This is a genomic window from Humidesulfovibrio sp., assembly GCF_031082295.1.
GTDB lineage: Bacteria > Desulfobacterota > Desulfovibrionia > Desulfovibrionales > Desulfovibrionaceae > Humidesulfovibrio.
The window spans coordinates 17,492-181,215 of the sequence record NZ_JAVHLD010000004.1; the positions used below are offsets into that span (position 1 = coordinate 17,492).

Annotated in this window: 162 protein-coding genes and 4 tRNA genes; 80 read left to right on the forward strand and 86 right to left on the reverse strand. The window is 60.3% G+C overall.

The window, feature by feature from the left end; genetic code table 11:
- The 7 genes from RDU24_RS03380 to RDU24_RS03410 form a co-directional block, all read right to left on the reverse strand.
- On the reverse strand, positions 1 to 234 hold a 234-nt coding region (locus tag RDU24_RS03380; protein WP_308734325.1), incomplete at its 3' end, for a CarD family transcriptional regulator.
- Positions 235 to 282: 48 nt separating this feature from the next.
- Positions 283 to 930 carry an aminoacyl-tRNA hydrolase gene (gene pth, locus RDU24_RS03385; RefSeq protein ID WP_308734326.1) on the reverse strand — a complete coding sequence of 216 codons (648 nt, stop codon included), beginning with the start codon at positions 928 to 930 and terminating at the stop codon, positions 283 to 285.
- Between the two features lie 128 nt (positions 931 to 1,058).
- Positions 1,059 to 1,661, reverse strand: a complete 603-nt coding sequence (locus RDU24_RS03390; RefSeq protein WP_308734327.1) for a 50S ribosomal protein L25 — start codon at positions 1,659 to 1,661, stop codon at positions 1,059 to 1,061.
- Positions 1,662 to 1,723: 62 nt separating this feature from the next.
- Entirely contained in the window at positions 1,724 to 2,668 is a 945-nt protein-coding gene (locus tag RDU24_RS03395) for a ribose-phosphate diphosphokinase (protein WP_308734328.1), read from the reverse strand.
- Between the two features lie 18 nt (positions 2,669 to 2,686).
- A tRNA-Gln gene (locus tag RDU24_RS03400) sits at positions 2,687 to 2,761 on the reverse strand.
- Positions 2,741 to 3,637, reverse strand: coding sequence for a 4-(cytidine 5'-diphospho)-2-C-methyl-D-erythritol kinase (gene ispE, locus RDU24_RS03405; protein WP_308734329.1), 897 nt, complete (start codon positions 3,635 to 3,637; stop codon positions 2,741 to 2,743). Before ispE ends, RDU24_RS03400 begins: the two co-directional genes overlap by 21 nt.
- A 53-nt stretch (positions 3,638 to 3,690) precedes the next feature.
- Positions 3,691 to 5,118, reverse strand: a complete 1,428-nt coding sequence (locus RDU24_RS03410) for a DegQ family serine endoprotease (protein ID WP_308734330.1) — start codon at positions 5,116 to 5,118, stop codon at positions 3,691 to 3,693.
- A gap of 172 nt (positions 5,119 to 5,290) precedes the next feature.
- On the opposite strand from RDU24_RS03410, the gene RDU24_RS03415 reads away from it, so the two are divergent.
- From RDU24_RS03415 to RDU24_RS03440, 6 genes are all read left to right on the forward strand, one after another.
- Positions 5,291 to 5,367, forward strand: a tRNA-Arg gene (locus RDU24_RS03415).
- A 288-nt stretch (positions 5,368 to 5,655) separates the two neighbouring features.
- Positions 5,656 to 6,048, forward strand: a complete 393-nt coding sequence (locus RDU24_RS03420) for a hypothetical protein (protein WP_308734331.1) — start codon at positions 5,656 to 5,658, stop codon at positions 6,046 to 6,048.
- 154 nt (positions 6,049 to 6,202) lie between these two features.
- Positions 6,203 to 8,449, forward strand: coding sequence for a SulP family inorganic anion transporter (locus tag RDU24_RS03425; protein ID WP_308734332.1), 2,247 nt, complete (start codon positions 6,203 to 6,205; stop codon positions 8,447 to 8,449).
- Between the two features lie 73 nt (positions 8,450 to 8,522).
- The gene (locus tag RDU24_RS03430; RefSeq protein WP_308734333.1) at positions 8,523 to 8,981 is read left to right on the forward strand and encodes a LexA family protein; all 459 of its coding nucleotides are present in this window, start codon (positions 8,523 to 8,525) and stop codon (positions 8,979 to 8,981) included.
- Between the two features lie 13 nt (positions 8,982 to 8,994).
- The gene (locus tag RDU24_RS03435) at positions 8,995 to 10,263 is read left to right on the forward strand and encodes a Y-family DNA polymerase (protein ID WP_308734334.1); all 1,269 of its coding nucleotides are present in this window, start codon (positions 8,995 to 8,997) and stop codon (positions 10,261 to 10,263) included.
- 25 nt (positions 10,264 to 10,288) lie between these two features.
- Positions 10,289 to 11,671: an MBL fold metallo-hydrolase gene (locus RDU24_RS03440; RefSeq protein ID WP_308734335.1), complete on the forward strand. Its 1,383-nt coding sequence runs from the start codon at positions 10,289 to 10,291 to the stop codon at positions 11,669 to 11,671.
- 55 nt (positions 11,672 to 11,726) lie between these two features.
- On the opposite strand, the gene RDU24_RS03445 is transcribed toward RDU24_RS03440, so the two are convergent.
- On the reverse strand, positions 11,727 to 12,122 hold the full coding sequence (locus RDU24_RS03445) for a RidA family protein (RefSeq protein WP_308734336.1): 396 nt from the start codon (positions 12,120 to 12,122) through the stop codon (positions 11,727 to 11,729).
- A gap of 128 nt (positions 12,123 to 12,250) precedes the next feature.
- Positions 12,251 to 12,733: an L-2-amino-thiazoline-4-carboxylic acid hydrolase gene (locus RDU24_RS03450; RefSeq protein WP_308734337.1), complete on the reverse strand. Its 483-nt coding sequence runs from the start codon at positions 12,731 to 12,733 to the stop codon at positions 12,251 to 12,253.
- Positions 12,734 to 12,823: 90 nt separating this feature from the next.
- Between RDU24_RS03450 and lolA the strand changes: the two genes are divergently transcribed.
- Positions 12,824 to 13,465: an outer membrane lipoprotein chaperone LolA gene (lolA, locus tag RDU24_RS03455; RefSeq protein ID WP_308734338.1), complete on the forward strand. Its 642-nt coding sequence runs from the start codon at positions 12,824 to 12,826 to the stop codon at positions 13,463 to 13,465.
- A gap of 10 nt (positions 13,466 to 13,475) precedes the next feature.
- On the opposite strand, the gene RDU24_RS03460 is transcribed toward lolA, so the two are convergent.
- Positions 13,476 to 14,252 (reverse strand): pseudouridine synthase, encoded by a 777-nt coding sequence (locus tag RDU24_RS03460; RefSeq protein WP_308734339.1) that lies wholly within the window; start codon positions 14,250 to 14,252, stop codon positions 13,476 to 13,478.
- A 97-nt stretch (positions 14,253 to 14,349) separates the two neighbouring features.
- Here RDU24_RS03460 and RDU24_RS03465 point away from each other — a divergent pair, with 97 nt between their 5' ends.
- Positions 14,350 to 15,180 carry a lysophospholipid acyltransferase family protein gene (locus RDU24_RS03465; RefSeq protein WP_308734340.1) on the forward strand — a complete coding sequence of 277 codons (831 nt, stop codon included), beginning with the start codon at positions 14,350 to 14,352 and terminating at the stop codon, positions 15,178 to 15,180.
- A gap of 50 nt (positions 15,181 to 15,230) precedes the next feature.
- On the opposite strand, the gene gcvT is transcribed toward RDU24_RS03465, so the two are convergent.
- Entirely contained in the window at positions 15,231 to 16,316 is a 1,086-nt protein-coding gene (gcvT, locus tag RDU24_RS03470) for a glycine cleavage system aminomethyltransferase GcvT (protein WP_308734341.1), read from the reverse strand.
- 168 nt (positions 16,317 to 16,484) lie between these two features.
- Between gcvT and RDU24_RS03475 the strand changes: the two genes are divergently transcribed.
- From RDU24_RS03475 to RDU24_RS03485, 3 genes are read left to right on the forward strand one after another with little or no spacing between them, the layout of a single operon-like run.
- A complete protein-coding gene (locus tag RDU24_RS03475) occupies positions 16,485 to 16,697 on the forward strand; it encodes a DUF6485 family protein (protein WP_308734342.1) in 213 nt (70 codons plus the stop codon).
- Between the two features lie 9 nt (positions 16,698 to 16,706).
- On the forward strand, positions 16,707 to 17,738 hold the full coding sequence (locus RDU24_RS03480) for a rod shape-determining protein (RefSeq protein ID WP_308734343.1): 1,032 nt from the start codon (positions 16,707 to 16,709) through the stop codon (positions 17,736 to 17,738).
- Complete coding sequence (locus RDU24_RS03485; RefSeq protein ID WP_308734344.1) at positions 17,735 to 18,562, forward strand: inositol monophosphatase family protein; 828 nt, start codon at positions 17,735 to 17,737, stop codon at positions 18,560 to 18,562. Before RDU24_RS03480 ends, RDU24_RS03485 begins: the two co-directional genes overlap by 4 nt.
- Here RDU24_RS03485 and RDU24_RS03490 read toward each other — a convergent pair.
- A complete protein-coding gene (locus tag RDU24_RS03490) occupies positions 18,528 to 19,085 on the reverse strand; it encodes an NUDIX domain-containing protein (RefSeq protein WP_308734345.1) in 558 nt (185 codons plus the stop codon). The two genes, RDU24_RS03485 and RDU24_RS03490, sit on opposite strands and share 35 nt — an antisense overlap.
- Before the next feature lie 77 nt (positions 19,086 to 19,162).
- Here RDU24_RS03490 and rimI point away from each other — a divergent pair, with 77 nt between their 5' ends.
- From rimI to RDU24_RS03560, 14 genes are all read left to right on the forward strand, one after another.
- A complete protein-coding gene (rimI, locus tag RDU24_RS03495) occupies positions 19,163 to 19,657 on the forward strand; it encodes a ribosomal protein S18-alanine N-acetyltransferase (RefSeq protein ID WP_308734346.1) in 495 nt (164 codons plus the stop codon).
- 2 nt (positions 19,658 to 19,659) lie between these two features.
- Positions 19,660 to 20,856 carry a phosphoglycerate kinase gene (locus RDU24_RS03500; protein WP_308734347.1) on the forward strand — a complete coding sequence of 399 codons (1,197 nt, stop codon included), beginning with the start codon at positions 19,660 to 19,662 and terminating at the stop codon, positions 20,854 to 20,856.
- Positions 20,853 to 21,608 carry a triose-phosphate isomerase gene (gene tpiA / locus RDU24_RS03505; RefSeq protein WP_308734348.1) on the forward strand — a complete coding sequence of 252 codons (756 nt, stop codon included), beginning with the start codon at positions 20,853 to 20,855 and terminating at the stop codon, positions 21,606 to 21,608. The genes RDU24_RS03500 and tpiA overlap by 4 nt, the downstream gene beginning before the upstream one ends.
- Positions 21,609 to 21,640: 32 nt before the next feature.
- Positions 21,641 to 22,009 carry a preprotein translocase subunit SecG gene (gene secG / locus RDU24_RS03510; protein ID WP_308734349.1) on the forward strand — a complete coding sequence of 123 codons (369 nt, stop codon included), beginning with the start codon at positions 21,641 to 21,643 and terminating at the stop codon, positions 22,007 to 22,009.
- 7 nt (positions 22,010 to 22,016) lie between these two features.
- A tRNA-Leu gene (locus RDU24_RS03515) sits at positions 22,017 to 22,103 on the forward strand.
- Positions 22,104 to 22,296: 193 nt separating this feature from the next.
- Positions 22,297 to 23,235: an NAD-dependent epimerase/dehydratase family protein gene (locus tag RDU24_RS03520; RefSeq protein WP_308734350.1), complete on the forward strand. Its 939-nt coding sequence runs from the start codon at positions 22,297 to 22,299 to the stop codon at positions 23,233 to 23,235.
- Between the two features lie 16 nt (positions 23,236 to 23,251).
- Entirely contained in the window at positions 23,252 to 24,541 is a 1,290-nt protein-coding gene (locus RDU24_RS03525) for an HAD-IIIA family hydrolase (RefSeq protein WP_308734351.1), read from the forward strand.
- Positions 24,538 to 25,611, forward strand: a complete 1,074-nt coding sequence (locus RDU24_RS03530; RefSeq protein ID WP_308734352.1) for a GHMP family kinase ATP-binding protein — start codon at positions 24,538 to 24,540, stop codon at positions 25,609 to 25,611. Before RDU24_RS03525 ends, RDU24_RS03530 begins: the two co-directional genes overlap by 4 nt.
- The gene (locus tag RDU24_RS03535; protein WP_308734353.1) at positions 25,608 to 26,579 is read left to right on the forward strand and encodes a thiamine pyrophosphate-dependent dehydrogenase E1 component subunit alpha; all 972 of its coding nucleotides are present in this window, start codon (positions 25,608 to 25,610) and stop codon (positions 26,577 to 26,579) included. The genes RDU24_RS03530 and RDU24_RS03535 overlap by 4 nt, the downstream gene beginning before the upstream one ends.
- Before the next feature lie 3 nt (positions 26,580 to 26,582).
- Positions 26,583 to 27,638, forward strand: a complete 1,056-nt coding sequence (locus RDU24_RS03540; RefSeq protein ID WP_308734354.1) for an alpha-ketoacid dehydrogenase subunit beta — start codon at positions 26,583 to 26,585, stop codon at positions 27,636 to 27,638.
- A gap of 2 nt (positions 27,639 to 27,640) precedes the next feature.
- The gene (locus RDU24_RS03545) at positions 27,641 to 28,567 is read left to right on the forward strand and encodes a GDP-L-fucose synthase family protein (RefSeq protein WP_308734355.1); all 927 of its coding nucleotides are present in this window, start codon (positions 27,641 to 27,643) and stop codon (positions 28,565 to 28,567) included.
- An 18-nt stretch (positions 28,568 to 28,585) separates the two neighbouring features.
- Complete coding sequence (locus tag RDU24_RS03550) at positions 28,586 to 29,761, forward strand: DegT/DnrJ/EryC1/StrS family aminotransferase (protein WP_308734356.1); 1,176 nt, start codon at positions 28,586 to 28,588, stop codon at positions 29,759 to 29,761.
- An 11-nt stretch (positions 29,762 to 29,772) separates the two neighbouring features.
- Complete coding sequence (locus RDU24_RS03555) at positions 29,773 to 31,254, forward strand: B12-binding domain-containing radical SAM protein (protein ID WP_308734357.1); 1,482 nt, start codon at positions 29,773 to 29,775, stop codon at positions 31,252 to 31,254.
- Positions 31,255 to 31,297: 43 nt separating this feature from the next.
- The gene (locus tag RDU24_RS03560; protein WP_308734358.1) at positions 31,298 to 32,002 is read left to right on the forward strand and encodes a glycosyltransferase family 2 protein; all 705 of its coding nucleotides are present in this window, start codon (positions 31,298 to 31,300) and stop codon (positions 32,000 to 32,002) included.
- A gap of 61 nt (positions 32,003 to 32,063) precedes the next feature.
- Here RDU24_RS03560 and RDU24_RS03565 read toward each other — a convergent pair whose 3' ends face one another.
- The 7 genes from RDU24_RS03565 to RDU24_RS03595 all read right to left on the reverse strand — a co-directional run bounded on the left by RDU24_RS03565 (position 32,064) and on the right by RDU24_RS03595 (position 39,083).
- Positions 32,064 to 33,485, reverse strand: a complete 1,422-nt coding sequence (locus RDU24_RS03565) for a B12-binding domain-containing radical SAM protein (RefSeq protein WP_308734359.1) — start codon at positions 33,483 to 33,485, stop codon at positions 32,064 to 32,066.
- A gap of 60 nt (positions 33,486 to 33,545) precedes the next feature.
- Positions 33,546 to 33,959, reverse strand: coding sequence for a hypothetical protein (locus RDU24_RS03570; RefSeq protein ID WP_308734360.1), 414 nt, complete (start codon positions 33,957 to 33,959; stop codon positions 33,546 to 33,548).
- A 32-nt stretch (positions 33,960 to 33,991) separates the two neighbouring features.
- On the reverse strand, positions 33,992 to 36,196 hold the full coding sequence (locus RDU24_RS03575) for a tetratricopeptide repeat protein (protein WP_308734361.1): 2,205 nt from the start codon (positions 36,194 to 36,196) through the stop codon (positions 33,992 to 33,994).
- 192 nt (positions 36,197 to 36,388) lie between these two features.
- A complete protein-coding gene (gene fsa, locus RDU24_RS03580; RefSeq protein ID WP_308734362.1) occupies positions 36,389 to 37,027 on the reverse strand; it encodes a fructose-6-phosphate aldolase in 639 nt (212 codons plus the stop codon).
- A 44-nt stretch (positions 37,028 to 37,071) separates the two neighbouring features.
- Positions 37,072 to 37,353 carry a transcriptional regulator gene (locus RDU24_RS03585; protein WP_308734363.1) on the reverse strand — a complete coding sequence of 94 codons (282 nt, stop codon included), beginning with the start codon at positions 37,351 to 37,353 and terminating at the stop codon, positions 37,072 to 37,074.
- Between the two features lie 63 nt (positions 37,354 to 37,416).
- Positions 37,417 to 37,902: a 2-amino-4-hydroxy-6-hydroxymethyldihydropteridine diphosphokinase gene (gene folK, locus RDU24_RS03590; RefSeq protein WP_308734481.1), complete on the reverse strand. Its 486-nt coding sequence runs from the start codon at positions 37,900 to 37,902 to the stop codon at positions 37,417 to 37,419.
- Between the two features lie 14 nt (positions 37,903 to 37,916).
- The gene (locus tag RDU24_RS03595) at positions 37,917 to 39,083 is read right to left on the reverse strand and encodes an LL-diaminopimelate aminotransferase (RefSeq protein WP_308734364.1); all 1,167 of its coding nucleotides are present in this window, start codon (positions 39,081 to 39,083) and stop codon (positions 37,917 to 37,919) included.
- 220 nt (positions 39,084 to 39,303) lie between these two features.
- On the opposite strand from RDU24_RS03595, the gene xerD reads away from it, so the two are divergent.
- From xerD to RDU24_RS03660, 13 genes are all read left to right on the forward strand, one after another.
- Entirely contained in the window at positions 39,304 to 40,257 is a 954-nt protein-coding gene (gene xerD / locus RDU24_RS03600; RefSeq protein WP_308734365.1) for a site-specific tyrosine recombinase XerD, read from the forward strand.
- Positions 40,254 to 42,965 (forward strand): CBS domain-containing protein, encoded by a 2,712-nt coding sequence (locus tag RDU24_RS03605; RefSeq protein WP_308734366.1) that lies wholly within the window; start codon positions 40,254 to 40,256, stop codon positions 42,963 to 42,965. The genes xerD and RDU24_RS03605 overlap by 4 nt, the downstream gene beginning before the upstream one ends.
- A gap of 54 nt (positions 42,966 to 43,019) precedes the next feature.
- Positions 43,020 to 43,784, forward strand: a complete 765-nt coding sequence (locus tag RDU24_RS03610; protein WP_308734367.1) for an FAD/NAD-binding family oxidoreductase — start codon at positions 43,020 to 43,022, stop codon at positions 43,782 to 43,784.
- Positions 43,785 to 43,800: 16 nt separating this feature from the next.
- The gene (locus RDU24_RS03615) at positions 43,801 to 44,265 is read left to right on the forward strand and encodes a CBS domain-containing protein (protein ID WP_308734368.1); all 465 of its coding nucleotides are present in this window, start codon (positions 43,801 to 43,803) and stop codon (positions 44,263 to 44,265) included.
- Between the two features lie 12 nt (positions 44,266 to 44,277).
- Positions 44,278 to 45,600, forward strand: coding sequence for an ArsB/NhaD family transporter (locus tag RDU24_RS03620; RefSeq protein ID WP_308734369.1), 1,323 nt, complete (start codon positions 44,278 to 44,280; stop codon positions 45,598 to 45,600).
- 92 nt (positions 45,601 to 45,692) lie between these two features.
- Positions 45,693 to 46,178: an HIT family protein gene (locus RDU24_RS03625; protein ID WP_308734370.1), complete on the forward strand. Its 486-nt coding sequence runs from the start codon at positions 45,693 to 45,695 to the stop codon at positions 46,176 to 46,178.
- 23 nt (positions 46,179 to 46,201) lie between these two features.
- Positions 46,202 to 46,540 carry a LapA family protein gene (locus RDU24_RS03630; RefSeq protein ID WP_308734371.1) on the forward strand — a complete coding sequence of 113 codons (339 nt, stop codon included), beginning with the start codon at positions 46,202 to 46,204 and terminating at the stop codon, positions 46,538 to 46,540.
- A gap of 15 nt (positions 46,541 to 46,555) precedes the next feature.
- Positions 46,556 to 47,695, forward strand: a complete 1,140-nt coding sequence (locus tag RDU24_RS03635; protein WP_308734372.1) for a tetratricopeptide repeat protein — start codon at positions 46,556 to 46,558, stop codon at positions 47,693 to 47,695.
- Between the two features lie 33 nt (positions 47,696 to 47,728).
- Complete coding sequence (gene mutS, locus RDU24_RS03640) at positions 47,729 to 50,374, forward strand: DNA mismatch repair protein MutS (protein ID WP_308734373.1); 2,646 nt, start codon at positions 47,729 to 47,731, stop codon at positions 50,372 to 50,374.
- Complete coding sequence (locus RDU24_RS03645) at positions 50,347 to 50,826, forward strand: hypothetical protein (protein ID WP_308734374.1); 480 nt, start codon at positions 50,347 to 50,349, stop codon at positions 50,824 to 50,826. The genes mutS and RDU24_RS03645 overlap by 28 nt, the downstream gene beginning before the upstream one ends.
- 28 nt (positions 50,827 to 50,854) lie before the next feature.
- Positions 50,855 to 52,093: a diaminopimelate decarboxylase gene (lysA, locus tag RDU24_RS03650; RefSeq protein ID WP_308734375.1), complete on the forward strand. Its 1,239-nt coding sequence runs from the start codon at positions 50,855 to 50,857 to the stop codon at positions 52,091 to 52,093.
- Positions 52,094 to 52,141: 48 nt separating this feature from the next.
- Positions 52,142 to 52,918 (forward strand): RsmE family RNA methyltransferase, encoded by a 777-nt coding sequence (locus RDU24_RS03655; RefSeq protein ID WP_308734376.1) that lies wholly within the window; start codon positions 52,142 to 52,144, stop codon positions 52,916 to 52,918.
- Positions 52,909 to 54,147 carry a replication-associated recombination protein A gene (locus tag RDU24_RS03660; protein WP_308734377.1) on the forward strand — a complete coding sequence of 413 codons (1,239 nt, stop codon included), beginning with the start codon at positions 52,909 to 52,911 and terminating at the stop codon, positions 54,145 to 54,147. The genes RDU24_RS03655 and RDU24_RS03660 overlap by 10 nt, the downstream gene beginning before the upstream one ends.
- Before the next feature lie 3 nt (positions 54,148 to 54,150).
- Here the strand turns inward: RDU24_RS03660 and RDU24_RS03665 are convergent, their stop codons facing one another.
- Together RDU24_RS03665 and RDU24_RS03670 are read right to left on the reverse strand one after the other, a co-directional pair.
- A complete protein-coding gene (locus RDU24_RS03665) occupies positions 54,151 to 55,422 on the reverse strand; it encodes a CgeB family protein (protein WP_308734378.1) in 1,272 nt (423 codons plus the stop codon).
- Positions 55,423 to 55,548: 126 nt separating this feature from the next.
- Entirely contained in the window at positions 55,549 to 56,838 is a 1,290-nt protein-coding gene (locus tag RDU24_RS03670) for a glycosyltransferase family 9 protein (protein ID WP_308734379.1), read from the reverse strand.
- Between RDU24_RS03670 and RDU24_RS03675 the strand changes: the two genes are divergently transcribed.
- The 6 genes from RDU24_RS03675 to RDU24_RS03700 are packed head-to-tail and all read left to right on the forward strand — an operon-like array spanning position 56,839 to position 61,981.
- Complete coding sequence (locus RDU24_RS03675) at positions 56,839 to 57,648, forward strand: precorrin-2 dehydrogenase/sirohydrochlorin ferrochelatase family protein (protein ID WP_308734380.1); 810 nt, start codon at positions 56,839 to 56,841, stop codon at positions 57,646 to 57,648.
- Positions 57,635 to 58,468 (forward strand): cytochrome c biogenesis protein CcsA, encoded by an 834-nt coding sequence (ccsA, locus tag RDU24_RS03680; RefSeq protein ID WP_308734381.1) that lies wholly within the window; start codon positions 57,635 to 57,637, stop codon positions 58,466 to 58,468. Before RDU24_RS03675 ends, ccsA begins: the two co-directional genes overlap by 14 nt.
- The gene (gene hemA, locus RDU24_RS03685) at positions 58,468 to 59,865 is read left to right on the forward strand and encodes a glutamyl-tRNA reductase (protein WP_308734382.1); all 1,398 of its coding nucleotides are present in this window, start codon (positions 58,468 to 58,470) and stop codon (positions 59,863 to 59,865) included. The genes ccsA and hemA overlap by 1 nt, the downstream gene beginning before the upstream one ends.
- Before the next feature lie 12 nt (positions 59,866 to 59,877).
- Entirely contained in the window at positions 59,878 to 60,216 is a 339-nt protein-coding gene (locus RDU24_RS03690; protein ID WP_308734383.1) for a hypothetical protein, read from the forward strand.
- A 2-nt stretch (positions 60,217 to 60,218) separates the two neighbouring features.
- Complete coding sequence (tilS, locus tag RDU24_RS03695) at positions 60,219 to 61,262, forward strand: tRNA lysidine(34) synthetase TilS (RefSeq protein ID WP_308734384.1); 1,044 nt, start codon at positions 60,219 to 60,221, stop codon at positions 61,260 to 61,262.
- 50 nt (positions 61,263 to 61,312) lie between these two features.
- The gene (locus tag RDU24_RS03700) at positions 61,313 to 61,981 is read left to right on the forward strand and encodes an adenylate kinase (RefSeq protein ID WP_308734385.1); all 669 of its coding nucleotides are present in this window, start codon (positions 61,313 to 61,315) and stop codon (positions 61,979 to 61,981) included.
- A gap of 76 nt (positions 61,982 to 62,057) precedes the next feature.
- Here RDU24_RS03700 and secF read toward each other — a convergent pair whose 3' ends face one another.
- From secF to glgP, 9 genes are all read right to left on the reverse strand, one after another.
- Positions 62,058 to 63,152, reverse strand: a complete 1,095-nt coding sequence (gene secF / locus RDU24_RS03705; RefSeq protein ID WP_308734386.1) for a protein translocase subunit SecF — start codon at positions 63,150 to 63,152, stop codon at positions 62,058 to 62,060.
- Positions 63,153 to 63,161: 9 nt separating this feature from the next.
- Entirely contained in the window at positions 63,162 to 64,769 is a 1,608-nt protein-coding gene (gene secD / locus RDU24_RS03710) for a protein translocase subunit SecD (protein WP_308734387.1), read from the reverse strand.
- Between the two features lie 117 nt (positions 64,770 to 64,886).
- The gene (yajC, locus tag RDU24_RS03715; RefSeq protein ID WP_308734388.1) at positions 64,887 to 65,237 is read right to left on the reverse strand and encodes a preprotein translocase subunit YajC; all 351 of its coding nucleotides are present in this window, start codon (positions 65,235 to 65,237) and stop codon (positions 64,887 to 64,889) included.
- Positions 65,238 to 65,290: 53 nt separating this feature from the next.
- Positions 65,291 to 66,043 carry a hypothetical protein gene (locus RDU24_RS03720; protein WP_308734389.1) on the reverse strand — a complete coding sequence of 251 codons (753 nt, stop codon included), beginning with the start codon at positions 66,041 to 66,043 and terminating at the stop codon, positions 65,291 to 65,293.
- Positions 66,044 to 66,048: 5 nt separating this feature from the next.
- Positions 66,049 to 67,146, reverse strand: coding sequence for a class II glutamine amidotransferase (locus RDU24_RS03725; RefSeq protein WP_308734390.1), 1,098 nt, complete (start codon positions 67,144 to 67,146; stop codon positions 66,049 to 66,051).
- Positions 67,147 to 67,195: 49 nt separating this feature from the next.
- Positions 67,196 to 68,521: an NAD(P)/FAD-dependent oxidoreductase gene (locus tag RDU24_RS03730; protein WP_308734391.1), complete on the reverse strand. Its 1,326-nt coding sequence runs from the start codon at positions 68,519 to 68,521 to the stop codon at positions 67,196 to 67,198.
- 8 nt (positions 68,522 to 68,529) lie between these two features.
- Positions 68,530 to 68,976, reverse strand: coding sequence for a 4Fe-4S dicluster domain-containing protein (locus RDU24_RS03735; protein WP_308734392.1), 447 nt, complete (start codon positions 68,974 to 68,976; stop codon positions 68,530 to 68,532).
- Between the two features lie 17 nt (positions 68,977 to 68,993).
- On the reverse strand, positions 68,994 to 70,520 hold the full coding sequence (locus RDU24_RS03740; protein WP_308734393.1) for a glutamate synthase-related protein: 1,527 nt from the start codon (positions 70,518 to 70,520) through the stop codon (positions 68,994 to 68,996).
- A 258-nt stretch (positions 70,521 to 70,778) separates the two neighbouring features.
- Entirely contained in the window at positions 70,779 to 73,346 is a 2,568-nt protein-coding gene (gene glgP / locus RDU24_RS03745; RefSeq protein WP_308734394.1) for an alpha-glucan family phosphorylase, read from the reverse strand.
- A gap of 176 nt (positions 73,347 to 73,522) precedes the next feature.
- Between glgP and dut the strand changes: the two genes are divergently transcribed.
- The 11 genes from dut (at position 73,523) to proC (ending at position 83,362) form a co-directional block, all read left to right on the forward strand.
- On the forward strand, positions 73,523 to 74,005 hold the full coding sequence (dut, locus tag RDU24_RS03750; protein WP_308734395.1) for a dUTP diphosphatase: 483 nt from the start codon (positions 73,523 to 73,525) through the stop codon (positions 74,003 to 74,005).
- 22 nt (positions 74,006 to 74,027) lie between these two features.
- Entirely contained in the window at positions 74,028 to 75,245 is a 1,218-nt protein-coding gene (locus tag RDU24_RS03755) for an aspartate aminotransferase family protein (RefSeq protein ID WP_308734396.1), read from the forward strand.
- A 29-nt stretch (positions 75,246 to 75,274) separates the two neighbouring features.
- Positions 75,275 to 75,526, forward strand: a complete 252-nt coding sequence (locus RDU24_RS03760; protein ID WP_308734397.1) for a hypothetical protein — start codon at positions 75,275 to 75,277, stop codon at positions 75,524 to 75,526.
- Positions 75,527 to 75,575: 49 nt separating this feature from the next.
- Entirely contained in the window at positions 75,576 to 76,454 is an 879-nt protein-coding gene (locus RDU24_RS03765; RefSeq protein ID WP_308734398.1) for a 50S ribosomal protein L11 methyltransferase, read from the forward strand.
- The gene (locus tag RDU24_RS03770) at positions 76,454 to 77,128 is read left to right on the forward strand and encodes an endonuclease III domain-containing protein (protein ID WP_308734399.1); all 675 of its coding nucleotides are present in this window, start codon (positions 76,454 to 76,456) and stop codon (positions 77,126 to 77,128) included. The genes RDU24_RS03765 and RDU24_RS03770 overlap by 1 nt, the downstream gene beginning before the upstream one ends.
- The gene (locus tag RDU24_RS03775) at positions 77,125 to 78,240 is read left to right on the forward strand and encodes a murein hydrolase activator EnvC family protein (RefSeq protein WP_308734400.1); all 1,116 of its coding nucleotides are present in this window, start codon (positions 77,125 to 77,127) and stop codon (positions 78,238 to 78,240) included. The genes RDU24_RS03770 and RDU24_RS03775 overlap by 4 nt, the downstream gene beginning before the upstream one ends.
- Positions 78,241 to 78,280: 40 nt before the next feature.
- Entirely contained in the window at positions 78,281 to 79,588 is a 1,308-nt protein-coding gene (locus RDU24_RS03780) for a S41 family peptidase (RefSeq protein ID WP_308734401.1), read from the forward strand.
- Positions 79,589 to 79,600: 12 nt separating this feature from the next.
- Complete coding sequence (locus RDU24_RS03785; protein WP_308734402.1) at positions 79,601 to 80,836, forward strand: divergent polysaccharide deacetylase family protein; 1,236 nt, start codon at positions 79,601 to 79,603, stop codon at positions 80,834 to 80,836.
- A 170-nt stretch (positions 80,837 to 81,006) separates the two neighbouring features.
- Complete coding sequence (gene fliM / locus RDU24_RS03790) at positions 81,007 to 81,984, forward strand: flagellar motor switch protein FliM (RefSeq protein ID WP_308734403.1); 978 nt, start codon at positions 81,007 to 81,009, stop codon at positions 81,982 to 81,984.
- Between the two features lie 159 nt (positions 81,985 to 82,143).
- Entirely contained in the window at positions 82,144 to 82,563 is a 420-nt protein-coding gene (ndk, locus tag RDU24_RS03795; RefSeq protein ID WP_308734404.1) for a nucleoside-diphosphate kinase, read from the forward strand.
- A gap of 4 nt (positions 82,564 to 82,567) precedes the next feature.
- Positions 82,568 to 83,362, forward strand: coding sequence for a pyrroline-5-carboxylate reductase (gene proC, locus RDU24_RS03800; RefSeq protein ID WP_308734405.1), 795 nt, complete (start codon positions 82,568 to 82,570; stop codon positions 83,360 to 83,362).
- 100 nt (positions 83,363 to 83,462) lie between these two features.
- Here the strand turns inward: proC and cbiB are convergent, their stop codons facing one another.
- The 9 genes from cbiB to rsmA all read right to left on the reverse strand — a co-directional run bounded on the left by cbiB (position 83,463) and on the right by rsmA (position 92,633).
- The gene (cbiB, locus tag RDU24_RS03805; RefSeq protein WP_308734406.1) at positions 83,463 to 84,410 is read right to left on the reverse strand and encodes an adenosylcobinamide-phosphate synthase CbiB; all 948 of its coding nucleotides are present in this window, start codon (positions 84,408 to 84,410) and stop codon (positions 83,463 to 83,465) included.
- Between the two features lie 69 nt (positions 84,411 to 84,479).
- Positions 84,480 to 86,240: an RNA polymerase sigma factor RpoD gene (gene rpoD / locus RDU24_RS03810; protein WP_308734407.1), complete on the reverse strand. Its 1,761-nt coding sequence runs from the start codon at positions 86,238 to 86,240 to the stop codon at positions 84,480 to 84,482.
- Complete coding sequence (gene dnaG, locus RDU24_RS03815) at positions 86,237 to 88,006, reverse strand: DNA primase (protein WP_308734408.1); 1,770 nt, start codon at positions 88,004 to 88,006, stop codon at positions 86,237 to 86,239. The genes rpoD and dnaG overlap by 4 nt, the downstream gene beginning before the upstream one ends.
- Positions 88,007 to 88,028: 22 nt before the next feature.
- A complete protein-coding gene (locus RDU24_RS03820; protein ID WP_308734409.1) occupies positions 88,029 to 90,329 on the reverse strand; it encodes an endonuclease MutS2 in 2,301 nt (766 codons plus the stop codon).
- Positions 90,330 to 90,342: 13 nt separating this feature from the next.
- Positions 90,343 to 90,789 carry a GatB/YqeY domain-containing protein gene (locus RDU24_RS03825; RefSeq protein ID WP_308734410.1) on the reverse strand — a complete coding sequence of 149 codons (447 nt, stop codon included), beginning with the start codon at positions 90,787 to 90,789 and terminating at the stop codon, positions 90,343 to 90,345.
- Positions 90,789 to 90,989 carry a 30S ribosomal protein S21 gene (gene rpsU / locus RDU24_RS03830; protein WP_308734411.1) on the reverse strand — a complete coding sequence of 67 codons (201 nt, stop codon included), beginning with the start codon at positions 90,987 to 90,989 and terminating at the stop codon, positions 90,789 to 90,791. Before rpsU ends, RDU24_RS03825 begins: the two co-directional genes overlap by 1 nt.
- Positions 90,990 to 91,143: 154 nt before the next feature.
- Positions 91,144 to 91,323 carry a hypothetical protein gene (locus tag RDU24_RS03835; protein WP_308734412.1) on the reverse strand — a complete coding sequence of 60 codons (180 nt, stop codon included), beginning with the start codon at positions 91,321 to 91,323 and terminating at the stop codon, positions 91,144 to 91,146.
- Between the two features lie 15 nt (positions 91,324 to 91,338).
- Positions 91,339 to 91,611: an HU family DNA-binding protein gene (locus tag RDU24_RS03840; RefSeq protein WP_305571986.1), complete on the reverse strand. Its 273-nt coding sequence runs from the start codon at positions 91,609 to 91,611 to the stop codon at positions 91,339 to 91,341.
- Positions 91,612 to 91,817: 206 nt separating this feature from the next.
- Entirely contained in the window at positions 91,818 to 92,633 is an 816-nt protein-coding gene (gene rsmA / locus RDU24_RS03845; protein WP_308734413.1) for a 16S rRNA (adenine(1518)-N(6)/adenine(1519)-N(6))-dimethyltransferase RsmA, read from the reverse strand.
- A gap of 104 nt (positions 92,634 to 92,737) precedes the next feature.
- Here rsmA and RDU24_RS03850 point away from each other — a divergent pair, with 104 nt between their 5' ends.
- From RDU24_RS03850 to dapA, 13 genes are all read left to right on the forward strand, one after another.
- Complete coding sequence (locus RDU24_RS03850; RefSeq protein WP_308734414.1) at positions 92,738 to 93,247, forward strand: adenine phosphoribosyltransferase; 510 nt, start codon at positions 92,738 to 92,740, stop codon at positions 93,245 to 93,247.
- A 14-nt stretch (positions 93,248 to 93,261) separates the two neighbouring features.
- Complete coding sequence (locus tag RDU24_RS03855; RefSeq protein ID WP_308734415.1) at positions 93,262 to 94,011, forward strand: MTAP family purine nucleoside phosphorylase; 750 nt, start codon at positions 93,262 to 93,264, stop codon at positions 94,009 to 94,011.
- 135 nt (positions 94,012 to 94,146) lie between these two features.
- The gene (locus tag RDU24_RS03860) at positions 94,147 to 94,437 is read left to right on the forward strand and encodes a PxxKW family cysteine-rich protein (RefSeq protein ID WP_308734416.1); all 291 of its coding nucleotides are present in this window, start codon (positions 94,147 to 94,149) and stop codon (positions 94,435 to 94,437) included.
- Positions 94,438 to 94,528: 91 nt separating this feature from the next.
- Positions 94,529 to 95,752: a M20 family metallo-hydrolase gene (locus tag RDU24_RS03865; RefSeq protein ID WP_308734417.1), complete on the forward strand. Its 1,224-nt coding sequence runs from the start codon at positions 94,529 to 94,531 to the stop codon at positions 95,750 to 95,752.
- An 18-nt stretch (positions 95,753 to 95,770) separates the two neighbouring features.
- Positions 95,771 to 97,687, forward strand: a complete 1,917-nt coding sequence (gene mnmG / locus RDU24_RS03870) for a tRNA uridine-5-carboxymethylaminomethyl(34) synthesis enzyme MnmG (RefSeq protein WP_308734418.1) — start codon at positions 95,771 to 95,773, stop codon at positions 97,685 to 97,687.
- Between the two features lie 214 nt (positions 97,688 to 97,901).
- Complete coding sequence (locus RDU24_RS03875; protein ID WP_308734419.1) at positions 97,902 to 98,624, forward strand: hemolysin family protein; 723 nt, start codon at positions 97,902 to 97,904, stop codon at positions 98,622 to 98,624.
- 5 nt (positions 98,625 to 98,629) lie between these two features.
- Positions 98,630 to 100,153: an apolipoprotein N-acyltransferase gene (gene lnt, locus RDU24_RS03880; RefSeq protein WP_308734420.1), complete on the forward strand. Its 1,524-nt coding sequence runs from the start codon at positions 98,630 to 98,632 to the stop codon at positions 100,151 to 100,153.
- A 20-nt stretch (positions 100,154 to 100,173) separates the two neighbouring features.
- A protein-coding gene (gene prfB, locus RDU24_RS03885; protein ID WP_308734421.1) for a peptide chain release factor 2 occupies positions 100,174 to 101,293 on the forward strand; the annotation gives its coding sequence in 2 pieces (ribosomal slippage) (positions 100,174 to 100,248 and positions 100,250 to 101,293; 1,119 coding nt in all).
- A gap of 64 nt (positions 101,294 to 101,357) precedes the next feature.
- Positions 101,358 to 102,065, forward strand: coding sequence for a GGDEF domain-containing protein (locus RDU24_RS03890; RefSeq protein WP_308734422.1), 708 nt, complete (start codon positions 101,358 to 101,360; stop codon positions 102,063 to 102,065).
- Positions 102,062 to 102,952: a MinD/ParA family protein gene (locus RDU24_RS03895; RefSeq protein ID WP_308734423.1), complete on the forward strand. Its 891-nt coding sequence runs from the start codon at positions 102,062 to 102,064 to the stop codon at positions 102,950 to 102,952. The genes RDU24_RS03890 and RDU24_RS03895 overlap by 4 nt, the downstream gene beginning before the upstream one ends.
- Before the next feature lie 101 nt (positions 102,953 to 103,053).
- On the forward strand, positions 103,054 to 103,329 hold the full coding sequence (locus RDU24_RS03900) for an HU family DNA-binding protein (protein ID WP_308734424.1): 276 nt from the start codon (positions 103,054 to 103,056) through the stop codon (positions 103,327 to 103,329).
- Position 103,330: 1 nt separating this feature from the next.
- Positions 103,331 to 104,215 carry a UshA-like (seleno)protein family 2 gene (locus RDU24_RS03905; protein ID WP_420705257.1) on the forward strand — a complete coding sequence of 295 codons (885 nt, stop codon included), beginning with the start codon at positions 103,331 to 103,333 and terminating at the stop codon, positions 104,213 to 104,215.
- Between the two features lie 33 nt (positions 104,216 to 104,248).
- Positions 104,249 to 105,127, forward strand: coding sequence for a 4-hydroxy-tetrahydrodipicolinate synthase (gene dapA / locus RDU24_RS03910; RefSeq protein ID WP_308734426.1), 879 nt, complete (start codon positions 104,249 to 104,251; stop codon positions 105,125 to 105,127).
- A 138-nt stretch (positions 105,128 to 105,265) separates the two neighbouring features.
- Here dapA and RDU24_RS03915 read toward each other — a convergent pair whose 3' ends face one another.
- From RDU24_RS03915 to RDU24_RS03980, 14 genes are all read right to left on the reverse strand, one after another.
- Complete coding sequence (locus tag RDU24_RS03915) at positions 105,266 to 106,189, reverse strand: manganese-dependent inorganic pyrophosphatase (RefSeq protein ID WP_308734427.1); 924 nt, start codon at positions 106,187 to 106,189, stop codon at positions 105,266 to 105,268.
- Between the two features lie 93 nt (positions 106,190 to 106,282).
- The gene (locus RDU24_RS03920) at positions 106,283 to 106,957 is read right to left on the reverse strand and encodes a PTS sugar transporter subunit IIC (RefSeq protein WP_308734428.1); all 675 of its coding nucleotides are present in this window, start codon (positions 106,955 to 106,957) and stop codon (positions 106,283 to 106,285) included.
- Between the two features lie 28 nt (positions 106,958 to 106,985).
- Positions 106,986 to 107,447 (reverse strand): PTS sugar transporter subunit IIB, encoded by a 462-nt coding sequence (locus RDU24_RS03925; protein WP_308734429.1) that lies wholly within the window; start codon positions 107,445 to 107,447, stop codon positions 106,986 to 106,988.
- A gap of 3 nt (positions 107,448 to 107,450) precedes the next feature.
- On the reverse strand, positions 107,451 to 107,897 hold the full coding sequence (locus RDU24_RS03930) for a PTS sugar transporter subunit IIA (protein ID WP_308734430.1): 447 nt from the start codon (positions 107,895 to 107,897) through the stop codon (positions 107,451 to 107,453).
- A gap of 56 nt (positions 107,898 to 107,953) precedes the next feature.
- On the reverse strand, positions 107,954 to 108,835 hold the full coding sequence (gene rapZ, locus RDU24_RS03935) for an RNase adapter RapZ (RefSeq protein ID WP_308734431.1): 882 nt from the start codon (positions 108,833 to 108,835) through the stop codon (positions 107,954 to 107,956).
- Between the two features lie 15 nt (positions 108,836 to 108,850).
- A complete protein-coding gene (locus tag RDU24_RS03940; protein ID WP_308734432.1) occupies positions 108,851 to 109,300 on the reverse strand; it encodes a PTS sugar transporter subunit IIA in 450 nt (149 codons plus the stop codon).
- Between the two features lie 2 nt (positions 109,301 to 109,302).
- Positions 109,303 to 109,845 (reverse strand): ribosome hibernation-promoting factor, HPF/YfiA family, encoded by a 543-nt coding sequence (gene hpf / locus RDU24_RS03945; RefSeq protein ID WP_308734433.1) that lies wholly within the window; start codon positions 109,843 to 109,845, stop codon positions 109,303 to 109,305.
- A gap of 35 nt (positions 109,846 to 109,880) precedes the next feature.
- Entirely contained in the window at positions 109,881 to 111,323 is a 1,443-nt protein-coding gene (rpoN, locus tag RDU24_RS03950) for an RNA polymerase factor sigma-54 (protein ID WP_308734434.1), read from the reverse strand.
- Positions 111,324 to 111,603: 280 nt separating this feature from the next.
- A complete protein-coding gene (gene lptB, locus RDU24_RS03955; protein ID WP_308734435.1) occupies positions 111,604 to 112,326 on the reverse strand; it encodes an LPS export ABC transporter ATP-binding protein in 723 nt (240 codons plus the stop codon).
- Positions 112,327 to 112,329: 3 nt separating this feature from the next.
- Positions 112,330 to 113,580: an LptA/OstA family protein gene (locus tag RDU24_RS03960; protein ID WP_308734436.1), complete on the reverse strand. Its 1,251-nt coding sequence runs from the start codon at positions 113,578 to 113,580 to the stop codon at positions 112,330 to 112,332.
- Positions 113,577 to 114,161 carry an LPS export ABC transporter periplasmic protein LptC gene (gene lptC, locus RDU24_RS03965; protein ID WP_308734437.1) on the reverse strand — a complete coding sequence of 195 codons (585 nt, stop codon included), beginning with the start codon at positions 114,159 to 114,161 and terminating at the stop codon, positions 113,577 to 113,579. The genes RDU24_RS03960 and lptC overlap by 4 nt, the downstream gene beginning before the upstream one ends.
- Positions 114,162 to 114,164: 3 nt before the next feature.
- Positions 114,165 to 114,707: a KdsC family phosphatase gene (locus tag RDU24_RS03970; RefSeq protein ID WP_308734438.1), complete on the reverse strand. Its 543-nt coding sequence runs from the start codon at positions 114,705 to 114,707 to the stop codon at positions 114,165 to 114,167.
- Entirely contained in the window at positions 114,697 to 115,515 is an 819-nt protein-coding gene (gene kdsA, locus RDU24_RS03975; protein ID WP_308734439.1) for a 3-deoxy-8-phosphooctulonate synthase, read from the reverse strand. Before kdsA ends, RDU24_RS03970 begins: the two co-directional genes overlap by 11 nt.
- Before the next feature lies 1 nt (position 115,516).
- Entirely contained in the window at positions 115,517 to 117,157 is a 1,641-nt protein-coding gene (locus tag RDU24_RS03980) for a CTP synthase (RefSeq protein WP_308734440.1), read from the reverse strand.
- A 149-nt stretch (positions 117,158 to 117,306) separates the two neighbouring features.
- Here RDU24_RS03980 and RDU24_RS03985 point away from each other — a divergent pair, with 149 nt between their 5' ends.
- Together RDU24_RS03985 and RDU24_RS03990 are read left to right on the forward strand one after the other, a co-directional pair.
- Complete coding sequence (locus RDU24_RS03985; protein ID WP_308734441.1) at positions 117,307 to 118,116, forward strand: phosphoribosylformylglycinamidine synthase subunit PurQ; 810 nt, start codon at positions 117,307 to 117,309, stop codon at positions 118,114 to 118,116.
- Between the two features lie 6 nt (positions 118,117 to 118,122).
- Positions 118,123 to 118,620 carry a nucleoside deaminase gene (locus tag RDU24_RS03990; RefSeq protein WP_308734442.1) on the forward strand — a complete coding sequence of 166 codons (498 nt, stop codon included), beginning with the start codon at positions 118,123 to 118,125 and terminating at the stop codon, positions 118,618 to 118,620.
- A gap of 181 nt (positions 118,621 to 118,801) precedes the next feature.
- Here RDU24_RS03990 and RDU24_RS03995 read toward each other — a convergent pair whose 3' ends face one another.
- The 4 genes from RDU24_RS03995 to RDU24_RS04010 form a co-directional block, all read right to left on the reverse strand.
- Positions 118,802 to 119,035, reverse strand: a complete 234-nt coding sequence (locus RDU24_RS03995) for a hypothetical protein (protein WP_308734443.1) — start codon at positions 119,033 to 119,035, stop codon at positions 118,802 to 118,804.
- A gap of 3 nt (positions 119,036 to 119,038) precedes the next feature.
- Positions 119,039 to 120,574 (reverse strand): 2,3-bisphosphoglycerate-independent phosphoglycerate mutase, encoded by a 1,536-nt coding sequence (gene gpmI, locus RDU24_RS04000; RefSeq protein ID WP_308734444.1) that lies wholly within the window; start codon positions 120,572 to 120,574, stop codon positions 119,039 to 119,041.
- Positions 120,571 to 120,969 (reverse strand): ribosome silencing factor, encoded by a 399-nt coding sequence (gene rsfS, locus RDU24_RS04005; protein ID WP_308734445.1) that lies wholly within the window; start codon positions 120,967 to 120,969, stop codon positions 120,571 to 120,573. Before rsfS ends, gpmI begins: the two co-directional genes overlap by 4 nt.
- Positions 120,970 to 121,050: 81 nt before the next feature.
- Positions 121,051 to 122,283, reverse strand: a complete 1,233-nt coding sequence (locus RDU24_RS04010) for an SLC13 family permease (RefSeq protein WP_308734446.1) — start codon at positions 122,281 to 122,283, stop codon at positions 121,051 to 121,053.
- Between the two features lie 300 nt (positions 122,284 to 122,583).
- On the opposite strand from RDU24_RS04010, the gene RDU24_RS04015 reads away from it, so the two are divergent.
- The 3 genes from RDU24_RS04015 (at position 122,584) to RDU24_RS04025 (ending at position 124,888) form a co-directional block, all read left to right on the forward strand.
- The gene (locus RDU24_RS04015) at positions 122,584 to 123,891 is read left to right on the forward strand and encodes a phenylacetate--CoA ligase family protein (RefSeq protein ID WP_308734447.1); all 1,308 of its coding nucleotides are present in this window, start codon (positions 122,584 to 122,586) and stop codon (positions 123,889 to 123,891) included.
- Between the two features lie 40 nt (positions 123,892 to 123,931).
- Positions 123,932 to 124,363 carry an ACT domain-containing protein gene (locus RDU24_RS04020; RefSeq protein ID WP_308734448.1) on the forward strand — a complete coding sequence of 144 codons (432 nt, stop codon included), beginning with the start codon at positions 123,932 to 123,934 and terminating at the stop codon, positions 124,361 to 124,363.
- Between the two features lie 129 nt (positions 124,364 to 124,492).
- Positions 124,493 to 124,888, forward strand: a complete 396-nt coding sequence (locus RDU24_RS04025; RefSeq protein WP_308734449.1) for an Hpt domain-containing protein — start codon at positions 124,493 to 124,495, stop codon at positions 124,886 to 124,888.
- Positions 124,889 to 124,961: 73 nt separating this feature from the next.
- Here the strand turns inward: RDU24_RS04025 and dapB are convergent, their stop codons facing one another.
- The 4 genes from dapB to uvrB are packed head-to-tail and all read right to left on the reverse strand — an operon-like array spanning position 124,962 to position 131,146.
- The gene (dapB, locus tag RDU24_RS04030) at positions 124,962 to 125,738 is read right to left on the reverse strand and encodes a 4-hydroxy-tetrahydrodipicolinate reductase (RefSeq protein ID WP_308734450.1); all 777 of its coding nucleotides are present in this window, start codon (positions 125,736 to 125,738) and stop codon (positions 124,962 to 124,964) included.
- Entirely contained in the window at positions 125,735 to 128,092 is a 2,358-nt protein-coding gene (gene ligA, locus RDU24_RS04035; RefSeq protein ID WP_308734451.1) for an NAD-dependent DNA ligase LigA, read from the reverse strand. Before ligA ends, dapB begins: the two co-directional genes overlap by 4 nt.
- A 10-nt stretch (positions 128,093 to 128,102) precedes the next feature.
- The gene (locus RDU24_RS04040) at positions 128,103 to 129,143 is read right to left on the reverse strand and encodes a potassium channel family protein (protein WP_308734452.1); all 1,041 of its coding nucleotides are present in this window, start codon (positions 129,141 to 129,143) and stop codon (positions 128,103 to 128,105) included.
- Complete coding sequence (uvrB, locus tag RDU24_RS04045) at positions 129,143 to 131,146, reverse strand: excinuclease ABC subunit UvrB (RefSeq protein WP_308734453.1); 2,004 nt, start codon at positions 131,144 to 131,146, stop codon at positions 129,143 to 129,145. The genes RDU24_RS04040 and uvrB overlap by 1 nt, the downstream gene beginning before the upstream one ends.
- A gap of 80 nt (positions 131,147 to 131,226) precedes the next feature.
- Between uvrB and RDU24_RS04050 the strand changes: the two genes are divergently transcribed.
- The 5 genes from RDU24_RS04050 to aat all read left to right on the forward strand — a co-directional run bounded on the left by RDU24_RS04050 (position 131,227) and on the right by aat (position 136,005).
- Positions 131,227 to 131,718, forward strand: coding sequence for a hypothetical protein (locus RDU24_RS04050; RefSeq protein ID WP_308734454.1), 492 nt, complete (start codon positions 131,227 to 131,229; stop codon positions 131,716 to 131,718).
- 192 nt (positions 131,719 to 131,910) lie between these two features.
- Positions 131,911 to 132,531, forward strand: a complete 621-nt coding sequence (locus RDU24_RS04055) for a class IV adenylate cyclase (protein ID WP_308734455.1) — start codon at positions 131,911 to 131,913, stop codon at positions 132,529 to 132,531.
- A 56-nt stretch (positions 132,532 to 132,587) separates the two neighbouring features.
- Positions 132,588 to 132,899 (forward strand): ATP-dependent Clp protease adaptor ClpS, encoded by a 312-nt coding sequence (locus tag RDU24_RS04060; RefSeq protein ID WP_308734482.1) that lies wholly within the window; start codon positions 132,588 to 132,590, stop codon positions 132,897 to 132,899.
- Positions 132,900 to 132,902: 3 nt separating this feature from the next.
- Positions 132,903 to 135,284: an ATP-dependent Clp protease ATP-binding subunit ClpA gene (clpA, locus tag RDU24_RS04065; protein ID WP_308734456.1), complete on the forward strand. Its 2,382-nt coding sequence runs from the start codon at positions 132,903 to 132,905 to the stop codon at positions 135,282 to 135,284.
- Between the two features lie 25 nt (positions 135,285 to 135,309).
- Positions 135,310 to 136,005, forward strand: a complete 696-nt coding sequence (gene aat, locus RDU24_RS04070) for a leucyl/phenylalanyl-tRNA--protein transferase (RefSeq protein WP_308734457.1) — start codon at positions 135,310 to 135,312, stop codon at positions 136,003 to 136,005.
- On the opposite strand, the gene RDU24_RS04075 is transcribed toward aat, so the two are convergent.
- From RDU24_RS04075 to RDU24_RS04155, 17 genes are all read right to left on the reverse strand, one after another.
- The gene (locus RDU24_RS04075; RefSeq protein ID WP_308734458.1) at positions 136,002 to 137,078 is read right to left on the reverse strand and encodes a protein-glutamate methylesterase/protein-glutamine glutaminase; all 1,077 of its coding nucleotides are present in this window, start codon (positions 137,076 to 137,078) and stop codon (positions 136,002 to 136,004) included. The two genes, aat and RDU24_RS04075, sit on opposite strands and share 4 nt — an antisense overlap.
- Before the next feature lie 17 nt (positions 137,079 to 137,095).
- Complete coding sequence (locus tag RDU24_RS04080; protein ID WP_308734483.1) at positions 137,096 to 137,962, reverse strand: CheR family methyltransferase; 867 nt, start codon at positions 137,960 to 137,962, stop codon at positions 137,096 to 137,098.
- Positions 137,963 to 137,997: 35 nt separating this feature from the next.
- The gene (locus tag RDU24_RS04085) at positions 137,998 to 140,265 is read right to left on the reverse strand and encodes a chemotaxis protein CheA (RefSeq protein ID WP_308734459.1); all 2,268 of its coding nucleotides are present in this window, start codon (positions 140,263 to 140,265) and stop codon (positions 137,998 to 138,000) included.
- Positions 140,266 to 140,470: 205 nt separating this feature from the next.
- Positions 140,471 to 142,519, reverse strand: a complete 2,049-nt coding sequence (gene fusA, locus RDU24_RS04090; protein WP_308734484.1) for an elongation factor G — start codon at positions 142,517 to 142,519, stop codon at positions 140,471 to 140,473.
- Positions 142,520 to 142,533: 14 nt separating this feature from the next.
- Positions 142,534 to 143,457, reverse strand: coding sequence for a hypothetical protein (locus RDU24_RS04095; RefSeq protein WP_308734460.1), 924 nt, complete (start codon positions 143,455 to 143,457; stop codon positions 142,534 to 142,536).
- 28 nt (positions 143,458 to 143,485) lie between these two features.
- Positions 143,486 to 144,214 (reverse strand): outer membrane protein assembly factor BamD, encoded by a 729-nt coding sequence (locus RDU24_RS04100; protein WP_308734461.1) that lies wholly within the window; start codon positions 144,212 to 144,214, stop codon positions 143,486 to 143,488.
- Positions 144,207 to 145,136 carry a thioredoxin-disulfide reductase gene (gene trxB, locus RDU24_RS04105; protein WP_308734462.1) on the reverse strand — a complete coding sequence of 310 codons (930 nt, stop codon included), beginning with the start codon at positions 145,134 to 145,136 and terminating at the stop codon, positions 144,207 to 144,209. The genes RDU24_RS04100 and trxB overlap by 8 nt, the downstream gene beginning before the upstream one ends.
- A 4-nt stretch (positions 145,137 to 145,140) precedes the next feature.
- Entirely contained in the window at positions 145,141 to 145,461 is a 321-nt protein-coding gene (gene trxA, locus RDU24_RS04110) for a thioredoxin (protein WP_308734463.1), read from the reverse strand.
- A gap of 128 nt (positions 145,462 to 145,589) precedes the next feature.
- Entirely contained in the window at positions 145,590 to 146,714 is a 1,125-nt protein-coding gene (gene tsaD, locus RDU24_RS04115) for a tRNA (adenosine(37)-N6)-threonylcarbamoyltransferase complex transferase subunit TsaD (RefSeq protein ID WP_308734464.1), read from the reverse strand.
- A 7-nt stretch (positions 146,715 to 146,721) separates the two neighbouring features.
- Positions 146,722 to 147,750: a class 1 fructose-bisphosphatase gene (gene fbp / locus RDU24_RS04120; protein WP_308734465.1), complete on the reverse strand. Its 1,029-nt coding sequence runs from the start codon at positions 147,748 to 147,750 to the stop codon at positions 146,722 to 146,724.
- 45 nt (positions 147,751 to 147,795) lie between these two features.
- On the reverse strand, positions 147,796 to 148,677 hold the full coding sequence (locus tag RDU24_RS04125) for a hypothetical protein (protein ID WP_308734466.1): 882 nt from the start codon (positions 148,675 to 148,677) through the stop codon (positions 147,796 to 147,798).
- A 13-nt stretch (positions 148,678 to 148,690) separates the two neighbouring features.
- A complete protein-coding gene (locus tag RDU24_RS04130) occupies positions 148,691 to 149,533 on the reverse strand; it encodes a tetratricopeptide repeat protein (RefSeq protein ID WP_308734467.1) in 843 nt (280 codons plus the stop codon).
- Complete coding sequence (locus RDU24_RS04135) at positions 149,517 to 149,837, reverse strand: FtsB family cell division protein (protein ID WP_308734468.1); 321 nt, start codon at positions 149,835 to 149,837, stop codon at positions 149,517 to 149,519. The genes RDU24_RS04130 and RDU24_RS04135 overlap by 17 nt, the downstream gene beginning before the upstream one ends.
- Before the next feature lie 9 nt (positions 149,838 to 149,846).
- Positions 149,847 to 150,134: a hypothetical protein gene (locus RDU24_RS04140; protein ID WP_308734469.1), complete on the reverse strand. Its 288-nt coding sequence runs from the start codon at positions 150,132 to 150,134 to the stop codon at positions 149,847 to 149,849.
- Between the two features lie 30 nt (positions 150,135 to 150,164).
- Complete coding sequence (gene pgsA, locus RDU24_RS04145) at positions 150,165 to 150,725, reverse strand: CDP-diacylglycerol--glycerol-3-phosphate 3-phosphatidyltransferase (RefSeq protein WP_374989740.1); 561 nt, start codon at positions 150,723 to 150,725, stop codon at positions 150,165 to 150,167.
- 21 nt (positions 150,726 to 150,746) lie between these two features.
- Positions 150,747 to 151,631 carry an Mrp/NBP35 family ATP-binding protein gene (locus tag RDU24_RS04150; protein ID WP_308734470.1) on the reverse strand — a complete coding sequence of 295 codons (885 nt, stop codon included), beginning with the start codon at positions 151,629 to 151,631 and terminating at the stop codon, positions 150,747 to 150,749.
- 102 nt (positions 151,632 to 151,733) lie between these two features.
- Positions 151,734 to 152,378 (reverse strand): protein-L-isoaspartate(D-aspartate) O-methyltransferase, encoded by a 645-nt coding sequence (locus RDU24_RS04155; protein WP_308734471.1) that lies wholly within the window; start codon positions 152,376 to 152,378, stop codon positions 151,734 to 151,736.
- A 177-nt stretch (positions 152,379 to 152,555) separates the two neighbouring features.
- Here RDU24_RS04155 and RDU24_RS04160 point away from each other — a divergent pair, with 177 nt between their 5' ends.
- Both RDU24_RS04160 and RDU24_RS04165 read left to right on the forward strand, forming a co-directional pair.
- Entirely contained in the window at positions 152,556 to 153,002 is a 447-nt protein-coding gene (locus tag RDU24_RS04160) for a CBS domain-containing protein (protein ID WP_308734472.1), read from the forward strand.
- A gap of 58 nt (positions 153,003 to 153,060) precedes the next feature.
- Positions 153,061 to 154,389 (forward strand): M23 family metallopeptidase, encoded by a 1,329-nt coding sequence (locus RDU24_RS04165; protein WP_308734473.1) that lies wholly within the window; start codon positions 153,061 to 153,063, stop codon positions 154,387 to 154,389.
- A gap of 53 nt (positions 154,390 to 154,442) precedes the next feature.
- Here RDU24_RS04165 and lon read toward each other — a convergent pair whose 3' ends face one another.
- From lon to RDU24_RS04205, 8 genes are all read right to left on the reverse strand, one after another.
- The gene (gene lon / locus RDU24_RS04170) at positions 154,443 to 156,905 is read right to left on the reverse strand and encodes an endopeptidase La (protein ID WP_308734474.1); all 2,463 of its coding nucleotides are present in this window, start codon (positions 156,903 to 156,905) and stop codon (positions 154,443 to 154,445) included.
- 145 nt (positions 156,906 to 157,050) lie between these two features.
- Positions 157,051 to 158,298 carry an ATP-dependent Clp protease ATP-binding subunit ClpX gene (gene clpX, locus RDU24_RS04175; protein WP_308734475.1) on the reverse strand — a complete coding sequence of 416 codons (1,248 nt, stop codon included), beginning with the start codon at positions 158,296 to 158,298 and terminating at the stop codon, positions 157,051 to 157,053.
- Positions 158,299 to 158,307: 9 nt separating this feature from the next.
- Positions 158,308 to 158,910: an ATP-dependent Clp endopeptidase proteolytic subunit ClpP gene (clpP, locus tag RDU24_RS04180; RefSeq protein ID WP_308734476.1), complete on the reverse strand. Its 603-nt coding sequence runs from the start codon at positions 158,908 to 158,910 to the stop codon at positions 158,308 to 158,310.
- Positions 158,911 to 159,141: 231 nt separating this feature from the next.
- On the reverse strand, positions 159,142 to 160,539 hold the full coding sequence (tig, locus tag RDU24_RS04185; RefSeq protein WP_308734477.1) for a trigger factor: 1,398 nt from the start codon (positions 160,537 to 160,539) through the stop codon (positions 159,142 to 159,144).
- 59 nt (positions 160,540 to 160,598) lie between these two features.
- Positions 160,599 to 160,683: transfer RNA gene (locus RDU24_RS04190), tRNA-Leu, on the reverse strand.
- 81 nt (positions 160,684 to 160,764) lie between these two features.
- Positions 160,765 to 162,123: a bifunctional hydroxymethylpyrimidine kinase/phosphomethylpyrimidine kinase gene (gene thiD / locus RDU24_RS04195; protein ID WP_308734478.1), complete on the reverse strand. Its 1,359-nt coding sequence runs from the start codon at positions 162,121 to 162,123 to the stop codon at positions 160,765 to 160,767.
- A gap of 115 nt (positions 162,124 to 162,238) precedes the next feature.
- On the reverse strand, positions 162,239 to 162,673 hold the full coding sequence (locus tag RDU24_RS04200) for a hypothetical protein (protein ID WP_308734479.1): 435 nt from the start codon (positions 162,671 to 162,673) through the stop codon (positions 162,239 to 162,241).
- Positions 162,674 to 162,764: 91 nt separating this feature from the next.
- Complete coding sequence (locus tag RDU24_RS04205; protein WP_308734480.1) at positions 162,765 to 163,487, reverse strand: hypothetical protein; 723 nt, start codon at positions 163,485 to 163,487, stop codon at positions 162,765 to 162,767.
- Positions 163,488 to 163,724: the final 237 nt, after the last annotated feature.

Here is a 163,724-nt window from a genome sequence, read left to right on the forward strand (position 1 = left end):
CTCGGAACGGTCTTTGAGCGACTCGAAAACTTCCTGGCCATTGCGCAAGCTGCACACGTGGCGCAGGCCAACGTTCGTGGCGTTCTTTACCGGCACCATGAGCGTCACGGAGTTGCTCAGGATGCGAACGATGTAATATTCTGCCTTCGTTCCGCTGATTTCCTGGCTTTCGATGCGCTCGATGCGCCCCACACCTTGTGCAGGGTACACCACCAACTCATTGATTTGAAACACTGAATCTCCTTCAAAATATGGGGGGCACTCTTCCGACGAATTGGTACATTACCCCATTGCTTCGGAAGTGTCCACCGTCCCCTCCCCGACAGGCGGGACCGGCAGGCGGAAGGAGTTTATGAATTGAGTCGCCTCGCCCTGCCCACGCCTAAGCATGAGGGTCAGGCCCTTTTGGGCTGCTGCGCACACTGCGCGCACACCATCTTGTTCTGCCAGGGGAAAGGGCTGCAAAACGAAGCGCGAAACATCCGATGAAAACTCGGGACGCCCAATGCCCAGGCGCAACCGAAGAAAATCTTCGCTGCCAAGATGCTCAGCGATGGAGTCTATGCCGCGGTGACCGTTTGAACCGCCTCCTTTTTTGAGCTTCATGCGGCCCAAGGGGAGGTCCAGCTCGTCGTGGAGAACGACCACATCCGAAAGTGCCACAGCGTGACGTCCGCAAATGCGGGCAACGGCGCGACCGGAGAGGTTCATGAACGTCATGGGCTTTGCGAGCAGACAGCTTGTGCCCCCAAGGGTCACGCCATACAACAGATAATCCCCTTCGCCGTGAAGGGTTTCAAGGCGCATGCTCTTGCGGTTGCGGGCGCTAGCAAGGATGTCGTCAATAACCAGAAAGCCGAAATTATGACGGGTTTCGGCATACTCTGGCCCCGGGTTGCCCAGGCCGACAATGAGTGGAACAGTTCGCATGGAAGCATCCAGTGGACCGCTGCGCCTTGCAGGGCAGATGCAGTAAAGGGAATTGCGGGGGGAGCCGGACTCCCCCCGCAATCTGGCCCGGACTCACGCCGGGAAGATGTATGCTCAGGCTGGCGGGACTACTTTTTCGCAGTCTCGGCAGTCTTGTCTTCTTCGACTTCCTGCGCGATGACGCCGACAACCGCGTAGTTGTCGTCATAAACGGCACGCACACCGGAGGGCAGCTTGATCTCGGAAATGTGCAGGTTCACGCCAAGCTCAAGATCGGTGACGTCGATCACGATCTTTTCTGGAACGTCGAGAGGCTTGCAGATGACTTCCAGGGAATCGCGGAAGACTTCCAGCAGGCCACCCATGATGATGCCCTTGGCCTTGCCTTCAACAACGACCTTCACGTCAACCTTGATCTCGCGCTCCAGGTCGACGCCGTAGAAATCAACGTGGATCGGGGTGGACTTCAGCGGATCGTACTGCATGCTCCACATGAGGGAGGGCAAGGACTCGGCTTTGCCGTCCAGGTCGATCTGGAGGTGGAACACGCGGGAGCTGCCGAGCTTGCGGTGCAGCTTGGTCAGCGGCAGCAGATCCACAACCACCGGGATGTTCTGTCCCTTCTGGTTGTAGTATACGCCGGGAACCAGATTCTTGGAGAGCATGCGGCGGCAGGTGCCCTTGCCTTTCTCGGCGCGCGGACGCGCACTCAACGTCATCAGTTCAGCCATTTCCTCATCTCCTTTCAGAAACCGGACAACCTCAGAAAGCCGCCCGAAAATATGTTCAATGGTTAGACGAAAAGGACGCTGACCGAGGCCTCGCCGTGAACGTTCACGATGGCCTTGGCCAAAAGTTCCGCAACAGAAAGAACCTTTATCTTCTTGCAGGTCTTCTTGCGCGCATCCAGAGGGATGGTGTCGGCAACAAGTATCTGCGAGAAGACCGATTTGTCCAGACGTTCTATGGCCGGACCGGAAAGAACCGCATGGGTGGCGCAGGCAAGAATCTCCCGCGCACCGTTATCGGCCAGAACCTGACCGGCGGCACACATGGTGCCTGCCGTGTCGACCATGTCGTCGAGCACTATCGCCGTTTTGCCCTGCACGTTGCCGATGAGGTGCATGGCCTTGGCCTGGTTGGGCGCGTCACGGCGCTTGTCCACGATGGCCAAGCCTGCGTCAAGGCGTTTTGCATAGGCGCGGGCGCGCTCAACGCCGCCAGCATCAGGCGAGACGACAACGATCTCGCCTTCGAGCTTGCGGAAGTAGTCGAGGAAAACGGGCGCGGCAAAGAGGTTGTCAACAGGGCAGTTGAAAAAGCCCTGAATCTGTCCCGCGTGCAGGTCGATGGTCATCATGCGGTGCATGCCAGCAACAGTAAGGAAGTCCGCCACGACTTTGGCGCTGATGGGAACGCGGGGCAGAACCTTGCGATCCTGGCGAGCATAGCCGTAGTAGGGCATGACTGCGGTGATGCGACGGGCGCTGGCGCGCTTGAGGGCGTCGATCATCAGGCAGAGTTCCATCAGGTGGAAGTTCACAGGCGAGCAGGTGGGCTGGACGACAAAGACATCGTCGCCGCGCACGTTGTCGTCTATCTCAATGCGAATTTCGCCATCGCTGAACTGCTCGCGCAGGACAGGGGTGAGGCGACATCCGATGTTCGCGCAGATGGATTCAGCCAAGTCAACGTTGGCAGAGCCGCTTAAGATCTTGAGATCGCTGTTACCAGACATGTCCTCTACCTTGTGAACTGGCTGGGGTGGAAGGATTCGAACCCTCGGATAACTGGACCAAAACCAGTCGCCTTACCGCTTGGCTACACCCCATCTCGTCAGGGTCTCGATATGAACGGGCAAGCCATTCGTCCGTAAATCGTGGGCGACTTTAAGCGCCAGGCGGCTTTCCCGGAACAGGGCTGCCACGCTGGCCCCGCTCCCGCTCATGGTGGCAGATGCCGCCCCCAGTTTCAGCAGGCGCTCCTTCAAGACTCGCAGGTCGGGATGCGCCGGAAAGACTACAGCCTCAAAATCGTTTTGTACCACCACGGGCGAAAGGGAAACACGTCTCTTATTCGCCGATCTCGTGGTTGTCAAGCATTCTGCGCAGCCGTTCGCAGAAGTGATTTGCGCCGTGTATTCGTCCCAGGCCGCATAGGCCCACGCAGTGGAGACATGCACAGGCGGCATCGCAAGCAACAGGGTGAAAGCCGAAAGATCCAGCTCAACCGGGGTCAGCACATCGCCGATGCCGCTCGCCAATGCCGCGCCATCCTGAAGAAAGAAGGACACGTCGGCTCCGAGCCCAGCCGCCACGCGGCGCAGTTCGTCATCAGGCAGTGCCTTGCCGGCAGCCTGTGTCTGCAGCCAGCGTAGCATTGCCGCGGCATCGGAGCTGCCACCGCCGAGTCCGGCTCCAGTTGGAATGCGCTTGGTCAGATGGACAACGATGTCTGGCGCTGCGCCCGTGGCCTGCTTGTATGCCTTCCAGGCGCGAAATACGAGGTTTTTCTCAGGGGGGGTCTGCGGTAAAGGTGGAGTCACGACACACCCCGAATCGGTTGGCGCGGCTGACACTTCAAGGGTGTCGTACAGTCCTTTGACCGGTACGAAGAGGCTCTCCAGGTCGTGGTAACCGTTCTCGCGTCGTCCGAGAAGCTTGAGAGACAAGTTGATTTTGGCCGGAGCCTGGAGAATGACAGCCATCGGTCTCCTCAGAAATTCAAGGGGGGCCGAAGCCCCCCCGTCGATGCGGAATATTACTGTTTGTCGAGCGTGATGGCGCGAAACACGTTGCGCCCCTGTCGCTTGATCAAGAGCATGGCCATCCCGCGTTGCTTGGATGCGTCTAAGATCTCGCGCAGCTGGTCGAGAGTGCTCACCGCTTTTTGGTTGACCTCGATGATGACATCGCCGGGCTGAATATCCACCTGGGCAGCGGCACTGCCAGGCTTGATCTCCATGACCAGCAGGCCTTGTGGCTTGGCAAGACCGAGAGCCTGAGCCTCTTCACCGCCCTCAACCGGCCGCAGCCCAAGACCGAGCACTGTCGCCGGCGCGCGGTTCTTCTGGATGCCTTGCTGCTGCTCGGCCACATAATTGGGCTTGCGCTCGCCCAATGTCACAGTGAGGTCCACGGTGCGGTTCTGGCGCCATACGGTGAGCTGGACCTTGTCGCCAGGGCGCATGTTGGCGACCTGCTTAAGCAGCGCAGCGGGGTTGTCCACGTTCACGCCTCCAGCCTTGATGATGACATCGCCGGTCTTCATGCCGCCCTTGTCTGCGGGATCGCCAGGAATGACCTGGGCCACTAGCACGCCCTTGGGGTCTTTCAGGCCGACGCCCTTGGCGGTGTTTTCGTCCAGCTCCTGCATGGTGATGCCGAGCCAGCCGCGCTTGATTTTCCTGCCGCTCTTGAGTTGCTGGATGATCTTGTCGGCCTGGCTGGAGGGCGTGGCGAAACCGATGCCCTGGCCGTTCGGCACGATGGCGGTATTGATGCCGACCACCTTGCCGTTCATGTCGATGAGTGGACCGCCGGAGTTGCCGGGGTTGATGCTCGCGTCCGTCTGCAGGAAGCTGTCAAAGGGGCCTGCGCCGATATGACGGCCTTTTCCGCTGATGATGCCCGCGGTGACCGTGTGTCCCAAGCCAAAGGGGTTGCCGATGGCCAGCACCCATTCGCCGACGCGAGTGCCTTCGGAGTTGCCGAATTCAAGCACGGGGAGCGAGTTTCCTGCTTCGATTTTCAGCAGGGCAAGGTCGGTTTCCTGATCGCGTCCGATGACCTTGGCGTCATAAGGCTTCTCGCGGCTGAGGAGCTTGACCTTGATCTCGTCCGCCTCGGCCACCACATGGTTGTTGGTGACGATATAGCCATCACTTGAAATAATGAAGCCGGAGCCAAGCGAGGTCAGCTTGCGTGTCTGCATTTCCTGCTGGCCGAAATAGCGTTCGAACTGGTCGAAGAAATCGCGGAAGGGTGAGTTCTTGGGAGCGTTTTTGAACAGCTCATGCATTTGCATCGATCCACCAGGCACGTTCTTGCTGGTGCTGATGTTGACCACCGCCTTGCCTGCGCGTTCAGCCAGATCGGTGAAGTCAGGCAGGCCGAGCTTGTTGGCCATGGCAAGATTGGGGATGATGAGAAAGGTGAGCATGAGACATAATGCCGAGAAACGTTTCATACTTTGACCTCCATATGCCGCCGTTGAAAGAGGTGGCGACGTCGTGATCAAAAATAGTCTCTTTTGCCTGGATGTAAAGGTTCAAATCTGGATCAAGAGGCACCGACATTCGACTTGAAGGCCCGGAGGTATTTGTGTAGGAACACTCTTCCAGCGTCCACGCGCCGGAAACGCCCTCGTAGCTCAGTCGGATAGAGCACAGGATTCCTAATCCTGGTGCCACAGGTTCGATTCCTGTCGAGGGCACCAAGACCAACAAGGGGTTCGCTTATGTCAGTCATGACAGGCGGGCCCCTTTCTTGTATTCAATTTGTGAGAATTTGCGTACTGAGAGCTGAAGGTTTCCAAATGCCTCAACGGAAGCTGGCGGCTACAAACTATAGCTCATAAATATTGTCGAGAACAAATTATCGTGAATGAGCATGTAGTATCTGCTGCGGGGGATCTATGTCGCGACACAATATAATGAAATCACTCCTTGTAATGTCCATGTTTTTGACGTGGTCTTGTTCCGCTGCAAATTATGAAGCCGTTGACATGGAATATGTTACCAACAGTTTCAGCATCTCAAAAATTGGTGTGTGTGGACCGTTGTCAACTGAAGCTGCAACAGAATTCATGTACGCAGGATATCTCGTCGAAGATCTAGGCAGTGATGTCCTTGAAAGTATGGGTGACGTGCCAGACAAAGGTTTTTACTTTATGGCTATCGCAGGAAAGATAGCCTATGATGAACCGGATCCGAGCGGATTTTCAAGCTACGCACTGCGAGTTGTGGACTTGAAAACAGGGGAGACTCTGTGGTCGAGCGAGGGTGAATACCAGACTCTCAAAGCTTTAAGTCGAGAGAAACATCCACCTTCTCAAGTGTTTCGCGACATGGTATCCGATTTCGCAAAAACATATCCACCTGAACAAAACTCAAAATAGAATTATGGTAGATAGCTGGACTGTGGAGAGAGTTGTCCTTTCAGGGGCCTATCAAAATAGTTGTTACGCATAGCCTTGATCATGCGTACTTATTGAATGTACATGCTGTTCATGTGCGCATTGCCAAGTTATAGATTCCGGGGTAGTCAGTCGTATGTTTAAAGAACATTATAATGAGCTGTTGCATGACCTCGTCACACCGTCTCGGTTGCTTCCGGCACTCTGTTCGGGGCTTGTGATCGGGCTATTGTCCATCATCCTGGAATTATCTTTTGCCTCGCTCATCTTTGCCGGCCCACTGGCAAGCTTTGCCCCAAGCGCATCCGGATTGACGCTGTTTGGCGGGTTCGTCATGTGTCTCATGATCACCCTGGGCAGCACGTGCAATACGTCCATCTGCATTCCCCAGGATGCTCCGGCCGCTATCCTTGCCGCAGTTTCCGCGGGCATCGCAGCGAGTCTGTCCGCCCCAGGAGAACAGCATGCCGCTGCCATCACTGTTGGCGCGGCAATGGCCCTGTCCACCGTCACCTCGGGCGTCCTGTTTCTTGTCATGGGCCGTTTCAAGCTCGGCAACCTCATGCGTTACATGCCTTTTCCCGTCGTTGGCGGGTTCCTGGCGGGCATCGGCTGGCTGCTGGTTCAGGGCAGCGTGTCCATCATTGCCGGCGTGTCGCTTAGCTTTGCCGAGTTGCCACTGCTTTTGACCACGGGCAAGGCGCTGCAGCTGGCCCCCGGCGTTGCACTGATGCTTGTTCTGTTGCTGGCAATGAAACGGTGGAGCAGTGTCTACATCCTGCCCGGAGTGCTGTGCCTTTCGCTCGTGTTGTTCGCGCTGTACCTCGCCATCACCGGGCAGAGCCTGGCCGATGCCGGGCGCGCAGGACTGCTTCTGGGCGGCATGCCTGACAGCGCAATGCTTTGGCCGGTATTCACCGTTGCCGATTTCGCTCTTGTCCGCTGGGACATCATCTTGCCGCAGTTGCCGCAACTCTGCACCATCCCATTGGTCTCGGCCATATCCTTCCTGCTCATCTCAAGCGGCATCGAAACATCCACACGCCGCGACCTTGACCTTAAGCATGAGCTTTACCTCAACTCTCTGGTGAACCTCGTTGCCGGTGCTTGCGGGTCGCACACCGGGTACACGGCGCTCAGCCTGACCATGCTCGGCCCCAAGACCGGATCGGACTCGCGCGTGATCGGGCTCACGGCGGCGCTTCTGCTCGGCGTTGCGACTTTCTTCGGCGCCGCGGTTCTTGGCTATTTCCCGCGTTTCATTCTGGGCGGCATGGTGCTGTTCCTCGGCGTCGCCACCCTGATGGACTGGGTGGTGGCGGCCCGCAGGCAGGTCACACGCCTGGAGTACGCCCTGATCTTGACGATTCTCTGCGTCATCGGTGTGTTCGGTTTCCTGACCGGAGTTGGCGTTGGCCTTGTGCTGGCCACAGTCGTGTTCGTGGTCAAGTACAGCCACCTGCCCGTGGTGCGCCAGGACACCGACGCCACCGTTCTCGCAAGCACCCGTGATCGCAGCGTTCCGGACAAACATCTCCTGCGCGAGCATGGCCGCAATATCCGCATCCTGCGGGTCATGGGGTATCTGTTTTTCGGCTCGGCCAACCTCTTGAGTCGTAGCGTCGCGACTCATTTGGCTCCGCAAAGCGGGCAGGTTCCCAGCCACCTCATACTCGATTTTTCCGAGGTCGACGGCTTTGATTCCTCGGCGGTCAACTGTTTCCAGCGCATTATCCAGCGTTGCGCAGCAGTCGGATGCCAGGTTGTCTTCTCCGCTTCCCCTCATGGGTTCGAGGAGCAGATGCGCAGCGCGGCCCCGCATGAGTCGAGCTCTTCGCAGTTCCTGCCGGATATGGACCGTGCCCTTGAATGGTGCGAGGACGCCGTGCTCGCGCGTGAGCAGGAATGTCTCGCGCCCCATGCGGACGGCTCCAGCCGAGACAAGCTCTTTGATCTTTCGGTGGACGACATGCTGCACCGGCTTGAGCAGGGCGAACGCTTTGAGGCGCTGGTGGAGCGCCTTGAGCCGTACCTGGAGCATAGACAGGCTCTGGCCGGCGAGTTCATCCTCCGCCAGGGCGACCCGCAGGAGGGAGTCTACCTGTTCATTTCCGGCCAGGCGGAGCAGCGCAAGCAGGAAGCATCCGGGAACGTGACACGCCTGCGCACCCTCGGCCCCGGCAACATGGCCGGACGCACCGCGTCTGACCGGAAGGACCTTGCCCCCGGCAGCATCATCGCCCTAACGGACTGTTCGCTGGCCTTCCTGCCCGCGGAAACCCTGCGACAGCTTGAAACGAATGACCCGCTAACCGCGCTGGCCTTCTACGGCATGTTCACCGCACAGTTGGAGACTCGCCTGACGCAAGCCGTGAGCGCCTGAACGCACGGCTTGCTCGCCTGGCGTCGTGTCCCCGACCTTGACCGCGAGCGCATGCTGGCCTAGCCTGACAAGCATGAACATCCGCACCAATGGCTTGGAGATTCTTGGCCCTGTCGACCCCGAACAGCGCCCGAAACTGCGCCTTCCCCTGTTTTTGGCCGGGGTGCAGGCGGGCTTTCCCTCACCGGCGGACGACTTCATCGACAAGCGCCTGGACCTGAACGAGCACCTGATCCAGCACCCAGCGGCCACGTTCTTTGTGCGCGCCGTGGGCGACTCCATGCTCGGCGCAGGCATCCACGATGGCGACCTGCTCATTGTGGACCGAGCTGTGGAGGCCCAGGCCGGGAAGATAGTCATCGCCGCGGTGAATGGCGAGCTCACGGTCAAGCGCCTGGAACGCAGGGGCCAGCGCATGCTTCTGGTTCCGGCCAATGCCGATTTCCTGCCCATCGACATCACCGACGCCCTGGACAGCGGCGAGGGCTTCGAGGTCTGGGGCGTCGTCACAAGCGTCATCCACAAGCTCTAGGCCGGGGGTCGTTGTGCCTCTTTACGCCCTGGTCGACTGCAACAACTTCTACGCTTCCTGCGAGCGCCTGTTCCGCCCGGAGCTCAAAGGCAGGCCGGTGGTGGTGCTCTCCAACAACGACGGCTGCGTCATCGCACGCTCGGCCGAGGCCAAGGCGCTGGGCATCCCAATGGGCGCCCCGGCCTTCCAGTGGGAGCACGTCTTCCGCAGGTCCGGCGTGGCCGTGTTCTCCAGCAACTTCCCCCTGTACGGCGACCTCTCCGCGCGCATCATGTCCATCCTCGCGGACATGGCCCCGGGCGTGGAGGTCTATTCCATCGACGAGGCCTTTCTGGACTTGACCGGCGTTGCCGATCCGCACGCCCTGTGCCGAGACATCCGCCAGCGTGTGCTGCGCTGGGTGGGCATCCCCGTATCCATCGGCCTGGCGCGCACCAAGACACTGGCCAAACTGGCCAACCGCGTGGCCAAAAAGCAGCCGGAACATGGCGGCGTGTTCGACCTGGAAAGCGGCCAAGGCGCCGAGGCCGTGCTCGCCGCCACCGAGGTGGGCGACGTCTGGGGCATCGGCCCACGGCACACCAAGCGTCTCTGGGCGCGGAGGGTGCGCACGGCGCTTGATTTCGTCCGGCTGCCTCGCACCTGGGTGCGCCGGGAGATGAGCGTGGTCGGCCTGTGTACCCAGCTCGAACTCTCCGGCGTGTCCTGCCTGTCCTTGGAGCGCGCCGCGGCTCCGCACAAGTCGCTATTGTGTTCGCGCACTTTCGGCAGGCTCGTGTCCGAACTTTCGCACCTGCGCGAGGCAGTCAGCACCTATGCCGTGCGCGTTGCCGAGAAGCTTCGGCGCGAAGGTGCCGAGGCCACCGCCGTCCAGGTGTACATCAGCACCCCCCGGCACCGCGTGAACGTTGCGCAGCACAGCGCCCAAGCCACGGTGGCCCTTGCCTCGGCCACGGCGCACACCCCGGACATCGTCGAGGCGGCCCTGCGCGCCCTGGCCGACTGCTTCCGCGAAGGCTTCGAGTATCAGAAGGCCGGGGTGATGCTTCTGGGGCTGACGCCAGCCAGCGCCCGGCAGGTTTCGCTGTTGGACCTGGCCCCGGAGGAGCGCCAGCGCCAGCGGAGCCTCATGGCCACCCTTGACGCCGTGAACCGTCGCTTCGGGCGCGGAGCCTTGCGTTATGCCATCACGTGCGCCCCGGACCGGCCTTGGCACATGCGCCAGATGCGCCGCTCGCCGCGCTACACCACAAGCTGGGATGAACTGCCTCGCGTCGGGTGACGCCCAGGCACAGAAGGAGGACCGCATGTATTTCAAGCAGACGCAAACGCCAGGACTGGGCTGCTTCTCGTACATCCTCGGCTGCCCGGCAGCCGGAGTGATGGCCGTGGTGGACCCTCGGCGCGACATCGGCGAATATCTGGACATCGCCACCGACGAGGGCATGCGCATGACGCACATATTCGAGACCCACGTGCATGCCGACCACGTCAGCGGAGCTCAGGATCTGCGTGCCATGACCGGCGCAGCCATCCACATCCACGAGAGCGCCGGGGTGGGCTATGAGCACGTGCCGCTCAAGGCGGGCGATGTGTTCACCCTGGGCGCAGCGCGCATCGAAGTGCTGCACACTCCCGGCCATACGCCCAATTCCGTGTCGCTGCTGGTGGCCGATCTCATCCGTGCCGAAGCGCCGCAGATGGTGCTCACCGGCGATCTCCTCTTCGTGGGCGACGTGGGGCGTCCCGACCTGCCCGGGCATGAGATCCTGGACGAGCAGGTGAACAACCTCCACCACAGCCTGTATTCTGTGCTGGGCGCGTTGCCGGATTCCATTGAGGTGTACCCGGCCCACGGCCAGGGTTCCCTGTGCGGCCGCGGCATGAGCGCCAAGAACATGAGCACCCTCGGCTACGAGCGCCTGGCCAACCCCATGCTCCAGCACAAGGATCCGAGGGACTTCCGGACGGCGGTGCTCTCGGCCCTGCCTGTCCGTCCGCGCAGCTTCAGCGCCATCATCGCCACAAACCTCTCCGGCGCGCTGCTTCTGGACCGCTGCCCCAGCGAAAAGGTGCTCTCGCCGGAACGTTTCGACGAACTGCGAGGGCAGGGCGGTGTAGTCATCGACACGCGCGACGCGGCGTCTTTCGGCGGTGCGCATATCCCTGGAAGCGTGAACATCGGCTTTGAGCGCCAGATGGCCAATTGGGTGGGCATGGCCGTTAAGCCCGGTTCGGAGGTGCTGCTCGTGGTGGAGGGGCGTGAGCGCTTCGAGGCCATGCGTACGGAACTCTTGCGCATCGGTTACGACAATATCCTTGGCTGGCTGGCCGGAGGTATGTCGGCGTGGATTCTCAGTGGTCGCGCGGTGGAATCCCTAAACCAGATCAGCGTGCATGATCTGCGCAAGACTTTGGAGAATGTCGGAGGCGCGACCATCATCGATGTACGCACACCGGTTGAATGGCAGGGGGGGCACATCAGGCAGGCTCTGCACAAGCCGTTGTCGGAGATCATCGAGAAGGGAGTTGACTTCTGCCTGGACGGACCGGTTCACGTCATCTGCGGGTCGGGCTACCGCTCGAACATCGTGGGGAGTCTGCTCAAGGCACAGGGATGCCGGGAAGTCTCGTCCATCGCGGGTGGAATGCTGGCCTGGAGGCGATCCGGCTATCCGACAGTGGAGTAGGGCAAGGGAGTGGGGCAGGCCAGGCGTCAGGCCCGGCCCGCCCGGAAGATTGGCGCTAGAGAACGGCCACGGCCTCGATTTCGACCATGAAGGCTGCGTCAACAAGCTTGGAGACCTCCACGATGGTCGTGGCCGGGCGGATCTCGCCGAAGACTTCGCCGTGGGCCTTGGCGATGCCGTCAAACTGCGAGGCGTCTGTGACGAAGATGCGCGTGCGCACCACGTCCTTCATGCCTGCGCCGGCCTGGCCCAACGCTCCGGCGATGATCTCCAGTGCGCGCTTGGCCTGTCCGTACATGTCCGGGGCCACGGAGCCGTCGGCTTCGACGCCGCAGGTGCCGGAAACAAAGATGGTGTTTCCGGCCACGACGGCGCGGGAATAGCCGAGCAGAGGCTCCCATTTGGAGCCGGAGGTGATGAGGCGCTTGGCGGTGGGTTCTTTTGTGCTCATGGGGGTCTCCTTCAGGTCGGGCGAATATTGTTTGGCGCTGGCGGCAAAAGGGCCGTTCGCGGTCGCACGTTTCTGCCAGAGTTCGCCCTGCAAAGGAAGCGCAAAGAAAAGGTCCTGGCGCCGTGGCCTTAGGGTTCCCAACGGAATGTGAATCGACAGCAAGTGTGGCCTTGGGCGATGGTTTCCGGTCGCTCCATCCGCAAGTTTGCAGAATAACCTTCTGCAAAAGCAGCATCTCTGCGACAGGAAAACACCGTATGCAGGGAAGCTGGAACGCCAAGGTCGGCATAGCGCTGCACGTACCCGCAACGCTTGACTGTGAAACTGAGGGTATCTTCGGCATGTTTGATGTCAGTGATATCGATGACGCCGCCTTCCTGCCAACGTTCAAGGACCGTGGCAAAGTGCGCAAGGCTTGGGCCGCCAACGGGCGCGGAGCGGGCGAACAGGCGGCCCGCTGCCAAGGCCGCGGAGTCGACCGCCTGCTCCAGAATGCCTAGCGCCACAGCAGACCCGACGGCAGCGCAGGAAGCGTCATACACGCGTAGGAGCATCTCTGCTTCGATGGCCCTACGCTCCAGAAGTGGAATGCTTTTGCTCAGCGGGCACATGCTCCCTCCATTGCCTTTCGGGAGTTCTTCCAATACTCTCATGCTAGGCGCCAGCCTGAACACAATGCCAACACATATCGGAGCCAACTCATGCGCATGCGCACGTTATTTCTCGTTCTCGTCTTGATGGCCCTTCCCTTGAAGGCCAACGGCAACGCCCTCACAGACGCCATTCAGAAGCGTTACGAGTCCATACAGCACTTCCAGGCGGACTTCCAACAGGAACTCACCAACGCAGCCAGCGGCAGCGTCGAGAAACGAAGCGGCAAGATCTGGTTCAAACAACCTTCGCTGGTGCGCTGGGACACGGTCAAGCCGGAGAAGGAACTGCTTGTGGTGGGCCAGAATGTAGTCTGGAACTACGTGGAGGCGGATAAGATTGCCCTGAAATATCGCACAAATCAGGTCTTCAAGTCCAAGACCATGGTCCGCTTTCTTTCCGGCAAGGCAAACCTAAACGAAGACTTTAAGGTTGCGGAGCAGGGCACAGAGGATGGCCTGACCAAGGTGCGGCTGGTGCCAAAAGAGCCGGAGCCCACGATGGTCATGGCGTATATTTGGGTTGACCCCAAGACGAGCCTTATGGGCAAGGTGCTCATCGTAGACTTCTTTGGAAACGGCAATCTTGTGATGTTAAAGAATCTTGTCACCGACAAGAGGCCTGACGCAAAACTGTTTGAGTTCACGCCGCCAGCGGGTCTGAAGGTCAGCGACAACACCAAGCAGCAGTAGCCGTCAGCGCTTATTCTGGCGGAAGGCCAACTGCCTCGCGCAGGCGCTCAACTTCTTGAACCGTGAGCGCCCGCGCCTCGCCAGGCTTGAGGCTTCCCAGCTCCAGAAAGCCCTGGCGTACGCGGATCAGGCGCAGCACAGTGCGCCCCATGTCGCGACACATGCGCCTGATCTGGCGGTTGAGCCCCTGGACCAAGGTCATCTCCAGCCAGGCTTCGCGCTGATCCTGCCGCAGAACACGAACTTCCACCGGCGCAAGCTTCTCGCCTTCGGCCAAAGTCATGCCCTTGCGCATGATCTCAAGCCACGATTCATCCACCTGACCGCGCACCAGCACATGATAGACCTTGGGCAAATGCCAGCGCGGCGAAATGAGCCGGTTCATGAGGCTTCCGTCAGTGGTAAGCAAAAGCAAACCCTCGGAAAAGTAATCCAATCGCCCCACGTGCAGCAGTCTTTGGGCTCTAAACTCTTGCGGGAGAATGTCAAAAACGGTCGTTCGCCCTTGGGGGTCTCGAGTGGTGGTGACGACCTGCACCGGCTTGTGAAGAAGCACGGTCAATTGCTGTCGATCAGCGCCTTGCGCATAGGGAGACTGTACAGTCTTGCCGTCTACCATCACAACGTCGTCAACAGGGTTGACGCGAACGCCGGGCTCCTCAACGAGAACGCCATTGAGCTGCACCCGTCCTTGAAGGATGAGTTCGTCAGCTCCTCGGCGAGAGGCCACTTTGGACTCCGACAGGAATTTGTTGATACGTATTGTGTTGTCTTTTTCGTGGCTCATATATTCCAGGTGGTTACATGTCTAGACAATATCTAGCAAATATCTAGTCTGTCTGGCTTCTTGAAAATTGTCATGAAGCAGGGGCTGCAAGAGCTGTTTGACTTGCAACAACCGTTTCCATTCAGTACTGCTTTCTCCTCGAAGTGAAATGCCTTGCGCGCATGGTTTCGCTGGTTGTGTGGAGGAGTGTGGGCAACTTCTTGGCGAGACGTTCGTCGATTTCGCCCTTGCGATATCACATATCGCACGCATCAACTTAAATAGCCTTGAAACATGGAAGCTCATGCGTATTGATCCCGTTTTAGTCGCACCAGCCTTGACCGCACTGTATCGCATGTGGATCGGGACCATGCGCTATCAAGACAGTGGGCAACTCACTCCAATACGAACCTGTCTGAATGAAGGCAGGCCTGTGATGCTCGCCATTTGGCATGAGGAGCTGTTCGCCCTTACCGGCTATGGAACCACCGTCCTGCCTGGACGATTCGCCACCGTCGTCAGCGACAGCCGCGACGGTGAGCTTATCGCCCAGGTTCTCGTGAGAATCGGCTTTGTCACGGCCAGGGGGTCAAGCACCCGCGGGGGGCTAAAAGCCTTGAACCAACTGCGACAGCATATGCTCGACGGACGCATAGGCGTCATAACCGTTGACGGACCGCGCGGACCGCGCCAAGTGGCGAAAGACGGCGCGGTGTATCTTGCGCAGAAGGCGAACGCCAAACTCTTTCCAGTGCGTTGCCGTCCTTCATCCGCCTTTGTCTTCAAGCGCTCCTGGGATCACTTCCAGCTGCCACGACCTTTCTGCACCTGCGATGTCCATATTGGAGCACCTCTGGAGTTTGCCCCGGGAAAGATGTCCGCCGAGGATCTCCACGCTGGTAGCCAGCGTTTGGGCCAAGCGCTGCATGACGCCTTGCCGGGTGGTTGAGATTCTGCCCGTCAGGGGAGCAGAGGGGAGATGTGCCCTCCTCACTCCACCTAAATGAGCTTCATTCTGGCAGTGCCCTTGGTGTAGAAAGGAAGGCCAGTGCGCTTGGCCTCCAGGTCGCCGCGCTGGGTGCGCACAGCGAACAACTCATTCTCGAACGCGTCGGCGCGCACGTAGGCCAGTGCGATGCAGTGACCAAGCGATGGCGCAAAGGAACCGCTGGTCACCACGCCGACCTCTTCCCCACCCGGCAGACAGACAACGTCGTAATGCCGCGCGCTGCGTCTGCCCGGCACTTCCAGGGCGACCAAACGTTGGCGGACATTGGCAAGCGCGTCCTGGCCGATGAAAGTCGTCTTCTTGCCGAGCAGCGGGCCAAAACCGGCTTCCGCCGGGGTGTGCTCGGTGTCGAGGTCCTGTCCGTAGAGGGGATACCCCATTTCCAGGCGAAGCGTATCGCGGGCGCCAAGGCCAACCGGCTTCACCAGCGGATGTGCCGCGAGAGCCTCCCACATGACGAGAGCCAGGCTCGAATCGAGATAGAGCTCGTAGCCCAGTTCCCCGGTGTAACCGGTCCGGCTCACCAGGACCGGCTCGCCCTGCCAGATGGTCCGCATGAAATTGAAGTATCCGGGAGACTGGAACCCGCTCCCAAGAATTTCGCTAATGACTTCTAGGGATTTCGGGCCTTGCACGTCGATCTTGCCGGTTTTGGAAGAGATGTTGGTCAGTTCAGGCCCAGCGGCAAGGTGCTTTGACAGCCATGCGAAATCGTTCTCTTCGCACGCGCCGTTGACGACAAGCATGTAGGCGTCGTCATCGAGACAGTAGATGATGAGGTCATCCAGCACGCAGCCGGCTTCATTCAGCAGAAAACCGTAGCGGCATTTGCCCGGCGCAAGGGTGTCCAAGTCCTGGGTAACAAGGGCGCCGAGGGCCGCCTTGGCTCCTGGCCCGCGAAGCGAGAACTCGCCCATGTGGCAGATGTCGAAAATGCCCACTGCCTGGCGGGTATGGTTGTGCTCGGCGATGATGCCTTCATACTGGATGGGCATGTCAAACCCGGCAAACGCGGCCATCTTTGCGTTTTGCTTACGATGCCAGGCTGTTATTGGAGTTGTTTTAAGGCTTTCCACAATGTTCTCCTTGTCGCGATATTCGAGCGAGGTGTGATATTGACACATTCTTTGACGAGCCTCAATCATCACTTTTTCGCAAGTCCATTTCCGCTCTGACTTGGTTGACGCTTCCGGGTATTTTCTTTAACAAAAGCGTTCAGAACATTACCGCTGCGGAGGAATAGAATGCGCAAACTGGATCAGTGCCCTCGCGTCAAAATCAACTCTCAGTATTGCGTGTGCACCTATCCTGGCTGCAGCAGGCGTGGACTCTGCTGCGAATGCATGCATTACCACCGCCAAAGAGGCGAGCTTCCTGCCTGCTACTTTACGCCTGAAGAAGAAAAGACCTTTAATCGCAGCGTCGAATTCTTCATCCAGCGCAGGACTGGGAAGTAGGCAGCGGGCATGTCGCTACGACTGCGCAATCCACTTAACATTCTGCGCAGCCACTCCATTGCCCTTGATGCTGGCTCCGGCCGCACCATCATCACCGATCCTCAATCTGAAGTGCTCCTTGACGAGCCGACGTTCATCGCCATTGAGTATGGCACAGGCTCGGTCATAGCCACTGGCGCTGAAGCCAAGAGCTATCTTGGCAAAGCGCCGGAACGCATACAGGTCATTCGCCCCATTCAAGGGGGTGTCATTGTCGATTACGATGCCGCAAAGGCTTTGCTCAGCGCATTTTTCAAGCGAATTTTCCTTGCGGATGGAAAACGGCTCAAGGTCTGCGCCGTTGTCAGCAACGGCATTACAGATCTCGAAAAAAGGACGTTTTCTGACTGCTGCAGGGCCGCAGGCGCAGCAAAGGTCGACATCGTCGATGCTCCGCTCGCAGCAGCGGTGGGCGCCGGATTGGACATTCGCGAACCCAAGGGCCGACTCCTTCTCGGCATTGGCGCAGGCCTTGCCGAAGCCTCGGTGCTGTGCCTGACGGACGTTATTCACAGCGAAACCGCCCGCCTTGGCGCCGATGTCTTCCATGAGGCCGTGGCCCAGCATCTGGCTTCACGTTACAAGGTCTCCATCGGCGAGAACATGGCAGAGCAGGTCGCTCAGCAATTGGCTTGGGCCGAGCGTCCTGACGAGCCGCGCAGCATGACCCTCACCGGAAAGTACTCCGGCAGCGGAACTCCATGCGCTTTGGATCTTACCGATGACGACCTCGAGGGCGCGATTGACGGCCCGCTTGATCAATTGGAAGCCCTAGTTCGCAAGACCATGGACAAGACCCCTGCGGAACTTGTCGCCGACATCGCCGACACCGGCTTGGTCCTCTACGGCGGAGGAGCGCAGATTCATGGGCTGGACACCTGGCTGTCTGCCCGGCTGAGCCTGCGTACGCGCCTTGCGAAGGACCCGTTCCTGGTCAGCGTGCTCGGCGCAGCCTCCACCTTGCGTCCCGATTTGGACTTCAAGAAGCTGCTGGTCAAATGACGCCTGGCTTCCCTCCCGAGCACCTCTCGCACCTCCTCGAGCGTACCGCCCTGGTCGTCTCGCAGTCCGGCGAAATCATCCGCGAGCACGACCTCTTGCCACGTCGCATCCGTCACAAGGCCAGCCCCAAAGACCTAGTGACGGAAACGGACATCGCGGTTGAGCTGTTTCTGCGCGAACACCTCGGTGCGCTCGTGCCGGAGGCCGGTTTCCTCGGGGAAGAGGGGAGTTCCGGCCTTGGCCTGGACGGCCTGGCCTGGGTGGTTGATCCCGTTGACGGCACAACGAATTTCGCTCACGGGGTGCCCTTCGTGGCGACCTCTGTGGCGCTGTGCCTTGATGGCGCACCGCTTATCGGTGTTGTGAACCTGCCGCTTCTGGGAGAATTGTATTCTGCCGGGCTTGGGCTCGGTTCATTCTGCAACGCGCAGCCCATCCACGTTTCAGATACGGCGACACTGCTTGAAGCGCTCGTCGCCACTGGCTTTCCGTATCGCATTGAGGAGCACCAGGGTACAATCCTACGCCAGCTTGCCCTGGCCATGCCCGCGACACAGGGCGTTCGCCGCGCCGGGGCAGCCGCGCTGGATTTGGCCTTTGTGGCCTGTGGCCGTTATGACGGGTTTTTCGAGTTCGCCCTGAATCCCTGGGATACCGCTGCGGGCGTTCTGCTGATCCAAGAGGCCGGGGGCAGGGTGGGGCGCATCGCTGCTGATGTTCCGTATCGCCTTGGCGACCCGGACATCCTTGTCTCAAACGCCCAGCTGGAATCTGCCCTTCGCGCCTTGCTTACGCAAGCCTGCGCTCCCGCTGCTGAAGCTTAAGCACCTGTGCCAGCAGAAGAAAGCGCGCAGACACAAGTTCACTGAAGTCTCTGAGCAGGCACCGCAACTCTTCGGGACCGAAGAAATAGCTTTCCGTCTCTTCCGAAAGCGCATGTAAGACTGTCCCTTCCGGTCGCGACAAATAAAAGACCGACAGGAATTCGTTGCCGTTTTCCAGGCTTGGAGAAATGGTCTCCACGAGACGCATTCGTTCCGCGTGGATGCCCAGGAAAGAGTCCACAGCTCTGGTCGCTGCGTCCTGCAAGGACTCCCCCATGTAGACAGGGGAACGCACCGGCAAGTCCCAACGCTCTGGCCCTTGGCCTCGCGGCCCTGGCTGCTTGCGCAGGTGCAGCCTCCCGGCATCGTCATAGAGCAACACAACAACGCTGCGGTGGCAAAGCTGCTGGCGGCGCACCTCAAGCGCAGGCATGGCGCACAGGATACGATTGTGCTTGTCCATGACCTCAACCAGCGGGGTCTGGTCTGCGCTGGAAACGCTTGTTGCAGACGAAGTTTTCATATAAACTCTTTATGGTTGCGATGCGCGGCTTTCTCTGTGGTGCGCTGCCCGTGCAAAGATAGCAGGACAGGAGGCGGATGCAAGATCAATCTGTGGTCACGCTCGGCGTGGCGGACATCGGCGCGGTCATGGATCTTGAGCGCATGTGTTTCCGCACCCGATGGACTCGAGACCAGTTCCTCCTTGGCCTTGAGCGCAAGGCCTTCCGCATCCTAGGGATTCGGGAGCGTGGCGTGCTCATTGCCTACTGCGCCTTCTCGGTCATTGCTGGTGAAATGGAAATCATGAACATCGCGACGCACCCGTTTCATCGTCGCAAGGGACTTGGCAGGGCGCTTATGGCCGAAGTGCTGCGGAAGTGTGCAGCGGAAGGCGTTGCAGAAGGCTTTCTTGAAGTTCGAAGATCAAACGTTGGAGCCATTGACCTCTACGAGAAATTCGGGTTTACACAGATAGGTACACGCAAAAACTATTACCCGGACAACATGGAGGATGCGCTTTTGTTCCGCCTGGAGATTCGTGGCGAACAAGGCGCAGATCCCTGCACACCACCTTCCGCAAAGGAGGCTTGAGCATGCGTTCCCTCGATCAGTTGGAAATTGGCGGCAAGAAGCTGCTCATCCGCGTTGACTACAATGTCCCCCTGGATGCCGGCGTCATCAAGGACGACATCCGCATCAGGGCGAGCCTGCCGACTCTCCGTCACGCCCTGGACAAGGGCGCTGCCGTTATCCTGTGCGCCCACGCGGGCAATCCCAAGGGGCAAGCGGTGCCGGAACTTTCGCTGAAACCCATGGCGGCTCGGCTTTCAGAACTGCTTGGCGTTCCGGTGCAGATGGCCCCTGACTGCGTCGGTCCGGTAGTGGAGCGGCTGGCGGCTGCGCTCAAACCCGGCGAAGTGCTGATGCTTGAAAACCTGCGTTACCACGCGGAGGAGCAGGGCAAGACCCCAGAGGCTCGCGGTGACTTCGGGAAACGCTTGGCCTCCCTGGCGGACATCTACGTCAACGACGCCTTCGGCGTGGCGCACCGGCCAAACGCCTCCGTGGTCGATGTCCCCCGTCAGTCAAAGCTCTGCTGTGCGGGGTTTCTGCTGCGCAAGGAATGGGACTACCTCAGCGCCGCCATGACAAACCCCAAGCGCCCGTATGTCGCCATCTCCGGCGGCGCCAAGGTTTCCACCAAGCTTGGCATCATCCAGCACCTGCTGCCCCTGGTGGATCACTTGGTCATCGGCGGAGCCATGGCCAACACCTTCCTGATGGCCCAGGGGTATAACGTTGGCGCTTCCCTTGTTGAAGACCACATGCTCGACACGGCCAAAGTCATCCTTGACGAGGCAAACCGCATGGGCGCCAAACTGCATCTGCCCGTCGACTTCGTCTGGGGGACAGACCCGAAGCAGGCAGTGGCCTCCGGCACCTGCGAGGCCCACAATGTGCCCGAGGGAGCCATGTTGCTGGACATCGGCCCGAAGAGCCTCCTCGCATTCGGAGACTTGCTGCGCACCGCCAAAACCGTGGTCTGGAACGGCCCCATGGGACTGTTCGAGAACCCGGCCTTTGCCAAGGGCTCCATCGGCCTGTGCAAGCTTATCGCCAACCTGAACGCGCTGACCATTGTCGGCGGCGGTGATACGGACTCCATGGTTCACGAGGCCCACCAGGAAACAAAGATGAGCTTCATCTCCACCGGCGGCGGTTCCTTCCTCGAATTTCTCGAGGGCAAGGAGTTGCCTGCCTTTACTGCCCTCAAGGAGTGTGGCGCATGAACAAGCTTTTTGCCGCCAATTGGAAGATGCACAAGACGGCGTCCGAGGCCAAGCAAACCGTAGCGGAGCTTGTGGGCCTCACCTCCGGCAAGGTCAAGGCCGATCGCGAAGTCATGATCATACCCCCCTTCACGGCGCTTGCGTCGGCTGGTGAAGCTTTGCGTGGCGCGAAAAACTTCCTCCTCGGAGCCCAGAACTTCTATCCACAGAAGCAGGGCGCTTTTACCGGAGAGATCTCGCCGGGCATGCTGCTTGACGCTGGCGCGAGCTTTGCCCTCACTGGGCATTCCGAGCGCCGCCACGTGCTTGGCGAAACCGACGGTGTTGTCGGAACCAAGACAGCTTTCGGCCTGGAGTCTGGCCTGGGCATCATCCTTTGCGTTGGCGAAAAGATCGACGAGCGCAAGGCCGGTGAACTCCGGGCTGTGCTTGAACGCCAGATTCGCGCTGGTGTTCGCGATGTGCCGAAAGACATTGCTCCGGAAAAGCTTGCCCTTGCCTATGAACCAGTGTGGGCCATCGGCACCGGCGAAGTGGCAGGTCCCAAGGAAATCCTTGAGGCCCATGCTTTTGTCCGCACCATGCTTTCGGAAATTTTTGGCGCCTCCGCCTCAGAGATGCGCATATTGTATGGTGGAAGTGTAAAACCTGACAACGCTTCCGAGATCATTGCGCTTGACAATGTCGACGGAGTGTTGGTAGGAGGCGCGAGCTTGAAGGCTGACGAGTTCAGCCGCATCGTCCTGGCATAAAGGATGCGACCGGTTTCAGTGAGGAGAAAACGTTGACAACCCTTGTTTTGACCATACACATCCTGGCTTGCGTCTTCCTGATCGTGTTTGTGCTTTTGCAGTCCGGACAGGAAGGAATGGGAGTCATCTTCGGTGGCGGTAGCGGGTCGGTATTCGGCAGCACCGGCGCAGGTGGCATTCTTGTGCGTGTTACGGCTGTGCTTGCGACCATTTTCCTTGTTACTTCGCTGGCATATAATGTCTTGACAAAGCCGGCCAACCTGAGCGATGGTTCACTGATGCAGACTGGTGCAGCGGGCATGAGCGCTCCCGCACCTGTTCAAGCTCCCGCCCCTGGTGGAGTCAGTTTTGAAGAGAAGACCCTTCCCGTCCCGGCCCCGGCCGCTGGAGAGAAGCAATAACCCCTGTGCCGAGGTGGTGGAACTGGTAGACACGCTACTTTGAGGGGGTAGTGAGAGAAATCTCATGGGGGTTCGAGTCCCCCCCTCGGCACCAAGATGATTCAAGGAGATTGGCACAACGCTAATCTCCTTTTTTCTTTCTCTCTCTCTCGTTGACCTTTTGGGCTCTTTAGCTCAAAATTTTTTTTTGCAATGTTGTCGTGGGCAAAAGGCTCACATCCCTCAAGCGATTAACGGAGCGCACCCAGTTCCGTTACAACGACAAACGATTCAGCCTGGAGAAAGTAATGTCACAGAAAGTCTTTGTCACTGGAGGCTCGGGCTACCTGGGCTCCACCCTCGTTCCCGCGCTCTTGGCCAAGGGCTACGAAGTCACAGTGCTCGACAACCTCATGCACGGTCAGCATGTCTTGCTGGAATGCTGCGCATACAAAGGGTTTGACTTCGTCAAGGGCGACATCTGCGACCATGCGCTCATCAACAGCCTCATCGCCAAGCACGACATCATCATCCCTCTGGCGGCCATTGTGGGCGCCCCGGCCTGCAAGCTGAATCCCACCTTGACCGACATGGTCAACCGCGACGCGCACATGAACATCGTCAAAAACACCTCCAAGGACCAGCTGGTGATCTTTCCCACCACCAATTCCGGCTACGGAATAGGAGAGAAGGACGCCTACTGTACCGAGGAATCACCGCTTCGTCCGCTTTCGTCCTACGGTGTCACCAAGGTCGAGATCGAGAAGGCCTTTCTCGACAAAGGCGCTGCCATCACCTTCCGCCTGGCCACCGTCTTCGGCATGAGTCCCCGCATGCGCATGGACCTTCTGGTGAACGATTTCACCTACAGGGCCTTCAAGGACAAGAGCGTCATCCTGTTCGAGGATCATTTCCGCCGCAATTATATCCATGTGCGCGATGTGGCGAAAGCTTTCATGTTCGGCATGGACAACTACGACAAAATGAAAGGGCAGGCATACAATGTCGGGCTGTCTTCGGCCAACCTGACCAAGCGCCAGCTGGCCGAGAAGATCAAGCAGTACGTGCCGGACTTCTACATCCACTCCGCCGCCATCGGCGAGGACCCGGACAAGCGCGACTATCTCGTCAGCAACGACAAGATCGAAGGCCTTGGCTGGCGCCCTGAGCACAGCCTGGACGACGGCATCGTCGAACTGCTGAAAGGCTACAAGATCCTCAAGCCCAACCGCTTCGCCAACGTCTAAAAACGGGCGCAGCGCTTTGCACGACGTAACGGCATACATCCTGGCGGGCGGGTTTGGTACCCGCCTTCGCCAGGTCGTATTCGACCGCCCCAAGGTCATGGCCGAGGTTCTTGGCCGACCTTTTCTCTACCACATCCTGGATCGTCTGGCGCGGGTCGGCATTGCCAAGGCCGTTATCTGCACCGGCTACATGGCGGAGCAGCTTGAAACCGCCGTCGGCTCGAGCTACCGCGGCATGTCCCTGGCCTATTCGCGCGAGGAGACTCCGCTGGGCACTGGCGGGGCTCTTCGCCTGGCCTTTGAGCGATTTCCGGCACGACTGGCCCTGGCCATGAACGGCGATTCATTGGTAGAGGCGGATCTTGGCGCCTACATCAATTGGTACGCCGAGCACGATTTCTTGGCGGCACTTCTGCTCGTTGGCGTGGACGACACCTCTCGTTTCGGCCGTGTCGATATGGACGAGGAGGGCAGGGTTCAGGCGTTCCGTGAAAAGGGAATCGTCGGCCCGGGACTCATCAACGCCGGCGTTTATCTGCTCCGCCCGGAATCCCTTGAGAGCATCCAGCCTGGCGCCACGGCTTCCATCGAGACAGGCGTTTTCCCTGGGCTGGCAACAACAGGTCGGCTTGGTGCTCTTGCCGTCCAGGGACGATTCTTGGACATTGGCACGCCAGAGTCCTACATCGCTGCTGGACGCTTCTTGCGTGAATCCCGGCTGGGCAATGAACAGAAGGGCAGGGCGGTGTTTCTTGACCGCGACGGGACTGTCATTGCCGAGCGACACTACCTTCATGATCCCGCCGGGGTTGAACTTTTGCCCGGTGCCGCTGAAGGCCTGCGCGCCATGCAGTCACTCGGACTGCGACTTGTGCTCGTGACCAACCAGTCAGGTGTTGGCCGGGGCTACTTCGGTCGAGATGCCGTTGAGCGCGTGCACGGGAGGTTGCTGGAGCTGCTGGAGCATGAAGGTGTCGATATTGACGCCATCTATCTATGTCCCCATGCGCCGGACACCGTCTGCAATTGCCGCAAGCCAAAGCCGGGGCTTCTTGAAAGGGCGGCGACAGACCTCGACCTGGATCCTGAACGGAGCTTTGTCATTGGGGACAAGGCTTGCGATGTGGACCTCGGTCTGGTAATGAACGCGACCACGTTCCTCGTCACCACGGGGCACGGAGCCGGGCAGGTCGCAGAGTGCGGCGGCCGGGCCCACCATGTTGTCGGCAGCCTTGAAGAAGCAGCCCGACTTGTCGAATCCATCCTGGCCGCCCCCAGCGCTCGTGGCGGCGTGGAGATCATATGATCATCTGCAGAACACCTTTCAGGGTTTCCTTTTTTGGCGGCGGCACCGACTACCCCGGTTGGTATCGCAAGCATGGTGGGCAGGTTCTTTCCACGGCCATCGACAAATATTGCTACATCACCTTGCGCTATTTGCCGCCCTTCTTCGAGCACCGCATCCGCGCCGTGTACTCCAAGATCGAGCAGTGCCAGACCCTCGACGAGATCAAGCACCCGGCCATCCGAGAGACCCTGCGCTTCATGAATTTCGACCGCAGCGTGGAGATCCACCACGATGGCGACCTGCCCGCACGTAGCGGCATGGGCTCCAGTTCGTCCTTCACCGTGGGCCTGCTGCACGCGATCTACGCCTTGAAGGGCCAGATGCCGAGCAAGGAACAGCTGGCGCGAGAAAGCATCCAGATCGAGCAGGACTTCATCAAGGAGACCGTTGGCTCGCAGGACCAGTGCGCGGCGGCCTACGGCGGTTTCAACCACATCACCTTCCACAAGGACGGCGAGATAGAGGTACGCCCGCTGACTTTGTCCGCCACGCGCCTGGGCGAGCTCTCAGACCACCTCATGCTTTTTTACACAGGCATCATGCGTACTGCATCAGATGTCGCACAGACATATGTGGAGAACCTTGGTGCTAAAGAGCGACTGCTCAAGCAGATGCATTCCATGGTGGACGATGGCATAAGGATTGTTCAGAGTAACCGCTGCATATGCGGTTTTGGTGAGCTGCTGAACGATGCCTGGACCGCCAAACGCGAGCTTTCCACAAATATCTCAAACGGTGTTGTCGACGAATACTATGAGCGTGCACGAGAGAACGGCGCCATCGGCGGAAAGCTTATTGGAGCGGGTGGTGGCGGTTTTCTTCTGCTGTTCGTACCGCCTTCTGCCAAGACACGCGTACGCGAGGCCTTGAGCGAACTGCTGCACGTTCCCTTTCAGTTCAATCGCCACGGCAGCCAGATCATCTTCTACGAGCCCCAGTCAGAAGACTACAGAATGGCTGAACGCGATCGCAAAAAACGCGACATCCAGGTCTTCCGAGAGTTGGGGGCCATCAAGGACAAGCCATGAGTCTGACAAAAGACGCCAAACGCGGGATGCTTCGCACCATGTTGCGCATCCGCCGCGTTCAGGAGCGTATCGAGTCCGAGTACCTGAAGGACGAGATGAAGACTCCGGTTCATTTGTATATTGGCCAGGAAGCCATCGCCACCGGCGTGTGCGCCACTCTTCGCAAAGACGACGCCATCAACAGCAACCACCGTAGCCACGGCCACTACCTGGCCAAGGGCGGCGACCTCAAGGCCATGATGGCCGAGCTGTTCTGCCGCACCACGGGCTGTTCCAAGGGCTACGGCGGCTCCATGCATCTAGTGGACGTGGAGCACGGCAACCTGGGCACCTCTGCCATCGTTGGCGGCGGTATACCCATCGGCACGGGCCTTGGCCTTGCTTTCCAAATGCAGAAGCTTGACCGTGTAAGCGTTGTATTCTTCGGCGACGGTGCGGCGGACGAGGGAACGCTTTATGAATCTCTCAATTTCGCCATGCTGAAGAACCTGCCCGTGGTCTACGTCATGGAGAACAACGGCTGGGCCGTGTGTTCGCCCACGGCCACCCGCCACTGCGGCGACAACGTCTTCCACAAGGGCGCGCAGGACCGGCTCTTCTCGGCCAAGATCGACGGCAACGACCCCGAGGCGGTGTACGAGACCACGCTCAAGGCCGTAGAACGCGCTCGGCGGGGCGAAGGGCCATCCTTCATCGAGTGCACGACCTACCGCATCCTTGGCCATGCAGGTTGTGTGTCGCAGGACCCCAAAGGCTATCGCGATCCGGCTGAAATCGAGTCCTGGCGCGAGCGCTGCCCGGTGTGCGCCTATCAGTCGAAGCTCCAGGCCGAAGGCGTTGTCAATGCAAGCTTCCTGGCAGATGTCGAGGCCGAGATCGCCGCGGAAATCGACGTGGCCTTTGATTTCGCCCGCCAGAGCCCGCTGCCCACGGCGGCTGACCTGCACAAATATCTCTTCTGCGAGTAAGCCATGCCCTGGTCACGCATAAGGCCCGATACCAACGAACCCGAATTCATGAGCGCCGCCGTGGACGGCGGTCTGCAAGGCCGCCGCATAAGCTACGCCGAGGCCACCAACGAGGCGCTCTCACAGGCCCTCAGCCTGGACCCTCGCGTTTTCGTCATGGGGCAGGGTGTGGATGACCCTTCCGGCATGTTCGGAGCAACCAAAAACCTGCACATGGCCTATGGCCGCGAGCGCGTCTTCGACACGCCGCTGGCCGAGACGGCCCTGTCCGGCATTGCCGTGGGTGCGGCCTTGGGTGGCATGCGTCCCGTGTACTTCCACAACCGCCCGGACTTCCTGCTCCTGGCCATGGACCAGCTGGTGAACCACGCCGCCAAGTGGTTCTACATGTTTGGCGGCGCTGCCAATGTGCCGCTGGTGTTCTGGGCTTGCGTGGGCCGTGGCTGGGGCTCCGCCGCACAACATTCCCAGGCCTTGCAGGGGCTGTTCATGCACGTGCCGGGCCTGAAGCTCGTCATGCCCTCCACCTGCTTTGATGCCAAGGGGCTCATGCTCGCCGCCATCGCGGACAAGAACCCTGTGCTCATCATTGACCACCGCATGAACTTCAAGCAGCGCGGCATTGTTCCAGAAGAGCCCTACACAGTTCCCATCGGCAAGGGCGTCATCCGCCGCAAGGGGACCGACTGCACGGTGGTGGCCGTGTCGCACCTTGTGACCGACGCCTTCATCGCCGCGCAGGAACTGGCGGGGGAGGGCATCGAGGCCGAGGTCATCGACCCGCGCACACTGCGCCCTCTGGACGAGGACCTGATCCTGGAGTCCGTGTCCCGCACGGGCAGGCTCGTCATCTGCGATACCGGCTGGAAAACCGGCGGCGTCACCGCCGAGATATCCGCCATGGTCGCGGAAAAAGGCTTCCAGCACCTCAAGGCACCCATAGCCCGCGTGACCAACCCGGACCTGCCCACCCCCGCTGGGTACACCTTGGAACAGGCCTACTACATCGGCAAGGACGACATTCGCAAAGCCATCGTCCGGACAGTTCGCGGCCAATAGCAATGAAACAGACGCCGAAGATCTTCGTCGCCGGGAGCGCCAAGGCCCTGGGGAGCGCCATTGTGCGCGCCTTTGCTGAGCAGGGCCTGACCAATGTCGTGGGAGCAGGCGCAGCCGAGCCTGATTTGCGCACACAGTCCGACGTGGACGTTCTTTTCGAGACTGAGCGGCCTGACTGGGTGGTCTACGCCGCGGGCAAAGCCGGTGGCATCGGGCTGAATCGCCGCGCCCCGGCGGACCTTATCCTTGACAACCTGCTCTGCGCGACCCACGTGATCCATGCGGCCCAGCGCTTCGGCGCCAAGAAGCTCCTGTATCTCGCCAGTTCCTGCGTGTACCCCAAGGATGCGGCCCAGCCTATCCGCGAGGACAGCATGTATGCCTCACCCCTGGAGCCGACGAACCTGGCTTACGCGGTGAGCAAGCTGGCCGGCCTGGAGCTTTGCCGCGCCATGCGCCAGCAGCACGGGCTTGACTTCAACATCGCTGTGCCCACCAACTATTTCGGCCCCGGAGACGACTTCAGCCCCGAGAACTCCCACGTTGTGGGAGCGCTTATGGCGCGCATGCGCGAGGCCAAGGCCAGGGGCGACGAAGCCCTGTCCATCTGGGGGACAGGCAAGGCCCGGCGCGAGTTCCTGTACGTTGACGACGTGGCCGCCGCCGCCGTGTTCCTCATGCAGGGCCATAGCTGGGACGGGCCACTGAACATCGGCTCGGGGGTGGCTGTGTCCATCGCTGAACTCGCAGTCATGCTTCAGGAAATTTCCGGCTTTTCGGGCCGTCTGGACTATGATACGAGCAAGCCCGACGGCATGCCCGTCAAGGTGCTGGATTCCTCGCGCCTGGCTCAATTGGGCTGGTCGCCCAAGGTGGACTTTGCCGAAGGCCTGCGCCGCACCTACGACTGGTATCTCAACCAAAAATAGAACAACCGCGAGGTTTGCATGCAGTTCAAGTGGCCGCTGATGGAAGATAACGTCACCCGTGAGGATCTGGACGTTCTCATCACCTTTTTGCAGGGCATGCCCCGCCTGACACAGTCCGCCAACGTTCGCGCCCTTGAGACCGAATGGTCCGAGTGGGTTGGCGTGAAGCACAGCGTCTTTGTCAACTCCGGCGCCTCGGCCAACCTCATCACCATGGGTGCGCTGAAGCACCTGTACGGCGGGGGCGAGGTCATCGTGCCCACGCTGACCTGGGTCTCCGACATCGCCTCCGTGCTGCAGAACGGCTTCACGCCCGTGTTCGTGGACATCAACCCCAAGAACCTGTGCATGGACGAGGACCAGGTCATCGCCAAGCTGAACGACAAGACCCGTGCGGTGTTCCTGACCTACGTGCAGGGCTTCAACGGCCTGTCCGACCGCTTGCTGGACGAGTTGAAGCGCCGCAACATCCCGCTGATCGAGGACGTCTGCGAGTCTCACGGGGCCACTTTCAAAAACAAGCGCCTGGGGTCCTTCGGCCTGGCATCAAACTTCTCCTTTTATTTCGCGCACCACATGAGCACCGTCGAGGGCGGCATGGTCTGCACCAACGACGACGCCTTCTATGACGCCATCCGCATGTTCCGTTCCCACGGCATGGTGCGCGAGGCCGAGAGCGCCGACACCCGCGCGCGCTACGCCTCCGAGAACCCGGAACTTTCGCCGGACTTCATCTTCGCCTTCCCGGCCTTCAACGTGCGCAGCACCGAAATCAACGCCGTGCTTGGCCGCAGCCAGCTCAAACGCCTCGACTCCTGCAACGACCGCCGCCGGGAGAACTTCGAGCTGTTCCTGAAGCTCATCGACCCGGGCAAGTACCGCACGGACTTCGACCTGGAGGGCAGCTGCAACTACGCCTTCAACCTGGTGCTGAACAAGCCCGACGAGGCACTGCGCGAGCGCCTGGAGACAAAGATGCGCGAGAACGGCATCGAGTTTCGCAGGGGCAGCGCGGGAGGCGGCAACCAGCTGCGCCAGCCCTACCTCAAGGGCATCGTGCCGGACGGGCATTACAAAAACTTCCCCGAGGTGGAGCACATCCACTTCTTCGGCTACTACATCGGCAATTACCCGACCCTGTCCGCCGAGCGCATCACGGAACTCTGCGACGTGCTCAACTCGGTGCAGGGATAGGGGAGGGGACCGTGGTGCCCACGCGCAGGCTCGACCTCCTGTTCATAAAGCCCGGCAGCCAGAAGCAGATCTACGGCAGCCTGTCGGACTATGACCTGACGGCCATCGAGCCGCCGCTGTGGGCCGCCATCCTGGGCGGATACCTGCGCGGGCTGGGATACGGCGTGGAGATTCTCGACGCAGAGGCGGAAGGCATGTCCTGGGACCAGGTTGCCCAGGCCGCTGTTGACCGTGGCGCGCTGCTCACCGCAGTCATGGTCTCTGGCCACAACCCGTCGGCCTCCACCATGAACATGCTCGGCGCCGGGGCCATCAGCACGAAGATCAAGGAGCTTGCGCCGGAACTGGCCGTGTGCCTCACCGGTCTGCACGTCAGCGCCCTGCCGGAACGCTCCATCCGCGAGGAGATCGCCGACTTTGTCATCCAGGGCGAGGGCCTGCGCACCTTCCCGCCGCTGCTTGAGGCGCTGAAGGCCCAGGCGCCGGCGTTCAAGGGCATTCCCGGCCTGTGGTATCGCGAGGATGGGCACATTGTGCCCGGTTCCATGCCGGACATGTGGGCCGACCTTGACACCCTGCCCATGCCCGCCTGGGACCTGCTGCCCATGGAGCGCTACCGCGCCCACAACTGGCACTGCTTCGACGACGTGACCCGCCGCCAGCCTTACGCCACCCTCTACACAAGCCTGGGCTGCCCGTATCATTGCTCGTTCTGCTGCATCAACGCGCTCTTTGGCGAGCACCGTCTACGCACACGCGGTGTTGATTCGGTCATGGCTGAGATCGACTTTCTGGTGAATCGCTACGGAGTTCGCAACATCAAGATCATGGACGAGCTGTTTGCCGTGAATGAGAAGCGCGTGCTGGAACTTTGCGGCAAGATCGCGGAGCGCGGTTACGACCTGAACTTCTGGGCCTACGCTCGCGTGAACACCGTGAGCGAGCGCATGCTGGCCGCCATGAAGGCTGCTGGCGTCAACTGGATCGCCTACGGGTTCGAGTCCGGCAGCAAACGCGTCATCGAGGACGTGACCAAGGGCTACAAGCTCGACCAGGTGCTGCGCGTGGCCCAGATGACCTACGACCAGGGCCAGCACATCTGCGCCAATTTCATCTTCGGCCTGCCCGAGGACGATTATGACTCCATGCAGGAAACCTTTGCGCTCATGCAGGAGATCAACGCCGAATGGGCCAACATCTATTCCGCCATGGCCTATCCTGGCTCAAAGCTCTATGATGACGCCGTGGCAGCGGGAGCGCCGCTTCCGGCCACCTGGAACGGCTTTTCGCAGTACTCGGCCGATTGCCTGCCGCTGCCAACAAAGTACTTGTCAGGCGGCCAGGTCTTGTCATTTCGCGACTACGCCTTCGACGCCTATTACAAGAACCCACGCTACCTAGCCATGATCCGCGCCAAATTCGGTGAAGAGACCATGCGCCACATTCAGCTGATGGCCCAAAAGTCATTGGACAGATATAACGCCGTCATATAAGTTCCGTCCGCCCGCCAGGGACGCAAGATTACCCGGAGAATGCATGAAGACGACGCTTCTGGTCATGACGCTCAATGAAATCGATGGAATGAAAGCCATCATGCCACAGGTCAACCGCGACTGGGTTGACCAGATCATCGTTGTCGACGGCGGATCAAAGGACGGCACCATCGAGTGGTCGCGTGAACAGGGCTACGAGGTCTATGTGCAGAAGAAGCGCGGCTTTCGCCACGCCTACGAGGAAGTATTGCCCCTGGTCAAGGGGGATGTGCTGCTGACCTTCAGCCCGGACGGCAACTCCGTTCCAGAACTCATCCCGGACATTTTGAACAAGATGCGCGAAGGCTACGACATGGTCATCGCCTCTCGCTACCTCGGCCCGGCCAAGAGTGAGGACGACGATCCCATTACGGCCTTTGGCAACTGGCTGTTCACCAAGACCATCAATGTGCTGCACGGCGGTCACTATACCGACGCCATGGTCATCTACCGCGCCTACAAGAAGCAGTTGATATATGATCTTGAACTGTTGGATGAGAGAGCCTACCGCACGCCGGAGAAGCTCTTCTTCACCAAGATCAGCTGGGAGCCGCTCTTGTCGTGCCGTGCGGCCATACGCAAGCTTAAGATCGCTGAGATTCCCGGCGACGAGCCAGCGCGTATCGGCGGGGAGCGTAAACTGCAGATCATCCGCTGGGGGTCGGCCTACTACTTCCAATTCATCAGGGACTGGCTGTTCTGGAAGTAGCCTGTACTACAAAGTGCCAAGCAAAACATTCTGTCTAGGCACTCCCTTCGAAACAGACGCGCTAGCAATCGAAACCGAGACCTCGCTTGATGCGCAGCTTGATGGCTTCCAGGGCCGGGGCTGCAATGGCCCTGATACCGTGCCGCTTGAGCATCGGGATAAAGCGCCAATAGCACGAGTAGATGCGGCTTAAGCCCACAGTCTGCAACTTCACCAATTCTTCCGGGCTGAGCCCGTTCACCGACATGACGGCCGATCCATAGCGCTGGTAGTGGGAATAGTCGGTCTCCAGAAGCTTGAGGCCGTGCTGTCCTGCTTCCGCCATGCGGCGCATTTCCGTGCCGGGGTAGGGCATTGCGATGCCGTAGGTGGCGTGGTGGATATCTTTGGCGTGCTGCAAAAACGTAATGGTGCGGTCGATACTTTCAAGCGTCTCACCAGGAAGGCCAAGCATCACAGAGTTGATGGTCTCTATGCCTAGCTTGTTGTTAAGCTTGTTGGATTCCACATAGCTTTCAAGCGGAACTTCCTTTCGGATAACCTTGCGTATCTCTGTGTCCGCCGTCTCCAGCCCAAAGCTGATGCGTATAAGTCCGCATTTTTTAAGCCTGCGCACCAAGGGCTCGTCCCACAGGTTGGCACGGGTGCTGCCCTCAAAAGTAAAGCGTAGCTCTCTGCGTTCAATCTCGTCCAGCAATTCTATGATGTACTTCCGGTCCAGGGTCAAGGTATCGTCAATAAAGAAGATGTGTTCAAACCCCATGGTGTTGATGAGCATGTCGAGTTCTTCAATGACATGCTGAACACTACGTCGACGCACTTTCTTGCCGAAAAGATCGCTTGCGCAGAACACGCAACTGAAAGGGCAACCACGGCTCATCTGAACCGTGGTGAACCGTTTGCGACCGTGGAGCGTGCCCAGTTTGTAGATATGGTTGGGCAAGAGTTCGCGTGCAGGAATTGGCGCAAGATCGAGATCATCAAGCTTTGGCGCTTCGCAGTTGTAGATTGTCTTTCCATCCTTGCGCGACATGATGCCAGGAGTATCAGGGTTGCGATCGCCTGCAGCAAACTTTTGCAGAAAATCGCCGAAAGTCAGCTCGCACTCGCCCACTACAAGATAGTCAAAACAGTCCCGGAAGGCATTTTCGCGTTCAATGCTGGCATGGACTCCGCCAAAAATGATCGGTTTTCCAAGAGCCTTACGCAGCTCTTGCGCCACCTGGGTGGCGGTATGAAAAAAGGGCGTTGTGGCCGTCAAACCAATGAGATCCGGCTGGAAGGCTGCTGTACGTTCAATAATCTCATGGACATTAAGGAGTTCTGCCTGTGCGTCGATGAGCTGTACCTCCCAGCCGTTCTGCTGGGCAATGGCCGCGACAATGGCCAGATTGATCGGAGGAAAGGCGGAGGCCTTCTGTGCAACCTGTTTGTACTTTCCAAAAGCTGTGCACCAAGCAGGAAAAATAAGGGTCAGTTTCATTCTATGTTCCCAAAGGTGGCGAATTCCAGAGGCTTTCGGGCTGTTCTGCAGCCGAAGACATTACAGCACCTTGATTGAGGCTGGGCGCTTTTTGATGATCATTTCCGGATGTGCGCTGACGCAAGCCGAAACGTCCTCATAGATTTTCTGCACAACGGAAACAGGGACCCTGGCAGCCTCACGCAGAATAGGCGATTCCTCGGTAAACAGGGGAAGCCAATCACATGAGGTGAGATTGGTCCAAGCTCCTCTTTTTCCACAGATGGACACCCCTTGCTTGACCTGCAATACGACCTGAAACTCCTTGTAATCGTTTATATTTTCAAGCAATTCCTGAGGGGTGCTGTCATGTAACGTGCTGGCCTGAATGGAAAGATAGAAGACATCACCAATATCAAAATCTTCAAACCAGCGTTCACCGGTTGCACTGATTCTCATGCGTTCCTTTAACAAACTGCGGAAGTCTTCAGCCATGAGGGCTTCTCCTTGTTCGAGCGGTTGTGCATTTAAAAAGGGTACACAGCTTCATGGCCATCTTTGGCAGAAGTCGGCTTGCCGGACTTGGCCTCAAGGGCGTTCAGGCGATTACGCGCTGCCTCCTTGGCTTCTTTTGTGTCAGCCGTGGCGATGACCGCGTTCAGGAACTTCTTAGCGGGCTCAAAACTTCCTTTGAGCTCATAGATCATGGCTGCCCGGTACATGGCCACGGTCGGCCACATGGGCTCCTTAGGATATTCGTAGGCTAAACGAAGGTAAAAGTCCAATGCTGCATCATAGTTGCGCAAAGAATGCTCGCCTTCGCCCAACCAGAAGAGCACCTCCGCCTGAAGCGGCCTGGGCAATGACTCGCGCTGTTCCCACAGCAGAAGCAACTGCTTGCGCCCGCCCTCGAAATCGTTCTTTAATTGCAGGAAAGTCGCCATGTCCAACCGTATTTTGGGTTCAAGCGCAACGCCAAGCTCGGTCAAGGCGTGATATGTTTCAAGCGCCTCAGCGTCCTTTCCAGAGTCTCGCTCCATCTTTGCCTTCAAACCAAGCCGCACCGCCTGAGCCGACTTGTCTGTCGCCATGCTCTCCATTTTGCCAAGGTATGTTCCAGCAAGTTGGAAATACCGGCCCTCAATGGCTTTTTGCGTCAGATAGGTAAGGCATCCATAGCTGAAGGTGGTATCGGGAAAAAGGAAGGCAGACCTCCGAGCCAGTTCCTGTCCTGGCGCAGCTTCCCAACGCGCCTGCCAGTCGGCTAGGACGAGGAGCCGATCAAGTGGCCAATCCTTGTTTACATCGCTGTTTCTGCCCACTTCGGCCTTTGTCCAGAAGGGCGCTTCGGCAACGAGATTCGTTCCGGTACCAGCTGCAGCGAGCAGGCTGCGCAAAGCGGGGGAGAGCTTGGCGGCCGCTCCGATCTCTTGAGGCAAAAGGTTTTTCACGTCCTCCTGGGTGAGCATGCCGCCAGCCAGTCGCAGGCTCAGCGGCAGTTTGCGCTTGTCTAAAGCGTCCCAAGTCTCCCGCGCGGCATCATAGTCGCCATTTTCCACGAGAAGGACAAATTTGAGAGAGCGCAACATGCGAGACATGTCGTCTGACAAAAGTAGAGATTGCATCTCCTTATCAACTGCCTCGCGCGCTTCCTGATTCGGCAACTGATTGATATTGTGCCTGAACTTTGTCCAGGAGGACAAGGTTGTATTGCCAAGAAACCAAACCTCACGTTTTTCCGCAAAAGGAGCCAGAAGATTTGCGCTCCAGAAGCCGGCGGCCTTTGCATATCCGGAACTGCGCAGCACCTTCGTGTCATGAGGCTTGCCTGTGCGCATGAAGGTGATCATTGCCGACCAGAAATCCTTCAAGGCCGGATCGGAAAGCTCATTCAGGGCGATTTGCGCGCGTGCAAAATCTTCCAGGCTGGCAGCGCAGAGGGACTCCGCAATGCGCTGGCGGTCTGAGAGGGTAATGCTCAAAAGGGCGTCCTTGCCCTTTGCATTCGGCTTTACAGCCTTGGCTGGGGCTTTTGACTCGGCCACAGGTTCGGGTTGAGCTTCGCCTGTAATCAGCGTCAAGGCTTCTTTGGCCTTGACCCAGAAGTTGTGAGGACCCCACGCGAGCTCTGCCTGATCCAAAAGGGTGCGCAGGTTGTTCTGCAAGGCTTCGCTGGAAGACGATGCAGCTCCGGCCAAAGTCCAGAACTGTCGACGCCAGACGTCAACCCAGAGGGCTTCCAGGCCCGGTTCGGTGTTGAGGCGCTCCTTGAGCGCTTTGCCATCCAGGAGCTTGGCGCTGTGACTATACCAAATGACGGCCTTGTATGGATCGCCAAGGGCACGATGGGCCTGTGCACCAAGCCAGAGTCGCTGCGCTTCAGCCGGGACATCCTCAAAAGCTGGCTGCGCTTCAAGGATCTTCAAAGCTTCTTGAGGAGCGCCCTGCATGAGGAGGCCTTCCGCACGTTTTAATACATTTGTTTCAGCATCCTGGCCAGGTTGCTCTGGTTCTGGCAGCACGATTCGGTCATATGCGCCATACTTTTTGAGCCACTGCTCGAAAGCCGCTTCAGTGGGGGCGGCCTTTGAAACGGAAGCCTTCGAGGATTTGGCGGTTTTCGAGGTGGCTGCGCGCGCTGCCAGACCGTCTGAGCCAGTGACAAGCAGAAGCGCGAGAACAGGAAGTGTGAAATTTCCGCAGACTCGGAAGACGCCAGAAGGTTTCGACATAGAATCAGGCCTCAAGGGCAAAGCGCCTTATGAGCAAGGCGGCCAGGGTTGCAGTAGGACAAAAAGTCATTGCCACAAATCGACCGTGCGGGGAAGAGCCCTCACCCCGGCACATTTCAAAGTTTACATAATTTACATTATGGGACAAGGCTGCATTGTAGCCGACACCTCCGAAGGGGTGCCGGCGAGTGGCTACTTTTTGGCCCAGTCGCTGAGGAACTTGGCCAGACCGATGTCGGTGAGTGGATGCTTGGTGAGGTCCAGAAGGACGCTGAGCGGTATCGTTATGGCGTCAGCGCCAAGCAGCGCTGCCTGGGAAAAATGGCTGGCACTGCGGATGCTCGCTGCAAGGACCTGCGTCGGTAGCTCATAGTTCCGGAAAATGGACACAAGATCCTGAACCAGCTGCATGCCGTCATGCCCGATATCATCGAGCCGCCCGATGAACGGGCTCACAAAAGTGGCGCCCGCCTTTGCGGCAAGAAGCGCCTGGTTGGCTGAAAAAACCAACGTTGCGTTGGTTTCGATGCCGCGCAGGTGCAATTCCTTGATCGTCTTGAGACCTTCCAGGGTGACCGGGACCTTGACGACAACATTCGGGGCGATCTTCACAAGATCACGTGCTTCTGCCAGCATGGCCGGTGATTCTGTGGCGATGACCTCCACACTCACCGGCCCATCGATCTCTTTGCATATCTGGCGGACTGTCTTTCTCCAGTCGCCTTTTTCCTTGGCCAGCAGACTTGGATTGGTCGTTACGCCTTCAATGGCCCCCAAAGCGTTTGCCTGTCGGATCTGCTCGAGGTTGGCTGTATCGAGGAAGATTTTCATGCTGCCTCCCGAGGGGCGTAGTCATTTGGTCAAAGAACAAATCCCTAGGCCTGACCGCCCTCTTCCGGACCCTGGATACGCTTGAGATACGTCTCGCGGCAATCGTAGGAACAGAAATTGAGGATCACATCCCCCTGGCGGACACGGATATCGCTGTTCTTCGGGACGTAGGCTCCACAAACAGGGTCTTTGACCATTTCGCCAGTAGCCTGAAGATTCTCGGCTTTTTCCTCGGTCTTGTTTTGCTTGTAACGCTTGTCGCCCATAAAGAGCTTCCAGACGACAAATCCGCAGATGAAAACGATGAGCAGCTTCGTCAGATTCATTCCAACGCCTCCTTCCCGGTCATGGCCGGGGTGCGTGCGAAACGGCCAGCGGCCAGGGCAGACCTATCTCTGGACGATCTTGTTGCCGTCCAGGGTATAGTCAAGCCCCGCGAGAACCTGGTCGATGCTTCGACCATCCTTGAAGACAAGCTTCGGAGCAACGTCGCGCAGCGGCACAAGCACGAACGCGCGTTCCAGCATGCGCGGATGCGGGACCGTCAGGTATTCGGTGTGCATCTCCAGGTCGCCGTACATAAGCAGATCAAGATCAATGATGCGAGGACCGCCGGGGTCCGCACCCCGGAGCCGTCCCATCTTGATCTCAATGGCCTGGATGGTGGACAGGAAGCCTTCCGGCGCCCACACATCTGAGGCAACCTGCAGGCGCACCACGGCGTTGGCGAACCAGGGCTGGTCCTTGACCTGGCCTTGCGGTTCGGTGTGATAGATGTTGGAGAGAGCCTCGAAAACGATATCGTTTCCGTAGTCCTCAAGCAACGTCAGGGCGTCGTTGATGTTTGCTTCGCCGTCCCCGATGTTGGAGCCCAGAGCAACAAATGTGGTTAGAGTTGGGAAATCCGTAACACCGCCTCCTTCAGTCGATCCGTGTTCACCGTGAGCGAGATGCGGAAATAGCCTTCGCCCGGAGTTCCAAAACCGTTGCCCGGGGTGGTCACCACGCCGGTTTTCTTCAGTACGTTGGTCACGAAGTCAGAGGAGCTGATGCCCTGCGGGACCTTGGACCAGACATAGAAAGTCGCCTCGGGCACGCGACAGGAAATGCCCGCTTTCTTCAGCGCGTCTATGACCACGTCACGACGTTCACGGTAGATGCCGCGAAGTTCGGCCGTGTAGGCATCGCCCTGGTTAAGCGCCACGATGCCGGCCTCCTGCACAGCCTGGAAGATGCCGGAGTCGACATTCTCCTTCACTTTGCCAAGTCCCTTGACCAGTGAGGCGTTGCCGACGGCCATGCCGATGCGCCAACCGGTCATGTTGTAGGTCTTGGACAAGGAATGGAACTCGATGGCGACATCGCGTCCACCAGGAATCTCCAAGATGGACAGCGGCTTGTTGTCGTCATTGAAGTACATCTCAGTGTAGGCGGCGTCGTGAACGACGATGACTTCGAACTCCAGCGCCTTGGCAATGAGCTTCTCGTAGAAGGAGCGCGGAGCCATGGCGGCAGTGGGGTTGTTCGGGTAGTTGACGTAAATGGCCTTGGCCCGCTTCCAGGTATCGTTGCTGATGGAGTCGAGGTCCGGGAGGAAGTCGTTCTCATCGGTCAGCGGCAGGTACATGGGAATGCCGCCCACGAACTCGGTGGTTATGCCATACACAGGATAGTTCGGCGTGGCGATGAGGACCAGGTCGCCCGGGTTCACAAAGGCCAGCGGGAAATGCGCAATGCCCTCCTTGGAACCAATGAGGCTCACTACCTCATTGTTCGGGTCCAGGCTGACACCGAAGCGGCGCTGGTACCAGTCGGCCACGGACTGACGGAAGGAGAGCATGCCGACATAGGAAGGATACTGGTGATTGGCCGGATTTCGAGCGGCCTGGCACAGCGCGTCGATAATGAAGTCAGGCGTGGGAAGGTCGGGATCGCCGATGCCGAGGCTGATGATGTCCAGGCCCTTGGCGCGGACTTCTTCCTTGGCCTTGTCGATGGCTGCGAACAGGTACGGCGGAAGGCTCGCAAGACGTTCTGCAAGCTTGAAATCTGGCATGTTGTGCTCCTTTGGTGCGAATGGAAAAGCCTCTGTAATTGTTCGGCCCCGCTTCTGTCAATCTTGGCAACTGTCGCACCCATAAATGGGCTGAACCAGTTTGCCGCGCTTGCTTGAGGCAGGGAAAACGTTTACGGCTTTAGTGGAAACACAGGGATCAACACTTGCGTATCACTTCAATAAGGCAAACTCCCCTGCCCCGGCTGGCGGTGATGATCTGATGAGCAACAGGCATGACGAATCTGGCGCGCAAGCCTCACATCCCATGGTGGACCGCTATCTCGAGCACCTTGTTGTGGAACGGGGGCTGTCCGACAACACGACCCAGGCCTATGCTGCGGACATTACCGCCCTGCTCGTCTTTCTCAAATCCATCGGTGCAAGCCTGGAAACCTGTACTCAGCGTCACCTCTTCCTGTTCTTGACGCACTTGCGAGCGCGCAAAATGGCTGCGACGAGTCTTGCAAGGCATCTCTCCAGCGTGCGCGGTCTTTTCGCCTTCGCCGTCCAGGCCGGACTGCTCCGCGAGGACCCTTCAATGCTGCTGGAGAGCCCAAAGCTCCCGGCTCAGCTTCCCGAGTTCCTGACGCAGGAAGAGATGAATCGCCTGCTGCAACAGCCTGACGTGGCAACCGCCCTTGGGTATCGCGACCGTGTCATGCTTGAGTTGCTTTACGCGTGCGGCTTGCGGATCTCTGAGCTTATCGGGCTGGTGCTGGGTGACTTCGACCCGCAGACCGGAATTCTGCGCGTGTTCGGCAAACGGGCCAAAGAGCGGTTGGTGCCCGTTCACTATGCGGCGCAAAGACTGCTTTGCGACTACCTTGACCACAAGCGCGCACTCTTCAAGCCACTGCAAAAGCATGTCTTTCTCAATCGTTCAGGCAAAGGTTTAACTCGTCAGGGAGTATGGAAGCTGGTCAAGCGCTACGCCGAGGACGCAGGCATTCGTCGCAGCATCTCCCCGCACACCTTCCGGCATTCCTTCGCCACGCATCTGCTCGAGGGCGGCGCAGATCTGAGGACGGTGCAACTCCTCCTCGGACACGCCGCCATAAACGCGACTGAAATTTACACACACATCCAGTCGGGACGACTCATGCGCATCCATGAACAGTACCACCCTCGTTCCAGCGGAGCCTTATCGACATTTGAGGCAGAGGCGCCAAAATGAACAAGCCCTCGAAATTACAGGCGCGAACGGTAATCACCTCTCACGCCAACGCCGACTTCGATGCCCTTGCGGCCATGATCGCCGCCAGCCGCATATACCCTGACGCTGTGCTCATCTTCCCGGGCAGCCAGGAAAAGAACCTTCGCAACTTCTACATCCAGAGCACTACATACCTCTTCAACTTCAAGCACTTCAAGGATATCGACCCAGAGTCTGTGGAACTCCTTGTGGTTGTCGACACGCGCCAGAAATCGCGACTGCCTCATGTGGCGCCGTTGCTTGAGAAGCAAGGCCTCAAGATTCATCTGTACGACCATCATCCGGACACGGACGAGGATCTTCAGGCCGACTATTCCGACGTGAAGCCTTGGGGCTCATCCACAACCATCCTCGTGCATGAGATGATCAAGCGCGAAGTTGTGCCGAACATCGAAGAGGCAACCGTTCTCGGGCTCGGCATATTCGAAGACACCGGCTCCTTCAGCTTTGCCTCCACGACCCCGGAGGACTTCACCGCCGCATCCTGGCTGCGCAAAAACGGCATGGACCTCGATGTTATCTCCGACCTGCTGGCCAGGGATTTGTCTTCGGAACAGATAACCATCTTGAGCGCCCTCATAGAGTCGGCCAAGATTCACGATTTCCACGGCATCGAGGTTGTCATTTCCGAAGTCAGCACAGATGATTTCGTCAGCGATTTCGCATACCTTGTGCATAAGTACATCGACATGGAGAACATCCGCGTCATGTTCGCCCTCGGGCGCATGGGGGACCGCATCCACCTGGTGGCCCGCTCGCGCACTGCCGAGGTCAACGTCGGACACATCTGCACGTTCTTCGGCGGCGGCGGCCACGCCTATGCAGCCTCGGCGACGATCAAAGACAAGACCTTGAGCCAGATTCGCGACGAGCTGCTGGCCCTGCTCCTCTCGCACATCAATCCCCAGCTCATGGCCGCCACGCTCATGTCCACCCCGCCTGTCACCATCGAGTCCCACCACAGCATGGCCGATGCGGCTGAGCTCATGACCCGCTTCGGACTCAAAGGCGTTCCGGTGGTCGCTCCGGGGACAATGCGCTGCGTCGGCCTCATGGAGCGCAAGATCGCGGACAAAGCCATGAGCCACGGACTCGGCGAAGCCGCACTTGGCGTCTACATGCTTGCGGACTATGCGCAGGTCGCGCCGGACGCCGACCTCTATCAGGTCATGGAGATCATCATAGGCAAACGCCAGCGGTTGTTGCCGGTAATCCGCGACGAGAATGTCATTGGCGTTGTGACGCGCACGGACCTGGTGAACCAGATGGTGGAACAGTCCGCGCGAATTTCCGAGGTGGTGCTGCCAGACCGCAAGAAGGAGCGCAACATCCGACCCGTGATGCGCACAAGACTGCCTGGTTCGGTCATCGCCTTGCTGGAACAGGCCGGCGACCTTGGCCAACGCATGGGATTCAAGGTCTACGCCGTGGGTGGGTTTGTGCGTGACATCCTTATCGCCCGACAGAACCTGGACATTGATCTCGTGGTCGAAGGCGATGGCATCCGGTTTGCTAGCGAATTCGCGGCGTTGCGCCAGGGACGTGTGAAGGAGCACTTGAAGTTCAAGACCGCGGTTGTTGTGTTTCCCGATGGACAGCGCGTCGACGTGGCCACGGCCCGGCTGGAATACTACGAATACCCGACGGCCCTGCCGACCGTTGAGCTTTCGTCCATCAAAATGGACCTCTACCGTCGCGATTTTACGGTAAACGCCCTGGCCTTGCAGCTCAATCCCGGCGACTTTGGGCAGCTCATGGACTTTTTCGGCGCGCAGCGCGACATCAAGGAAAAAACCATCCGCGTGCTTCATTCCCTCAGCTTCGTGGAAGACCCCACGCGCATCCTCAGAGCCATTCGCTTTGAGCAACGCTTCAATTTCCGCATCGATGCCCAGACGCATCGGCTTATCAAGAACGCCGTTCAGCTCAAATTGTTTCACAAGCTCTCTGGGGCAAGATTGACGCATGAGCTCCAGCTGATCATGAATGAAGATAACGTGCTGGAATGCCTAAACCGTCTGCATGAGCTGAAGCTCATGGCGGCCATCCACCCACTGCTCGCCTTGGACGTTGAGCGCATGCGTGTGCTGAGCGAAGTTCATAAAGTCCATACCTGGTACAAGCTGCTGTATCTTGAGCCCAAGGCCAACCCTTGGCGCCTGTTCATGTTGGGCCTGACCATGGGCCTTGAGCGCGACCAGCTTGAACTTGTATGTCAGCGACTAAGGTTTTCTGAACGCGAGCTTCGCGAGTTCCTTGGGGTGCGAGATCAATTGGGAGAGGCTCTTGCCAAGCTCATGGTCTGGCAGGAAGGTCATTCCGCCCTGAGCGAGATTTATTTCATCTTGCAACCGCTGCCGGTTGAGGCTGTGCTGTTCCTTATGGCCCGTAGCCGCCGCGAAGCGATCAGGAAGAACATCTCACTGTTCCTGACGCGTTTACGTACCCAGGAGCTCCTTATTGATGGCAGCGACTTGAAAACGCTTGGGCTGCAAAGCGGTCCAATTTTCGCGCAGATCTTAAGCAAAGTTCGCAGTGCGATGGTCGACGGCGAGGCATCAACACGTGAACGGCAATTGGAGCTTGCCAAGAGCATAATTGTGGCGCTACGTGATGAGGGCTTTGAGGACCATACTCCGCAATATGAGAGACGTGTACGAAGAAAATAGCTTACATTATTTTCGATGGCATTTTCAGTGCGCTTTCTATGCCGGGAGGGACGCATGACACAGGATGATGCTCTCAAAATCGTCAAGGTCGAGAAAGAAAATGACGATACCACATCAATCTACTTTTCAGGGCCTGACATGGAGCGGTTTAAGAACCGAAAAGCAGGCCAATTCGCTTCCATTCGCATCTTTCAGAATGGCGAATGGAGCGCACCGCACCCCTTTACCCTTTCTTGTGCGCCTGGCGATGACACATTACGCATGACCATCAAGAAGTCTGGGGCGTTCACTTCAACAATCCCAGACATCCAGCCAGGAACCCCAATCCAGTGTACCGGCCCTTATGGCCAGTTCTGCAAGGACATCGGCACCAGCAAGGAGGTTGTCATGATTGCGGGAGGGGTTGGAATCACCCCATTTTTAAGCGTGCTCCGCCATTTTAAAGAAGCTGCGGCGGACAATGATATTACATTGTTCTGGGCCAACAAGACCCCTGACGATGCCTTTGCCGCCAAAGAGCTTTTAGAGCTGACCAAAAGCCTGAAGCTTAACGTCGTGCATGTCTTCAGCCGAGTGGATCCAGCGGAGCAACAGACCGCGCCGAATTTTCAGGACGATCGTCCTGGCAAAATATCGCACGAATACGGTCGGCTGAATCAGACCATTCTTATGCGTCACATCACGTCTTTAACGGCGTCCTTCTATCTTTGCGGGCCACCGCCGATGCAACAGGCCGTTCTTGATGAGCTCTCACATTGCGGAGTCGACCCTGAGCGCGTCGACAAGGAAGCGTTTGTCTTTACTCAAAAAAAGTCGTGAGCCCACGGAGGAGCGCATGAAAATCGCTGAGTTCATGAACACCGAACTGACCAGGGTCCCCCCGGACATGGATTTTGCCACCCTGTTGGCAAAACATGCCAGTACCGGCACGCGGCATACTTATGTGGTTGATGAGGAGGGGCGGTTGATTGGAGTCATCACCAACCTGGACATGCTTAGCAAGATGGTGCCCTCGTACCTCACCTCAACGCTCGCTTCCTCCATATCAGACGGCGGGGAACTCATTCTCAAGCGTTTTGAGGAGAACAAACACCTCACAGCGGCTGACGTCATGCAGCGTGATCTGGTAATTCTGAATACTGATGACACGCTAATCGAGGCCAACGTGCGTTTTCACGAAGGCAGATATAACGCGATTCCTGTGGTGAATACCGAGGGTGTTCTTGTGGGCGATATTGGACGCAAGGAAATCCTTCGGCATATTGCAGCTGATATTTGCGGCTTACCTGGCGCGGTATAGAGGAGTGTCATCATGTTTTGGGTAGCCACCTGTATTTTTGTTGTCTGCTACGCAGCCATTGTTTCCGAAAAGATCCACAAGACCAAGGTAGCGTTGGCCGGCGCAGCGCTCACGCTCATCCTCAAGGTCGTTACCCAAGAGGACGCCTTCCACAGCGTTGAGCTCGGCGTCGATTGGAACGTCATTTTCCTGCTCATCTCAATGATGATCATGGTCAATATCATGAGCAAGACGGGCGTCTTCCAGTACGTCGCCATCAAGGCTGCCAAGCTGGGACGCGGCAATCCGTTTTCGATCATGGTCATTTTTTCCGTGATCACCGCCATTGCCTCCGCACTGCTCGACAACGTTACCACGGTACTATTGCTCGCTCCGGTCACACTCCTCATTGCGGATGAGCTTGAAATTGATCCGGTCCCCTTCCTGATCACCGAGGCGTTGGCGTCGAATATCGGCGGTACCGCTACTCTCATTGGCGACCCGCCAAACATCATGATCGCCTCAAAGGCCGGTCTGAACTTCATGGACTTTATAGTTCATATTGCGCCGATCATTGTGCTCATCATGATCGTATGGATGATTATCTGGAAGATCGTTTTCGGCAAGCGGTTGCATGTGAGCGAGCATTTGAAGGTCCGTATCATGGGCATGAACGAACGGGAAATGATCAAGGATCCGAAACTGCTCAAAAAATCTGGGGTCATTTTGGGGCTGACCATTCTCGGCTTCATGCTCCACGGCTTCCTACACTTTGAACCCGCCACCATCGCCTTGGCTGGCGCCGCAACGCTGCTCCTGGTGAGTGGTGAAGATCCACACCACATCCTTGTTGAAGTCGAGTGGCCCACGATCTTCTTCTTTATCGGGCTGTTCATCATCATCGGAGGCACCGTAAAGGCCGGGATGATCTCCTTCATGTCAGTCGAGATGATCAAGCTCACCGCGCCGACTGCTGACAACTCCCTTGTCCTGAGCATGGTCATGGTCTGGTTCTCTGGCATCGCTTCCGCAATCGTTGATAACATCCCGTTCGTGGCAACCATGAACCCCCTGCTGGTGGAGATGGCGGAAAAGATCTTTGGCGGCACCGGCGTTGATGCCCTGCAACACGCCAAGATGCTACCTGTCTGGTGGGCGCTGTCTCTTGGAGCCTGCCTGGGCGGCAACGGCACGGCGATCGGTGCCTCTGCCAACGTGATTATCGTCGGCATGGCTGAAAAGGCCGGAAAACCTATCTCTTTTGTGCGCTTCATGAAGTACGGTGTTCCGGTGACTATGCTCACGCTTGCCATTTCAACGGCTTACATTTACATTAGATATTACTATTTTGGCTAGGTCACATCCTCATGTTGCTGTATGGCAGCAAGGTTGCAATGTGTTTTAGCGTGTACAGCTGGACACCGTTAACCATATTGGCGAAGTAAGATATGGACGTATTGTGGGCACCCTGGCGGCTCGATTACATTCTTGGCCCCAAGCCGGATGAATGTGTTTTCTGTGTGCCGACGCACACCGAGGAAGACGAAGATCGATTCATCCTACACCGTGGCAAGTACAACTATGTGATCATGAACCGTTTCCCATACAATAATGCCCACCTTATGGTAACCCCCTACAAGCATGTGAGCTGCATCACGGATTTGCGACCTGATGAGGCCCACGAGAATATGGAAATGCTCCAGTCCTGCGTGAGCATCCTGGGGCAGGTATTCCATCCGCATGGCATAAACGCCGGTTTGAACCTTGGGGAGGCTGCAGGGTCCGGCATTGCCGCCCATATCCACTTCCAGATCGTGCCTCGCTGGAACGGAGACTCCTCTTTTATGGCCGTGTTCAGCGAAACGAGAGTTATACCAGAGCACCTGCGCTCCACTTACAACCGCCTAAAGCCATATTTTGACGCACTGGGCTGATACCCAGGCTTAAGGAGTAATTCATGCGTTACCTAAAGGCCATCATGCTTGCCCTGCTGTTTGTGGTTTCCATGCTGTTTTTTGTGCAAAACAATGGACCTCTGTCCACAAGCCTGCAACTTGAATTCAACCTCATAACCCTGCACCTCATCTCCATCCCTTTGCCGCTGTATCTGTTCGTTTTGGCGGCATTTCTGCTGGGAGTGGTCTTTTCGCTGAGCTTTCTGCTCGTTGACCGAATTCGTTTGAGCCTTGAACTCAAGGCGCTGCGCAGGCAGCATGCAGCCCTTGAAGATGAAGCTTTGGCCTTGCGCACCCTTCCGCTGAACCAGACCGAAAACAAGCCCCATCCTGGCGTCTAGCGGTCGGAACAGACTGTGCCCTGGAACGAGATATTTCTCCTAGGACGCCGCAAGTCCAAGCACCCGACTGATCCAGCTTCAGCAGGGACGGTCGAACAGCATGCGCTGCAAGACACGCGTGCGGCTATCGAGGAACTCTCACAGGCTGTTCGCAACAACCCGGAATCAGTTGAGATATATCTCGCTTTGGGCAATCTGTACCGCTCACAAGGTGAGATTGAGCGGGCCATCCATATTCGCAACAGCCTTATCGCCCGCCCCGGGCTTGATCCTGTTCTGAAGGCTCGCAGCCAATTCGAACTGGGTCGTGACTTTCGTCGTGGCGGCATGCTCGACAGGTCACGCAGAGCCTTTGAAGAGGCCAGCGCAGTCCTTGGGCGCACAGAGGAAATCGAACTGGAGTTGGCACGGTTGGCCATGGATTCCGGCGAGTTTGAGCTCGCTGCCGAGCATTACGGGCGCATGGGCCGCGCCATGCCACAGGCGCATTTTCTGTCGCGGCAAGCAGGCGAGCATTTTCGCCTCGGCGAAATATCCTTGGGTGAGAAGTTCCTCAAGCAGGCTTTGACGGTTTTCCCGGCCTCTCCGGAAGCCTGGCTGGCCAGCGTCGTGCAAGCTGCCCTTTCCGGCGACATCGATAAGCTCAAGTCGTGTCTTCAGAATGCCTGCGCCAACATCCCTGCCCCACAACGCTTCCTGCTCCTGGAAGGACTGCTTGAGGCCTTGTCTGCGGCTCGAGTGGACAATGGCGGCGGCAGCGGCGCCAAGGCCTTGCCACAGGCTCGCATCAGCGAAATGGTTCAGGCATCCGTCCAGGTGCTTGCAGGCTTTCCGCCGGATACCCTGCTTTGCTACTACTGCGCCAGGCTGTTTCTCTTCGAGGCCGACTTAGAGAACGCCAAACATTGGCTGGAAAAGGTTCTGGTGCTCAACGCAGACTTCTGGCTTGCTCGTCTCGAGCTTGTGTCTCTTGTTCTGACAGATCAGGATCTGACGCACTTCCTGCGCGACCAGATGACCTACTTCATCAGCCACGCCCGCAAGTCCAAACGTTTTGTCTGCCAGTCTTGCGGCTTTCGCTGGGACAAGACTTTCTTCGTCTGCCCGCGCTGCCGCTCCTGGCACAGCATCCTGTTTCGACAGGAATTCTCCTAACCGTCTTCCATCTTAGGCCGACACGGACCCTGCATGAACGCCCCGAAACTCACTCCCATGTTTGAGCAGTACATGCAGGTAAAGGCCGAGCACCCGGACGCGCTGCTCTTCTTCCGCATGGGCGATTTCTTTGAACTGTTCTTCGAAGACGCCGAAATCGCGGCACGTGAACTTTCCATCACATTGACATCCCGCAACCCAGGCGCAGAGGCCAAGGTGCCAATGTGCGGCGTTCCGCATCATTCCGTTGACAGCTACCTTGCCCAGCTCCTCGAAAAAGGCTTCAAGATCGCCATCTGCGACCAGATTGAAGATCCGCGCCAGGCCAAGGGGCTGGTAAAGCGCGCCGTCACTCGCGTCCTTACCCCAGGCACCATTGTTGAAGATCTCTCACTTAGCGCGAAGAACCACAATTACCTTGCCGCGCTGTTCTGGGATGCGGACACGGGCGCGGGTGGCCTTGGCTGGGTGGATTTCTCCACTTCGGAATGGTCGGGGCTCTTTTCCCGCCGCGAGACCGACCTCTGGCAATGGGCCATGAAAATATCCCCGCGGGAGATTCTTTTGCCACCCGGCAAAAAAGTTCCCCAGCAATATTTCGAGCTGGGCGCACAGGTGACGCAGTTGCCAAGTCCCAGCTCTTTCGACCTTTCCTCGGGGACCGAGGCAGTGCTGAAGGCTCAGGACGCGCCTGAGCTGTCCACCCTTGATCTTGCGGACAAGCCGGAATTGGTGCGCGCGCTGGGCGCGTTGCTTGGATACCTTCGCCGCACACAGATGACCGACTCCCCTCCCCTGGGCGAGTTTAAGGTGCTCGACCTTTCGCGCCACCTTGTGCTCGACGAAGTCACAGAGCGAAACCTTGAAATCTTCCGCAGGCTCGATGGCCGACCTGGTCCAGGCACCCTCTGGCAGGTGCTCGACTACACCCAAACCGCCATGGGCGGACGCCTCCTGGAGTCACGATTGCGCCAGCCCTGGCGTGAACTTGCCCCTGTGGAGCGCACCCTTGATGTTGTCGATTTCCTGTTCCGCCAGGACAGCTTGCGCCAGGACGTACGACGCCAGCTTTCCGATGTCCGCGACCTGGAACGGCTGGCCACGCGCATAGCCCTTGCCCGCGCAACGCCAAGAGACATCGTGGCTGTCCGCGAGAGCATCTCGCGCCTGCCCGGCCTCTACGACACGCTGCGCAAGTCTGTGAACGACGCCGAGGCGAAGCCGCCAGCCGAGCTCCAGGCCCTGCTCAAATCCTGGGACTCCATGGAGGACGTGGCTGAGTTGCTCACGCGCGCCTTTGTGGACTCACCGCCAATTGTCATCACTGACGGCGGGTTGTTCCTCACGGGCTATGACCCGGCGCTGGACGAACTCATCTCGCTCACGGAGCACGGCGAGGCGCGCATCCGCACCATGCTGGAACGTGAGCGCGACGCCTGCGGCATCCCGAAGCTCAAGCTCGGCTTCAACAAAGTCTTCGGCTACTATCTCGAAATTTCGCACGCCTATCAGGGACAGGTGCCGGAGCACTTCATCCGACGCCAGACTCTGGTCAATTGCGAGCGCTACATCACCCAGGAGTTGAAAGACCTGGAAGAACGCCTTCTGTCAGCGGCCGATGAGCGCAAGTCCCTGGAGTACCGGCTTTTCAACGAGCTGCGCGAACGCTTGTCCGAACTACGCACGCGCTTCATGTACATGGCCTCTGCCCTGGCCGGCCTTGACTACTGGCAAGGGCTGGCCGAGGCTGCGCGTCAGAACGATTGGACGCGGCCCGACCTGCATGAAGGCATCGAGACCGAGATCATACAAGGACGGCACCCCGTGGTGGAAGCGGCCAGCGGAGCAGCCAACTACATCCCCAACGACCTGCGCCTGGACGAAACGCGCCGCATTCTTCTCATCACCGGACCGAACATGGCGGGCAAGTCGACTGTCCTGCGCCAGGCCGCGCTCATCACAATCCTGGCCCAGATGGGTTCTTTTGTCCCGGCCAGGCGAGCACGCCTCGGCCTCGTCGACCGCGTGTTTTCCCGTGTCGGCGCCTCCGACAACCTCGCCCGCGGCCAAAGCACGTTCATGGTCGAGATGATGGAAACCGCTCGAATTCTGCGTCAAGCAACCTCACGCAGCCTGGTCATTCTGGACGAGATCGGCCGCGGCACAAGCACCTTTGACGGGCTGGCCCTGGCCTGGTCCGTCGTCGAGGAGCTTTCCCGGCGCGGCCGCGGCCAGGTGCGCACGCTGTTTGCCACACATTATTTCGAGCTGACCGCCCTTGAAGGCCGCATTCCCGGCCTGCGCAACCTGAACATCGCGGTGCGCGAATGGAAGGGCGACATCGTGTTTCTGCGCAAGCTTGTTCCTGGTCCGGCGGACAAAAGCTACGGCATCGAGGTGGCGCGGCTTGCTGGCGTGCCACAAGCCGTGGTCCAGCGCGCAAGGGAAATCCTTGCGTCCCTCGAGGAAAAATCGCAAAGTGAGCGCGGCGGCGCATCACAAGCCATACTTGCGAGGCAGAGCCTGCTTCCTGGCATGACGCCAAGCGCAGCACCGCAGCCGCCGGAGCCGGAGAGCCCCATACTTGTGGAACTCAGGCGCATGGACCTTAACGGTCTCTCACCCCTGGCCGCACTGACCTTGCTGCATGAATGGAAGAAAAGCGTGACTCCGAAATGATCAAGTTGAGCAAAAACATACTTCATCATGCTGCACTGGCGGTTCTCGTTGTGCTTGCCCTGTCCGCCTGCGGCAAACGCGAATGGCCCATCCCCGTGAGCAGCGAGGACAAGTTCCGCTGGCGCAGCGTTGAGGTGCAGCGCAACCAGGATTGCATCATCCTCAACTGCGAGTTGGCTGGAAACTGGACCAATATCGACACGGTGAAGGTTCTCGTCGAACCAGTGGGCAACGATCCCGACGATGGCTGTGCAAGCTGTCCCTTCACCCCACGCGCCACCCTTGTTTTCGGACCAGGCTCAGCCGGCATGAGAAAGGACATGAATCGCATCGTCATCACAGCCTGCGGCTTGAACGCTGCAAAGACTTATCGTCTTCAGCTCATTGGCTTCAACGCATTTACACGCATTGCGCCTGTTGCGTCTGAGCTGGTTCTCAGCGCCCCAAAATAAAATCCATCGCACAGGAGAACATCTTCCCATGCATCATTTTGAGCAACGAAACGGCACCCTGTTTGCGGAAGGCGTCAGCGTCTCTGAACTTGCGCAGCAATACGGCACTCCGCTCTATGTCTATTCCACTGCAACGCTTAAACGCCACTACGAAGCCTTTGACTCGGCGTTTGCGTCCATGGATCACCTGACCTGCTACTCGGTCAAGGCCAACTCCAACCTGCATGTGCTGCGCCTGCTGGCCTCTCTTGGCGCCGGCATGGACATCGTGTCGGGCGGCGAGTTGTACCGCGCCCTCATGGCTGGCGTTCCCGCCTCCAAGATCGTGTACTCCGGCGTTGGCAAAAAAGCCGCCGAGATCCGGCAGGCCCTTGATGCAGGCATCCTCATGTTCAATGTGGAGTCCACACAGGAGCTCCTCCGCATCAATGAGGTCGCGGCGGAGATGGGCAAAGTGGCCCAGGTCAGCTTCCGCATCAATCCGGACGTTGACCCCAAGACGCATCCCTACATCTCCACGGGCCTGAAAAAGAACAAGTTCGGCCTGAACATCGACCATTCTCTCGAGGCCTATGCCATGGCTCGCGACCTTCCCGCCGTCGAGGCCGTGGGCATCGACTGCCATATCGGCTCGCAGCTCACCAGCATCGACCCGTTCATGGAGGCCTTGGACAAGCTCCTGGTCTTCTACGACAAGCTCAAGGCCATGAACCTGGACATCCGCTACCTTGATCTTGGTGGCGGCTTGGGCATCAACTACGATGAAGAACAGCCCCCGCACCCTGCGGAATTCGGCGCAGCGCTGACCAAGGCGCTGGGCAATCTGCCGCTCAAGATCATTCTTGAACCCGGTCGCGTCATCGTCGGCAACGCTGGCATCCTCGTCACCGAGGTGCTCTACACCAAGCAGACTCCGACCAAGAGCTTCGTCATCGTCGATGCCGCCATGAACGATCTGGTGCGACCGTCACTGTATGGCTCCTTCCACCGCGTGGAGGAAGTCGAGCCCAAGGGTCGCCCAGTCCTGGACGTCGATGTCGTCGGCCCCATATGCGAATCCGGCGACTTCCTGGCCAAAGACCGCCAGTTGGCCGAGGTGCACCAGGGCGAGCGTCTGGCCGTGTATTCCGCTGGCGCATACGGCTTCACCATGTCCTCCAACTACAACTCCCGCCCCAGGGCAGCAGAGGTCCTTGTTGACGGCGAGAACGTCATCGTCGCCCGCAGGCGCGAATCCTACGAATCCCTGGTGGCCCAGGAACTCTAGCCTGTCAGGGGGCCGGGCCTCTAGAGCCTGGCCCCCTTTCCACCAATCATGCCACGCCTGAACACCTACCACCTCCCACCAAACCAATGGCCCGACGTTGAAGGCTCGCGTACGCTGCTCACCGGCCCGGAGGCGAGACATCTGCTCGGGGTCCTGCGCGCCAAGCCAGGTGACTCATTGCGTCTCTTCGACGGCCAGGGGCGTTCAGGCCTGTTCAAGATTGTTGGAGTCTCCGGCAAAGACAAGGCCGAACTTGTCGTTGAAAGCCTGTTCCTAGAGCCGATGCCGACTTCAGGGCTCGTGCTGGCATTGGGCTGGAACAAATCCTCCCGGCGCGACTGGGTGCTGGAAAAAGCCGTTGAACTTGACGCCTTGGGGCTTCTTTTTTGGCAGGCCGTACGCAGCCAGGGTGCCCCGCCAGCCGTTGCCAAGGATTCCTGGCAGGAGAAATGTGTTCAGGCCGCCAAGCAGTGCGGCTCAGTATGGCTGCCCGAACTCGGCATTGCGCACGGAGGCGTGGAAGGACTTATTCGCGTTGCGGCAGATCCCGGCGGGTGTTACGCTGGTTGCTACGTTCTTGATGAAAACGCGGCCACAGACGCCCTGCCCGACCCGGCCAGCCTGGCCTCCGGCAAGAACCTCGTGGTGATCGGTCCGGAGGGAGGGCTGGAACGGCGTGAAGCCGAAGCCCTGGCTCAATCCGACTTCAAACCGCTGAGCTTAGGGCCGCGCCCGCTCCGATGGGAAACGGCCGCCCTGTACTGTCTGGGTCTGGCCCATTTCGCCGCACGCACCAGCCAGCACTCGAGGAGTTCATGCGCATAGAGATTTCAGAAAAGCAGCCCCTGGCAGATAAGATCAGGCCTCAAACCCTGGACGAATTCGTTGGCCAGAGCCACCTCCTTGAGCGCATCGCGGCCTTTGCGCAGGGACCACGGCTGCCGAGCCTGCTCTTCTTCGGTCCTCCTGGCTGCGGCAAGTCCACGCTTGCCATGCTCATGGCCAAGGCTGCAGGCAAGAAGTGGATCCGCGTAAGCGCGCCCGAGGCCGGCCTCGCCGCCTTGCGCAAGCGCCTGGAAGGAGCCGAGGTGCTCATCCTCGACGAGATTCACCGCTTCTCCAAGGCGCAGCAGGACTTTTTCCTGCCCATCCTGGAGAGCGGCGAGATCGTCCTGCTGGCGACCACCACGGAGAACCCCTCGTTCAGCGTCACCAGGCAACTGCTCTCCAGGCTGCACGTGCTGCGCTTCCGCGCACTGACGCGCGAGGAACTCTCTCGCATGGCCAGACGCGGGGCCAAGGTGCTGGGAGCCGAATGGCCGGACGAGGTCTTTGATCTGCTGGGGGCCATGTCCGCGGGCGATGGGCGAGCGCTCTTGAATCTGGTTGAGCACGTCGCGCACATGCCAAAGGAAAAGCTTGGCATCGAAGAGTTGCGCCAGGCACTGCCGGAAGTTGTCATCCGCGGCGACCGCGACGGCGACTCGCACTATGAGCTTGCCTCGGCGCTCATCAAATCCATACGGGGAAGCGATCCGGACGCGGCGCTCTACTACCTGGCCTGTCTGCTGGAAAGTGGCGAAGACCCGCGCTTCATCTGCCGCAGACTTGTGCTGTCGTCAGCGGAGGACATCGGCCTGGGCGACCCTCAGGCGTTGCCGCTGGCCGTTGCCTGCCAGCAGGCCGTGGAGTTCGTCGGAATGCCTGAAGGGTTCATCCCACTGGCCGAGACGGTCATCTACCTTGCCCTGGCGCCGAAGAGCAACGCGAGCTATGCTGGCTATTTGAATGCCCTGAAAGAGGTCCGCGAGAATGGCCTGCTGCCTGTGCCGCTGCATCTGCGCAACGCCAGCACCACCCTGCACAAGGAATGGGGTTACGGGCGCGGATACAAGTACCCACATGCTTTCCCGCAAGCCTGGGTGGACCAGGAATATCTTCCGCACGACCTCGCGCAACGCAAGGCGCAGTTCTACTTCCCGAAAAACGAGGGCGTCGAACCCCGGCTGCACACCTGGCTGGCCTCGCGCAAACGTGCGGGCCGCAAAACGTAACCCCTACCCGTCCTGACCGGTCTTCCTGGCGTACAGCTTGCGCCATTCGTCCAGGAACAGCACGGCGGTCTCAAGTTCGCCGAGCCTGCCCTGTTGCTGCCGAATAGCCCAGACGAGATCCTCAAAACTGGTGCTCGCGGGGAGCGCAAGCCGGTCGAGAAGAGCCGAGATATCCTGCGCCAACTCTGGCGGGAGGCCTTCAACCGCCTGAAGGCTGGCGCGTTGTTTGGGCCATCCCGGAACGCGTTCGCCCACGAAGTCGAGCAGGGTCCGCATCCGCGCGCAATAGGTGTGCTCCCGAAGCACCCGCTCTTGCCCACGCGCAGCAATGGCTGCACGTTCGTCGGGATGAGCCAGGTAATGCGCAATCTTGTCCTGCAATTCCTCCATGCTCCCGAAGGTAGCCAGTTCGTCGTCCGCAAAGGCTTCGGGCATGAGGATTCTGCGGTCAACAAGCTGAAAGGCACGGCAGGCCGCGATCTCAAAGGTGCGCGGGTTGATGAAGTCCCCGCCGGTGACCAGTTCTTTGGCTTGGACGCTTGAGTGCAGATTAATGTTCACCTTGGTGGCGTTGAAAATCTTGACGCAGTCCTCGCTGGAAACGCGTGCGCCGGCCATCTGCACATAGGGCTCAAGCACGCTGTCGCCTTCCCATTCGGTACCCCAAAGCTTGAAATCGTGGCGGATGAGATCGCGAAAGGCCACACGGCGGTTGGCATAGCCAGCCCCCATGAAGGAAACGTCAGAGCCGAATTTACGGATTTCCGCAGCAGAAAGTTCAAGTGGTTTGTGAACTTCCGGTTGAGCTGCCAAAGGCAGATACAGGGCGTTGCCCACCCCAATAGCTTGCAATTCCTTAAATATTTCATCTCGCTGGATGACGGCAAATACATCATAGTACGGAGCAAAGCCCTTCCAGTACGTAAAGAGACGGAAATCTTCAACAAACCACATCGCCGTGGTGATTCCGTCACGTTTAAGCCGCTTCAAGGCCTGGATGGTCAGCGGTGCCTGGGCCTGCGCAAGCACAAGGTCCGGTTCAAAGGTTTCGGCCTTGGCCAAGACGGACTGGGACACAACCTGAAGGTAGCTGTTCTCTAAATATTGCAGGCGGTCCGTGCCCACCTTGAGTCCATGCAGGGCCTTGTAGGAGGGGTAAAAGTCCGGCGCCTCGAACACCTCCACCAGATGCCCGAGCTGCCGCAAAGCCGCCGTGCAGTATCTGCCGATGGGCAGGGAGCCGCCATAGAGCGGCAACACCACCAGTATCCTCACCCTCGCCCCCTTGGTTCGTTTCCCGCTCACCCTACGACGTGGTCATCCGACTATTCTTAATGTTTTAACCGTCATCCGCAATTAAGAGAAAGTCTAGACTTTATTTAACATTCTTAATTTATAACTTTATGTTATTATGCTCGAAGATATTCCTGAAAACCTTCCACTAGAGGATTCAGCGTCCGGCACCATCCAGTCCCGCTCCATGTACAGGCGTTCTGCGAGCTCATTGAGCATCTGTGATGGCTCGCCCTGCCCTGCCGAAAGATGTTCAGAAAGAAAATCGCGGAAGCGTCCACGCAATTCGGACTGTGGGTCAGGTCCGGCTTTGGCCGTAAAGGTCTGGCCCAATTTGTCCGTGTCGGAATTGAAGACCGTGACGCCAGAGGGCAGGTGGTTCGCGTCCAGGGTGGAGAGATAGCGAACAATGTCGGTATCCATGAAGGGCTGCAAGCAGGCCACCTGTGCCGTGCATGGCTGTGACTCTAGACAGGGTGCGCACTCGATGTTGGCCTGAAGCACCTGATGCCCCAGTCCGTAGGGTCCGGTTTCAAAGCACCAGGCCGAGGAGAGAAAGGTCGCCAGCACGGGGATTCCTAGGTGCGCGGCAAGATGCATTGTGCCGGTGTCCGGGGTCAGCACCAGGTCGAGCCCGCCCACCACGTCCACAAGGGAGCCCCAGCCTGTGGCGCCGCAAAGGTTCTTCAACACCCGGGCGTGTCGCCCCGGAAGCTCTCGCTCGAGCTGTCGCGCAGCCTGGAGCTCGGCCTTGCTGCCGAGCAGGACCAGCGCGTCGTCACCGCGGATGTCCAAAAGCGCGGTCACCAACGCGGCAAGCACCTTGGGCGGAAGGGAACGCCTGGACTCGCGTCCGGCCATGACCACGCCAAGGCCGCCGCCCTTGCCCTTCGCCACGGGGTTGACCTCGGTGGCTGGCACGGGTGAAGCGTGGTGCCAGGCCCAGAAGTCCGCGATGTTGAGCCCGATGCGGCGCATGGCGGACCAGCGCATGGCGAGCCGGGACCACTGGCCAACGATCTCCTGTCCGTTCTGCCAGACATGCCCTCGCACGCTCTGCGGATCAAACAGCGCTGCCAGCCGGTAGTTCAAAGGCGAGAAATTGAGATTGTATACCCGTGAGAATCGGATGCCAGCAAGCTCTCGAAATGCCGTGACATTGCGTTCAAGAAGCACTCGCGCCTGTTCGGCAGGCGGCAGCTTGGCCAACACAGTGCCATGGGCGCACACAGGATGCAGGTGCACAGTCGGATACAGCAGCCGGGCCAACGCCACCAGCGACTCGTCCAGACAGAGATGAACCTCGGCTTCGGTCTCGCCTAAAAGCGACAAGAGCAAACGCTTGGTCTGCACAAGGTCGCCGAACCTGGCGAGCTGAATCACGAGATAGGCTGGCATGTGGCTAGGCGTTCTCCTCTTTTCGCTGTGTCGGCACCCTATCTCACACGCGGTGAATATGGCAAGATTGACTGTTTTGCCATTTTACAGACCGGGCAAGGATTTGGTATGATCTTCCGGATGCGCTATTATCCTATGTTTGTGAGCCTTGCGGGACGAGCCTGCCTTGTGGTGGGTGCTGGCCAGGTTGGCTTGCGCAAAATCGAAACTCTGGCCGAGTGTGGCGCTTCAAGCGTGCTTGTGGTGGACAAGAATCCACCTGACAAGGCCCTGGAGCTGCTGCTCAGGCGGCCAGGTCTGACCTTTGCCCAACGCGACTTCCAGGAGACTGACCTTGAGGGCAAGTTCCTGGCCATTGCCTCAACCAGCAGTTCCCAGGTCAATCAGCGCATCAGCGACCTTTGTAGGCTTCGTGGCGTGCTCTGCAATATCGTTGACCAGCCCGACGCCTGCACCTTCATCGTTCCGGCAACAGTGCGACAGGGCGACCTGACGCTTGCAGTATCCACCGGCGGGCAGAGTCCAGCCCTGGCCAAGACCATCCGCAAGGACTTGCAGAATGCCTACGGAAGGGAGTATGCCCTGTTCCTCGCACTCATGGGGCGCCTGCGGACTCTCGTTCTGGCCCAAGGCCAAGAGACAGAGGCCAACACCGCCCTGTTCCGCAAGCTCGTGGGCTCGCGCCTGCTTGAAGCGTTCAAGAATAATGACATTCCCTTGGCAATGGCGGAACTGGCAGCACATTTGCCCACACACTTGCACGACCAAGTGCCTTCACTGATAACGGAGATCCTGCATGATTCTGCCTGAACTGCTTCCGATCCTCGTCATCGCCCTGTACTTCCTGGGTACCGTGCTTTTCGTCGTTGGTTCGGCCCTGCGCAATGATCGCCTGAAAAACTCCGCCCTTGTCCTTGGAGCACTCGGCTTCGCCCTGCACAGCCTGGACCTTGTTCACATCATGACCGGTGCCGATGCGACCCCGGGCCTGACTGCCGGACGCTTCCTGTTCTGCCTGCTCGGCTGGGGCATGCTTCTCATTTTCCTGCTTCTCTGGTGGCGTCTCAAGCTCAAGTTTCTTGCTGTGGTGGCCATGCCCCTCGCGCTCATGCTCTACATCACCGCAAACGCCACGGTCGGCGTCAACGCCAAGCTGCCGCCCATGCTCTCAGGCCTGTTCTTTTTCCTGCACATCGGGACGCTGTTCGCCAGCATGGCGCTGCTCGCCATGGCCTTTGGCGCTGGCCTGGCCTTTCTGCACCTGGAAAAGCGCATCAAGACCAAGGCCGGCTTGAAACAGTTCCAGAAGGACATGCCTTCACTCGACACCTTTGACCGGGTGAACCACTTCGTGGCCCTGTGCGGCTTCCCGCTCTACACGCTGGGATTGGCGTCGGGGTATGTCTGGGCATGGCTTGCCGCCCGGCGCGTCTTCTCGCTTGACCCAAAAGAATTGTTGGCTTTGGCCGTATTGGTCCTTTACGCCTACCTGTTCCACCAACGCCTGGCCATGGGCTGGCGGGGCCGCAAACCTGCGGTCATGGCCATTTGCGTGTTCCTGCTGACCGTCATTTCCATGCTCGGCGTCAACTTCCTCGTTCCCACAACGTTTCACGGGTTTAAACCGTAATGGATAAATCAATCTTCCTCATTGGACTCAACCACCGCTCTGCCGGTGTAAATGTTCGCGAGAAATTCGCCCTGACGAATGTCGCGGACTTCGAGAAAAGCCTGCTCGCGGCGTGTCCCCTGCGCGAAGTCATGGCACTGTCCACCTGCAACCGAGTGGAAATTCTCGTGGTGGCCGACAACGACCGCTGTGAAGGCGTGGACTTGCCAGAGGCCGTGCTGCGCCATTGGGCCGAAACCTGTGGTGGACAGGTTGACGCTTTGCGCACCCACACATACCGCCACGTGAGCATGGACGCGGTAACGCACCTGTTCTGCGTCGCCGCCAGCCTCGACTCCATGGTCATGGGCGAGCCGCAAATCCTGGGGCAGCTCAAGTCCAGCTACCGCAAGGCAGTTGAGACGGGCACGGCAAGGGTCATCATCAACAGGCTGCTGCACAAGTCCTTCTCTGTGGCCAAGCGAGTGCGTACCGAGACGGCGATCGCCTCAAGCGCCGTCTCCATCAGCTACGCCGCGGTGGAACTGGCCAAAAAGATCTTTGGCGAACTGGCGGGAAAAACCGCCATGCTTGTTGGGGCAGGAGAGATGGCTGAGCTGGCCGCCACGCACCTGCTGGCCTCCGGCATCGAAAAGCTCTACATCACAAACCGCACGTATTCGCGCGCGCAGGAACTCGCCAAGACCATGCACGGTGAGGCCATCCTTTTTGAAAGCATGGTGGATCAACTGCGGGACGTGGACATCGTCATCAGCTCCACCGGCTCGCCCACGGCGATTATCCGCGCCAAAGACATCCGCGAGGTCCTAAAGAAGCGCCGCAACCGCGCCATGTTCTTCATCGATATCGCCGTACCGCGCGACATAGACCCGGACGTGAACGCCCTGGACAACGTCTACCTCTACGACATCGACGACCTGAAGGAAGTCGTGGAGGAGAACATGAGCGCCCGCCAGGGCGAAGCCGTCAAGGCACGGGCCATCGTCGAGGTGGAGGCCCAAGCCTTCGCCACTTGGCTTAAAGCGCTGGCGCTGCAACCTACCATCACCGACCTCTTGAAACGGGCTGAGGATGTGGCTGAGCGAGAACTGGCCAAGACCCTGAAGCGCCTTGGCGACGTGGACGACGAGACCCGCGAGGCTTTGGAGGTGCTGGTGTCCTCCGTGAGCCGCAAGCTCCTGCATGAACCCATCTGCTTCCTCAAGCGCCGCACGCGCGAGGAAGGCACGGCTGAACGCTTCATCGACATGACGAGGCGCATCTTCAACCTCGACGCCGACGCCGTCATCGAAGATGCGCACCTGGACCGTCGCACAGTGGATGACGAGGCGATCGACTGTGAATGTTGCCGCGACGAGGACACTTCCCCGGCGCGCGACAAGACTGAAATGAACTAGACCGGAGAGCCAATGCGCACGTATCTCATCGAGGACTTTCTTCCAGAACAGCAGGCCAAGGTGTGTCAACGTTTGGCCGACATGGGCCTCACTGGCCCCCTTGACGGGATCTACTACCTGCCCCTGCCAGCCGGACTCTTGACCGAGGAACAGCGCGAGCACAGCGCGGAGTGCGGCCCCTACATCTTCGTGCTCGAAGCTGAGGGCGAGTCGAACCTCAAGCTTGAGCTGCTGGTGCGCGCCCAGAGCAAGCTTCGCTGCTCGTGTGTCGCCTACGCAACGCCGGAGCAGCGCGCCCACATCATGGATTACATGGACAACCTCCTGCGCGAGCTGGATATTACCGTGTAGGTATGGACAAGGACGTGCTGTGTTTGCAGGACCTTCCGCGTAAGGCGGCCCGGTTCTGCCTCGGCATCGGAACGTTTGCCGCGCGTGAGCTCGGCTGTGACTTCCCATCTCTACGCTGTCTTGTCGCCTGCTCTGGCGGTGCGGACTCCATTGCCCTGCTCCTCATCACCAATATGCTCTGCCGGTGCAAGGGCGGCTCGGTCATCGCGGCACACCTGGACCATGCCCTGCGTCCTGAATCGGCGGATGACGCCGCCTTTGTCGCACACGTCTGCCATGCCCAGGGCATTGAGCTGCATACTGAACGTATGGATATCGCCTTGCTGGCGAAAACCACAGGCGTTGGCCTTGAGGAAGCGGGCCGAACCGCCCGGTATGCGTATCTGGAACGCATCAGGCATCAGAAAGGTGCCGACATCATCCTTGTCGCGCACCAGTTGAATGACTTGGCGGAAGACCAACTCATGCGTCTGATGCGGGGCACCGGCTGGCCTGCACTGGGAGGCATGGACGGCTTCGATCCTGACCGAAAACTCCTTAGGCCGCTTTTGTTGTGTCCGCGTACGGCGTTGGAAGATTTTTTGAAATTGTCTAATCAGCCCTGGCGAGTCGACATCACGAATTTCGATCGCGCAACGACACGAAACCGAGTGCGGCATGATGTGCTGCCACAGCTTCTAAGCCATAATTCGTGCTACCTGGACAGTGCCGCGCGCCTCTGGCGACAGGCGCGCATGGATCAAAGCTACTGGGATGAGGAGCTTGCGCGGACACTGGCAATGGTTGTTCAGCATGACGCAAAGCGCCTGATCCCCGCGGAGTCTTTGAATGGTTGCCCTGCCCCACTCCGCTTGCGCCTGTACAAGGCAGTCCTAGAGGCCACAGGACCAGGCCAGTGCCTCAGCGACGGGCTGTTCCGTCTCGACGAGCTCTGGGTTGCGGGTAGTAATGGAAAGAGTGTCCGCTTTCCCGGCGACAAGGAAGCCCGCATCACACGGGCAGGCATCGCCGTCCAGGTCATTGACAGGAAAAAAGAGTGCGGATAAGAGCTTGTGAATCTTTTGCACAAGCAAAATAAATCACCTTTGGAGGCACAATGAATATTCTCATGTTTGGACCCAACGGCAGCGGCAAAGGCACCCAGGGCACCCTGGTGAAGGCCAAGTACGACCTGGACCACATCGAGTCCGGCGCTATCTTCCGCAAGCACATCGGCGGCGGCACCGAGCTCGGCATGAAGGCCAAGGAGTACATCAACCGCGGCGAGTTGGTGCCCGACGACATCACCATCCCCATGGTTCTTGACGTGCTGCAGAACGCCAGCAAGAACGGCTGGCTGCTCGACGGCTTCCCCCGCTCCCTGGTCCAGGCCGAGAAGCTCTGGGAAGCGCTGCAGAAGGGCGGCGAAAAGCTGGACTTCGTCATTGAGATCCTGCTGCCCCGCCAGGTCGCCAAGAACCGCATCATGGGCCGCCGCCTGTGCGCCAATGACAACAACCACCCGAACAACATCTTCATCGACGCCATCAAGCCCAACGGTGATGTCTGCCGCGTCTGCGGAGGCGCCCTGACCGCCCGCGCCGACGACCAGGACGAGGGCGCCATCGACAAGCGCCACGACATCTACTACGACACCACCACCGGTACCCTCGCCGCCGCGTACTTTTACAAGGCCCTGGCCGCCAAGGGCGCCTGCAAGTACATTGAGCTGAACGGCGAAGGCTCCATCGACTCCATCAAGAAGACCCTCCTCGACCAGCTGTAAGCCAAGATCAAGACGCAAAGAAAAGCCCCCTCTTCCGTCAGGAAGGGGGGGCTTCGTTTTGTGGAGCGGTCTCAGTCTACGCGGTTTTGATCTTGCCCTTGAGCGGCTTTGAGGGGGCGGCGGGCGCCTCGGCCTCAGGCGGGGTCAGGCTGATGATGATCGGAGCGGCCACGTAGATGGAGGAATACGTTCCCACCACGATGCCGATGAGCATGGCCAGGGCGAAGTCGTGAATGACCGCGCCACCGAACATGAACAGGCTGAAGACCGCCAGGAAAGCCAGGCCGGAGGTCATGATGGTGCGCGAGAGGGTCTGGTTCACGCTGCGGTTGATGATAACCGGCAGGGGGTCGCCAGTCTTGAGGCCGCGGATCTCGCGGATGCGGTCATAGACGATGATGGTGTCATTGAGCGAGAAGCCGATGAGGGTCAACAGCGCGGCAATGATCGTCAGGTCGAATTCCTTGTTCATGATGGAGAACAAGCCAACCGTGATGAGCACGTCGTGAATGAGGGCGACGATGGCCCCAAGTGCGTAGTTGAGTCTGAGCATGAAGCACAAGCCCAGGGTCAAGATCAGCGCCCCGAAAACGAGCCATACCTGCGGTGCGTGAAAGTACTGAAGGGTCGTGATGCCGGCGAAAAGGCCTGCTGCCATGATGCCGGCCGACATCCAGCGGTGCTCGAAACGTCCTGAGATGTAAATGGCGATGATCAGAATGGCGAAGTACATGGCTTCAAGAGCCTTGCCGCGCAAGTCCTCGCCGACCTTCGGGCCGACCATTTCAATTCGCTTGAAGTCATACTTGACGCCAGTGAAGCTCTCGTCAAGGGCGGACGTGACCGCTTTATGGATGGCGGCGCTGGATTCGTCCGTCGTAGAGGTGCGGATCAGGAACTCATTGTCCTTGGCCTTGCCCATCTGCTGGACGACCAGGCCGGGGAGGTTCTTGTCTTCCAGAACCTTTTTCAGCTTGTCGATTTCCACAGCGGCATCGAACTTGGTCTGGAGGATAACGCCGCCCGCAAAGTCGATGCCGTAGCGGGGGCCGCCCTTCATGCCCAGGGAGATGCCACCGATGATAATCATCACGGCGGACAACATGAAGGCAATCTTACGCAGCCCGATGAAATCGATGTTCGTTTCGTGCTTGATGAAGGAAAAGCTCATGACGTCTCCTTAGATGCTCACGGGCGCGTCGGCCTTACGTTTGGACATGTACAGGTCGAACATGATGCGCGAGACGAAGATGGACGTGAACATGCTCATGATGATGCCAAGGACCAGGGTAACAGCAAAGCCGCGAATAGGACCGGTGCCGAACTGGTACAGGATGATCGCCACGATCACGTTGGTGGTATTGGAGTCGAGGATGGTCAGAGTGGCCTTCCCATATCCCTTGTCCACGGCCTCGCTCGGCTTGACGCCTTTGCGCAGCTCTTCTCGGATTCTTTCGTAAATGAGCACGTTGGCGTCGACCGCCATGGCTATGGTCAGGATGATGCCTGCGATGCCGGGCAGGGTCAGGGTCGCGCCAAACGCGGCCAAGCCGGCCATGGTCAGCACTATGTTCAAGAGCAGGACGAAGTCCGCGATGATGCCGGCCGTGCTGTAGTAGATTGCCATGAATATGATGATGGCGATGGCGGCAATGCCGGTGGCCATGATGCCTGCGTCGATGGACTCCTGCCCGAGGGTGGGTCCGATGGTCCGCTGTTCCAGCACGTTGACCGGGGCGGGAAGCGCGCCAGCGCGCAGCACGATGGCAAGGTCGCGAGCTTCTTCCTGGCTGAAACGGCCAGTGATCTGGGCCTTGCCGCCAGCGATCTTGTCCTGAATAACGGGAGCGGAATAGCACTTGCCGTCGAGCACGATGGCAAGGCGCTTTTTGATGTTCTCAGCGGTGACGCGTTCGAAAATACGGGCGCCACGCGAGTTGAAGGTCAAGCTGACGGAAAACTGGTTGTTATTTTGTTCAATGGTGGCGCGGGCGTCAGTGATGTTCTCGCCGGTGAGCACGGCCTCTTTCTTGAGAACGATGGGGATGCCCTTGCCGTCGTTATTGGGCCCGTGCTGCATCATGTACGTCAGCTCAAGGCCAGGGCCGATCAAGCCGCCCTTGGCTGCGGCAAGGGGGTCAACGGTCTCGTCTACGATCTTGAACTCAAGGTGCGCGGTCTTGCCGATGACGGCGATGGCGCGCTCAGGATCGTTCAGTCCGGGCAGCTGCACCTGGATGCGATTGCCCTCCTGACGGCGGATATCGGGCTCGGCCACGCCGAACTGGTCAATGCGGTTGCGGATGGTCTTCACCGCTTGATCAAGGGTCAGCTTGGCAAGATACTTCTTGTAGTCGGTGGTCATGGAGAGCAGGTACTTGACGCGGTCTTCGGGCAGGTTCTCCTTGCCGTCAATGCGCAAGTTCGGGAACTGCTTGCTCAGAAGCTTCTCGAAAGCCTCCTGCTTGGTCGAGCCGACAAGCACGGCTTCCAGACGGACGCCAGGCAGCAGCGTAGGCTTGAGCACGGCGAGTTCGTCCTCGCGGGCGCTGGCCTTGATGTCCTCACCCATGGACGACATGTTGTTTTCGATGGCCTTGTCCACATCAACGCCAAGGGTCAGGAGAATGCCACCCTTGAGATCCAGGCCAAGGTTGATAACGGTGTCGGGCAAGACTTTACCCAACAATGTGTTCTTGATGCCAGGCACCGAGGGCAGGACCAGGCAGAGGGCCACGGTCATCACCACAAGCGTGACCACGACTCGCCAGCGCAGATTACGATTCATGTACTCTCCCTTGACGGTAAGGCTTCACGAGGGAATATGGTGCTAAAGACAAGCGCGGACCCAGGCGCTTTCCCAGGTCCGCGTATCTGCCTTTCGGCTGAAAATCAAAGGAAAAGTTTACTTGTCCTTCTTTTCTTTTTCCAGCTTGTCAAATGCGTCTGCCTTGTCGGCAACGGTATTGCGCAGCATTTCGATCTGAACCTTCTCGGCGATCTCAAGAACAATGGTGGTATCCTTCATGCGCACGATGGTGCCATAGATGCCGCCATTGGTGACAATGCGGTCACCGATCTTGAGGTTTCCGATCATTTCCTTGTGCTGCTTGGCCTTTTTCTGCTGGGGGCGAATGAGAAGGAAATAGAAGATGGCGAACATGAGAATGAGCGGGACAAAAGCGCCCAGGGGGTTGCCCTGCGCACCGCCGCCACCAGCGGCTCCGCCCATAGCGAACGCGAGATTTTCAAACATCCTTAATTCCTCCTGAGTTTAGCGGGCGCAAATGCTGCGCCACCCTTCCCCGTCTACGCCGGAACGTACAGGTTGCCGTAGGGACGGTGCGAGAAGGGCTTGATCTTGACGAAATCAGACGCAAGGATCGCCTTGGCGTCCAGCCCAAGCTCCTTGGCGTAGTCTTTCACTATGCCCTTGAGCACCAGCATGTCCGACTCGTCCAGAGGCTGAGTGGTCAGGCCGGGGCCGATCTGTTCCTTGGGAACGCTGCCACGGACGTAGATGACTCCACCGTGCATGCCCGTTCCGAGGCTCCGACCGGCAATGGGTTCGGATGGCTTATCAGAAAACATTCCAAGAAGCAAAATGATTCCGCCAGCCATGTATTCACCCAGGAAGTCGCCAGCCTTGCCGCCGATGACAATGGTCGGGAGCTTTTCCATGTAGGCTTTCATGTGGATGCCCACGCGATAGCCCACATCTCCCTTGATGTAGATCTTGCCGCCGCGCATGGCGTAGCCGACAACGTCACCGGCCAGGCCCTCGATAATTACGGTGCCATCATCCATGGTGTTGCCCACGCCGTCCTGGGCGTTGGCCTTCACACGAATCTTGGGGCCGCGCATGAAGGAGCACATGTCCTGTCCGGGCACGCCCTGAATCTCGAAGTTCAGGTCGCCAGTCAGCGCACCGGCCAGATAGCGCTGGCCATTCACGTTCTTCAGCACGATGTCGGTGGCTCCACCGGCCACGGCCTCGCGGATCTGCTCATTGAGCTGGCGGTAGTAGATGCCGCTCGCGTCGATGGTGAGTTTCTTAGCCATTGTCCTTACGCCTCCAGGTGCACGATGACCGGTTCGCCAGCCTTGGGCATCCACACGCGGTCCAGCTCAGGCTGCACTTCACGGATGGAGCTCTCCTCGCTCGACATGAAGACCATGTCGTCCTTCTCGGCCACAACCAACGGCCGCAACTTGATGCGGTCGTTCAGGCCGAAGAGGCCGGTGCTGTCTGCCACGAGGATGGCGAAGGGGCCGTTCAGAAGCGCCTGTCCGTAGACCATGCGCAGAGCGGTGTAGGCCTCTTTTTCCTGCTTGGGCATGCGCTCGATCTCGTCCCAGAAGGGGGGCGCGAAGACCTTGCAGGCAAGCTCCTTGGAGAGACCATGCTTGCGGATGAGCAGGTCGAGCAGGTAGGCCACGACCTCGGTGTCGGTCATGAGCGTGCAGAGATAGTCGTGCTCGCACAGGTACCGGCGGTTGATTCCGTAGGACGAGATCTCGCCGTTATGGACGATGGACCAGTCGAGCAGCGTGAAGGGGTGCGCCCCGCCCCACCAGCCCGGCGTGTTCGTCGGGAAGCGGTTGTGCCCGGTCCAGATGTAGCCGGAGTACTCCTCCAGGCGGAAGAAGTCGGCGATGTCCTCGGGAAAGCCGACGCCCTTGAAGGCGCCCATGTTCTTTCCGCTGGAGAAGACAAAGGCGCCGGCAACCTTGTGGTTGATGTGCATGACCGCACTGACCACGTAGTCCTGCTCGCCAAGCTCACGGCCCTCTTGAGGGCGGTCCTTCTTGGGGGTCAGGAAGTAGCGCGTCACGATGGGCGGGTTCTTGATGGCGAGAACCTTGCGGGTCGGAATAGGCTCGGCCAGGTGCACCGTGAAGTAGTGCTTGATCACCTCTTCGGCGCTGTCCAGGGCGGCCTGGGTGTCGCACATCAGGTGGAAGGCATACTTGTCTGCCAGCTCCGGGTAGATGCCGTAGGCCGCGAAACCGCCGCCCAGGCCGTTTCCACGGTCGTGCATGCAGGTCATGGCGCGAATGGGGATATCGCCGGGAATAAGCCCGCGGGTCTTGTGGATCACTCCAAAGACGCCGCAGCCGGAGATATCCTTCTGGAAGTCGTAGTAACGTTCAGGTGCTTTCATCTGCTCATTGCTCCTGCGGAATATGTCGCCAGTCGCCGTACCGGCAGCCCTAGCGGGCGGCCTTGGCCGGAGCCGGGTTCCAGGTCTCGTCGAACAGCTTCTCAGGCCAGAGGAAGACCTCGGGGCCAGCGTTGATGAGCTTGTCCTTGGCTTCGCCAGCCAGCGCCATCTCAAACTTGATGAAGGCGGTGAACATGCCGGCCTTGTCGATGTCGCCCACGAGGACGTAGCCGACCAGCTTCTCGTCGCGGAAGACGAGCTTGCGGTACGTTTCCTTGGCCTCGTCAAGGAGGGCGTGAACTTCAAAGTTCTTGTCGCCCTCGGGCGGGTTGACCACGCCGACCGAGATGGTGGGCAGGCCGTAGAAGCTGATGGAGTTCATGGGCAGGCCGCCCTGATAAGGCTCTTTGGCGCCTGCCATGTTGCGCCCGGAGGCGTAGCCCTGGTTGTAGGCGTTGGGCCAAATGGGCACGACGCGGTGCTCACCGGAGAGCTGATCCATGGCCTGGGCCACATCGCCTGCGGCGTACACGTCCTTGGCGTTGGTCATGAGCTTGGCGTCGACCATGATGCCTCGCTCGACCTTGATGCCCGCGTCCTTGGCGATGGCGCTGTGCGGCACCACGCCGATGGCCACGACAACCACGTCGGTCTCAAGGAAGCGGCCGTCAGTGAGCAGCACGCCCTTGACCCGGCCCTTCTTGTCGCGCTGGATCTCCTTGGCGGTAACGCCGCAGTTGACCTCGATGCCGACCTTCTTCAGGCGGTTGGACGCCAGCGCACCGGCCTTCTCGTCAAAACCGGCGGAGAGGATGCGCGGGGCCAGCTCAACGATGGTCACGGCCACGCCGCGATCATGCAGGCTCTCGGCAGCCTTGAGGCCGATAAGACCGCCACCGATGACAACCGCGCGCTTGATCTTGCTCGAAAGCTCGATGAGGGTCTGCGCGTGGGCCAGGGTGGTGAAGCTGTAGATGTCCTCGCCCTGCACGCCCGGGATGGGCGGGATGAACGGGATGCCGCCGGTGGCGATGAGCAGGCGGCCGTAGGCGACGGTGTCGCCCTTGTCCGTGGTCACGGCCTTCTTGGCGGTGTCGATCTTGGTGACGGTGGTGCCGAGCTTCAGCTCCACGTTGTTCTTGACGTAGTAATCGTCGCCGCGCAGGGCCAGCTGGTTGGCGCCGATCTTCCCGGCCAGAAGGTAGGAGATGAGCGGACGGCCATAGGCGGCGGAATCTTCCGCGCCGATGACGACGATCTTTCCCTTCTGGTCGTGCCGACGGATGCCCTCGATGGCGCCGATGGAGGCCACGCCGTTGCCGATGATCACGTAGGTCATAGCATCCTCATGAGCTTTGCGTTTCGTGACGGACATTGCCTCTCCTAGCGTTCCTCTTGCTTGAGCGCCTGATTGGGGCAGGCAGCCACGCACGCCGGGCCGCCGGGGCGGTCAGCGCACAGGTCGCACTTGACGATCTTGTTCTCCAGCGGGTGCCGGGCGATGGCACCAAACGGGCACGCCATCAGGCAGGACCAGCAGCCAACGCACTTCTCACGGTCATACGTGGTGCGGCCGGATTCGGAGTCCTTCTGCAGGGCGCCGGAGATGCAGGCGGCCACGCAGGCGGGCTCGTCGCAGTGACGGCAGGACAAGGCCACGCAGGTGGGGCCGCGCTCATGCACGTGCTTGCAGGAGGTCAGTCCCTCGCTGCCGCGCTCCACCGTGTAGGCAAGGATCAGGTCCTTGCTCTTGGAGTGTGCGGTGAGGCAGGCCAGCTCGCAGATGTGGCAGCCGATGCAGTAGTCTTTGTCGGGGTAGACGCGTTTCATGATGTAGAGTCCCCCTTTTAGCGACCGGCGTGCTTGACGCCGAGGATGTCCATCTCGGTATCGGAAAGGCCGACCGCGCGCAGCTTGTCGCGGTTGCCGCGCAGGCTTTCGATGGAGTTCAGGCCCATTCCGCCGAGCATTTCTTCGATCTCGTGACCCCAGGCATGCACCAGGTTGATCATCTTCTTCGCAGCGACGTCCGGGTTCTGGCGCTTGGCCAGCTTGGCGTCGTTGGTGGCGATGCCCCAGGGACACTTGCCGGTGTAGCACTTGCCGCAGAGCGTGCAGCCCACGGACAGGAGTGCGCCGGTGGCGAAGTAGCAAGCGTCGGCGCCGAGCGCGATGGCCTTGACGACGTCAGCGCTGCAGCGGATGCCGCCCGCGGCCACGATGGACGCGCGGTTGCGGATGCCTTCGTCGCGCAGGCGCTGGTCAACCTGGGCCAGGGCCAGCTCGATGGGGATGCCCACGTTGTCGCGGATCATGCCGGGAGCGGCGCCAGTGCCGCCGCGCATGCCGTCGATGGCGACGATGTCCGCTCCGGCGCGAACGATGCCCGAAGCGATGGCCGCCACGTTGTGCACCGCGGCGATCTTCACGCTGACGGGCACGCGGTACTCGCTGGCCTCCTTCAAGGCGAAGATGAGCTGGAGGAGGTCTTCAATGGAATAGATGTCATGGTGCGGCGCAGGAGAGATGGCGTCGGAACCAAGCGGCACCATGCGGGTGACGGAGACCATCTCGTTGATCTTCTCGCCGGGCAGGTGGCCGCCGATGCCGGGCTTGGCGCCCTGGCCGACCTTGATCTCAATGCCCGCGCCCGCGTTCAGGTAGTCGCGGTGCACGCCGAAGCGGCCGGAAGCGACCTGGACGATGGTGTTCTTGCCGTACTGGTAAAGGGACTTGTGCAGTCCGCCCTCACCGGTGTTGTAGCAGATGCCGAGTTCGGTCGCGGCGCGCGCCATGGCGACGTGCAGGTTGAAGTTGATGGAGCCGAAGCTCATCGCCGAGAACATGAGCGGGTAATTCAGCTCAATGTTCGGGGTAAGCTTGGTCTTCAGCTTCGGGCTGCCGTCCTTGGTCTTCCCGAACTCGAGCTTCACCGGCTTGGCGCCAAGGAAGGTCTTGAGCTCCATGGGCTCGCGCAGGGGATCGATGGACGGGTTGGTGACCTGGCTGGCATCGAGCAGGAGTTTATCCCAGTAGACCGGGATATTCACCGGGCTGCCCATGCCGGTCAGGAGCACGCCACCGGAGTCGGCCTGCTTATAGATGTACTTGATGAACTCCGGCCGCCAGAGGGCATTGTCCCTGAAATCTGACTTTTTCTTCTGTATCAGAAGCGCGGAGGTGGGACAAAGCGCCTCGCAACGATGGCAGCCGACACACTTGGCGTTGTCGTGCATGACCTTCTGGCGGGTCTCATCCCAGTAGTGCGCCTCGTAGGAACACTGCCGGATGCAGACCTTGCAGTTGATGCAGGCGTCCTTGTCTCGGACAATGGAGAAATCGTGGTAGTTTCGGTTGATCGGTTGGAAAAGCAAAACCGGTACCTCGCTCCAAATGGTTTGGCTGTGTTTGCCTGAAGATACATTTCCCTGCCCGAATTATTGCTGGGCAACATGGAAATGGGTCGACAGAAAACCACAAGCTCAATTACCTGTCAACAAATCTTTCTGCAAAAACGTCAAAATTGACGAAATTGTGATGTGGGATGGTGAGAACTATTGAAGATTACCGAATTTATGCTGCACAAACAGAATGTTACAAAAGAATAATTCCTGTTGAAAACCTGTAGACGATTATTCTGCAGCCCAGTGCAGCAAGCCCAAGGCATGGGAATCAAGAAGCAGCGGGTGGTGCGGCAGTATGCGCACGGTGAAGCCGAAACGCCCCGCCTCCGCCGGAAGAACCTCACCACGGTACAGGTGCCACCCCTCGCCAAGCTGCTTTTCAGGGACCATGACCGTCGTCTTGCGCTTGGTGAAGGAGGAATCCTGGGACACCGGCCCGTAGTAGATTTCGACCTGTACGTCGCGCGGGTTCAGTCCGTCGAGCTGCACATCCGCCTCCACAAGCACCGGCTCCTCCACGAAGACCTTGTCATGGGTTTCGCTGCGGATGTTGCGGATAGAGAGCTTGTTCCAACTGGTCATGAGGGTCATGCGCCACTGGGCCAGGTCTTTGGCGGCCGCGAAGTCGTCACGCACAAGGCTCTGATAGTTGCGGCAGGATGGCAGGTAGGCCTTTTCCGTGTAGTCCTCCACCATGCGGTGGGCGTTGTAGATAGGCCCCAGTTCGCGCAGGGCGCTCTTCATCTTGTGGATCCAGGCGCGTGGCAGGTTGCCGTGTCCCCGGTCGTAGAACTCGGTGAGCACGTCGTTTTCCAGGATATTAAAGAGGGTCTGGCTCTCCACAAAATCCTGGTACGAGCTGTCCTCGTACTCCTCGCCCCTGCCGATGGCCCAGCCCAGGCTGTTGTCGTGGCGATAGGCCTCGTCCCACCAGCCGTCCAGAGTGGACAGCTGAAGCACTCCGTTGGCCAAAGCCTTCATGCCGCTGGTGCCGCAGGCTTCAAGCGGTCGGCGCGGATTGTTCAGCCACACGTCGCAGCCCTGGACCATGCGGCTGGCGATCTTCATGTCGTAATCTTCGAGGAACACCATGGACAGTCGGCAATCCTCCCTGCGGCAGAGCTGCACCAGGTCCTGAATGATCTTCTTGCCCTCGTTGTCGTTGGGGTGAGCCTTGCCGGCGAAGATAAACTGGACGCGGCGCTCCTTGTTGGTCAGCAGACGAACCAGGCGATCCTTGTCGAGCAGCAGCAGGTTGGCGCGTTTGTAGGTGGCGAAGCGCCGCGCAAAGCCGATGGTCAGGGCCTGCGGATCAAGCACCTCGTCGGCATGTTGCAGTTCCTTGTGCCGCGCGCCCTTGTCCATGAGCTGCTTGCGCAGGCGTTTACGCACGAAATCGACCAGCCGTTCGCGCAAGCGCTCGTGGGTGCGCCAGAGTTCGGCGTCGGGGATGCCCTCGGCCTGGTTCCATACGCGTACGCAGTCCGAGTCCTCGCGCCAATTGCCGAGGTAGCGGTCATAGAGAATGGCCATGTCCGTGGCCACCCAGGTGGGGGTGTGAACGCCGTTGGTGATGGCCCCGATGGGCACGTCCTCCACCGGATTCTGAGGCCACACCTTCTGCCACATGTGACGGGAGACCTCTCCGTGAAGCTTGGACACGCCGTTTGAGAAGCGCGAGAGCCGCAACGCGAGAACGGTCATGCAGAACTGCTCGCCCTCGTCGCGCGGGTCCTCGCGGCCCAGTGCCATGAACACCTTGAAGGCCAGCCCGAGCTTGCGCGAATACTCGTCGAAATAGGATTGCATGAGCTCGGGCGGGAAGCGGTCATTGCCCGCTGGCACCGGGGTGTGCGTGGTGAAGACGCTGGAAGAGGCTGTCAGCTCCGAGGCGGCCTCAAACGACAAGCCGTGGTCCTGCATGTATACCCGGATGCGCTCGAGGCCCGCGAAGGCGGAGTGCCCCTCGTTCATGTGGATCACCATGGGCTCGATGCCAAGGCAAGCCAGGGCGCGGATGCCGCCAATGCCGAGCAGGATCTCCTGCTGCAGGCGCATCTCCAGGCCGCCACCGTACAGGCGTGACGTGACGGCGCGCAGGTGTGGCGCGTTCTCCGGCACGTTGGAGTCCAGCAAATACAGACGCACCTTGCCGACGTGGACCTCCCAGACGCGCGCATGCAGCGGCTGCCCTTGCACGTCGACGCAGACGGTGCATGGTTTGCCGTTCACGTCCGTGGCAAGGCGCATGGGCATCTGCTCGAACTCATGGTCCGGGTAGCGTTCCTGCTGCCAGGCGTCGGGGGTCATGTACTGACGGAAGTAGCCCTCGCGGTACAAGAGGCCCACGCCGACCAGGGGGATGTTCAGATCACTGGCGGACTTGAGGTGGTCGCCTGCGAGTATGCCAAGGCCGCCGGAATAGATGGGCAGGCACATGGCGATGCCGTATTCCAGGCTGAAGTACGCAACGCTGGGCGAGGCCTCATGACCTACGGGAAACTTGAAGGCCGTGTGCTTCCGCGCGAGGTAGTGCTCAAGCGTTTTCTTGGCGTCGGCCAAACGCTGGATGAAGAAATCGTCCCGCGCCAGTTCCTCGATGCGGCGCTGAGGCAGGCGATTGAGAAGCAGCACCGGATTCTGCTGGCAACTTACCCAGAGATTATGGTCAATGGTGGTGAAGATGTTCGTCAGGTCATTGTTCCAGGAGAACCAAAGATTGTTGGCAATGTCCCAAAGAGGCTCAAGTTTTGGGGGCAGTTTCGGGACAACGCTGAACACGCGCAAGGCCTGCATTGGAACTCCTTGATGGATCGGGGGGTGGCTTTTCAAGCTTGTAGCGTATAAAGGCTTCGGGAAAATAGCAAGTACTCCCACCAGCCATCTCCAGGCGCCATCAGAGCCCTTTGCCGCATTGACAGGATTGGTATTTCAAGAGAAAGGAAGGCTCTTTGAATGCTGGAGGAAGACGCATGACAACAGCTGATGAAAAAGCCGCGAAGCACATTGATGTGCGCGTGCGTTTTCTGCACCCCGTCTGGGACGAGCACACGCTCGCCTATGCCACGGACCACTCCGCCGGGCTTGATCTTCGTGCCTGCATCGACGCTGAGCGCCTGGACATTCCTGCGGGTGGGCGCGCTGCAATCCCGGTCGGTGTCGCCATCGAAATCTGCGAGCCTGGCGTAGCCGGGTTCATCTTCTCACGCAGCGGCCTGGGCACCAAGGAAGGCCTCACCGTGAGCCAGGGAGTGGGCGTTATTGACCCGGACTACCGGGGCCAACTCATCGTGTCGCTGCTGAACACTTCCGGACAGGCGCGAAGCGTGGAACGCGGGCAGCGCATTGCGCAGCTCGTGTTCCTTCCCTGCTACACCGCGCGTCTCATTGCCGCCGAGGAGCTTGGCGCCACCGAACGTGGCGCAGGCGGTTTCGGCCATACGGGAAAGATTTAGCTTATATATTAAGGAGAGCGTCATGACCAAGGCTCCAAGCCCCGCATACAACAGCCTCGTCAGCCGGGACAAGAAGGTGATGTGCCAGACCTACGGCCGCTACCCCCTGGCTTTTGAAAAGGCTGTGGGCTCGCGCCTGTATGATCTGGACGGCCGGGAATACGTGGACCTGCTTTCGGGCATCGCCGTGGCCAACCTGGGCCACAGCCACCCCGAACTGCTTGAGGTCATGTCCAGCCAGGCCCAGGACCTCATTCACATCAGCAATCTGTTCTTCCAGCCCAGACAGGTGGAGCTTGCCGAAAAGCTGCTCTCCACCTGCGCCTGCGACAGGGTGTTCTTCTGCAATTCCGGGGCTGAGGCCAACGAGGCCGCGATCAAGCTCGCCCGGCGGTTCATGCGCACCGTTCGCTACAAGGACGCTTACGAGATCATCACACTGTCCGGTTCCTTCCACGGACGCACCCTGGCGACCCTGACGGCCACAGGGCAGCATGGACGGATCAAGGAAGGCTTCGAGCCGTTGCCCGAGGGCTTCGTCACGGTGCCTTTCGGCGACATCGAGGCCATGAGGGCCGCCATCGGCCCCAAGACCGCCGCCGTGCTCATCGAGATGGTCCAGGGCGAGGGCGGGGTGCTGCCCCTTCCCGAGGCCTACGTCCGGCAGGTGCAGGACCTCTGCCGCGAGGCCAACTGCCTCTTCATGGTTGATGAGATCCAGACCGGCCTGTGCCGCACCGGACGCTTCTGGGCGCATCAGCACTTCGGACTTGCGCCGGACGTGTTCACCACGGCCAAAGGGCTTGCCAACGGCCTGCCCATGGGCGCCATGCTGGCCAAGGAGCATGTGGCCCGGGGCTTTGCGCCCGGGTGCCACGCAACGACCTTTGGCGGCGGCGGCGTGCTCTCAGCGGTGGCCTCCAAGGTCGTGGACATCATGCTTCGCGACAACCTGGCTGGTCGTGCCCAAGAGCTGGGAACGCTCGCCGTGGATGCCTTCCGGAAAATCCAGGCCGCCCTGCCGCACAAGATTACAACCGTGCGCGGCCTGGGCCTGATGATCGGCATCGAGCTGGCTGAACCGGGCGATGCCGTGCACGCGGAGCTGCGCGAGCGCGGTTTCGTCTGCAACCTGGCCCATGGCAAGGTGTTGCGGCTTCTGCCGCCGCTCACCATTGCGGCTGATGATCTGCTTGCCTTTGCCGCTGCTCTGGAGGATATTCTGAGGCAGAACAACTAGGGAACATCAACCGAGCGCAGGAGCAGGCCATGACCGTGGTCGATCCAATAAATCCGCAGCCGCAAATGCAAAACGTGGAGCAGCGCCCCCAGGGGTTGCCCCCGGAACCGCATCTTCCTGCCGGAAAGCCCCTGCGCTCGGTCCAGACCATGCCGTTGCCGCTCATCAATCCACGCGAAATGCCCAAGGACCCGCAGGACGAGCAGGCCCTGCACAGGCAGGTTGCCATGAATCGAGCCGGGATCACCGGCACTGGGCTCATCGTGGACACCATCGCCTGAGGCCTTGCATCACGACAACACTCCAACACACAATGGAACCGCACCTGATATGACCACGTCCCTGCTCAAGATCGAGTTTTCGCTGCCCCCTGCTGACTACGACGATGCTGTTGTCTATCTTTCCGGCGCCATACAGCACGGCTGGGAAGAATCCCAGGCCGTCGACGGCACAACGCACTTCAGCACCTACCTGGAAAACCATGACGCCGGGCATGAAGTCGCGCGCCGGATCAAGGAACTCTGGCCTGACTCGGGCATACGCACCGAGGAGAGTGAAAGCCAGGACTGGGGCCAGTCGTGGCGAGAGTTCTTCACGCCCATCGAGTGCGGCGGGCGTTTCGAAATCCTGCCGCCCTGGCTGTCCGATGAAGGGCACGACAACCTGACCCCCATCATCATCGAACCCAAGATGGCCTTCGGCACCGGGCACCACCCCACAACGGCCCTTTGCCTGTCCTGCCTGGCCGACCTGTTCCGCAACGGTCATCTTTCCAAGGACATGGAATTCCTCGACCTCGGCACCGGCTCCGGCATCCTGGGCATTGGCCTGGCCAAGCTTGGCCTCAAGGGCCTTGGCCTGGACATCGACCCCCAGGCCATCGCCTGCGCCGACGAGAACGCCCGCATCAACAACGTGGAGGAAAGCTTCCGCGTCGCAGTGGGCGGCATCAACGCGGTTCCCGAAGGCAAAACGTTCAAGGCACTGGTGGCCAACATTCTTTCCAAACCGCTCATCTTCATGGCCGCTGACATCGTGCGCCGCATCGAACCCGGCGGATGCCTCGCCCTTTCCGGAATCCTGGTGGAACAGGCGCCGGACGTGATACGGGCATACGTGCTCCTGGGCCTGCCAGAGCCGGAATTGCGCGTGAGCGGCGACTGGTGCGCCCTGCTCTGGACGTCACTGCCCGACATAGCGAGAAGCTGATGGGCAAGCGCGCCGACACCATCCAAGGGCTTTACCAGGCCTTCGCCGAAGCGCTCGGTCCGAGCCATTGGTGGCCCGGCGATACGCCCTTCGAGGTGGCTGTCGGCGCCATCCTGACCCAGAACACCAACTGGAAGAACGTCGAGAAGGCCATCGCCAACCTGAAGGCCGCGGACGCTTTGACGGCCAAAGGCCTGCGCGCCCTGCCTCCAGCCAGGCTGGAGGAACTGATTCGACCTGCCGGGTATTTTCGCATCAAAACCAAAAGGTTAAATGATTTTCTCGACTTTCTTGAAGGCGAGTCTGGACTTGAGATCGAGCATTTGGCGGGTCAACAGCTTGACCAGTTGCGGCCTAAGCTCCTGTCCGTGCGTGGGATCGGCCCGGAAACAGCCGATTCCATCCTGCTTTATGCCCTGAACAAGCCCACCTTCGTTGTGGACGCTTACACTGTGCGCATGTTCTCCCGCCACGGACTCATACCAGAAGTAACCGACTACCATGAGGTGCAGGACATCGCCCAGTCGGCCATTTCACCCGATGTGCAGGACTACAACGAGTTCCATGCGCTCATCGTTCGTGCAGCCAAGGAGTGGTGTCGCAAGACCAAACCGCTGTGCACGCTCTGCCCTGCCCGCGCGCTGCTGCCAAACCCTGACGAGTTGCCGGCATGAGCCTGTCGATCCGCAAATCGCGCCTTATGCTGGCCATCCTGCTGGCGACCAGCCTTGTTCCGGTCGCCCTGGCGGAACCGGGACAGATTGAGAAAGCCCTGCAGCGTGAGCATCATAAGGCTGCGGAGCACAAGGGCGTTGTGCGACAACTGGCTGAGCGCGAAAAGGCCCTGGCAAACCGTCTCGGCGCCATCGAAGCCCGCATGCAGGCCGCCGAGGCTCGCATCGAGAAACAAGAAGCGGAGCTCGCCGTCATCCGCAAGGAAGAAGCCCACTACGCCGAGCTGTACGACGCAGTCCGCGTTAAACGAGAGAAAGCTGCCCGCGAGCTCCGCAGACTGCTCGACCTGCTCTGGCCCATCAGCGCGCAGGGCATGCACGAAGGTTCGCGCTCTGCCGACAGCTGGGATTCTGCTGACCGCCGCTTCCAGTGGACGGGCTCTGTCTATGCCAAGGTCCGCGCGGCGCTGGAGGTCGTTCGTCGTCAGGAACAGGAGCTGGCCGGCGTGCTCGCGCGCCAAAAGGAGCTGGAGCTCCAGGTGGACCAGCAGCTGGCGGTCATCAACGCCGACAAGGATGCGCTCCTGCGCGACCGGTTGTCACTGAATGCGCGCATTGGCCAGGTGAGCACCCAGCGCCAGGACCTGGAGGGCGAACTCCAGAACATCCTCAAAGCGATCCAGCAGCTCAACTATCAACTCGTCAACCAGCGCAGCCGCAAGTTCGATTCCTACAAGGCCATACTGCCATGGCCCGTTGCTGGTCGGGTGGTCACGCAGTTCAATCCGGAGGGCCGACCATCCCGCCGGGGCATCGGCATCGCCACGGGCGAGGGGTCCACGGTTCGCAGCGTCTTTTGGGGCAAGGTCGTGCACAATGACGTGCTGCGCGGCCTTGGCAAGGTCGTCATACTGTTTCACGGCGGGGACTACTACAGCCTGTATGCCTATCTGTCCGATGTGACGGTGCAGCCAGGCCAGGAAGTTGAAAAGGACGAACCCCTCGGCCATGCCGGGTACTACCCGGAAGCCCACGGCAACGGGGTCTATTTCGAATTGCGTTTCCACCAGAAACCTATTAATCCCCTGCTGTGGCTCATGCCCGCCCAGTAGACGCCAAATCGTACGGCGTTTACGGCTTCACGGAGGAATTATGCGCACTGGCATCTGGTTTGTCTGTTTTGTTCTGCTTCTGTCCTTGACCATCGCGCCCGCTCCCGTTGGTGCCGCGCCCGGCAAGGACGACCAGTTTGAGGCCCTGCGCAGGTTCAGCCAGGTCGTCGACATGGTGGAGACCCACTACGTCAAGAAAGTCACCAAAGCAGAGCTTATCCAGAACTCCATCAAAGGCATGCTTGAGCAGCTTGATCCCCACTCGGCCTTTTTGCCCGCCGATGACTTCAAGGAGCTGCAAGTCTCCTCCAGCGGAGCGTTCCACGGCATCGGCATCGAAATCAGCTCCGAGAACGGACGCCTTATCGTTGTCTCTCCCATTGAGGACACGCCCGCCTTCAAGGCCGGCCTCAAGAGCGGCGACATCATCCTTGAGATCGACGGCGAATCCACCATGGAGCTTGGCCTGAACGAAGCCGTGAAGAAGATTCGCGGCCCGCAAGGCACCACCGTTGTCCTGACGATCCTGCACAAGGGCGCCCAACAGCCTATCGATGTGTCCATCGCGCGCGGCACCATTCCCATCGTCAGCGTCAAGACCCAGGAGCTCGAAAAGGGCTACCTCATGTGCCGCATCACGCGCTTCAACGAGCACACCACCAAGGAACTGCGCGACAAGATTTCGGAATACACCAAGAAGAATCCCATCCAGGGCATCGTGCTTGACCTGCGCAACAACCCGGGTGGCCTGCTCGACCAGGCGGTGAGCGTCTCCGACACCTTCCTGCCCGACGGCCTCATCGTCTACATCCAGGGCAAGGATCCGCAGTCGCGCCGCGACTTCAAGGGCCGCAAGGAAACCGATGATCTGGTCGACGTGCCCATCGTCACGCTCATCAACGCCGGGTCCGCCTCGGCAGCGGAGATCGTGGCCGGAGCCCTGCAGGACCGCAAGCGCTCGCTCCTCATCGGAGAGAAGACTTTCGGCAAGGGATCGGTGCAGACCGTCGTTTCCCTGCCTGACGGTTCGGGCATCAAGCTGACCACCGCGCTCTACTACACTCCCAACGGCCGCTCCATCCAGGCTGAGGGCATCGTCCCCGACCTTGAGATTCCATTTGTGGCTCCGCCTTCGGATGAAGACAAAAATCTCAAGGACCGCTTCACCTTCCGTGAGAAGGACCTGAACCGCCACCTTGAGAACGGCAGCGCCAAGAAGGGCAAGAAATCCGGCAAGTCGACCGCGGCGTCTGATGAAACAGCGCAGAAGATGATCGAGAAGGACAACCAGATGCGCCTGGCCCTGGAAATGGTCAAGACGCTGCCCAAGATCAGGGAAATCCGCTAGCCGGGCAACAACATGTGCGCCAAGCAGACCGACGACGAGCGGGCCGGTTCACCCCGGCCCGTTTTTTTCACCCAACTGGCAGAGCACCTGCGCAACCTACCTGTTGGCGTATGGATTGGGCTGGCCCTTGTGCTGGGAGTGCTCATCGGCGTGTTCTTCGCGCGCCAGTTCCCGGGCCGCGGTCCGTCCGCCCCCGTGCAGCAGCAGGTCAACGCCACCACCTACGAGGAATATCACGCTGGAGCGCTGGAAAATCGCATCAAGCTGGTTGATAGCGCCATCTTCGGCAGCCTGCGCGCGGTCAAGCCCGACGCTGACCGGCTTCAGGTCCAGTCGGTGGAAGGTAGCAAGCACGGCGATCGCGAATACTACCACCAAACCATTCGGCTCTCTATTCCCGCTGCCGACAGGCCAGTCTTCATCCGGCACCTGACCAAGGAATTGGCCATCCTGGTGCCGGGAGCGCAGCTTTCCCAGCCAACGCCGCTTGAATGGGTCCTCACCATCGACGGCATCCCCACGCACAAGCTGATGCTTCACGCCGATGCGGAGAAACCAGTGCAACCGCCTCGGCATCAGGCCGGGAAAGGCCGCATGGCCATCGTCATCGACGACATGGGCGAGGATGTGGGCCTTGCGCAAGGCTTGGCCGCCCTGGAAGTGCCTGTCGCCTTCTCCATCTGGCCCGACAGTGGCAACCGCGAAGCCGTGCTCAAGATCGCGAAATCGAAAAACCGCGAGATCCTCATCCATCTTCCCATGCAGCCCAAGGGCTATCCCAAGGTCGAACCGGGCAAGCATGCCCTGCTGGTAAGCATGACCGCCGAGCAGGTGCAGGCCACGGTGCGCCGAGCCATTGAGCGCATTCCCGGGGCCATCGGCCTGAACAACCACATGGGCTCCCAATTCACGGAGAACCCCTTTGGCATGCACGCCGCCTTGCAAGCCATCAAGGACAAGGGCCTCTTCTTCCTCGACAGCCGCACCACGGCAGATACCGTCGGCGAGCGCGAATCCCTGCGCATCGGTCTGCGTTTCTACAAGCGCGACGTGTTTCTGGACAACGAGCAGAACGTCTCGGCAATCCTTCTTCAACTCCGCAAGGCCGAGGCCCTGGCGCGCACTCGCGGCAACGCCATCGCCATCGGCCACCCGCACCGCGAAACTCTGCAAGCCATCAAGCAGTGGCTGAAGGACAAGGACGACAGCGTCAACGTCGTCCCCTTGACCGGCCTGAGCTTGTACTAGGCTCTGCGCGCCTTCGGCTTGGACTTGCCAAGGGGCAGGCAAAGGCTGTACTCTTTCTTAACGATCATGCGCACTAAAGCCTTGGCCGCTTCGGTCCGATTCTTGCTTTAGGCACCACGGGCGGCGCTTTTGCTCCCAGAGTGACACATTTCTGGCAAGGAAACGCTGACATGAGCAAAATTCTTGAACAAGATGAAGTCGATGCGTTGTTGCGCGGTCTTTCCGGCGGCGAGGTGGAAACCACGCCGGACCTGCCCGAGGACGACTCCGGCATTGTCCCCTTTGACCTGACCAACCAGGACCGCATCATTCGCGGCCGCATGCCGGTCCTGGAAATCGTCAACGACCGCTTCGCCAGACTCTGCACCAACGCGCTTGCCAACACCATGCGCAAACGCGTGGACATCAACCCCATCTCCATCGACATGAGCAAGTTCGGCGATTTCATGCGCTCCTTGCCCGTGCCCACCAGCATCTCCATTTTCAAGATGGAGCCCTTGCGCGGCAACGCCCTGCTCGTCGTCGACTCGCGCCTTGTTTTCGCTCTGGTTGAAAACTTTTTCGGCGGCGCCGGCTCTCAGCCCAAGGTGGAAGGCCGCGACTTCACGCCCATTGAGCAGGCCATCGTTGACAAGGTGGTCAAGGTCTGCCTGGCCAACATGGAGGAATCCTGGAAGCCGGTACACGAGGTGCACATCGAGGTCGTGCGCTCCGAAGTCAACCCGCAGTTCGCGGCCATCGTTCCGCCAAGCGACGTTGTCATCGTCATCACCTTCGAAGTGGAGCTTGAGAACGCCATTGGCTCGCTCATCTGCTGCCTGCCCTACGCCACCATGGAGCCCATCCGCTCCAAACTGCACGCCTCCTTCCAGTCCGAGCGCCTGGAAGTGGACCATGTCTGGATCAACCGCTTCAAGGAGCGCCTGTTCGAGACGCCGGTGGAATTCCTGGTACGCCTTGGCAACACGCGCATCACAGGCCGCCAGTTGCTGAACCTTGAGATCGGCGACATCATGATGCTTGATACCGACGCTGAAGACCTGCTCGAAGTCGACATTGAGGGCGTCCGCAAGTTCTACGGCACCCCAGGAAGGGTCAAGGGCAACAAGAGCTTCAAGATCATCAGGGACGAGCAGATTCACTTCTAGTTCACTGTGATGAAAGTACTTAAAGGGCCGCCCAGCGCGGCCCTTTTTATTGTTGCCCCTTGACTTCAAAGCTGATTCGGGTGATTTGCCCTGCACGCGCGGAACCGTCGCCAATGTGCGGCAACACCGCGCCACCAAACCTTTTGGAGGATGAGATCAATGAGCGAACGTACTTTTTCCATCATCAAACCTGACGCCGTGGCCGCCAAGCAGACCGGCGCCATCATCCAGATGATCCTCGACGCCGGCCTGACCGTTAAGGCCATGAAGATGATCCGCCTGACCCGCGAGCAGGCTGAAGGCTTCTACGCCGTGCACAGCGCCCGCCCCTTCTTCAAGGACCTGGTTGAGTACATGATCTCCGGCCCGGTGGTCGTGTCCTGCCTGGAAGGCGACAACGCCATCGCCAAGTATCGCGACCTCATGGGCGCCACCGACCCGGCCAAGGCCGCCGAGGGCACCATCCGCAAGAAGTTCGGCAAGAGCATCGAGGCCAACGCCTGCCACGGCTCCGACGGCCCCGACACCGCCAAGGTTGAAGTGGCGTACTTCTTCAGCTCGCTTGAAATCGTGGGGTAGAAACATGAACAGGAGCGTCGGCTTCATCGGCGTCGGCAACATGGGCACGGCCATCATCAAGGGCCTTGCCGCGCAGAAGCTTGCCGTGCACGGATGCGACCTGAACAAGGCCAACCTTGAGGTCCTGGCCGCAGAGGTGGGCCTGAAGACCGCGCCTTCTCCCAAGGATCTTGTGCGCGCATGCCGCTACGTGATCCTGGCGGTAAAGCCGCAGCATCTGGCCGCCGTGGTGGAAGAAATCGCCCCGGAGCTGACCCCTGAGCATTGCCTTATGTCCATCGCCGCCGGCGTGACCCAGGACCGCCTGCGCAGCCTCTCTGGCAATCGCTGCCCGGTGGTGCGCATCATGCCCAACACTCCGGCTCTTGTCGGCGCTGGTGTGTTCGCCCTGTGCTTCGACGACCAGAAACTGGACGACGAGCGCAAGGACTTCATCCGCGCCATGCACAAGCCTTTGGGCCAGGTTCACGAGCTGCCTGAGAAGCTCTTCGACGCCTTCACCAGCGTAGCGGGCTGCGGCCCGGCCTACGTTTTCTACGTCATGGACGCCATCGTTGAGGCCGGGGTCAACCTTGGTCTGCCCAGGGCGCAGTCGACGCAGATCGTGAAGGCGCTGTTCAGCGGCTCGGCCAAGCTGGCCGAGGAGTCGCCCCTGCACCTCTCAGAACTCCGCGAAATGGTCTCCTCTCCCGCAGGGTCCACCATCCGCGCCATCATCCACATGGACCGCACAGCGGTTCGCGGCAACATCGTTGACGCTGTCGGCGAGGCCTATGACCGCAACGTGGAGCTGGGATAGGCCCAACGACGACTAATCGCAGCAAAAAACAAGGCCGCCTGGAGCAGAATCGAAGCTCCGGGCGGCCTTTTCCATTGCAGCATGAAGCGAGCCTGATCCCCTAAAGTGTAATGGCCACCTTAACGCCCTGGAAGACAAATATGGCCAGGAAGGCAGCATACACCATGAGTCTAAAGATTCTCTTGAGTTTCTCTACACTCCAATCCCGCCCCTTCGGACCCAGTTCCGGCTTCATCTTGGCCTCACCGAAGTAGACGGCTGGCCCACCCATGGAGCCTTCAAGGAGCCAGGCCACAGCGCTCATGGGCCAGCCAGCGTTGGGGCTTTCCATGGTCCTGGCCTCGGTCGGAACGTGCTTCCAGGCCTCGCGCCAGGGTAGGCGCATGATCGCCCCCGCACCAAGCAGCATCAGGGCAGTCAGCCGCGCGGGAATATAGGCAAAGAGGTCGTCTGCCTTGGCCGCGGCCCAGCCGAGCTCGCGGTATTGCTCGGTCTTGTAGCCCCACATGGAGTCCATGGTGCTCACCGCCTTGTACGCCCACAGGAGCGCCGGTCCGCCCAGGACAAGGTAGAACAGCGGCGCAACGTACCCATCGCAGAGGTTCTCGCTCAGGGTTTCAGCCAATGTCTTGCGAAGCTCGGGCTCTTCCATGTTCGAAGTGTCGCGGCTAACGAGCATTCCCACGGCCTCGCGAGCCTCCTCGAGATTGCCCTCCTCCATGAGTTCCAGCGCGTCGCGCCCCTCGTCCAGAAGCTCGCCAAGGGCAAGGCCGGCATACGCGAAGTAGAGGGATGCCAGCATGCCCAGATAGCTCAGCCCAGTAAGGAACTCGACTACTGCCCAGCTCGCTCCGGCGTTGAGAAGAACGCAGAGCACACCGGAAAGGCGCAAGCCCAGCACCCACTGGCGGGCGTGCCCTTCCAGCCAGTCCAGCCAGCGGCCGATGAGCCGCACTGGATGCGGCAATCGGCTCGGATCGCCGAGCAGCAGGTCGAGGACGGTGGCAATGACTGGGAGGCTGAACACGGTAAGGACCAGGATCTTCATGATGTGCTCCCGGCGAAATGAAAAAGGCGGGGACAGCAGTGACGCCGTCCCCGCCAGGGAATGTGTCTTCTAGCTTTCGAAGTAGGAGCGCAGGACCGAGCTGCGCACCGGGTGGCGCATCTTGCGCAGCGCCTTGGCCTCGATCTGGCGAATGCGCTCGCGGGTGACGTTGAACAGCTTGCCCACTTCCTCAAGGGTATGGTCGCTCTTCTCGCCGATGCCGAAGCGCTTGCGCAGCACCTGCTCCTCGCGCGGGGTCAGGTCGGCCAGGACCTTGGCGATCTGCTCGGAGAGCTTGGTGCTCACGACTTCCTCAGCCGGGGCAGTGGCCTTCTTGTCCTCGATGAAATCGCCCAGGTTGGAATCTTCCTCGTCACCGATGGGCGTTTCGAGGCTGATGGGCTCCTTGGCGATCTTGAGCACCTTCTTGACCTTGTCCACGGGGTAGTCCATGCGCTCGGCGATCTCCTCGGGCGAAGGGTCGCGGCCAAGCTCCTGCACAAGATAACGGGAGGTGCGGATGAGCTTGTTGATGGTTTCGATCATGTGCACCGGGATGCGGATGGTGCGCGCCTGGTCCGCGATGGCGCGGGTTATGGCCTGGCGGATCCACCACGTGGCGTAGGTGCTGAACTTGTAGCCGCGCTGGTACTCGAACTTGTCCACGGCCTTCATGAGGCCGATGTTGCCTTCCTGAATCAGGTCAAGGAACTGCAGGCCGCGGTTGGTGTATTTCTTGGCGATGGACACCACCAGGCGCAGGTTTGCGCGGATGAGCTCCTGCTTGGCGCGCATGGCGGCCAGATTGCCCCTCTTGATGCGCCAGAGGACTTCTTCCAGGTCGCCCACGTTGTGGCAGCACTTGTCCTGCAGACGGGTGATGATCTCCATCTTGCCGGAGAGCATTTCCTTGAAGGAGAAGAACTCCTCAACGGTCATGCTGAGCAGGTCGGACGCGCCGACGGGGTTCATCTCACGTTCGTCGACCGCGTTGAAAATGCGGACGATCTCCTCGCGGTTCTTGCCGACGGAGAGCATGTAGGCGTGCAGGTCTCGCTGGCAATTGTGCATCTGCCGCACGTAGTCGGAAACGGTCTCGATGATCCGGTCGATGAGCGTCTTTTCGATCTTGATATCGCGCAGACGGGTGACGATCTCTTCCTTGTAGGCCATGATCTCGTTCTGCACGCCGAAGACCCTGCGATCGAGCTGCGCGCAGTAGTCGAGCTTCTCATAGATCTTGCGCTTCTTCTTGAACAGGGCCTTGACCTCGTCGAGCAGGAAGATGACGCGCTGGCGCTGGTTCATCTCGTCTTCGCTCGGGTCGTCCTCTTCGATGGTCTTGACGACATCCTTGAGCTTGATGCGGGTGTTCTTCAGGTCTTCGCCCACCTGCACAAGTTCCTCGATGGCTACGGGAACCTCGACAAGCGCGTACAGCACCTCAAGCTCGCCGTTCTCGATCTTCTTGGCGATGGTAACCTCGCCCTCGCGATCAAGCAGCGGCACTGCGCCCATCTCGCGCAGATACATCCGCACGGGGTCGGTGCTGCGGGAGGAATAGTCAGCGGCATCGTCCGCGTCGGCGGGCACCAGATCGAGTTCTTCATCGTTGTCAGAAGTCTCGGTGGTGAGCTTCTTGCCGTTCTCCTCACTGTCCACGATGACGATGTTCATCTGGTCGAAAATGCTCATGACCTCTTCAAGCTGGTCAGGAGTGGTCATTTCCGTCGGCAGGGTTTTGCCCACCTCTTCAAAAGTCAGAAATCCGTTCTTCTTGCCTTTGGCAATAAGGAGCTTTATCTGCTGGATTTCTTTCAAATTATTCATTCTTCCTCCCTGCTGGGGGCATTCAGTGCTTGAATCGCCATTTGCACTTTCTTCACTTCCGAAACATCACCTGCCATGCTCAACTCAGCGAGGCGATGCATAAGTTCCCTGCGTCTGACGTCCTTATGCTGCTTTTCTATCCAGGTGCACAGGCTCGCCCAATGGTCTGCCAGTTCATCCCCGGTCAGCTGGGGATGCTTTTCGAGTGCATCACGCCACAGCCTGGCATCTTCTTCGCCAAGGCCGTTTGCGACCTCCTCAAAACGTTGCAGCGACAAACGCTGCCACATGTGTCTGCCCCAATCAGTGGAGAGGACATTCCCAAGCCCTCGTTTTGCGAGATGCGGGATATAGTCCGGATACTGGATCGAAAACTCAATGAACTTGCGGTCGTTGGCATCATCACTGCCAACGGGCCGCCTGGTCCTGCCGGACGGCTGAACGTTATTGCCCGCCTCATGGCGAACGTTTTGCCGCCCTGCTCCACTGGCATAAGATCCACCGCTCTGCGATCCGCCCTGGCGCCGCAAGTCCATCTCGGAAAGGCCCAGGCCGTCGGCCAGTCGCGGCAAGTAATATGCACGCAAAGCATTATCGGACAATTGTCCCAAAAATCCAGTGGCCCAGGCCACAATTTCTCTTGGCGCAAAATTTTCGCGGATCGTGTCCAGGCAGTAATCAAGGCCGTCCGCCGCCTTTTCGAAGCAGGCATCCAGGCCCTCACGCCCCTGCTTGTGCAGCAGGCTGTCCACGTCCTCGCCGTCAGGCATCAGCAGTACCCGGCAGGCAACCCCCTGATGCAGAATCATTTCGGCGCTGCGAAGCGCCGCCTTGCGGCCCGCGCCGTCGCCGTCAAAGATCAGGTCGATGCGCGAGCAGAATCCGGACAGGCGTTTCACCTGCTCCTGGGTCAGCGCGGTCCCCAGCACCCCGCAGGAGTCGGCATAGCCGAACTGTGCGAGGGACAGCACGTCCATATACCCCTCGGTCAAGATCGCCCGCTTGCTGCGGGTCATGGCCTGCCTGGCCTGATGCAGTCCGTAGAGGTGCTCGCCTTTCTTGTAGATTGGCGTGTCGCTGCTGTTCAGGTACTTGGGTTCACCCTCTGTAATTATTCTTCCGCCAAAAGCAATAACCTGACCTGATAAATTCTGTATGGGAAAGATCAATCTTCCACGGAACCGATCGTAGATATTCCCTTTATCATTTTTCGACAAGAGGCCCGCCAGAACCCCCTGCTCCGGGCTAAAGCCCCTGGAAACAAGGTGGTTCAGGAGCCCGTGCCAGTCGTCAGGGCTGGCGCCAAGCCCGAAAGCGGCGGAAATTTCCGGGCTCGTGCCGCGCTTGCGCAAATAGGACCTGGCCGCATCGCCAGTGACCTGGTTCAGGTTGCGCCGGTAGTACTCCTGGGCCTGCTCGTGCATTTCCAGGCACTGCCTCTTGAGCTTCTGCCGTTCGTCATACTCCGGGTCGGGCCGAAATTCGTTGAGCTCGATGCCCGCTTCCTCGGCCAGTTGCCGGAGCGCGTCCTTGAACTCCAACCCGTTGATGCGCATGTAAAAATCAAGAACGTCGCCACCAGCCTGGCAGCCAAAACAGTAGTAAAACCCTTCGACTTCATTGACGCTGAAGGACGCCGTCTTTTCCTGGTGGAAAGGACACAGGCCCATGTGACGCCCCGAGGCAGGCCGCAGGGCAACGTAGCGACCTACCACGTCGACGATGTTCACCCGCTGCTTGAGCGTCTGTATGACCTGATTATCCATGAATCCCCTGCCGTCCTCGGGCTTACTTGAGCGTCACCTCGGTCATTCCGTCACCGCCCCGGTCCTCGTTGGCCAGGGTGAATGAGGCCACAGGAGGCGCTGTGCGCAGATACGCGTGGATCTCCTTGCGCAGGGCTCCGGTGCCTCGGCCATGTATGATCTCAAGGGTGTTGGCCCCGCGCAAAAGCGAGGCGTCGAGAAAACTCGCGAGTTCGGCCAGGGCCTCGTCAGCCCGGCGCCCTCTCAGGTCCAGGCGCGGCGAGAAGCCCAGGTCAGCGTCGATGCCCTTGGTTTGCTTCTCCGGTTTGCGCGGTGCGCGCCCGTCAAGCGACAGCTCGGTGAAAGCCACCCACATTGCAACGCCGTCGAAGTCGACCTTTACCTGGCCTTTACGCTCGTCCTTCTCCACCACACAACCGGTCTTGTTCCAGGCCTTGTAGGCAACGCGCTGGCCCGGCTTGATCTCGGAGAGTTCGAGGGCCGGTGCGGCAGGGGCTGCCTCAGCGTCGAGCACAGGCTCCAGGCGTTCACGGGCGTCCGCCAGCTTCTTCAGTGCCTGCTTGCGGCCAACGCGCTCGGCCTTCCAGTCACGCAGAACGCCTTGGGCAAGCTCACGAACCTCGGTCAGCACGCGGGTGCGTTCCTTGTCGAAGCGGGCTTCCAGGGTGTCACGTTTCTTCCGCAGTGCCTTGCGTTCATCTTCGAGTGCGTCGTTTTCACGCTCGCGCTGCACTGCCAAGGAGTTCAGCCTGTCCAGAACAGCGCTGGTGTCTGTGCCGTCAAGCAGCAGATACTGCTCGGCGCGCGAAAGAATGGTGCGCGGCAGCCCGTGCTCACGGGCTACGTCCAGCGCAATGCTGGCCCCAACCTGATCGTAGGCCAGGCGGTAGAGCGGCTTCTTGGTCTTGGGATCAAAGAGCACACTGGCGGCGCGCACCTTGTCCGTGGCCAGGGCGTAGGCTTTCAGCGCCGGAAAATGCGTTGCCGCGAAGGTGCTTGCTCCACGCTCCAGCAGTCCATCAATGACAGCCTGCGCCAAGGCGGCGCCCTGAGTCGGGTCCGTTCCGGCGCCGAACTCATCGAGCAGGAACAAGGTCTGCCCGTCCACACGCTCCCACACACGCGAAAGGTACTGGATCTGCGCGGTGAAAGTGCTCACGTGCTCCTCGATGCTCTGCTCATCACCCAAAACAACGAAAATTTCCGTCCACAGCGGTAACGAGCTGCCCTCCGCCACGGGCACAGGCAGGCCAGAAAATGCCATGAGCGCGATGAGCCCCAGAGTCTTGAGGCACACGGTCTTGCCGCCCGCGTTGCCACCGCTGACAATCAAAGCCAGCTGCCCCTCGCGCAGCTTGATGTCCAGCGGTTGCGTGGCGCCGTCCTGCAAGGCCAAAAGCGGATGCCTGGCCTGAATGAGACGTGCGGGAAAATCTTGGCCCACATCCAGCGGACGGGCCTGGGTAGCCTCGGCCAATTTCGCCTTGGCCATGAGCAGGTCAAGCTGCACAAGACCGCGGTAGCTGGCCTCGATGCCGTCACGCTCCTGGCGCACAAGATCTGTCAGGTATTCAAGAACCTTGCGCTCCTCAACCCGCTCCTCGCGTTTGAGTTCCTGCAAGCTGTTATTGATCTCAACCAGGAACATGGGCTCGAAGTAGCAGGTCTCGCCGGTCTGGGAGTAATCATGGATGATGCCGGGGAAGCGGTTCTTAAAGTTGACCTTGAGGGGCAGCACGTAACGGTCTGAAGACACAGTGACATAATCGTCCTGAAGGTAATGGGCGATGTTCTCCGACAGGACGAAATCCTTGACGCGCTTGGTGCACTTTTGATGTATGGCGCGGATTTCCTGGCGCACACTGAACAGGCCTGGCGAGCTTTCGTCCTTGAGGTGGCCATCCTGGTCAAGGCAACGCTTGAGCGCAGACCAAGTGGATGCGGGCCAAGGCGCGCCGCTGACCGCCGCGTAGAGCTCATCCCAGCCACGATCCAGATAGGGTGTCAGCAGGTCGCGGGCGATGCGGCCCTGCTCAAGAGTGGCGGAAAGAGCGAACAGAGCGTCAAGGTCGAGAATGCGGTGCGGGATGTCCAGCACCGGAAAGAAGCCGCCGAAATCAGGGAAGGCGTTCAGCTTGAAGCCGGATTCGCGAACCCAGCGCAAGGCTTGTTCAAGAAGGGTCAACTGAAGCCGCACGGACAGCGGGTCGGCGAACGGATGCACCTGTAGACAGGCCGTGGCTCCGGGTTCGGATACGGCGAATCCCGACAGTTCCTTAAGGATCTTCGGGAACTCCAGCAGATGCAGGGTTCTCGGTTCCATGAACTGCCGTTTGTTAGGAGGACAATCTGGAGCGGACGGCCTCGCTGGCCTTCTTGCCGTCGTAGCGCCCCTTGTAGCCGATGGTCAGGGCCTGCATGACCTTGCCCATGTCCTTGGGACCGCTTGCGCCCGTCTCGACCACAAGACGATCAATGGCCTGAGCCAGTTCGCCTTCGGTGAGGGGTTGAGGCATGTAGTCCACAAGCACGTCGTATTCGGCAATCTCAACAGCGGCGAGATCGGCGCGACCATGCTTCTCGTATTGCTCGATGGAGTCTTTGCGCTGCTTGATCTGCTTGGAGACGAGGTCAAGCATGTCGTCATCGGTGAGCGGGCGCATGAGTTCAACCTCACGGTTTTTGGCTGCTGTCTTGAGATGCCTCAAGACAGCAAGCCGAACCGTGTCTTTGGCCTTGTAGGCCACTATGAAGTCGGACTCGATGCGTCCCTGGATGCTCATTAATCGACCCTGGACTTGCGCATCTTTTTGATAAGGCGCTTCTTGGCAGCTGCCTTCTTTTTCTTTTCCTGGACGCTGGGCTTCTCGTAGTGCTGACGCTTCTTCAGTTCGGAGAGGACCCCGGCCTTTTCGACCTGCTTCTTGAAACGACGCAGGGCAATCTCGAAGTTGTCACTTTCATCCAACAGAATACCGGGCAATGAAATCACCTCCCCTCAAGGAAATCAGCTAAACAGAAAAGTGTCCCTACCCCAAGCACCTGCGGATTGCAAGCATGGATAAGAGGGAAGAATACGGACCCACCCAGATTACTCTGGATGGGTCCGCCTTGATCATGCTCTTGTCGTGAGTCGTCTAGTGGCCCGCGTGCGAATCGTCGCGGCAGTCCCACAAGGACTTCATCACACAGTATCCCATGCCGATGCTGATGACAAACAGCACGATGTAGAGGACGCCAAAGAAGATGGCGTGGTCCGCCTGAAACCAGGGCAGATCCTGTGGCAAGGGACTATGAACGGTTTCGCCGTGCAGCATTGGAAGCCTCCAGATTTACTTTACGGCGTCCTTCAGGAGCTTGCCAGGACGGAACTTGACGACCTTGGTGGCCGGAATCTTGATCTCTTTGCCGGTGCGGGGATTGCGGCCCACACGCGCCTTGCGCTTCTCAACCTGGAAGGTACCGAAGCCAGTGAGGGTGAGCTTGCCTTCCTTCACCAGGACGTCCTCGACGGCACCGATGAAAGCGTTCAAAGCGCGCTCAGCATTGGCCTTGGTCAGGTTGGCCTTCTCTGCGATTTTGACAACCAGCTCAGCCTTCGTCATGTTTCCTTCCTCCTCATTGGTGAGTCACTGTTTGCTTCTCGGTCATCCGAACTTGCGATGAAATTCTGTCTGCGAGCTTTCGCCGGCTGACCGTCTGAAGCTCTCCTGCCAGTACCCGCACTCGCGGTTTCATGGCGCCCACGAAAATCTTCATGGCCACCTTGATCTGCAACTGAACCTCGATAAACACCAAAGCAAAACCCAAGTCAAGAGCCAAATTGGTTTTGCAGACGATTTGATAGCTCCAGAAACTGTTCCGGCGCAAGCGTCTCCGGCCTTTGGGACGGCTCAACACCAATCCCGGCAAGGAGGTCTACAATGCCGCCAATTCCTTTTGATTTCAATATTGTAGACAACTGCTTGCGGCGCTGCTGAAAGCACATATGAAGTGTCTCAGCAAGGGCCTTGGACGCTTTTGCCTCAAAAGTGTTGGGGCGCAAAATAAATCGCATGACTGCGGAAGTGACCTTGGGTTGGGGGTGAAATACCTGCGGCGGCACCTTGAAAAGCAGATCGACAAGGGCATGGCTCTGCACCCACACGCTCAGCGCGCCATAGTCCCTCCCCCCCGATGGAGCCCGCAACCGCTGCCCGACCTCAAGCTGCACCATGAACACCGCGCAAGCGAAACGCGACTGGCTCACGATGTCCCACATCAGCGGCGAGGCAATATTATAGGGAAGGTTGCCGACGATCTTCCAGCCGTCCTCAGGCGCGAGCGAATTCCAGGGGAAGGCCAAGGCGTCGCCTTGCACGATCTCAATGGAAGGATACTGCTCGGACAAGACGGCCGCCAACTCGTCATCTTTTTCAAGAACCATGAAACGTCCAGGCTGGCGGTCAAGAATATGTCGTGTCAAGGCTCCGCGCCCAGGGCCGATTTCAAGAACATTGTCTCCTGGCTGGATGCCAAGGGCGTCGACAATCTTCCGGGCGATATTGGCGTCCTTGAGAAAATTTTGCCCAAGGCTCCGCTTGGCGGGCTTGAACCGCCCTCTGCCCTCTGGCCTGTTCACGGACATGTGCTTGTTCCTGTCATGCCGTTAAGGTAGCAAGCGCAATGACGGTTGACAACTGCTTTGCAGACTCAGTAGAACCTCGCATCATTGAATAAGGAGTCTGAATTATGGATCTGCGTAAATACATTCGCGATGTCATGGACTTCAAGCCCGGCATCACCTTCTTCGACATCACGCCGCTCCTGGCCGATCCGAAGGCCTTCAGCTATTCCATCGACGCCCTGGCTGAGCGCTACAAGGATTCCGGCGCCAACAAGATCGTGGCCGCCGAAGCGCGCGGCTTCATCTTCGGCGCCCCCCTGGCGTATAAAATGAACATCGGCTTCATCCCGGTTCGCAAGCCCGGCAAGCTGCCGTACAAGACCACTTCCGTCACCTATGAACTTGAATACGGCACTGACACCCTGTGCATGCACGTGGACGCCGTCTCGCCTGGCGACAAGATCCTCATCATTGACGACCTGCTGGCCACCGGCGGCACCACCGGCGGCATGATCCAGCTGGTGAAGCAGAACGGCGGAGACATCGCCGGCATAGGCTTCCTTCTTGAGCTTGGTTTCCTTGACGGCCCAAGCAAGCTCGATGGCATCCCTCACGAATACATTCTGAAGCTCTAGGAACGGGCACACGCATGGCGAACATAGGCATCATCGGCGGCAGCGGCCTGGACAACCCGGACATCCTGCACGGCCCGAAGGATATCCAGGTCACGACGATTTATGGTTCATCGACCTCTCCGGTGCGCACAGGCAGCATCGGCAAGCACAATATTTTCCTGCTTGCTCGCCACGGAAGGGACCACACGACGCCCCCTTCCCAGGTCAACTATCGGGCCAAGATTGAGACCCTGAAGAGCCTCGAGTGCGATTATATTCTGACGACCACGGCCGTGGGCTCCCTGCGCGAGGAAATCGGCCGGGGCGACCTTGTGGTGCTGGACCAGTTCATAGATTTCACGCGTCACCGCTCCATCACATTCCATGAGAAATTTGCACCGCACGACCCTATCCATACCCCAATGGCCGACCCGTTCTCCGAGGAGCTGCGCACCCTTCTTAATGACTCCTGCGAGGAATTGGGCATCCGGCACCACAAGAAAGGGACGGTGATAACCATAGAGGGCCCCCGCTTCTCCACCCGTGCGGAGTCAAACATGTTCCGCATCTGGGGTGCGGACGTCATCAACATGAGCATCGCTCCCGAGGTCATCCTGGCCAACGAGGCGCGCATACCCTACGCCTCTGTAGCCATGTCCACGGATTATGACTGCTGGAAGACCGACGAAGCTCCCGTCACCTGGGATGATATCCTGCATATTTTCAAGCAGAACGCCAAGAAGGTGACGGACGTCCTCATCAAGACCATCAACAAGATTCCCTAGAAGCTTTGTCTCACAGCGACATGAAGCAAAAGCGGACTTGACAAACATGCCCCCGTATGCATAAAGAGCCGCTCTCTATTTTTTACGATGACACCCTGGCAGCGACACCCGCGCCAGGCAAGGAGGAAGATTCCCATGGCAGAAGAAAAGAAGAAAGCAAGCGCACTGGACGGCGCGGTCATGACCGCTGAAGGCCTGTCCTTCAAGGGCGTCATCATGAACGCAGTGGTTGAGAACTGCACCGGCTGCGACCGCATCGCCGAGTTCGACAACGTGAGCTACTGCCCGAGCTACGCTCAGCCCGCGGCCAAGTGGTCTCGCGGCATCTGCAACTTCGCCACGCACGTCAAGGGCACCCTTGACAAGCAGGGCAAGGCCAAGGTCAACCCGCTGAAGGCGTCCAAGCGCGCTGCCAGGGGCCGCTAGACCGACGACAAGAAAAGGCGGGGGCAACCCCGCCTTTTTTGTTTCAAGCGCCAGCGCGCGCCAACCCTCTTCCGCCCAAACGGAGCCCATCATGCTCGCCGAGATCCACCGGCACCTCGAAGCGCAGTCCCAGACGATCATCGACCTGCAACGCGCCCTGGTGGCCATCCCGGCCCTTGGCCCCATGAACGGCGGCCCCGGTGAAAAGGACAAAACCGAGTTCCTCAAGGGCTACCTGAGGGACATGGGCTTCGCGAAAGTTCGCGAGCTCCGCGCGCCGGACCCAGCGGTGCCCTGCGGCTATCGCCCGAGCCTGGCCGCCGTCGTGCCCGGCGAGAATACGTCCAAGACCCTCTGGGTCATCTCGCACACGGACATCGTGCCCCCCGGCGACCTCGCCCTCTGGCACTCCGACCCTTACACGCTCAAGGTCGACGGCGACATCATCATCGGTCGCGGCGTGGAGGACAACCACCAGGGCATCGTCTGCTCACTGCTGGTGTCCAAGGCCTTGCTCGACCTGGGCCTCACTCCGCCCATGAACTACGGAGTGCTCCTGGTTGCCGACGAAGAGACCGGCAGCAAGTACGGCCTCGACTATGTTGTCAAACAGCACGCCGACCTCTTCGGGCCGGATGACCTGTTCCTTGTGCCGGACTTTGGCGAGCCTACAAGCGAAATGATTGAAATCGCGGAAAAAAGCATGTTCTGGCTCAAAGTCGTGGTGGAGGGCAAGCAGTGCCACGCCTCCACGCCCGAGGTCGGCATCAACTCCCTGCTGGCCGCATCGGCGCTCATCGTGCAGATTCCAAAGCTGCACCAGATTTTCGACCGCACCGATCCCCTGTTCAATCCGCCCCACTCCACGTTCCAGGCCACCAAAAAGGAAGCCAACGTGGAGAACATCAACACAATTCCCGGACGCGACGTGTTCTATCTGGACTGCCGCGTCATGCCCGGCTACGACCTGAACGACGTGCTCAGCGCGATCAAAGGCTTTGGCGATCAGGTTGAGCGTGATCACGGCGTGAGCATCAGCTACGAATTCGTCCAGTGCGAACAGGCCGCCCCGCCCACCCCGGCGGACAGCGAGGTCGTGACCCGCCTCATGCGCAGCGTGAAGTCCGTCTTCGGCAACCAGCCGAAGGTCAAAGGCATCGGCGGCGGCACCGTGGCCGCTTACCTGCGCCGCGCCGGTCACAAGGCCGCGGTATGGGGCACGCTCATGCACAACGCCCACCAGCCAAACGAGCGCTCTTCCATCAAGAACAGCATCAAGGACGCCAAGGTCATGGCGGCCATGCTTTTCGACTAGCAAACCGCCGAGGCCTCAATGCAGCGCAGGCCAGATGCCCCACGTCGCTCCTTTCCGGAGCGTTTCGACCTCGTCATCGTTGGCGCTGGGCATGCTGGTTGCGAGGCCGCCATGGCCTCGGCCCGGCTTGGTCTCGAAACCCTGCTGCTGACGATCAACATTGACCGCATCGGCCATCTTTCGTGCAATCCGGCCATCGGCGGACTGGCCAAGGGCCACATGGTCCGCGAGATCGACGCTCTTGGCGGCAGCATGGGCCTCTGGGCAGATGCAGCGGGCATCCAGTTCCGCCAGTTGAACATGAGCAAGGGCCCAGCGGTACGCTCAAGCCGCGCCCAGATCGACCGCGCCGAGTACCTTCGCGTGGTCCAGCGCGACCTTTTCGCTCAACCCAACCTCTGGATTTGTCAAGACATGGCCGAAGCCGTGCTGGCCGAGAACGGTCATGCCTGCGGCGTGCGGACCCGGTTGGGCCAGGAATTTCGCTCCCGCGCCGTGCTGCTGACCACCGGCACCTTCCTTGCCGGCCTGATGCACATCGGCCTGACGCATTTCCCCGGCGGACGCCTCGGAGATCCGCCGTCCGAGGGCTTGTCGCCCTGCCTGCGTGAGCTCGGCTTCGAGTTGGGCCGCCTCAAGACAGGCACGCCGCCGCGCCTGCTCAAGTCGAGCATCGATTATTCCGTGATGGAGGAACAGCCCGGCGACGACCCGCCCAGGCCCTTCAGTTTCCTGAACCGGGACGTCCCTCTCCCGCAGGTTCCCTGCCACCTGACCTACACCAACGCCGCCACCCACGAAGCCATCCGTAGCGGGTTTTCCCGCTCGCCGCTGTATTCCGGCGTCATTCAGGGCACCGGGGCGCGCTACTGTCCGTCGGTGGAGGACAAGGTCGCCCGCTTCCCGGACAAGGATCGGCACCAGATCTTCATCGAGCCCGAGGGGCTGGACAGCCCGGAGGTTTACCCCAACGGCATCTCCACCAGCCTCCCCCTGGACATCCAGAAGCTTCTGTTGACCACTGTTCCGGGACTAGAGCAGGCTCAGATCGTTCGCCCCGGCTATGCCATCGAATACGACTTCGCACCGCCCACGCAGCTGCTGCCGACGCTCGAGGCCAAACCCCTGCCTGGCCTGTATCTGGCCGGACAGATCAACGGCACCTCAGGGTATGAGGAAGCGGCAGCCCAAGGGCTGTGGGCCGCCCTGAACGTCTTCTGCGCGCAACGCGGTCTGCCGCCCTTCATCCTGCGGCGCGATCAGGCCTACATGGCCGTGCTTGTGGACGACCTGGTAACCCGAGGCACCCTTGAGCCCTATCGCATGTTCACCTCCCGCGCCGAGCACCGCCTGCTTCTGCGTGAGGGCAACGCAGACGAACGCCTGACCCCCATCGGACACGACCTTGGCCTTGTGGACGACCGGAGACAGTCGTTGTTCGAAACGAAGCAGGCCAATCTCGCCAAGGTTCTCGACGCCTTCAACACCATCCACGTGCGGCCGGACGCACCCACTCGTGAGATATTGACCGCCATCGGCGCGAGCATTCCCGGTAAAAGCGTCACCCTTGCAGCGCTGCTGCGCCAACCGCAGGTCGACATCAAGGCCTTGGCGCCTTTCTGGCCGGAGTTGACGCAAGTGGACGGCGTGGTGCTGGAAGAGGCCGAAACGCGCATTCGCTACGCCAGCTACCTGGAACGCGAATACGAGCTCGTTGAACGTAGCCGGGGCCTCGAGGACACGGCGCTGCCTTCCGGGCTCGACTTCTCGGCCGTCTCCGGCCTCACGCGCGAGGCAGTCGAGAAGCTGGCACGCGTACAGCCCGCGACCCTGGGTCAAGCAGGTCGCATTTCCGGCATCACTCCGGCGGCAGTTACCTGCCTGGAAATCCACCTTCGCAAGCTCGGCCTGTTGCTTATGCCCAAGCAGGACTGAACCGACGGGGAACCTCTGCGCAGCCTTGACATTGCCCCTGCCCCGAAATATCTTTAGATTTTGCGTAGACAAACATAACGCGCACATTTCAGCCGCAACCCCCTCCGCAGGAGCAGACATTTTGGACGAAGGCTCACCCGGCAGTATACTCACAGCTTTCCGCAACCTTTTCCGCAAGTCAGACACCCCTCTGGAAGAATGCCTTCGGGAAGCCTTGGACGAAGGCGACATCCCCATAGAGGACATCCGCATACTGACCAACGTGCTGGAACTGGAAGACAAGTTCGCCAGCGAGGTCATGGTCCCCCGGCCAGACATGATCAGCATCGAAATGGACAGCCCGCTCACCGAGGCCGCGGAACTCATCGTCCAGCACGGCCATTCCCGCATTCCGGTCTACCGTGAGAATCGCGACCACATTGTCGGCGTGCTTCACGCGAAGGACATTGTCGGGCCGCTCCTGCTTCCAAAAGAAGAGCACCCCTCCCTCGCGAGCCTGATCCGGCCGACCTACTTCGTCCCCGAAACGGCCAACCTGAAGAACCTTCTGCACGACATGCAGACCAGGAAAAGCCATCTGGTCATCGTCACCGACGAATACGGCGGTACGGCGGGCATGTTGACCCTTGAAAACGTGCTTGAGGAGATCGTCGGCGAGATCGGCGATGAGCATGACGCCATGCGGCCCGAGGACGTGCAGGTGCTGCCCGACGGCAGCCAGCTCATCTCCGGGCGGCTTACCTTGGACGAAGTCAACGAACGCTTCGGCCTGGAACTTGATTCGGAACAGGTGGAGACAATCGGCGGGCTCATCTGCGAGATCGCGGGCAGCATCCCCCCCGTGGGCGAGTCTTTCACGCTCGGCACATGGCGTTTTCTTGTCCATGAGGCCGACCCCAAGCACATCGAGACCCTGCGCGTGGAGCGCGCCGAGTAGCGCCGGTGCAGCCCAGGCATTATTTTATCCTGGCCACGGCGGTCGGCACCTGGCTCGGCCACGCCAACCCGTTGGCGCAGCTCCCCCTGGCCGCCCTGCTCCTGCCTGCCGGACTCATGGTTCTTGGTCACAATGCCGAGTTAAGACGCGACGCCTTTCGCCAGTCCTGGATCGCCGGTTCTTTGGCCGCACTGGGCTGCCTGTACTGGGTGTACTGGCCCGTGGAGCACTTCGGCGGGGTGAACTGGATTCTGGCCCTGCCGGTTCCAGTGCTCTTAAGCCTGGCCATGGGGGCCTACTATGGTGTTTTCGGCCTTCTCGCGCACATGGCTTTGCGACGCCTGCCGGAACTCACGGCCCTTGTCTTTCTTGGCGTGTCCTGGACGCTCATGGAGATGTGCATCGCCACCCTGCTCTCCGGCTTCCCCTGGCTGACCCTGAGCGCAGCTTTCGTGCCCTGGACCGTCGTGGCGCTTCCGGCTGCGTACATCGGGGCCTACGGCCTGTCCGGCGTGTTGGCGTTCATCGCCTGCGGGGCCGTGCTTGGACGTGCCTCGCGCCTTTGCGCCGTGGCAAGCGCCCTTGGCGCCATCCTTGTGCTCGGCCTGGGCTTCGCGCATCTGCGCGCCTATTCCGAGGACACCGCGCCAAAAACGGTCGCCATCGTCCAGGGCAACATCGACCAGAGCGTCAAATGGGATGCCTCGTACCAGGCGTCCACCGTCGCACGCTACGTGGATCTGTCCCGCAAGGTGCAGATCACGGCCAATCCTTCCCTCATCGTCTGGCCAGAGACGTCCATGCCCTTCTACTTTCAGGACGACACCCCGCTGCGCAAACCGGTGCTCGACTTCCTGGCCAGCACCAATGCGACCCTGCTCCTTGGAGCCCCGGCGTACAGCCTGGGCGCTGGCAGCTACACCCTGTTCAACCGGGCCTTTCTGATAGACGGCAGCGGAAAGAGGCCCACCTGGTACGACAAGGAACACCTGGTGCCCTTTGGCGAGTACATGCCCCTGCCGAGTTGGCTGCCGCTGGAAAAACTCGTGCATGGCGTGGGCGATTTCGCTCCCGGCCAGGACCAGAAACCGCTGCGCGCAGGCGACCTTGCGATGGGGATGCTCGTCTGCTATGAAGCAATCTTTCCGGGGCTGGCGCAGGAACGTGTGTCCCAGGGCGCGAACCTCATCGTCATCATCAGCAACGACGCATGGTTCGGAGCCACGTCAGCTCCCATGCAGCACCTGAATCTGACCGCGCTTCGGGCAATTGAGCAGGGCCGCTGGATCGTGCGCAGCACCAACACCGGCATATCGGCCTTCATCGATCCGCTGGGGCGCATCCACCGCGCCGGACCGCAATTCGAACCGCTTGCAGCGGCCTGGCAGGTGCATCCGAGGTCGCAAGCGACTGTGTACCATCGAATGTACGGCCAGCTGCTGGTCCTTGCGGGTCTGCTCGCCGCAGTATTCGCGGTGCTGCTCTACCTGGGCGGCAAGAGCCGTCTCGACAAGAATTCCAAGAACTAACCAAAGAGACCTGAACGACAATGCTTCAATTCGCTGATCTCAAAACCCAGGGCGTGGCCCTGCTGGAACAATTCGAAACCCTCTGGGGGCGCCTTTGACTATGACGAGTCAAGCGAGCGCCTGCGCGAAATAGAGAGCGTCCTTTCCAAGCCTGGCGCCTGGGACAAGCCCGAACTATTGACCCCTGTCCTGCGCGAGAAAAGCGTCCTTGAGCTGCGCCTTGGCACCTACGACACCCTTGCCCAGGCCAAGACCGACGTGGATGACCTGCTTGTACTCGCCCAGGAAGATCAAGCCCAGGAAGCTCTGGAGGCCCTGGAGGAGTATCTGGCCGTTTTCCAGGCGCGTCTAGACGAGACAGAGCTGTCCATCCTGCTTTCTGGCCCGGACGACAGCAGCGCCGCCATTCTGGAAATTCACCCCGGTGCTGGCGGCGTTGACGCCCAGGACTGGGCCGAGATGCTCCTGCGCATGTATCTGCGCTGGGCTGAGTATCGCAGTTTCCAGGTGGAGGAGCTTGACCGGCTCTATGGTGACGAGGCGGGCATCAAGAGCGTCACTCTGCAGATTACCGGCCCCTATGCCTTCGGCCTGCTCAAGGGCGAGTCGGGCATCCACCGCCTTATCCGCATCTCCCCGTTCGACGCCTCCGGCCGCAGGCACACCGCCTTTGCCTCGGTGGACGTGTACCCGGACATCGACACCAACATCGAAATCGACGTCAAGGAAGAGGACCTGCGCATTGATGTGTTCCGCGCCAGCGGCCCCGGCGGCCAGCACGTGAACCGAACCAACTCCGCCGTGCGCATCACCCACCTGCCCACGAACATAGTCGTGCAGTGCCAGAACGAGAAGTCGCAGCTCAAGAACAAGCTGCACGCCATGAAGGTCTTGAAGGCGCGCCTGTACGAGCGCGAGATCAAGGAGCTGGAGGCAGGCAAGAAGGCCGACTACGCCAGCAAGGAGGCCATCGCCTTTGGCAGCCAGATCCGCACCTACACCCTGCAGCCTTACCGGCTGGTGAAGGACCATCGCACCGGGCACGAGGACAGTGGCGTGGACGCTGTGCTGGACGGTCGCCTGGACGATTTCCTGCGCGCAACCCTGCTCTTCAGCCATGCCGAAAAGAAATCCGCCTAAACCGGACATCTCGCCGCTGCTGGAGGAAATCCGCAGCATAGAGACGAGCGCCCAGGAGGAGCCAATGCACGACGCCGAGTCCCTGTGTGTGCTTCGCGTGGTCCCAGGGCTCGACGGGCCGGCCTGGGCTTCCCTGAGCGCGAGCCACGGCCTTGAGCACTGGTGCGCCGTGCCCCTCGGCCAGTCCGCCCCTCAGGCCGACATTCTGGCCCAGGCCATCGGTCAGATTGCTGCTGCCCCATCGGAGCCTCTCCTTCATGACGTCCTGCGCACGGAAATCGAGCGTTCCCGCGCCTGTAACGTGCCCCTGGCCCTGGCCCTCATCCAGCCTGATGGCCCGCGCAGCGCAGTGAAACGGTTGGGCGCTTTGCTGGACCTGGTCCTTGGCCTGAAGCGCTGCTTCGACCACGCCTCAATGCTGGGTGGCGATCAATTGGCGATCGTCTTTTCCGGAGCGTCCCTGACCGAAGCTGAACGCTTTGTTGGCGCCATTCTCCGTCGAATTCGCGCAAACGGCGTGGACAAGTCCGCACCGGCGGCCGAGGGCCTGCTCTGCTCGGCTGGCTTGGCCGGGTACGGCGGTTGCGTGGAGCTCACACCGGACGAACTCATCAACAGCGCGGGTTTGGCCTTGCAGGATGCCCGCAACCTGGGCGGCAACCGCCTGGAAGTGGCGGCCCCTGTTGACGTCTGCCTGGCCTCGCGTGACACGCTGGTGCACGCCAACGAAAAACATTTCCTCTTTACCGGCAAGAAAGCGGGGGACAAATGACCGACACCAACCCTGAGATCACCGCAGGGGCGACTCCGGACGAGCAAAGCGCCACTGCCGCGGTGAACCCCGGCAGCACGGTGAGCCTGTGCATAATGAGCGGCAAAGGCGGCGTGGGAAAAACCAACCTCTCGCTGAACCTGGGCCTGGTGCTGCGTGACATGGGCCACAAGCTCTTGCTCATGGACTGCGACCTTGGCCTGGCCAATCTTGACGTTCTGCTCGGCCTGACGCCGGAGAAGAACATGCAGGATTTACTTTCCGGCGATGTGCGGCCTGAAGATGTGCTGCTGCATGTGGAGGAGGGCCTTGACATTCTGCCGGCAGCCAGCGGCGTCCCGGAGCTGGTGGAAATGGATCAGAACCAGCGCGACGAACTGTTCGAGACGCTCACGGACATGATCAAGGGCTACGAATTCCTGCTGCTCGACCTGGGTGCGGGCATCAGCGGCACGGTGCTGGCCCTGGCACGCATGGCACAGATGCGTGTGGTGCTGGTGACGCCGGAGCCGACCTCGCTCACCGACGGCTATGCCATCATCAAGGTTCTCAACGCCAAGTACGGAGTGCGCGACTTCTGCGTGGTGGTGAACCAGGCAACCGCAAAGGAAGCCAGCGAAACTTTTCAACGTTTGAACATGGCATGCAAAACTTTTCTTGGTTTCGACCTCGTCAACCTGGGCCATGTTCGCCTTGACCGCACTCTCACACAGGCCGTCATCGACCAGACGCCGCTGGCGAGGTTCGCCCCGGAATGCCCAGCCATCAAGGACATTCGAGTCATCGCGCAACGCGTCTCCAGCTATCGCAAGCAGAACATGGAAACCATCTCCGGCCGAAAAGCCCTCAAGGAATTTCTTCCCACTGCAACCTCACGAAACCCTTGACGGAATGCCTGGATTTTAGGCATATGGACAGTATAAGTGATGAAGTCCATGCCCTCGGCGGGGTGCCCACCCCACCAAACAGGCCAACAAACGGAGCGGACATGAACAAGAGCGAGCTCATAAAGGCGCTGGCCGAAGAGAAGAAACTGCACATCGACGATGCCACCAAGATTGTTGGAGCATTCTTCGACTCCATCAAGGACGCGCTTGTCGCAGGCGACAGGGTTGAAGTGCGTGGTTTCGGCAGCTTCAAGGTCAAAGACTACAATGGGTACACCGGCCGCAATCCCAAGACTGGAACAGTTGTTCAGGTCCAGCCCAAACGCCTGCCCTTCTTCCGTCCAGGCAAAGAGCTCAAGGAATTCATCAACGACTAGTATGTTGCGCATCCTCACGCTTCTGCTTTTTGCAGTACTGGCCTTTGCGACGGATGTACACGCTGGTGCGGCAAAGCTCACCTTGCTCTTCAGCGGTAACACGGAAGCAGAAGCTCGTCCCTGCCCGTCCTGAGGCGGGAAGACCGTAGGCGGACTGGCCCGGCGGGCCACGTTGCAGAATGCGCTTCGACAGAGCGCGCCCAAAGAGGCACCGGTGCTTGTTCTCGCCGGTGCCTATGAATTCGCCCAGTTCCAGGCGCAAAAGCCCCCAACGCGCAAGCGGCTTGAGTTCATGGTCAAGGCCTTCGATCTCCTGCGCAATGACCTGGTCTATGTCACGCCCTATGAACGCGGGATACTCACCCAGGCAGGTGTTCAGCCAAGCAAACTCTGGCGTGGCTCCAATCGCCTTGAACAGCACATGCTTGGCAAGGACTCGGCGCACAGAGTCGGCGTGCTTCTTCTCCCACCCCTTCCCGATGGCGCGAAAACCCTCCCACTGGCACTTGTCCAGCAGATTGAGGGCGCGGTACGCACGCTCAGGGCCAAGGCACGCCTCATCGTGGCCATGAGCCCTTGGGGCTACTCGCTGGAGCAGGAACTGCTCAAGTCGGATGGCCCCTTGCCCGACGTGCTGCTCGGTTCCGGTGTCGGCATAGGCCTTGTTGGCAACATCTCGCCAAAGGGAAAAACTCTCTGGATACGCGCCTTCACCCAGGGCAAGTCCATGAGTCGCATCGACATTCTTGCCTGGCCCGACCACGCCGACGCCAATTTCAAATGGACGGAAGAGCAAAATGTTCGTATGACCCTACTCGGGTTGACTGATCATTACATGGAAGATTCGCATATGCTCTCGCTCATGCAGAACATGGGCACGGACTAGCCTGACCGCAGAGAGTCGGTCAGAGGAGGAAGGATGCAGTTGCGCGGCGCGTTTACCGCACTGGTGACGCCGTTCAAGAACGGCGCCGTGGACGAGGAGGCCTACAGGGCTTTCATCGAATGGCAGATCGAACAGGGAATCAACGGCGTTGTGCCCTGCGGCACCACCGGCGAGGCCGCTACCCTCTCTCATGCGGAACAGGGGCAGGTCATCCGTATCTGTGTCGATCAGGTAAAGGGGCGCGTCCCGGTCATAGCCGGAGCTGGCTCCAACAACACCCTGGAAGCCATCGAGTTGACCAGCATGGCCAAAAAGGCCGGGGCTGACGCAGCACTCATCATCACCCCCTACTACAACAAACCCACGCCTGACGGCTTGGTGGCGCACTTCAAGGCCATCGCCGCCGAGGCCTCCATGCCGTTCATACTGTACAACGTGCCTGGCCGCACTGGACAGAACGTCCTGCCCAAGACCATAGCGCGCATCGTCAAAGAAGTGCCAGAGGTCATCGGCTGCAAAGAAGCCACGGGTGACATCAAGCAGGGGTCGGAGCTGTGCGAGATCATGGGCAAGGAGTTCGTGGTCCTGTCCGGTGACGACTTCACCGTGCTGCCCTTGCTCTCCGTAGGCGGATGCGGAACCATCTCGGTCACCTCCAACGTCATGCCCGCCAAGATGTCCGGCATGATTGACGCCTACTTCAAGCGCGACATCGTTCGCGCCCAGGCGCTGCATATGGAGATGAACCCGGTGAACAGGGCCATGTTCCTTGAGACGAACCCCATCCCGGTCAAGACGGCACTGTCGCTCATGGGCAAGATGGGCGTCGAGTTCCGGTTGCCTCTTGTTCCCATTGAGCCAGCCAACCTGGCCAAGCTCACCGAAGTCCTCAAGACCAGCGGGCTTCTGTAAAGCTCTCTACCGAAGATTCACAAGGAACGCCCTGGCAGCAGTTGTTGCCAGGGCGTTCTGCTTTGCGATGCGCCACAAAAAAGGCGGGCTCCCGAAGGAACCCGCCTGTGGAGTCAGATCAGCTTGTCGTTGCTTGGACTAAGCGAAAGCCTTTTCCATGGGGGGCACGACCTGCTTCTTGCGGCTCATGCAGCCGTCAACCCACATGGAGTTGAGCGCGCCGCCGACCTTGCCGCCGAAGGCCTTCTCGACCAGGGAGGCGTCCTGGGAGACCACGAGGATCTCGGAGCCTTCCTTCATGATGTCGGTGAGGAGCAGCATGACGGTGTGACGGCCGTCGGCCTGCAGCTTCTTGCACTCTTCAACCAGAGCGGGCTTGATCTTGTCGAGCAGGCCGAGGTCAAGAACCTCAACCTGGCCGATGCCGACCTTCTTGCCACCCATGTTGAAGTCCTTGTAGTCGCGGTTCATCAGGTCGACGGCGGGGATGCCCTCAACGGAACCCTTGATCTTCAGCATGTCCATGCCCAGGGACTTGTAGTCGGCCACGCCGGCGATCTTGGCCAGAGCCTCGACGGCCTTCTTGTCGGCGTCGGTGCAGGTGGGGGACTTGAACAGAACGGTGTCGTTCAGGATGGCGAGCATGATGGCGCCGGCGATGTTCTTGGGGATCTCGATGCCGTAGAACTCGTACATGGCCTTGATCACGGTGCCGGTGCAGCCCACGGGCCAAACCCACATCTCGAGGGGGTTGGAGGTGGTCACGTCGCCCAGCTTGTGGTGGTCAACGACGACAACGACCTTGCCCTTGTCAAGGTTGTCCAGGGCCTGGGACAGTTCGGTGGTGTCGACCAGGGCGACGTCCTTGCCGGTGGCGTCGGTCTCGATGGCGGGAGCGGCCAGACCAAAAGTCTTCAACACGAACTCGGTGTCCGGGGTGCAGGGGCCCTGGGCCACGGCCACAGCTTCCATGCCGCGCTTGCTCAGCAGATCGGCAACGGCGATGGCGGCGGTGATGGTATCGCAATCCGGATTTTTGTGACCAGCAACGATAATAGCCATGAAAGTCCTCCTAAAAATTATTGTTATTGCCTAGGATTGTCCTTTCCGTTTGGACGATTGTTCCATTTATCACAAAGATCGCGGCTTGCCAAGCTAGAAGATGCCCGCAAGGCGGAAAAAACCGAGGACAACTGCGCCAACGCCAACGGAAAGATACAGACTGCGCAGACGTAGTGACAGAAGCCCGCCAAGGCTCGCCGCGATGAGGAAATGGCTCCACTTCAGGTCGAGGTCGAAGAAAAAGCCGGAATACTGGTTGAGCACGAAACGCAGAAGCACAGCCAGCACCCCCGCCCCGACAACAAAGAAGAGCCAGGACAGAAGCAGTTTGCCAAACAGCGTCCGCGCGATAAGCTTGGCGGGAATGTCGTCACCGGAAGGTCTGCGCACCCAATGCAGGATGGAGCTGTATGAGCGGTTCAAGCGGTCGCGAAGGTTCCGGTCTAGCTTCGCCCCAAGCCATGCCATGGGAAGTCCGAAGATGAGCGCGAGGAACACAAGCGGCGGCGCATCCAGCCCAAAGTACGTCGCCAGGGCAAGTCCGGTAAAGGCGGCTGCTGTCATGTGCGGCGGAATGAAGGTTCCCACCGGAATGAAGTCGAGCCAGAGCAGCTCGTAGAAGATGGCGATGTAGAGGCAGGAGGTCAGATTCCCAAACACAAGCCCCCAACAGAGGCCGATGACCAGCGGTCGTTCAAGGAGTCCCAGGCTTATCGAGAAGCGGCACAGGGCGAACAGGGCAAAAAAAAACCGACTGCGGCAAACCACGCTGGTCCGGTCAAGGGAAGATCGATCATCATGAGAACCTCACGTGCACGGGGTCGTTTGGAACGCAGCGGAAATCCAGCTCCACACCGTTACCCAAAAGGTAGCGCAGGCAGGCCTCGTCGTCTGGGCCGAGGGAAACGCTCGGCGAGAGCTGTCGTTTCCCGTTGGCGTAATGCAGGTTGCCCACGTTCAGGGTGTCGAGCTGAAGCCCCTTCTCGACTGCACGCCGCACATCAAGGCATGAGGAAAAGAGCAGCAGCGTCGCATCACGAGAAGCCCCGGTCATGCGCGGGTCTCGCACCAGCTGGTCGATGCTCAGGAAGGCACTGTCGACGGCTCTCGGGATGGCCAAGGCCATTATCTCCTGCTGAAGCTCGTCCTGGGCCAGATCGTCATTGCCGACGATGATGCAGCGCGCGCCGATATGGGGAACCCACGCCTCCACCACCTGACCGTGGATTAGTCTGTTGTCCACACGCACCCAAAACATTGCTCAACTCCCGGCAGGCTTCTTACGCAACATCTCGCCAGGCACCTTGATGCCGTCCTGCCCGGCCGCTTTCGCCTGGGAAGCGAGTTCCGGCAACTTCATCTGGCGACCTTGCAAAACCTTGAGCAGCATGGGCAGGTTCACGCCGGACACGACCTCAAGATTTCCCCCCTTGAGCAGGGACAGGCTCAAGGTGGTGGGCGTGCCGCCAAAAAGATCGGTGAGGACCATGACTCCCATGCCGCTGTCCAGATTGGCGACCCCGGCCTTCAACGCCACGACGATCTCGTCCACACCCTTGGACACAAGGACGCTGACGGAGTCAACGCCAAGCTGCGGCCCGAGAATCATCTGTGCGGCTTCAAGCAAGGCGGCCCCAAAGGAGCCGTGTGTCACCACAAGCACGCCAACCTGCTTGGGGGGGGATTGGACTTCAGTATTCTCGGTCATTTCCTCGCCTGCCGTGCACGGTTCATCACCGCGGCTGGTTCTGGCATTTTTCCCGTTCAGCCGAGATCAAAATGCCGATGCTCAACGGTTACGGAATACCCGCTGTCGCGCAGGGTGGCAAGCAGATGCTCGGCCATGGCCACGGAACGGTGCCTTCCCCCTGTGCAGCCCACGGCGAGCGCGATTCTATAGCGGCCTTCAGCGGCGTAGAGCGGGAGGAGGTAGAGCAGAAACGCCTGAAGCTTCTGCCGGAAAGTCGCACCCGGCTCGCTCTTGTAGACGTAGTCGGACACGGCCTGATCTTTGCCGGACAAAGCCCGCAGCTCCGGCACGAAGTATGGGTTTGGCAAAAAGCGCAGATCAAAGACAAGGTCTGCCTCCGCCGGAACCCCGTACTTGAAGCCGAAGGAAAGCACATGCACCCGCATGCCGTGACCGGATGTTTCCGTACTGGCAAAGCGCTCTTGTATCATGCGGCGCAAATCGTGAATGGAATACTCGCTGGTGTCGATGACAAGCTCAGCGTCCTTGCGAAGAGGGGAAAGCATGGCCCGCTCACGGGTCAGTGCCTGTTCAAGGCCAAGGCTCGCGCTCTCGAGGGGATGCGGTCGACGCGTGGTGGCGTAGCGCCGCATCAGGGTGGAGTCCTTGGCCTCCACAAAGAGCACGCGCACGAATATGCCGCGAGCCGACAGTTCTTGGAGCGCATCGTTCCATTGATCCAGGAAGTCATGCTGCCGGAGGTCCATGCCCAGGGCCAACCCACGGTGCTTGGAGTCCTTTCCGAGAAACAGCGTGACGAGTTTGGGCAGCATGGCCGCCGGCAAGCCGTCCACGCAGAAGTAGCCCAGGTCTTCAAAGACGTTCAGCGCAGTGCTTTTCCCAGAGCCGGAGAGGCCAGTCACCACGACCACGGAAATAGAATCAGTCGTGCCCATGGCCTCACCCGGACCCTAGTATGCCTGCAGCAACGCGAAAAGCGCGTCGCGATCTTTGGCGTCAAAGAAATCCTTGCGGAAGTGGTCGTCTTTCAGAAGACGCGAGATGTGCGCAAGAATGCGCAGGTGAATGCCGGTCATTTGTTCCGGTGCGAGGACAAGGAAGAATATTGTGCAAGGCTTGAAGTCGAGCGACTCGAAATTCACACCTGTCTTGCTTCTTCCAACGCACAATATGATGCGGTCAAGGGAGGCGAGCTTGCCGTGAGGAATGGCGACGCCTTCGCCGATGCCGGTGGTGCCCAACCCCTCGCGGTCCAGAAGAACCGCGAGGGCAAGGCCAGCATCCACGCCCGCGTGATGCGCGGCCAAGGCCTCGGTGAGCTCGCGCAATACCTCGGCCTTGCCCGTGGACGCCAAGTCAGGGAGCACCAGCTCCTTGTCGATGTATTCGCCCAGCCGCATTACTAGTTTCCAGGGTCGATGAGACCGAAGTCACCGGTCTTGGTGCGATACAGGACGTTTACCCGACCGGAGTCGGCATCGCGGAACACCATGAACTCATGCTTCAAGGCTTCAAGCTGCATGGCCGCCTCGTCAACGCTCATGGGCTTGGGCTCAAACATGTCGGATTCCTTGATGATGGGCGAACGTTCAGCCTTGTCCTGAGAGAAGCTGATGACGTCCATGCGGGCGCTGCGCGGTGTGCCGCCATGGCGGCGCTCCTTGTGGCGCTCGCGCATGCGCTTGAGCTGGACTTCAAGCTTGTCCAGCACCAGATCGATGGTGGAATACATGTCCTCGGACTCTTCGTAGGCCGAGATGTGCAGGTCGTCCGCGTTCAGGATGACTTCAGCCTGGTGCCGGAACTTCTCGACAGACAGGTTGATCTGCAGGTCGGTTTCAATGGTGTCGCCGATGAACTTGCCCATCTTCTCGAAACGGGAAGCGGCATATTCCTTCAAGTGGTCGGAAGGATCGAAGTTCTTGAAGGCGTAGGATATGTTCATTCGCAACCTCCTGGGATGTGGCGGGCGACGCCGGTTTAGAAAATCTGCTTGCGCTTGGAGGAGGACTCAATGTTCATGGCCGTGCGATACTTGGCCACAGTGCGTCGTGCGATGTTCACCTCCAGCTTCTGCTTAAGGATCTCGCCAATCTGCTCATCGCTCAAAGGACGCTTGGGATTCTCGTCGCCAATGAGCTGCTTGATGAGCGCCTTGACCGACTCGGAGCCAACCTGTGTGCCATCGTCCAAATCAAGCGCACTGTTGAAGAAGAACTTGAGTTCGTAGATGCCATGCGGCGTCGCCACATACTTGCTTGTGGTAATGCGGCTTACCGTGGACTCATGCATGCTGATGTCCTCAGCCACCTCCTTGAGGATCAGCGGCCTTAAGCGGGTCACGCCTTCTTCAAAGAACTCGCGCTGGAAACGGACGATGCTCTCCATAACCTTATACAGGGTCCGCTGGCGCTGGTACAGACTCTTCATGAGCCATTCGGCGCTGCGGATCTTGTCTTGAAAATAGTCCTTCTCCGTCGATGTCTTGGCCTTGACGTCCTCGACATAATAGGAATTCAGCTGCAAGCGCGGCATGCCGTCCTCGTTCAGCATAATGACGAAGTCTTCGCCATTCTTAAAAACGAAAACGTCCGGGCTGACGTACTGCGGTTCGCCGCTGAAAAAATTCGCACCCGGCATGGGCTCCAGGGTCTGCAGCAGATCCAGGTATTCCTTCAGCCCGTCCATGCTGATCTTGAACTTCTTGGTCAGCGGCTTGTAGCGATGCTTTTCAAGGTCTTCCAGGTGATCGCGCACGAGGGATACGAGGATCGGATCGGTGAGGCCAAGGACTTCCATCTGCACCAGCAGGCATTCCTGCACGGTACGCGCGCCAACGCCGACAGGATCCAGTCGCATGATGCGCTGAATGACGGACTCGATAGCCTCGGGGCTGACGCCATTGAGGAGAGTCTGCAACTCCTCGACAGAGGCCTGCAGATAGCCGCGTGAATCCAAGTTGCCGATGATGACATCGCCTATGTCGAGCTCTTCCTCGCTGAAACGGGAGAGGCGCATCTGCCATAACAGGTGGCCTTCAAGGGTGGGACGGCTGGTCAGCCTGGCCTCAAGCGAAAGCCCCTCTTCCGGCACTTCCAGTTCTCGGCCCATGGCCTGCTTGGTGACGCTGGAAAACTCGCCGAGGTAGTTTTCCCAGTCGGCAGTGCGCATGCTCTCTTCGTTGGCCTGGCTCTCGGCAGTGTTGTGAGCGCCCTCGTAGTCATCGAGACTATCAGTGCTGGGGGCCGTGTCCGCGACGTCCGCGTCAAGCTCCTCAAGAAAGGGATTCTCCATCAACTCCTGCTGGATCGACTCCACAAGCTCCAGCCGCGAGAGCTGCAGGAGCTTGATGGCCTGCTGCAGCTGGGGCGTCATGACCAGTTGCTGCGACAGCTTGAGTTGTTGGCGAAGCTCCAAACCCATACGAGAAACCATTGCCTCCAAAAACGTTGCGTCAAATGTTCGATAAATCCGAATCGGGTGTGCTCACCCGTGCATCTTCACTGTGCCACAGGCCCAGATCATCCGCAAGTCAAAAAGGGTAACCCCTCAATGATACGTACTATTTCCATAATTTATTTCTCTCATGAAAAAAGTGTACCAACCTTCACGAACTGTGTAAATCCACAATTCGAGAAGGAAGACTTGAAGATGATGCTTTCTGAAACAGATATGTCTTTGAATACGGTAGGTTGTGGCTATATCAGAGGCTGAAGGACTCACCCAGATAGAGCTTGCGGGCCTTGCTGCTTTGCACGATCTCCGTCGGGCTGCCTTCAAGGATGACCATGCCTTCGTAAACAAGATAGGCACGATCACAGATGTTCAGGGTCTCGCGAACGTTATGGTCGGAGATGAGGATGCCGATGCCCATGTTTTTGAGCACGGCTATGATCTCCTGGATATCGATGACAGCGATGGGATCGATGCCGGCAAAAGGCTCGTCGAGCAGGATGAACTTGGGGTTGAGGATAAGCGCGCGGGCGATCTCAAGGCGTCTGCGTTCTCCACCGGAGAGAAACATTGCAGGCTGCTGCGCCAGCTTGGTGATGTTGAACATCTCCAGGAGTTCTTGCGCGCGTGCTTCGCACTGGGCGCGGCTCATGCCCGTGTTCTCAAGAATAATGTCCAGATTCTTGCGTACGGACAGCTTCTTGAAGATGGAGCTTTCCTGGGGCAGGTAGGACAGCCCGAGGCGTGCGCGTTCATGCAGAGGCAGCTCGGTGACATCGACGCCATCGAGCACGACGTTGCCCGTGGTCGGGTTGACCACGCCCACAAGCATGTAGAATGTCGTCGTTTTGCCCGCGCCGTTTGGTCCAAGCAGACCGACCACTTCCTTGTCGCGCAGGGTTACGTTGATGTGCCTCACGACCTCGCGGTCGCCATAGCGCTTTGACAGATTGGTGGCGACGAGTTCGGCCATCTCCTACTTTCCCTCTCCCTTGGGCGTAAAGAAAATCGCCTCCACCCTGCGCTGCGAGCCGCTCAGGACCTCGCTTCGATTTTCACGGATGTAGAACTTGATGCTTTCGCCGCGGATGGTGTTCTGGCCTTCGCGCAAGATGGGGTTGCCGTCCATGCGGATGACGGCCTCCTGGACTTCGTAGGTGAGCTTCGCGCAGGCGCCCTCATTCTTGTTGGCGACAAGGCGCACGTTGCCCTCGGCCACGATGCGTTCAATGCTGTCGCCGAAGTCCCCTGCTCCCTTGTCCTGACCCTTGGCGTCCTTGGACTTCTTCTTATCGGCGAAATAGGCGGTGATGCGCTCGGCCCAGATGGCCATGTCGGTGTGGGTGCCGTGCACGTTGCCCAGGAACATGACGGAATTCTCAGCCTGATTGTAGACCATCTTGTCCGAAGTGATGCGCACTGGCGCCTGCTTTGACAGCGAAGGCTGATTTCCCAACAGCGCCGGGCTGCTCTTGACCGCGCCCTTCACCTCGGGCGCAGGTGTCGAGGTGGCCTGGGCAGCCTGTTGCGCTGGCTTGTTCGGCTCGGCGGCCTTGCCAGAAGTCGATTGCGTCGCAGATGCGGATCCGGCTGCGGCTGGCGGCGGCGCCTTGACCATGCCCTGGGGCACGAAGCCAACGGCAGTCCCTTCATTGGTGCCTGGATCGTTCAGCCGGAACACGGCCAGAAACCCGTCACGCGGAAAACCTGTCTGCACGCGTTCGCCGGGAGCAAGCACAGCCACTACCGCGGACTTGAGCGAGCGCTCCTTGTGGACTTCAGTGCGGGCCTCAACAAGGCGGATCTGGGCGGGTTCCGCATGGGTCAAAGCTCTGGAAGCAACGGCAGGCTGTGCGCTCACGGTCTTGGCGGCAACGGCCTTGGAGTCGGCTGGCTTTGCCTCGGCGGCAGCGGCATCTGCGGGCTTGAGCAGACGGACATCAGCGAACCCGAGGGCCTTGGTTTCATCGCGTTGCGTCTCACCAAGCTCAAAAATTGTGCCCCAGCCAGAGGGACGCACGAAATCGACGCGCACCTTTTCGCCGGGCTTCAGAGTGCGAACAATTGGCGAATTGGGGTCTCGCTGCTGGCGAACGTTGACCGGTGTCTCAACAATCCGCACCTCGCCCCAGCCCTCGGCCAGGGCCATAACGGCGGAGAGGACGACCAGGGCCAACGCCTGAACCAGGCAGAGGGCAAGCCGGAGCGTGCTGCGCTCAGTGCTCAATTCTTCTTCTCCTTCTTCAATGAGTCCAGGGCAGCCGGAAGGAGTTCCGCGGTGACGCCCCCTGCTGCGGTGAGCTCACGCGTGTCCAGGTTTATCTCGACAGTGGTGGCGTTGACGGAGAAGTCCGGTCTGCTCACTGAAACCTGGCCTTTGAGATAAATTTTCTTCATGGCCCCGATGTAGTCTAACACATCCGAGGTCAGTACAAATTCGCCGAATCTGCCGGTGATATTGTCGCGCAAGGTCATGGTGTTGCCCTGCTGGTTCACCTCGCCCGTGTCGGACTTGATGAAGACCTCCTGGCGATCCGCGCCAACGTAGGCCGTCAGCTGCGGCCCAAGGACCTGCACGATGCGCTGGTCCATGCGGTACTGGGCGGATTTCGCTCGAACGCGCCAAAGCACTTTGCCATCCGCGCCCTGGACGAGCTCAAGATCCTCGGCCATGACATCAGGTTCGGGAGCCTTGGCGACGGGCTTGTCCGGGGCGGCGTTACGCCCGTTGCGCTGCTCGTTGACGACCAGGCCGATGGCCAGGCCGAACACGAAGATCAGCACCACATACACCAAGGACTTGCGCATTCATCAGCTCCACTTCTCCCAGGCTGCGTCAAATTGACCGCGACAGCGCAGGAGGAACATGATGGCCTCTCGGACCGCTCCCTGACCGCCTTGCAACCGGGACACCCATTTCGCCAGCCGCAGGATCTCCGGCTGAGCGTTGGCTACGGCCATGGGCAGGCCGACCGCCTGCATCACGCCCGCATCCACCCAGTCATCGCCCAGGTAGGCGACCTGGCCATGTTCGCAGCCGATGCGGCTGCAAATCCCCTCCATCAAGGGCACCTTGTCCACATGGCCTGCATGGTACTCTTCGATGCCCAGCTCGCGCACGCGCTTCTCAACGGCCCCATGTTTCAGGCCAGTGATGACGGCTATGCCAAGCCCAAGGGATTGTGCAATCTTTATTCCAAGTCCGTCCTGAACGTGGAAGCGCTTGGAGACGTTGCCTTCGTGGTCATAGATGAGGCCGCCATCGGTAAGCACCCCGTCAACGTCAAGAATCAAGAGTTTGACGTCGCGGGCCAGCGCTTCGACAGCGGGGTCGAGCTTGGAGTCAACCGGCACTGGGTACGCTCCATAGGGCCAAAAGCCGCGTGAGCAGGACCTCGACCTTGGACAGGGCGATGGAATTGGGGCCGTCGCACAGGGCGTTATCCGGATCCGGGTGGACCTCGAGGAACACGCCGCTTGCACCTGCCGCCACGGCTGCGGAAGCCAGGGCCGGCACGAACTCGCGCTGGCCGCCGGACATGCCGCCCTGCCCGCCCGGCAACTGCACCGAATGGGTGGCGTCAAAGACCACCGGCGCGCCAAGCCCGCGCATGATTGAAAGGGAGCGCATGTCGACCACAAGGTTGTTGTAGCCGAAACAAGAGCCGCGCTCCGTGAGCCAGAAGCGTCCATTGCCAGCGCTGCGTAGCTTGTCGGCGGCGTTCTTCATGTCCCAGGGGGCAAGGAACTGCCCTTTTTTCACGTTGACGATCTTCCCTGTCTCGGCCGCCGCGACAAGCAGGTCGGTCTGCCGACAGAGAAAAGCCGGAATCTGTAGCACATCGGCCACCTCGGCCACGCGCTCGGCCTGCTCCGGCAGGTGTATGTCCGTGACCACAGGCAGGCCTGTGGCCTCCCGCACCTCGGCCAGCCAGGCGAGTCCCATGTCCAGGCCGGGACCGCGGAAGCTTGTGGCGGCGGTGCGGTTGGCCTTGTCGTAGGAGCTCTTGAACACCAGCGTCAGCTCCAGGCGCTGGGCGATGGCCGAAAGCTCCCTGGCGACATCAAGCGCCATCTGCCTGCTCTCCAGCACGCACGGACCAGCCAGGACGAAAGGTCCCGTCAGGCTTTTGGCGTAGAGCGCTGCGGAATCGTTCGACATGCTACTTGCCCTTGGCCTGGAGCGCCGCAGCACGGATGAACTCGCGGAACAGCGGGTGCGGCTTCATGGGACCCGACTTGAATTCCGGGTGGAACTGGCAGCCCAGGAACCACGGATGTCCCGGCAGTTCCACCATCTCCACAAGCTCCTCATCGGGCGAGGTGCCGGAAAGCACCAGCCCGGCCTTTTGCAGGGCATCGGCATACTTGTTGTTGAACTCGTAGCGGTGGCGGTGGCGTTCCTCGATCCTCGTCTCCTCATAGGCTTCCATGGCCTTGGTGTCCTTGACGATCTTGCAGGGGTAGGAGCCCAGGCGCATGGTGCCACCCTTGTTCGAGCCCTCATCGCGCTTTTCCACCTTCTTGGTGCGGAAGTCGTACCACTCGGTCATGAGGTAGATGACCGGATCCGGAGTGAACTCGTCGAACTCCTGCGAGTTGGCCTTGTCCAGGCCCAGGACGTTGCGCGCGTATTCGATGACAGCGCACTGCATGCCGAGGCAGATGCCGAAGAAGGGAACCTTGTTCTCACGGGCGTACTTGATGGACAGGATCTTGCCCTCGATGCCGCGCGAGCCGAAGCCGCCGGGCACAAGGATGCCGTCCAGGCTTTTGAGCCGCTTCTCGACGTTCTTGGCCGTGATCTCCTCGGAGTTCACGTACTCGAGCTGCACGGAAACCTCGTTGAACACGCCGCCGTGGACAAGGGCCTCATGCAGGCTCTTGTAAGCCTCTTTCAGGTCCACGTACTTGCCCACGATGCCGATCTTGCAGGTGCCCTTGGGGTTGTTGATGCGGCGGTTCAGCTCTTTCCACGAGTCAAGCTCTGCGTTCTTGGCCGGAAGCTTCAGCAGGATGGCGATCTTCTGGTCCACGCCCTCACGGTAGAACTCCATGGGCACTTCGTAGATGCTCTTCACGTCCACGGCGGAGAATACGGCGTCGCGGTCCACGTCGCAGAACAACGCGATCTTGGCGCGCAGGTCGGCGGGCAGGTGCACCTCGGAGCGGCACAAAATGATGTCGGGCTGGATGCCGATGGCCCGCAGTTCCTTGACGCTGTGCTGGGTGGGCTTGGTCTTGAGCTCCCCGGCGGCGCGCATGTAGGGGACGAGGGTTAGATGGATGTAGAGGACGTTCTCCTTGCCGAGATCGTTCTTGAGCTGGCGGATGGCCTCCAGGAACGGCAGGCCCTCGATGTCGCCCACGGTGCCGCCGATCTCGATCAGGGCCACGTCCTCGTCGCCCTTGGCCACGCCAAGCACGCTGCGCTTGATCTCGTCGGTGATGTGCGGGATGACCTGCACGGTGCCGCCCAGGTAGTCGCCGCGGCGCTCCTTGTTGATGACGGTCTCGTAGATGCGACCGGAGGTGTAGTTGTTGCTCTGGCTCATGTGGATGCCCAGATAGCGTTCGTAATGCCCCAGGTCGAGGTCGGTCTCGGCGCCGTCCTCGGTGACATAGACCTCGCCGTGCTGGAAGGGGTTCATGGTCCCCGGGTCCACGTTGATGTAAGGGTCGAGCTTCTGAATGGTCACCTTGAGGCCGCGCGTCTGCAGCAGCGCGCCTATGGACGCCGCGGCCAGGCCTTTGCCCAGGGAAGACAGCACTCCGCCGGTGATGAAAATAAACTTCGTCTTCATGCAAACACCTCTTCTGCCTGCTTCAGGTTGAGTTGTCTTGCCTTTGATGTCGTGGACCGTGTTGACGCCGCACGCGGGGGCACGTATTCTCTCGTTTCTGCGGGACCAAACCCTAGCTCCCGCATCGACAGTCGCAATGGAGGAAGTTCATGGCCCGCGTCAAAGCACTAGTTCTTACCGGATACGGCACCAATTGTGAACAGGAATCAGCACACGCCGCCCGGGAATCCGGGGCTGACGAAGCCACGATAGCCTACTTTTCCGATATCGCCTCCGGCCACCTGCGCATGGAGGATTTCAATTTTCTCATTTTTCCCGGTGGCTTCCTGGACGGCGACGATCTTGGTTCGGCCCAGGCAGCAGCTTTGCGCTGGCGTTTCGCCAAAACGAACAGCGGTGAACACGTGCTTGACCAGCTCAAGGCGTTCTTCGATGCAGGCGGGCTCATCCTGGGCATCTGCAATGGCTTTCAACTCCTGGTGAAGCTTGGACTTTTGCCCGCACTCGGGGGCCGCTACTTCGAGCGCCAGGTTTCGCTTTCGCACAACGACTCTGCCCGCTACGAGGACCGCTGGGTGACCCTGCGCGCCAACTCGGCCTCCCCTTGCGTGTTCACCAAGGATATCGACATACTTGAGGCCCCGGTTCGCCACGGCGAGGGCAAGATCGTACCGCAGGACCAGGAGACGCTGGACGCCCTTGAGGCCGCCAACCTCGTCGCGCTACGCTACATCGATCCGGTCAGCGGCGTGGCAACCATGCAGTTCCCGCAGAACCCCAACGGTTCCGCCAACGCCATCGCCGGCCTCACCGATCCGTCGGGCCGCATCCTGGGTCTCATGCCCCACCCCGAGGCCTACAACCACCCCTGCAACCACCCGGCTTGGACCCGCGGCGAAACCTCGCCCCTGGGCCTGACCCTGCTCGCTGGCGGGGTGCGCTACCTCAAGGCCCTGTAGCTGGCCATGAACCGTTCCGTACCGCCTGAGCGCCCGCCTGGATACGACTCCTGGCGGGCGCTCATGTCCTTGGCCTTTGACGAGGCCTGCCTGGCCGCGCAGCATGACGAGGCGCCGGTCGGCGCCGTGCTCCTGGCGGCGGACGGCTCGATACTGGCCAAGGCCCACAACAGCAACATCGCCCTCAAGGATCCCACAGCCCACGCAGAGGTCTTGTGCCTGCGCGAGGCAGGACAAAAGCTCGGCAACCACCGCCTCACCGGGTCCATCCTGGCCGTGACGCTTGAGCCGTGCCTCATGTGCGTAGGCGCGCTTGTGCACGCCAGGGTTGCTGGTGTCGTCTTCGCCGCCGCCGACCCCAAGGCCGGGGCGCTTGTGTCGAACCTCGACGCCCGCACCCTGCCCTTCTTGAACCACCGGCCCTGGGTCCTCCAGGGCGTCATGGCCGAGGAATGCGGCGCGATGCTCAAGCGCTTTTTCCTGGCCCGCCGCAAGCCCGGCTAGCCCATCACCAAGTCCCTCCGTGTCCACACGACGCACAGTATGCTGTCATCTCGGTACTAGAGAAAATCATGACTTTCTCTAGTTGTTGATTTACATACTTAATCAATAATTCCTTAAAACGGAAACGGCCCAGACGTTACGCGACGCCTGGGCCATGTTCATTGGGCAGAATGATGTGTGGCTACAGGAAATCAGGGTCGATGGCGGCCTTGCCGCCGTTCAGCATGACCTTGAAGTACCGCAGCGTGCGGTCATCCACGGGTACGATGGGGAAGTTTTTGCGGCAGGCGTCGCACTGGGCCATGGACGGCCGGGTCGGCGCAATGAGCGTCACCTCGCGGGCGCAATGCGGGCAGGGGTAGAGGAAGACGATCTCCATGCCCATCGGGCGCACGGGAGTCAGCGGCTTGGTCATAAGCTATTCCTCGAACAGGCTTGCGCCTGTCATGGTTTCAGGCTTGGGCTGGCCCCAGGAGGCCAGAATGGTGGGAGCGATGTCGCCCAGTTTGCCAGGCTTGAGCGCGCGCCCTCCCCTGGGGTCGATATGCACAAGGGGCACGGGGTTGAGGCTGTGGGCCGTCTGCGTGTTCCCCAGCGCATCAATCATTTCCTCGGCGTTGCCGTGGTCCGCCGTCAAGAACACCTGCCCGCCGTCGGCCAGAAAGGCCTCCACGATGCGCCCCACGCATTCGTCTACGGTCTCGCAAGCTGTGATGACAGCGGGGATGATTCCGGTGTGGCCCACCATGTCCAGATTGGCCAGGTTGCAAACGCAGAGGTCGAACTCGCGCCTGCGCGCCAGCAAGGCCTCTGTGACAGCGCGAGCGCTCATCTCAGGCTTCAGGTCGTAGGTGGCGACCTCGCGCGGGGAGGGAATCAGCACACGCTCCTCGCCAGGCACGGGGTCTTCAAGCCCGCAGTTGAGGAAGTATGTCACGTGGGCGTACTTCTCCGTCTCGGCGATGCGCAACTGCTTCAACCCCAGACCGCTCACCACTTCGCCCAGGAATCCGTCCAGGGACTGCGGCGGCGAGGCCACAGGCAGAGGGAAGGTGGACTCGTAGCGCGTCATGCTGGCAAACCCGGAGAGCTTGGGGCGCAAGGGCCGCTGGAATTCCTTAAAGTCATCGTCGAAGAAAGCGCGGCTAATCTGCCGTGCGCGATCCGCGCGGAAATTGAAGAAGAACAGGCCATCGCCGTCGCCTATGGTGCCAACAGGCTTGCCGTCGGCGCCGGCCACCAGGCAGGGCTTGACGAACTCGTCGGTCTCGCCGCTGGCGTAGGCGCTTTCCACTGCTTCCGAGGCCGAGCCCACCGCCCTGCCCTGTCCGCAAGCCAGGGCCAGATAGGCCGGCTCGTTGCGCTCGTAGTGCTTGTCGCGGTCCATGGCGTAGTAGCGGCCCATGACCGTGGCCACGCGCCCGAGGCCAAGTTCGGCCAGCTTGGCCTCCAGCTGCTGCACATAGCCCAGGCCGCTGGAGGGCGGGGTATCGCGTCCGTCCAGAAAGGCGTGGACGAACACCTCGCGCACGCCCTGGGCCTTGGCCAGCTCGACAAGGGCATGGATGTGGTTTTGGTGGCTGTGCACGCCGCCGTCGGACACCAGGCCCATGAGGTGCAGGCGGCCGCTCCCGGCCTTGGCCTTGGCGCAGAGGTCGAGCAAAACCGGGTTCTCAAAGAAGCTCCGGTCCTCGATGGTGATGTCGATGCGCGTCATGTCCTGGTAGACGATGCGCCCGGCGCCGATATTCATGTGCCCGACCTCGGAGTTGCCCATGAAACCGTCCGGCAGGCCCACGGCGCGACCGGAACAGGCCAGCTGCGTGTTCGGGTAGCGCGCGATCAGGCTGTCGAGGTTCGGCGTCCGTGCCAGGAAGGTCGCGTTCCCCGGACCGTTCGGCGCGATGCCGAAGCCGTCCAGAATCAGCAACAGCGTCGGGGTGACGGATTTCATTGGGCGTCCTTCGGCCCTGTGCTCCAGTCCACGCGCCTGCCTTCGGACCACAGCCCTTCGATGTTGTAGAAGCTGCGCAGGTCATCCTGAAACACATGCACGATGACATCGTTGAAATCCAAAAGGATCCAACTCCCTGTCTGGTAGCCCTCGACGCCAAGGGAAGCGATGTTGCGCTCCTTGGCCAAGTGCAACAGGGCGTCGGCCAGGGCCTGGACGTGACGCTGCCCCTTGCCGGTGACCATGATGATCTGCTCGGCGATGGGACACACGCCGTTCACGTCGAGCAAAACGATCTCCTCGCCCTGCTTTTCATCAAGCAGGCGGGCCAGAAGCAGTCCCTTCTCGTCGGTCGAGAGGCCGGGCGTCATTGGCAATTGCTGTTTCTTCTTCATGTTCCCCCGTTCACGCGGATTGTCGCGTGCTTCCGGCCTTGTAATGGAAACGCTGAGGCAGCGCAATGCAGGGACAGGCTCTCAGCGCGCCACGAGAAGTTCGCCCCAGGAGAGCCACAACCAGAGCGCACTGACGGCGAAGGTGCAGAGCGTCACCGGCAGGCCCAGTCGCAAATGCGAGCGCCAGGTTATGTATACGCCGAGGCGGGCGGCCTGCTCGGCGACGATGAGATTGGCAATGCTGCCAAGCAGGAAGAGGTTTCCGGCCAGAGTACTTGAGAGCGACAAAAGAAGTCTGTCTTGAGGCGTGTGGGCCACAGGCAGAAGCAGCATCACCGCAGGCACATTGGAGATGAGGTTCGACAAAAGGGCCGAGGCACCGAAGAGCCAACCAGGTTGTGAAAGATCAACGCCCAGGGCGCGCACGCCGCCGTACAACGCCTCCAGCAGTCCCGCGGCGGCCAGGGCGTGGTTGACCACGAACAGCCCCAGGAACAACAGGAGCAGCTCCCAGTCCACAAGCTCAAACACACGGCGCGACAGCGTGCGACGGCTCACCAGCACCAGCGCACCGGCCCCAAGGGCCAGCACCTCGCGCGGGATGGACGTGAACAAAAAGCCTGCAAGCGCGGCAAGCAGCAACAGGCAGCCCTTGAGGGTCGGCCAGAGGCTGTGCTCCACCACGGCAACCGGCGCAACGCTGCGTTCAAGCAGCCAGTCCCGGCGCGACAAGGCCACGATGACGGCCCAGGACAGGAGCAGTCCGCCCAGCACCGGTGGCAGCGCGTCCAGTGTGAAGGCAGCGAATGGAAGCCCGCCAACCTGACCGATGAGCATGTTCTGCGGGTTGCCGATGAGCGTCGCGGCGGAGCCGATGTTGGCCGCGCAGGCCAGGCCGATGAGAAACGGCACTGGGTTCAGCCCACGGCGCAGGCAGCCCTCGGCCAGGATGGGCGTCAGCGCCAGGCAGACGATGTCGTTCACAAGCAGCGCCGACAGACCGGCTCCGGCAGCCATGACAAGCAGGAGCAAGCGCCGTGGGGAGGCCTCCGCGGACGCGATGCGCCGCGCCAGCACGTCGTAGAAGCCGCTCAGGCGGAGCTGGGCCGACACAAGCATCAGTCCAAACAGCAGGCTCATTGTGGGCATGTCGACCGCCGCCCAGGCCTGGCCGGAGCTCACGACGCCGCCTGCCAACAGCGCGATGGCCCCCAGCAGAGCGACGGCTGTGCGGTTAAGTGCAAGCCCAGGCAAACCACCGAAGATCATGCCCGCGTAGACAAGGGCGAAAACCACGGCAACATACTGCTGCATGTGCGGAATCTCCTTCGTGGGGAGCGATACTCCCGCTTGGAGGCAATGACAAGAACCGGCGCGCAACCTTGACGCAGCGCAGTGTTTCAGGCATGCACGACACATGCTGAGCGAAGTCCTCGGCCGACTCTGCTTAATGGAAGCATGGTTCTTCCGGCAAGGAACAGACGGCGCAGGATAAGCACTGGGCGAACCGGCTGATTCTTGGCCACGGCGCAAGCCAGTGGCCGTTTTATTGTGGGATTAGCCGTCCGGCCCCAGCGCCAGCATCCGCTTCGCACCACCCCAGGAGGACGACTCATGATATTCGACATGGAAAACGAGACACTGCCCAGGGAGGACCTGCAAAAACTCCAGTTGCGCAGGCTCCAGGACCTTGTGGCGCGCGTGTACGAGAACGTGCCCTTCTACCGCAAAAAGCTCGATGAACGCGGCGTGAAGCCTGAGCACATCCAGAGCCTTTCCGATGTCTCGCTTCTGCCCTTCACCGAAAAGCAGGACCTGCGCAACCACTATCCCTTCGGCCTCTTTGCCGTCTCGCGCGAGAACATCGTGCGCATCCACTCGTCCTCCGGCACCACGGGCAAGGCCACGGTCGTTGGCTACACCCGCCGCGACATCCACACCTGGGCCAAGCTCTGCGCCCGCAGCCTGGCCGCGGCTGGCGCCCACAGCGGCGATTTCGTTCACAATGCCTATGGCTACGGCCTGTTCACCGGCGGGCTTGGCGTACACTACGGGGCCGAGGAACTGGGAGCCACGGTGATCCCGGTTTCCGGCGGCGGCACCCGTCGCCAGGCCATGCTCCTGCGCGACTTCGGCGCAACGGTGCTCACCTGCACGCCCTCCTACGCCTTGCACCTGTACGAGGCCGCCAAGGAAATGGGCATCGACTTCAAGGAACTGCCCCTGCGCATAGGCATCCACGGCGCAGAGCCCTGGACCGAATCCATGCGCACAGAGATCGAAAACAAGCTCGGCATCACCGCCATAGACATCTACGGCCTGTCGGAGATCATGGGGCCTGGCGTGGCCATAGAATGCGCAAAGGTCAAGAAAGGCCTGCACATCCAGGAGGACCACTTCCTGGCCGAGATCATCGACCCGGAAACCGGCGAACCCAGGAAACCGGGCGAGGTCGGCGAGCTGGTCTTCACCACCCTGACCAAGGAAGGCATCCCGCTTTTGCGCTACCGCACCCGCGACTTAAGCCGCCTGAACACCGCCCCCTGCCGTTGCGGCCGCACCACGGCGCGCATGGAGAGGGTCACCGGCCGCAGCGACGACATGCTCATCATCCGCGGCGTCAACGTGTTCCCCTCGCAGATCGAGAGCATCCTGCTTGAGACCGAGGGCCTGGCCCCGCACTACCAGCTCATCGTCACCCGCTCGGGCAACCTGGACAACATGGAGGTCCGCGTCGAGGTCGACGAGGCCGCCTTCTCCGACCAGATCAAGAATTTACAACGTCTCGAATCCAAGATAGAAAAGAACATCAAGGAGTTCCTGGGCGTCACCGCCAAGTGCAAGCTGGTGGAGCCCAAGGGCATCGAACGCAGCGAAGGCAAGGCCAAGCGCATCATCGACATGCGCAAGGAACAGGCCTGATCAAACGAACCCTGTGCCACCACATCAAGCGAGGAATATCATGAAGGTCGATCAACTCTCCATCTTCCTGGAAAACCGCGCCGGCAGGCTGGCCGAGGTCACGCGCATCCTGGCCGAGTCCGGCGTGAACATCCGTGCCCTGTCCCTGGCGGACACCTCGGACTTCGGCATCCTGAGGCTCATCGTCTCCGACTTTGACAAGGCCAAGGAGAACCTCAAGGCCGGCGGCTTCACGGTCGGCCGCACCACGGTCGTCGCCGTTGAGGTGTCGGACAAGCCGGGCGGCCTGCACGCCATCCTCGAGATGCTGCGCGAGGCCAAGGTCAACGTCGAGTACATGTACGCCTTCGTCAACCAGACCGGCTCGCACGCGGTCATCATCTTCCGCTTCGACCGCACAGACCAGGCCATCGAGCTGCTCCAGAAGAACAACATCACCATCGTGCCCGGCGAAAAGCTGTACAAGATGTAGCGCCCATTTCAGCCGGGGGGAGGACGCAAAGCCCTCTCCCCGGCTTGTTTTCGCCTCATTTGGCAGAGCCACCACACGCCACTCCGACTCAAGGACTGAGCCGCCCCGGACATCTAACCGGAGAACGCCGTGACCGATCCTTCCGACACAGCTTCCACTTCCGGCCAATGTTCACAGAACGCCCCGCGCACGCCCATCAACGACGCCTGGCTCACGCGCATGCGCACAACAAAGCCTGAGTTTCTGGCCAGGCTCTTTGAAGCGTTCCTTGCGGATGAGCCGAAGCGTATGGCCACCCTGGGTGACGCCGTGTGCCGTGGCGACCTGGAAATGGTCCGCTATCTGGCGCACTCCATTAAGGGCGCGGCGGCGACGCTTGGCATGGAGCCCCTGCGCGACACCGCCCGGGAGCTTGAGTTCGCTGCGCGCGATGGCCAGGCAGAAGCCTTGGCGCAGCAATACGCGACAATGCTGGGCGAGATGGAGCGTGTGTTCGAGATCATGCGGGGCGATACGCAAGCCTAGCCACCACCGCCAGCAGACGAGAAAACGCCGGACCCATGCGAGCCCGGCGTTTCTTTTTGGTGTCGGACTGTTCCTAAAACAGGTCGGCCATGCCGTAGAGGCGGCCCGGCTGCTGCTTGGCCAGCCACTTGGCTGCGCGCAGCGCGCCCTGGGCAAAAGTCTCGCGCGAATGCGCCCGGTGCGTCACCTCAATGCGCTCGCCGGGTCCGAAGAAGTAGGCCGTGTGGTCGCCCACCACATCGCCGCCACGCAGGGCCATGACACCGACTTCCTTCTGCGGGCGCTCGCCGATGATGCCGTCGCGGCAGTGGCGCTTGACCTCGTCGTACACCCAGCCACGCGCCTCGGCCATGCATTCGGCGAGCTTCAAGGCCGTGCCACTGGGGGAGTCTTTCTTGCGTCCGTGGTGGATCTCCACCATTTCCATGTCGTAGGCCGAGCCGAGCATCTGCACCAGCTGCGGCAGGATTTTCAAGAGGACGTTGACGCCCACGCTCATGTTCGGGGCCAGGAGCAATGGCACATCCTTGGCGGCCGCGGCCATCTGCTCCACCTGCTCGGGCTTGAGCCCCGTGGTGCCGACAACCATCGGGTTGCCGTGCTTGCGGCAGATGCGCACATGCTCAAGGGTCGCCTCCGGCGAGGTGAACTCCACAACCACGGCGCGAGGGGTCTTGGCCAGAACCTCGTCGAGGTCGCTCGACACGACGCAGTCCAGGGTTTCCAGTTCGTCCAGGCGCTCGGCGCGCTCCACGACAGCCTTGACCTCCAGCTCAGAATCCTGCTGGGAAAGGCGAATCAGGGTTGCGCCCATGCGGCCACAGCCGCCCATGATGATGACGTCTGTCATGATGATTTCTCCGTGTTATGTGTGCCGCTTGTGTCCGGCTCGAGTCCATGCTGCTGCAGCATAGCCAAAAATTGCGGAAAGTCCAATATCCTGAGGCCAAGGTCCCTGGCTTTGGCGAGCTTGCTCCCGGCCTCCTCGCCAGCGACCACAACGTCCACCTTGCGCGACACCGAGCCGGAGCAGCTCGCGCCCAACCGCTCAACCAAGGCCTGGGCCTGGGGTCGGCTCATGCCCGGCAGCCCTCCGGTAAAGACAAACGTCTGTCCGCTCAGGGGCAGGCTCGCTGCATCGGCCCGCTGCCCGCCCGTAGGCCACAGCCCGAACTCGCGGAAACGCTCCAGCATGGCCTTGTTGCCCTCGTTGGCGAAGAAGGCGCGGATGCTCGCGGCGACTTTGCCGCCGACGTCCTTGAGGTTGCGCAACTCCGCCTCCTCGGCCTTGGACAAGGCGTCGAGATCGGTGAAATGCCCCGCCAGGGTCTTGGCTGTCTGCTCACCCACCAACTCTATGCCCAGGGCGCTGATGAACCTCGCCAACGTGGCGGACTTGCGCCCGTCCTCGACGGACTTCACGAAATTTTCGGCGCTCTTCTCGCCCATGCGCTCAAAGCCTTGGAGCTGTTCCTTGGTCAGCGTGAACAGGTCCGCCGGTGACTTGAGGTAGCCCTCCTGGGTCAGGCGCTCCACCCATTTTTCACCCACTCCGTCCATGGCCAGCCCGGCCTTGGACACGAAGTGCACGATGCCAAGCACCACGCGGGCCGGGCATGCGTGGTTGGGGCAGTATGTCACCTTGTCCTCGCTGACCACGGCGCTGCCGCATTGCGGGCAGGTCTGCGGGAAGGCGAAAGGCTGTTCCGAGCCGTCACGCTCGTTTGCAACCACCTCAACTACCTGAGGAATCACATCTCCTGCGCGCTGGATCACCACCTGATCACCCACGCGGATGTCAAGCGTCTGCATATGGCTCTGGTTGTGCAAAGTGGCGCGCGAAACCTCGACCCCGGCCACGCGCACGGGTGCCAGTTCGGCCACGGGGGTGAGAACGCCTGTGCGCCCCACCTGGATGGCGATGTTCAGCAGGCGCGTCACGGCGCGCTCCGGGGGGAACTTGAGCGCGAGCGCCCAGCGCGGGGCGCGGGCGGTCTGTCCCAGCAGTTCCTGCAAGGCAAGGTTGTTGACCTTTGCCACCACCCCGTCGATCTCAAAGGGGAGGCTGGCGCGACGCGACTGAAGGTCGAGGTAGAAGCGGGCTACGTCCTCAGCGGAGCAGCAAAGCCTGGCGTCAGGTGCCGTCGCCAGCCCAAGCTGAGCCAGACCAGCCATGATCTCCGATTGCGAGCGCCAGCCGCTTGCCCCCTCAGGCCAAAGCATGCGGCCTGCGCCGTAGGCGAGGAAACGAAGCGGACGAGCGGCAACAATGTTCGGATCAAGCTGGCGAATGCTGCCAGCGGCAGCGTTTCTCGGATTGGCGAAACGCTTCAGGCCAGCGGCCTCCTGAGCCTCGTTCAGCTCAGCGAATTCCTTCTGGCCGATGACCACCTCACCACGCACGTCGAGGGTGTCAGGGAGGGGGGAGGCGCCTCGCAGCAGAGTCCCGCGCAGGTTGCGCACCATGCGCATGTTGGCGGTGACATCCTCGCCCTCCTCGCCATCGCCCCGCGTGGAGGCCACAGACAACGCCCCGGCCTCGTAAACGACCTCGCCAGCCAGTCCGTCCATCTTGGGCTCGGCCCAGAAACGGCCAAGCTCTGCGCGTGCGTCCGGGCCGATAGCCTGCGCCAAAGCTTGCAGACCGGGCAGTCCAAGCGGTCCGCCCATGCGGATCATGGGCAGGAGCGAGCGCAGCGCGCCCAGGCGCCCGGCCTCGGAAGCCAGGGCTGGCCAACCGCCACCGCCGGGTGACAGGAGCGCGGCGTCCACCATGGGCCGCAACTTCGTGGCCAATTCCTTGCGCTCATCCTGCTTGTCAGTGCGCGTGAAGGCGCGGCCGATGCCCTTCTCGATGTCGTTCAGCACGACCTCGGTGACGGCGTCGCGAAAGGCGTTGGGCAGCTTCACCTCGGCGAATTCGCGCCACTCGTCCAGGTTCATGGCGTTGTCGAGGCTCATCATGGGCAGGGCGTGGCGGTGGGGCTTGAAGCCCTCGGCCACCTGCCCGCCCACGCGACGGGTGGGAGAGTTGGGGTCGGAAAGTTCCGGGTGTTCGGCCTCGATAGCCTGAAGCTCGCGGAACAGAACATCGTACTCTGCGTCGGAGATCTCCGGGCTGTCGAGGACGTAGTAGCGGTGGTTGTGGTATTCCAGCAACTCGCGCAGCTCACGCGCGCGCAGCGCCGGGTCGAGCGAAGTCATGGCCTGGCGCTCACAAAAGTTCGCTGATCTTCTGGAGGTCCGTTTGACGGCCCAGGGTGATGAGCGTGTCTCCGGCGCAAAGCTCCTGCTTCGGACCGGGGTTGAACACCAGGTCGCCGTCAGCGTGCTTGATGGCCACGATGATCAGGTCAAAGTCCTTGCGGATGTTGGAATCCATGAGGTTCTTGCCTACAAAGCCGGACTTTTCGCTGATGAGCAACTGCTCAAGCTGCAGATCGATGTGCCCGCGCACAGCCAGATCAAGAAAGTCGGTCACCGTCGGGCGCAACACGGTGTGGGCCATGCGGACGCCGCCGATGAGATGCGGCAGCACGACCTTGTTGGCGCCTGCGAACTCAAGCCGTGTGATGTGCGAAGCGTCGTTGGCGCGGGCAACGATGTAGATCGTTGAATTCAGCTGGCGCGCGGTAAGGGTGACGTAGACATTTGCGGCTTCGTCGGTCAGCGCGGTGACGATGCATTTTGCGCGCTTGAGGCCCGCGTCGATGAGCAGCTTGTCGTTGGTCGCGTCGCCGGAGATGTGCATGATGCCTTCACGCTTGAGCCGCTCAACGAGGACCGGCTCCGTCTCCACCACGACGACGTCCTGGCTGACCTTGAGGATTTCCTGCACCACCACGTGGCCTATGCGCCCATACCCGCAAATGATGTAATGGTTCTCAAGCTTATCGATGCGCTTTTGCACCTTGCGCCTCCACATGAGATTGTGCAGATGCCCGTCCACGAGCATGCGCGTGAAAGAACTGACGATGAAAGCGAAGTTGCCCACGCCGCAGATGATGACCAAGGCAGTAAGCAGGCGGCCCTTTTCCGAGAGGGGATGTATCTCTCCGAAGCCGACGGTGGAGAGGGTGATGACCATCATGTAGAAGCTGTCGATGAAGCCCCAGCCTTCCACACGCATGAACACCGTCAGGCCCGCCAGGAAGACCAGAACCATAAGGCAAACGCCAAGCATGACCTGGAACAACGTGCCCCATTTGTCTTTGACGGCCCTGATCTTGGCCATGTCCAGTCGCGGAAGCTTCACTATTCCCCCAGTTGCAGCAGTCGTTCGCGCAGTGCCACAACCCTGTCGCGCAGTGCCGCCGCTCGCTCAAACTCAAGTTCCTTCGCCGCCTCGCGCATCTCGCGCTCCAGGGCGGCGATCTCCTTCCTGAGCCGTTTGGGGTCCAGCTCACGCAGCAGGTCGTCCGGCGTCAGCTCCTGGCCCTCCGGGGCTATGTGCGCGGCGAGCGATCCCAGCAGATTGTCCAGCCCCTTCTTGATGGTCTCCGGCACAATGCCGTTTGCGGCATTATACTGCAACTGCTTCTCGCGCCTGCGGGCGGTCTCGTCAAGTGCCGAGCGCATGGAGGGCGTCTCCTTGTCCGCGTAGAGCACAACCCTGCCCCCGGCGTTGCGGGCTGCGCGGCCAAAGGTCTGTATGAGCGAGCGCGTGCTGCGCAGAAAGCCCTCCTTGTCCGCGTCAAGTATCGCCACAAGCGAAACCTCGGGGATGTCCAGGCCCTCGCGCAGCAGATTGATGCCCACAAGCACGCTGAACTCACCGGCGCGCAGAGCCTGAATGATGGCCATGCGCTCCAGGGTCTCGATGTCCGAGTGCAGGTAGCGTGCGGTGACGCCCATCTGGTTCAGGTAGTCGGTCAAGTCCTCGGCCATGCGCTTGGTGAGGGTCGTCACGAGCACGCGTTCGTCGCGCGCAACGCGAACCTTGCACTCGGCCAGCAGATCGTCCACCTGGCCCTTCACGGGGCGCATGTCGATCTCCGGGTCCACAAGCCCTGTGGGCCGGATGACCTGCTCCACCACAAGCCCTTGGGCCTGGTCGAGCTCCCAGGGTCCGGGCGTGGCCGAGACGTAGACGACCTGCCCGAGCCTGGCCTTGAACTCCTCGAAGTTGAGGGGGCGGTTGTCCAGGGCGCTGGGCAGACGAAAGCCGAAGTCCACAAGGGTGCTCTTGCGCGAGAAGTCGCCGTTGAACATGCCGCCCACCTGGGGCACGGTGATGTGGCTCTCGTCGATGAAAAAGAGAAAGTCGTCGGGAAAATAGTCAATGAGGGTGGCAGGCGGCTCCCCCGGCGCACGGCCGTCCAGGTGCCGCGAGTAGTTCTCGATGCCGTTGCAGTAGCCCAGCTCCTCGATGGTCTCCAGGTCGTACATGGTCCGCTGCTCCAGGCGCTGGGCCTCCACAAGCTTGTTCTGGGCCTTGAACTCGGCCAGCCGCTCCTGCAGCTCTTTGCGGATGTCGTCGGTGGCGCGCTTCAGGTTGTCCTGGTCGGACACATAGTGGCTGCCGGGATAGATGACCGTCTTCTGCATGCTGGCCAGCACCTGGCCGGTGAGCGGGTCGGTCTCCTGAATGCTCTCGATCTCGTCCCCGAAGAAGTTCAGGCGCAGCGCCTTCTCGCGGCTATAGGCCGGGATGAGCTCCAGGGCGTCGCCGCGAACGCGGAAAGTGCCGCGGTGAAAGTCGACGTCGTTGCGCTCGTAGTGGACCTCGACCAGGCGGCGCATGAGCGCCTCCAGGCTCAACTGCTGGCCCACCTCAACGGGAATGATCATCTTGGCGTAGTATTCCGGAGAGCCCAGGCCATAGATGCAGGACACCGAGGCGACGATGATGACGTCGCGCCGCGTCAGAAGCGCGTGGGTGGCGGCGTGGCGCAGCTTGTCAATGTCGTCGTTGATGCTTGAATCTTTTTCGATGTACGTGTCCGAGTGCGGCAGGTAGGCTTCGGGTTGATAATAGTCGTAATAACTGACGAAGTACTCGACGGCGTTATTCGGGAACAACCCACGGAACTCGTTGAAGAGCTGGGCCGCCAGGGTCTTGTTGGGTGCAAGCACCAGCGCAGGCCGGTTCAGCCGCGACACCAGGTTGGCGACGGTGAAGGTCTTGCCGGAGCCCGTGACGCCCAGGAGCACCTGGTGCCGCACCCCGGCCAGCAGGTTGGCGCACAGCTCCTCGATGGCCTGGGGCTGGTCACCCTTCGGCGTAAAGTCGCTCACTATCTCGAAAGGCCTGGTCATCATCACCGCCCTGTCGCCCCCCTTGAACATGGGGGCCAAACCAACTACATTGACGAAACTTCAGACGCCCGGAGGCACACGTGGACATTGAGATCATTCCAGCCGGCAAGGACCTGCCCATCGACCGCGCCTTCGCGCTCAGCATGACCATCAAGAGCTTCAAGGGCCGTCGCGACGTGGAGGTTCATCTCTTCCGACACACCTGGGACCCCGAGGAAGAGGAAGCCATCGACTGGGACAAGCTCCTCGCCGCGCAGGGCATGTCCGAGGCCGAGGAGGCTGCCGGGAGCCGACGCGTCGTGCTGGAGTCCCTAACCGCCGAAGAACGCGACCGCGTGCTGGACTACCTCAAGGAGCATTACGCCAACAAGCTCACGGCCATCACGTCAATGCCCATTCCCTTCCCGGTGCCTGTCGGCCTCATGGCGCTCTCGGACATGAGCGAGGGCAAGACCATCGGGTTCATCCACTTCGAGCGCATCCCGCACTTCGACCTGAAAATCCCCTTGCGCGGCTTCTATGACCTGGGACAGCATCCGCCCATCGTTGAGACCGAGGGCAACCCGAGCTAACGCACAGGGGCCACTGCCTCTTACGCTTGAGAGTGGCGGGAGTTTGTCCTGGCTGAACCTCGCTGGCCCAAGCCGGGCGGTACGGAGCTTTTGCTCGGCCGCCGCTAGGGCAGCGCCACTCGAGCAATCGCAACGCTTGGCGCTCAAGGCACCCTAGCAGCACCATACACGGGAGAAAAGCGGAAAATGGTCATGGAAATCGAGATCAAGTACCTTGATGTGGACCACGACTCGCTACGCCAAAGCCTGGCCGATCAGGGTGCGTCCAAAGTCGGGCGATGGTTCGAGTCGAACATCGTTTTCGACGATGCCTCGCGCAGCCTGAAAGCCGCCGGAACTTTGCTGCGCCTGCGCGAGAAGTTCGGCCGCGTCGTGCTGACCCTCAAGCGGACCGTGGGCGACACGGCCTCGGCCAATGCCAAGATATGCGACGAAACAGAGACCGACGTGGCCGACGCCAAGAACATGGCCGCCATCCTTGCGGGGCTTGGATTCACGCCCGCCCTGCGCTACGAAAAGGTCCGCGAGAAGTGGTCGCTGCTCGGCTGCGAGGTATGCCTGGACACCCTGCCTTTCGGCGACTTTGTTGAGGTCGAAGGCACCGAGGACGACATCGACACGTGCTCCCGAGCCCTGGGCCTTGCACGAGGCAATGCCTCCACAGCCACCTACCACGACCTGAACCGCCAGGCACGCGAAGCGCGAGGCGAGACCCCGGACGAGTCCTTCGTCTTCACCGACGAGGTCAAGGCGCGCCTCCTGGCCCGCCGCGCCACGGACATGTTTGAGGCGCCCCCCTCGACAGGCGGCTAGAGAGTGCCTAATATCACCACCATGGATACGAGACTGCAACGCAGAGCATGTTTAAAATGAGCGGCCAGACCGACACCCGCAACGCGCCGGGCCTCTTTGACGAGAGTGAGCTCAGGGAGCCGAGGCGCTTCAAGGTGCTTCTGCACAACGACGACTACACGAGCATGGAGTTCGTTGTGCATGTGTTGCGCCGGGTGTTCCAAAAGCCCGAGCACGAAGCAACGCGCATCATGCTGGCCGTGCACCAGCAAGGGATGGGCGAATGCGGCGTCTACACGGCCGAGGTTGCGGAAACCAAGGTGGACACGGTCCACGTCATGGCCAAGGCCGCAGGCTTTCCCCTGCGCGCCAGCATGGAGGAGGTCTAGCCCATGTTAAGCAAAGGCCTTGAGGCGGTCCTCACCAGCGCGTTCCACGAGGTGCGCAGGCGCAGGCACGAATATCTCACCCTGGAGCATCTGCTCTACGCCATGACCCGCGAAGCCGCCAGTTCCGACATCCTCGACGCCTGCGGCGCGGATGTGGACAAGTTGCGCACGCAGCTTGAGGGATTCTTTTCCGAGCACATGGACCCCCTGCCCGCGGACGCCGAGAGCGAGGTCGTGCAGACCTTGAGTGTGCGCCGCGTCATGCAGCGCGCCGTCTGGCAGAAGGAATCCTCGGGCAAGCAGCTTGTCGAGGTGGGCGACGTCATCGCCGCCATGTTCGAGGAAGAAGACTCCTTTGCGGTGTTCTTCCTCACCGGCCACGGCATTACCCGGCTGGACGTGCTGGAATACATCTCTCACGGCCTGCCGCACGAGACCGGCGCTTCGGCCCAGCACGGCGACGAGGAGACCCCCGTCCGCCCCGGCAGCCGCCAGGAGGGACAGCAACGCAAGAACCCGCTTGAGGAATTCACCCGCGACCTGACGCTCAAGGCCAAGGCTGGCGGCATTGACCCTCTCATCGGACGCGCCGCGGAGCTTGAACGCACCATCCAGGTCCTGGCGCGCAGACGCAAGAACAACCCCATCCTGGTGGGCGACCCAGGCGTTGGCAAGACCGCCATGGCCGAGGGCCTGGCCCTTCAGATCGCGCAAGGCCGAGTGCCCGAGCAGTTCGCAGACGCACAGGTCTTTGCGCTGGACATGGGCGCGCTCCTGGCCGGAACCAAGTACAGGGGCGACTTCGAAGCCAGGCTCAAAGGAGTGCTTGCTGAACTGAAGAACATCCCCGGCGCCATCCTGTTCGTGGACGAGATCCACACCATCGTGGGCGCGGGAGCTGTGTCCGGCGGCAGCCTGGACGCCTCGAACATCCTGAAGCCGTTCCTGGCCTCGGGCGAAATCCGCTGCATCGGCTCCACGACCTTTGAGGAGTACCGCACCCATTTCGAGAAGGACCGCGCCCTGTCGCGCCGCTTCCAGAAAATCGACATCCTGGAGCCAAGCGTCGACGAGACCATCGAGATACTGAAGGGCCTCAAGCCCTATTACGAAGAATTCCACGGAGTGACCTATACGCCCCCGGCCATCAAAAGCGCCGCCCAGCTCTCCGCGCGCTACATCACCGAGCGGTTCCTGCCGGACAAGGCCATAGACGTGCTGGACGAGGCCGGGGCGCAGTTCAAGCTCTCGGCCAACCCCGCCAGCGCCAAGGCCGGACGTCATTCGATTCGCAAGGAGGGCCGCATAACGGCCCAGGACGTGGAGCGCGTCATCGCCCGCATGGCGCGGATACCGGCCAAGCGCCTGTCCGGCACGGACAAGGACCGCCTGCGCGATCTTGAGGACGAAATCAAAAAGGCCGTCTATGGGCAGGACCAGGCCGTGGCGGTGCTTTCCAAGGCCATCCGCCGTTCCCGGGCGGGCATGAAGCAGCCGGGACGGCCACTGGGCGCGTTCCTGCTCACCGGCCCCACGGGCGTGGGCAAGACAGAGCTCGCGCGCCAGCTGGCCAAGGTCATGGGCGTGGAGTTCCTGCGCTACGACATGAGCGAGTACATGGAAAAGCACGCGGTGAGCAGGCTCATCGGCGCGCCTCCGGGCTACGTTGGCTTCGACCAGGGCGGACTGCTCACCGAGGCCGTGCGCAAGACCCCGCATTGCGTCGTGCTATTCGATGAGATCGAAAAGGCCCACCCCGACGTGTTCAACATCATGCTGCAGATCATGGACTACGCGACCCTGACCGACAACACCGGGCGCAAGGCCGACTTCCGCCAGACCATCCTGCTCATGACCAGCAACGCCGGGGCCCAGGAGCTGGCCAAGGGCAGCCTGGGCTTCTCGCGCAATGACCCGAAAAGCGCCGACAGCGACCGCAAGGCCGGCGCGCTCAAGGCCGTGGAACGCCTCTTCAGCCCGGAGTTCCGCAACCGTCTGGACGCCATCGTGCCTTTTGAAGCCCTCACGCGCGAGACCATGCTCAGGGTGGTGGACAAGAACATCAACGAACTCTCCGAGCAGTTGAAGGGCCGCCGCGTGACCGTGCGCCTGACCGACGCGGCGCGTACCCGTCTGGCGGTGCTCGGGTACGACCCGTCGTTTGGCGCGCGCCCCATGGCCCGCGTGGTCCAGGTGGAGATCAAGGACGCCATCGCGCCGGAGCTTCTGTTCGGCAGCCTGCAAAAGGGCGGCGAGGTGCTGGTTGACGTGGCTCCCGGCATTGATCCAGAAGCCAAGCCATGCGGCACCAAGGACCACAGCGGGGCCTGCTCCGGCGATTTCGCCTTCAGCTATACCCCGCTCCACCACGCGCAAGGCAAATAGCTGGCTATTCGTCCAGGATACGGGCATGACCATTTACCGCCTCTTCGACCAGCCGGTGTTCCCGGATCCGGATGAGGCGGACCCTGACGGGCTCCTGGCCATTGGCGGCGATCTCACGCCCGAGCGCCTGGTGGAAGCCTACGCGCGCGGAATCTTTCCCTGGTATTCCGAGGGCTCACCCATCCTCTGGTGGTCACCCGACCCTCGCCTTGCGCTCGAGCCAGCCTGTCTGCATGTGCCCACAAGCTTGAGGCGCGTTCTCAATTCCAAACGGTTCCGCTTCACCCTGGACACGGCTTTTGCCGAGGTCATCAACGCCTGCGCGCGGGCACCACGTCCGGGGCAAAGCGGCACCTGGATCGTGCCCGAAATGGTCACGGCCTATGTGCGCCTGCACGCCCTGGGCATCGCCCACTCGGCGGAGGTCTGGCGTGAAGGTCGGCTGGTCGGCGGAGTGTACGGCGTGGCGCTTGGCAGCGTGTTCTTCGGGGAGTCCATGTATTTCGCTGAATCAGACGCCTCCAAGGCCGCCTTTGTGTCCCTGGTGCGTTGGCTGGCGTCTCGTGGCTGCACGCTCATCGACTGCCAGCAGACGACGCCGCACCTGCTGCGCTTCGGCGCGCGCGAGTTCTCACGCAGGGAGTTTTTACAGCGCGTCTCGTCAGGGCTCAACAGCCCGGCCTTGTCCGGAAAATGGTCGTGCGATTCTGAGGACGCCTAGTCCTTGCAGTAGCGAATGATCTCGGAGGCGATGCCAGTTAGCGGCATGACCTTTTTGACGCCCCCGGCCTTGATGGCCTCGGCGGGCATTCCGAAGACAACGCAACTGGCCTCGTCCTGGGCGATAGTGTAGGCGCCGGCATCGTACATCTCGCGCATGCCCTTGGCCCCATCGTCGCCCATGCCGGTCATGATGACGCCGACCGCGTTTTTTCCCGCATACCGAGCGCCGGACCGGAAGAGCACATCGACAGAGGGCCTGTGGCGAGAGACCAGAGGCCCGTCCTTGACCTCCACATGGTAGCGCGCGCCGCTGCGCTTGAGCAGCATGTGCAGGCTCCCGGGAGCGATGAGCGCCTGGCCACGCAGCAGCGTGTCGTTGTCCTTGGCCTCCCTGACGGTGATGCGGCAGATGCTGTCCAGGCGCTTGGCGAAGGCCGCGGTGAAGTTTTCCGGCATGTGCTGGACCACGGCGATGGCCGGGCAGTCCAGCGGCAGAGAGGTCAGAAACGTCTGCAGGGCCTCGGTTCCTCCAGTGGAGGCTCCCACAAGCACGACCTTTTCAGTGGTGCGGAAATTCATCGGCGCGCCAGCGGCCTTGGCCAGCATGACGTCGGCATCAAGCTTCGGGGCCACCTTCATGGGCATGGTGGCCGAAAGGGGCCGGACCTTGGACTGCGCTGCGGCCTTCACGGCATCGCAGATGCGCACCCGCGATTCCTCCAGGAACTTCTTGGTGCCGAGCTTAGGCTTGGTAATGATCTCCACAGCCCCATACTCGAAGGCCCGGAAGGTGGTCTCATCCCCTTCGATTGCCAGGGACGAGCAAATGACGACAGGGATGGGGTGCTGGCTCATGAGCTTGCGCAGGAAGGTCAGTCCGTCCATGCGCGGCATCTCGATGTCCAGTGTAATGACATCGGGAGCGAGCTCGCGCATCTTCTCGGCGGCGGCGATGGGGTCAACGGCCGCGCCGATGACCTTGATATCGGGATCGGACTGCAAAATATCCGTTAGCGTCTGGCGCACCAGGGCTGAGTCATCGATGACCAAAACGCGAATAGGCCTGCTCATGCGTAGTTCCTCAGATCCTAGATGCGTCGATATACCGTGGGAGCAACCGGCTCCAGCGGAAGATCCATGCCTGCTAAACTTTCGGAATGGCCAATGAACAGGTAGCCGCCAGGGCTAAGCTTCCTGCAAAAGCGACTGAAAAGCTTTTCCTGCGTTTGGCGATCAAAGTAGATGACAACGTTGCGACAGAAAATGATGTCCAACTTGCCGTCAAAGTTAAACTCTTCCATGAAGTTGAGGCGCCTGAAGCGAACATGGCTGCGCACCTCGGGCGCAATGCGCACCACCTTTTTCGTGCGGTCCTTGCTGCGGAGCAGGTATCGCTTGCGCAATTCCATCGGGATGGGGTGAATCTTCGCTTCGGGATACACGGCGCTGACGGCCATGCGCAGGACTTTCGTCGAGATGTCGGTGGCCAGGATGCTGAAAGTGAAGCCGGGATTCTGCCGTGCGAACTCGCTTAGGACGATGCCGAGCGTATAGGGCTCTTCGCCAGAAGAGCAGCCAGCGCTCCAGATGTTGACATTGCGCGCGCCTCCCCTGCGTGAGTAGAATTCAGGCAAGATGGAGCGGGAGAGCAGCTCGAAATGCTTGGGCTCGCGGAAAAAATCCGTCGTGTTGGTGGTCACCACGTCTACGAGCTTTGAGAGCTCCTCTTCCATGCCGGAAGCGCTGAAAAGGTACTCGCAATACTCATCGTGCGAGTTCATGCAGAGTTCACGGAGCCGCTTCTGCAGCCTGGCCTCAAGGAGCGTCTTCTTGGAGGCCGGCATTTTGATGCCCAGCTCTGTCTTGATGAATTCACTGAAGCGGTCGAAGATGCGATCGTTCATGCGCAAGAGATGCGTCGGTTCCTGCACCTCCTTGCGCCTGCGTCCGTCCATGCGCGAAGTGTTGTCAGCCATTGCGACCGTTGCCGTCAGTTTGAGGTTTCTGCAATGACGGAGCGGACAAGCCTTGGCACATCAAGGATCAAGGCCAGAGTGCCATCGCCCTTGATTGTGGCGCCGGAAATGCCTTCGACATCACGATACACGCGCCCCAGGCTCTTGATGACGGTCTGATGCTCACCAACGACCCGATCCACCACGATACCGACGCGGTTGCCCTCCACGCCGGTGATGACGATCTGTTCGATGGCCGGGGGTTCTCCCTCCATCTCGAACCAGCGGCGCAGGTGAATGTAGGGCACCAACTCGCCGCGAAGGTGGATGATCTGCTGATTCCGGGTGGGGTCGACATCCTTGCTGTGCAGCTCCACGCATTCCTCAACCAACGACAGCGGGATGACGTAGTAGGAATCGGCGCACTGCACTTGCAGGCCCTCGATGATGGCGAGGGTGAGCGGCAGGCGGATGGTGATGGTGGTGCCCTTTCCAGGCGCGCTCTTGACCTCGATGGCCCCGCGCAGGGAGTCGATGGCCCGGTGCACCACATCCATGCCGACGCCTCGGCCAGATATGTTCGTCACCTTGGCCGCGGTGGAGAATCCAGGCAGGAAGATGAGCTTCAAGGCTTCCTGGTCGCTCAGCTCCGCATCTGCCGCAATGAGGCCCTTTTCCACGGCCTTTTGGCGTATGCGTTCGGCGTCCATGCCCTTTCCGTCATCGGTGATGCGGATGAGCACCTCGCTCCCCGAATGCTCGGCCTCAAGGAGAATCGTTCCTTCAGGACGTTTTCCGGCGGCCTTGCGCTCCTCGGGCATGTCGATGCCATGGTCGATGCTGTTGCGGATGAGGTGCACAAGCGGATCGCCAAGGCGTTCCAGAACGGTCTTGTCCAGCTCCGTCTCCTCACCCTTGGTGACCAGTTCAACCTCCTTGCCGAGTTCGGAGGAGAGGTCGCGCACAAGTCGGCGGAATTTGCTGAAGGTCGTGCCGATGGGCAACATGCGTATGCCGAGGGTGCTGTCGCGCAGGTCGCTGCTCAGTCGCTCGAGTTGTTCCGCCAGCACAGTCAGAATGGGGTCGGAACGTTCGGTGACGATCTGGGAAACCTGCGCCTGCACGATGACGAGCTCTCCCACAAGGTCAACGAGAAGATCCAGCTTGTCCGCGGCGACGCGCAGGCTTGTCCCGGCGTCCTTCTGTTGTCTGGCCGCGGCAGCTTCGCGCGTTTGCTGCTGCTTCACAAAAGCCTGTTCGACCTGTTCCGGTGAGACCAGGCCGGATTCCGTGAGAATCTTGCCGATGGGCTTCTGCTGCCCAAGAGCCTTCTCCAGGTCCTCAGCCTTGATGGCTCCATCCTGGACAAGGATCTCGCCAAGCTTGGGGGCAGACGCAGCGGGCGCAATATCAAGACTTGTGGGCCGCTCCGGCGGAGCATCCGCCGCTGCGATCACGTGTTCGACACCTTCAGAAGATGCGGGCGCCGGTTCCTGTAAAGCCACAGCCGAAACGAACGCCGGCAGCGGAACGTCAGAAGGTGTCCCGATCGGAACAACCCGGATGTCCACATCAAGGTCAACATCGACGAACATGAACAAGTCGCGGATGGCTTCCTCTCCGGCGCCGGTGATGATATCCACCTCCCACTTCAGGTACAGCGCCTGAGGGTCAAGCTCACCCAGTTCAGGCAAGGCCCTGTGGTCGATGCGAACAACGCACTCACCGAGTTTGCGCAACTCGTCAAACAACGGCTCGAGATGGAGTTCCTTGCCTACCTTACGCTTTCGCGGGGTGATGAGGATGCGGTAGCAAATAAGGTCAGGGGCAGCCGTTGGCTGTGGCTCCAGCGGCGGTGACGGAGTATGAGATGCTTTTTCAGGCGCGGTGGGTTTGGCCTCAGGTTCAGGCTCAGGCGCCGGTGGTGCCAACAGCCCGCGAATCTGGCCCAGGATCTTCTCGCCGACTTCCGGGGTGCCATTGCCTGCCACATCAGGACCGTTGAGCATCCCAAGGATGTGGTCACGCGCGGAGAATGAAATTGTGATCAGGTCTTTGGTGACTTCAAGCTGCTCGTTGCGCACCTTGTCGAAGACATTTTCAAGATCATGAGTGAAGTGCGCAATGTCGTCGAACCCGAACATGGCGCCAGACCCTTTGACCGTGTGCAAGGCGCGAAACACCTTGTTAACCAAATCAAGATCCTGGGGACTGGCTTCCAGCTCAAGAAGCGTCGCCTCCAGCTCTCCCAAGAGGTCATAGGCTTCTTCTCTAAATATTTCGCAACCTTGATCATCGGACATATTCACGCGTCCTCATAGCAACGTTGGCGGACAGCATTGCTCAGCTTCGAGACATTGGTTCATTGTCAAATTATTCTTCGCCAATATCTAATCATATCATTTAAGCAGCAAGTTACAACCAAAAACCCGAGGCGTACAAGCACCAAAGCGAAAATATCGACGTTGGAAGGTGATCGGTTGTCGAAGTAATGCGAACGCGATCGGCTTAAGAAAGTACATCAAACTTAGCGAATTTCATGACAAAAGATGCGCGCCCCTGGGTGCCGGAGCGTAATGAAGTGGAGAATCCGAACATCTGGCGCAGTGCGGCAAAAGCCTGGACAGTTTTCTGCCCCCCACGATCAATGATGTTCTCGATCTTGGCGCCTTTGGCCCCAAGCAGGCCGACGACCTCGCCCACAAAGGCGTCAGGCGCGCTGATCTCCAGCCACATGATGGGTTCTAGCAGCATGGGTGCGGCAAGACCGAGCACGCTCCGCAGCGCCATGGCAGCGGCCATGCGGTATCCGGCCGGGCTCGACTCGCCCTCCTTGCGTGGCATGTCGAGCACACGGATCTTCACATCCAAGACAGGATAGCCGCCAAGCACCCCGCATTGCAGCCCGTCACGCAGGCCTTCATCCACGGCGTCTGTCCAGGCTTGCGGTATGAGCACGGTGTCGATTTCAAACAAGACCTCCCTTCCCGCTCCGCGCGGCAAAGGTTCAACAGCAAGGCGAACCGCACCATAGTGCATGACCTCGCCAAGTTCGCGGTGGAATTCCTCGCTGGCCTCAGCGCTCTTGGTGACGGTCTCCTGGAAGACGACCTGTGGCTTGCCCGTGCGCGGCTTCAGCCCATGCTCACGAGCCATGCGCTCAAGCAACACCTCAAGATGCAGTTCTCCCATGCCCGAGAGGATCACCTGGCTGGTTTCCGGGTCGCGCACCACGGTCAAGGTCGGATCTTCCAGCAGGTAGCGCTGGAGTACCTCATCAAGCTTGTCGGACTCCTCGGCGTTGCGAGGCTCGATGGCAAGTGAAAGCACAGGCTTGTACGCTGCAATTTGCTCAAGCAGGATGGGATTGTCCTTGTGGGCAAGGGTGTCCCCGGTGCGTCCAAAACGCATTCCCGCAGCCGCGACAATCTCTCCGGCGCGGGCGACTTCGATCTTCTCGCGGCGATCGGCGTGCAGCCGAAACAACCGGGCCACGCGCTCCTCAGTGCCGTGGGTCACATTCAGCACGCTCTCGCCCTCGGACAAATGCCCGGAATAGATGCGCAAGAACGACTGCTTGCGTCCGGACTCCATGACAACCTTGAACACCAGGGCGGAGAGCGGCGCCTCGGGGTCAACGGCAAAGGTTTTCGGCTGGTGCGTATCCGGGTCAATCCCCTGCTGTCCTGGAAGGTCCAGAGGGCTCGGCAAATAGTCGCACACAGCGTCCATGAGCGGCTGCACGCCTATGTTTTTAAGGGCAGAACCGGCCAGCACGGGCACGATGGAAAGGGCAATGGTGGCCTTGCGGATCGCGGCGCGCAGCGTTTCAGCCGGAATGTCCTCACCGGCAAGGTAGGCCTCCATGATGGCGTCGTCGTGCTCGGATAGCGCCTCAAGCAGCTGCTCACGCCAGGGAGCCACGCGCTCGGCCTCGGCGCTGGTCAACGGAAACCGTTCATACTCGGCACCTTTGGTTTCCGTGTCGAACACCAGCCGCTCCATCCCGACAAGATCGAACACGGCGCGCATCTCCGCGCCCTCCCCGTCCGGCACCTGCAGAGGCACAACGTTGGCCCCGAGTTTTTCGCGCATCGAGGCGAGGACTGCGGAAAAATCAGCGCCCAGCCGATCGATCTTGTTCACAAAGGCCAATTTAGGAACGTGATAGGTTTCGCTTTGGCGCCACACAGTCTCCGACTGCGGCTCCACTCCGCTGACTGCGCAGAAAACGCCCACCGCGCCGTCGAGCACACGCAGGGAGCGCTCGACCTCAACCGTAAAGTCCACATGCCCGGGCGTATCGATGAGGTTCACCGTGCAACCCTTCCAGGCGCAAGAGGTCACAGCGGACGTTATGGTAATGCCTCGTTCCTGCTCCTCCGGCATAAAATCCATTGTGGCGGTGCCCTCATGGACCTCGCCCATCCTGTGGATGCGGCCGGCATAGAACAGTATGCGTTCAGACAGTGTGGTCTTGCCTGCATCGATGTGTGCGATGATGCCCAGATTACGAATGGCGTGCAGGTACTTCGCGGAAAGTGGTTTTCTGCTCACTGGGGAAACCTGCCTTAGAATTGTGTTTCTGGTGCGGTGGTGCAGGCCTGCATGGTAGCGGTGAAGAGAGCGTCCGAGAGTTCTGGCCAGGTCCACAGCCCCGAGCAGGATTCACCGAGGACAAGCCGCGCGGCGCTGGGGGCAGTCTCGACACAGGCATCGGGCACCAGCAACAGCTCGCGCGGCACAGAAGCAAAAGCCTGAAAACGGGATTTGTCCTGGGGCTTGCTGGCGCCACGGCCCGGTTTCGCACCACCGGCCTCCAGCTCAAGCCCTGCATAAAGGAAGGCCAGCGCATCCAGCGCGAACTGGTCTACGGTATCGCGCCAGACACCCAGGCCGCGCGGGACGCGCAACGGGGCCAAACGCAAGAATGACGAGTCAAGGGCTGTGCGCAACGCCGGACGGTTCAGCACACGACGCATTTCCGGGGTGTCCGGGTGCAGCACGAGCCCTGGCAAGCCGCTCTGCGCGCACTCGATCAACAACTGCGCCGCAAGGGTTGCGCTCAAAGAGGCCACGCGTTCCTGCCCGGCGAGTTCACAGGAAGTGAGCAGCGACTCCGGCACGCTTGCGCGAGAGCCAAGGCGAACGACAAGCACATCGGCGGCTCCGGAACAGAGTGCCGGCATGAGCGCTCCAAGCAGCAGTGCCGGCGCGTCGAGGCTGGAATCGACAAGCAGCAGGATGAACGGCCTGGGCGTGATTGAGCTTCGACAGCGCAGTCCGGATGCAAGCATGCGGTGATGCTGTTCGCGCAAGACGCTTGCAGGCGGGTTCAGGGCGAAGTTATGGGCAATTATGCTCTTGAGGAGGGCTCGGCGCTGGTCGCCGATAGCGTCATACGCCCTGGCGAACCGGGCATCCGAGATGAGCCTTGGCTCAAGCCAGGCTGGAAATATCCAGGCCGGTCCGGTTTGTCGTGTCGCAATCTCCATGCCTTGAGGCCTCGCAAGGATGCATGTGCTAGAGCCACTTGAGCAGACGCTTCCACGTCCACTGGAGTTTTTCGCGCTCCTCTTCGGACAAGCTCTTCTGGTACTCAAAGTATGAGTATTCCGCGCGCTTGCGGACGTAATCCTTGAATTCTACTACATCAGCAAAATTTTCCAGCACATAGATATAGCGATGCCAGGCAGCTCCGTACTTCCCGGTGCGCCAGTAAAAATCCGCTATGAAAATCTCATGCTCGGCAAGGATTTTGCGACACTTGTAAATATGTTCCTTGGAGGCCTTGGAGTATTCGGATCCCGGGAAGGACTCCTCAAGCCTGTAGAATATCTCAAGCGCTTCCTTAACATTATCCTGGCGCAGATCGATGGTGCGGAACTGCTTGAAGTTGCTGAGCGCCATCTGGAAAAGCACGTAAGGAATATTGGGATTGCTCGGGTGCAGGGTCTCGAATTCCTTGTACGCCTCAACGGCCTCAGAGTATCTGCCGTCGAAGTAATAGGCGTCACCAAGGGCGACCTCGGCCTTGGGCGTCAAGGGGCTGAAGGGGTAGCGGTCCTTGAGCTTGTTGAAGCTCTCGGCAGCCTGGCCGTAACGCTTCTCCTTCATGTAATCCATGCCGGTTTCGAAGAGTTCCTGGGCTGTATCGTCCGCAGGCGGCAGAAAATAGTAGTCGATGAGGCCGCAGGAGGAAACCAGCGGCAACAGGAGCAGCATCAGCAACGCAAACGTGCGTCTAGACATGCAGAGTTTCCAGATAGGCGTGAGCTGCGGTTGCGGCGGTGGCGCCATCGCCAACGGCCGTGGCGACCTGGCGGCAATTCTTGCTGCGAACGTCGCCGGCGGCGAAGAAGCCTGGAAGGTTGGTGACCATTTCACAGTCGGTGATGACAAAGCCATTCTTGTCGCGAGCCAGGGCCTCTGGCACGAAAGAGGCTGTCGGTTCAAAGCCGACAAAAACGAAAACGCCATCGACCGGCAAGTCACTCTTTTCGCCGGTCTTTACGTTGGTGAGCTTGACTCCGGTGACGCCCTTGAAGGGGTCGCCCACGATCTCGTCCACGACTGTGCTGCGCAGGATGTTCATCTTTGGGTGCACGAAGCACTTGTCCTGATAGCATTTGTTCCCGCGGAAATCATCGCGGCGATGGATGAGGTAGAGCTTGTCCACAAGGCGCGAGAGATACAGGGATTCCTCTAGGGCCGAGTTGCCGCCGCCGATGACGGCCACGGTCTTGCCCCTGAAGAAGTTGCCGTCGCACAGTGCGCAATAGGACACCCCGCGGCCCGTGTACATCTCTTCGCCGGGAGTGCCGACACGCTTGTAGCGCGCGCCGCTGCAAAGAACCACGGTTCTGGCCTCGATGGACTCGTCGCCCACCATGATGCGGTAGCCGCCTTCCACCTGGGTCATCTCGCGCACCTCGTCGCTCATGCGGTCGAGGTCGTAGTTCGCCAGGTGCTCAACGAACTTGTCCACAAGCTCATATCCCTTGATGGCCGTAGGGAAGCCCGGATAGTTCTCGATGTCCTCGGTCATGAGCACCTGTCCGCCGGGGGATAGCTTCTCCACCAGGACAGTGCGCACCCCGGCCCGGACAAGGTAGAGGGCTGCGGTCATGCCGGCCGGCCCTCCACCGATGACGGCGGCGTCGTATTTCTTCATGTGATTACAGCGCCTTTTTGGCGATCATGTCCTTGATGCTGCTCTTGGACACCGCGCCCGTGGTCTGGTCAACGACTTCACCGTTCTTGAAGAGAATGAGCGTGGGAATGGCGCGGATGCCAAACTTGCTCGGGCTGGCCGAATTCTCATCAACATTCATCTTGCAGATCTTCACCTGTCCAGCAAATTCGGTGGCCAATTCGTCAATGATCGGGCCCATGGCGCGACAGGGACCGCACCAGGGGGCCCAGAAATCAACCAGAACGGGCAGATCGCTCTTGAGAACTTCGGAATCAAAATTGCTGTCGGTCACCTGATTGGCCATAATGTCTCCTTTGTGCTCATTCTTTAATTTAAGGGCGTGGCGGATTGTGCAGATTTATCTGGCGGAGATACCGTGCCACACCTTAGCAAATCTAGTTGCCAGGGCAGGTTCTGTCAAGCCGGATGCTGTCAAACACTGGCCTGTACGGACCTTTGCGCAGACTCGCTAAATACCTGCCGCACCCAATCCAGGGGCACGGCCCGACCACGCGGCACCGACTCAAGGTCAAGGCTGTGGCAATACCCTTCGCGCAATGCCTGCCAGCCAGCATGGGCTATCATTGCCGCGTTGTCCGTGCACAGAGAAAGCCGCGGTAGATGCAAGGCCAAGTTGTGCTCCGAGGCAAGTCGCGCCATGGCCTGGCGGACGAAGCTGTTGGCCGCGACACCACCCGCCACGACAACGCCACGCAAGCCAGGTTCGCGCTCCAGCGCACGCTCCGCCTTGATTCGTAAAGTCTCGGCCACAGCCCAGTTGAACGATGCAGCGATGCGCGCCAACTCCTCGGGCTGCCCGGTCAGGGCCAGCACACCGCGCTCACGCAAGGAATCGGCCGTGGGCATCACCTTGAGGGCCAGATGCGGGCGCCTGGCAAGCTCCTCGGCAACGGCGGTCTTAAGCCCGCTGAAGCTGAAATCAAGATTGTCGTTCTGAATGTATGCCCGAGGAAAAAGTCGCATATCCGGCGTTACACCTTGTGCAAGTTCATCCAGATAGCGACCGCCAGGGTACGGAAGGTTGAGCAGCTTGGCCACCTTGTCAAAGGCTTCGCCCGCCGCGTCGTCAAGAGTACGGCCAAGCAACAGGAACTCAAGCTGTCCGTCCATGCGGTACAGGTGCGTGTGACCGCCGGAGACCAGCAGGCCAAGCGCTGGATAGCTCAGCTCAGCCTCAAGCCCCGGCGCGAGCAGGTGCGCGTGCAGGTGGTTGACTCCGATAAGCCTCGCGCCCGTGGCAAGGCACAAGCCTTTGGCGAAGGAAAGCCCCACCAGGAGCGCGCCAAGCAGTCCTGGGCCGCGCGCCACGGCGATGGCGTCGATGTCGGGGAGAGCGGCACCGGCCTTGGCCAAAAGCTTCGGCAAAAGAATCGGGAGCATGCGCTGGTGCTCTCGGGAGGCGATTTCCGGCACGACGCCCCCGAACACGGCGTGCATATCCGTCTGCGAGGCCAATTCTTCCTGGACCAGCACGCCATCGCGCACCAGGGCGAGCCCGGTCTCGTCGCAGGAGGTTTCGACCCCCAGAACAAGCATGCCGAAGCTACTCCTGGGGGCTCTCAGAGGACTTGGAGTAAATCTCCAGCACCTGCTCCACATCCTTCTTCGAGCCCACGAACAGAGGCACCCGCTGGTGCAAATTATCCGGGGTGATGTCCAGAATGCGGCGGTGGCCGTCGATGGCCATGCCTCCGGCCTGCTCGACGATGAAGGCCATGGGTGCGGCCTCGCACATGAGCCGCAGCTTTCCGCCGGGTTTGCTCGGATCGCGGTTGTCCGCCGGGTACATGAAGATGCCGCCGTAGATCATGTTGCGGTGGAAGTCGCTGACGAGGGAGCCGATGTAGCGCAGGCTGTACGGCTTGCGGCGAGGGACGCCAGCAGCCTTGAAGTGCGCGAGCACATCGAGGGTGGGCTTGTCCCAGTAGTGGTAGTAGCCCTCGTTCACTGAGTAGATCTTGCCCTGCTCGGGGATGCGGATGTTCGGGTGCGACAGCAGGAACTCGCCGACGCTCGGGTCAAGGGTGAAGCCGTTGACGCCGTCGCCGGTGGTGTAGACCATCATGGTCGAAGAGCCGTAGATGATGTATCCGGCAGCCACCTGATCGGCACCCTTCTGCAGGATGTCTGAGCTCATCAGCTGGGTGTCGCTGGGGCTTTTGCGGCGGTAGATGGAAAATATGGTGCCGATGCTCACGTTGGCGTCGATGTTCGAGGAGCCGTCGAGCGGGTCGAAGATGACGAAGTAGTCGCCCGTGGGCAGGCCGTCGGGAATCTCGATGATGTCGGCGTTTTCCTCGGAGGCCATGGCGCAAAGCGCGCCGCAACGCGACAACCGGTGGATGAGCACACGGTTGGCGAAATCGTCAAGCTTCTTGACCTCCTCGCCCTGGACATTGACCTCGCCGGTGAAGCCCAAAACATCGACCAGTCCGGCCTTGCTCACTTCGCGGGTGATGATCTTGGCAGAGAGGATGAGCTCGTTGAACAGGCGGGTGAAGCGGCCGGTGGCCATGGGCACGTGCTTCTGATGCAGGAGCAGGTGCTCGGTGACGGTGATCTGCTGGGACATGGTCTATTCCTCCGCGTTGCGAGGGTTCAGGCGCGGTGGGATGCGCTATTTGAAGGAGCCGAAGAAGGGAATGAGCTGCAAGCCCTTGTCCTCTATCGAGGCGTTGGCGCTTTCGGTGGCGTAGATGAAGCGGTCGCGCCCGATGTAGCGGGCAAGCCAAGTGAAATACTTCCCGCCTGCCTCGATGGTTCCCTGGCTTCGCTCCAGCAATTCCTTGTCCCAGGCGATGGTCGTCAGGGCTTCGGTTGCGGGCGCAACGCTTGTGCTCGCAGACCAAATCTTGCGTGCATAGGGATCGACGATGAACAGTTCGTCGGGGTGCGGGCAGAAGCTGAACAGAATGCGCGGGTCGAAGCTCACCACATGCAGCCCAACAAACTCCGAGGTCTCGTAGTTCGGCATGCCGAAATAGACCTCAGGACCAAGCAACGTATAATCAACCACCGTCTTGACGAGGGTTTCGCGCCAGATGGATTCGAAGACCAAAGGCTCGCTGAAGCGCTTCACAGGAACAGGCGGACGACGCTCGAGAATGTCCCCATTGGCGTCGGCTATCAATATCCCGTCGATCCAGGGGAAACGCAGCATGAGAAGATTCATCCAGGCGTCGTCTGGTCGGTAGTCCTGGCTGGTGACGTAACGCATCAACTCCGTGACCTTGGCGTCAACAGGAGCCATGAGCAGCGCCAGCTTCTCACGGTTTGGGTTGTCCCAGCCGTACCGGGTGACGTCGATGACAGGCTTTGGGTTGATCATCTCGCGGGTGCCAATGACCGTCGTTTTCACTGTGCGCTTGCCTTCGTCCCAGGAGGGTCCCATGGCGCCACAGGCCGTCAGCGTGAGGAGTATAGCCAGCAAAAGCATGGCGCCGAAAGGTCTGCCGAGCGCCGCGCGGACGCCAGGCAAAGGAGGAAAGCTGGTGATCAATGGGAACCTCTGATCATTTGGTTCTGGCTTGCACCCGAGACTCCAGCCGTGACGCCAAGGCTTCCAGGGTGCTCATGAGGCGGTTTTTGGCGTGCTTGCCAAAAGGATCATCCAAGGGGTCATGCTTGGCGGCGCCCGCTTGCTCCGGAGACTTTGCCAAGCCATCCTCAAGGGTGCGGATGCGTGTGGAAAGGTCGGTCTTCTCACGCTCATCAAGGGCACGTCCCCAGAGATCGCGGTAGATGCCAAGCGCGCCGTTGTAATCGCCCTGCGAGGCCAGGAGCTCGGCCATGGTGCGTGTGCGGAAGCTGGCCGCATCGGGAGCCGGGCCTTCATAGACGGACTCGCCCACAGGCGGCTCGGGACGGACTTCGTCCAGTGGCGGAACCGGGAGCACCGGTTGGGGATGATGCCTCGGCTTGCGGGCGCCGCTGTCGAGCGGACCGATTAAACGATCAGAAAGGGAATGCAAACCTTCGATGACGACGTCGGTCCACTTGATCGGCTTGCCGGTGAAATGCGAGGCCACGAGCATGAGGAATACGGCGAAATCGCGATCCTGCTCTGCTTTTTGCTGTGCCCAGAGCGACCAGAAGGCCGGATAGCGTTCCAGCGGCTTGATGACGGCGGCAAGATGGTCGCGGGCCTCATCGATGCGCTCAAGCTTCGTCAGTACCTGTATGAGGAGCAGACGCGCCTCGATGGTGTCCGGATGACGATCAAGGCCCTGGCGAAGAGTTTTCGCCGCGTCCTCAAGCTGCCCGAACTCGACAAAGAGCTTGGCCAGCGGAAAGAATATCCGCGAGCCGGGCTCAAGAGCCAGAACTTCCTGGTACCATTCAATCTTTCTTCTCATCGCCTTCGGCCCCCTGGGGTTCGTCGACCTTACCGGAGAAGATGTAGAGCACCTCGTTTTCCTTAACGTAATTCATGCGCTCGCGGATAACCATCTCCTGGTAGCTGCGGTCATTCTTGAGTCTGCGGATTTCCCTGCTGAGCTCAAGGCTTTTGGCGTCAACTTCCTGCAACTGGTTCTGCAGTTTAACGGAGCGCTTGCGCATGTTCATGTAGGCAAAGAGACCGTGATCGGTCCAGAACAGCCGAAACAGCAGGACAACGTTTACGATTATCAGAATGCCAAGCAGAATGCGCCGCGCCATCAGCGCTCCCTACTGCAAGCGCAGCGATCCGAACCGACCCGGGCGTATCTGGGCCAGAGGAACGCGCAACTCATCAAGAAAATTTGATGTTGCCGTTTCAACACGTTCCACGTCATCTTCATTCAACGCCACAGTGTCGATCTTCAGCAAGAAATCCTTGAGCACGGAGAATTCCTCGAGCAGGCTCTTGCCAAGCTCGATCTTCTCAAGCTCAGGCTCCAGCTCCAGGATCGTCTGAAGACAATTGGATATGCGTGCCAGATGGCTGCTGGACGCTTTTCTCATTTCATTCTCCATGAATATCTCTAACCACGCGTGAGCGCTTGGTCATTCAAGTTGTAACCAATTTTTATAGAAATTGTACAGATAATTCCCGCCGGAAAAAACCGTAAGGGCAAGAGCCACATACAGCAGTATCATGCCCACCGGGTGCGGATCGAAGCCGAAAAGCGGGTAGTGGGCCAAGAGCGGCACCAGGGCCAAGCTCTGGGTGATGGTCTTGAGCTTGCCCAGTGAATCGGCGGCGATGACAACGCCCTTGTCCGCCGCAACGCCTCTCATGCCGGTGACGGCCAACTCGCGACAGACAATGACGACCACTATCCACGCTGGCACCCAGGAGAGTTCCACAAGCATGATCAGAGAGGAACCGATGAGCAGCTTGTCGGCTAGGGGATCAAGAAACTTGCCGAGGTTGGTGATGAGGTTCTGACGACGAGCCACATAGCCGTCGGCCATGTCCGTGAGCGAGGCCAGAATGAACACGCCTGAGGCCAGATAAGCCGAAAGGACGGTCTGGTGGGAGTGCTCGAGGCTCAACAGAACCACGATGACCGGCACCGCGAACACGCGCGCGATGGTCAGCATGTTGGCCAGATTCAAATTCACGATGCCCTACTCCCCATGTTCCTAGCGATGCACGGTGGACGCGGCTTCAAGGCTTGACTGCGCGGCCTTCGCCACACGCTCGCCAAGGGCCAGCAAGGCGTCCTTGGCTGGGCTTTCGGCGTCGAGCAGCACAACGGGGGTACCCAGATCACAGGCCACAACGGTGGCGGGATCAAGCGGAATGGCCCCGAGGAACTCCAGGCCATACTGCTCCGCCAGGGCTTTTCCGCCGCCCTTCTTGAACAGGTTGATGGACTTGCCGCAGTGCGGGCAGGCGAGTCCGCTCATGTTCTCAACCACGCCAAGGATGTTGGCCTGGGCGTATTGAAGGAAATTGATGGCCTTGCGCACGTCGGCCAGGGAGACCTCCTGCGGGGTGGTGACAACCACGGCCAGCGCCTCGGGGATGAGCTTCAGCACGGTCATGGGCTCGTCGCCGGTGCCCGGGGGCGAGTCAACCACCAGAAAGTCCAGCTCGCCCCACTGCACGTCGGAGATGAACTGGCGGATGGCCGAGGTCTTCATGGGCCCGCGCCAGAGCACGGCCTGGTCCGGGTCAAGCAGCAGGGACTCCATGGACACCACATGCAAATTGTCGCTGTGACGCTTGGGGTGGATTTCGCTGTTCTTGCCGGTTTCAAGCTGGCCCGTGAGGCCGAGCAGGCGCGGCACGCTGGGGCCGTGGATGTCCACGTCCATGAGCCCCACCTTGAAGCCCATCCTGGCCAGTGCCGCGGCGATGTTCACGGAAATGGAGCTTTTTCCCACCCCGCCCTTGCCGCTCATGACAAAAAGCTTGTAGCGGATACGCTCCAAGGCCTTGACGATACGCTGGTCCTGCAGGGCGATCTTGCCGCTGCCAAGACTTGAGGAAGGAGAACAGGAACCACCGGTGCAAGAACTCACGGTCAAACTCCAAACGTAATTTTTGGGCTATTAAAAAACAATTATGGCTGATTTCGCCCCGCGTGTAAATCATCGCGCGCCGAACGCCTCGGCAACGATACATTACCAGCCGTGGGCCCCCACGAGATCGACGAACTGCACGTTGCAGACGTCTCGGCGCTCGATCCTGCCTCCCTTCTTCTCGATGAGCATCAGGGACTGGACCCTCCGCGCCGGGCCGACGGGCATGACCAAGCGGCCGCCCTCCGCCAGCTGATCCACAAGGGGTTGCGGCACTTCCGGCCCGCCCGCCGTGACCATGATGCGGTCAAAGGGCGCGATGGAAGGCCAGCCCAGGGTGCCGTCGTCGAGCTTCACATGAACGTTGAACAGCCCCATGGCCCGCAACCTGTCGCGTGCGGCTTCGCACAGCTTCGGGATGCGCTCCACCGTGTGCACGTCCGCCCCGAGCTTGGCCAGGACGGCGGCCTGATAGCCGGAGCCGGTGCCGATCTCCAGAACCTTCATGCCTTGCTCAACCTTGAGCAGTTCGGTCATGAGCGCAACGATATATGGCTGGGAGATGGTCTGCCCCTCGCCAATGGGCAGGGGATTGTCCATGTATGCTTTCTTGGCCATGGCCTCCTCCACGAAGAGGTGCCTGGGCAGCTCGCGCATGACGGCAAGGAGACGAGGGTCCGTGATGCCGCGCGCGACGATTTGCTCGTCCACCATGCGCTCGCGCATTCTTCGTGGGTCAACCCGCATAAAGCCCTCTCCCTGAAACGAATTTACTGTAATTCGTGCACACGTGCTGAGCATTTTTCCCCGACCAAGTCAACACGCAGTTGCGGCACCGCCCTTGACAGGGCGCGGCTTTCCTGAAAAAAATCTAAAGAAGTGCTGAGCGGAATTGCCCAAGCATGTCAATCTGGAGGAGCACCCATGTTCAAGATAAGCGAACTCATGACCTCACCGGTCTACTCCCTCAGGGAGACGGACACCCTCCAAAGCGCACGGGTGCTCATGGAGCAGAAGCGTATACGCCACATCCCCATCACCACTGGCAACAACATCTTCCGAGGTCTCATCACCAACCGCGACGTGCTGGCCAACACCATCTCGCACCTGGCGGACATCGACCAGGCCACTCAGAACGAGATCGACGCAGGCATCCCCTTGCAGGAGATCATGCGCACGGACGTTCGCACCGTCTCCCCCGACGATGCGGTAAAGGAAGCGGCCAACATCCTTTATCACAACAAGTACGGCTGCCTGCCGGTGGTGGACAACGACAAGCTCGTGGGCATCATCACCGAGGCCGACTTCCTGCAGCTCACCATCCAGCTTCTGGAAGCCATGGACCAGGCGGAAGCCAACACCAAATCCTGACGCCAACTCTATTTGCAAGGACGGCTGATCCCGTCTTCACCAGCGAGGACTTCTCCACATGGACAAGAAAGGTTCCAGCGCCTTTTTGCGCAATGCTTTTATACTTCTCCTGCTCACCCTTGTCGGCCTTGGCGTCTTCGCCTACATCCGCGACGGCAGCCAGCCCGTCCTGAGCCTTGCCCCGCAGAGCGATGTGGCCTCCTACAATACCGACTTCACGCTGAAGATCACTGCCAACAAGATCGGACTGAAAAACTTCTCCATCTCGGTCTCCCAGGACGGCAAGTCGGTGGACTTCCTTGAGCGCACATTTGCCGACAAGCCCATGGAGCACACCGAGGTCTTCCGCCTCCCGCGCGAGTCCGGCTTCAAGGAAGGTCCGGTCGAGTTGACGGTCGTGGTGCGCACCCACTCCCTGCTCTCCTTCATCGGTCGCGGCAAGGTGAGCATCGTGCGCAAGCTTACCCTCGACCTGACGCCGCCGCGCGTCACCGTGAACCAGGGCGTGCACAACGTGAACCAGGGCGGAGCCGGAGCGGTCAGCTTCACGGTTACCAAGCCTGTCGCCCGCGTGGGCGTGGCTGTGGGCGACTACTTCTTCCCGGCCTACCAGCAGAAGTCCGGCGACTACTTCTGCTTCTTCGCCATGCCCCACGAGATGCTGCCCACCAACTTCAAGCCGCGCATCATCGTGCGCGACATGGCCGGCAACGAGGCCACCCAGACGCTCTACATCTACGCGATCCCCAAGGAATTCAAGTTCGACAAGCTGAACGTTTCCGACGAGTTCCTGAACGACAAGATGAGCCAGTACTCGGCCCAGTACCCCACGGAACAGTCCCCACTGGACATCTACAAGCGCGTGAACAACGAGCTGCGCAAGCAGAACGAGGGCGAGCTGAAGCGCATTGGCCAGGAGACCGCAGCCACCCCGCTGTGGACCGGCCCCTTCCTGCGCCTGCCCAACGCCGCCGGGCGCGCCGGTTTCGGCGACCAGCGCGACTACTTCTACAACGGCATGAAGATCGACCACCAGACGCATCTGGGCGTCGACCTCGCCAGCCTCGCCAACGCGCCTGTGCCAGCGGCCAACGACGGCAAGGTCGCTTTCGCCGGGTTCTTCGGCATCTACGGCAACTGCGTCATCATCGACCACGGGCTTGGCCTGCAGAGCCTCTACTCGCATCTGGATTCCATCGACGTGGCACTAGGCGCTGACGTGAAACGCGGCCAGTTCATCGGCAAGACCGGCACTACCGGCCTTGCTGGCGGCGACCACCTGCACTTCGGCATCCTCATCAGCGGCGTGCAGGTGAGCCCGGTGGAGTGGTGGGACGAGCACTGGATCAAGGACAACGTGCTGAAGCACTTGAACAGGCAGCAGTAAAAAGAAAAGGCCGGGTTTCCCCGGCCTTCTTCATTCCAAGCGATGGTCAGCGGCTAGTGCGTGGGCCGCTGGTACTCTTCCTTCACCAGCAGGTCGGAGAGCGGGGAGATGTTGTCCCGCCCGCAGAAGATGGAGCAGGAGCTGTCGCCCATGAGCGCGCGCTCCAGCACCTCGTCCACGTTTTCGACAGGAACGACCTTGAGGTCCTTGAGGATCTCGTCAGGCACTTCCTTCAGATCCTTCTCGTTCTCCGCCGGGATGAGCACCATGCTGATAAGCCCACGATGCGCCGCAAGCAGCTTCTCGCGCAGGCCGCCGATGGGCAGCACGCGCCCGCGCAGGGTGATCTCTCCGGTCATGGCCACATCATTGCGCACAGGGATGTTCAAGAGCGCGGAGACGATGGCCGTGGCCAGCGCAACGCCCGCCGAGGGGCCATCCTTGGGGGTGCCGCCCTCGGGCACGTGCACGTGGATGTCGATCTCCTTGTGGAAGTCGCGCTTGAGGCCAAAGAGGTCCGAGCGCGAGCGCAGATAGGACAGGGCCGCGCGGGCGGACTCCTGCATCACGTCGCCCAGCTTTCCGGTGATCTCCACCTTGCCCGAGCCGTTCATGATCACAACCTCGATCATGAGGATTTCGCCGCCCATCTGGGTCCAGGCCAGGCCGGTGCAGACTCCCACCTGGGCCTTGTCCTCGCGCTCCTCGTGGCGGTGCTTGGGGATGCCCAGGTAAGTGGCCACGCTCTGCTTGCTCACGGCGACGGACTTCACGCCGTCGTCCGCTTCCTTGGACTCCACGATCTTCATGGCCGACTTGCGGCAGATGGCGGCGATCTCACGCTCAAGGTTGCGCACGCCGGCCTCGCGGGTGTAGCGGCGGATGACCTCGAGGATGGCGTTGTCCGAGAGGCTCAGGTTCTCCGCGGTGAGGCCGTGCATTTCGCGCTGCTTGTCCAGCAGGAACTGCTTGGCGATCTTGAGCTTTTCCGTCTCCAGGTAGCCCGGCAGACGGATGATCTCCATGCGGTCGCGCAGCGGCAACGGGATGGAGTCGAGCGTATTGGCGGTGGTGATGAAGAAGACCTTGGACAGGTCGTAGTCCAGGTCCAGGTAGTGGTCGTTGAAGGCGTAATTCTGCTCCGGGTCGAGGACTTCGAGCAAAGCCGAGGACGGATCGCCCCGGAAGTCCATGCTCATCTTGTCCACTTCATCCAGGCAGATCACGGGGTTGTTGAACTTGCAGCGCCTAAGCGAGTGGATGATCTTGCCCGGCAGCGCGCCAACGTACGTGCGGCGGTGGCCGCGAATTTCGGCCTCGTCGCGCACGCCGCCAAGAGACAAGCGCACGAACTCACGGTCCATGGCCCGGGCGATGGACTTGGCGATGGAGGTCTTGCCCACGCCCGGAGGGCCGACAAAGCACAGGATCGGGCCCTTCATGGCCTTCACCAGGCTCATGACGGCGATGTACTCCAGGATGCGTTCCTTGGGCTTCTCCAGGCCGTAGTGGTCCTGGTCGAGTATGGCGCGCGCCTTGGCGATGTTCAGCTCGGTATCCTTGTAGACGCCCCAGGGCAGGTCGAGGATCCAGTCCACGTAGTTGCGCACCACGGTGTATTCCGCGCTGGAGGGCTGCATCTGCTTGAGCTTGCGGATCTCCTTGACCACGCGCTCGCGCGACTCGTCCGGCATGACCTTCTCGCCGAGGCGCTTCTCAAGGTCGGCTGCCTCGGCGGCCGGATCGTCCTCGCGTCCCATCTCCTTGTGGATGGCCTTCACCTGCTCATTCAGGTAATATTCACGCTGGTTCTTCTCCATCTGGCCCTTGACGCGGCCCTTCACCCGCTTCTCGATGGACGCGATCTCGATTTCTCCCAGGAGCAGTTCGTAGACGTACTCAAGGCGCAGCGTGGTGTTGCTGATCTCCAGCGCGCGCTGCTTGCGTTCGAAATCGACCTTGAGGTGCGGCATGATGGCGTCGGCCAGGGCGCCGGGCTCGCGCAGGGCGGCCATGGCCAGGATGGACTCGGGCGCGATCTTCTTGTTGCCACGGGCGTAGACCTCAAGGGACTCGGTGACGGAACGCACCAGAGCCTCTCCCTCGGCCATATTTCCGGGGATGTCGTCCAGACGGTCCACGCGAACCTCCGGAAACTCCTTGCCCTCTCCCTCGGCGGGCTCGACGAGTGTCCAGTTTGCCCTGTACAGCCCTTCGAAGAGCACCTTGATGGTGCCGTCGGGCAGGCGCAACATCTGCAGGATGCGGCTCACGGTGCCGACTGCGAACAGGTCGCCCGGTTCGGGCCGCTCTTTCTCCGGCAGCTTCTGCGTCACTAGGAAGATGTGCTTGTCGTTGACGGCGATGGCGCTCTCAATGGCCTTGATGGAGGCATCGCGCCCAACGAAAAGCGGCACGATGGATTTGGGGAACATGACCACTTCGCGAAGGGACATGAGCGGCAGGTGGGATTCCTCCGGCAGAAGTTCCCGTTCAAGTTCGTCGTACTGAGACATGCTCTGCTCCTTCAAGACTGCACCCCCGGTTCAGTCCGGGGAAGCGTATGCCCATACGGGCAAAGATAAGCGCCCGCTGGCTCAAGTCAACGCCTGCCGCCGCGGCGCGACGCGGTGTCCAGGCGCACGTTGGCTCAAGGCGCGACTAGGCGCTCTTGACCTCCTGATGGTAGATCAGCAGGGGCTCCATGCCCTTCTCAATGACGGCGGAGTTGATGACGCATTCCTTGACTCCGGTGAGCGAGGGCAGCTTGTACATGATGTCGAGCATGGTCGACTCCAGCACGTTGCGCAGGCCGCGCGCGCCGGTCTTGCGGGCGATGGCCGCCTCCGCGATGGCCTTGAGAGCGTTCTCGGTGAAGCGCAGGCTCACCTTGTCCAGGTCGAAGAGCTTCTGGTACTGCTTGACCAGTGCGTTCTTCGGCTCGGTCAGGATGCGCACCAGGTCCTCGCGGGTCAGCTCCTCAAGCGCGGTGACGATGGGAATGCGGCCCACGAACTCGGGGATGAGGCCGAACTTGATGAGGTCGTTGGGCTGGCTCTGGACAAGAAGCTCGTCCACGCCAAGGGCCTTTTTGGACTCCACCTTGCCGCCAAAGCCCATGCTCGACCCCTGCATGCGCTGCTGGATGATCTTGTCGAGCCCGATGAACGCCCCGCCCAGGATGAACAGGATGTTCGAGGTGTTCATGCGGATGAACTCCTGCTGGGGGTGCTTGCGGCCACCCTTGGGCGGTATGTTGGCCTCGGTGCCCTCGATGATCTTGAGCAGTGCCTGCTGCACGCCCTCGCCGGACACGTCGCGGGTGATGGAGGGGCTGTCGCCCTTGCGCGCGATCTTGTCGATCTCGTCGATGTAGATGATGCCGCGGCTGGCGGCCTCGATGTCGTAGTCGGCATTCTGCAGAAGCGCCACCAGGATGTTTTCCACGTCCTCGCCCACATAGCCTGCCTCGGTGAGGGTGGTGGCGTCGGCGATGGCGAAGGGCACCTTGAGCAGGCGCGCGAGCGTCTGGGCCAGCAGGGTCTTGCCGGAGCCTGTGGGGCCGATGAGCAGCACGTTGGACTTGTCGATCTCGACATCGTCCTTGGCCGATTGGGCGTAGAACACGCGCTTGTAGTGGTTGTGCACGGCCACGGAGAGGATCTTCTTGGCCGTGTTCTGGCCGATGACGTACTGGTCGAGCAGCGCCTTGATCTCCTGGGGCGGCAGCAGGCGCACGTCGCCCACGCTCTCGCCAACGTGCTCCTGGGCGATGATGTCGTTGCACAGGCCAACGCACTCGTCGCAAATGTAGACGTCCGGCCCGGCGATGAGCCGCTGCACGTCCACCTGGCTCTTGCCGCAGAACGAACAGGCCAGATCGGTGGGAGTGGCGTTCTTTTTCTTCATGGATGCACCTTATGCCTTCTTGAGCACGGCGTCGCGCTTGGTCATGATCTTGTCGATGATGCCGTAATCCAGGCCTTCCTGCGCAGTCATGAAATAATCACGCTCGGTGTCCTTTTCAATGCGCTCCATGCTCTGCCCGGTGTGGGAGGCGAGGATGCCGTTCAGGGACTCGCGCATGCGCAGAATCTCCCGCGCCTGGATGCCGATGTCCGTGGCCTGCCCCTGTGCGCCGCCAAGGGGCTGGTGGATGAGGATGCGGCTGTGCGGCAGGGCGTAGCGCATGCCTTTTTCACCGGCGCACAGCAGCAGCGCGCCCATGCTTGCCGCCTGGCCCATGCACAGGGTGGCCACGGGCGGGGCGATGTACTGCATGGTGTCGTAGATGGCCATGCCCGCGGTGACTGAGCCGCCTGGAGAGTTGATGTACATGTAGATCTCCTTTTCCGGGTCCTCGGACTCCAGGAACAGGAGCTGGGCGCAGATGAGGCTGGCCACATGGTCGTCGATGGCGCTGCCGAGGAGGATGATGCGGTCCTTGAGCAGGCGGGAATAGATGTCATAGGCGCGCTCTGTGCGGCCGGTGGTCTCGATGACAATGGGGACTGCGGGCATGTGGTCGGCTCCTTGTGGCCCCGCCAGCGACTGGCGGAATCGGATTCATGCGCAAAGGCCTTGCGGCCAAGATTCATACTGGCAAATGCCGTCGCGTCCAGTTGCCGCCGCCCCTCTGGGCTTGGGCATGAACGCTTTCCGAAAAACGACGCGCGGCGACCCGAACGAATGAAGCCCGGACCGCCGCGCGGATATTCCGTCGGCTGGGAAGGGTCGTCAGTCTCCCCTGCCCTATTCCTTGGGGGCTTCGGTCTTGGCGGTCTTGGCCTTCGCCTTCTTGGGCTTGGCGGCCGCCTTCTCTCCGTCCTTCTCGTCAGCAGCGGAGGATTGCTTTACCTCAGAGGCCTCAACTTCGTTCTTTTCCGCCCTGGTGTAAATGTACTCTATGGACTTGTCGGCCAGCAAGCGGTCCTTGAGGGGGAAAATGAGGTTGTTCTCCTCGTAGTACTGCTTCACGGAGAGCAGATCCTGACGGTTCTGCATGGCCACCTGGGTCAGCGCGGCGTCGATTTCCTCGCTGGTGACCTCGAAGTTCTCCTTCTTGGCCACGGCCAGGAGCAGGATCTCTCCACGCGCGGCCTCTTCGGCCTGGGCGCGCACGCTCTCGCGCAGCTCCTCAGGAGTCTTCTTCAGGGATTCGAGGCTCTTGCCCTGCTTGTCGAGCCTGTGCTCAAGGTCGGCCAGGAGGCGGTCGATGCGGTTCTCCACCAGGCTCGGCGGCAGGTCGAAGGAGACCTGGGCCAACAGCTGGTCAAGCAGCTTCTTCTGGGCAACCGATTTGTTCAGCTGCTGGCGGCTCTGCATGTACGACTGGACAATGGCCTCACGCATCTTCTCGACGGATTCGAAACCGCCCGCCTTCTTGGCCACCTCGTCGGTGAGCTCGGGCATGATCTTTTCCTTGATGGCGTGCAGGGTGGCGCGCATGGTCAGGGTCTCGCCGGCCATGGCGGGGTTGATGAAGTCCTCGGGGAAGACAACCTCACACTCGCCCTTCTCGCCGGTCTTGAGCGTCTTCAGCATGGCCTCGAACTCGGGCAGGGCCTGCTTCTGGCCAAGCTGCAGCTCGAAGTTCTCGGCCTGGATGCCCTGGAAGATCTTGTCGTCCTTGTAGGCGCCAAAGGTGATGATGACGATGTCGCCGTCGGTGGCGGGGCGCACTTCGGTGATGGGGCGCACGGTGGCGGCGTTCTCAAGAACGCGCTGCTCGACCTCGCGGACTTCCTCGTCCTTGACCTCGGCCTTTTCCACGTCGACCTTGAGGCCCTCGTAGTTCGGCAGGTCGAAGTCAGGGGCGACCTCGAAGCTGATGGTGTAGTTGTACTCCTCGTCACGCACCAGATCCTTGCTGTCCACGTCAAGGCGGGAAAGCGGCATGAGCTTCAGGGTGCTGAGGATCTCGTTGATCTGATAGTTGATGAGGTCCGTGGTGGCCTCGGCATAGATCTGCGAGCGGAACTTGGACTCGACCACGGAGGACGGGGCCTTTCCGCGGCGGAAGCCCTTGATCTCGTAGCGATGACGGTAGAGGGCCACACCGGCGGCCAGGGCCGCGTTCACTTCCTCGGCCGGAACCGTGACGTTGATTTTGCGTGTAACCGGGGAGAGTTCTTCAACTTTGTAGTCCATTGACTTGCAGTCCTCCTGAAGATGTCAGCCCGCTATGAACGCGGGTCGCGTTGTTTTGGTGGTGCGAGAGGGGAGACTCGAACTCCCACGGACTTAGCCGCTGGATCCTAAGTCCAGTGCGTCTACCAATTCCGCCACTCTCGCCAAAAAGTCCTGTTAGATAAGCGGGCGACTGGCCCCTGTCAACCACGACCCGTGGGCAATGGCACGCAGAATCGGCGAATCCTAAAAAATATCCAGTATGCGCCGGACCTTGCCAAGCATGTCTGCTGTGTCTGCGGCCAGGAGCCGGATCATTGGTTCCTTGCCGGGACCGCCTACATCCACTACGGCATCGACTCCGCACGGGGTTTTATGACGCTCAAGCGCGGTAATGGTGCCCCAGTCCATGGTGCCGCCCTCCATCTCCCGGTCGAGCTCGGGTTCGTCGGCGCGGTTGAAGTGGGCGATGGTGAGTCCTGCCCGCTTCACAGCTCCGACCGTGGACTCGTTCATGACGATGTTCAACGCGCAGCTGAGCTTCGGGTTGATCTTGCGCGCGGCCAGCACAACCCTGGCCATGTGCGACGATGCGCCGAACTCCGGCCCGCCGGCCAGAATCACCTCGCCCCTGCGGGTGCAGGTGATGCGCCCGCCGAAGGCCGCCACGTCGTCGTGGGAGGCCGCGAAAGGCAGGGCCACGGCCAGGTTGGAGCGCACCTCCGGGATGAGCTTGGCGAAACGCGGCATGATGGCAAGCGCCTGCCCGGCATCGGCAAGATCGCGCAAAAGGCCGAGACGCGCCTGCTCCTTGACCAGCGGCACTGCGTGGTTGGGCGAGCCGCCACCCGCGCCGACGGCGTAGCTGGCGCGCAGGGCCGCGTGTAAAAAATGCTGGGCGCGCCGCACGGCCACCAGCATGTCGAGGCCAAGGCCCAGGTGCGCGGTGATGGCGGCCGAGAGCGTGCAGCCCGTACCGTGCAGATTCTTGGTATCCACGCGGGTCTGCATGAGGGGAATGGCCTTCTGCCCCGGCGTGACGTACCAATCCGTGCTGGCCGGGGAATCCATGTGCCCGCCCTTGATGAGCACGGCCTTGGGGCCAAGCGCCAGCAACCGTTCCGCCGCCTCGCAAATGTCCTGGGCGCTCTTGATGCGCATGCCCGCAAACAGCTCCGCCTCAGGCAGATTCGGTGTCAGCAGGTCGGCCAGGGGGAAGATGTTGCGGGCCATGGCCGCCACGGCGGATTCCTCCAGCAGGCGAGTGCCCGACTGCGAAACGCACACCGGGTCGACCACGAGCGGAAAATCGCGCTGGGCCAGAATCTGGCTCAAAGCCTTGATGATCTCCGCCGAAAACAACATGCCCGTCTTGGCCGCTCTCACGGTTAAATCCGTGGTCACGGCGCGGTACTGGCTCACAACGAACTCGGCAGGCACCGGGTGGATGCCGCTGACGCCGGTGGTGTTCTGGGCCGTGAGGGCAGTGATGACCGACGAGCCGTAGCCGCCGAGCATGGCGATAGTCTTGAGGTCGGCCTGAATGCCCGCGCCCCCGCAGGAATCGGACCCGGCAATGGTCAGAATGGTAGGACAGTGGTGCATGGGAAAAGATCCTCAGAATATCGTCGGGTTGCGACGCAAGGGCTGCAGCGCCTTGAAATCGGGAAGCCTCGGAGGCCAGACGGTCGGGGAGGTCGAAGTCCGCTCGTGGCGACTGCTAGCCGCCAGTGCAGGTTAGCTTCACGTAATCGTCCAGCGAGACGCCACCCCAGGCCTTGCTCGTCCAGTAGGCCGTGGCCCAGATCATGAGCGCGGTGGCTTGCAGATCGCTTAGGCGGCGCAGCTTGATCTCAAGGTTGCTGCGGCTTGCGCCGTGCATGATGTGGGCTTCGCGCTCCTCGCAGGCGCTCTCGACGCGCAACAAGAGGTAGGCCTGTTTCGACTGGTTTGGCAGGAGCCGCACCTCGCGATGGGCCTCCAGCACAGTCTTGAGCTCAGCCGTGGTGAACTCCACGGAGACACCGCGGATCATCTTGAAGAAGACATCCACAGCCCATGGCAGAATGAATTCAGCGCCAGCGCTTTTTGTCTTGAAGAAGTCCTTGAGCCACTTCTCATGGTCGTTGCTGATCCTGGCTGCGACTTGTGGCATGGTTGCTCCTCCGAAAATGACACGAGAGATAGAAAAGGGACTACCCTAAAGCAATGGTTTCAATCAAGAGTAAATCTAGAGCAAATCCTCACTATTCCTGCAAACTTTCGCGCAACTGACGAAACATTTGCAGTAGAAACTCGTCAGAGACCCGAACACCATCCTCGGACATGCCGACCAGTTCAGTGACATGATTGCCGCTTGGCGTCAGCACAGCCCTGGTTTCAAGGACGTAACAGCGCCTGTGACCAGCGTGCTGGCCGCTGATGGTCATGGTTAGGAACCAGTTGGTATTGCGCGCTTCCCAGAGGGTGCAGACAATGCGTCGGTGATCGCCGCCCCGCTCCACCAGGCGAACGAAATCACCCATGCACAGGGGCTGGCCAGAGACAACGGATACGCCGAGAAAATCACCCTGAACAGAGCGGACCACAAGAGGGCGTGCAAGAAAATCATCTGGCGGGAAGTGTGTCAGGGCATCCTCCGCCAGCAAAGACTGGGACCGCAACGTCTGCACCTCGTCCTCAAGCTGACGGATTCGCTGCTCCTGGGACTGCAAAAAGGCTTGGCGCTCTCTCCCTGCGCGCAGCAAGTCCTCACGCATGGCGGACAGCTCGCGGCGCATGGTCGCCTGGGCTTCAAGACTTTCTGAAACCTTGAGCAGCGCGCCGTTCATGCAGCGCATGACTCCGTCCGCCAAGGCGGCAGACTCGCCTGGGGCAAGCGCCCCTCCCTGCTCCATGCGCCCAAGCAGGGCAAAACTCGCGGCAAGATCACGCTCCAATTGGTCAACGGACCAATCCATTTTCCCCATGCGCGCCCTCCTCAGCAAGCCCTAAACTTGAAGCCTTGAGTTCAATTTCGATGAGCAAATTAATTTTTACTACTCCGCATCAGACGAATTGTCTAGACAATTTATAATTCTGATATTCCAGCCAAGTGCAAAAATGGGCGACATGATGACCGGCAGACACGGATGATTTCACAATATCACTAGGCGAGTGATTTTAATATTTCTTGCAGATTTTCAAATAAGTCTGCTATAAATAAG

What these genes read in the sequence shown, in the direction of transcription:
- RDU24_RS03450 (WP_308734337.1), bottom strand. Translation starts at nt 12,733, where the DNA reads ATGTGCCCGCTGAGCAAAAGCATTCCACTTCTGGAGCGTAGGGCCATC.
- trxB (WP_308734462.1), bottom strand. Translation starts at nt 145,136, where the DNA reads ATGAAGAAATACGACGCCGCCGTCATCGGTGGAGGGCCGGCCGGCATG.
- lptB (WP_308734435.1), bottom strand. Translation starts at nt 112,326, where the DNA reads ATGGCCGAACTCGTCGCCACCAATCTGTCAAAGCGCTATGGCGACCGC.
- RDU24_RS03915 (WP_308734427.1), bottom strand. Translation starts at nt 106,189, where the DNA reads ATGGCTATTATCGTTGCTGGTCACAAAAATCCGGATTGCGATACCATC.
- RDU24_RS03700 (WP_308734385.1), top strand. Translation starts at nt 61,313, where the DNA reads ATGAATATTCTCATGTTTGGACCCAACGGCAGCGGCAAAGGCACCCAG.
- RDU24_RS04200 (WP_308734479.1), bottom strand. Translation starts at nt 162,673, where the DNA reads ATGCCACAAGTCGCAGCCAGGATCAGCAACGACCATGAGAAGTGGCTC.
- RDU24_RS03485 (WP_308734344.1), top strand. Translation starts at nt 17,735, where the DNA reads ATGACGCCTGGCTTCCCTCCCGAGCACCTCTCGCACCTCCTCGAGCGT.
- RDU24_RS03720 (WP_308734389.1), bottom strand. Translation starts at nt 66,043, where the DNA reads ATGGCTAAGAAACTCACCATCGACGCGAGCGGCATCTACTACCGCCAG.
- rpoD (WP_308734407.1), bottom strand. Translation starts at nt 86,240, where the DNA reads ATGAATAATTTGAAAGAAATCCAGCAGATAAAGCTCCTTATTGCCAAA.
- RDU24_RS03540 (WP_308734354.1), top strand. Translation starts at nt 26,583, where the DNA reads ATGCCCTGGTCACGCATAAGGCCCGATACCAACGAACCCGAATTCATG.
- lolA (WP_308734338.1), top strand. Translation starts at nt 12,824, where the DNA reads ATGCGCATGCGCACGTTATTTCTCGTTCTCGTCTTGATGGCCCTTCCC.
- RDU24_RS03765 (WP_308734398.1), top strand. Translation starts at nt 75,576, where the DNA reads ATGACCACGTCCCTGCTCAAGATCGAGTTTTCGCTGCCCCCTGCTGAC.
- RDU24_RS03925 (WP_308734429.1), bottom strand. Translation starts at nt 107,447, where the DNA reads ATGTTTTGGGTGCGTGTGGACAACAGACTAATCCACGGTCAGGTGGTG.
- glgP (WP_308734394.1), bottom strand. Translation starts at nt 73,346, where the DNA reads ATGCAGGCCTTGCGCGTGTTCAGCGTTGTCCCGAAACTGCCCCCAAAA.
- RDU24_RS03545 (WP_308734355.1), top strand. Translation starts at nt 27,641, where the DNA reads ATGAAACAGACGCCGAAGATCTTCGTCGCCGGGAGCGCCAAGGCCCTG.
- RDU24_RS03565 (WP_308734359.1), bottom strand. Translation starts at nt 33,485, where the DNA reads ATGAAACTGACCCTTATTTTTCCTGCTTGGTGCACAGCTTTTGGAAAG.
- RDU24_RS04075 (WP_308734458.1), bottom strand. Translation starts at nt 137,078, where the DNA reads ATGAGCAGGCCTATTCGCGTTTTGGTCATCGATGACTCAGCCCTGGTG.
- RDU24_RS04080 (WP_308734483.1), bottom strand. Translation starts at nt 137,962, where the DNA reads ATGGACGGACGCAGGCGCAAGGAGGTGCAGGAACCGACGCATCTCTTG.
- RDU24_RS04135 (WP_308734468.1), bottom strand. Translation starts at nt 149,837, where the DNA reads ATGGCGCGGCGCATTCTGCTTGGCATTCTGATAATCGTAAACGTTGTC.
- uvrB (WP_308734453.1), bottom strand. Translation starts at nt 131,146, where the DNA reads ATGACCAGGCCTTTCGAGATAGTGAGCGACTTTACGCCGAAGGGTGAC.
- RDU24_RS04020 (WP_308734448.1), top strand. Translation starts at nt 123,932, where the DNA reads ATGAAGGTCGATCAACTCTCCATCTTCCTGGAAAACCGCGCCGGCAGG.
- RDU24_RS03645 (WP_308734374.1), top strand. Translation starts at nt 50,347, where the DNA reads ATGGAAGAAAAGCGTGACTCCGAAATGATCAAGTTGAGCAAAAACATA.
- RDU24_RS03395 (WP_308734328.1), bottom strand. Translation starts at nt 2,668, where the DNA reads ATGTCTGGTAACAGCGATCTCAAGATCTTAAGCGGCTCTGCCAACGTT.
- rsfS (WP_308734445.1), bottom strand. Translation starts at nt 120,969, where the DNA reads ATGAAGAAGAAACAGCAATTGCCAATGACGCCCGGCCTCTCGACCGAC.
- ccsA (WP_308734381.1), top strand. Translation starts at nt 57,635, where the DNA reads ATGATTCTGCCTGAACTGCTTCCGATCCTCGTCATCGCCCTGTACTTC.
- fbp (WP_308734465.1), bottom strand. Translation starts at nt 147,750, where the DNA reads ATGTCCCAGCAGATCACCGTCACCGAGCACCTGCTCCTGCATCAGAAG.
- yajC (WP_308734388.1), bottom strand. Translation starts at nt 65,237, where the DNA reads ATGTTTGAAAATCTCGCGTTCGCTATGGGCGGAGCCGCTGGTGGCGGC.
- cbiB (WP_308734406.1), bottom strand. Translation starts at nt 84,410, where the DNA reads ATGAAGATCCTGGTCCTTACCGTGTTCAGCCTCCCAGTCATTGCCACC.
- RDU24_RS03475 (WP_308734342.1), top strand. Translation starts at nt 16,485, where the DNA reads ATGCGCAAACTGGATCAGTGCCCTCGCGTCAAAATCAACTCTCAGTAT.
- RDU24_RS03690 (WP_308734383.1), top strand. Translation starts at nt 59,878, where the DNA reads ATGCGCACGTATCTCATCGAGGACTTTCTTCCAGAACAGCAGGCCAAG.
- RDU24_RS04130 (WP_308734467.1), bottom strand. Translation starts at nt 149,533, where the DNA reads ATGAGAAGAAAGATTGAATGGTACCAGGAAGTTCTGGCTCTTGAGCCC.
- RDU24_RS03725 (WP_308734390.1), bottom strand. Translation starts at nt 67,146, where the DNA reads ATGAAAGCACCTGAACGTTACTACGACTTCCAGAAGGATATCTCCGGC.
- RDU24_RS04165 (WP_308734473.1), top strand. Translation starts at nt 153,061, where the DNA reads ATGGACAAGAAAGGTTCCAGCGCCTTTTTGCGCAATGCTTTTATACTT.
- mutS (WP_308734373.1), top strand. Translation starts at nt 47,729, where the DNA reads ATGAACGCCCCGAAACTCACTCCCATGTTTGAGCAGTACATGCAGGTA.
- RDU24_RS03785 (WP_308734402.1), top strand. Translation starts at nt 79,601, where the DNA reads ATGTGCGCCAAGCAGACCGACGACGAGCGGGCCGGTTCACCCCGGCCC.
- secF (WP_308734386.1), bottom strand. Translation starts at nt 63,152, where the DNA reads ATGAGCTTTTCCTTCATCAAGCACGAAACGAACATCGATTTCATCGGG.
- RDU24_RS03890 (WP_308734422.1), top strand. Translation starts at nt 101,358, where the DNA reads ATGCACGACGCCGAGTCCCTGTGTGTGCTTCGCGTGGTCCCAGGGCTC.
- RDU24_RS03825 (WP_308734410.1), bottom strand. Translation starts at nt 90,789, where the DNA reads ATGAGCATCCAGGGACGCATCGAGTCCGACTTCATAGTGGCCTACAAG.
- proC (WP_308734405.1), top strand. Translation starts at nt 82,568, where the DNA reads ATGAACAGGAGCGTCGGCTTCATCGGCGTCGGCAACATGGGCACGGCC.
- tsaD (WP_308734464.1), bottom strand. Translation starts at nt 146,714, where the DNA reads ATGCTTGTTCTGGGGGTCGAAACCTCCTGCGACGAGACCGGGCTCGCC.
- mnmG (WP_308734418.1), top strand. Translation starts at nt 95,771, where the DNA reads ATGCAGCGCAGGCCAGATGCCCCACGTCGCTCCTTTCCGGAGCGTTTC.
- fliM (WP_308734403.1), top strand. Translation starts at nt 81,007, where the DNA reads ATGAGCAAAATTCTTGAACAAGATGAAGTCGATGCGTTGTTGCGCGGT.
- RDU24_RS04085 (WP_308734459.1), bottom strand. Translation starts at nt 140,265, where the DNA reads ATGTCCGATGATCAAGGTTGCGAAATATTTAGAGAAGAAGCCTATGAC.
- RDU24_RS03570 (WP_308734360.1), bottom strand. Translation starts at nt 33,959, where the DNA reads ATGGCTGAAGACTTCCGCAGTTTGTTAAAGGAACGCATGAGAATCAGT.
- tpiA (WP_308734348.1), top strand. Translation starts at nt 20,853, where the DNA reads ATGAACAAGCTTTTTGCCGCCAATTGGAAGATGCACAAGACGGCGTCC.
- dnaG (WP_308734408.1), bottom strand. Translation starts at nt 88,006, where the DNA reads ATGGATAATCAGGTCATACAGACGCTCAAGCAGCGGGTGAACATCGTC.
- RDU24_RS03940 (WP_308734432.1), bottom strand. Translation starts at nt 109,300, where the DNA reads ATGCGGCTGGGCGAATACATCGACAAGGAGCTGGTGCTCCCTGACTTG.
- RDU24_RS03560 (WP_308734358.1), top strand. Translation starts at nt 31,298, where the DNA reads ATGAAGACGACGCTTCTGGTCATGACGCTCAATGAAATCGATGGAATG.
- fsa (WP_308734362.1), bottom strand. Translation starts at nt 37,027, where the DNA reads ATGAAAATCTTCCTCGATACAGCCAACCTCGAGCAGATCCGACAGGCA.
- RDU24_RS03865 (WP_308734417.1), top strand. Translation starts at nt 94,529, where the DNA reads ATGCTCGCCGAGATCCACCGGCACCTCGAAGCGCAGTCCCAGACGATC.
- RDU24_RS03840 (WP_305571986.1), bottom strand. Translation starts at nt 91,611, where the DNA reads ATGACGAAGGCTGAGCTGGTTGTCAAAATCGCAGAGAAGGCCAACCTG.
- RDU24_RS03835 (WP_308734412.1), bottom strand. Translation starts at nt 91,323, where the DNA reads ATGCTGCACGGCGAAACCGTTCATAGTCCCTTGCCACAGGATCTGCCC.
- RDU24_RS03620 (WP_308734369.1), top strand. Translation starts at nt 44,278, where the DNA reads ATGTTTTGGGTAGCCACCTGTATTTTTGTTGTCTGCTACGCAGCCATT.
- clpX (WP_308734475.1), bottom strand. Translation starts at nt 158,298, where the DNA reads ATGAAGAAAAAGAACGCCACTCCCACCGATCTGGCCTGTTCGTTCTGC.
- rapZ (WP_308734431.1), bottom strand. Translation starts at nt 108,835, where the DNA reads ATGGGCACGACTGATTCTATTTCCGTGGTCGTGGTGACTGGCCTCTCC.
- RDU24_RS04100 (WP_308734461.1), bottom strand. Translation starts at nt 144,214, where the DNA reads ATGTCTAGACGCACGTTTGCGTTGCTGATGCTGCTCCTGTTGCCGCTG.
- RDU24_RS04160 (WP_308734472.1), top strand. Translation starts at nt 152,556, where the DNA reads ATGTTCAAGATAAGCGAACTCATGACCTCACCGGTCTACTCCCTCAGG.
- RDU24_RS03855 (WP_308734415.1), top strand. Translation starts at nt 93,262, where the DNA reads ATGGCGAACATAGGCATCATCGGCGGCAGCGGCCTGGACAACCCGGAC.
- RDU24_RS03775 (WP_308734400.1), top strand. Translation starts at nt 77,125, where the DNA reads ATGAGCCTGTCGATCCGCAAATCGCGCCTTATGCTGGCCATCCTGCTG.
- RDU24_RS03860 (WP_308734416.1), top strand. Translation starts at nt 94,147, where the DNA reads ATGGCAGAAGAAAAGAAGAAAGCAAGCGCACTGGACGGCGCGGTCATG.
- RDU24_RS03770 (WP_308734399.1), top strand. Translation starts at nt 76,454, where the DNA reads ATGGGCAAGCGCGCCGACACCATCCAAGGGCTTTACCAGGCCTTCGCC.
- thiD (WP_308734478.1), bottom strand. Translation starts at nt 162,123, where the DNA reads ATGCACCACTGTCCTACCATTCTGACCATTGCCGGGTCCGATTCCTGC.
- RDU24_RS03500 (WP_308734347.1), top strand. Translation starts at nt 19,660, where the DNA reads ATGCGTTCCCTCGATCAGTTGGAAATTGGCGGCAAGAAGCTGCTCATC.
- ndk (WP_308734404.1), top strand. Translation starts at nt 82,144, where the DNA reads ATGAGCGAACGTACTTTTTCCATCATCAAACCTGACGCCGTGGCCGCC.
- hemA (WP_308734382.1), top strand. Translation starts at nt 58,468, where the DNA reads ATGGATAAATCAATCTTCCTCATTGGACTCAACCACCGCTCTGCCGGT.
- RDU24_RS03575 (WP_308734361.1), bottom strand. Translation starts at nt 36,196, where the DNA reads ATGTCGAAACCTTCTGGCGTCTTCCGAGTCTGCGGAAATTTCACACTT.
- kdsA (WP_308734439.1), bottom strand. Translation starts at nt 115,515, where the DNA reads ATGTCGAACGATTCCGCAGCGCTCTACGCCAAAAGCCTGACGGGACCT.
- RDU24_RS03425 (WP_308734332.1), top strand. Translation starts at nt 6,203, where the DNA reads ATGTTTAAAGAACATTATAATGAGCTGTTGCATGACCTCGTCACACCG.
- lptC (WP_308734437.1), bottom strand. Translation starts at nt 114,161, where the DNA reads ATGCGCAAGTCCTTGGTGTATGTGGTGCTGATCTTCGTGTTCGGCCTG.
- RDU24_RS03760 (WP_308734397.1), top strand. Translation starts at nt 75,275, where the DNA reads ATGACCGTGGTCGATCCAATAAATCCGCAGCCGCAAATGCAAAACGTG.
- rimI (WP_308734346.1), top strand. Translation starts at nt 19,163, where the DNA reads ATGCAAGATCAATCTGTGGTCACGCTCGGCGTGGCGGACATCGGCGCG.
- dapA (WP_308734426.1), top strand. Translation starts at nt 104,249, where the DNA reads ATGCAGTTGCGCGGCGCGTTTACCGCACTGGTGACGCCGTTCAAGAAC.
- lysA (WP_308734375.1), top strand. Translation starts at nt 50,855, where the DNA reads ATGCATCATTTTGAGCAACGAAACGGCACCCTGTTTGCGGAAGGCGTC.
- RDU24_RS04010 (WP_308734446.1), bottom strand. Translation starts at nt 122,283, where the DNA reads ATGCAGCAGTATGTTGCCGTGGTTTTCGCCCTTGTCTACGCGGGCATG.
- RDU24_RS03420 (WP_308734331.1), top strand. Translation starts at nt 5,656, where the DNA reads ATGGAATATGTTACCAACAGTTTCAGCATCTCAAAAATTGGTGTGTGT.
- xerD (WP_308734365.1), top strand. Translation starts at nt 39,304, where the DNA reads ATGAGCAACAGGCATGACGAATCTGGCGCGCAAGCCTCACATCCCATG.
- RDU24_RS03660 (WP_308734377.1), top strand. Translation starts at nt 52,909, where the DNA reads ATGCGCATAGAGATTTCAGAAAAGCAGCCCCTGGCAGATAAGATCAGG.
- RDU24_RS03980 (WP_308734440.1), bottom strand. Translation starts at nt 117,157, where the DNA reads ATGAAGACGAAGTTTATTTTCATCACCGGCGGAGTGCTGTCTTCCCTG.
- RDU24_RS03490 (WP_308734345.1), bottom strand. Translation starts at nt 19,085, where the DNA reads ATGAAAACTTCGTCTGCAACAAGCGTTTCCAGCGCAGACCAGACCCCG.
- RDU24_RS03520 (WP_308734350.1), top strand. Translation starts at nt 22,297, where the DNA reads ATGTCACAGAAAGTCTTTGTCACTGGAGGCTCGGGCTACCTGGGCTCC.
- RDU24_RS03610 (WP_308734367.1), top strand. Translation starts at nt 43,020, where the DNA reads ATGACACAGGATGATGCTCTCAAAATCGTCAAGGTCGAGAAAGAAAAT.
- RDU24_RS03990 (WP_308734442.1), top strand. Translation starts at nt 118,123, where the DNA reads ATGAACCGTTCCGTACCGCCTGAGCGCCCGCCTGGATACGACTCCTGG.
- clpP (WP_308734476.1), bottom strand. Translation starts at nt 158,910, where the DNA reads ATGCCCGCAGTCCCCATTGTCATCGAGACCACCGGCCGCACAGAGCGC.
- RDU24_RS03930 (WP_308734430.1), bottom strand. Translation starts at nt 107,897, where the DNA reads ATGACCGAGAATACTGAAGTCCAATCCCCCCCCAAGCAGGTTGGCGTG.
- RDU24_RS03530 (WP_308734352.1), top strand. Translation starts at nt 24,538, where the DNA reads ATGATCATCTGCAGAACACCTTTCAGGGTTTCCTTTTTTGGCGGCGGC.
- tig (WP_308734477.1), bottom strand. Translation starts at nt 160,539, where the DNA reads ATGGACTACAAAGTTGAAGAACTCTCCCCGGTTACACGCAAAATCAAC.
- secD (WP_308734387.1), bottom strand. Translation starts at nt 64,769, where the DNA reads ATGAATCGTAATCTGCGCTGGCGAGTCGTGGTCACGCTTGTGGTGATG.
- RDU24_RS04205 (WP_308734480.1), bottom strand. Translation starts at nt 163,487, where the DNA reads ATGGGGAAAATGGATTGGTCCGTTGACCAATTGGAGCGTGATCTTGCC.
- RDU24_RS04155 (WP_308734471.1), bottom strand. Translation starts at nt 152,378, where the DNA reads ATGCGGGTTGACCCACGAAGAATGCGCGAGCGCATGGTGGACGAGCAA.
- aat (WP_308734457.1), top strand. Translation starts at nt 135,310, where the DNA reads ATGACCATTTACCGCCTCTTCGACCAGCCGGTGTTCCCGGATCCGGAT.
- RDU24_RS03850 (WP_308734414.1), top strand. Translation starts at nt 92,738, where the DNA reads ATGGATCTGCGTAAATACATTCGCGATGTCATGGACTTCAAGCCCGGC.
- RDU24_RS03605 (WP_308734366.1), top strand. Translation starts at nt 40,254, where the DNA reads ATGAACAAGCCCTCGAAATTACAGGCGCGAACGGTAATCACCTCTCAC.
- lon (WP_308734474.1), bottom strand. Translation starts at nt 156,905, where the DNA reads ATGTCTCAGTACGACGAACTTGAACGGGAACTTCTGCCGGAGGAATCC.
- RDU24_RS03655 (WP_308734376.1), top strand. Translation starts at nt 52,142, where the DNA reads ATGCCACGCCTGAACACCTACCACCTCCCACCAAACCAATGGCCCGAC.
- RDU24_RS03460 (WP_308734339.1), bottom strand. Translation starts at nt 14,252, where the DNA reads ATGAGCCACGAAAAAGACAACACAATACGTATCAACAAATTCCTGTCG.
- hpf (WP_308734433.1), bottom strand. Translation starts at nt 109,845, where the DNA reads ATGAACATATCCTACGCCTTCAAGAACTTCGATCCTTCCGACCACTTG.
- RDU24_RS03585 (WP_308734363.1), bottom strand. Translation starts at nt 37,353, where the DNA reads ATGAATCTGACGAAGCTGCTCATCGTTTTCATCTGCGGATTTGTCGTC.
- RDU24_RS03820 (WP_308734409.1), bottom strand. Translation starts at nt 90,329, where the DNA reads ATGGAACCGAGAACCCTGCATCTGCTGGAGTTCCCGAAGATCCTTAAG.
- dapB (WP_308734450.1), bottom strand. Translation starts at nt 125,738, where the DNA reads ATGACAGACGTCATCATCATGGGCGGCTGTGGCCGCATGGGCGCAACC.
- RDU24_RS04015 (WP_308734447.1), top strand. Translation starts at nt 122,584, where the DNA reads ATGATATTCGACATGGAAAACGAGACACTGCCCAGGGAGGACCTGCAA.
- RDU24_RS03480 (WP_308734343.1), top strand. Translation starts at nt 16,707, where the DNA reads ATGTCGCTACGACTGCGCAATCCACTTAACATTCTGCGCAGCCACTCC.
- ispE (WP_308734329.1), bottom strand. Translation starts at nt 3,637, where the DNA reads ATGGCTGTCATTCTCCAGGCTCCGGCCAAAATCAACTTGTCTCTCAAG.
- RDU24_RS03670 (WP_308734379.1), bottom strand. Translation starts at nt 56,838, where the DNA reads ATGCCAGCCTATCTCGTGATTCAGCTCGCCAGGTTCGGCGACCTTGTG.
- tilS (WP_308734384.1), top strand. Translation starts at nt 60,219, where the DNA reads ATGGACAAGGACGTGCTGTGTTTGCAGGACCTTCCGCGTAAGGCGGCC.
- RDU24_RS03630 (WP_308734371.1), top strand. Translation starts at nt 46,202, where the DNA reads ATGCGTTACCTAAAGGCCATCATGCTTGCCCTGCTGTTTGTGGTTTCC.
- RDU24_RS03550 (WP_308734356.1), top strand. Translation starts at nt 28,586, where the DNA reads ATGCAGTTCAAGTGGCCGCTGATGGAAGATAACGTCACCCGTGAGGAT.
- RDU24_RS04095 (WP_308734460.1), bottom strand. Translation starts at nt 143,457, where the DNA reads ATGGAGATTGCGACACGACAAACCGGACCGGCCTGGATATTTCCAGCC.
- pth (WP_308734326.1), bottom strand. Translation starts at nt 930, where the DNA reads ATGCGAACTGTTCCACTCATTGTCGGCCTGGGCAACCCGGGGCCAGAG.
- RDU24_RS03535 (WP_308734353.1), top strand. Translation starts at nt 25,608, where the DNA reads ATGAGTCTGACAAAAGACGCCAAACGCGGGATGCTTCGCACCATGTTG.
- rsmA (WP_308734413.1), bottom strand. Translation starts at nt 92,633, where the DNA reads ATGTCCGTGAACAGGCCAGAGGGCAGAGGGCGGTTCAAGCCCGCCAAG.
- RDU24_RS03390 (WP_308734327.1), bottom strand. Translation starts at nt 1,661, where the DNA reads ATGGCTGAACTGATGACGTTGAGTGCGCGTCCGCGCGCCGAGAAAGGC.
- RDU24_RS03735 (WP_308734392.1), bottom strand. Translation starts at nt 68,976, where the DNA reads ATGAAACGCGTCTACCCCGACAAAGACTACTGCATCGGCTGCCACATC.
- RDU24_RS03445 (WP_308734336.1), bottom strand. Translation starts at nt 12,122, where the DNA reads ATGAGCACAAAAGAACCCACCGCCAAGCGCCTCATCACCTCCGGCTCC.
- RDU24_RS03615 (WP_308734368.1), top strand. Translation starts at nt 43,801, where the DNA reads ATGAAAATCGCTGAGTTCATGAACACCGAACTGACCAGGGTCCCCCCG.
- RDU24_RS03895 (WP_308734423.1), top strand. Translation starts at nt 102,062, where the DNA reads ATGACCGACACCAACCCTGAGATCACCGCAGGGGCGACTCCGGACGAG.
- RDU24_RS03430 (WP_308734333.1), top strand. Translation starts at nt 8,523, where the DNA reads ATGAACATCCGCACCAATGGCTTGGAGATTCTTGGCCCTGTCGACCCC.
- ligA (WP_308734451.1), bottom strand. Translation starts at nt 128,092, where the DNA reads ATGACTTCGCTCGACCCGGCGCTGCGCGCGCGTGAGCTGCGCGAGTTG.
- RDU24_RS03995 (WP_308734443.1), bottom strand. Translation starts at nt 119,035, where the DNA reads ATGACCAAGCCGCTGACTCCCGTGCGCCCGATGGGCATGGAGATCGTC.
- RDU24_RS04055 (WP_308734455.1), top strand. Translation starts at nt 131,911, where the DNA reads ATGGAAATCGAGATCAAGTACCTTGATGTGGACCACGACTCGCTACGC.
- RDU24_RS03755 (WP_308734396.1), top strand. Translation starts at nt 74,028, where the DNA reads ATGACCAAGGCTCCAAGCCCCGCATACAACAGCCTCGTCAGCCGGGAC.
- RDU24_RS03595 (WP_308734364.1), bottom strand. Translation starts at nt 39,083, where the DNA reads ATGCCAGATTTCAAGCTTGCAGAACGTCTTGCGAGCCTTCCGCCGTAC.
- RDU24_RS03900 (WP_308734424.1), top strand. Translation starts at nt 103,054, where the DNA reads ATGAACAAGAGCGAGCTCATAAAGGCGCTGGCCGAAGAGAAGAAACTG.
- clpA (WP_308734456.1), top strand. Translation starts at nt 132,903, where the DNA reads ATGTTAAGCAAAGGCCTTGAGGCGGTCCTCACCAGCGCGTTCCACGAG.
- rpoN (WP_308734434.1), bottom strand. Translation starts at nt 111,323, where the DNA reads ATGGGTTTGGAGCTTCGCCAACAACTCAAGCTGTCGCAGCAACTGGTC.
- RDU24_RS03440 (WP_308734335.1), top strand. Translation starts at nt 10,289, where the DNA reads ATGTATTTCAAGCAGACGCAAACGCCAGGACTGGGCTGCTTCTCGTAC.
- dut (WP_308734395.1), top strand. Translation starts at nt 73,523, where the DNA reads ATGACAACAGCTGATGAAAAAGCCGCGAAGCACATTGATGTGCGCGTG.
- RDU24_RS04140 (WP_308734469.1), bottom strand. Translation starts at nt 150,134, where the DNA reads ATGGAGAATGAAATGAGAAAAGCGTCCAGCAGCCATCTGGCACGCATA.
- RDU24_RS03625 (WP_308734370.1), top strand. Translation starts at nt 45,693, where the DNA reads ATGGACGTATTGTGGGCACCCTGGCGGCTCGATTACATTCTTGGCCCC.
- RDU24_RS03985 (WP_308734441.1), top strand. Translation starts at nt 117,307, where the DNA reads ATGGCCCGCGTCAAAGCACTAGTTCTTACCGGATACGGCACCAATTGT.
- RDU24_RS03780 (WP_308734401.1), top strand. Translation starts at nt 78,281, where the DNA reads ATGCGCACTGGCATCTGGTTTGTCTGTTTTGTTCTGCTTCTGTCCTTG.
- trxA (WP_308734463.1), bottom strand. Translation starts at nt 145,461, where the DNA reads ATGGCCAATCAGGTGACCGACAGCAATTTTGATTCCGAAGTTCTCAAG.
- RDU24_RS03730 (WP_308734391.1), bottom strand. Translation starts at nt 68,521, where the DNA reads ATGTCCGTCACGAAACGCAAAGCTCATGAGGATGCTATGACCTACGTG.
- gpmI (WP_308734444.1), bottom strand. Translation starts at nt 120,574, where the DNA reads ATGAAATCCGTCACCCCGACGCTGTTGCTGATTCTGGACGGCTTCGGC.
- RDU24_RS04060 (WP_308734482.1), top strand. Translation starts at nt 132,588, where the DNA reads ATGAGCGGCCAGACCGACACCCGCAACGCGCCGGGCCTCTTTGACGAG.
- RDU24_RS03410 (WP_308734330.1), bottom strand. Translation starts at nt 5,118, where the DNA reads ATGAAACGTTTCTCGGCATTATGTCTCATGCTCACCTTTCTCATCATC.